Raw genomic sequence first — 230,686 nt, 5'->3', positions numbered from 1 at the left:
GGCGTTTTCTCCAAAAACCTTGGCCTGGTCGCTGGTCGAGAAACCAACGTTTATCATGTAGTCACGGACTAGCCCGATAACTTGCTCATATTCAGCCGCTACAAGGCACACCGGCCAATCAGAGCCAAACATCAGTCGGTCAGGTCCAAATGCTTCAAATACGACGTCGAGATAGGGATAAAAATCTTTTTTCGTCCAGTTTTTCCAATCGGCTTCGGTCACCATTCCCGACACTTTACAATGAACCTGCGGTTGCGCCGCCAATTGCCGCATATAATTGGACCATGTGTTTAATTTACCATCTTTGATGTACGGCTTTGCAATGTGGTCAACCACAAAATTTACCTGAGGCAGCTCCCGCACCAAGTGCAGCGCGGCTTTGAGCTGGGTAGGATAAATCAGAATATCATACGTAAAATCAAAAGCGGTTAATTGTCGAATGCCTTTGATGATTTCGGGGCGAGCCAGAAAATCGTCAGGTTCGGCCTGCGCCACGTGACGAAACCCTTTCAGGAGTTCGTATTGTGAATAGTATTCGAGCTTTTCGTAGAGATTGGAAGCTCGCAAATCCACCCATCCCACCACGCCTTTGACGAAGCTGGAATATTTTTCGGCCAAAGCCAGCAAAAAGAGCGTTTCTGCTTCCGATTGGTCAGCCTGCACGGCTACGCAACCGTCAACGCCGTTGGCTTGCAAAACGGGCCATAAATCTTCAGGTAAAAAATTGCGCTGAATACGCTTCATTTCGTCATTAATCCACGCATCGCGTACCGCGTCAAAAATCCAAAAATGTTGGTGAGAATCGATGGTCATTTGTGAACCGAAAAATAGTAAACTGAAAAAAGATAAACCGCAAAATAGTAAACAGAAAAATGATAGACTGAAAAAGTATACCAAAAAAAAGTAAACCGAAAAAGATAGACTGAAATAGTAAACTGAAAAAAGATAAACCGCAAAATAGTAAACAGAAAAATGATAGACTGAAAAAGTATACCAAAAAAAAGTAAACCGAAAAAGATAGACTGAAATAGTAAACTAAAAAATGATAGACCGAAAAAGTAAATGGAATGCAGGGAAGGCTATTTTAATACTTCCATTGTGGTAAGTTCGGGGCCGCCGCCTCGGTTGCCCGAACCTGCCGCCACGTACACTTTCTTTTTGTAGACCGTGGCCCCTGTCCCGTGACGCCCCTTGTTGAGGTTGGGCAGTTTTTCCCACTTCATTTGTTTGGTATCAAAGGCTTCCACTTCGGCGTGGGCTTCCACTTGCGCGGCGCTTTCACCGCCCATAATGAGCAATTTATACCCAAACGGAACAGTGGTATTTCCCGCCCGTTGGGTGGGCAAATTCAGGCTTTCGGGCAACGTCGTCCACGTATTGGTCTTAAAATCAAACACATCCACGGCGGGTTCGGTCAGGTTTAGCACTTGATTGATGCGTGCCGTGGAGCGTCTCCCACCTGCTACGTACAGTTTGTCATCAATGATGGCGACCGAAACGTGGTCGCGAACGTGTGGAGCATCGGGGAGTTTACGCCAGGTGTTGGTTTTGGGGTCATATTCATCCAACCAACCCACGTGCCCATCGTAATGCCCATCCTGAATGCCGCAGACCAGATAAAGTTTATTTTTATACACCACCGAGCCCGCAGCACCGCGCAAACGGTCGGCAGGAATGGCAGGGCCCACGCGCCATTCATTTTTGGCGGGGTTGAAAATATAGATACTCGAAATGGGTTTTTCGTGCGGATACGCACCCATAAAAGCCCCCATTACATAGGCTTCATTTTTGTATTCAATGGCCTGAAAATGATTCATTTCGATGGGAGGCGCAGCCAATTGCTTCCACGTGTTGGTGGCGGGGTCGTACTCGTCTACGGGGCGCGTGCCGCGCCCGCCAATCAGGTATAGCTTATCACCTACTTTGGTGAAAGCGTTTTCGTGCCGCGCGGTGCAGCTTGTGGTCGACTGAACGGTTTCCCAACTGCTTGCCGTTTGAGCCTGCGCAAATGAAGCATACAGGCTACCAGCGACCATCAATATCGAGGTGAGTTTTCTTTGCATGGTTATTTCAGATTATCCTTAAAACTGAAATAATACCTTTTTTTACTTACTCAAAACGGTTTTATACGTTGATAAAAAGTAAAAATGCCCCTCTTTTTGGCCTAAAAAAAATGGCAGCAGCTCATCGCCGCTGCCATTTCTGTTCACTTTAACCTATCAGTTTTGGTGGGTTACACCATTGCTGAATCTTGATTCTCAACGACGCTCGGTGGGCATCATCTCAAAAATTTCTTATATAAAACCCTAGTTTTTATTATCGCTTATAGTATCTGATTATACTCCAAACGTTCGCCATCGGGCCCCTTGATATTGAAATATTTACAGCCATTTTTCCAAAAAGGCAAAAACACGGGGGCCTCTTCCAAAATGGCAAAGCCAGCCGCTTTGAGTTGCTCAAACGCTTCGTCGATATTTTCGACATCGAAAGCAACATGATCGACGTGTCCGTCTTTTCTATTTTTGATTTCGGCCAATTCACTATCGGGCATCTGGTAGATTTCGATGATAATCTCCCCACTTTGCATCATAGCAACATTGCCTTGACCACCGTTGAATTCAAACGAAGACGACATTACATTTTCAAAACCCAATTGCTCATAAAAAGCAACGGAACGGGCCAAATCAGTAACCGGAATACCTACGTGCTGAATGCGTTTTAATGTAAGATTCATTCGATTTTTAGAAATTTAGTTGGTAATAAATCATCCATTTTTAGAACGAAAGGTTGCCTTAAAAAGCAAAGACAACCTTTCGTTATTCATTCATCATAGGTTACTGTATGACACAGTGTATTTGAGTTTAAGCACATTTTTTTATCCTATTTATTCTATTATTAGTTAATTTATTACAAAATTTTAAACTATTTTCGGAACAAAATGGAACACAATTGCCCTACCGATGAACATCAATAAAAACTTGTGTGAACAACTTTATCTGGACGTTAAAACCAAATTACAGGAGGAGTTCGTAAAACGCGGAATGACCTACCGAGGCTCCGAAACATTCATCTGGAAATTAACCAACCCCAAAACCAACGTCACTTACTTTCAGTCCATTCTGGAAGAAGCCACCCATTTATCTTTCTCCTCTACCTTCAATACAATGTACCTCTGGCGTAAGCGCAACGAAGTACAAACTAGAGAACTGGTTAATTTTCAGGAGGATTACTTAAATTTATTTACAAAGTTTTTGGGATATGCCAATCCTCAGGCTTATATCAGCGAGTTTTCGTTGACGCTTCATCATTTTTTTGGCATCAAAAAAGAGGGCAAAATAGTGGTAATTCAACCCATTTTTGACGCCAACAAAGACGTTCCTCCTCCCGACATGATGGGAAAGTTTCCACTGGCCAATGAGCAAACCGTTGATTCGAGAGACACTGAATGTTTATTGGAATTGATTACCCTGTTTCATGATTACAATCAAACCCTTCCCAAAAGGATGTATGACCAAGATTTGATTCAAGTTACCGATAGAAAACTAGATTTTAACGAAACGAATTTAAACCTAAACAAAACAAATTGCATTTTTTCGATTGGGTTTTATTCTAACTACTTTTTCAGGTGGGTACTCAAAAAACAGGCTGCCGATTTTATAGAATATACCGATGGCCCCGTACGGTTCAGAGTAAAGTATATTAATGCCCAAACCCAGCAAGCGGCTTGGACCGATTACTACGAAAGCAACGAGCGATTTGACTGCGGATTTTTATTGAAACTTCCCGTAACATTCTCTTCCGAAACCATTAACTGCTACTTTTTTTGTGGAATCGAAAATAAGTCTACCCTCGCCATTACTACTTATTTATGTCAAAACTGGCGAATCATTCAGAAAAAGCAGGATTTTGAGCGCGATATACCCCTCAATGACGCCCCGTTTTTGATGATTTTTAAGGTCAATAAAGACAACCTCAACGAGATGTATTGCGAAAAAGTGGTAGCACTGGATTTTATTTAAACTACTTGCTCTTCACCTTAAAATCCAAATCATGGAAGTCAAAGCTGAAGTCGGTCAAGGGAGAAATTGCCTTCATTTTGAAGCCTGATGCTTTGCCTTCATTGTCCAACTCAAACATCACGTAGGCGTCGGCATCCATGCTACGCTCGGTCCATTTGACGATAAAGGTATTGCCTTTATACGGCAACAACTCTCCCGTTAGTTGAAAAGAACGTTTGGAATCAAACCATAGCTTCCCGTTTTTGATTGAAATCACCGCCTCGCCAAACCACGCGTCTTGATAAGTTCCCAAAAACAAGTTTGTCTCCGTTGGGGCCCCGTTGCTTTTTTGTTGCCTCTCAATTGCCGACCAAATCTCAGTCGTTATTTTCTTGGCTTCGGCCTCATTAGCAAGTACTCGGTCGTGGTTTTCTTTCACGCGGTCCAAGCCTTTAATCCCCAGATAACTGTCTTTAATAGTGTTGGTTACGGCCGTAAATGCCGCGCCCGATTGCTGGTTGGTAAAAACAATAATGCCGAGTTTCAGCTCGGGCAGCAACGTCACCTGCGTTACAATACCCGCCAATCCGCCCGTGTGGGTAGCTTGTTTGAATCCTTTAACATCGCTCAAAAACCAGCCCAATCCGTAGCCAGAAAAATGCGTATTGTAGGAGTTAGTGCCTCTGACGGGAATGATGGTCTGGGGTGTCCACATTTCATCGTGTACTCCCCTGCTGAAAAGTTGTTTGTTGTTATCAAATTTACCATTCTCCATCTGCATGATTATCCACTTGCTCATGTCGGTCACGTTGCTATAGATTCCGCCAGCGGCATTGGCCACCTCACTCCAATCGCGACGAATTACTTTGACAGTTCCCTCCACGGGCGCGTGCGGGTCAATCACGTTCGACTTGTCTTTCAGGCGTTTGTACGAAGCCGCCGTGGCATTCATGCCCAGCGGTTTGAGTATTCGGGTTTCGATAAAATCCTCCCAAGGCATTCCTGATACCCGCGTCACCACCTCGCCCGCCACGATGTAGAGCAGGTTGTCATAGTCATACTTGGTTCGAAATCCCGAAACAGGTTTGAGGTAGCGGAGGTTATGAATGATGTCTTTCAGGGTAAAATTGTTCTGGTCGGGCCAAAACATCAAATCTCCCGCGCCCAAGCCCAATCCGCTGCGGTGCGTGAGCAAATCCCGAATGGTAAACTCTTCGGTCACGTACGGATTGTACATTTTAAACTCGGGAATAATGTCCGTCACTTTGGTATCCCAAGTCAGTTTTTTTTCATCCATCAGCATCCCTAGCGCCGCTGAAGTAAAGGCTTTGCTGTTGGAGGCAATACCAAAAAGCGTGTTTTTGGTTACTTTCTCTTTCGTATTGAGCGACCGCAGGCCGTAGCCTTTGGCGTGAATCACTTTGCCGTCTTTAACCACCGCCACCGCAATTCCCGGCACGTCGAACGTCTTCAAGGTTTTTTCAACCAATGCATCAATCTCAGGGGAAGTAATTACCTGAGCATTTAGTAGCAACGATTGGAGACACAAGAAAAGTAAGACGGTAAAGTAAAAATGCTTTTTCATGTTTTTTTGTAGGTTTTACGCGGTTGTGAAGGAATATATACTTTGCGGCAAAATCAGTGTTTTGTCAAAAGACTCCTCGCCAGATTGTCAAACAATTGTAGGTGCGCTTTTTTTAATACCGAGATAAAATAAGCAATCAGCCAGCGATTTCCTTTGACTACTATGTGTTCTGCAAGTTCAACCTGATTGGTATTTTTATCGTACACAAAGTTAAAATCAATCACCAACACAATCCCTCCTTTGACATTACTGACGTATCGCACGTGTTTATCTTTCTCTATTTCCAGAACTTCTACATTGTATTCGGGGCGCATTTTCAGAAAGCCCAACAAGAGCACTTCTTCATTCACTTTGTATGCCATGCCATTCTTATCCGTTTTTTTTAGTTCATGGACATTGACCATGTACGGATGAAGTTGGCCAAAATTCCTAAAATCCAGGATAGAATCGTAGACGCGAGCCAAATCGCCAGTAAATGAATGGTTCAGGAGAAGGGTTTTGGTAGCCATTGATACGTCAACATTGAGCAGTAAAGGTTAACAAATGTAACATTTTTCTCCCCTGTTAACTCCCTCAATCATTTTCAGGCTTTTATCTTCCAGCCTTCGCCTCCTTTTACACTACCGCAAGTGGGTCCACCGTCTTTACCGATTCCTGGCACAGTGATTTCTAGCACCGCCTGTGCGTCGGTTTGGACTTGCCGAAGTATCTCCCACGTGATGCTCTTCAAGGGAACTTTCAACCGACGGCTCCAAATGCTGCCCATTTGCCCAGCGGCAGTGCCAATGTCAATGTATATAAATCGCTCCTGCGGCGACCCTTGCGCCACGGCCCCTACAAAAATAGGGAACTCACCCGTCTGTGATTTTAGGTTCAGCATAAAGTCAAAAACAAGGTCTTCTCCCGTTGAACGTTGTTTTTGGAGGGTTACATAATTTGACCCACTTCCTTGCTGAATGCCAAAATCAACTCCTGCGTTTGGTTTCTCCAACCGTATCTGAAACTTAACTTCCATTCTATAAAGGTTGCGCCTCCGTCGAGGCTTTTTGGATGTTTACAATTCTTTATCCTACAATGGTTGCTCCTCCACTACGGCTGTCCGTTCCGAGGCTTTGGGGCATTTGAGTATTATCCAACACCACCAAATCGGCGGAATACCCTGCTTTGATTCGACCGAATTTGTCGCCAAGGCCCAAGTGTTGGGCGGGATACATAGTGGCCATTCTGAAGGCTTCGTCTTTGGGGATTCCTGCGTGGTGAATGCAGTTGCGCACCGCGTCGAGAAGCGTAATGGCTGAGCCTGCAAGCTTACCTTCATCGTTGAGTAAACGGTGCCCATCATAGTTGGCAATAAAGTCTTCAAACTCAAAACGGATCGGTTCAATTTTGGCCAAAGTAGCATCTGAAATCAGAAAAAGGCGCTCCCGCATGAGCTGTTTGGCAATCCGCACCGTGGCATAGTCGCAATGATAACCATCGACAATGATGCTGGCATTGACCGTAGGCGTATCCCAAATGGCCGTTACCACGCCCGGTTCGCGGCTTTCAAAGGGGCGCATGGCGTTGTATAGGTGCGTTGCCAACTGAATCCCACTATTAAAATACCCTTTGGCTTGTTCGTACGTGGCATTGGTGTGCCCCAATGACAATATAATGTCACTTTCTTGTAAAAGTTGCAATAATTCTTCGGGCCAGATTTCGGGCGCAATCGTCATGATTGTGCGCAACCCTTCACAGCTGGCAATAATTTCGGCAATTTCTGCTTTGGTTGGTACGCGTACGGCATGGGCACTGTGAGCACCGCGTTTGGTAAAGTTAATAAACGGCCCTTCGATATGCAGCCCCAATACGCCCGTTTTACCCGCTGCAATGTAGGATTTGGTTACTTCGATTGCTTTTAAAATCCTTTCGTGCGAGGTAGAATAAAGCGTAGGAACCAAGCCAACTGTGCCATCCTGACGGTGCGTTTGGACCATATCCGTGAGCGATTCCTCCGATAAATCGCGTACGAAAAAGCCGTTTTTTCCCCCATAAAGTTGCAAGTCAACCAAGCCCGGAAGGAGGTCAAACCCTTGTAAATCAAAGCATAAAACATCCTTTGGAATATCTTCTTGTAGAACAACGCCCACAATGGTTTCATTTTCAATCAAAACGGCGTAATTGGCCAAAACCTCTTCACCAGTATAAATAGTACAGTTTGTGAGTGCGTGCATTGGTTGGTGGATTTTTTTGGGAACTTCCCGAAAGATGTAGAACTTTCGGGAAGTTTTCCAAAGAACAATGAATAAAATTTGGCTTTCATCGCCGCATTTGAGCGGCCACGAACAAAAATATGTACAGGAGGCTTTTGCCGCCAATTGGATTGCACCACTGGGCCCCAATGTCGATGGGTTTGAACGAGATTTGTGTACTTACGTGGGGGCGGGTCATGCCGCGGCTCTTTCTTCAGGCACGGCCGCCCTGCATTTGGCACTCATCCTACTGGGTGTCGGACGGGGAGATGTGGTTCTGTGTCAATCATTTACCTTTGCCGCTTCGGCCAATCCCATTGTGTATCAGGGAGCCACGCCCGTTTTTGTTGATTCGGAATTGGATACGTGGAATATAAGCCCTGACGCCCTCGAAACGGCCATCAAAAGCGAAAAAGCAAAAGGAAAAAACGTGAAGGCGGTCATTGCGGTGCACCTCTACGGAATGCCCGCCCAAATGCGTGAAATTCAGGAAATCTGCCAATTGCACGACATTCCGCTCATTGAAGATGCCGCCGAGGCCTTGGGCGCGTCGTATCAAGGCAAGAAAATGGGCAGTTTTGGATTGCTGAATGTCCTTTCTTTCAACGGCAATAAAATCATCACCACGTCGGGTGGCGGGGCATTACTTTCTGACAATGAAGCCTTTATTCAAAAAGCCCGTTTTCTAGCTACCCAAGCCCGCGACAATGCGCCGCATTACCAACATTCAGAAATTGGTTATAACTACCGTCTGAGCAATATCTGCGCAGGCATCGGGCGCGGTCAAATGGAAGTGATTGACGAGCGCGTGGCCCAACGCCGTACCAATTTTGCGTTTTATGAACGAGAATTATCCAGTATTGAAGGTATCACATTTCAGCCCGAAGCCGAAGGTAGTTTTTCCAATCGTTGGCTGAGCTGCATGGTTGTTAACCCCAAACTGACGGGCGGCATCACCCGCGAGAATATTCGGTTGGCGTTGGCTTCCGAAAACATTGAGGCGCGTCCGTTGTGGAAACCGATGCATTTACAGCCCATTTTTCAAGACGCGCCCTATTATGGAAAAAGTATTTCAGAGCGATTATTCGAAAATGGACTTTGCCTTCCTTCGGGTTCCAACCTCACCCAAGAGGAATTGGGAAGAGTGACTACTGGAATTAAAAAGTGCTTTTCTTAACGTCGCGTGAACGTCGCTGAGGTTTGGCATAACCTTGAACGTCGGCGAGGTTTGGAACCTCGCCGACGTTACCTCGCCGACGTTGGAAAATCAATAATCCATCGGGTCGTCGGCAACGCGTGTATTGTCGTGCCAAGTATTCATTTCGGCCATATCTTCGGCAGAAAGTTGAAAGTCAAACACATCTATATTTGCCGCTAACCGATTCTTGCTCACCGATTTTGGTATTGTAATAGCCCCCTGCTGCAACGACCAGCGTATCAATACCTGAAACGTACTTTTACCGTATTTTTCAGCGATTTGGACAAGCCTAGCATCGTTTGCTTTCATTCCCCTGACCAACGGCGCATAGCCTTCTACCTGAATACCCCGTTGACGACAGTATTGTATTTGTTCGGGCAAATAGCAATAAGGGCTCAATTCAAACTGATTGACGGCAGGAATGATTTCTGCCTCTGGCCATAGTTCCTCAAAATGAGAGATGTAATAATTGGAAACACCGATGGCCCGGGCTTTTCTCTCCGCATAAATTTGCTCCAACGCTTTCCAAGTTTGGATACGGTGCTCTTTTACGGGCCAATGAATCAAATACAAATCCACATAATCCGTGTTTAGCTGCCGAAGGCTTTCTTCAAAAGCTCGCAACGTTGATGCGTAGCCTTGGTCTTCGTTCCTGACTTTGGTGGTGACAAATATTTCTTCGCGGGCTAGTCCACTGTCTCGTATGGCTTGGCCCACTTCACGCTCATTTTTGTAGGCCGTGGCCGTATCTACCAGTCGGTAGCCCAATTCAAAAGCCAATAACACCGCCTGTTTGATGTCTTGGTCGGGTTGCGGGTCATAAATACCCAATCCAAATTGTGGCATTGTAATGCCGTTATTGAGCGTAATAAGTGGAACCATATCAGTTAGTGTTTTTAAGCCAGGATGTCCTATCTTTGAGGAAATGTATTCAATTTTTCAAAAATAGAAGATTTTCATGGCTAACCCATATCCCTATTGTTAGCGATAAAACATTTTTTAAACTTGCAACCAAAAGTGACGTTCTTGCGCCTACTTCGTCCATCAGAAAATAAATCGTTGTTGATTTTACCACTGCTTATTATGAGAACACTCTTTCGTTTTAATTGGATACCCTTTGTGATGGGTTTAGTTGTATTGCAATCTTGTTCGCGCAATCCCGTGACAGGCAAAAGGGAAATCATCCTGATGTCGGCCGATCAGGAAATTGCTTTGGGCCAACAATCTCACCCTTCCATTGTTGCTTCCATGGGTTTATATGAAGATAAAAGATTGCAAAGTTTTATCTCTGAAAAAGGGATGGCGATGGCTAAAATTTCGCACCGTCCTGAGCTTCCTTACCAGTTCAACATCATTGACTCTCCAGTGGTCAATGCTTTTGCCGTGCCTGGAGGCTATGTGTATTTTACCCGAGGCATCATGGCGCACTTCAACAATGAAGCCGAATTTGCGGGGGTTTTAGGTCATGAAATCGGCCACGTTACGGCGAGACACTCAGCCCGGCAACAGACCAGCCAAATTTTAGGCACTGTGGGATTGATTGCGGGTATGGTCATTTCGCCCAAACTAGCCCAATTTGGTGAACAAGCCATGCAGGGTCTACAAATGCTGATGCTCAGCTACAGCCGTGCCCACGAATCCGAATCTGATAAAATTGGGGTGGAATATTCGAGCAAAGTAGGCTATGATGCACACCAAATGGCTAATTTCTTCGGCACTATTAAACGTATTTCGGACAACGCAGGCCAATCTATTCCCAACATAATGTCGACGCACCCTGATCCAGGCGACCGTTTCAACAATGTTCACGCAATGGCCAAAGATTGGCAAGCCAAGAATGTCGGTAATTACGCCGTAAATCGTGAAAGTTATTTACAAATGATTAATGGTATTGTGTACGGTGAAGACCCCAAACAGGGCTTTGTTGAAAATAGCGTTTTTTATCATCCAGAGCTTCGCTTTCAATTTCCTATTCCGAGCGGTTGGCAAACCCAAAACTCCCCTGTTCAATTTGTGATGGCGCCCAAAGATGGTAAAGCAGAGATGTTGCTCAATGTAGCACAGGGCGGCACGCTGGATTCGGCCGCTCAAAATATGGTCAGGCAGTACAATTTAAAAGTGTTGGAATCTGCTCGTAAGACCATTCACGGCAACCAAGCCATCGTCATGATTTCGCAGCAACAACCTCAGCAGCAGCAACAAGGACAAACTCAACAACAACAACCCCAAACGCCCGCCAACACGGTTCAGCTGGCCACGTGGCTCATTCAATACAACGGTTTGATTTACGCCATTCACGGAGTAACCACCGCCGATGTTTTTGGTAACTTGTACCCTACGTTTCGAAATACGGCCGAAAATTTTCGTTTATTGAACGACCCCGACAAACTGAATCGCAAGCCCGAACGCATATTTGTAAAAAATGCCCCGCGCAACGGTACATTTAAGGAAATCATGACGGCGCTGGGAATGCCAGCCAACCGAATCGAAGAATTGGGCGTGGTCAATAGTATGAAAGCCGACAGCCCAATCCAGAAGGGAATGTTGTTGAAAGTAATTGGAAAATAAGAAGTGAGACGACAGAAGTGAGGAGTGAGAATAACAAAACCGCTACTCCTCACTTCTGTCTCCTGCCTACTCATTCCTACCTACTCGCTCCTCACTCCTAATAATCTACCCCAGCGCATAGCGTTTACCAGGCAGCGAACGAATGTAGCCCTGCAATTCAAGATTGAGCAACAGCGTGGCCAATTTTCCCGTCGAGACCTGACTTTCCCAGGTGAGATTATCAATGTGCATTTCGCCTCTTTGACGCAATAACGCCACAATTTGGCTTTCCTCCTGGGTAAAATGGTCGGGCAACGTGGCCTTTACGGATGCTTTGGTAGTGAGCCAACTTAATGATTCCAGTAAATTTTCTACGCCCGTAAAAATCTGGGCTTTATTAGCGCTGATTAGATTATTGGGGCCAACCGAATAGGGGTTCGACAAATTGCCGGGCACGGCAAATACATCCCGGTTGTAATTATTGGCAAACTCGGCGGTAAGCAATCCCCCACCCTTCTTAGCCGATTCCACCACAATGACCGCATCAGAAAGCCCAGCGATGATACGATTTCGGGCGGGGAAACGCATCGAATCGGGCTTGGTTCCCAAACAGTATTCCGTCACAATTCCACCGTTAGGCTCCATCTCTCTCGCCGTTTTGGTATGCCCTTCGGGATAAATCACATCCACCCCCGTAGCCATCACACCAATCGTCGGCATTTGACTCCTTACGCTGGCTCGGTGCGCCGCAATATCAATGCCATACGCCAATCCACTGACAATCGTTACGTCGTGGTTAACAAGCCCTTCTACAATCTGCTCGGTGATATTTCGGCCGTAATCGGTCGCTTTTCGGGTGCCAACCAAAGACACATAACGGCCCTTGTTGAAATCAATGTTGCCTTTGGTATACAGCAAAACGGGGGCATCATAAAGGGATTTGAGCCGCTGCGGGAAGTGGTCATCCGTATAAAAAACCATATTAGCGTTTAACTTCTCCAATTTCAGAAGTTCTACTTCAGCTGCTCTCAAACCTTCTTTTTGCAGAACAGTCCGGGCAATTGCCTCTCCAACGCCCGTAACGCGAATCAACGTTTTATAGTTAGCTTCAAATACCTTTTGGGCATCTCCAAAGTGAGCAATCAAATAACGAATCAATACCCCGCCCAATCCGGGGGTCAAGTGTAATCCTAATTGATAAAGACGTTGGTCCATGAATGAATGTTAATGTTCTTTTTTAAGGCCACCGCCCAAGTATTGGCAATTGATCAGTGCATCAATGCCGTCGTAAGGTACGGGGGCTTTTTCGTAGTCATAAACCACTCTGAGTGAGCGGGTATGGTTATTGTCGCCCATGGCTACGTCTACATCTTCCATCGTAAACTGACAGGGATGTTCGTAACCACACGCAATCGCTATTTCGAGAATCTCTTTGGTCAATGTTTTTCCGTAATGGTAAAAACGTTCACTTTTAAGCGCTGGATCGAGGCCTGCCTGCAACCATTTATTTTGGGTAGCTACTCCCGCAGGACAGCGGTTGGTATGGCATATCTGTGCCTGAATACACCCAATCGACATCATGGCTTCACGGGCAACGTTGATAATATCGGCGCCCATCGCAAACGCCATAATCGCTTGCGCGGGGAGACCTAGTTTCCCCGACCCAATGAACGTTATTCGGTCGGTGAGTCCGTGTTTTTTAAAGATTTTATATACACTCGAAAACCCATACACCCACGGCAAAGACACATGGTCGGCAAACGACGGAGGGGCAGCACCCGTTCCTCCTTCCCCACCGTCGATAGTAATAAAGTCGGGCCCACGGCCCGTTTTCACCATTAGCTCCGCTAGTTGCTCCCACATGTCCAGTTTTCCCACGGCTGCTTTGATACCTACGGGTAGCCCCGTAGCCTCGGCCATGGCTTCAATCAAATCCAACATTTCGGGTAGGGTCGAAAAAGCGCTATGCGCTGCGGGAGAGATGACGTCTTTCCCGATAGGTACGTGGCGGATTTCCGCAATCTCTTTCGTGATTTTGGCCGCTGGCAATACCCCTCCTTTACCAGGTTTTGCTCCTTGCGAGAGTTTCAATTCAAGCATCCGAATGGCTGGGTTTTTCTGCGTCAGTCGGACCAATTTTTCCATGATAAAATTCCCGTCGTCGTCACGAATACCGAAATACGCTGTGCCGATGTTGAGCACTACGTCGGCGCCTTTATCGTGGTACGGCGAGAACCCTCCTTCTCCTGTATTGTGGTAACAGCCAAACTTCGCCGCCCCTTCGTTGAGGGCGGTAATCGCCGATGCCGATAACGACCCAAAACTCATTCCTGAAATATTAATGACCTGCTTCGGACGGTAGGGTTTGCGGCGATTATGGCTCAACCCAATCACTTTGGGCGCTGGCAAAACGTACGGATTTTCGCGGTAAGGATGGTCTTTGGCCAATCGTTTGGTTACCAAAGCGGGTTTGATAAAGATAAAACCCGCGCTGTTGACATCCTGGTCAGTCCCGAAACCCTGAAAATTATTTTCCCGTTTCGACGAAGCATAAATCCACGATCGCTGCCGGCGATTGAACGGCAATTCCTCGCGGTTGTTGGCCACAATATATTGCCGAAACTCCGGTCCAATCGTTTCTAGCCAATACCGCAGGTGCCCAATGACTGGAAAGTTGTGCAAAACGGTGTGCTTTTTTTGGGTAATGTCCCAAATAGCAACAATGGCCAAAATGATGGGAAAGCATATCCACCACGGAATGAGCGCAAGCCAATTCAAAAGAGTATTCATTAGGGTTTAGTTTTTCTTGTTGAAAATATTAAAACAAATTTCACCGATTTCACCAATCATCTTTTCGGCGTCTTTTTCAGAGGTTCCTCTCACAAAAACTGAAATCACAAAGGGTGTGGCCGCAAACACAATGCCCGCATCGCCGCGTACGTACGTCAGTCCGCCCGTTTTGTGCGCTATTTTGATGGTTTTGGGAATGAGCCTCGGCAACGTAACTGTGTCCCGATTTTCAAACAAAAACTCCATCATTTGCTCACATAAAGCTGGCGTTGCTACTTTGTGACTATAAATAAGACGCAATAATGCATTGATGTCACGGGCGGTGACATAATTATCAATCCCCCGCGCTACGGCCGCCGTGTCCATCATCACCCTATTCAACTGGAGGCTCGCCAAACCGAGGAGTTTCATACGGTCGTTGATTTTTTCCCGCCCCAGTTTTCTGATAAAAATATTGGTGGCCGTATTGTCGCTCGCAATCATCATCAAGCGGGCCACCTCTTTGAGCGACATCTGTTGACCATCGGGGTACGAGGCCATCACGCCCGAGCCACCCGTTCTATCGGCATTCACCAAAGTATAGGTCTCGTCAAGGTTGATTTTACCCATTTTCACCTGTTCCATCAGCTCAACCAAAATCGGAATTTTGATGATACTCGCCGATGGCACCGGCTCCGTAGGCCCTTTGCTGAAAAAGATTTCACCCTTTAGCGATTCTATCTGAAGGTTGACAATCGTAGTGGGTGAAAGTTGCGCAAGATAGGTCTCAAGAGAAGAAAAAGATGGGCGTTTTTGGGCAATACACACGCAGGGGAGCAGCATGAAGCATAAAAAAATAAGTTGTCGCATCAGAAAAAGGGTTTCTGGCAACAACTTACGCACAGGAAGAATAAAAATCAAGGGATGTTACCTATCCTTTCCTTGTGGTTGGGCGGGAACATGGATATGTTTTTCCAAATCTTTGCCCATAAAAAGTTTAAATTCGGTTTTTAACTTTCGGTAATTGTCGTGAAAAAAAGACATTTTCTCCCGTAAATAGGCCTGGCTCTCGCGGACCTCGTCGTTAAATTGGGTGGTTTCTTCCTTAATAATGTTTGCAATAATCCCCTCCTGATCACGAATATCAGCCTGTATGCTGTTGACGGTGCGTTTGAAATGGTCGAACTCACGCTCAAAATGGGTAAGGGTTTCGGCAAAATTAGACTCCATCTCCTCTACGGGCAAAAAGGCCCGCATCTCGTGCACCAAATGTCCAAAAAAATCAACCTCTTGGTCCACAAAATTGACCTCATTGAGCCAGAGTCTATGCTCAAAATGAAAGCGATGTAAATCAAATTTAGTGTTTCGTGCCATGATTCGCGCGTGGTTAAATGAATGGTCCTAAATTCTGCTTTATTTTAAGCTTTGAGTATGAGGTGGGTCAGTAACAAAACTGACTAGCGTCAGGTTTTAAAAAAATGCAATAGGCTACTAATCACAGCCCAGCCTCGTGCCAGATATTTGGGTATTATAATAGCTTATAACGGCCAATAATCGGATAATGGTCTGAATATTTTACGTCTTTTCTGGTCTGAAAATCAATCACTTCAAGCTTTTTGTTATCATAAAACTGGTTGTCGATTCGAATAAATCCGGGAGCCTTCCGGTACGTAAATCCAAACCCTGAACCCGCTTCTTCAAAAGCATTCGATAAACGTTTACGAACCTGCCCGTAGGCATAACTGTACGGAATTTCGTTAAAATCACCGCATACCACCACGGCGTGCGGACTTTTCTCAATCCAATCCGTCAGAATTTTAGACTCCTCTGCGTGATGCACAAAACCGCCTTTTAATTTTCTGAAGGTACTCGCCAATTCATAGCGTCCCAGTCCAAGATTCTTTTCTTTGACCGCCAATTTAAGCCCTCCCACACGCACAATCATGGAGCGTAAATGCACACTGATAAACCGAATCGTATCGCCTTTGATTTTTATATCGGCATAAATGATGCCGTTTTGGTTACTAAATTCTATTTTCTCCTGTTTAATAATCGGGTATTTTGAGAAAATCGCCAGCCCGTTTGAGTAATCTTTGCCTTGGTCCTGTATAGATTGCATAGACACGTGATAAGGATAGCCCTCCTTTTTAAATTGGGCAACTGTTTGCAAATCCTTCCGGTCTCGGTGATTCAAAAACTCTTGAAAGCATTTGACATCGGCATCTTCTTTCTTCGCCCATTCAATCAGCTTGTTGGTATTTTCGGAATTTTTATCAACTAAATAACTGTATGCGTCAAACGACATAACGTTATAACTCAGTACCTTAATCTCATTTTTAGAAGAGACCGTTTCTTCTTCTGCTGGCCCTAGTCCGTACGTTCTTGCCCAAAAAGGAAAACTTAACAACAAGGCCAATCCCGAAAGCCATACTCTTTTGGAATTAAACACCAGCCAAAAACCAACCAGCAAAATATGAATAATCAGCAGCAAAGGAAGGCTCATCATAATGAAGCCCGCGAGCCAGTGCCCCGTAATGGCAAAATAGGTAAGCGTGTAACTGAGTAAGGTAAAGCAAAAAAATAATTGCTGAATACGCCAAAAAAGGGGAGTTTTGGATTTCATTGCGTAGTTTTTCACTGGCACTGCGTTTTAATTGCAAAGTAAACAATTCCATGACGAAAATTATTGCTATTGGTTTAGTATTATCAATTCTCATTGCCTGTAATACCTCCCAAGAATCGGAGGAGCAAAAATTAGCCCAGAGTTACTGTGGAGGCTGTCACCTCATGCCAACGCCCGATTTGCTCGACAAAAAAACGTGGAAAGAAAGTGTACTGCCCAAAATGGCCCTGCGTTTGGGCGTCGTTCAGCAAAACATCGGCTTCTATCAGGACTTTTCTACCGAAGAGATTGTGGCGTTTACCCAAGCCAATGTTTTTCCCGAAACCCCCATCGTAACGCCTGAACAATGGGAAAGCATTGTGAATTATTACGTCAAAAATGCGCCCGATAAACTGCCAGATTCCTCCCGCAAAAACCTTATTTCTCCCACCCTCTCCCGATTTTTGCCCAAAGCCAATACCCCGCAGGTGGAGCCTTTTGTTTCGCTCCTCAAGTACGACTCCCTCAGCAAGAAGCTATTTGTGGGTAGTCGGCGAGGAATGGTAACGGTATTTGACCAACAATTCAAACGCATCGACTCCCTCAAAGTGAGCAGCCCCCCCTCTGACTTACGCGCCTACCCCGACGGGAGTTTGGATGTATTGCTGATGGGCATCATGGACCCCAACGACCACAATCGAGGTACGCTAGAAAAAGCCCGCAAATCGGCCGATGGCAAAACATGGGCCTTAACTCCGATACTCCCGAAACTTCGTCGCCCCGTAAATCAGTCTTTTACGGATGTAGATGGCGATGGACTTGAAGACATCGTGATGTGCGAATACGGCAACAATGTCGGTCAATTGTCTTGGTTTAAACAACAACAAGACCACACCTATCAGGTGTTTAAATTTGACCCCGCTCCCGGGGCGCGATTGGTTCAACCTTATGATTTTAACCGTGATGGCAAACTGGACTTTTTTGTTATGATGGCGCAGGGCGACGAACAGGTTTCCGTGATTTATAATCGAGGCGGTGGAAAATACGAGAAACAAATCCTGTTGCGCTTCCCACCCGTGTACGGCTCCAGCTACGCCGATTTGGCCGACGTCAACGGCGACGGTTGGGTTGACATTGTGTACACCAACGGCGACAATGCCGATTATTCCATGATTCTGAAACCTTATCACGGCGTACGTATTTTCTTAAACGACGGCAAAAATCAGTTTCAAGAAAAATGGTTTTTCCCTTTGCACGGTGCCTCAAAAGCCCTCGCCGATGATTTTGACAATGACGGCGACATTGACATTGCGGCTATCTCTTACTTTCCTTCCAACCCACAGGAAGGATTTGTGTATTTTGAGAACCAAGGAGAGTTGAAATTTACCGCTAAAACCTTCCCGAAACCTCGGCAAGACAAATGGATGCTCCTCGAAAAAGCAGATTATGACCAAGACGGCGACAAAGACCTGTTATTGGGCTATCTCGAACGCCCACCTTACAGATTTCCGCTGCCCGCGGGAATGACGGGCTTACAGATTCTGGAAAACAAAACATTAACAAAAAATACAACTAACTAACAATCAGCATCTTACATAATCATCATAGATTCACATAGTTGGGTAATGAAGCGTTGGCGTTGCATTTATTCGGCTCAATTTCTCATTAGAAAACCGCAACTTCTTACTTATTCAATTTGATTTTAATCATCCATTTAAAAATGAAAAAGACACTTTTTGCAATCATTACTTTACTGATTTCGCATTGTTTCGATGCGGTTCAGGCCCAAAAAGCGACTTGGACACCGCTTTTTGACGGCAAAACCCTGAAAGGCTGGAAACAGCTAAACGGCCAAGCTAAATATGAAGTGAAAGACGGCGTCATTGTCGGAACAGCCGTGGCCAATACCCCCAACTCCTTCTTAACCACCGAAAAAGACTACGGTGATTTTATTTTTGAGTGCGAAGTAAACGTCGATGAAGGGCTTAACTCAGGCATTCAATTTCGGTCATTGTCAAAACCCGACTATAACAATGGCCGCGTACACGGTTATCAAATGGAAATAGACGCCACCGATCGCGATTTATCGGGCGGAATCTACGACGAGGCGCGCCGTGGATGGTTGTACGTTCCAGAGGTAAACCCTAAGTCAAGAGGCGTATTTTTGCGCAACAACCAGTGGAACAAATACCGCATCGAAGCCATTGGCACCAGCTTGCGGACGTTTGTCAACGGCGTCGAAATCAGCCACGTAATCGACGATGTCACATTGAGCGGATTCATTTGTTTACAGGTTCATTCCATCGGAAACCGCAAAGAAGATGAAGGCAAGCAGGTACGCTGGCGCAACGTGCGGATTCAAACCACTAATCTGCAACCGACTCCCGCCAGCAACGTTCGCATCGAAAACTGGATTCCAAACACGGTTTCTGAACCAGAAAAAGCCTTGGGAATCCGTTTGTTGTGGGATGGAAAAACCACCAACGGGTGGCGTGGTGCTTACAAAACAGAATTCCCAAAAGGGGGCTGGAGCATCAAAGATGGCGTGTTGAGCGTAGACAAAGGCAACGGAGCTGAATCAACCAACGGCGGCGACATCCTGACCACCGAAAAATTCGGCGCTTTTGAACTTACTTTCGACTTCAAACTTACCGAAGGAGCCAACTCGGGCGTAAAATATTTCGTCAATGAATTACTCCAGTACACCCATGAATTTCAACCAGGAGAGCCGATGACGGTGCCTGCTGATTACATCAAAAAGGGCTCGGCCATTGGTCTGGAGTTTCAGGTGTTGGACGATGCCAAACACCCCGACGCCAAAATGGGCGCTGGTGGCAACCGCACCATTGGCTCGCTCTACGACCTCATTCCTGCCGACAAAACGGGCTACCGCAGAGGCGCGGTCAAAAAAATCGGGGATTGGAATCAAGGACGTATCGTGGTCTATCCCAACAATCATGTTGAGCATTACCTCAACGGATTCAAAGTGGTGGAATACAACCGCAACTCAGACTTTTATAAAGCCCTCGTACAGCGCAGCAAATACGCCGTTTGGGGCGACAAATTTGGTTCAGCCCCCAAAGGCCCCATTTTGTTGCAAGACCACGGCGACCTTGTCATGTACCGCAGTATTAAAATTCGGGAGTTGAAATAAATATTTAATTACCCATCAAAAAGCCACCTGATGCGGTGGCTTTTTTTATTCCCTCAAGGCGGTTTATTCTGGCAATCAGCAATGTGTGCGTTTTCGGCAGTTGCCGATTTGAGAAAAAAAACGGAGTTTTGGGGTATGGAAAAGAATTAAGTGCCTTTATATTAAAAACCTGTTTTTACAATGCAACGCAGAGAATTTATACAAAAATCTATTTTAGCGAGTGCAGCGACCGCGATGTCGACCACAAGCTATTCTAAAATCATCGGAGCCAACGACCGCGTGCGCGTGGGTGTTGTGGGCTTTTCTGATCGTCACCGCGCTTCACACGTAGGCCCTTTCAAAGAATTGTCTAAAGGAATGAACTTTGAAATCACGTCGCTTTCCGATATTTGGAATCGCCGTCGTGACGAAGGAAAAGCTTATTTGGACAAGCAATTGGGAGGTAACGTAAAGGTTTTCCGTAATAACGAAGAAATGTACGATGCCAAAATGGTGGATGCTGTTTTTATGAGCACCGCCGACTTTCAGCACGCCCTACATACCATTGAGGCCGTGAAGGCAGGCTGCGATGTATACGCCGAAAAACCCTTGGCCGAAACCATGGAAGACAACCGCGCTGTATTGAAGGCCGTAAAAGCTTCTGGAAAAATTGTGCAAATCGGGTCGCAACGCCGCAGCGGAGAAAACTACTGGGCCGCCGATGAATTTATCAAATCAGGCAAATTCGGCCCTATCGTCATGGTAGAATTGATGTGGAACGTCAATCAACCGGGCCGCTGGCGCAGACCAGAATTAACCAAAGATTTGAAAGAATCAGATGTAGACTGGATACGCTACCAACTGAATCGCCCCAAAGTGGCTTTTGACCCCCGCAAATACCTTGAGTATCGTCTGTTTTGGCCGTATTCGTCGGGTATCCCGGGCCAATGGATGAGCCACCAAATTGATACAGTACACTGGTTCAGCGGATTATCACATCCGCGTTCTGCCGTAGCCAACGGCGGGATTTATCAGTGGAAAGATGGTCGTACCAATCCAGATACCCTCACGGTAGTGTTTGATTATGGCCCAGCCAACGACCCCACTTCGGGCTTCCAGGTACAATTTACCAGCCGTTTCTCCAATTCTGCGGGCGAAACCAAGGAATTGTATTACTCAAACGGCGGTATGATTAACTTGGATACCAACGAAATCAGCTCAACGGGTGGTTTGCGCGAGCGCGAAGCCGCCGCCATGGGACTGAAAGCCAACTTAATTACGCCTACAAAACTCGAAGGTATAAAAGTAGCTACCGACGCCAACACTGGCGGTGACCCTTTGACGTTCAATCACATCAAAAACTGGATGGAATGCGTGCGCAGCCGCAAACAGCCAAATGCTCCGATTGAAGCAGGGTATCAGCACTCCATTGCCACCATCATGGCCAACGCCGCCTACCGTACCGGTCAGCGCGTAACATTTGATGAAAAAACGCAGGAAGTATTGGCAGGCGGAAAGCCGTTTAAGTACTAAAAACAACGCAATCTGTAAGCGAATAACATCACATAAAGAGGCGGCACCGTTTGGTGTCGCCTCTTATTTTTAAGCCATAAAATACCTTATTCTGCTGTTTCTGGCTCCGAAACAATCAATTTGATGCCATCAAGTTGTTTAATAATAACCGACGACCCCATCGCGATAGGATGCCCTTTTTGGGTCAAAGCAATCCATTCTGTTCCACGGTAAAAAACCCGCCCCTCCCCATCTGAGGGAATCGTTTGCACCACCGTAGCTTTATCGCCCACGTACTCAGAGTATTCGAGCGACTTGTTTTTGCGGCGCGAAAACTGGAGCAGTGGTTTTCGCAAAGCCAACAAGGAAAGCACCGAAACTACCGAAAAACAGAAAAGCTGGGAATTGACTGTTGGCGTAAGACCTGTCCATGATAAAATGGCGGTCACAAATGCCCCAACACTCAAAAACAAGAAAACAAACGTTACCGAAAGTAGCTCTGCTATCAGCATAGCGACTCCAACTATTACCCAAATCTGTGTCGAATCCATCTGATTTATAGAAATTTATACGCTGCGGGCCATTCTAGCCCAATTGATTACTTCTGTTGTTTTACTACGCTCATGGCTGCCGCAATCATCGAGGCCATGTCTCCAAAATTGGCTGGCAAAATCATTGTATTGGTCGATTTAGCCAAGTTTCCGAATTGCTGTACCATTTGCTCCGCCACTTTAAGTTGTACGGCATCCATTCCGCCTTTTTCCTGAATGGCGGCGGCCACTACCCGGATACTTTCGGCGGTGGCATCTGCTACCGACATAATGGCGGCAGCCTGTCCTTCTGCCTCGTTAATCTGACGCGTTTTCAATGCTTCTGACTCCAATACCACCTTTTGCTTTTGGCCTTCGGCTACGTTGACGGCGGCCATTTTTTCACCGTCTGACTGCAAAATCAATGCGCGGCGTTCACGTTCAGCCTGCATTTGCTTTTCCATGGCATGTAATACGCTTTGCGGAGGGGTGATGTTTTTAATTTCATACCGCAACATTTTTACACCCCAGCCAATCGCCGCTTCGTCAATGGCATGAACCACGGCCTGATTCACCGTTGTCCGCTCTTCAAATGTTTTATCTAAATCAATCTTACCCATTTCCGAACGCATCGTGGTTTGGGCCAATTGCGTTACCCCAAAAATATAATCTCCAATTCCGTAAGAGGCACGTTGCGGGTCGATTACCTGCAAAAAAAGCACCCCGTCTACCCGTACCTGAACGTTGTCGCGAGTAATACAAATCTGCTCAGGAATATCAATAGCTTTTTCTTTCAAACTGTGCTTATAGGCCGTACGGTCAAAAAAAGGAATAATGAAGTTGATGCCCGGCTGCAACACGGCATGAAATTTGCCGAGGCGTTCAACAACATAGGCCGTTTGTTGAGGTACAACTTTGACCGTCATTAACACAATAAGCAGGGCCAAAACGACAATAATGATAAATGCAATCATGAGGATAGTTAAGGTTTAAATTTTGAACGAAAATACCAGAATAAGCGACGTATTACAATGCTTTAAGGATGAAGATAATAAAACATTCCAAGAACGGTGTAAATGTTTATTAAGCGGCAAACTCATCCGAAGAAGCGCCCTTCTTTAACCCTAAAATGTTAATTTTAGTCCTTTTTTCTCAATATATTTATAATTTTTATTTTTATATTCAAGTAATCAGCTATAATTACACTTATTTTTGCCTGCTTTATCCTTCTTTCACCCTAAACCTTATAAATGTATGCTTTCAACGCTCGGCCGTCTGTTGCTGGCAATTCCAATGGCAATTTTTGGTGTATACCATCTTATGAATGCTGGCAATGTATCCGCAATGGTCCCTGCTTACTTACCTGGAGGTATCGTTTGGGTTTACATCACGGGCATTGCTTTACTGGCCGCTGCTTTGGCAATCATCCTGCAAAAATGGGCAAGAACCGCCGCGATTCTGCTCGGCATTATGCTTATCTCATTTGTAATTTTTGTGCACTTACCCAGTTTTTTGGGAGGGGATGAAAAGGCCATGGGAAGCCTTCTTAAAGACCTCGGCATTGCAGGAGGGGCCTTAATCTTGGCCAACACAGAGAAAGATTAAGCGGCCAAAAAGGCAATATTAATACGGTTTGGAAACAAACACAGTCTGGTCAAGTGAAAAATACCCCCCAAACCATAATTGAGTTTGGAACAATATGCGGTATAGGAAGGCCAACGTTCCTACCAAAACAGAATTTTGGCTAACTTTGACAAAAAATTGAATACATGGTCAAAGCAGAAGTAATTACGATTGGCGACGAAATATTGTTTGGACAGATTACCGATACTAATACCCAGTGGATTAGCACCGAATTGACCAACATCGGGATTAGAACCATCCGAAAATCGTCGGTCGGAGATGATGAACAGGCTATCTTAGAAATCCTTGCCGAAGCCGAAAGCCGGGCGGATGTCATTCTAATTACGGGTGGGCTCGGGCCTACCAAAGACGACATTACAAAAAAAACACTCTGTACTTATTTCGATACCGAACTCTCCATCAACGAAGAAGCATTGGCATTCATCACCGCTTTTTTTGAGAAAAGAGGGCGCCCCATGACCGAACTTAATCGTTTACAGGCAGCAGTGCCCAACAATTGCACTTACATCCCCAATCGTTGGGGAACCGCCCCAGGCATGTGGTTTGAGCGCAATGGCAAGGTGTTTATCTCCATGCCCGGCGTGCCGTTTGAAATGAAAAACCTGATGACGCACACGCTCTTGCCCAAATTGCAGGCCTTTTTTGAAACGCCGATTATCTACCATAAAATGCTCCGCACCATCGGTATCGGAGAGTCTTTTTTGGCCGAGCGCATTGCCGATTGGGAAGATAACCTGCCACCTCACATCAAATTGGCTTATTTACCCAACTTTGGGCAAGTCCGTCTTCGTCTCACCGCCACGGGCACCGACTTGGAGCAACTCAAAAAAGAGACACAAGCCGAAGTCGAAAAAGTATTGCCCCTGATTGATGTTAACGTTTTTGGGTACGATAACGACGAAATTGAAACCGTGGTGGGAAGAATCTTAAAAGAGCGCGGCCAAACCCTGTCTACCGCCGAAAGCTGTACGGGCGGCTATGCGTCGCATTTGATAACGAAAGTACCTGGCTCGTCAACGTATTTTGTGGGTGGCGTAATCAGTTACAGCAACGAAGTCAAAATAGCCGAATTGGGGGTTAAACCTAGCACCTTGGCGGAGTTTGGGGCGGTAAGCGAGCAAACCGTCGTTGAAATGGCCGAAGGGGTACGCCAACGGCTCAACACTACTTATGGCATCGCGGCCAGCGGAATTGCAGGCCCCGACGGCGGCACCGACGAAAAACCCGTGGGCACCATCTGGATTGCCAGCGCAGGCCCCAACGGCACCGTAACCCAAAAATTACAACTTGGAAAATTTCGCGAACAAAACATCCAATACACCGGCGTTTATTTACTAAACCTATTGCGGAAACAACTGTTAGGTATATAAAATCATTGATTTTTTGAACGTTTGGAATAGGAATTAATACGAAAACAAATGGCAATTGTAGAAATGGTGATGCCCCGAATGGGAGAAAGCGTCATGGAGTGTACCATCATCAGCATTCTGAAAAAAGTAGGTGATGCTGTCGAATCTGACGATTCGGTGATGGAAGTAGCTACCGACAAAGTAGACACCGAAGTACCCAGCCCTTACAGCGGCATTATCAGAGAAATATTGGTAAAAGAGGGCGACGTCGTGGCCATCGGAAACATCGTAATGCGCATCGATACAGAAGTCACTACGCCCCAAAACGGTTCTCCTACGCCCATTGCGGAGGTTCCCGAAGAAGCCCTTGCGTTGGAAACCCAATTCCAATCGTTGGTCACTTCCCCTATCCAATCCACGGCGGATGTTTCTTCAAGCGGGCGTTTTTACTCTCCTTTGGTGCTCAACATTGCCCAAACCGAAGGTATCTCCCGTCAAGAACTTGACCAAATCTCTGGAACTGGCACCGATAGCCGCGTGACCAAAAAAGATATTTTGGGGTATTTGGAAGAAAGAAAACACCACCCCGTAGGGGCAGCGTCGGCCCAAACCGCAGGTGTTGCCCAAGAAACATCCCATGCCAGCAGTCCGCAATCGCCTGCTTCGATTCGCAAAACTGGCGTCGAGGTTATTCCGATGGACCGAATGCGGCGCGTTATTATGGAGCGGATGCTGGAGTCACAGCGAATTTCGGCCCACGTCTCCTCGTTTGTGGAAACCGACATGACCAACGTTGTTCTTTGGCGGAATCAAATCAAGGATGAATTCAAAAAACAAACGGGCGAAGGCATCACCTTCACCCCCATTTTGATAGAAGCCGTGGTGAAGGCCATCAAAGATTTTCCGTTGATTAATATCTCGGTAGAGGGAGAAAATATTATCAAAAAACGGGATATAAACGTCGGTATGGCGGTGGCATTGCCTAGCGGCAATCTCATCGTGCCCGTCATCCATAACGCTGACCAATATAGCCTCATTGGGTTAGCCAAAAAAGTGAACGAACTGGCCAATCGTGCCCGTCAAAATAAACTTACTCCCGACGACCTAGCGGGCGGTACCTACACGGTTTCGAATATCGGTAGTTTCGGAAACATCATGGGCACACCCATTATTCTCCAGCCACAGGTTGCTATTATGGCCTTTGGTGCTATTCAAAAACGCCCCGTGGTGATTGAAACACCCCAAGGTGACGTAATTGGGGTACGGAGCATGATGTACATTTCGCATTCGTATGACCACCGCGTGGTAGACGGTGCATTGGGCGGCATGTTTGTGAAGCGTGTTTCTGATTATTTAGAAAAATTTGACCTGAAACGCTCTCCTTTTTAAGAAAAAAGCAGGGCATTTATTGATTCAGCCTCAAATCCCCAACTTTGACCAAGTTGGGGATTTTTTTGCCGAAACCATGGGCGGCATACTTGTTTAACGGAAATAGAACCATTGTTTCAACCGCAGTTTGTGCCTACTGACTGCTATTAACTTCGTTCTATTATGCCTAAAATAACCACCGCACCCAATGTACAGCTCCACGTTGAAGACTGGGGTCAGGGACAACCCGTCGTATTTTTGCACGGTTGGCCACTTAGCCACGAAATGTTTGAATATCAAATCAATCAATTGGGCAACGATTATCGCTGCATCCTGATTGACCGCCGTGGCTTTGGCCAATCCGACAAACCTTGGGCGGGTTACGATTATGACACGCTCGCCGATGACTTACAGGTTGTTTTTGAAGAACTTGATTTACACAATGTTGTATTGGTCGGTTTTTCGATGGGAGGCGCCGAAGCCATCCGCTATATCAGCAGACACGGCAGCAATCGCATCGCAAAATTGGTTTTGCTCGGAACCGCCGCTCCACGTTTACTAAAAACACCTGCCTTTGAAGACGGCGTTGAAAAATCGGTGTTTGACGGCATGATTGAAAACGCCATTGAAGACCGCGCTGCCTTTATGGAATCTTTTTCGAAAGACTTTTTTGGGGCTACAATCATCAGTTCACCCCTGAGCAGCAAACTCATGGATTGGTTTCACGGGTTAACCATGAAATCATCGCCTCGGGCTTTCATCAACTGCATTCTGACCTTCAGTCAGGCCGATTTAAGCGAAGAATTGGCCTCAATTGATGTTCCTACGTTGATTATCCACGGCACGGGCGACAAAATCGTACCTTTTGATATTAGCGCCAAAATCTTGCACGCAGGCATTGCTGGTTCGCAGTTAATCCCGTACGAAGACGCCCCCCACGGCTTTTTCTACACCAACTGGCCCCAATTAAACCACGACTTAGCAGCGTTTATTCAGCAGCCGGTACCTGTTATGGAATAAGTGGGATTATTGTACAAAATTAGGGTTCAACCATCCCATCGGTACATCGGCAACGATGCTGCCATCAGGGTCAAGGACGCGCCCCACCGCGCGTCCTTCGACCCTGAAACCCAGCTTTTTATATAATTCGATGGCCGCAGCATTACTTTCGCGGGCGTGCAGCTCTACCCGCAAAATATCCTTACGCTCCTGCCTGACATAGTCTAGCAAGGCCGAAAATACTCTTCTCCCCAGGCCTTTTCCCTGATAATCAGGATGTACACAAATGGTAGTGTCGCCAAATAAATGCGTAAAACACTCTATTCCCAAAGAATACGTATGTACTTCGGCCACAACTTTTTCATTATCTTCGGCTACCATTGAGCAGCCATTGGCGAGACTTTTGGTCAAAAAGTTTAGAATATAGGCTTCTGAAATTTCGTGTTCTTTTCGTGCAATTCCGCCCGAAATACGGGCTACATCTTTGTACAATTGCAGAATGAAAGGTAAGTCTTCCAAGGTAGATTTTCTGATAATCATAAGAAGGTGGGTTCTGTGCGTACAAATGCCAACCAATTAGTTAGTATGACAACAAAATTAGCACATTAAATTAATACCTCAAAAAGGAGGGCTTAAAACAACCTTCAAGATTGAATTGTAGTTTTGTACCATTGCGGGTGAAAAACACCCGCAACACATTACCTTCACTTCACCTCAATCGAGTATTTTTCGTCAAATACTGTGATAAACAACGGATAACGCTCATCCAGTTTATTATAGTCGGCCGACTTTTGGTCTAGGCGATTTTTGGTCACTTTGACCGCAAGTGTCAGTTTTTGTTTTTTTGTAGGTTTGTAAGCAAAGGCAAAAGTGCGCTCTTCTTTTGGGTTCAAATTATTGTCTTCCAACTTTTTAGCCGCCGGATACCACTCCCACTTCTCCCCTATCCTATCCGTTTTTTGAGCGATTGTTTTGCCATTTTCATCCAATAACTCCATTGAAATACCGAAAAATCGTTCGGGGTCTCCCGAAGGGACTCGGTGACCCGCAAATTCATTTTTCAATTTGAGATGATAAACAATTTCTTGATTAACACCATAAGATTTTTCCACCTTAGAGGGATAAAAAGCCAAGCCATTTAGCGCTTTGGTTTTCGCTCCTTTTACTTTAGGAATGCCCGAACCCGCAAAATAATGCAAATGACTCAACCGCTCGCCAAAGCCCGCCACCACCTCACGCTTTGTTGGTTCCATGTGGCAGCTTATGCAGTTTTTTTGCCCATAATACGGCCCCGCTTTCCATTCATCGCCCGTTTCAAACGAACACACCAACGTAGACGTAACGACCGCATTGGCATTATGACACGAAATACACAGCTTTTCAGAAAGAAAAACGGGGTCTTTTCGGGTGGCATGGGGGGCTTTCGTGGTGCCAGTGGAGCCAATCACGACGTTGTCGCGTACGTGGCAGCTTGCACAATTGATTCCTTCTTGCTGAAGTTTTTTATCAAAATGAGGATTTTTCTCTTTGACAGGCTGATAAATATCCCCGTCAACCAATCCTGTCACAATAAATTCTTGTTGGTTCTGAAGCGGAATGTGGCAATTGATACATAAGTACGGACTCGATTCTTTTTTCAATTCGGCCTGAAACTGTAAATCCGTCCAAGCGTGCGAATGGGTAGAATGTTGCCATTCTTCGTAATGTTTTACATGACACGCCCCGCACTGCTCGGCACTCAACGACGCCAATCCCTTCGGAATTTGTTGGTGTGGCACAGCCTTTTCCCAACTTTTGGTCAAGGGATGAATTTCTTTTTCGGTTGCTTTTAGGAATACTTGATAGGCTACGATACCTGCAAAAACAATCAGCGATAGGTAAACAATCTTTTTTTGCATTTTTTATCAAAAACAAAGCGTTGGAAAGTTCTGAAAACTTTCCAACGCTCACATTAATTACTTCATATTTTTCCGACGATTGCGCTGGAAATCTTCCAGTACAAAACCGCCCAGTCCCTGCAAATTGCTGTAGTATGCGCGGCCATTGTTGACCCGCGTAAATTCCTGCACAAATTGCTTCAAGTATGGGTCGGAAGCAATCATAAAGGTCGTAATTGGCACGTCCAAGCGACGGCATTGGGCCGCCAGCGTGAGGGTTTTGCTCACGATTTTTCGGTCGAGGCCAAAGCTATTTTTGTAGTACCGAAGGCCTTCTTTCAAGCAAGTCGGCTTGCCGTCGGTAATCATAAAAATCTGCTTGTTTTTGGTCTTGCGGCGGCGCAACAAATCCATCGCCAACTCCAGACCCGCCACGGTATTGGTGTGGTACGGGCCCACTTCGAGGTATGGGAGGTCTTTCAACTGAATCTGCCACGCGTCGTTGCCAAACACGATGATGTCGAGCGTATCTTTTGGATATTTGGTTTTAATCAACTCCGCCATCGCCAACGCCACTTTTTTGGCGGGAGTAATGCGGTCTTCGCCGTAAAGAATCATGGAGTGGCTTACATCAATCATCAACACCGTAGCGGTGAAGGTTTTTTGCTCCTTTTCCACCACTTCGAGGTCATTTTCTACCAGAAAAAATTCGCCAATGCCGTGGTTAATTTGGGCGTTTTTGATGGATTCGGTCATGGCAATTTGGTCGAGAGTATCGCCAAATTGAAAATCACGTACATCGCTGCTCAGCTCATCGCCTGTGCCCGTATAAGGGGTGTGATGGTTGCCGCCCGCTTTGGAGCGTTTGAGCTTACCAAAAATTTCTTCCAGCGCACTCCTACGAATGCTGCGCTCGGTTTTGGGGGTCATAATGACCTTGCCTTCTTCGTTTTCCTCCGTAATGTAACCTTTGCGTTTGAGGTCTTCAAAGAAATCACCAATGCCGTATTCGTCGTTGGTGAGGTTATACTGACGGTCCAGTTGACTCATCCAAGCCATGGCTTGGGTTACATCACCCGAATTCATCAGCAGGAGTTGCTGAAAGATGTTCAACAACTCGTCAAATTTATTTTTACCGGTTTGTTCCGTGGGCTTAAATTCCGAAAAACGATGACCAAGCATGAGAGAATGTCAAGTTAAGGATGAGAACTGTTCTACGTTATTCTAACACTCAAATCCCCCGGGAAGTTTAGGGACTTTTGGATAATCTACGGGGATTTCACGGCTTTTAATTAATTTTGGGGAAGATAAATCGTATTTGTTACCTTCTGAACTATGCCAAACGCCCCGCTTTCATCTTCGATACAAAATGTGTACGACCAACAATACGTCAATTCTGATGCCCAATGGCGTGAGATTGGCGCGCGTCAAAAAGCGGATGACATTATAAAGTTATGCCAAAAATTTAACTTTAAAAAGGTGCTGGACGTTGGAGCAGGCGACGGGGCAGTATTGAAAGAACTCGACAGCCGTGGATTTACGGAAAACCTGCACGCGGTAGAAATATCAGGCAGCGGCATTGAAAAAATCAATGAGCGTCAATTGAAATCGTTGCGAGAAGTAAAACTGTTTGACGGTTACACGATTCCTTACGAAGATAAAGCGTTCCCGTTGGCTACCTGCTCGCATGTTATTGAGCACGTGGAGCATCCGAGATTGTTGCTGAGAGAGATTGCCCGCGTGTCGGAGTACCAATTTTTTGAGGTTCCGATTGATTTTAGCATGTTTGTAGACCGCAAAATAGACCATTTTCTTTCCTACGGACACATCAATATTTATACGCCCGCACTCTTTAAGTTCTTACTAAAATCAGAAGGTTTTGAAGTCATTGACGAATTGTTTTTGTTCTTCAGCGACGAAGTCGTCTCCTACCTAATGAAAGACTGGAAGCAGCGGTTGGTGTACAAAACAAAGGCATTTTTGCTCGAAAATTCCCCTTTGCGTCAGGTAAAACCCAATGCGTATGCAGTTTTGTGTAAACACACAGGCGCAGGGGTAAAGATATTTTAAAAACAAAACTTCCCGAAAGTATGAAACTTTCGGGAAGTTAGCTTATGGCAGTAAAAGCAAAAAATTGGCTTACGCTTTCTCTCCGCAAAATTCTTCAAACGCCATCACCAAATGTTCCGCAATCATTTTGGCATTGCGGCCTTCGATGTGGTGACGCTCAATAAAATGCACCAATTCATCATCCTTAAAAATAGCAATGGAAGGAGATGAAGGAGGATATGGCAACAGATACTCACGCATTTTGGCGGTAGCTTCTTGGTCAACTCCCGCAAAAACCGTCACCAAATTGTCGGGTTTTAGGTCGCTAAACGCCAATGCTGCTTTTACGCCTGGGCGGCAAGCACCCGCTGCGCATCCGCAGACCGAGTTTACCACCACGAGCGATACTCCTTTGGCATTGGCCATGAAGTTATCAACATCGGCTGCGTCGGTGAGTTGTTGAAATCCTACGCTCGTCAGATCTTCTTTCATCGGAGCTACTAAGTGAGGAGGATACATAATCAGATTACAGTTTTAAGTTTACAGTTTTTTAATGGTATACATCCCTTCTCTGAGAAGGTTTTACAAAAATCCAAGTTCAAGTTTGGCTTCTTCACTCATCATATCCTGTGAGTAAGGCGGATCCCAAGTCAATTCTACACTTACATCATTGACGCCTTCTACTTCCCGAATTTTTTGTTCAATTTCGGCAGGTATCGTCCCCGCCGATGGACAAGACGGCGACGTGAGGGTCATTTCGACGTAGACATTGTTTACAGGAAATATTTTTAGGTCATAAATCAGGCCTAATTCCCATACATCCACTGGGATTTCGGGGTCATAAACCGACTTTATGGCTTTGACAACTTCTTCTTTTAATTCTGATTCGGTCATTTTTGTTGGGGTTAATCGTAATGAACGCTGGGCAATGGATTCAATTGCATTAACTAACTTTTTCGGCGGCACGTTGCGCAAACTCTTTCATTCGGGCAATCATCGAAGCCAAGCCACCAGCCCGCCGCGACGTAATGATGCTACTCATGCCTATTTTATCAATAAAGTACAAATCAGCATTGGCAACATCTTCGGGTTTTTCGTCCGACAATATCTTAATCAAAAGGCTCACTAGGCCTTTGCTGATTTGCGCCGTCGGTTCGCTGTCGGCTTCAAAATGCACCACATCACCGCGCATTTCGGAGTGCAGCCACACCTTTGACTGACACCCGCGAATCAGGTTGTCATCCGTTTTATATTCTTCCGCAATGGGCGAAAGTTTTTTACCCAAGTCAATAATATACTGTGTTTTGTCCAACTGGTCGTCGAACAATTCAAAATCTTCAATTAACTCGTCTTGTTTTTCGTTGATTGTCATATTGCCTGTAAATCCTGTTTTCGATTTGAATACCGAGTCGCTAAAATCCAAATCACGTTTCTTAGCTCAACATCTTTTTAACTCTCTCCAAACCTACGACTAATTTATCAATTTCTTCTTTGGTATTATAAACCGCAAAGGAGGCTCTGGAAGTTCCGGGAATTCCGAGTCGCTGCATCAAAGGTTGGGTACAATGATGCCCCGTCCGAACAGCAATGCCCTGTTGGTCCAGAATGACGCCCACATCCTGCGGGTGAATCCCATCCATCACAAACGAAATAACGCTCACTTTCTCTTTGGCCGTCCCCACTAGTCTCAATCCGTCAATGCTTTGTAGGGCATCAGTACCATAAACGAGCAGCTCATGCTCGTAGTCTGCAATCTGTTTTTTACCAAGCGTTTCTACATATTCAACGGCCGTATAGGCCGCTACTACATCGGCGATATTGGGCGTACCAGCTTCAAATTTATAGGGTAAATCGCTGTAAGTAGTTTTGGCAAATGTTACTTCTTTAATCATTTCGCCACCACCACGGTACGGTGGCATGGCGTTAAGAATGTCTTTTTTGCCATACAACGCACCCATACCCGTAGGACCATAAAGTTTGTGTAACGAGAATACGTAAAAATCACAATCTAAGGCCTGTACATTAATATCAATGTGTGAACTGGCCTGCGCACCGTCAATCAGCACTTTAGCCCCCACTGCGTGGGCTTTTTCAATGATTTCAGCAACGGGGTTGATGGTTCCGAGGGCATTGGAAACATGGACAACCGAAACGAATTTTGTTTTCTCAGAAAGCATCTTTTCGTATTCGTCCATTAGCAATTCACCCTCGTCATTGATAGGAATCACGCGAAGCACACAGCCCTTTTCTTCGCACAACATTTGCCAAGGCACAATGTTGGAATGGTGCTCCATGGTGCTGATGATGATTTCATCGCCTGCTTTCAAAAAGGTTCGTCCGTAGCTTTGAGCAACCAAGTTGATACCGTCGGTGGTGCCGTAGGTAAAAATGATTTCTTCCACGTGGCGGGCGTTCAAAAAAGTCTGAATTTTATGGCGCGATGCCTCAAAAGCAGACGTGGCTTTTTCAGCTAAATGGTGGATTCCTCGGTGAATGTTGGCGTTGAAATGCTCATAATAGCGCGTCAGGGCATTCAAAACGGGTAGTGGCTTCTGGGTAGTAGCGGCATTGTCAAAGTAGACCAACGGTTTTCCGTTGATTACTTCATTTAAAATGGGAAAGTCCTGCCGAATTTTTTGGATATCAAGCACTTTATGGAAAATTAGTGGTGAGTAATTCCCGTTAATGGTCAACAAAATAGTAAAGTAGCCGACATTAACGTTGTTGTATTGAAATAAAACACACAAAATTAGAGTTGAGTTTTATAAAGTCTAAATAAAAAGCCAACCGTTGGTGTAAAAATCATTTTTTGCATCATCTAATCGTGTTATATTGTTTATGTTTTTAAACTAAAACCACAAATACCATGGTCAATGCCAAACACTTAGCTACGTTTATTCTGGGAGCCGCTGCCGGGGTAGCGTTACACAAATATTTAAAAACAGACGAAGGCGAAAAAATGGTCGAAGACCTTAAATCTAAGGCGGGCGACCTGAAAACGGAGGCCGAAGACTCCCTTGAAAAGATTCCGGAGTATTTCGAGCAGCTCAAAAACCAGGGTTCCGATACCCTCAAAAAATATTCACCAGAAGTCGAGAAAATTCTTCAGGATTTGCTCGACAATATCCGAGGCAAAGGCGGCTCTGCCCCAACCACCACACCTCCTACGCCTTAGAGCAGGGCACAAAAAAAGTGGCGCACCTTTCGGTAGCGCCACTTTTTTTATATTGAGCGTTGATTACGCTTCAGCTACTACATTTACCGTTACGGCATGTTTCACTTCTTTGTGAAGGTCAAGCGTAGCTTTGTAGGTACCGATGGTTTTTACGTCTTCAACCGTGATTTTCTTACGGTCAACGTCAAATCCTTTGGCTTTGAGGGCTTCCGAAATTTGGATGCTCGTTACACGACCAAAGATTTTGCCGCTGTCACCCGCTTTAGCGGCGATTTCAACGGTCATTTCACCGATGGCTGCTGCCAAATCTTCGGCGTCTTTTTTGATTTTTTCGGCCTTGTGAGCAGCTTGCTTCAAGTTTTCGGCCAATTGCTTCTTGTTGGACTCGGTCGCCATCACCGCAAATCCCTGCGGAATAAGATAGTTGCGACCATAACCGGCTTTCACCTCTAAGATATCATTCTTATATCCTAGTCCGGCAATATCAGTTCTTAAAATAACTTGCATCGTCAGTTTTCTCCTTCCGTTTTTACTTTAATTGATCAGCTACGTATGGCAATAGTCCCAAGTGACGCGCACGCTTGATGGCTTGCGACACCTTACGTTGGTACTTCAAAGAGGTACCTGTCAGGCGGCGAGGCAAAATTTTACCTTGCTCGTTGATCAACTTCAAAAGGAAGTTAGGATCTTTGTAATCGATGAATTTGATACCGGCTTTCTTAAAGCGGCAATACTTTTTGCGATTTTGATTACGCTCGATTGGTTCGTTTACTAGTGTCATTATGCGTCGCCCTCCTTAGCTGTTTCGGTTTGTTTTCTTCCAACTAATCCACTGCGTTTGCGCTCGGCATACGTTACGTGGTGTTTTTCCATAGCTACCGTCAAATAGCGCATTACGCGCTCATCGCGACGGAATTCAGTCTCAACGACTTGAATCAAAGAAGGCGCAGACTTGAACTCAATGAGGTGATAAAAACCTGTGTTCTTGTTCTGAATTGGATAAGCCAATTTTTTTAGGCCCCAATTTTCTTCGTGTACGAGCTCCGCACCGTTGTCGGTAAGGATTTTGCGGAACTTCTCAATGGTGTCCTTCATCTGTTGATCAGATAAAACGGGAGTTAAAATGAACACCATCTCATACTGTTTTGTAAACATACTGAGAATTGTTAAATGGTTATACTAATGAACTCATTGTAAATGAGGGCGCAAAGGTAGCTTTTTTTGAGAAAAGCACAAAAAATAGTGTGAAAACCCAGCAAAATATGAGCCGTAAAACAAAAATCATAAAGTTTTTCAGTGTAACCCTTGGAATTTTCAGGCAATTTTATCCATATTTGTAATGGAATTAAATCGCTAGACATTAAAGAGAATAAATAAACTTGGTCTAATCGTACACTTAGGCTAGAACCAAAAATAAAATTAGTCTTTATTTTAATATACTTTATATATGGATTAAATAAATTATTTACCTGAGTCCGATTTTGTAGTTTAGTTGTTAAAGGTTTTCAGTTAGATGTCAATTTGGCGGCCAATGCGGCACATGACGCCGCCAAATACTGAAAATGAGGGGACACCGTCGAGCAAATTTGCTCGACGGTACTTTTACACCTAAAAACAGATTGGTTAATCCCAAAAAGGCTAGATTTTTATACCATTTTATTCAATTGTAGACATAAACACCTTGACCATGTCAGTTCTCGAATCAAAACTCACCTACTCCTTAATATTATAGCTAAATTGGGTGAATTATTAGAAATTCTCGCTGCCATCAAAACAGCCAACGCACAATTTTTTGTCTTTTTTTACGAAACACTAAGAAAAAAGGCAGTTGCTTGTCTTTAGTTAAGAAGTGCTTCGTGAAAAAACCTTTTCTCGTTTTTCCAATCACTCAGATTCATTTACATCTAACAAAAAACAGTTTTATGAAATTTGAAACGCTCCAACTTCACGCAGGACAAGCCCCCGACCCGACCACCAATGCCCGTGCGGTCCCTATTTACCAAACGACTTCTTTCGTTTTTAACAATGCCGAACATGGGGCTAATCTATTTGCACTCAAAGAGTTCGGAAACATTTACTCCCGTATCATGAACCCCACAAACGATGTCTTCGAAAAACGCATAGCGGCGCTCGAAGGTGGGGTTGCGGCATTGGCGACGGCATCAGGGCATTCGGCACAATTTTTAGCGATAAATAATATCACAACCGTCGGCGACAATTTTGTTACAACTTCTTTTCTGTACGGTGGCTCTTACAATCAATTCAAAAACTCGTTCAAAAACATCGGCGTAGAAGCCCGTTTTGTGTCGGGTGATAAAGTTGAAGATTTTGAGAAATTGATTGACGAAAAAACCAAGTTCCTTTACTTGGAAACCATCGGAAATCCGGGCTTCAATGTCCCTGATTTTGACGCATTTGCCAAACTGGCGCAGAAATACGACTTACCCATAATCGTTGACAATACCTTTGGAGCGGGCGGTGCCATTGCACAACCCATCAAACACGGCGCGCACATCGTGGTTGAATCGGCTACAAAGTGGATCGGCGGCCATGGCACTACCATGGGCGGGGTGATTGTAGATGCAGGTACCTTTAACTGGGGCAACGGTAAATACCCTCAATTTACCGCTCCGTCGCCAAGTTATCACGGGTTGGTACTCAACGACGTATTTGGCATCGGCGGTCCTTTTGGCAACATTCAGTTCATCATTCGCGCCCGCGTAGAAGGCCTGCGCGATTGGGGGCCTTCTCAATCACCGTTCAATTCATTCTTGTTGCTGCAAGGCTTAGAAACCCTTACGCTAAGGGTAGAGCGCATCGGCGAAAATGCACTAAATCTGGCAAAATGGCTACAACAACACCCTGCCGTTGAGAGCGTTAATTACTTAGGACTGGAAAGCAGTCCCTACCACGAATTAGCGAAAAAATACCTCACACGGGGCTTTGGTGGAGTGCTTTCTTTTAAGATAAAAGGTGATAAAGCACAGGCTGAGAAGTTTGTAAACAGTCTTGAGTTAATCAGCCATTTGGCCAATGTAGGCGATTCAAAAACGCTCATCATTCACCCTGCGTCTACCACACACTCCCAACTTTCAGAAGCAGAGCAAGTTACGGCGGGAGTTGACCCCAACCAACTACGTCTTTCGGTCGGCATTGAGCATATCGACGATATTAAGGCCGATATTGAGCAAGCATTAAGCAAGTTGTAAGTGCAAACTTTTTAATTATAGGTGGGTTAATTTAAAAGCTCCAAATCGCTGATTTGGAGCTTTTTCTTTTTTAATCAGCATAAAAAAAATAACAACCTTACTGGTTTTTGTTAATTCGTCTTAAGCTACACTCTAGTTGTTTTATATCCTTACACGTCCGAATGCGTTCAATAAATTGGAATATATTAATTTAAGCTAATTATTTTTTTGCTTTTAATGCATTGATAACCAATTTAAAAGACATATATTTTGGTCAAAAAAGTTATTATTTACGACTGGGCTATCATAAAAACCTCCTTTTATGAAATCATTTTACTTATTGCTTCTCTGTTTCATTTTTAGTTATACGCTTCCTTTATCGGCGCAAAACTTGCCTCAAACGACCACATTAGATATAATTTCATTGAAAAAAGCTTTACTAAAAGCTCCTAAAAACATTGCGCAAAATCTCCAAAACACAACCAATAACCCAAGGCAGCCAACCGTAAAATTGCCAAACCAAAAGGGAGTTATGGTGTCCTATCGAGTAATGGAGCATGACGTATTATCTCCAGAACTCTCTACTCAGTTCCCTACCATAAAAACATACCATGGAGTCAATATTGATAACCCAAAAGAAATTATTCGTTTTGATATTTCTCCCAGAGGATTTCATGGCATCATTGTGTCTCCAGAAGGATACAAATACATTGAGCCTGTCAATGTCAAGGAAGGAACTTACAAAATCCTTTCTCCCAGTGAAATAGAAGGAGAGCAGGGATGCTTTACCAACGGAAATGCCTTTGGGGCAATTTCCCGTAATGGTCGATTAATTCAATCTCAAGAATACAGCAATGGCGCAACCCTTCGAACTTATCGCATGGCGATTGTAGCCACTGGCGAATTTACCGCTCGCAATGACACTAATACTGTATCACGAATCGCCACGATTGTTAACTTGACCAATGCGATTTGGGAAAACGAAGTAGCAGTGCATTTTACGCTAGCAGCAGTGGTATCTATTGGGAATGTTACTACGTCTACTGCCTCTACCTCTCGCGCTCAGTCTATTTTTGACTCTCTCAATACCACCTCAACACTACCTTACGCTAATTACGACATTGGCCATTTGCTTCATTATACAGGCACCAATCCACCCGCTTCTGGGAATACAGCGGGGGCAAACGGAGTAGCAGGGCCTACCCCCTGTACAAACACCTCAAAGTCAAGGGCTTGGACCCAATACACAGAAACCGCGGGATTTTCGGCTCCTGATGCCATGATTGTAATGGTATTTGCGCACGAAGTGGCACATCAATACAATGCGCCGCACACTTTCAATGCCAATACAGGCGCGTGTGCAGGCAGCAACCGAATGGCGTCTGGAGCGTATGAACCCGCTAGTGGCTCTACCCTGATGTCCTATCAGGGGGCCTGTTCGCCCCAAAACCTGACGGGCTCCCGTCAAACGTATTTCCATACCAATACGATTAAGACCGTCATCAATTCTTTTAGCAGTACACAAGGGTCATGCCCCACCACATCAGCTACTGGCAACACTCCTCCCGTAGCCAATGCGGGAGCTGACTACACCATTCCCAAAGGAACGCCCTTTGTATTGACTGGCTCTGGTACGGATGCCAACGGCGACGCCCTTACCTACCAATGGGAACAATATGACCTTGCGGTATCTGGCGACGCAGGCCTGATAGGAAGTTCGGCGGCTAGCAGTACTACGGCTCCCTTGTTTAGAAGCAGTATTTCCACAAATCCGGTCAGAACCTTACCAGCACTTTCCTTTATTCTTAATAATGCCAACGATGCCCCTGACCTCGACGGCGAGGAACTTCCGCAGGTAGCCCGAACGATGACTTTTAGACTCACGGCTAAAGACAACCATCCAGGTGGTGGCGGAGTACATTTTGATGCAACATCTATCACAGTGGCAAGCTCAGGACCATTTGCCATCACCTCCCAAAATACCGCCACCACTTTAAACGCCAACGGAAGCACTACATTTACGCTAACCTGGGATGTAAACGGAACAGATGGGGCGCCCGTCAATTGCAGTAATGTAAAGATTATGTTTTCTAAAGATGGAGGCCTGACCTTTCCGTACGTATTATCGGCAAGTACTTCAAACGACGGCTCCGAAACACTGATAGTGCCTAATTACGTTACTTCGACTGGCCGTATTAAAATCGAAGCCGTCGGCAATATTTTCTTTGACATCAACAACGCCCACATCACCATTGTCAACACATCAAGCTGCATAGCCACCGGAACCTCCCTTGCTCCCACCAACAGCATTACCGCTTACGCAGGTAGTTCAGCATTGGCATTGTCGCTCTCTCCGCAGTACACTACCGAATATAGCTCTCCCGTCACGGGAAGCCTGCTTGCTGGAGATTTACAAAGTACCTTTGCCGGCCTTTTTGGAACAAATTGTGTAAATTTGGGTCCTGATACTTCCCTTTATGATATTTATCCCTTTCAAGTAAATTTAGTCGGAACCTATACCTTCAGTGCAACAAGTAGCAGCACTTTTGAAATTTTAAATCTCTATCAAAATTCCTTTGTACCGGATTCCGGTTGTACTAACTTTCTTGGCTCAACGCGTAACCTCAATAATCAAAATGTTCGTTTGAACGTTTCCGTTACCTTACAGCCAGGTATTCAATATTATCTTGCATTGACAAGACCTGGCAATTTTAATCCACGTACCCTTTCTTCCTATTCTATCTCTTTCACCACTCCTACGGGTGGCACACTCGGAGTAAATCAATATTTCAATCCGGGCGCGAGTTATTCTTACCAGTATGTCATTGTTAATAACACAACAGGTAACGTCGTTGATATTGCCCCCACGGCCAATTTGAGCAATCCATCGACGTATGAAGCAGGCAGTTACAGCGTGTACGGGGTCTCCTATCTGACGGCGCATGAGTCAAGTTTGCTAACAAAAATCGGCGGGTCCTTCTACGCATTACAGATAGACTTAGCAAATTTGGTTATTTGCGGGGAGTTGAGCAGTAATGTTGTAAGCATTACTATTTTGCCCTGTACGCCGTCCATTAGCCAATCCACCACGATTTCAGCATCTACCGTCGTGCAGGCTGCGCAATCAGTCATTGCAACCAATACCATCACTGACGGTACAGTAATCTATCGGGGGGGGAATTACGTACAACTCAATCCAACATTCAACGTCACGGCAAATGCCACGACGACATTCACCGCGTATCCTTCAGGTTGTCAATAAATCAAAAGCCGCGTAAGGAGGGGTTCCTTGCGCGGCCTTTGATTTATGTCGGCACTCATTAATGATTTCCATAGTTTTTCTCTCCCGCCGTCACCGCAATAGATAAGCGATTTTGCTTGGGTGGCAACGGACAGGTGGCAAAAGTCGTAAATGCACAAGGTGGATTGATGGATTTATTAAAATCCAGAACGGTGATTCCGCGTTCGTTTGGCTTTTCGGCGTACAAAAAACGCCCTGCTCCGTAGGTTTCTTTGCCACTGGTTTGATCGGCAAAAAGAATAAATAATTGCTCTTCACTTTCTACGGCATCCAAACGGTGTTCTTTTCCATCAACAGTAAAAACCAACGTACCGGGAGACGCTTGCAGCGATGTTTGGCCTGTTACATCCGTAATCGCGATTTTTTTATCAGTTGTCGCTGGTTCTAGTTTGGCTTCTATGCGCCATTTGGGGTCAATTGAGTAGGTTTTTACGCCTGCAAAATGCCGTAATTCTGGACTCTCTAAATCCCGAAGACGTATCCCAAATTTAGTCCCGCGCTTAATCACAAACCACCGCAAAGAGCCGCTTTCGAGTACGATGTTAGGTTCAGAAGGAAAAATTTTAAGCGAGTTAACAGGTTTTTTATTGACCGATACCTTCGCATTGGGTTCAATATCAACCCAAACTTCGCCGTTTTTGAGAGTAAAATAGCCCAGCAAGGGTGCGCTCTTCCCCGCGGGAAAGACTACGTTGTTTTTAGCATCGGCTCCGAAACTGTTCTTGCCTTCTTCCAACCAAAACAGGCCCGCTAAATTTAACCAACCATTTTCGGCTTTGAGGCCTTCAATGCGTTTTTGATGCCATGTTTTAAGGTCATTTACGTAGGTGTTATCGTCAGAAATCCGCTGAAACCCCGTCAAAATCAAGATTGAGAACAGACAAAAAATAAGTTTAAATTCTAAAGAAACTTTCATTTCTGATTAGGTTTAAGAATTGCGCTTGTAAAAGAGTATACTGACGTACAAAATGCAAAAATTGCGTGTCAATAAAAAAAGAACAGTGACTCAATTTAAGTATTACTTGATTAGTCTTATTTACCCAAATAATCGTGCAATTTTAACCGCCTTTTCAATTTCTTTATCGGAGACAACATACTCAAAATCACGGTCAACGTAGTCGTACACAATGCGACGGTCGGCGTTGACCACAAACGTGGCCGCAAAAGGCACATCTTCTGAGATACCCGCAATTCGGTCCCAGACGGGCTCGTATTTAGAATAAACGCCCAGCGCTTCGCTGATTCTGTTTTCATAATCCTGCACTATATTAAACCCAAGGTCATGTTCTTGAATCGTGTGGACGATGTTTTTATAGTACTCCGTAGTCAGCACGAGCAAATTTCCACCAAGCGCACGGATACGCGGATAAATACCGTTGAGGAGTTTTAGGTGGCGCTCTCCGTACCCATTCCAGTCGGGACTGTAAGTACTAATCACCAACGGCCCATCCTGCAACAACTGATGAAGATACATCGTACCGGCGGTCTGCAAGCTCGACGGAAGATGTTGCCAAACACCTAATTCTAAATTGATGCGAACCACAGGAAGGGTGTCTCGGTTTTTTAAGGGTTGAATTTTTTGATACGATTTTGGCAGAGAAGATATAATGTAGTCTTCACCTACGATTTTGATGATTGATTTCATTTTATATACTTTTTACGGATTCTCAAATTATAAATGAGGCCAATATTTACCTACTTTTTCTATCTATTAAGCATTTTTATTGACAAGAATGAATGACAGAGAGATAACAAAAGCAAAATGTTGATTTGTATGGTTTTAGTGCACTTTTTTATTCTTACGTATGTCTAAATTCTGAAAATAAAACAGCCTGATTGTATGCGAATTTTGGTAGCGATTACCAACTCCTAGCTGTTGATAAACATTCATGTATCCCAATTGAAGGTTAGAATGAGCACTGGTTTGGTAGGCTAATCCCGCAAAAAACCGATTTTGGTCGAATGTATTATACACTACTTTTCGGCTAAGATTAACAAATATTTCGTCGTTAATTGCCACAAAAAATGTATTCGAAACAATACCTTTCTTACTCAACGGAATATTAAGCATGTAATTGAATCGCAGGCGGGTGTCAAAACGGTAACCAGCGGCTAGCTCGTTATCATTCTTAATGTTTCGTCGCCAGCGCTCTTCCAAGCGCAGCCATTGCATGGTACGTACTTTGCCGTATTTGGTGTGGAGCTGAAGCTGCTGCCATATTCTGTGTTCGGGCATAGATACGTTGGCATGACCTTCTTCGGGAAAATGATTGGTAAAATTGTAACCGTTGGTCAGTTTAAAATCGTCGGTTAAATAGTACATCAATCCAGTCCGAAATAAAAATTTGGACGGCTCCCCCACAAAACCATCAGTAGTACGAAAATGCACATCAGTCCACAGGCCCCACTTTTCACTCAATCGAGTTTGATTAAAATAACCCAGCCAAATCTGCTCACTGTTTTTAACCTGTTTGGTAACCTGACCGTACCCAGACAAACCTAAAGCACTTATTATCAATGACAAATATATTTTTTTCACATTAGTAAACTTTAAAATGCAGTCACAATATTCCGAATATGCAAGGCAATAATTATAGTTTTTTTTACACAATTGGTTTGACTTTCACCAATCCCGTAATGGCTTTCAAGCGCACAAGTAGGCTGTCCAAGCGCTCGTTATTGTCAAGTATTATACTTAATGAGCCTTGAGAACGAACACCATCTGCTTCAAACTTAGCACTGATGATGTGTCCGTAATCGGCAATAAAACGAGTAACTTCTTCGACAAAACCTACCCGATCAAAACCCAATATTTCCAAATGGGTGAGGCGGGTGTGATGATGTTTTTGTGTTTGCATTGTCTTGGCTGTTTAAAAGGTTAAATTCTTATAACGCTCGAAAGTTGCTTTTTGATAGCTGTCAGGCAGTTTTATGTTATTAACAAAACTGCCTGACAGCCAATTGGTTATTTAATTAAAAAGTATATCTCAAAGTCACGCCATAGGTACGTGGATCTCCTAAAATCCCCCCAATTTGTCCTGCGCTACCCGGTGCCACCAAAAGCTGCTCGTAATAATCCTTGTTACCCAAGTTTCTACCCCATACAAAAAACGAAATACCATTGGAAGCCCTGAAACCCACTCTACTATTTACTAATGCATAACCTTCAATGTCTAAAAATTGTGAGGGAGAAGGGCTTGAAGAAAACGTAGAACGATAGTAAACATCAAGCCCACCAAAGAAGTTACCTTTTAGGCCCAATAAATTACCTCTTCCCGTTAGCTCCGTACCAAACGAACCCGCATATTTTGAAATTCCAGGCAGTACACCACCCGATATATCTTTAAATGCCCGGTCTCCTCCTACTTCTTCGATGGGCACAGGGGCATTGGTAAACTTGACGTATTTACCATCGGTATAAGCAAAGGCACCAGTGAAGGTCACGTGATTATTTACCCTGATGTTACCGTCTATTTCCAAACCAATCACCCTTACTTGTTCGGCATTGGCCAAATACCCTCGGTTTACCCCCGGTTCAGGCGTTTGTACTTGCGTTTGATAATCTTTTATGTCGGTATTGTGAAACACAACGTTCAATACAGAGTTGGACGTTGGTTTGGTTTTGATACCAAATTCAACATGAGAAACCGCTTCTGGTTTTACCGTTGCCAGCTCAGTCAAGACTCGGCCACTAGCTGTTGGCAAACCACCCACGTTTATGCCAATAGGTTTGTAGCTGAGTGAATACGTGCCAAAGGCATTGACGTTTTTATTGAATTTGTATTGTAAGGTCAACTGACCCGAAAAATTGCCTTCGGAAGCATCTATATCAAAGGTTTGGTTGCTGTAAACCCCGTTTTTCAGGGCCAACAAAGCGGGGTCAGTCGTAGTCAAACCACCATACGTTACTCGGCTGTAGTTCGCTTTTTTGGTGTCATTGTTGTATCTAATGCCAGGCAAAATGTGCAATTTGTCAGTAATCGCCCAGTCAGCCTGGGCAAACAATGCCACACTCGAACTCTTTATGCCGTAGGTAGTTTTTATGCCGAAGTTGTCAAACAAACCGGGCGTTTTCCAAAGAGCACTCGTGGAGCTTTGGGCAAAACGCCATTGTGCCGAGCCCGCTTCTTCGGTGTGAACAGGGTCCGTCCTCAAATCCTGCCACAAGCCAAAGGCCCCAATTACCCCGCTTATTTTATCATTTATTTGACCCGAATATCTAAGTTCTTGGGAAAACTGGTCGTGGGCAGAGGTTCCAGCAGAGATAGAAAAAGAATTTAAACCCGTGTAATCACGGTCGTTCAAAGGATCCCACTTCCAATATCTCCAAGCGGTGGTAGAAGTCAAGGTACCTTTTCCAATTTTAAAATCAGCGTTCAACGACAATCCGCCCAGTTCGTTACCTGCTTTTGAAGGAGTATCTAAGTCCAATGTCCTTTCAAAAGCGCTTTGGTAAGGAAGTTGGTAATTTAAATCAGCAATAATAGCATTGAATTGACGGTAAGCGGCACGTTTGGTCGTCACTACTTTGGCCACTGGCCATCCGTACCCCACAGGGTTTTGATCAGTAACATCGGCAATAAACGTAATATTTATCTTGTCGGTAGGTTTGTATAAAAACTGACCTCTCACCCCAATATTATTAATATCATTGATATTGGTTTGGGTGCGGGTATTGTACAATAAGCCATCTCTTTGGGTACCGACAAACGAAACCCTTGCCGCAAGTTTTTTGCTTAAAGGCCCAGAGATAGACGCTTTTGCCTGAATGTAGCCATAGTTGCCATAGCTTAGTTCGAAGCTAGCGGTGGGGTCAAAACTTGGCGCACGAGACGTTACGTTAAATGCTCCCGCCGTGGTGTTTTTGCCAAACAATGTTCCCTGAGGGCCACGCAGCACTTCTACCTGGTCTATGTCAATAAAATCAAGTGCCGTAGCCGCGGGGCGGGCATAATATACGCCATCGACATAATAACCAACCCCAGGGTCGATACCATCGTTGGTCAAACCATAAGTAGACCCTAAACCTCTGATATTGAGCGTTGTATTCCGTGCATTTGATGCATAAAACTGAACCGTAGGCACCAATTCTTTCAAACGGTTTACGTTAAAAGCTCCTTGGTCTTCTACCGTTACGCCTCTGATAACCGAAATCGGAATCGGAATATCCTGCACCGCTTCTTGACGGCGGCGGGAGGTTACTACCACATCCGAAAGTTGATTAGTACTTTCTTCGAGTTTGATTTCTACTTTGCTGTCACTAATCAGAACTTCTTTTTTTAAATAACCTACCGACGATACAAGGAGGATGAAAGGAAGTTTTTGGCCCGTAATCAGCGCAAATTCTCCATTCACGTCGGTCGCCGCGCCGTTGGTGGTGCCTTTGATTGATACCGTCGCGCCAATCAAAGGAGTACCGCTACGGGCATCGAGTATTTTGCCCGATACCGTCGCATTAATCATTGGAGTATTTTGAGCGGATAAATAAGAAGGAAAAAAAGCAGAAACAGCCACAAATAACAGACTGATTAAACTAGGTGGGAAGAAATTTTTCATAAAGAGTAATAATATAGATTTAGTAGTTTTTTAAAAAATACAATTATTCAAATGGTTAGTTAAAGCTTAATACTCATACTGGATAGAGTACAGGAAGTATTAACACTTTATATCTATTGATTTAGTATGCAAATGTAAAGCAACTGTTTTTATAAATACAAATTGACCTGAAATATTCTTTGAAATATTTAATTATATCTTATAAAAAAGCCAAAAATGCACCTTGATTGTGAATAAAATACCACGGAAGGCCCAGCTCTTTGGCTTGTTTACGGAGGTTTTCCAACGCGTAAAATTTATTGGAATTATCAAAAATGAGCTTTTGATTACCAAAAACGGGAAGAAGGTCTTCTACTTTTCGAAAAGCTGTATTTCGAATAACCACGTAATCTACCACAGGAGGAATTGTGGTCTGCACCGATTTTTCAACGAGCAAAAGGCTTTTTCCGTGCCAAACGATGAGCTTGCCGAAAGGTAAATTTTTAACAAAACGGGATGGGTACACGGATGAAGCCAACGGTTGTTGTTGAATGGAGCGTACGTTTCGTTCGTCGTAAAAATTCTTGAGGTAAAAGTTGAATGGTTGTTGGTTTGATTGAAAAAAAGCAGAATCAGCGAGCAGCACAGCCTCCTTCCCATTTACCAAGCTAATGACCGATTGACGGGAAACGGAATGAACGACCACAAACTTTTGTTGATTAAAATGGACCATCTCCTTCAGTTGCAATATACACAGCAACGCACTCAAGGCCAGCGCATATCCTCCCCAACGAACTTCACGGTAATACACCAATGCCAATAACATGGCCATAATTCCGTACATCAAGCCCAGTTCGACTGCCGACAAAGACAAACCTTCAAGGGTAGAAAAGGGCAACAAATCGGTCCAAATCACGATTTCATTCAATAACCATGTAATTCCAGTCAGCCCCCAACCAAGGAGAACCGATAAGTAAGGTACCCACGAAAGTACCAGCGCTACCATCGCAACTGGCAACATAGCGGTAGCCAAAAACGCCACAAAAGGATTAGCCAACAAAAAATACGTCGGAAATTGATGAAAATAATAAACGGCAATTGGAAAGGTTATGAATTGGGCAGCGATAGCTACGGTGGTCATTTCCCATAATTTATCCACCAACCATGTTTTTGGGGTAAAATACTGATACAAAACAGGTTGAAGAAAAATAATCCCCCCCAGTGCCGCGTATGAAAGCTGAAAACTCACGGAAAACAAAAGTAGCGGATCAATGGCTAACAAAATGAGGGCGGAGCCAAAGAGGGCATTTTCGCCATTTTCTTTGCGCTTCAAAGGACTTGCCAGCAAGAAAATCGTAAACATAAGCGCCGAACGAATCACGGGGGCCGACAGGCCCGTGAGCACCGCATAAAACCACATGGTAACGAGCGTAATACCCAACGATAGCCATCGCCCGTAGCGGCGTTTCTCCAAGCGTTTGAGCATAAAAGTCAAAATCGAAATAAAAATGGCGATGTGAAAACCCGATACCGACAGTACATGCACGGCCCCAGCCGCCGAATACGACTGAATCAGTTCGCTGTCCATCTCATCACGAAGTCCCAAAATCATCGCTTTCGCAACGGCATATTCACGGTCAGGAACAACGAGCCGCCGCAATGCTGCATCACTCCACTCGCTTACGGCAAAAGCCCAGCTTTTATACCATACACCCTGATAGTCACCCGTGAATAAAAAATCAGTGGCTTTCAGGTAGTGCTGATGATAAATTTGTTTTTGACCCAGAAATTTTTGGTAATCAAACTGCGCAGGGTTTTGCGGCGGCTCCACCCGCCGAGGCTGGCCCCTAACCAACAAAACTTGCCCATAGCGTGGTTTTTCCGCCATTTTATCAAGGTAAATCAGGACCTTACCTTGCATTGAATGCCAGCCGTTTTCCACTTTGCACCGACGTAATTCAACCTCAACTTTGTAGGTTTTGGCGCGGGTTTCGGGCGGCGAAAGCACCACGGCTTCGTAAGCCGTCAGTTGTGACCAATCTTTTCCCAAAACAGTCTGCGGCGTTCGCAACCAACCCAATCCCGCAAAGAGTATTAGCATCAACGTTCCTGACCAATAACGATTGCCACGCGAAGAAAGAACCAAGAAAAAAAAGGCAATGAAGGCAACGGCAACGCCGCCTATGATTGGCCCGTTGATGACGGGCAACCAATGTTCGGGAAGCGCCTTGTGCAGAAGGATTCCACAACAGAAAGCGATACAACAACGCAGCAAAACATTCATCGCGTAATGACCAAGCGTTTACTAACTGTCTCTTTTTCAGTCTTAACCCGTACTATATAAACCCCAGGAGAAATATTTGTCGTTGGAAACGTAACCAACCAACTTGGATAATCAGTAAATTTTTGATTGCCTACCAATTGTCCTGTTATGCTGTACAATTCAACCTCAAAATCCGTAAATTCAGTAACGTTGATTTGAATATTTACTTGGTCGGAGGCAGGGTTCGGGAACACTTTCACGTCAAACGTGTCTCCAAAAGGGACTTTTGAACACCAGTATTTGACCAGCCGCGCCCGACGGGGGGCTTTTTCAATCACGGCCATCATTCGTTCACTCTGGTTGACGGTAAAGATATTCATGCAGGAGTCAGGCGAATAATCCATGTAGTTTTCGGTCATGTTGCGGGTACGAACACCCGAACAGGTAGAAAACAACGGCCCGCAGTTGGTTGACTGATTGCCCGACTGAGCGGGGGGAGTATCAGCACAATAATCATCGCCGCAATCGGTGTCTCCCCATGTATGAATCAATCCAAGCCAATGCCCCACTTCGTGGGTGGTGGTACGTCCAAGGCTGTACAATTTACTCGTTACTGCCCCGCCCGAACCAAAAACTTTGTAGTCAATAAAAACCCCATCCGTTTTTTCTAATAGCTCATTGGCACTGTCTAGCCCTTTCACGCCAGTGGCCGATGGAAACTGCCCGATTCCCAGGTAATTATTCCCAAATCGGCTAACCCAAATATTGAGGTAGCGGTCGGTGGGCCAACTGACAATATCAGCGAGCGTTTGGTCGTCAGTGAATATATCAAAAGTGCTTTTAGCGCTGTAATAATGACGCGTAATTCCGTTGGTTGGATTCCCGTCGGGGTCTTCATTGGCCAAATAAAATTCAATCCCCGTATTAGTTCCCACGGGGTTGGTATTAAAGCCGCGCGTTCCAGACTTTCGTTGGTAGTCTTCGTTTAGGGTTCTGATTTGAGCCAAAATTTGCTCATCCGAGATGTTGCCATTTTCACGCCCACCAATCGTCATGGCGGCATTGTTATGGACCACATGCACTACCACGGGGATACGCACTTGGGCGCAAAGCACCGCTTGCCGAGCCCTGCGGTCGGTGGCAGCATTTTTTAAATAAGATTGAATGGAATCTTCAAGCATTGTGCGTTTTAGGCGCCAATAAGGGTAGCGCTTCGCAATGGCTGAATCATATTGAACGGCAGCACAGCGCTGCGCGTAAGAAGCAAGGTGTAAAAAATTCAGAAGTAAAAAAACACGAAGAAAACGGTTGGCAGTGAGGCGTCTTTTTATCCGACCACTCACTGCCAACTGCTCACTACTCTTTCTCTTTCTTTTCATATGCATCCAAAATGTCTTTGACGAGGCGGTGGCGCACTACATCACGTCCATCAAGCTCGACAAAGGCAATCCCCTTTACATCTTTCAGGGTTTCAAGCGCATCTTTCAAACCGGACTTTTGATTTTTCGGTAAATCTATCTGGGTTTTATCGCCCGTGATAATCACTTTTGAACTGGGGCCCATCCGCGTCAAAAACATCTTCATCTGCGAAGGGGTCGTATTTTGGGCTTCATCGAGCAGGATAAAAGCATTATTTAGGGTTCGCCCGCGCATGTACGCAAGGGGGGCAATTTCGACAATTCGATTTTCAAGGTAAAACTTCAATTTTTCACCCAAAATCATATCGTCAAGCGCGTCATAAATAGGGCGCAAGTACGGATCAATTTTCTCTTCCAGATTGCCCGGCAAAAACCCTAAATTTTCTCCCGCCTCCACGGCTGGACGAGTAATAATGATTTTTTTTACTTTTTTCTCTTTCAAAGCCTGCACCGCGATAGCTACTGCGGTGTAGGTTTTACCCGTTCCTGCGGGCCCAATAGCGAACAGTAAATCGCTTTCGGCCGCTTTTTCCACCATCAACCGCTGATTGGCGGTTCTGGCCTTCACTACCACTCCTTTGGTACCGTACAAAATCACGTCTTTTTCGTCCTCCAATACGTGCGGCGGCGCCACGGAACCTCCGTTGGCGGTCAGGTAATGACGTACATTTTCGTTGGTGATTTTGCCGTATTTCTGGTAATGTTGCAGAAGGGACTCCAGAATATCGCTGATGCGGATAATCTCGGGCTGAGTGCCCATTACACGTATTTCGTTGCCGCGTGAAATGATTTTACTCATTGGAAAAGCGGCAGCAACTTCTTTGATGTGGTTGTTTTCTACGCCGAGAAAGTCAACAAGTGACACATCTTCCAAGGAAATTATTTTTTCTACCAAACGATGTAAGTGGTTTAATATTGATTGATTACGTTTTGTTTATCTAAAACGTTGCGTTGTTCGTTTTAGCTTGGTGAAAAATACGTTTTTGTTTTTAGAATTACAACTTTTTAAACGATTTTCCAGAGAAGGCTCTGCCGTAAACTTTGATTATGAAAGGGTTGAATAAATTAAGCAACAGCCCGAATTCGTAACGAATGCTTTTTTTTATTAGAACAATAAACTACAAAATCTAGCGCATAAAACCCGCGCAACAAGGGATACTGATTGTCGTATCTCCCGATTCTCACCCACAAAGAAGCTCAAATCAAAGTAAATATCCATTTTATCTTTAAAAACCATTTTTAGCCCTAAATATTCAATAAAATAAACACATAGGGATAAAAGTATATAAAAAATTAACCCATTTTAAAAAAATGGCACATTTGTTGAGAAGCCTTGGTTTGAAGCTGAAATTAAAACAACCAAGGCAATGCAACACCGACTATCTAACCCAAAAGCTTTAACTGTAAGGACATTTTTAAATCTATTATCGTCTTTCGTGATGGCTTATTTTTTACTAAGTTCAGGTCTATCCCGAGCGCAAGCACAAAACTGCGGACTGGGAACTAAGTTGACCGGATGTGTTGGTGTCGACTGCCCTCCGCTAACATTAGCACCCGACGCCAACAATGACTTAATTCAAGACAACAACCAAAGCGGCTACCCTATCAATACCACTTATCTCCCCCTTCCGTTCAATTGGCCAAACAATCAAGTCAGAGCCTACAGTCAAGTCTTTAACGTATTGGTTGGTGGTAATTTCAACGTAAAAGATGGAGGCCAAGGTGTACCCGCCGAAATCGAAGGGCGTGTGGCCATTAAGGGCAATTTAATCCTTGGCAACCCAAGCATTCCTTACAACTCTTATTATGGAATTGGCACCTCAGGCGGCGGAACCTACGTGATAGCCTCCACCAATTTACCAGCCTTATTGATTGGTGGCACCATCACAGGCTCGACCAATATGTTCGGGGTGGGCGGAACAGGCGTAGCGATGGGTGGCACGTATCAGAGCAATTTGCCCAATTCCATCACCGTCACCGATAGTCTTGGGATGGGCGGAATAGGACTAAACATCGACAGTTGTTTAATCGATATTTCTACCAAAAGCCTCTATTGGGCTACGCTTACCCCTACTGGAACCCTGAGCGGAGATACATTGATTGGAGACAACAGCTCGTCGGTGCAAGTCTTCAATGTGTCAAGTTGGAAGAACTTTGTGTTTAAAAATATCCCCTCTGGTGCTTCCGTCGTGGTAAACGTGAGCGGCTCGACCCACACAAACGTTCAAATGCCCTTGGTAAATGCAGTTACGCCAGCGGCAGGTTCTCCCTCTTTGTTTCGGTTACTCTTTAATTTTCACCAAGCTACAAACGTTACGTTTATAGGTACTTTTTATGGTTCGGCCATTATTCCAAACGGAAACGCGACTTTATCGGGAGGTAATTTTGACGGTCGATTGGTGGTAGGCGGCAACCTTACCCACGAAGCATCTGGGGGTGAAGTGCATAATTACCCTTTTGTTGGCGAATTCCCCTGCCCTCCTGCCTGCTTGAAAACGAGTTTTACATTTACAGCACCCGCCTGTGCACCCGACAAGAAATCCTACAGCGTAACGTTTAACGTAACCCAGAAAAACGGCACCATCAAAGTCAATGCTGGCACCCTAACGGGCAGCGGAAATGGTCCTTATACCGTAAGCAATATTCCTCCAACGATAAGTTTGAAAATCACGGACAGTCTGACCTCAATCTGTAAGTTTGACACCACCATTTTAGCCCCTGCAGCGTGTAACTGTACCCCCGCTGCCCCAGTGGCTATCAGCCCGAATGTATTTGCCTGTGCAGGTGATACAATTCCAACATTAAAAGTAAACGTATTGAGCGGGGTAACTGCCGATTGGTACGCCAACGCCACGGGCGGCTCCGCAATAGCCACGGGAGTGTTAAGTTATAAGCCTGCTGGCACCGCCAGTGTCACCGATACATTCTACGTAGAAGCACGCGGAACTACCCAAAATTGCGGTGGAATCAGTGTATTGAGAACCCCGATTATCGTAACTGTACAGGATTGCGATAGCCTCATTGATTTAAAACTCAAAAAATCAATCAGTAAAAAACTTGTACAAATCGGCGATACCCTTCAATACACGATCAAAGTATGGAACGAAAACACCAGTTTTGCCACGGGTGTAGAGGTCATCGACTCCCTCAGCGCGGGTGTACAGTATCTCAGTAGCTCCACCAAGCGCCTATCTAACAATACAACCGCTGGCAGTTACGATCCCCTAACCTCCAAATGGACCATCGGCGCTATTGGTATAAACGGAGATACGGTAGCCTTGACCATCAAAGTAAAAGTGGTAGCACAGGGCGTGTGGTTCAATACCGCCGAAATCAGCAAGGCCAACGAAAAGGATGTAGACAGTACGCCTTTCAATCAATCAGAATCAGAAGATGACCTAGACCGTCAATGTTTTAGCGTACCCATCAAACTTTGCGGTGGGGAAAAAGCCCTGCTGACCATCCCTGGACAATTTACGGGCGTACAATGGTTCAAAACTGGCTCTAACACGGCTATCGCTCAGGGAAACCAGGTGTTATTGGAAGAAAGCGGAACATACACATACACCTCAAGTTCAGGCACTTGCCCAGCGGAGGGATGCTGCCCCATCATTATAGAGGCCAGTGCTAACTGCTGCATCGTAATGTGTGTTCCGTATACAGCCAAGAAAATAAAAAAATAAAGACAACGGAATACGTGTGTTAAAAAGCCGCTCATCAAATAGCGGCTTTTTTCGTATATAGACCTACGCCTAATAGTGGCGGCCTAAATAACTGATAAAAATCAATTTATTGACGGTATCGTTTCGTAAATTTGCATCCTGAAGGTATGTTTTTTTGAATTTTAATTTTGATTTTTTTCAGAAGCTATGTTGAAAAAGTCTTTACTGGTAAGCGTGGGAGTCGTTTACTTGCTGATGAGTGCCTGTAAGCCCAAATTACCTCCCGAAGAATATAACGCCAAAGCCGCTGACCCTGAACTCTATCATCAATCGGTCGAATTGCTTACAGAAGTTATCATTCACGACATTTTCAAGCCCCCGGTGGCGAGTCGCATTTATGTATACGCCAACCTTGCGGGCTATGAAGCAATGGTTCCTGGCTATCCTGCTTATGAATCATTGGGTGGAAAACTCAAAGACTTTACCGCCCCGACCGCTCCAGATGCCGACAAGGAATATTGCTTTCCGTTGGCCAGTACGCGAGCTTTTCTGAAAGTAGCCAGAAACCTTACTTTTTCGGCTAGTTTTTTTGACGAATACGAAAAAGAATTTTACAAAAAATACGAGGACATGGGCGTGCCCAGCGAGGTCATTGAAAACTCCCTGGCCTACGGCGACAGCGTGGCCGCGCACGTAATGCGGTACTCCTCAAAAGATCGTTATAAACAAACCCGAGGCATCCGGTTTACAGTCACCAACGAACCTGGCACTTGGGTCCCCACCCCACCCGCTTACGCGGATGCCTGTGAGCCTGAATGGCACAAAATCAGAACAATAACCCTCGACTCCGCCACCCAATTCATGCCCCCTCGCCCGCCCATGTGGACCAAGGATAAAAACAGTGAATTTTGGCGCGAAACCCGTGAGGTATATGAAGTAGGTAAAAACCTTACCGATGAACAAAAACGGATTGCTTGGTTTTGGGATGACAATCCATTTGTGATGAATGTGGTAGGGCACGTGATGTTTGCCAATAAAAAAATGACCCCCGGCGGACACTGGCTAGCCATTCATGAAACGGTTTCGAGAAAGACCAAAGCCTCTTTTGACAAAAGCGTTGAAGGATACGCCCTCACTTCCATTGCGTTGATTGACGGGTTTATTGGTTGTTGGGAAGAAAAATACCGCACCCGAAAAGTGCGTCCAGAAACGGTTATCAATACCGATATTGACCCCAAATGGCAACCTTTTCTGCAAACTCCGCCTTTTCCTGAATACACCAGCGGGCACAGTACTATTTCAGCCGCCGCCGCTGAGGTGTTGAGTTTTGTTCACGGAGATTCCATTGCTTTCACTGATTCTACTGAATTCAAACATGGACACGGGGTATTGTCCTTTAAATCGTTCAGAGATGCCGCAATGAGTGTTAATATCAGCCGACTTTACGGCGGAATTCACTACCGTTCGGGCTGTGATGAAGGAAATCGCTGCGGCGTTAAAATCGGCAAACACGTTCTGGCCGTGGCCCGTACCCGAAAAGAACAAAAAGTAATCTCACAGGTGCAGTAGCAAAGTAGAGTTACGTTATTTTTGTTTTTTTATCTCACCTCGCAGCACATGATTGTCATTAAAAATCTTAAAAAATCCTACGGCGGGCATTTGGTTATCCAAGTGCCCGACTTGGTTTTGACAGAAGGCATCCACTGGTTTAAAGGGGCAAATGGCTCGGGGAAAACCACTTTTTTCAGAACCTTGGCGGGGATGTTGCCGTTTGAGGGCGAAATTACCCTCGGCGGAATGGACATCCGCCGCGCCCACACCGCCTACCGCCTCAGCATCAACTATGGCGAGGCTGAACCCGATTATCCTGAGTTTTTAACGGCCAACGACCTCATTCAATTCGTGGCAACCGCCAAGCAAGCCAAAGCCGAGCAGGTAGACCAACTCATTGACACCCTCGGAATAGAGCCGTTTTTATATCAACCTTCGGGAACTTACTCCAGCGGAATGCTTAAAAAAACGTCGTTGGCATTGGCATTTTTGGGCAATCCTAAAGTAATTATTTTGGACGAACCACTCATTACAATTGACGATTCTACGGTGTTGAAAGTATACGAACTTGTCCGCGATTACCACGCCCAAGGAGTCAGTTTTCTGTTATCATCCCATCAGGATTTTATGTTTGAGAAACTGCCGATTCAAACTGTTTTCCGAGTTAAAAATCAATCAATCCACGCAGAATCCATTCCGACTTATCGGCCCTAAGTACATTCGGTTAAATACTGCGCAGACGCAAAGCACCCCGTAGTGGCCCCCTTTTTCGGTTTTGTATTTTTCAGTTTTTCAGTTTGCGGTTTTTCAGTTTTTCGGTTTCACATTTTCAGTTCCCAATCCCCGTTCATCCCTTGCTTTCACTTTGGAACACCCTCTATAAAACCCTCGTTAGGGAATATTACCGCCAAAACACAGGCTTTTTGTTTTTGAGCCTGATGTTTGGGTTTGGTATTCTTCGCCCCGAAGACCACATTGCCCTGTCGGCCTACGTGTTTGCCTCCCCTTTTTTGCTGCTGTTGGTTTTTGGGCTTTGGGCGTTGTACCACCTTAAAACGCTCTTTTTTGTGCGGCAACGTTTCTTGTGGGACTCTCACTCATTTCTGTTTGAATTGGTATTGATTCCCAAATCCACCCGTTGGCTTTTACTCTGGGGCATCCAAATGATGCTTTGGCTACCCGTGTTGGCGTATGCCGCTTTTGTGGGTTATTATGGCTGGAAACTAGGCCAACCCGAAGCCGTCATTATTACGGCTGGTTATTTACTGATTTTGCCACTTACAGGCGTATGGGCGTACGAATACCGACTGTTTCGCCCCAATCCCGATACCCGTCTCAATCAACTTTCGGTTTTTTTCAATCGCCGATTTACGAAGCCCTATTGGTCGTATTTTGTGCTATATTTATTCAATAAAGCGCCCATTTTGTTGTTTTTGACCAAGGTTTTTACCTGCATGGTGGTCGTGGGAGTTTGTAAAATCTACCCCACCGATAGCTACGATGAGCGCCTGTTTTCGCTCGCAGGAGCTGCCATTGGCATGGTGCAAGTCGTGTTACTGCTGCATTTATATGAATTTGAACATGTACAGCTACCCATGCTCCGCAACCTTCCCTTTACATTGGCGCAGCGATTCTACAAATACAGCGGTCTATTTGCGTTACTTATGCTCCCCGAAACACTTTTTTTGTTTCGTTACCTCCCCAAAGGAATAGGTTTTTTGTATATAGTTGAGTGGTTTGGGCTGCTAATCAGTCTGCTATGGCTGATTTTCGGGCGTTTTTTACAGAAACACCATACCATGGAGCATTTGCTAAAGCTTGGTATCTACACATTCATTGCGCTCTACTTTGTGGTTATGTTTCGAGTACCCATTTTCGTGATTGTCGCCTTGTGCCTCGGCTCTGGGATATTCCTGTTTCATCGGCATTATTATCGTTCCGAATACTTGATTGATTCTAAGGCATTGGAGCATCGTCCAGAAGATTAGCCGTTACTCCTCTTGTTTTCGGGTTTTCCGAAACTGAATGGCCCGGCTCGTAATACCTAAACGATTGGCCGCCTGAGCCACACGCCCTTTCTCCCGACGCAATGTCAATTCAATCGCCGTTTGGGTGGTCAAATCCCTCAATTCTCGCAAGTTCAACCCACGTTCTAGTATCTTCTGAATGGCATTCTGATACTCATCGTATGAAGAAGGCAACGATTCTACCAAAATCTGGCGCTCAGGGCGGTCAAGACTCGGAATATCGGCCAATGTAATCGGGCTTTTGCCTACATGCTGATTGGCAATCCGCTGAATTAATTGTTGTAATTCACGCACATTGCCTTGGTAAGAGCGGCAGGTCAAATAAGCCATAAGTGAAGCATCAATAGACGGCAAATCCCTTTTTTGGAAAGATTTTTCAAAAAAACGCTGCGCCAAAAGCGGTATATCTTCGCGTCGTTCTTCCAAAGATGGCACTTTACAAACCCACGACGAGATGCGATAATACAAATCTAGCCTAAATCTTCCGTTACGAACCTCTTGGTCCAGCAGTCGATTGGTGGCACCCACTAACCGGAAAATTGTTTTTTTCCAAAAATTATCTCCGATGGGTTTGTACATACCTTCCTGAATCACCCGCAATAACTCCGCCTGTAAGCGTAGGGGTAATTCGCCGATTTCATCCAAAAAGAGAGTACCATTATTGGCCAATGAAAACGCGCCTTCACGGGCATTGACGGCGCCTGTGAAAGCCCCCTTTTCGTGCCCAAAAAACTCACTTCCTGAGAGTTCTGGCGAAATCGTAGTACAATCTACCAGCACTATATTTCCTTTGGGACGACGTGGATCAAAATGATGAACCAATCGAGAAAGCATCTCTTTACCAGTGCCACTTTCTCCGATAATTAATACCGAAGATTCTGAATACGTCGCAATTTCGATCATTTCACGAAGGGTATTTTTCCAAATGGCAGACTCCCCGACGAGATTTTCTTTCACAAAATCGGTTTGCATCAACCCCTCAATCGTGTGCCAACGATTAAGCTGCTCTTCAATAACCTGATGAATCAGCGGAGTATGTTCAAAATCATACACTTTTGATGCTCCCGCAAACAGCAACTCCCAGATCACTTCCGAGCGGTACATCTCGTTGTCAAAAATCACCACTATCGTTCGCTCATGCCGCTGAAACGCTTCTTCCAATAAACCACAGACGGCGTCGGAGGTATCCGTAGTATCCAGCAAAATCAATCCGGGAGCAGAGGCCACAAAATGGTCTTTAACACATGCCTTGATAGTAGCGAGTGATTTCAATAACGCGTCACGCGAACGTTGAGAATGGCGCGTGAAATCCTTATACCAAATCGTTGGGTATTTCATAATTCTGCGCGGTAAAAAATAATACGGGGTGACGAAAATACTAAAAATGATTTCGAGAACAAGCAAAAGACCTGACTACTTACTAAACGGTAAATTGCCCTAAATACTGTGCGAAAAAATGTTCGCATTGCCACTCAAAAAAAGCGAACAACACTTCGCGTCTATTTCCTAAAACGACCAAAAAGGGCGTTTTGATCCACTGGCACGGCATTGGTAATCAGGAAGATCAAAACAATTTAATTCACTTTAACTTTTTTCAATCATGCACAACATTGATCGTACCGTCGGCGAAACAGGGTTTGAATTTGGCAATGAATTCGGACAAGAGTCTTTCGAATTTGGCAACGAAACCTTTGAATTTGGCAATGAAACTTTTGAGTTTGGCAACGAGATGTCGGGCGAAATGCACGAAGCCCTCGAAATGGAATTAGCCACCGAGTTGCTCTCGGTCAGCAATGAAGCCGAGTTGGAGCAATTTCTGGGTGGACTGTTCAAAAAAGTAGCGAGCGGGGTAAGCAACTTTGCCAAATCATCGGCAGGCAAAGCCTTGGGAGGAATGCTCAAAAGTGTCGCCAAGAAAGCCTTGCCCATCGCTGGTGCTGCATTAGGTAACTTAGTAGCACCCGGTGTAGGAGGAGCCATCGGCGGAAAATTGGCAGGGATGGCAGGCAAAGCCTTTGGACTGGAGCTGGAAGGATTAAGCGCCGAAGACCGTGAATTTGAAGTTGCCCGGGCTTATGTGCGTTTTGCTTCTGACGCCGCCCGCCGTACCGCCCGCTCGCCTCAGCTTTCGTATCAGCCCCAACAGGCCGCCCGCACCGCCATGATAGAATCTGCCCGTCGGTATGCACCAGGGTTGATGAGTGCTCCAAGTTCGTACGGTAGCAATGCTTACCCCAGCACCCCTCCAACTGGGGGCGGCCGCAGCGGGCGCTGGGTACGCCGGGGAAGTAGCATTATCATTTACGGCATTTAAAAACTCCTCCGACATGATTCGGGACTATCTAAAAAACGAAGCCCTTTCGATGCTCACCCGGCTAGGTCAGTTGCAACCTTTTTCTTTGAGTACACCCATGGTAAGCGCAGCTGGGCCTTCCAACGAAGCACTCAGGGCCATCACAAACCATTTGGTGAGCGCTAAAACTGAACTCCGGCAAAAGGTACAAACCTATCTGGCTCAACTGCGGGGAGAGGCTGACGAAACCTTTGGCAATGCCGCCGAAGCGCAGGCAGCGTATGCGGTATTAAAGCTTCGTTTTAATAACATACTCGATCAGTTAGATATTTTTGCCGATGTTCTCACCCAACGTTCTGAACACCAAACAGGCGTATGGATTGCGGGTTTAGATGTAGTAGCAACCGACGCGCTGGCCCCGCAAGAGGGGTTATATGAGGTTCCTCCAGTCATGTGTTTTTTGGAACGGGGCCACGGGGCGGCCATTCGACGCGCCCGCACCCGCCTGCCGGGGGGGGATTACAATCCAGTAGCCATCATCCAAGTGCCACGGGAACGAATGATTGGTAGCGGAATAGCCTCGTCATTGATTCATGAAGTGGGCCATCAGGGCGCTGCGTTGCTGAATCTGGTAGAAACGTTACGAAAAGAACTCAAAAATAAAATCGCCCAAGCCCCTCCCTCTCAACACATTGCTTGGAGCCTTTATGAACGATGGATTTCAGAGATTGTAGCTGACTTTTGGGCCACGGGCCATTTAGGCATTACCGCCACGCAGGGCTTGATGAATGTTGTGAGTTTGCCAAGGTATTTCATGTTTCGTATCAAACTCGATGATCCTCATCCCTTTCCCTGGATTCGTGTCAAGCTGAGTCTGTCGGTAGGCGCTTTGCTCTATCCCGACCCGCAATGGCAACGATTTGAGCATCTTTGGCAACAGCTTTATCCTTTGGAAGATTTGGAGCAAGATAAACGGGACATCATTAGGGCTCTAGAACAGGTCATGCCTGAATTCGCCGAGCTGTTGACCAACCATCATTCCAAATACCTTGCAAACAGATCATTGAAGGATATTTTCCCGTACAAGCACCGTCAACCAGAGCGTTTGAGGGAGCTCTATTCAACCGTCGCCAGCCAACCAGCAACCGATGAGAGCGACCTCCCTCCTTCCCTGACCTTTGCGGTCATTGGGCAGGCCCGGGCCGATGGGCGTGTCAATGCCACCACCGAAAGCTATCTTCTTTCCCGATTCCTCAATCGTTGGGCCTTGGGAAGGGCCGAAAGCCGAGGAAATTTGAATTAATTTCTATTTAAAACAATTAAAATCATGGAAAATAAAACACCTTCCAAAATCCTACTAATTCCTCCGACCCCTCCAAATTGGACTACTGCTTACTGGCAACTGATGTTTCAGGTCTTAGCCTCCGACGGGACTCCCATCCTGCTCGACGCCCTCAATGACTATAGCTGGAATTTCATTATCAGAAAAGACGGGGGTGATGTATTAGAAGACAGGGGAATTCAGCGTTTTTTAGCCACAGATAGTTCCATTGAACCGTCCGTTGCCTATCCGATGGCCATGTCTGAATTGAAGGAAGTGGCTGAACGATACGGGGCTGGAACATATGAAGTATTATTTGTGTGCATTGACAAAGACAACAATCCCTTATACTGTGAGCCGGCCACCGTTAAATTAACACCTCCCAAAGGCAACACACTTAACTTACTAAGCATAAACAGTGATTTAAAGAGCACCAAAGAGGATGTAAGACGCATTGAGTGGGACGTCCAAGAAATCAAAGTAAAAGTTGAAGGGCTCGGTGCCAAGTTTGACCAAAATTTTGAAAAATTGGGCAACAAAATCGAAGAGTGCCTGAAGGAAAAATGTCCCCCAGAAACTGAGGTCCAAGAAGAGGTTACGTCTCTTCTGTTCGAATTGTGTGATTCGGTCATTGACGAAAACACTAATCAACCGCTGATGGGTTTCATGACGGTCCATATCAACGGAGAACCCGTCACAGATGTGGAAAAAATCAAAAAGCACAACATTGTTTTTAAAGTGACGCAGTGCGGAAAGATTGACCTCCAGCATGATATTGCACTTGATACCCTGCTTAGGGAGCAGCAATATCAGTTATTGGGTAATACCCAAAAACCTGAAAAGCTACTTTGGTCACTTCCCAATGAAGAGTTTAAAAACCTGTTTCAAAAATTCGGTAAACTTGGCGGTATCAAATTTGTACCATCCGTTCCAGAGTATGATGCAAAAGGAAAGCTAAGTAACTACCGGTATTACGCCCCTCAAGAACTCATTTTCGGAGGAGCGGACACTGGGATGCGGAAAGGGCTAGAAAATGTAAAAGAGGTACTCAATCGGGGCTCGAAAGTATATCTACAAAGGGCAAATACCGAAGATTTAGAACATTCCACTCAACAACTATGGGACGCCCTCAAGGCCCGAGTGCCTGACTTTCGGCTTTTTGACAGTCTGATGGATGGAATTCTGGGCGGACAAAGCACCGCCCAGGTTCCTCCCATTGCCCTTCGTCCCCCTTCGGCCCGTCTGGCTGATTTGCGAAAAACTGGGCAAAACTCAAGAATTGCTAATCAGGTGGCAAACCGCAACGAGCAACTTCATCCGTTGCCATTTACAAACATTAATGCGTATCGACTGCTCAAATCAGCGGCGCAAGCATATTTGTGGGCCACCAACAATGTTTATACGGGTACCATTGATTCTTACATCGACAGTTATCCAAGTTCCAACGCAGACGACAGTGACTACACGCCTTACCTCCAAAACATTCTGAGTCGACTTGATGAATGGCGCGATGATTTGTTGGTCAGCCATCCCTTGGCCCCAAATGTCTTTGGCATCAATTATTTGCCAGGCATCGAGCTTATCTGGAGCTACTGGGTAGAGCAGGGAATGTTGGTCCAAACCATGAACGCCATCAGTTTAAGGTTTCAGAACGTCTCCACCAACCAAGGCACCGATCCTTTATCCCAACTGGACATTGACCCGTTGCGCCCACTGGCCAATTTATTTTGGGGATATATTCAGGACGAACAACACACTCTGACCATCAAACGCCGCGCCTATGAATACGACCATACCTATGGATTGTCGTTGCAGGGACGGGCAGTGCCTACCTTCAAATCAGTCGATAGTCGTTCAAAGTTTCTGGAAGCTTTTCATAATTTACTACACGGCGCGTCAATTTATTTCAAAGAATCTGACGACACGACCCGCATTGCGGATGCTTTTCCCATCCTCAACAACCTGCGAGAAGTGCATTTACTATTGGCCGAAGGAAACCACAATGCCTACGGAAACCTGACTTGGACGGCCCGTCAGGAGATGATGCTCCAACAGTATTTGCTGGCTCGGCCAGAAATGAGGGAGTTTTTAGGCGGTCGTATCATGGTACCATATCGTGAGGGTTGGATGGACCGCGTAGACCGCATGAAACAAATTCAGAACTGGGGCAGTACGAGTATTACGCATTATTACGATTTGGCGCAGTACGGTGAAATCATTCTGCTTTCGATTCGAGTGCATGACTGGTCTAACGAAGAAAGTACCATCGTAGCTGGTAGCTGGGCAACCAACTTCCGCGACAATATTCAGCGCTACATTCACTCCTACCGCACGGTTACGGGAGTAGACCTTTCGGCCGATGCTCAGCAATCCGAAGCTAGTTATATGCAGCCGTCGGTGTTGATTCAGCGTCGTTTGATGACCGAGAAAAACGGCCCGCAACGCAACAGCCGAATTGTAGGCCCCAGCCAGCCGACACGTTATTAAGCAAGTTTTCACGTTTCTCTCTGAATCTATTTTTTTCGTAAAACAATGATTCAGAGAGAACTCAAAACGTTTTTCAGCATCATGCAATTCTTTGACGAAAACGAGCCTTTTGATTACGATGAACCAGTGGAAGAACCTGTAGCGCAGGACGACTGGCAGCACCTGACCACGTTATTGGACAATGCGGATGATTTCCGTCCCTTCGATCTCAACGATAGTTGGGATACGCCACCAGAGCGGTCATCGGCGGTCATCCGCATCATTTTTCGGCGACAGTTACCCTCATCGGTATTCCAACATTTCAGCGAAGCCCCCCCGACCGTCTATCGAAGGACAAACACTGGAACGCCTACTGCCCCGTACCTGTACACCGATGAATCGAGAAACGGACTAGTCTTTTTGCCCGAACCCGATACCCGCGCAATGAACATGGTCACGTGGCAGCCCACTTCAGCCGCCACACACGTGCACCCTGAAAGCCAAGCCATTGAATGGCTAAAACGACAGCGACAGATAAACCCATTATTTGCCGACAACATTCAGAGAGTTCAGATGCTGATTCAGGATCAACCCTGCAAAAGCTGCCTCAACGGCCTTAAATCATCCATGGGGCAGGTGCTTCCCGCCAATGCCAATGTCAGGATTCGTTGGATAAAACCGCGTAACCGCTTTGCTTCCTTTCAGGAAAGGCGCTATCAGCCTAAGATAAACCGTTGGTCGACACGCTAATCCGAGTCAATCACCCTTTAATTCATTTACAACCATGCGATTTTTACCTGAAATACCGGCACGCCCAGAGTACGGAACGATTCTTTTCAGCACTTGGGAAGTGCTCCTAAAAACCGTACCTCCCAATGTAAAAAAACCAGTATTCATCGAACTGCGACGCCGTTCTAAACGCTAAAAACAATGCAGCCTTATCACATCCCTCCCTCTCAAGCATCGCCCTCAATCAATGCTGAATTGGAAGCCGAGTTTGAAACTTGGCGCAAAAGTCTCTCTGCCTTTTGGAGACGCAATAAAGCTAAAGCCCAAAAATTAGGTGCAGTAGCAGGTATACTTGCGCGGCTGGCATCACCAGGCACTCCGTCGGATACAAAGCCACCCGTACAGCATACCGCCGCTGCCGACTGGCAGCAAGTTCAGGACAAACGACGAAAAGACGGTACCGAGCAAACAACCAAAAAAGACACCACTGCAGGCGGTAAAGAGCTTGAGAACACCCTTTTGGGCGAAATTCTTACCGAAAGTTACGTCAAAAACGCACTGAATCCAGACTATGAAATGGCGGTATTGGTCAATGAGCTAAGCGGAATATACGACCGATTGAAAGAAGTCCGCGGGGTTCAGTCGATATTGGCGGAAGTCTTGCTGGAAGCACTAGAATTGGAAACCTACGAGCAAAACAAAACCAAAAAATGGTCGGACATCAAAACGCAGGGGTTCAAAGCCGAAAATGCCATCAAAGCCAGCGCCAGATTTGACGCCCGGAAACTTCACTTTGGCAACCCTGCCTCGCTTCAACCCATTGGCATTGAAGTACATCACTGGATTCCATTCAAATATGCCGATTTGTTTGACAATGTTACGCTGGAGCAGTTGAATAAACAAACCATTCCACTCTCTGCCACCACTCACGCAATCGTAGGGGCTGCGATTGACAAGGCTGTTGCGGGCAAAACGACCAAAGACCAAAAGAAAGCCGCCATCATCAACGTGCTGAAAAGAATGGGAGAATTTAATGGACAAAAAATCGTACTCAGTCCGACTTACTTCGATTACAAAGAAGATCGCAACTTTTTGCCCTCTTCGCGGGCGGGTAAAGGCGTGAAAATCGGGGTACTGCGCAACATCCCTAACTTTAAGGCACACTTCGGACTATCGAAAGAACTGGAATTTGAAGTGGTAAACTATTTTTAGTCTAAATACCATGCTTATCATTGATTGCCACTGCCACGCCGGGGAGGGCGACGGGCTTACGGGCCCTTGGGATACCCGCGCTCCGCTGAAAAAATTTATGCAATGGTCGACCGAAGCGGGAATTCAAAAAACGGTTTTATTTGCCGCTTTTCACACCGATTATGCCAAGGCCAACGCCCAAACCGCCCAAATCGTTGGTCGCTATCCAGCGCGTTTTTATGGATTTGCGTTTGTTCATGCCGAGCGCGACCGGGGTAGAATTCATTCTATGGTGCAAACGGCCGTAGAAGAGTACGGCTTTTGCGGCATCAAGGTACATCGACACGACGCCCGCATCTCACGTGAAATATGTACCGCCGCCCGGACATACAACATTCCCGTTTTGTACGACCCCACTGGTGAAACCTCGACCATTGAACTCATCGCAACCGAGTACCGGGATGTCAACTTTATTATTCCCCATTTGAGCAGTTTTGCCGATGATTGGCGAGCACAGCTGGCTTTTCTGGACCTTTTGGCCCGCCATCCGAATGTGTACACCGACACATCGGGCGTGCGACGTTTCGATTTGTTGGAAATGGCCTATCAACGAGCGGGTGCAAGCAAGATTTTATTCGGAACCGATGGGCCATGGCTGCATCCTGCCGTTGAAATCGCAAAAATCTATGCGCTGAAAGCACCCCAAGAAGACCTTCAGCTCATGTTGGGAGAGAATTTTCTAAAATTAACGTCTAAGGTAAAGACAAAACAATCCGCCTATTGATGCACATGTTGGATGCTTCCTGCAAAAGCCCTATTTTCGCCCCCATAAACCAACATTGATAATGAAACGTACGATTGGAACAATTCTCACCAGCATGGGCATCATTTTTATTCTTTTTGCCTGCATCGCCTTCATGTCCGACAAAGCAGTCTTAGGATTCACACTCACCAAATGGGAAACCCTCGTGCCTTTTATCGTCGGCGCATTGTTTTTGTTTGTGGGCGTAGGAATGCTAAACAAAGTAACTGATTAGTCACTTGCATTTTGCACGGGACCGTCCTGTGGTTTTAAATTTTGCAGTTTTTCGGTTTTTCATTTTTCGGTTCCCTAAGTCTGACGTGGAGCATTTAGATATAAATCCTTATTACAAAAAAAGAGCGAGACAACTGCCTCGCTCCCCGTTATAAAGTTGAATAAAGTCCCGAATTAAATTTTAATCATCTTCCCGCCAGCGGCTACGGATTTGTAAATAGCTTCTACCACGCGAATGTCGCGCAGGCCTTCTTCGCCAGGGGCAATCAGCGCAGAACCTTTCATGAGGGCTTCGGCATCTTCGTCGAGCTGTCGGGCCTGCTGGTTTTCGAGGGGGAAATTGATTGGCCCCAGTGGGCTACTTCCTTTGTTTCCAGTGTAGCTCGAAAAAGGCTCCATTTTAAACCAACCTTTTTCGCAATTGGCTTGTAAATAATTCATATTGATACCAAAACTGGTATGGCAAGCCGCCAATGCACCGCTCGGAAATTCCAATTGGAACGTAGCCGTCTCTTCCACTTCTTTGTAAATATCAGGACGGGTAGTATGAAACTGCGCAGTGACCGAAATCGGTTCTTCGCCCGTGGCCAAGCGCGCTCCCTGAAGGGCATACACGCCCATGTCCCCCATGACGCCGCCACCCAGGGCTTTGTTTTGTTTCCAATGCGTAGTGCGGGCGTCAAAATATCCCGCGCCGCAGGTCACCATGCGGACTTTGCCGAAGGTGCTCTCTTTGGCAAATTTTTGATACGCCTGTGTGTTGGGGTCATGCTGACAGCGATACCCAATCGCCAATTTCACCTTGTTATCGGCACAAGCCTTAATCATGGCTTCACAATCCGCCACGCTCGGAGCCATGGGTTTTTCACAAAACACCTGCTTACCCGCTTTGGCAGCCCGCACCACAAACTCGCGGTGCATACTGGGCGGCAACACCACATAGACGATGTCGATGTCGGGGTTGTTGGCGATTTGGTCGAAATTTTGGTAATTATAAATATTTTTATCGGCGAGATTGTATTTCTTTTTCCAGGTATCAGCTTTTGAAGGCGTTCCTGTCACAATCCCTACCAACTGGCAATTCTTGGTTAATTGCAGCGCAGGGGCCAATAAATCGGTGCTATAGTACCCCAATCCCACCAATGCCACGCCCAGTTTATCTTTTTTGGGGCGAGTAGCCGAAAACAAAGTATTGGGAGATATAAGCGAAGCAGCACCGCCCAAAGCAGCCTGAATAAGAAAATCGCGACGAGAGAACATAAACAGGATAATTAAGAGGGTTAAACGTTTAGTAATAAACGCGATAATCCTCTTAATCTACTCAAAAATCCCTAAAAATCAACCTCCAGCCCTAGCAGCCGCTGCAAGTCAATGAGGGCGGGATTGCGCTCGGCCAATACATTGAATTTCTCCTGTGGCGTGTAGGGGTTGCGCTTCCCATCACTTTGCGCAATTTGGTGAGAAAGTTGAATCTGACGGTTTTGGAGCTTTCGGCGAAGATAACCCAATAACGTCGGTTTGATTTCATTGAGCAGGGTTTCTTGATGCAGGTTGTCTAAAACCAACTCAATGGTCATATTCTCAAATTTAAAATCACGATTAAGCATAATCTGCTCACTCACGGCACCGCCATTTTGCTCCCGCATTCGAGAAAATTCAGCCCAAACTTCTTTCAGCGCCTCCATTGTTACGGGAAGGTCTTTTTCGGGCAAGGCATCCAGCGCTACTTCTACGGGTTTGGAAACCTGCGTGGGTGCGGGGGTATCAGTAATGGAGGTGCTTAAATTGACCGTTGAGCGCAGTTTCCCCAAGGGCAATCCTTTTCCATTTGGCGCATTTTGATAGGTAATGGTAGGCTCGGCCGTCGTGGGCAACGACGACGAGGATGCGTTTGCGTCTATCCTATTTGCAGGGTTTGCCTGCGCGTTTGGCGAAGAACCGTTCTTACCGTTTGGAGTAGACGCAGACGGTACGCTGCCCAGACCTGCCCCTACGTTAGGCTTTTTTTTTTCGTCGGCCGCGAGGGCTTCCAAGTCCAGCACCTCGGTAAGCTTGGCCATTTTCATCAGGCACAGCTCTACGTGTAGCCGTTGTTGCTTAGACGCTTTGTAGTTAATATCGCACTGTCCGCCAACGCTCAGGGCCGACAATAAGAAGGAAAGCGACGCCCGCGTTGATTGGTCAAGGTATTTGTTCTTGGCGGTTTCGGATACTTCGAGCAACTGCACCGTGGCAGCATCTTTGGATACCAACAGGTTACGAAAATGCTCTAACATTCCAATTACGAACAAATGCCCGTCAAAGCCTTTTTTCAGAACTTCGTTAAATATCAAAAGTGTTTCCGAAAGATTTCCCGCCAAAAGCGCATCCGTCAATCGGAAATAATAATCGTAGTCTAGAATGTGAAGATTTTCGAGAACCTCTTTGTAGCGCACCGTATTATCGGTCGAAAAGGTCACGTTGAGGTCAAACATCGAAAGCGCATCACGGAGCCCACCGTCGGCTTTTTGGGCAATAAGTTCGAGGGCTTCGCGCTCGGTTTTGATGCCTTCTTTCTTGGCAATTTGCTCAATATGGTCGGCGATGTCGCGCGGTTGAATCCGGTTAAAATCGAAGATTTGACAACGTGACAGAATCGTCGGCAAAATCTTGTGTTTTTCCGTGGTTGCCAGAATAAAGATGGCGTAGCTGGGTGGCTCTTCGAGCGTCTTCAAAAACGCATTGAACGCCGCCGAAGACAGCATGTGAACCTCGTCAATGATGTAGATTTTGTACTTACCCGTTTGGGGCGGATACCGTACCTGGTCAATCAGATTTCGAATATCATCGACGGAGTTGTTGGAAGCCGCGTCCAATTCATGCACGTTAAAAGAGGCATTATTTTGAAACGCAACGCATGATTCACACTCACCGCAGGGCTCAACATCTTCCGTAAGGCTCTGGCAATTAATGGTTTTGGCTAGAATACGCGCATTGGTCGTTTTTCCTACCCCACGCGGGCCACAAAACAAAAAAGCCTGTGCAAGGTGATTGGTACGAATTGCATTTTTGAGGGTAGTGGTAATGTGCGACTGTCCGACCACCGTATCAAACGTAACGGGGCGATATTTTCGAGCCGATACTACAAAATTGTCTGCCATGGCCGCAAGTTACGCAAGATTTATTAAACGGTAAATGAGTTTTTAGAAATTCAATTTAATTTCAACTCATCTTCCTAAACCTCAATTTCATGGCTATCAACTTTGAATTTTCCAAGCAGAATTCTTCCCATTTCGGAAAAGTAATTGGTACGCCCAATAAGTTTTTGATTGGCAGAGAAACGGTTTATCAGGGCAATAGCGGCCTTTTTAACGTTACTATCAGCCCCGGACTTTCTTATAAACCCGAAGATTATGAAGCAGAATTTGGCTTCTGGGCTTACTTTATTACGCCTACGGCAATGTGTGAAAGCCAAGGCTCTTTTTTCTGCCTTAACACCTACGACCGCGCCAAATTCACCTTTAGTTTTATGCAATATGCGGCACACGTCCCCAACGGCGATTTTGTAATTTTTCTAAGAAAGTTGTTAGGTTTGGACTTAGCCCGTGAGTACTTTCCACGACTGCAACTGAAAGAGGGAAAAATTCATTACCTCAATACCAATGGTACACTTTCATCACTTGAACCAGCTCCCGGCGCAGAGGAAAATACCGCATTGATGAAGTACCTTAATCCCTCTCTGGATGAAATTGAGTTTCAGGAGCTCATCACTGCCGCGCGGTTTGTACATTGGGCCATGAATGACCCCGCTCATCGCAAGTTGCAGGTAGAGGTGGCCATTTCACTTTTCAAAAACAACATGGCTGGCTATGCCCGCCAATACAACCTCGACGGGGTCTTGGACGAAATCTGTCTGGTCATTTGCGATATTAGGCATCAGGGAAGAGCCAGAAGCAGTCACATTATCAGCGCTCTCAATACCAACGGCAATACCCAGAAAGCACTGCAAAACTTGCTAGAACTGGGGCGAGTACACTATCCAGAGCGTATCAAAACCCTCAAAACCAAACTTCAGGAGTTGAAAGCCAATGGCCATTTGGGCACTAAAAAATACCATCTCGCCACCAAAGATTTTGTCAATCTTTGAGTATTAGTCAATAACCGTGACCTTATCGCCATTTTTGATGCTTCCTTCCTGCACCACGCGTGCAGTGATGCCGCCGTGTCCGCGCATGGCGTTGTAGCCTCCTGGGCCCAAAACTTCTTCCATACGGCTGCACGGATGGCACAGCCCAGTCATCTCAAGCACAGCCTCTCCAATCTGAATGCGATGGTCTTTGAGTGCCAATAGGTTGATTCCCTGCACTACGATATTGCGTCGCGTCAGCACGGGATTAATGATTCCACGCCCTAAATATGACCCTACGGCCGCCAAATGTTCGGCCTGAATGAGCGTCACCTGACGTTTGCTATCGGCAGTACCTTTGTAGCGGTCGCCTTCCAATCCCGTACCGATACGGGCGTAGGTTTCTTCCACAATATTAATCTCTTGTCGCGTAGCCGTACGCAGTCCAATCCAAATCACCTCTCCCGCCTGCGGAAAGTGGCTCATCAGTTCTTTTAAAGGAGTAGGTTCATTAAACATGGTTAAAGTAGTTAGATAAATTTCATCTAATCGTACGAAAGAAAATCTTTGCAGCTGCTGATTAAATCAGGAAAAAACGCGCGAAAATACGGCTCATAGAGGGCTTCATTTTCAAACAGCTCCGCTCCTGCCCGCTCAATACCCGCCAAAAACGGGTATCGCCGCGACATTCCACCAAACGACCGATTCATGCCTTCCAGAAACTGATAATTGTACAACCAATCGTACTTAATCATCGAATCTACCAACCCGAACGCTTCCTGTGGCAAGACCGAACGGTGTTTTTCCAACACCCCGTACACATACGTCGTAAAGTGTTTTAGTGATAAATGATGGTAATCGGCAAAGTGTTTTGCCAGAAAATAATCAAAATACATATCCGTAATCACGCCTTTGTATTTGCCAAAATGGTCGGGCAATGCCTGACGGCAGGCCTGACCCAAAGGATGAGAATCAGTAAATGAATCAATCTGGCGGTGCAACAAAATACCTTGCTTGATAGACGAATTGTATCGGTCATTGCGCGGGTGGTCAAGACGGCCACGGGCAAAATCGCCCAGTAAATTGCCAATGATTAATGGTTCCTGCTCAAAAGACAAATAAAAATGGGCAAGGTAGTTCATTGGCGAAGTTCAATTACGAATGATCGATTGGGTTTTGTCAGAAAAAGCGCAGAAAATGTTATTTTAAATGGTCAATAGACAATTGACTTTCAACATTCTCTTTCGGAATGTACCGATCTACTTCCACCCCAAACTTGCGCAAAAACTCTACTCCTTCATCAATACCGATGCCTTTGTATTCAGCGTAAGAATTTAGATAAATAACCCGCTTGATTTTCATCGTAAAAATCACCCGAGCGCAGGCGATACAGGGCGAAAGTGTTACATACAGCGTGGTTCCTTCCAGATTTGCGCCATTTTTGACCGCGTACAAAATGGCATTTTGCTCCGCATGTAAGGCCAAAGAACAACTTCCTTTTGAATCTCGTGGACAACCGACACCTGGAAATTCTTCATCACAATTATGGGTTCCCGACGGAGGGCCATTATAACCGATTGAAATAATCCGCGTATCTTTGGTGAGGACAGACCCTACCTGCGCTTTGATGCAATGCGATCGCCGCGCCAGATTTTGGGCCAATTCCATAAATATATCGTCAAAAGCAGGACGCATTTTCTTGAAAAGTGAGTTTAAAAGTGCCGTGTATTCGTTGTAATTCGTACGTAATGAAAGACAAAGTAACAAATAAGAAAGGTATACAGCGTAGTATCGCATGGGTTTTGTTGTTTTTTATCATGCAATACGCCCTCAAAACGCCGTGTTTCTCGCAGACCCAAACCATCACCCTCAAACCCGAAAGGCTCAACGTACAGCCCAAAGGTTTTTTTATCGTCGAAGTCATTGACAGCCGCCCCATCACTACCAATATCGGGACGGTTTGGAGTAAGCCCCAGCCCCTAACCGCCGTGCTTCAGGGTGGAACGGCTCCCGCCATCGACAAGTTTTTAAGGCGGCACTTCAACCCCGCCAACACCGACTCACTAACACCCATTGTTCTTGTAATCAAAGAATTACAAGTAAGTGAAACCCTGCTCCCTCCCGCCAAAGTAACTGGAAAAATCAAAATGAATCTGGGCTTTGAAACATACCGTGACGGAAAACGAGTCTTCCTTACCGGCGGCAATGCCACCACGACCTACACCCGCAGCGGGATTGCGCCCGAGGATATTATTGAGCCCCAAATCAGGCGGTTATTGGAAAATGAATTGAAGGGGTTCATCAAATGGTACGCCCAAAGCGTGAACGTATCCGATATTTTTGCGAAAAGTGTAACCGTCATTATCGAGGATGATAGCCTTATCGCGCCCGCCAAAGCCGACTCACTGGTGTATTATAACCCCAATCGCCCGCTTACATGGTTGGATTTTCAGGGTGCTCCCAGTGTGTTTAACCGTTGGGCGGCGCAGGTGTTTACAAGTTTCGGATTTGAGGCTCGCTCCTCCGTCAAAAATCGCACCGTAGAACTGCGGGTTCGGACCAAAGTTTGGATTGACAAAACCATCTCGTGGGTTCGGCCCGATTCCAAAAACGACTACGTTCTCGACCACGAACAGCTTCATTTTGACGTGACTCGCATCATAGCGGAGCGCTTCAAAAGAAAAGTACAAAGCATGACATTTTCGGTCGAAGACTTTAGTAGCGAGATTCAATATCAGTATCTGGAATATTTTCGGCTTCATACGCAGCTTCAGCAGCAATACGACGACGAAACCAACCACGGAATCAACCAAGGAATGCAGGCTAGTTGGGTCAAAAAAATACGCGACGAATTGCGCAGTTATGGAATAAAACCTTCGGCGAAATAGGGTTAATTTTAACCCGTAAAACAGAAACATTAATAGAAAAAATAGCGCAAAAGTAAGTTTTGAGGAGCATCGGCTTTTAAAGTAAAACCTTTCATCCTCAACTTAGTATCTTGTGAAATCACTCTTTTTCTCCGCTATTCTATGGGGGGGACTCGCCTTACCCCTGTTTGCCCAACAAATTTCTAAAGAAGAACTCCTTTTTCTGACCCCCGAATGGAAAGGAGAACGCTTCGCCGACGGTCGCCCAAAAGTCTCCGATGCACTCCTCAAACGCATGAGGCTCGTCACCCACGAAGAAGCATGGGCGGTGATGAAAGGGGCAAATTACAAATTTCAATATGCCGAAGGCTGGCAATGCATCAACCCCGACAGCGTGCTGGTGGGCCGGGCCTTGACCGCAACGTTTATGCCCGGGCGGCCAGACGTTCACCGCGTGATTGATAAAAAAGGACACGAAAAAGACGGGCGTATCAAGTCGCAGAATTCATGGCCAATTGACCTGCTCGTCAAAGGTGATGTGTACGTGGTGGACCAATTCGGAGCGCACGAAAATGGCCCCACCATCGGCGATAATTTAGGGAATTCTATCTACGCCAAAACGGGCAACGGCATCGTGTACGAAGGCGCCATTCGCGACATTGCGGGTCTGAAAGAAATCGGTGGCTTTACCTCTTTCTTCCGCACTTATCACCCTTCGCACCACCTCAACAATCCTGACGGCGAACTGAATACTACCTTGGTGGGCATTAATCACCCCACGCGCATTGGCAAGGTAATGGTTATGCCCGGCGACGTAGTGCTGGGCCGCGACGGGGCCGTTACGTTTATTCCGCCGCATTTGGCCGAAAAGGTAGTAACAACTTCAGAAATCGTGCGCCTGCGGGATATGTTTGGCCACGAACGGCTCCGCGAGCAGAAATACACAGCGGGCCAAATCGACAATCGCTGGTCGGACGAGATTGAAAAAGATTTTTCGAAATGGCTCAATTCACACATCAATGAGCTTCCTGTACCGAAAGAACAAATTCAAGAATATTTGAAAAATCGTACTTGGTAAATTGTTAATCCTTTTCCTTCCATTTTTAACCTTTCAACAATCCAATGACCTCCCGCCGCGACTTTTTAACCAAAAGTGCCATTACTACCGCTTTGGGGCTTTCAACCCTCAGCAGTTATGGCCAAGGACTTGAAACTGCACTCCAACGCACGCCCCAATCTTCTGCCCCTTCTGATTTAAAAATCACCGATATTAAATGTGGATTTATCCGTAACGGGCACAGTTTATTTGTTAAAATTTATACCAATCAGGGCATTCACGGTTGCGGTGAAGGCGTGGATGCAACGCCCGGCACTTACCATCTGGTCAAAATGATGGGCGAGCGTATCAAGGGAAAAAATCCGCTCAATGTACACCGCTTGTTTGAAGATGTGCGCCGGGCTGGTTTTTTTGAAGGAGCGCAGGCGGGGATGTACATTGCGGTTTTGTCGGCGGTCGAGTCTGCCCTGTGGGATTTGGCTGGCAAAGCGCTCGGAATGCCCGTGTACCAGTTATTGGGCGGAAAATTTCGGGACAAAATCCGCGTTTATTGCGATACTGGTGCGTACAGAACCACCCAAACAGGCCCTGCCGCCTTTGCCGAAAGCGCCAAAGCCGCCGTAAAAATGGGCTTTACCGCTGTAAAATACGACATTGACGAGCGCAATGACCCCAACAAATACGACGCTTACAACTGGACCGCAAGCAATGGAGAATTGGAACGAATGTACAACCAAATTGCCGCCGTGCGGGAAGCCGTCGGGCCCAAAATCGACATTTGTGTGGACATGCACGGACGCTACGACACCACCACTGGCAAGCGCGTAGCTAAGATGATGGAACCGCTGAAATTATTGTTTTTGGAAGAGCCCTTTCCCGCCGAAAACCCCGAAGCCTATAAGACCGTCCGGGACTCTACCCAAACGCCCATTTGTGCGGGAGAGAACCACTATTTAGCGCACGGCTTCCGAAAACTGTTGGAATTGGGGGCGGTAGACGTAGTGATGCCCGACCTCCAAAAAGCCGGCGGGCTAGGTGAAGGCCAGCGCATAGCCAACCTCGCCAACTTATACTACGTGCCCTTTGCCCCTCACATGGTGGCTTCGTATTTGGGGGCGATGGCTTCAAGCCACGTATGCGCTTCGGTGCCTAATTTTTTGATTTTGGAGTGGCAGATTTATTTCCACGAAGAACCGATGTTCAAAGAAATCGTTACGTTTGACGGACCAATGGTGAAAGACGGGTACATTCCGCTTTCTGAAAAACCAGGGGTCGGTGTGGAAATCAACGAAGAGGGTATGCGTAAATACGCCCCAAAAGGAGTTCCTTTCTTTGAATAAGCCCTCTACTTCAATCAAAAAGCCCCGAAAATCGGGGCTTTTTGATTAATAAATGACCTCAATCCAATCTGCCTTTATTCAACTCATCTTGCCATTTTTTGAGTTCATCCCATTTCCCATCACGGGCCAAAGAAGCTTGTTCTGGCCAAGTAGTAGGGTCGTGAATCTGAAAACGCGGCCCCGCCGCATTGAGTATTTCCTTGATAGATTCGGCGGGCTTTTGGGCCAACTGCGCAAACGTCAAAATCCCTTTCTGATTGAGCAACTCCTCGATTTTGGGTCCAATGCCCTCAATGATTTCCAAATCGTCGGGTTCACTCGGAATTACGGGCATCACTCTAAGACTTTCTGGTTGAACAGGCTCAGGAATTCGGCCGGGAGCAGGCGTTGAGGCTGCCAACTTACTCTTGTGGCAATCATTGAGTTCTTTATGACGGGTATGAACGTCGGCTTCCAAACTGGCCAACTCAACCGCAAAAGTACGGCGGGCAATCCACCAGCCAATATAAGCCGCCAAGGCCAACAGGGCGAGGGCTTCCAATCCTGCAATCCAAAAGTTCTGACTTATGGGAGTAGCTTGTAGTATAATCATGGTGATTAATCTATTTTGAGGGTAAAACCATTAATGTGTACGGCCTTTGTTGAGCTCATCCTGCCATGTTTTGAGCGCGTCCCATTGGCCGTCGCGGGCTAGTGCCGATTGTTCAGGCCACGTGGCGGGGTTGTGCATTTGATAACGGGGCCCAGCAGCCACCAAGATTTCTTTGATTCGCTCTGGCGAGGTTTTCGCCAACTGAGCAAATGTCAAAATACCTTCTTGATTGAGCAATTTCTCAATTTTCGGCCCAATCCCTTCCACGACTTTCAAATCATCGGGCGTAGTGACCACAACGGGCGCAGGAAGGGGAGCTACAACAGCCGCCGCCTTTGCGACCGGCGGAGTAACCGCGCCTACTTCCTTTTTGCTCTGTTGACATTCATCAATATCGATTTCGAGCGCCTGCAATTCTGCCCGTAAACTATCGGCCTTACTTTTTGCCGAAATATAGCCAATGATGTAACCCAATACAGCCGCTATCACCAGCATCAATATATGTTGCCACCAGGCATCTCCCGAAGCAAACGGATTAAAATGTGAGTACATAATATAAATAGGAGTTTTACCGAATTGACAAATTTATTGCACAATAATACTTACCCGACGGTTGGCTTTACGGCCCTCAGGAGTGTCGTTGGAGGCTTTTGGTTGCGACTCGCCTTTGGCATCAGTCACCAACTGGGCTTCTGAAATCCCTCTTTTCATCAATAATGCCTTCACACTGCCTGCCCGGATTTTAGAAAGCTTCAGGTTTGTTTCATCCGTACCGTCGTTGTCGGTATGACCCGTTAAGGCAAGTTTTTTATCCTTATTGGCCGCTAGGTATTTGATTGCTTCTTCGATAAATTTCTCATTCTCGGGCGTTTTGATATAGTCCGCTTTGGCGGTTTTGAAGTACAAATCCATGGTTTTGAATACATTTTCGTATTTCTCCGCCGCGGCAAGGGCCTCTTCCGTTTTTGGAATCATCAAACTGTCAAACCCAAACTCCATCCCGTGCGTAGAGTCGTCGGCGCTGAAGGTTAAGTCAATCAATTTACTTGCAGTCACCAACTGACTTCCTGGCACTCCCGCCTGTACCAAATACTGTTTCAGGGCATCCGCGCGCGCTAAGCCTAAATCAGGGAAGGAGGTGGTATTTTGTTCCACAGAAGAATAAAGCCCAGTAATTGTCAGTTTTCGGCCAGAATTTACTTTTAGGTAAGCCGCCAATGAATCCAACTCTTTTTTAACATTGGCATAATTAGGCTCGGGCATCGACTTTTTAAAGCCAAAATTCATCGCCGAAGATAAACTAAGATTGTTTCCATCCACTATACTGAGGGCAGGGACAGAATAACCAGCGGGCGTAGCGGTACTTACTTCGGGAGGACCGTCACATAACATTTTGATTTTGCAAATGTGCCAGTAAGTGGACCCGCCCATCCAGCCAATGAGCAAAATCCACGCAAGCGTTTTGACACTTGAAGCCATAGAAATAAGAGGTTAAAGAGGGAAGAATAGAATAACAGCACTTATGACTGTGAAAATAACAATAAGTATCTCAATAACAATGATTTTTACAAAAAGCAATAAAAATAGTACAATAAAATAACTTAAACTCTATTGGTAAGAAAACAGGAAGTTAGAATGTATCATTATCATATTTCAACAAATTATAAACAAAATATAATTTTGTTTAATATATAACAAAACGTATTTTATATATAACTTTTTGTTTATAATATACCAACAAACAGATAAAAACAGAATATATTTTGGTTTAATGGCATTTTTTGTGCCATTCATCACTAAAAAACCCCCACTCATCCAATTTCACTTTTCGAAGTCGACAGAACCCTGCACCTTTGCAGTGTCAAAAAAGGAATAACAGCCAATAGCAAATGCTAAATCGTTAAATTAAAACAAAGTACCCATTATGAAAACGTTCATCATCACCGCCGCTTTAAGTGTTTTATCACTTGGACATATTGCCGTAGCTCAAGATGGAAAGAGCATCCGCACACAAAATCAGATTGTAGAATTGTTGGCTTCTTTGCCAACGCAAGATACGTATACACCAACGGCCCCCGTTTTTTCACTTAACGATCAGCGCCTGATTTCTCTACTGCCAACCATGGATGCAACGGTAGACACCAAAATCAGCATTGACGAAAAAACGGTGATTGCCAAAAAAACAACTGACACCGTGATTGCCCCAAAGGCAGAAGTAAAAGTTGAGATTCGTCGTACTGGCGATAAGTAATCAACACCTAACAAAACGAAAAAAGCCGCTCAATGAGCGGCTTTTTTCGTTTCTCTGCGTTCAGATTAATACAACTGAGACGCTATTTTGTAAATATTTTCAGACTTACCCATCGTATAAAAGTGCAGTACAGGCACGCCAAAAGCCATCAATTCTTTGCACTGCTGCGTACACCATTCAATTCCTACCTGTTTGGCTTGCGCATCGTTTTCACAAACTTCCACTGCTTTGACAAAATCGTCGGGCATGTGTAGGTAAAAGATACGAGGCAAAACGCTCAGTTGTTTTTTGGTTGAAAGCGGCTTTAAACCCGGAATAATCGGAACCGTAATGCCCGCTTCCCGGCAGCGCTTTACAAACTCAAAATATTTGCTGTTATCAAAAAACATCTGCGTAACGATATAATCGGCTCCCAGCGCAATTTTTTGTTTTAAATACTCAAAATCAGCATCGAAATCAACCGCTTCAAAGTGTTTTTCAGGATACGCCGCTACCCCAATGCAAAAATCGGTCGGTGCCAGTGCTTCTACACCTTCGTGCAGGTATTGGCCTTTGTTCATGTTGGCTACTTGCTCCACCAATTGACTGGCGTACTCGTGGCCGTTTGTTTTGGGTTTAAAGGTCTTGTAAGGCTTGGCGGGATCTCCGCGCAAAACCAACACATTATCAATGCCCAAATAGTGTAAATCCATCAAAAAATCTTCGGTTTCTTCCCGCGAAAATCCACCACATAGTACGTGAGGAACCGCATCCACGCCAAATTTGTGCATGATTGAACTGCAAATTCCCAAAGTTCCAGGACGTTTGCGCGTTACGATGTGTTTTACGGTCCCGTCGGGGAGCATCTGTTCGATGTACTCTTCCCGGTGGTAGGTAACATCAATAAATGGAGGTTTAAAATCCATCAATGGCTCAATATTGGCCAACAACTCCTTGATACTGCTCCCTTTAAGTGGTGGAATAACTTCCAGTGAAAACAAAGTTTTTCCGTTGGCCTGCTGAATGTAGTCGGTAATTTTGGTCATGCGTGCTGTTCATTTGGAAAGCAAAGATACACAAGTGGCCGATTATCTAGCCTAAAAAGTGCTTCCTGCGTTTGTATGATAACAATTCAGGAAAAAAAACATTCACTAAAGCTAAAAACTCCTGCATTTCGATTGCATTTATCCGTAGAAAACAGTACTTTTGCGGGCAATTTTTCTGATAAACTCGCTTTTTTGAATGAAGGCCGATAAGCCGTCCGCTGGAAAAAGCTACAATTTTACTAAAACAATGACTAATGAGTTAATCAAACTGGTAGATGCTGAATTCGCTGGAAGACGCGACAGCCATCCTGCATTCGGTGCGGGAGATACTATCAGCGTTCACCTTAAAATTATTGAAGGTGCCAAAGAACGTATTCAGGTATTTACCGGAACCGTTATCCAACGTCGTAACAACGGCGGAAACGGCGAAACGTTTACAGTTCGTAAAATTTCAAACGGTGTAGGTGTTGAGCGTATCATTCCTATTTTGTCGCCAAGTATCGACAAAATCGAAGTAATTCGTCGCGGTAAAGTACGTCGTGCACGTTTGTTCTATCTTCGTGGTAAGCAAGGCAAAGCCGCTCGTGTTAAGGAGAAGAAATAATTTCCTTTCACAGAGTGGTCATAAAAAGCTGTCTTTAGAGGCGGCTTTTTTTGTACCTAATTTAATCCCAAAACCAACAATGAAGATTTCATTTTCAAAATACCAAGGCACCGGCAATGACTTCATCATGATTGATGACCGCGCCGAACAGTTTCCAGTTGATAAAAACCTGATTGCTTTTTTGTGCCACCGCCGTTTTGGCATCGGAGCCGATGGACTTATCTTATTGCGAAATGCCGAAAACTATGATTTTCGGATGGTGTATTTCAACGCCGACGGCGGCGAAGGTAGCATGTGCGGCAACGGCGGCCGCTGCACCGTTCGGTTTGCGCAGGATTTAGGTCTGTTTGAGGAAAACACCACGTTTATTGCGGTAGACGGTGAGCACAAAGCCGTGGCCTGTGAAGACGAAATATTCCTCAACATGATTGATGTATCGGGTATTCAACACGACGGCAACGATGATTTTATGAACACTGGCTCACCGCACTTGGTAACCTACGTAGAAGATATCGAAGCCGCCGAAGTCTTCAATGAAGGCAAAAAAATCCGATACGGCGATGTGTATGGTCCTCTTGGCGGCACCAACGTCAATTTTGTGGAAGTACTCAACGAGGATTCACTATACGTTCGCACTTACGAGCGCGGCGTCGAAGACGAAACCTACTCCTGCGGCACCGGCGTGACGGCCTGCGCGCTGTCGGCGCATGACCGCTTGCAGATGGAATCACCCATCAACGTCAAGACCCGGGGCGGCAACCTGCGGGTGTCTTTCGTGGCCCAAGCCCCTGGAAAATTTGACAATATTTACCTCATTGGTCCCGCCATCAAAGTGTTCGAAGGCGTGTTCAAAGTAGACGATTTATAGGCCTTATCCCTTCTTCTGAGTCAGAATTATTGGGCCAGAAGAAGGGATTTTTTCCAAACCATTCGTAAAAAGTAGATTGTGCAAATCACAACACCAACTTGCAGGATATAGTCCAGAATATACATTGGCTGGGCAAAAATAGCGGCGGGAGAAGAGTAGTAAGGGCTTTTGAGTCGCCACCACAAAGAAGGGTGAATGACCGATAATACGTTGAATAGTAGAAACATAACCGTTTCTTTTCGATTACTAAAATCAACCCAGACAAACGTAAGTGGCAACAGAAATATGAATATATAGCTGCTGTAAGCACTTTGCTGCACAACCATCATGGTGCCGTACACTACTACAAAGACCGCCGAAAAAGCCCGAACGAAATCCACTTTTTGTAGACGATACGCCAAACCTACACCCACACCCACTGTAGTCAGCAATCCTAACCAATTCCAACCTTTGGCCCCAGCTTGAAGCACCCCAAACGTAAGCGGATTTAGCACTGAAAGCCAATTGGGCGCGCGAAGGGTGGCGGCTTCGTGCAAAGGCTGCTCCAACCACAGAAATTCGGTAAAATAATACAACGCCCCTAAGCATACAATTCCCGCCGTCGCCGCCGCACCAATCCATTTGACGGGCTTTGGAACCAAGAACAACAATGCAGGCCCCACCAATATAAAAACGGCTTTGGTAAACATAAAACCAACCACCAGCCCTACCCCAAACCATTCCACTCGCTTGGTACGTTGCCACACCAAATAAGCACTTATTAGCAAAAACCACATCCACTCATCTTCTTGCCCACCAAACACACAGAACACCAGCGACCCAGGCAACAACAAGTAAATCAGGCTTTTGAATATTCGTTCGCTACTTGGCAACAGTGCTTGAAAATATCGATTGGTAGCCCACAATGCGCCACCTTCGATAAGAATCATGATGAAGATAATGGCTTTTTTATCCATCCAAAACCCCAATGCCAACGCGTTTACGTACGGAAAGAAGGGTGAATACATGCAATAAAAATCGCGGTAAACCATTTTGAGTTGTACCGCTTCACGGGCCTGATTATAAAAACCGTCAAGGTCTGAAAATGGCGTAAAACCAACGATAACAAAGATGACGATAAAGGGCACAAGCCGAGTAGCCACCCAAACGCCACCGAGCAATAACCGCTCATTCTGACGCGCAATCCACTGTTCTATTGCGGTCCGATAGACAAGTAAAATACCCACCAGACTTATACAAATCAGCGATACAATGGTTTTTGCAACAATAACGAGCATTAATTAAATATTTGATTTACAGTTTAAAATCGATGGTTAGGTCAAAAAACTCACATCACCCTACTCAAGCGAAGCGTGCCTTTTGATACACTTTTAGAAAATACCACCCATAACAGGCCACGTTGAGGAGCTGTAAAGTATATTCCAACAGAAATAAAGGCTCGCCTAATACAGTAATATCGTCGTAGGTAGGGCTATTCAAATGCGTAAAGAGGAAAGGCTGCACTACAAGCAGTGCGTTGAAAATCAGCAAAATGGCTACATCACGGCTTTTTTTCCAATCTACCAACTCCATCACCAAAGGCAGCATGTACGTAAATACATAATAGCCCGGCGAACTGAGTTGGAAAATAGTCATGGCAATGTAGGTCGCTAAAAACGCCAAAGGCAAAGTGAGCGTCAATGATTTATGTCGGGCAAAATACAACATCCAAACCGCCGAAGAAAGCGTAATCACCATACCAATCCAACTAAAAGTGGGCAGGTCGGGCGCGTGTCCTAGCAGCGCGGTGATGAGTGGCCTCACTACCGTAAATAGGTTGGGAGTCAACAAGTTGGTGGTCATTTGCAGGGGCATCAAAAAATCCATCTCCATCAAAAAATACAAAATAACCAACGATGGAACACCGACCAAAATCATCCCCAATAGGAAAGACCAGCGTTTTTTTAGCAAAAACCACAGCGGAAATAACCAAAAGCCTGCGGTGGCTTTAATAACAATCAATCCCGCCGAAAAGCGAAGTCCAAGGCCTAATCCGTCGTCTTTGGTCTGTAAAAAGTAGTACAACATCCAAACCGCAATACCCCACAGCCAAATATCTTCCTGTCCACCCAACAATACCATCACCGCTGGTGCAGAGAGCATCACGTACAGCATTATTAACTTAAATGCATTGGTTTTCAAAGATGTATATGTACGATAAGTACCCCAAATAATGGCAGCTTCGATCACCACCATCAACAATACAATGGCTTTTGGGGTGTACCAAAGCAAAATAGGCAGGGTTATGATGTACGAAAACAGCGGGGCGTGGTAAGAAGCAAAATCTCGATAAACCAAGCCACCTTGATACGCCACGGTGGCTTTGCCCCAGAAAAAAGGCACATCGCCGCGCGGTGAATAATTCATTACTACATACACCAAAATGAAGGGCAACAATCTGAACAAAATGAGTCCAAAGCCGAGCAGACGGTTTTCTTGCCGCTTTTCGTGAATTTGTTGCCAAAAAGAATCCGAACGAGCACCCAACCAAATGGCTACCGACGAAAACGCAATCAATACAAGCTTTATATAAAATACCGTAAGTGTTGACATATCACCTTTATTTCTCGCCCACTATCAAAAATTGTTTTCCTAAAACCCACCACGTGAAGGGCAACGACAGGTAGAGTTTTACAAGCAATGGATGGACAGGTAAGCCTCCCCTAAACGACAAAGGTAAAAATCGGGCGTGTGATTCACTGATTTTGAATCCTGCTCCGTACAAATGCTCTTCCACTCCCAATTCTGAAAGAACGACTGTATGATCGGCAAAATCAAAATATTGCTTATAACAATACTTAAAATTTGGCCCTATGATACCAATTTTCCCCCCGGGTTTGAGCGATTTATACATTCTTTCCAGAAAAAAAGCCACCTCTTCCTGCGAATGTAGGTGTTCAAGAAAATTTGAAATAAATACCGCATCAAAATAATTTTCGGGCAAATCCACTTTCAAAATATCGCCAATGATAAGATTTACCTCGGGAGCCGCATAATTTTTAATGGCATCAACAATGTCTACTGTCCATTTTTCGGGAGCAGGAACCGCGTTGATAAACTCACACATTCCACCCGCCGAGTCCAAAATACGTTGTGGCTTTCCAAGTTTATGATAAAAATAGTCAGCGATAATGGTCCATATCACTTTTTTCTTTTCGTGAGCTACTTGCTTGAAGCGGTACTCGTAAATTCTCTCGTAATTCATTCGGGTTTAAAAAGAGTTTAGTGTAGTTAGTAACGCAAAGAAACGACCCTTTAAAAGAATATACAAATAATGGTCAATGGCCATGATTACTCAGTTACTACTTCTTGTAAAACGTCGAGCAGTTGTTTGATTTGAAGATTTTCTCCCTTCAACGTAAAATCGGCCTGCGAATAAAACGGCAGGCGGTCGTGGTATTTTTGTTGAAGATTCTGTAAAAGTTGCGTATCCTGTTTACGATACGTGGGCCGGTCGTTGGATGCGTGCCGTTGAATACGCGCCACAATTTCTTCGGGCGACACATCCAGAAACACACTAATTCCGTTTGCTTTGATGTACGCCATATTGTCATGAAAGTAAGGGATTCCACCGCCCGTTGCCACAATCAATTTGGAATCGGGGCGAATGGCCCGCAGAATGCGGGCTTCGGCTTCGCGGAAATAGGGCTCCCCTTTTTGGGCAAAAATATCATTGATGCTCATGCCTTCTTCTTTGACAATGAGCACATCCGTATCTACAAAACGATACCGAATATGACGGGCCAATTGTTTGCCAAGCGTCGTTTTTCCCGACGAAGGAAGGCCTACTAAGAATATGTTTTTCATAGAAGTGAGTAGCGGGGAGTCTGGCGGCAGAAAAATTTGCCGCACCTGACACCCCGCTACTTTTTTTACAATTTACTTACAACCCCTTCTTTATCAGGTGTTTTATTATAGTGCCATTTCCCTTTAACGGTACCATTGTCGAGCAGCCACACACCCGGATTGGAGCGCGAAATGGTTTTTAATACGGTGCCATCGGCAAAGAAATAAGGAACATCCAGCGCGTAGGCTTTACGGATTTCCTGAATTTCGGCATCGCTGTTGGAGGTTAAAATCAATGATTCAATGTCGCTACCTTTCAATGAATTCACCAGCGAACGAATCTTTGCCAAACTAGCGCCGTTGAGGTCGGGGCCGTTTTTAATGATGATGATGAGCTTTTTCCCTTTGAAGGTTTCTTGCGTAAAATCGCCCTCATTGTTCCACACTTTATAATCCGTAATCTTGGGCTTGGCGTTTTCGTTGATAAGCACCATTTCCTTGTATTTATAGGTGGTATCGGTCGGAAATTTCTCAAACTCTTCGGATTTACCGTCTTTTTCCATGATGTATTTGTAGCGCAACGGCTCCGAAGGCTGCATCAATTGCGGAATGTTGTTACCGATTTTGTAGGGCAAAAAATCAAAGGGTGGCAAGTAGCGAATGGCATAAATGGCCAACGCCAGCGAAAAAATAGCCGAAAAGCCCACCAACGAGCCCGTCAAAAGATTTCGGAAGGCTTTGCGTTGCCAAATGAGGAACAAAATCAGCACCAACAGGATAACGTCTTTGGTAAAAGAAGTCCAAGGCTTGAGTTTAAGGAAATCGCCGAAACAGCCGCAATCGGTCACTTTGTTGTAATAAGCGGAATAGAACGTCAAAAACGTAAAGAAAATAATCAGCGCTAAGAGAATCCAATTGACCACTTTGAGCCGCCACGAGACGAGAAGCGCCACGCCCAAAATCACCTCAGCGGCGCACATCAACACCGAAAAATACAATGCATAAGGCACCAACGACATCCAAAAATCGTGCATTGCTGGAAAATCGGCGGCAAAAACTTCAAAATATTCTTCCAGTTTGATTTGCGTACCAACGGGGTCATTGAGTTTGACCAATCCCGAAAAAATAAAAATGCCCCCAACCAGGAAGCGAACAATGTGGGCTACTATTTTCATTAATTAGTGGGTTCGTTATTTATCTTTTGAAATTTTATAAAATCATCAATCATAATCACATCTCTCAAATCCTGAGGTCTTTGGGCTATCACTATGCTGTGAACAACAAAAATTCATTGTTTTCTAAATCCATGAAACTTTGCGAATAATAATTTCCCTTTTGAGCGATTTTTTTATCCCCATAAATGCCCTGAATTTGGCTCTTTCTTCAAAGAAACGCACAAAGCACTCATCAGGTGTTTCCTGTAGCCCCCGTTGAAGCATCGCCTCATAAGGTTCGTTCAGATTTTTATAGATGGTTATTTTACGCTTCATAAAAGGCTCCTTTTGTTGAGTTGCACAAATTTCAAAAATCAGGCCAGAAAAGAATCCTATTTAGTCTTAAACCGCCAAGCCTAGTTTTATCAGGCAAAAAACCGAATAATTGATAATATCCTGATACCCTGACTTAACACCTTCAGAGATGATGGTTACGCCTTCATTGTCTTCTATCTGCTTGATTCTGAATAGTTTCATCAAAACAATATCGGTCATGCTACTCACGCGCATATCGCGCCAAGCTTCGCCGTAATCATGATTTTTGTTAAACAGCAATTCATAGACCTCATTCATCTGGGCGTCGTACAATTCAGTCAGTTCAGCCGCCGTAAAATCCGTCCTTTTGTTATCTCCTAACTGAATCTGAATCAGGGCCATAACGCAATAATTGATGATGCCGATAAACTCGGGCACTTCCCCTTCGTCTACTTTCGAAAAGCCATTTTCCTGCAACGTCCGTATACGTTGCGCTTTGATAAAAATTTGGTCTGTAATGGACGGCAATCGCAAAATTCGCCAAGAAGGGCCGTAGTCTTGGTTTTTTTTAGTGAAAATATCTTTGCAACGAGTCATTACACTCCGATATTCGCGCTCGGTTTTACTTTGGTCATTCATAGTCATTAGATTCACGTCAAAAAAAGGTCAAGTGTGGCGTATCTGTCATTTATTGTTTTTAATCAATTTTATGACTTTGCGTGGACTACAAATGACAATTCGTGACTTTTTCGCCGCTAAATTATGAAAAAAACGCTGAACATCGGTGGTAAATTACTGGACTTGTCAACGCCGCAAGTCATGGGAATCATGAATATTACCCCTGATTCATTTTATTCAGAAAGCCGAGTTAATCAACTCGACGAAGCTTACAAGAAGGCGGAACGTATGCTTTCAGAAGGGGCTTCCATACTAGATTTGGGTGGACACTCCACTCGGCCTGGCGCCGACGCAGTCAGTGAGGAAGAAGAACGTAAACGCATTTTGCCCGTGGTAGCAATGCTTTGCAAAAATTTCCCCGATGCCATCCTCTCCATTGATACCTTTCGGGCGTCGGTAGCGCGGCAGGCGGTAGATGCGGGGGCGCATATCATCAACGACATTGCGGGTGGAAACCTTGACCCACAGATGTTTGAAACGGTGGCAGCCCTCAACGTTCCGTACATCCTGATGCACAGTCGCGGCACGCCCCAAACCATGAAAGACCTCAATCAATACGAGGATTTGGTGACGGATGTCTTGCGGGAATTACAAGCTAAAATTTATCAACTTCAACAGTTGGGGGTCAAAGATATTGTGGCCGATATGGGGTTTGGATTTGCCAAAAACGCCGACCAAAACTACGTGTTATTGAACGAGCTAAAATCATTCCAAGCGCTCAATGTGCCCATTCTGGCGGGGGTTTCTCGCAAGTCTATGATTTGGCGAAAACTTAATATTACGCCCGACCAATCGCTCAACGGAACAACCGTTTTGAACACCGTGGCGCTGCTCAACGGCGCAAGTATTTTACGGGTACACGATGTAAGAGAAGCGGTTGAAGCAGTAAAATTGGTGGGTTTGCTACGACACGACTATTAAAATAGTAAGACTTTCCAAGTTTAAAAAACTTGGAAAGTCAGTAAGTAATCACGTCAGAATCTTCTTTTTTGGTAGAAAGATTTATCCAGCGAATATTTTCCTGGGCCAATCAACAAAATCGTTGTGTAAGGAATCAGAAACAGAAGCGCGTGTTCTTTCTCACTCAGCGGCTCGCCGGCGTGCATCATAAAGGCCACTACCATAAAATGAATAATTTCAATCAAACAGGCCACCCGAGTCCATAGCCCAAGTATGACCAAAATCGGGGCAATCACTTCGCCCACTACCGCCAAGGCGTGCGAAACCTGCGCACCTACGTGCAGCGGGTCGGGAAAACCATCGGCACCGTTCAATAAACTCAACAACTTGTCGTATCCGTGCGTAAGCAGCAACAACGGAACACACACCCTCAACACCAAAACACCCCAATCCGTGTAGGCAACTTTTGAATTTGGTTTAAAAAAATCAAACATAGCCGGATAATTTTTAAGTGGAACAATAGAAACGGTAAATGTTGGGTTTACAGTGTACAGAAAAACTAACTTCTAATTTCCGCCCAAGATGTAAATCTTATTCTTTTCGGTTGTCAAATCGTACACGAATCCACTTGCTTCGGGGGTAGTGGTTTGGTATTTATTTTCAAACACGGCATAAAACGAATTAGGGTTTTTGCCCTTGGCTGGCTGAAGTTTGGCATTTGTCAGCGCATTGGGCAGTTTCAATCGACAATTGCCGCCTAATGTTGATTTTATGATTAAACGCGTGATTTTTCCGTCTCTCCACACCATGTCGAGCTCAAAACCACCGCGTGCTTTCAGGCCTTTTACTTCGCCCGTGGCCCATGCGTCGGGCAAGGCAGGCAGCAGATTAATTAACCCATCTTGGCTTTGAAGCAACATTTCTGCGATGCCTGATGTACCCCCAAAATTCCCGTCAATCTGAAACGGTGGGTGTGCACAAAATAAATTGAGATACGTGCCGCCCCCTTTGGCGTAGTCAGTACCTTCTACGCCAGTTACTTTGAGCAATTCACGTAATAGTTTATAGGCGTGGTTGCCGTCGTGGAGTCGTGCCCAAAAGTTGATTTTCCAAGATTTGCTCCAACCCGTACCACCATCCCCGCGCAACTCAAGGGTTTTGCGGGCGGCATCGGTAAACTTAGGCGTCCGTAAGGGAGAAATATAACGCCCAGGGTGCAGCGCAAACAGGTGCGAAACATGACGGTGTTGCGGTTCCTGATCTTCCCAATCTTTGTACCATTCCTGCAAATTTCCTTTTTTACCAATCTGCAATGGAAACATGTTTTGCAGTCTTTCTTCCAAAGTCTTGCGTAACTCTGCGTCAACTTTGAGGTGTTCGGCCGCGTGAATTACGTTCGTAAACACATCGTAGACCAAAGCCATGTCCATCGTCGTGGCCACCGAAACAGATTGTTTTACGCCTTTGTCAGTAATAAAAATGTTTTCTGGCGAGGTAGAAGGCGCCGTAATCCATTTACCATTAGCATCTTTGACCAGCCAGTCCAAACAAAACTGTGCGGCATCGCGCATGAGCGGATAGGCATAGTTTTTTAAGTAGGCTTCGTTGCCCGAATACACATAATGCTCCCACAAATGCTGGCTCAACCACGCGCCGCCCATGGCCCAGTTGGCCCACGACGGACTCCCTTTGCCTTTGTCGCCCACGGGATTGGATGCCCCCCAGATGTCTGAATTGTGGTGAACTGTCCAGCCGCTCATGCCATAAAAATTCTTGGCTGTTTCGCGTCCCGTTGCGGCAGCGCCAGCTATCCAATCGGTAAAGGTGGTGTGCAACTCCGAAAGGTTGGCGGCTTCGGCGGGCCAATAGTTCATTTGTGCGTTGATGTTGGTGGTGTAATTACTGCTCCACGGCGGACGTGTCATGGGATTCCAAATTCCCTGTAAGTTGGCAGGAATGCCGCCGGGCCGTGAACTTGAAATCAACAAATACCGCCCAAAATCAAAATACAACGCCTCCAATTGCGGGTCATTTCCCATTTGCGCGTAGCGAACCAACCGCGAATCCATCGGTAGGAATGCCGCTTCGCCCGATTGACCGAGGGTCAATTTTACCCGATTAAAATACTTCTGATAATCGGCGATGTGTGCCTTCCGAATCAAGTCAATGGATTTGGCTGACGCTTTTTTCAGGTACGATTCCACCAACGCTTTCTCATCCCGTCCTTGGCTATCGGGGCATTTGTCGAAACCATTGAAACTGGTAGCGGCAGTAATGAGCAAAATAGCTTCGGTGGCATTGCTGATGCTGAGTCCTGATGTGTCGGCAGTTACATTTCCGTCGGTGGTTTGCACTTTTACGCGCCAATCAAAACGCATTCCTTTGCATCCCGACGGGTCCTCATAATACACGGGTTTGGGATTGTAATTCACATAATTAGGGTCAGCATGGGCGGGCGCTTTTCCGCGCATACTGAGTTCATTTTTCCCCGTTATTTGTTTAAGCAACGGGTGCGGGCTTTTGGTAGACGCCGAAAAATTCAATTTTCCTTTTTGCGAAGCCGTCAAACGAAGCACAATGACTTGGTCGGGTGCCGACACAAACAACTCGCGGCTGTAAGTGACACCCTCAATCGTAAACTGCGTGTGCGCCGTGGCATTTTGCAGGTCCAAATCGCGAAAATAAGCGCTGGGTTGCGCATCGAAAGGCTGTTTTATGAGCAAATCGCCCAAAGGTTGATAGGCCTCGGTATAAAGACCCTGAATCTTTTGCAATTCTTTAGAAGCCGTTTCGTACTCTTCCCGATTGAGCGCTTCCCGCACCGCTGGCAAATGTTTAATGGCATCAGGGTTGGGATTTTTCTCCACGGGACCGCCCGACCAGAGCGTTTCTTCGTTCAGTTGCAGCAGTTCTTCATTGACCCTACCAAACGTCATAACCCCCAATCGACCGTTTCCTACGGGCAATGCCTCGTTCCAGTTACGGGCGGGTTGTTTATAATGAATAGGAGCTTGAGCAAAGGTATTGCACAGCGATAATAGACAAAAGGCAAGCGGAAAAAGGCTTTTTTTCATGCAGATTGTGATTAAATAATCAGTTAAAAACAGCAGCATTATTTTTTCAAATACTGTTTCAGTGAACATTTTTTCAGGGATTTCAACCCCTTTACCACCGAGGAAGCGTTTAGTTTTGCTCCTGCTTCGTTGGTGTGGGTATTGTCTTTGGGAGTAAAGAATTCGTTCTTTACTTTCTCCTCTCCCACGGCTTCGTATTGGGGCACAATCAGGCCAAACAAATCAATGTAAAACGCTCCGTTGGAGGCGGCAACGGCTTCGGCCCATTGCCGATGCCCCGCTTCTGAAGTGGCTATTTTGCCTTCTTTCCAACTGTTGCGCGGTACGGGCGAACAGATAATCGGAATCGCTCCTTTGGCTTTGGTTTCGTCTACGTACTTGCGCATATACCAACCGTAGCTATGCACAATCTCGTGCTTTTTGGTCAAAAGATTATCAATTTCTTCGGTTTCTTCTCCCAATCCTTTGATGGTTCCACGGGCGCGGGTGGAGTCGTTGATGGCGCTGTTGTCATTGTGGCCAAACTGCATAATTACAAAATCGCCAGGCTTGAGGTCGGTCAGAATTTTATCCCAACGCCCTTCCGTGATAAAAGTACGACTACTGCGCCCTCCGATGGCGTGATTTTCGAGGTGTATCTGGGTCGTATCAAAATGTTCATGGAGAAAACTTCCCCATCCCCACATATTATCTTGTCCTCTTCCAGAGCCATTTTTAACGGTCGAATCGCCAATAATGTACAGGGTAGGTTTGGGAGACACAGCGGCGATGATTCCCCAGAAAAGGAGAACAGAGGCCAACAAAGAGTAGATGGTTTTCATGGTATTTAGCGATTTATAGAATTCAAAAGAGCGTAAAAACAACTCTTTTACTATTAATTGTTTTGTACTTTTCGTTGTAAGTTGATTTTATTACTACGCAAAAAAGAAAATGCAATGATAGGTATTAGGCGTGAAACATGGCAATCAAAATCACTAATCAACTGATAATCAAACCATAATCACCTATAACGGATAACGATTAGCGATTAACAGACACACAAATACCTAAAAGCGAGAAGAATGTGTAATTTTGCTCACGATTATCTGCTTACTGCATGAAGTTCCCTCAAAAACACTTAGCCATTCTCGGCTCAACGGGTTCCATCGGAACCCAAGCCCTCGACGTAATAGCCGCCAACCCCGACGCCTTCTGCGTGGAGATTCTCACCGCCCAAAACAACGCTGAATTGCTGATTCAGCAAGCAGGACAGTTTCGTCCCAACGTGGTGGTTATTGCCAACGAAGACTTATACGACAAGGTTTTTGATGCCCTCGACCCTCTCGGCATCAAAGTCTACGCGGGTTCGAAAGCCATCGCTGATGTGGTTCAAATGGACACCATTGATACCGTTTTGACCTCAATGGTGGGGTATTCGGGACTGATTCCGACCGTCAAAGCCATTGAAGCAGGCAAACAGATTGCCTTAGCCAACAAAGAAACCCTCGTTGTAGCGGGCGAGTTGGTGACGGCCCTCGCCCAAAAGAAAGGCGTCAGCATTTATCCCGTGGACTCCGAGCATTCCGCGATTTTCCAGTGCCTCGTGGGTGAATTTCATAATCCCATCGAAAAGATTTTCCTGACTGCTTCTGGTGGGCCATTTCGTGGTAAAACCCGCGATGAACTACTGCACGTGACCAAAGCACAAGCCCTAAAACATCCCAATTGGAGTATGGGGGCCAAAATCACCATCGACTCTGCCTCCCTGATGAATAAAGGGCTAGAGGTAATTGAAGCCAAATGGCTGTTTGGTTTAGATGTTTCACAAATTGAGGTAGTGGTGCATCCGCAAAGCATCATTCATTCCATGGTGCAGTTTGAAGACGGCAGCATCAAAGCCCAAATGGGCCTGCCCGATATGCGCTTGCCGATTCAATTTGCGCTCACGTACCCGCACCGCCTGCCGGCTGATTTTCCTCGGTTCAACTTCGCCAATTATCCCGCGCTGACGTTTGAACAACCCGATTTGAAAACTTTTCGTAATTTGCAATTCGCTTTTGACGCCATCGAGCGGGGCGGAAACATGGCCTGCATCGTCAATGCCGCCAATGAAGTAGCCGTAGCAGCTTTTCTTCGCGACGAGATTGGGTTTCTGGAAATGTCGGACCTTATCGAAACTTGTATGCAACGCGTGACGTTTATCCAACAGCCAACGCTCGATGATTACATCGAAACCGACGCCGAAACCCGAAAAGTAGCCGAAAATTGGGGCAACATTCATATTTAGGAGATTATGCAAACACCGGTGCTGATAAAAATGGGGGATTTAATGACTGACGAGGAGTTTTTTACTTTTTGTCAGTTGAACGATACCCTTGACTTTGAACGCGACAGTGAGCGCAACATTATTTGTATGTCACCAACAGGCTCTTCTACTGGAAATACTATTTCAACCATTCTGGGTGAACTTTATTTTTGGAACAAACAATCAAATCTTGGCTATTGCTTTGATTCGTCTACCGGCTTTCTAATGCCTAACGACGCCGTTCGTTCACCAGATGCGGCTTGGATAAAAAAGGAACGCTGGAAAAAGCTTACAAACGAACAAAAAGAAAAATTCGCTCCGCTCTGCCCCGATTTTGTGGTGGAAGTTCGCTCAAAAACGGATAGTTTAGCGTATTTGCAAGACAAAATGAATGAATACCTTGCGAATGGATGCCAACTTGGTTGGCTTATAGATCGTTTAGAAAATAAAGCGTACATCTACCGTCTAAATAAAGACGTTGAAACTGTAGAGACGTTCGAGTCTGTTCTCAATGGTGAAGAGGTTCTACCCAATTTTGTTTTTGAACTTAAATGGATTCAATAAAATAATGCCTCAAGTCTTAAACATACCCACTATGGATACCATGAACGACGATGAGTTTTTCGCATTTTGCGAAGCCAATCGCCGAAATGGGATGCATTTTGAAAGAGATAAGTACGGACAAATTATTTTTATGTCACCCACTGGAAGTATCGGAGGCGCACGCGATTTAGACATCGCTATTGAAGTTGGCTATTGGGCCAAACAAAATAAAAAAGGAGTTGCTTTTGGCCCAGCTACTGGTTTTACTCTCCCCGATAGCTCTATTAAATCGCCTGATGTGGCATGGATTCGAAGAGATAGATGGGAGCAAATACCACGTGAATTACGAAAAAAGTTTGCTCCCATCTGTCCTGATTTTGTGGTAGAAGTTATGTCAGAATCAGACACTTGGAATGAGCAGAAAGATAAAATGCGTGAGTACATAGTCAATGGCTGTCAGCTCGGCTGGCTCATCAATCCTAATGAGCAAGCCTACATGATTTTTACTTCTCAGAATACCAATCCTGATAAACAAGCGTTTGGAATTATCAACGGCGGTGACGTGTTAGAAGGATTAACGATAGATTTGAGAACCATTTTTGAAGACATAGGATAAGAAAACGGCGTTAAAGAAAACGACGTTGCCCAACAGAAAAAACAATACAAACTCACAAAAACACAGAATGGAAATTTTAGTAATGGTCGGGCAGTTAATTTTAGGACTGTCAATTTTAGTTGGATTACACGAATGGGGGCACCTCATCACCGCCAAGATATTCGGAATGCGGGTCGAAAAATATTTCATTGGATTTCCTCCTAAAATATGGTCGATTAAGCGCGGGGAAACAGAATACGGCGTAGGCGCCATACCATTGGGTGGATTTGTGAAGATTTCAGGCATGGTCGACGAATCGTTGGACACTAAAAATCTATCAGCCGAACCTGAGCCTTGGGAGTTTCGCGCCAAACCCGCCTGGCAACGCCTCATCGTAATGCTGGGTGGCATTATTGTCAATGTCATTACGGGTGTCATTATTTTTGTAGCCATTACGTATTACGAAGGCCACGATTATATTGCAACCAAAGACGTAAAATACGGAATCGTTGCGCACAAATTAGGCCAAGAAATTGGCCTCCGTACGGGCGATAAAATTGTGGCTATCAATGGCAAACCCTTTGATGACTTTTCGGAAGTTCGCAAAGTATTTCTGGAATCAAACAGTTATTATACCGTTGAACGCGGCGGCGAACGAGTCGACGTTTACGTGCCCAATGATTTCATTGAAAAGGTCAGCGACAAGAAAAATGCGAAAGAGTTTATCGACCCGATCTTTCCTTTTACGGTACGCGAACTGGTTCCGGGGATGCCCGCCGAAAAAGGTGGATTGAAGCCTGGCGATAAAATCGTAAAGCTCAACGAAACACCGATTAATTTTTACCACGAAATTCAGGAAGCCTTGGATAAGTCCAAAGGTCAAACTGTTACGCTTTCGGTAGTGCGAGGGGGCCAAACCCTGCCCTTATCGGTCAAAGTTTCTCCAGAAGGCACGATTGGTTTTTATCCCGAACAAATCTTGAATATCACCCACATTGATTATTCTTTTGGCGAATCAGTGGTAGTAGGAACAGGCAAAGCATTTAGTGTGGTGACAGACAACATTCGCGGCTTTGGTAAGATATTTCGCGGAGAAGTTTCTCCTTCAAAAGCCCTCAGCGGCCCAATTGGTATTGCCCAAATGTTTGGCGGAATTTGGGACTGGAGCCGTTTTTGGTTCTTAACGGGTCTTTTGTCAATGGTTTTGGCCTTCATGAACATTCTGCCGATTCCCGCCTTAGATGGTGGGCACTCCGTGTTGTTAATTTATGAAATGGTAACTGGCCACAAACCCTCCGACAGCTTTCTGGAAGGTGCCCAAAAAGTGGGCATGGTCATTTTGCTAGGACTTATGGTATTTGCTTTTGGCAACGATATATTCAAATTGTTTAGATAGTACAGTGAAAAAATATCACCATTTAAAAAATCACGCAAAGATGCAAAGGAGCAAAGCATTAGGAGTTATAATGAACCTTAACTTTGCTACTTTGCGCCTCTGCGTGATTCAATCCGTATCCTTTTCAGCCCTTTTTCTTTTGCTGTCTTTCCGTCTTCACGATTTCCACACCAGCATCACCCGGATGGACTATAATGTCAAGGAAAAATCCTTTGAAATAAGCATTCGCGTTTTTACGGATGACCTAGAAAAAGCCCTCTCGAAAGACAACAACGGACAAAAAATTGTGGTGGTCAACAACGACAAAAATGACCCGTTGGTAGAAAAATACATCCGCAAGCATTTTGCGTTGGTTAGTTCACAGAAACAGAAGAAAGCCTATTCTTATGTTGGGAAAGAGCAAGAAGCCGATGCCACGTGGATATACATTGAAATCCCCCATCAGGAAGCTGTTACGGGGTTTTCGCTCCAGAATACCATCATGCATGACCTTTTTGACGACCAAATCAACTTGGTAAACCTCAATTATCAGGGTCAGAAAAAGTCTTATATCTTCAAAAAAGACGACACTACGCTGGCTTTAGGAATTTAAAGGCCCTGCCTCTGCAATGCTTGACACTTAAAATCAAATACATCGTTGTATTTATAGCAGCAAATCACTACCTTTGCGCCCCAAAACTTTACTTTTTTAGTATCTTAAACGATTCAGTATCATGCCTAAAGTAAAAACACACTCAAGTGCTAAGAAGCGTTTTAAGCTTACCGGCACCGGGAAAATCAAGCGTAAGCACGCTTTCCACAGTCACATTTTGACTAAAAAATCAACAAAACGTAAGCGCAACTTGGTTGGCTTTTCGCTGGTTGATGACACAAACCTTGACCGCGTTAAATTGATGCTCAAGATTTGAGTTAATTGCTTGAACGTTAATCGTACCTTTTTTTACAATTAACGACCAACTTTTAACAAAAAAAGTGCGCAAGCACAGGTTCATTGTTTCACCCGATTGTTGGTCTAAAAAGTGCTTCAGCAGAGGCCACCAACCGTCAAAAAACGTTTAAAAATTATGCCACGTTCGGTAAATCACGTCGCTTCGCGGGCTCGCCGCAAAAAAATCTTAAAATTGGCCAAAGGTTACTATGGCCGTCGCAAAAACGTTTGGACCGTTGCCAAAAACGCCGTTGAAAAAGGGCTTGTTTATGCATACACTGGTCGTAAACACAAGAAAAGAAATTTCCGCGCGTTGTGGATTCAGCGTATCAACGCTGCTGCTCGTCAAGAAGGATTATCTTATTCTGCTTTGATGGGTAAAGTTCACGCCGCAGGTATCGAACTGAACCGTAAAGTACTTGCTGACCTTGCAATGAATCACCCAGAGGCATTCAAGGCAGTAGTCGAAAAAGTAAAGTAGTACACAAAAAGCGGGGCAAACGTCCCGCTTTTTTTTGAACAAAATTCTTCTTTCCGACGTTTTGGTATTACATATAAGACTTATTATCTTTACTACGTCTTTCAGTATCGGTTAGAAACAAATGAAAACACTGCTCCGCAAAGCGCTTACCTTATTCATGGCCGTCGTTGTACTCACCGCGAGTATGGGCTTTGGTGTGGTTGAGCATCACTGCCTCATGCGGGGTAAGTCAATCCAACTGGCCGCTTTACAAAAAGAAGGCGTAGCCGCTTGCGGACAAGACAGTACCAAGGCCCCTGTTTCTGACCAAACTTCTTTCCAAAAACAAGATTGCTGCGATGACCAACAAAGCTACGAAAACGTAGATGTGTCGTCGTCGGTCACCCAATGGGTTGCCAAGTTTTTACAGATTATCAGCGATGCCGTCATTGGTGCTTTGGTGGCCGTATTTAAGTCAATCCTTGCATTTTTTGTTTCAAGTCCCGAATCGGCTGATTCGTTATCTTCCTTCTCCTCTTTATTTCACGGACGTACCCTGCTTTCGTTTGTCCAATCTTTTTTGATTTAGAATAAACTGTCCTTTTGTTCTCGTAAGCAATCGCCTTACGGGCTATTGGTGTTTATGTCTAATCCAACTGATTGAACAATGCCTGTATTATTTCATATCAAAAACATGGTCTGCGACCGCTGTAAGATGGTGGTTCAGGATTCATTTAAAAAAGTAGGTGCTCAAGTAGTGAGTACTGAATTGGGCGAAATACAAATCGCCGACAATTTAAACCCCTCTGAATTAGAAGCACTTGATATTTTACTGAAACAGCACGGTTTTGAATTACTAGACGACCGGCAAAGCCGCATTGTCGAGAAAATCAAAAATGCAGTTATTGAATTGATTCACAATCTGCAACCCGAGCATTTTAAGGGTAATTTCTCCTATTATTTGTCCGAAAAGTTGAATCGTGATTACAGTGGGTTAAGTACGTTGTTTTCTGTGCACGAAGGCATTACCATAGAGCAATATATCATTCGCCAAAAAATTGAGCGGGTTAAGGAGCTTTTGATGTATGATGAGCAAAGCCTGAGCCAAATTGCTGATGAATTACAGTATAGCAGCGTAGCACATTTGTCCAATCAATTTAAAAAAGTGACAGGCCTGACACCCACTCAATTCAAACAGTCTTCGGCCAAAAATCGCCTTTCTTTAGACCATGTTTGATGTTCCAAAATGATGTAAAACGTTGAGATAATTGTGTAACGCCCCCTTACCCTTGGCACTCTACCTTTGTATCGTCTAAAAAACAACTTATATCTTCAACAATAGTGTGCTTAGGGCTTGGCCCACTGATTTTAAACTAAATAAATAAAAACATGAAAAAGACATTCATTCTTGCCATTGCTATTTTTTATGCTTCATTCACAGTCCTTCACGCTCAGGTAAAAACCGAGCTAAAAGCCCAAATAAACGTTTTGTTGGCCAATTACTATGAAATGAAAGATGCTTTGGTAGCTACCGACGGCAAAGCTACCCAGCACAAAGCCAACGATTTTTTGCTGACATTGGCCAAAGTTGATATGGGAAAAATGACCAAGGAACAGCACGATATGTATATGCCGTTGGCAAACAAACTCAAATCCGATGCCGAACCTATTGCCAAAACCCAGGATGCAGCTCAACAACGCACCCATTTCAATGATTTATCCAATAATCTCTTTGCGGTTTTGAAGGCATTAAAAATCAACGATAATCCTGTTTATCAGCAGTATTGCCCTATGAAAAAAGCGTATTGGTTGAGCGATAATTCGTCCATCAAGAATCCTTACTACGGTAAAATGATGCTAACGTGTGGTAAAGTGACGGAAACTTTACAATAGTTTTCAAGCCAAATTCATCTTCCCAAAATTTTAGCGCTGCTCCTCAACTTAATCAATGAATATCTCACAAAAAATAGGCTTGCTAATCATAGCGTTGTTGGTTTTCTCGGAAAATTTCGCCCAGAAAACCATCCGTTATGACCTGTTTGTAAAAGATACCGTTGTGCGTTTTTCGGACAAATCCAAAAGAGCCATTGCCGTCAATGGGCAAATACCCATGCCTACCCTGACCTTTACCGAAGGCGACACCGCCATGATTTATGTGCATAACGAGCTAAACGAAGAAACCTCTTTGCATTGGCACGGTTTGTTTTTGCCTAATCAATACGATGGGGTGCCTAACTTGACCCAAATGCCCATCAAACCACATACTACGCATTTGTACAAATTCCCTATTATTCAGAATGGTACACATTGGTATCATAGCCATACAGGATTACAGGAGCAAATCGGCATGTACGGGTCAATGATTTTAGAAAAGCGAGTGAATGATTCAACGTTTAGGAACAACATTGATGATTTGCCGACCCTTCCCATCATTCTGAGCGAGTGGACAGATAGGAAGCCTGACAACGTACACCGAATGTTGCACAATGCCACCGATTGGTTTGCGATTCAAAAAGGCACTACCCAAAGCTACGCAGAGGCCATAAAACAAGGCTATTTGAAAACAAAAGTGACCAATGAGTGGAAGCGAATGAACGCCATGGACGTGAGCGATGTCTATTACGACAAATTTCTCATCAATGGAAAGAATGAAAGTCAGCTTACGCAATTTAAGGGAGGAGATAAAGTTCGGTTAAGAATCTCAAACGGTGGAGCATCCACTTATTTTTGGCTTACTTATGCTGGGGGCAAGATAACCGTTGTAGCAAACGACGGCAACGACGTAGAACCCGTTGAGGTGGACAGATTAATCATCGCCGTTTCCGAAACCTACGATGTCATTGTTACCCTTCCTGCCGAAAATACTTCCTACGAATTTTTAGTAACCTCAGAAGACCGTACCAAATCTGCATCCTTGTTTTTGGGTTCAGGTAATAGAGTAAAAGCCAGCCCATTGCCCAAGCTTGCCTATTTTGAAGGCATGAAAATGATGAATGGCATGATGAAAATGAACGGAGATTTGGACGACATGGGCATGAGCATGAGTCTCAATCAGATGGATATGAACATGGTCATGTATCCCGAAATAATGGGAACTTCATCTTCGGACAAGGGAACGGAAAATCACCAAATGACAGAATCAAAAGCAATTGTTACGCTGAATTATGCCATGTTGAAATCACCGATAAAAACCAATTTACCGAAGAACGCTCCAATTAAAGAATTGCGTTTTGAATTATCGGGCAATATGAACCGTTACGTTTGGAGTTTAAACAATAAAGTGGTTTCAGAAAGCGACAAGATTTTAATAAAAAAAGGCGAAACGGTTAGGATGGTGCTTTACAATGGTTCTATGATGCGCCACCCTATGCACTTACACGGACACGATTTTAGGGTTCTCAATGGACAGGGCGATTACGCCCCCTTAAAAAATGTCATTGACATCATGCCCATGGAAACCGACACCTTGGAATTTGCCGCCACCGAAAGCGGAGACTGGTTCTTTCATTGCCACATTCTTTACCACATGATGGCAGGAATGGGGCGGGTTTTCAGTTACGAAAACAGCCCAAAGAACCCCGAAATACCTAACCCTAAGTTGGCACAACGAAAACTATTCGCCGACGACAGGATGTTTCATCTAATGGCTGAAAATGCCTTTGAAACTAACGGAAACGATGGAGAGGCCATGTACTCAAATACCCGTTGGAGCATTGGCACCGAGTGGCGCTTGGGCTACCACGACAAGCACGGCTACGAAACCGAAACGCACGTTGGGCGATATATCGGTAAAATGCAATGGTTGATGCCGTTTATTGGTTTTGATTGGCGGTATAGAAAATTGGGAATAGATGGGCAAGAAAAAAACCTATTCGGTCAAAGCAACACCAAAGACAACCGCGCAGTGCTTAGTCTTGGCATGAATTATACGCTACCCATGCTCATCATTGCCCAAGCCGAAGTCTTTTCCGACGGCAACGTTCGCTTTCAATTAGAGCGCAAAGACATCCCCATCGGTAAACGCCTGCGAATGAGTCTAATGTGGAACACCGACAAAGAATACATGGCGGGAGTTCGGTATATCATAAATAGAAACGTAGGATTCTCCACCCATTATGATAGCGATATGGGCTTTGGAGCAGGTTTCACTCTCAATTACTAAGCAGTTTTTAATTTTAGACCGTTTTTGAAATGAAAACAAAAATATTCATTCTTTTTATACTCATTATTCATTATTCACTATTCAATCCCACAAATGCCCAACGCGTGACAGGAACGGTATTTGAACGAAGTGAAGCTAGCAAAAAGTCACCTTTGGTAGGTGTAAATATATTTTGGGCCGAAACTTCATTAGGCACTATCACTGATTCACTGGGCAAATTTGACATTGCCCGCTCTGCCAAATCAAACCGACTGGTATTGAGATACATCGGCTTCAAAACCGACACGATAAAAGTCACTTCTGAAAACAATTTTGAGATTGTGATGAAGCCCGAGGGCCAACTGGGCGAGGTGGTTATACGCGGCACCTCTTCTCAAATTGACCGCCTGAATCCGATTCAAACCGAAATCATCACGACCAAAGCCTTGGCTAAGGCGGCCTGCTGTAACTTATCGGAAAGTTTTGAAACTAATGCCTCAGTTTCGGTAAGCTATAGCGATGCCGTAACGGGTGCCAAACAAATCCAGTTTTTAGGCTTGGGCGGCCAATATGTCCAAACCAACGTCGAAAACGTACCCACCATTCGTGGGTTAGCGTCTACGTTTGGAATGAGCTATATTCCAGGCACTTGGATTCAGTCCATTGATGTGGCCAAAGGGGCGGGGTCGGTAGTCAATGGCTACGAAAGCATGACGGGCGCCATCAATGTAGAGCTCGTAAAACCCGATGCGCGCGAAAAACTGTATTTCAACACTTACGTTAATCATTTGGGGCGCGGCGAAGTTAATCTCAACCTTAATCGAAAGCTATCTGACAAATGGGCTACGGGCTTTCTTACCCACGCCAGCACGCTACAAAATCGTGTTGACAACAACGGTGATGGCTTTCTGGATTTACCACTTTATACCCAATTCAACGGTATCAATCGTTGGCAATACAAAAGCGACAAAATGATGGCTCAGTTTGGGGTTAAAGCACTCTACGAAGACCGATTGGGCGGGCAGACGGGGTTCCGCCCCGACGAACATCGCGGAACGGCCCAATTTTATGGCTTTGGAAATAAGACCAATCGAATCGAGCTTTTTTCTAAAACCGCCAAATTGTACCAAGACAAACCCTACAAAGGCTTAGGACTGGTATTGAATGCCTCATTGCATAACACAGACTCATACTTTGGATTTGTCAATTATGACGGTCGGCAGCGGACCCTTTATGGAAACTTGATTTATCAATCCATCATTAACAATACAAATCACCAGTTCAAAACGGGCATCAATTACCTACTTGATGATTACCGCGAAACCTACAAAGACAGCCTCATGACCCGCACGGAATCGGTTCCGGGAGCATTTTTCGAGTACACTTACAACCACTTGGATAAATTTACGCTCGTGGCTGGTTTACGCGCCGACTACCATAATATGTTTGGTGCTTTTGCCACGCCACGCCTGCACCTGCGCTGGCAGCCTTGGGAAAACACTACCTTGCGGCTGTCGGGAGGACGTGGTCAACGCACTCCCAATGCCTTTGCCGAATACTATGGATATTTAGTAAGCGGGCGTACGGTTCGTTTTTGGGGACAAACCATTCAGCCCGAAGTGACTTGGAACTACGGCCTCAGCCTGACCCAAACCTTCCATTGGTTTGATAAACACTGGGATTTGGTGCTCGACTATTACCGAACCGACTTTCAAAACCAACTCATTGTCGACACCGACCACGCCACGCCTTTGGCTTCGCACCTGTATTTTTACAATTTGAAAGGTAAATCCTTCTCCAACAGCTTTCAGATTGAGCTGAATACCCTATTATCCAAACGTACCGAGGTAAAATTGGCATACCGTTTGTTTGACGTATGGCAAACCATGGGACAACCTTTCGGAAATTCTGTGTTACAACAACGCATGATGGTACCCCGCGACCGGGTATTGTTCAATATTGGGTACAATCTACCGTACGACAAATGGAAGTTGGATTTGACCGTTCAGTGGAATGGCCAAGCGCGCATCACCGATCCGATGCAGTCATTGCAGGCTACCATTGACCGCAAGCCTATGCCGATTTTGTATTCACAATCGTTTATGAATATAAATGCACAGGCATCACGAGCCTTCAAAAAGTTTGAAGTATACCTAGGTGGTGAAAATTTGGCAAACTTTAAACAGCCAAATCCAATCATTCACGCAGAAGACCCCTTCAATAAATATTTTGATGCGGGTCAAACTTGGGGTCCCGTGGTTGGTCGCATGATTTACGCAGGTATCCGGGTAAAAATCAAAGATTAGAAACCTTTTAAACTAAAATTTACACATAAATCAATCAAGCAATGAAACAGTTAACATTCGTATTCGCGTTAGTTTTGACAATCGTTTTTGGGGCGGTAGCCAACAAACCTGGTAAAGACAAAGAGGTAAAAATCAAGACCTCGGCTGTCTGCGACATGTGCAAAGAGCGCATTGAGAAAAACCTCACCCTGAGTAAAGGTATCTCAGAAGCGGTACTAAATCTGGAAGACAAAGTGGTAACCGTCAAATACAACCCCAAAAAAACCGACGAAGCCCAAATCCGTAAAGTGATTACCGAAACGGGTTACGACGCCGACAATTTGGTGTGCAGCCAAACGGCCCACGACAAGTTGCCAGAGTGCTGCCAAAAAACAAGCGAAGCGCATTCGCACTAGAAATCAAAAAAGCCCTTTCAAAAAAAATGAAAGGGCTTTTTAATCTATATTCAATCAAACCTACTGCGCTTTCACAGCATCCACTTTGGTAATTTGCCAATTTGTATCAAAAAAGCCTGCTTGTTTTATGCCTTTGGTGCCTTCTTTCAGCATATCCGCCCCAAAGATAAAGTAGTCAGGAAAACCACTCCCACCCGTAAAATATTGGTTTGACTCGGTAGCCAACATTCCTGCCAAGCCTGAACCAGCCACAACCGCCACCGAAGCTACGGGGCTGTCGGGACGCGGATAAGTAAAATAAGCCGCCAAATCATCGCCCGCGATTTGCTCCTCTCCTATTTTGATACTTCCTCGCTGAATTTGAATCGGACTTTGGCTCAACAAAGCAGACCAAGCACCGTTTGTGGTGGCACTCCCGAATAAAACCACACCCCGGTCAGGGTAAGCGGCGGGAGTAAACTCACGGTCAGGGATGACATCAACAGCCCCGTTGCCGCGATAATACCAAGTTTCGGCGTCATAGCGGGCTTTGTTATACGCCCATTCGTTTTCCTCTTTGGTCCCAGTCGTTCCATACACAAACACCATCCGGTGATTAAACGCGGCCTTAAATGTACCGTTGCGGTGCGAGCCTCGTTGGGCCAGTGCTGGTTTCTCGACCGCTTCCCATTTCTCTTTTTTTGTAAAATACAATGGCTTCTCATCCAAAACGCAGGCGGTACAAACCACCGTTTCGTCCACTGTTACTTTGAAGGTCTGACCTTTTGCAAACGCCCCCGGCATTATCATAACGGTACGGGCATTGTCGGTGGTAATGATGACACTTTTGTCATTCACATTTCTTTTGGCCTGAATACGGCTGTAATTGAGCGGAGTTTCCTGTTGTTCAATCCCAGCCCATAAATAATTGGCCGAAATAGCCGGATTGGCCGTCGTAAAATCAATCACATCCTTTTCTTCGGCATTTTTGCTGCGATGCCATTTAAAAAAGTCAAACAACGCAGGCCAATCTACGCTGTGATCGCCGTACCAATGCGAGCCGTTAGGATATTCATAATATGAAAAATCGTTGTGAAAAGCCCCCAATACTTTACGCATGGTACGCGCATATTCTACCGAAACAGTACGGTCGGCATCTCCGTGCAACACATAAATACCGCTGGCTTTATAATTTGAGGCCAAAGCCATTACATTACTAGGATTGCTGGCCCGAAGCAGCATTTTTTCCATTGGGTTGGTACTATTTTCAGGAATCTTCCCGTCGGCCGAGCCGTAGCCCATTAGCGTTGGATACCCCGCGCAGGGTGCAACCCCCGCCCATTTTCCTGGGTACGTTGCCCCCAAGTACCAAGACCCGTGTCCACCCATCGAGTGGCCCGTCAAGTATATTTTTTGGGGATGCGGCTTAAATTTCTTTTGCGCAACCTCCAATACCTCTAAAGCGTCAATTCTTCCCCAATCTTCCCAATTGAAACCCCTTGGCCGGCGATTGGTGGGCGCAACCAAAGTTCCCCAATCTTTTGGTTTATAGGCTCTTGCTTGCCCGATTGCCTCTACGCCCGCACCATGTACCGACAAAAACAGCGCAGCGGTGTCCGTTTGCCCACCTTTTTGGGGGGCCACCCCGAAATACTGAACGCTGCCGTCGATGCCGCTGATAAAAGTATTACTGTAATGTTCATTGGCCGCAACCGCCTGCAATTTAATGGTACTTTGGTCAACAGCTTTGCCGTTTTGTAGCAGGGTAAGATCACACACAACATCGCCTTTTTGCTGGACCGCGCTCGCATCCATTCTGAAACCTACTTTTCGAGAGTTCATTGCCGAAACCACGGGAACCTCAGAAATCATTTCTTTTCCCTGGATAACGGCACGAATTTTCAAATTTGTTAAGGGTTTTTCGGTCAAATTAAACAGCACAATTCCTCCCAAAAGTTGTCCGTTATTTTCTGAAAGCACCACATTAGGCAAGGTTATATCTGGAGTGCTTAACTGAATATTTTTTTCAGAAAAAATCAACTCCGCCGAAACGCCCTGAAAGCGTCCACCCATCCCCACTCTTACCAAAATCTCGTTCAGTCCTTTCTTCAATTTAACAGGACTATACATATAGCCATAACGATTCGCATCTCCTCCTCTAGGAGCGCCGTTGAAATATAGGCCCGCGTGACCCGCCACGTGCAACAACGCCACGGTTTCTTTGGGGGAGGTGTAGGTCAGGTATAAATATCCATTCGTCAAAGCATTGTGCCGAAACCGCTGCGAAGTGTCGGTGGTGATACGTTGCCACTTCTGCTCTTTTCCTTGCGCATCAGTCAAAAAGACTTTCCCCTCAGCAGGTGTCTGGAAAGTTTTGCGAATCAATTGGTAGGTTAATTGGTCAGTATAGATGGCTTCTCTCCCGTATTGGTGGCAAGGCCCAACCGCGAGTCCCTCTTTGAAGGGCACCACGGTCTGCGCAAAACCAAAATGAACGATAAACAAACCGCCAAAAATCAGTAAGTAAAGAGCTTTTTTCATGCGAGTGGATAGTTTTTAATATTTTTTAAAATAGAAACAAATATAATTTTTTTGCCGACAACACGAATAGTAAATATGCTTTCACATAAGAATAAAAATTAATATGTAGGATATGTAAATAATTAACCGTACTTTTATGGCCTAATACTTTAAAGAAAAAATAATGCAAGAAGGCGTAGTAAAATTTTTCAATGATACCAAAGGATTTGGTTTTATAACTCCATCAAATGGAAGCCAAGACATTTTTGTCCACGTTACAGGTCTTACTGAAGACATTCGTGAAAATGACAACGTGTCTTATGATGTCGAAAATGGTAAAAAAGGCTTAAATGCAGTTAACGTAAAAGTTATCTAATTTTATTCATAAAAATCATTCTGTAAGAAAGCCGCTTCCTTCACTGGAAGCGGCTTTCTTTTTTGATCATTCCCCACACAATCAACCACTGGGCCGCGCTATAAGTCGTCATGACAAAAAGCGTTGAGCCCTCAAAACGATGTAGGAACTTGTTGACCGCTATTCCAGAATCAGACGCGATAAATAATACAGCCCCCACCAAAACCCAAGCATAGCTTACTGAATTCACGGAACCTTTGCGAAGGGCAGCGGCGGCCCCCATCGCGCAAAGGCAAATTGAATAAGCAACCACTGGAATCCAAAGACCCTGTTTATCAGCAGATTGAGTGAGTGGCAAATGCAATATCACCAGAAAAATCAGCGCGTATAGTGCAAACGGTAGCGTCAACCACCACCAAGTTGAACGTAACTGCGCTTTTCCTGTAGAGGTTAGTGTCTTGCTAAAAGCAATGATATAAAAAATTTGCATGACCAAAAAAGAGCCTAAACCCGCCACAAACAGGTCTTTTCCTCTAATCATTAAAAATATATCTCCACCCAGGCCAAACCACATCCCTATCCATAAGTAAGGATAAGACTTGCGGTAGTCGCTCGTCCAAAAAAGCAGAGAAAGCATGATAAGAGGCTTAAATAAATAAACGCCCTGCCAGAAACCAGCATAGCCAGAACCAATTTCGGCCACCACAATAACCGAAAAAATAAGTAGTTTTAAACGCATAACATCTGTCAGAAAAGTTAAGAAAATTAACATGTAGGGGCTGCCCGAAGTCACAAAAACATCGGTAAGCCCGCCCCTACGGTTGTTCTTGGCAAAGTTCAATCAACACTCCGCTGGTGCCTTTAGGATGCAGAAAGCACACTAATTTATTGTCAGCTCCTTGCTTTGGGGTTTTATTTAACAGCACAAACCCCTCTTTTTCAAGCCGTTGCATTTCCGCCAAAATATTTTCTACCTCAAATGCTACATGGTGGATACCCTCCCCTTTTTTCTCAATAAATTTGGCAATGGGGCTATCGGGATTTGTGGCTTCGAGCAGCTCGATTTTCGTTTGATTAATTTTAAAAAAAGAAGTTGTTACTCCTTCCGACTCCACGGCCTCGTGTTTATAAGGCTGCGTATTAAAAAGTTTGGAAAATAATTCGTCAGAAGCAGCAATGTCTTTGACCGCTATTCCGAGATGTTCTACGTTAACAAACATAATTTTATCTTTTTTTTACAAAGCTAGACGGATATTGAAAATAACCATCAGAGGCGGCAAATCCCCCAACAATTTTTCTCTAGTTTTTGGGGTTAAATTATTTCAAACGTTTGCATATATCTTTTGTCACAAAGGTTTATTTCTTAAAAACTTAATAATGTATATTTGTTGAGTTATAAGCGACAACTCCAATTATACCTTTCATATACTCATGAACGCAACGACTTTCAGCAATGCCGAAATAGCTCCTTTGGCAAGTTTAGATGAGTGGGAAGACGATCTTTTAGTTCGTTATCCCGACCCTGACAGCATCGCTCAGGCCAAAGCCAAGGAAGAATTCCGCAATTATGACACTCCCGCCCGCGACACGGTGACGGAGTTTTATCGTCTCAATCACAAGTATCAGACCTATGACTTTGTGATGGAAAAAGAGCGCGACTTCCTTAAGTTTGACAAAAAAGAAATGACCCTGTGGGAATCATTTGATTTTCTCAATACATTGGTCGATGATTCTGACCCAGACATTGACCTTGATCAACTTCAACACTTGCTCCAAACCTCTGAAGCCATCCGTGCCGATGGTCATCCTGATTGGTTTGTGTTGACTGGTTTATTACATGACATGGGAAAAGTACTTTGTTTGTTTGGAGAACCCCAGTGGGCGGTAGTAGGCGATACTTTCCCCGTAGGTTGCAAGCATTCAGACAAAATCGTTTTCCCTGAATTTTTCGACGCCAACCCTGATGCGCACGATGAGCGTTATAATACCAAATACGGCGTGTATGAGCCCAATTGCGGCCTGCGCAACGTACACATGTCGTGGGGGCACGACGAGTATTTGTACCAAATGACCAAGAATTACTTGCCCGAGTCGGCGTTGTATATGATTCGTTATCACTCATTTTATGCACAGCACCGCGAGAATGCCTACACGCATTTGATGGACGAGCATGACCACGAATATTTCAAATGGGTAAAAGTTTTCAATCCTTATGATTTATACACGAAGTCTCCAAAGGTTCCAAACTGGAAAGAACTTCGTCCTTATTACGAGGATTTAGCCGCTAAATATTTACCGGCAACTCTCAAATTTTAAAACAAAAGAGCGGCTTTGAAGCCGCTCTTTTGTTTTAAAAGATACTCCCGTAAAAGAAAATCAGTATTGAGAAATAAATTGTACTTTAGTGCAATCCTCAAGTTATTATTGCCATGGCTGCTGACCGCCCCGTTACGATTAAAGACATTGCCAAGAAGTTTAAATGCTCCCCTTCTACCGTATCAAGGGCGCTAAATAACCATCCTTTAATCAATGAGGATACCCGTCGAAATCTTCAGGAGTATGCCCAAAAAGTTGGTTATCAACGCAATTCGGTTTCCCTCAGCCTTCTTAACAAACGAACAGGAACTTTGGGCGTAATCGTCCCTACCCTCAATCATCAACACGAAACCGCCATCATCGAAGGCTTGCAATCCATTCTGCAACCTTTGGGGTATTTGATGAATATCTGTGTAAGCAACGAAAGCTATCTCCTTGAAAAAGAATACGTTGAGAAACTATTAGCCAACCGGGTTGAAGGCATTTTTCTTTCAATATCGCAAGAGACGTATGACTCAGGGCATTACGAACATCTGGAAAGTATCATTCAACGCAAAGTCCCTCTCATTTTTATTGACCGCGAATACGAAGGATTTGATGCTTGCCGGGTTACCATCGACGACTATTATGGGGCCTTTGCCGCCACCGAACACCTGATTAAAATGGGCTGCCAACGGATTGCTCATCTAAAAGGGCCGCATGGTCTGGCCGTGACCGAGCAACGCTACAAAGGCTACATTGATTGCCTTGCCAAATATCAATTTCCTTTGGATGAAGAGTTGATTGTCACGACCAATTTTGGGGTAGAAAGCGCCATTATTCCCACCCAACGCCTTTTGGACCTGCCACATTCCCCCGACGGGATTTTTGGGGTGAATGATCAAGTAGCGATTGGGGCCATGTATGTAGTGAGAGAAAATGGACTCGAAGTGCCCAACCAAGTTGCAATTGTGGGATTTGATGACTCACCCATATCAGCCTATATTCACCCTACGCTTACCACCGTAAAACGCCCCGGAAAACAAATCGGCACGGAGGCTTCTCGGATATTTTTAAGTCAATTAAAGGATTCCTCTGCCAATCAGCTTACTGAAAACATTGTTTTATCGGCCTCACTCATCGTCCGAGAGTCTACCTTAAGAACAAATATTTCCCCCGACTAAGGCTCTTAATGGTAATTTTTGCTGCGCGTTAAAAGTCAGATTCTACCCCGCTGGGTTCCTTAGCTGAAATAATTGTTTCTCTCAACTGATTACTGGTTTTGGTACTTCCATCGTGTGACCATCCTGGTGGGTTAAACACGTACTTAACTTTTGTTTTAAAATCTACATCACGCTTCAAATCATCAAAGATGGCCTTCCATTCATGAAAAACGGTATGCCCAATGTTCCGTTTGGCAAGGGGCGTAGTTAATCCATATTTTAAAGAAATACTTGCTTCTTCCTCCTGAAAAGTCCCGAATATTCTATCCCAAATAATTAGACACATTCCCATGTTCTTATCCAAATATTCTACGTTGGAGGCATGATGCACCCGGTGATGCGAGGGAGTAACCAAAATATATTCCAAAAAGCCTAATTTTCCAACATAATTGGTATGTACAATAATGCCGTATATTTGCGTAATGGCATACATCAATATAATATCGGCGGGACGAAAACCTAGCAAAACGAGCGGGATAAAATAAACAAACCGATACAAGGGTTGGAATACCGAAGAACGAAAACCCGTGGTAAGATTAAAATACTCTGAAGAATGATGGGTAACGTGAACCGCCCAAAACAAACGACAATAATGGTCTACCACGTGCAGTACATAAAAAAGGAAATCTTCGGCCAAAAACAGCAATAACCAATATCCATAAACGTTGGTAATTTCGGTAAAGTGATATTGATAAAACCATACCAAAATAACAACGTAAACGGCACGGAAGGCCAAATCAATTCCACCGTTTAAAAGCATCAACAAAAAATTGGTAAGCGTGTCCCCAAAAGAATAATTCTGACGGTGTTGCCAATGGCTCGCCAAAGCTTCTAATCCAATTAGCAAAGCATAAAATGGCGTCGTCAGTTGTATTAACGCTTGTTCTAATTCGTTAGTCATTAGAAAAATACTATTTTTGTGCGGCAATTTAAGTAAAAACAACACATATTTAATACGCCAAAGTTGATAAAGTCAACGAAACTTTGTATAATAAGCTAAAATACGGACGAAAATAACATGGTAGGAATCATAATGGGCAGCATTTCAGACCTAAAAGTAATGCAGGAAGCTGTCGATATTTTAAAAGAGTTTGAGATTGATTTTGAGATAGACATCGTTTCGGCCCATCGTACTCCCGAAAAAATGGTTGATTATGGCAAAAATGCCCGCCTTCGGGGCTTGAAAGTCATCATCGCGGGGGCAGGCGGAGCCGCTCATTTGCCGGGGATGATTGCTTCCTTAACAACTTTGCCCGTAATCGGCGTTCCGGTCAAAAGTAGCAACTCAATAGATGGATGGGACTCTGTTCTTTCGATTTTACAAATGCCATCTGGTGTGCCAGTGGCGACCGTAGCCCTCAACGGTGCCCGGAATGCGGGAATTTTAGCCGCACAAATTATTGGTACGTCAGATACAACAGTTGGTACGAAACTTGAGCAATACAAAGAAGACCTCAAAGTGAAAGTAGCCGAAATGAGCCTCGAAGCCCAAAAAATGAATGCCCTTAAATAAAAGGCACGATTGTAAGGCACAAAATTTTCACCTATTTTGAATTAGATTTTACCAAGCTGGGGTTTTATGGCTATAAAATACAACCTTTACACTTTGGAAATCGACTAAACCACCACCAAATCAAATGTCAGAGAACGAAAATAGAAATCGTCGCCCTGAAGAATCATCAAAGTTGCCTTATCTTTCGTTAGGCGTTTTGGTTTTGATGATTGCTGGATTATTGTACGTAGGTTATGAATACATCGCCGACGACGCTGCCGATGTAGATCAGCTTCTTAATACCCCTTTGGACACCACAGGGCGGGAATTACAGCCCATACCTAACGAAAACGACCAGTTATCGACGGTGCCTCAATCTTCAAAAGAGACAACCAGCAGTACCACAGATGAGAAAACGAGCGATTCTCCCAAGGAAGAGGAAACGGTAACTCCCACCCCTCGCCCTGCCGACGAAGAGGAAACTAAAAAGCCCGAAGAAAAAGCCCCAGAAAAACCTAAGCCTGTCGCCGTGGATCCTGGAGGCGTGGAAATTACCCACACTGTTCAGAGTGGTGAGACATTTTACGGCATCGCCAATCGGTACAATCTAAAGAGCGGTACCCTCAAAGGACTGAATCCAGTCATAAAAGATGAAAGTACTGATGTAAAATCAGGGGTAACCCGCATAAAAGTTCGCGTTCAGGCCGTTCATACGGTTGGGCCGGGCGATATTTTGCGGGTCGTAGCCGAAAAATATGGCGTAACGGTGGGGCAACTGATGGCGGCCAATAAGAAGACTAAAAACTTTACCGAACGGGGCGAAAAACTGATTATTCCTTTTCCCGAAAAAAAATAGTTAGCTGACTTTGGCCAGCCGTTCTTTACGTCCGAAAAACTCCGAGATGGTTGGTTCTGAAGCACTTTTCACCTCTTGTTCGTTGTAAAACATTAAACTCCAGTTTCCATCGTGGTCTTCCACTAAAGCGCTCAACGATTCCACCCAATCCCCCGAATTCATGTAAATCAAGCCGTCTATTTGCCGAATGGCAGGTTGGTGAATGTGTCCGCAGATGATTCCGTCACAATTCTGTGAACGGGCCAGCTCAGTTAGCTTTTCCTCAAAATCAGAAATATAACTGACCGCCGCCTTTACCCGTTGCTTGATTACCTGCGACAATGAGTAATACGGAAGCCCCTGCCACGAACGATAATGATTGTAGAGTTTATTGACCCAAAGCAGGAATGTATAGCCCATATCGCCCAAGTACGCCAGCCATTTTAGATTAGTAGTGATGCTGTCAAAAACATCCCCGTGGGTGATGTAGAAGCGCTTGGAGCCCGATTTAAGAATGTAATCTTTTCGAATCTGAAACTGCTTCCCCAATCGAAGGGGCCTGATACGGTCTAAAAAATCGTCATGATTACCACGCAGATAAATTACCTTTGTGTCATAATCATCCATCATTTTCAGGACTGTCTTAAAAAATGCGGTGTGTTTTTTCTTCCACGCGCCGTATTTCCTCAACTGCCATCCATCTATGATATCGCCGTTGAGAATCAACTTTCGGCATTTATATTGTTTCAGGAAGTTAGTGACTTCTTTGGCTTTAGAGCCTTTCGTACCCAAGTGCAGGTCCGAAATGACGATTGTGCGAAAATGGATCTTGCTTTTCATGTACTCAAAAAAAGCACTAATCCATTACTTATTCATTATCAGCAATTTACCTTTTTAATATATTTTTTTTTGTGCAATAACATTTGAGTAACAAAGAATAATCTACCCAAAACATCATTTGTTAAACAATTGATTTTAAGCATGATAACCCTGTTCGTTTCCTATCAACCACACATGAAGATTTGGTAGTTCAGTACATTTGGCGGAACTTTAAAAACAAAATAGTCATTTAAAATACATCAAAATTTTATCAGCAAAACCGTATACATCCATGGAAAACCCAGTATTGATTTTTGGGGCAAAAGGTTTAGGAGTAGTTGCATTAGATATTTTTCAGCGCAATAACGTAGTAGTGTATGGCTTACTGGACGATGACCCTAATTTACACAACACCCAAATTGGTGAATACACCGTTTTGGGAAGTACCGACGACGACGGTTTCTTGAAACTCATCGGTAAAAAGTGTGAGGCATTTGTCGCCATAGAAGCGCGTGCCGAACGGCACGACCTCGTCGAAATGCTCAACGAGCGACGCAGCATAATGCCCGTCAACGCCATTCATGATACGGCCATCATTTCTACTTTTGCCCAAATCGGTCACGGAAATTTGATTGGTGCCCGCGTAGCCATCAGCTCCAAAGCGGTACTCGGCCACCATTCTATTTTGCACACCGGCGTCATCATTGAGCACGACGCCATCTTGGGTGACTACGTTAATATCGGAGCCGGAAGCATCATTGGAAGTGGCGTAGTGATTGACCAGGATGCCTTTATCGGGTCAGGAGTTACGATTATTTCGGGCGTAAAAATCGGCAAAGGGGCCAGCGTAGGTGCAGGTTCGGTAGTGGTAGAAAATGTACCCGCAGGAAGTCGCGTCTTTGGAAATCCAGCCAAAAAGGTCTAATATTTTAACACAGAAGGGGCCTCAATGAAAGAAGCCCCTTCAACAAAAAAAACTTATATTCAAGAATCTACGGCCTTAAAAACACCCACTTCAATTGAATACCATCCCGCATTCAATCTTTAATTTTCGACATTGTACCTTACCCAAAATAGGAGTTACCTAAATCATGTACGATGTTTTGATAAGTATACCATTTTTGATACTGATGGGGGCCGCTTAAAATCAGGTTCTGCTCTAAATATCAGTTACAAAAAACTTCACGTCCACGCTCACATCTCTAAGTAGCTCTCGCGTCCTGTCAGGGCGGGCATCCGTTAAAAACACCTGACCAAAAGATTCATTTTCAATGAGTTGAATTAATTTTTGAATACGACGGTCGTCTAGCTTGTCAAAAATATCATCCAACAATAACAACGGCTTCATTTCTTTCTCGACCGCAAGCAATTCAAACTGGGCCAGTTTCAGTGCTAATACAAACGACTTCTGCTGCCCTTGCGAACCAAATTTTTTCAGGGCAACCCCACCCATTTCAAACCGAAAATCATCTTTGTGCGCGCCCATGAACGTACGCTGCATTTGCAAATCCCGCTGACGATGACGACGGAAATTCTCTCTAAACGCCAAATCTTCCATTTCCGATTCGTATTTCACCGCCACCGCTTCTCGACTTTCGCCCAAAAATCCGTAATAATGCTGCACCAAAGGCTCAAAATCAACCAAAAACCGCTGACGACGGTCAAAAATCCGATTGGCGAGGGCAATAATTGATTCGTCGTACGTATCCAACAATAAATCATCCACGTAATGGCGCTCAAAAAAAATCTTCAGGAGGCCATTTCGCTGCGCCAGCAGTTTGTTGTATTGAAGTAAATCCTGTAAATATAATTGGTCCAACTGCGACAGCACACCATCAAAAAAGCGCCGCCGCTCTTCGCTTCCCTCCCGCACCAAATCGGTGTCGTTGGGTGCAACCAAGACCACTGGAAACTCCCCGATGTGGTCACTGATGCGCTCGTACGTTTTTTTATCCGACAGCAACACTTTCCGTTGACCCCGTTGCAGACTGCACGTAATCTGTATTTCGCGGGCGTCTTTCTTAAAAAAACCATCAATGAGCATAAAATCAGCGTCGTGCTGAATACTAAACGCATCTTGCACCTGAAAGGCACTCTTGGTCAACCCCAGCCAATAGACGGCATCAAGCAGGTTGGTTTTTCCGCTTCCGTTCTCCCCTACGATACAATTGAGCCCGGGACTAAACTCAAAACGCCCCTCTTCATAATTTTTGAAGTACGTCAAATGGAGTTTTTCTAAGTGTAGCTGTGGCATTAATTGGTTTTATGCTTATTTTCGCGGGGCAAAGATAAAATAGTCAACAGTTCTCAGTTCATAGTTGACCGATAAACTTTATTTTTTATAAAAAATGGCAACCAAAACCAAAGCGACACCCGCAAAAATTACCCATCCCAAAGAACGATATATGTACTGGTATGAGTCAATGCAACTTCAGCGTAAGTTTGAAGAAAAAGCAGGGCAACTCTACGGTCAGCAAAAAATACGCGGCTTTTGTCACCTGTACATTGGTCAGGAGGCGTGTTCGTCGGGCGGAGTAAGTGCATTGACTAAAGATGACAAATGGATTACTGCGTACCGTGACCACGGCATTCCGTTGGCATTGGGTACTGACCCCAACGCCATTATGGCCGAGCTTTTCGGGAAGGCTACGGGCACGACCAAAGGAAAAGGCGGTTCAATGCACATTTTTGATAAAGAACACAATTTCGTAGGCGGACACGGTATTGTAGGCGCGCAAATCCCGTTGGGAGCTGGAATTGCATTTGCCGAAAAATACAACAAAACTACCAACCTTTGTATCTGTCTTTTTGGCGACGGAGCCGTACGTCAAGGTGCTTTGCACGAGGCGTTTAACATGGCCATGACTTGGAAACTCCCCGTCATTTTTGTCGTAGAAAACAACGGCTACGCGATGGGAACGTCGGTCAACCGGACCTCCAATGTTACCGACCTTTACACCATTGGCGAAGCCTACGATATGCCTTCGGAGCCAGTCGATGGAATGGACGTAGAAGCCGTACATGAGGCCGTTAGCCGCGCGGCAGAGCGAGCCCGCAGCGGGCAAGGCCCAACCTTTTTGGAATTCAAAACTTATCGTTACCGTGGGCACTCCATGTCTGACCCGCAAAAATACCGTACCAAAGAGGAGGTCGAAGAATACAAAAAGCGCGACCCAATCGAAATGGTAAAGTCCACAATCCTGACAAACGGAATAGCTACGGAAGAAGAATTGGCCGCTATCGACGCCAAAATCAAGCAACAAGTAGAAGATGCTGTGAAGTTTTCGGAAGAATCTCCTTGGCCTGATGCATCCGAGATTTTCAAGGATGTGTACGTTCAGGAAGATTATCCTTTTATTATGGATTAATTTTCGTTGACAGTAAACGTTGGACTATAGATGCTGGACATAACCCCTAGTATCTGTAGTCCAACGTTTTTTATCTACTTTTATGGCTATGAAAACGTTAGGGAATTATTTTATTTTTCTGGGAAGTTTATTGAGCAACCGCGAGAAGTTTCGCGTATACGTCAAACTGGTATTTGATGAATGTGTCGAAATCGGCACCAATTCCGTCTTTATCGTTTCGATTGTTGCTACTTTTCTGGGGGCCGTTACCTGCGTTCAAACGGCCGACAACCTCGTTAGCCCTTTTGTTCCTAATTACATTATTTCGTTAATTGTCCGCGACAGTAGTATTCTTGAATTTGCGCCCACCATCACCTGCGTTGTGTTGTCGGGGAAGGTAGGTTCTCACATCGCGGGCGGGCTAGGTACGATGCGTATTACGGAGCAAATCGACGCGCTGGAAGTGATGGGAATCAATTCTATTTCTTATTTAGTACTGCCCAAAATCATTGCCTCGGTCATTACTTTCCCGATGTTGGTCATTCTCTCAGGTTTTTTGTCCATTTTGGGGGGGTATTTGGCAGGAATCGCCACCAATGTCATCTCTCCTGAAGATTATATCATCGGCCTTCGCTCTGACTTTCGCCCTTTCAATATCCCTTTTGCCATCATCAAGTCGGTGGTGTTCGCCTTTCTGATTACCTCTATTTCTTCATTTAAAGGGTATTTTACCCGAGGAGGAGCCTTGGAAGTAGGGCAAGCATCAACAGCTGCTGTTACCAACAGCTGTATTGCCGTATTGATTGCCGATTATTTATTAGCGCAATTGCTATTGTTGGATTAGATACTTTCAATTACCTTTTCAACCACATACGCCTGAGTTCCAAGCCATTTGGCTTCTTGGCCTAGTTGAGATATAACCACGGTGAGGTTGTTTCTGAAGTCCGTCAAACAATATTTATTGATGGCTTGCTCAATTGGATTGGTGATAAAAGCGCCTGCTTTTGCCACGATTCCGTCCACGATGATAATTTCGGGGTTGAACAAATGAATCGCGATAGACAATCCTTTACCAAGTTCCATCCCGATTTCGTGCAGGATGTCGATGGCAAATGAGTCTCCCTGCCAAGCGGCATCAATGATGGTTTCGGCATCTATTTTTTCGCCTTCAATCGCCGATAGCCGAGAAATTCTGCCTTCGGCCAAGCCTTTCTTTATACGTCGAATCAATGAAGCAGCCGATGTAATGGTGTCGAGACATCCTACTTTTCCGCAATGACACAACTCACCGTTGGGCACCACCTGAATGTGACCAAGCTCACCTGCAAATCCCGACGCACCCTGAAAAACTTCTCCGTTCAAAATAACGCCTAAACCTACGCCCCAATCAATATAAATAGCTAAAACGTGGTCTTTACCCTGTGCCAATCCAAAACGGTGCTCACCCAACGTTGTCGCTTTGGTGTCATTGATAACGTAGACTGGAAATTTGAAATAATTTTCCAAAAAAGTACCAAAGGATTCATTTTGGTTCAGGCTACGGTACGTAAAGTTGAAGCCTTTGCGCGCATCCACCAATCCAGCCACCGAAACGCCCATGGCCATAAAGCCATCATAATGAATGTTTGACTCCCGTAAAACCTGCTCGGTTGCCTCAACGAGGCTCTTCAAAAATTGGGGAGAATCTTCCAAACGCAGGTTGAAATCCCGACGCATAATCACCTCATTCTTAAGGTTTAAGATTAGGATTTTGGTATCATGCGTATTTACATCCAACACAACAGAATAGAAACGCTCCGTACTGAGACTGAACAAAACGGGCTTACGGCCCTGCTTTGTCACCCCCGTTCCTACGGGTACGATCCATTTTTCTTCTACCATTTCTTCCACGATACTAGTCACGGAAGGAACGCTGCTGTGAATGACGCGCGCCATTTCGGCAATTGAACAAGTACCCGAGCGGTATAACTCAGTAAGAATACGACGACGATGTTGGCTCTTTTTGTAGTCAACGACAGAAGTTTTAGGCAGAATATCAACCTCAGACGAAGTAGTGGAATCAAACATATAGCATTAAGGAAAAACAGCGTTGAAATTACTGTATTTAAAAGTATAAATGTAATATTAATTTTTTTTAGTAATTAATACAAATTAAAAATAATTTTTATTAAATTTATTTGTTAAAATTAACTTTCTCTTTATAATTGTAAAATAATTCTATAAATCCCTCCATTCACTCTTAACAAGTACAACCAAAAATTATTTTTTTTACTAATCATCTACTAACAATCCATCATTTATGAAAAAACCGCTACTTGTGTGCATGTTGCTTTTGCTAGGCTGCATTTCAGCCTTTGCGCAAAGCAACCGTACCCTCACGGGTACTGTACGCGATGCTAAAGGCGAAGCCATTCCAGGCGTAAGCATTATTGAGAAGGGCTCTCGCAGTGGCGCCATCACTGACCAGTATGGTAACTTTCGAATCAACATTGGCCCCAGCTCAACGTTGATTTTTTCTTACGTAGGTTTTCTAAAAAAAGAGGTATCAGTCGGAAACAGCAGTGCTTTATCTGTGGTATTGGATGAAGACACCAAAACCTTAAGCGAAGTAGTTGTGACGGGATTTGGCGTAAAACAAGAAACCCGTAAACTGGCCTATGCGGTGCAGGAAGTAAAAGGGCAAGACCTTATCCGTACCAACAACGCCAACGTTGTTAACTCACTTCAAGGAAAAGTAGCTGGTGTACACATTGACCAAGGCACCGGCGGACCGATGTCTTCTTCACGGATTCGTATTCGTGGAAATGCTTCTTTGGGCGGCAACACCCAACCCCTTTTTGTGATTGACGGCGTGCTGATTCGCCCTGGAACTTCGGGTGCTGACTCTTGGGGTGCTGCTCAGGACATGGGTAACATCATGAAAAACATCAACTCTGACAACATTGAGTCGATGACCGTTCTGAAAGGCTCGGGGGCAAGTGCGCTTTACGGCTCTGAGGCATTGAACGGGGTAATTGTAATTCAAACCAAAAAAGGACGTGTGCAGAAGGGATTGGGCGTAACCTACAACCATACTTCTTCTTTTGAAAAAGCCTATCGCTTCCTTGATTTACAAAACGAATTTGGGGCGGGTATCAACCCAACTTTCACTAAAGGAGCCGACGGCGTAGACGAAGTAGACCGCGTAGGCGGCGCATGGAGCTATTCTTATGGCCCCCGCTTGCAGGGGCAAATGGTGCGTGATTTGGACGGACGGATGGTGCCGTGGGTAGCTAACAACCCACTTGATTTCTTCCAAACTGGTCGGTATACCAACCATAACGTAGCCGTTGAAGGAGGTACCGAAACAACCACTTTCAGAGCAGCTTATTCACGCCTCAACAACAGTACCATTATGCCTTCAGGTACTGAACTTCAGCGTAACAACTTTAACTTAAGAGCCACCCAAAAAATCGGAAAAATCTTCACGTTGGATGCGACCGTTGACTACACCGACAACAACTTGATGAACCCCGCCCGTCAGGGAGGTAACTTCAACCCAGTATTTCGTCTCGTGTTTGGTCGTCCGCGTACTTTCGATATTAATTATTGGGCCAACAACTACATTGACCCCGTGGCAGGTGGCCGCCGTCAGGGTGTAAACGACCCTTACAACATTACTTCTTTCTTCTGGGAAACATTTGAAAGAGACGAACTCCAGAACGAGAAAGTATTCCGTACCAATATCGACCTTACGGCCAATATCGCGCCGTGGCTTAACCTTTTGGTACGCGGAAACGTACAGAACCAATTAATTAAAGCAGAGACCAAAAACCGTGGTGATGGTCCCCGTTTTGCTGGCAACGACTTATATCAAACGCGTACCCAAGACGACTCACAGTATCGTTTACAGGCCGTATTGAGTGCTAACCGTACCATTGGCAACAATTTGCAATTTAACATCTCGGCAGGTGGAGAAACCAACCGCCTTTTGGGTGGTCGTAACTACCGCACCTATACTGATGGTGGCTTGCGTTTGCCTGAGATTTATTCACTGGCCAACGCTCGTAACCGCATTGAGGTTGCTACGGGGCTAATCGCCCAAAAACGTACCGACGCCGTCTATTTATACGGCGACCTGACGTACAAAGAGTTTTTGACGTTCAACTTTAGCAATCGTATGGACTTTTCTTCTACCCTGACTTATGCCGATGGTAGCGGAGATTTCTCTTACTATTATCCTTCAGTTGGGGTTTCTTACATCGTGACCGAAAGCATCAAAAACTTGCCTAGCTGGCTCAGTTTTGGTAAACTTCGCGGTAGCCTTGGCTACACCGGAGCCGACACCGACCCGTGGTCACTCAACCGTACAGGTATCTATAGCCCCGGCGGAGTTTACAATTATCCAGGCGGTACCATTCAACGCTCTGGCTTCCGCGACAACACCCTGCCCAACTACGGATTACGTAACCGTTTGGCACGTGAGTGGGAACTTGGCTTTGACGCCCGCTTCTTCAACAATCGTCTTGGTATCGACTTTACCGTTTATAACAAACTCACTACCAACGAAATCTTGAGCATTCCTGTTACTTCAGAAGCAGGGGTTGGTAGCCGGATTATCAATGCTGGTAAAATCCAAAACAAAGGGATTGAGTTGATGATTACAGCCACGCCAATCAAGTCAAATGATGTGCGTTGGAATACTTCTTTGAACATTACCCGCAACCGCAATAAAATCCTTGAATTGACCGAAGGAATCAGCTCTTATCAGCTTGATTTGGCATTCGGTGCCGATATGGCTTCGGTGGCCCGCGTTGGAAAAGACTACGGTACCATCGTAACTTCTTATGCTTTTGCCACTTATCAGAGAAAAGATGCTTCTGGCAACCCAGTTGCCCACCCTAGCAACGGACAACGCGTAATCGGTTCAGTGAGCGGTGGCTCTGGCGGTTACCTTGGCTTTATGCGCAGCGGAGCTTATGGACAAGGCGAAAAAGAAATCGGCAGCATCATGGAAAAAGTATTGTTGAGCAACATCAACACCGTTACTTACAAGAACTTTACCCTGAACCTGCAAGTCGATTCAAAAATTGGCGGCATGATGGCTTCAGCTACGCACCAGTACGGTTCGCAAAGCGGTAACTTCGCCCGCAGTCTACCTGGCCGTAACAAAGAGCTTGGCGGCGTTGAATTTACGGATGCACAGGGAGTAAGACGCGACGACGGTATTATTCCTGATGGTGTAATGGCGGATGGTTTTAAAGTAACCAAAGATGGTCAAACCATCGAATTGGGTGGTATGACTTATGCCGAAGCAGTACAAAAAGGCTACATTACCCCAATTCCTGCCCGCAACTACTACGAAAACCTTACCCAATGGTCGTCGGGTATCCGTGAGTATTCAACCTTTGAAAACTCTTGGGTGTCGATGCGTGAAATCTCAGTAGGCTACGATGTACCCGCTAAGATTGTAAACAAAATCAAGTTCCAGACTTTGCGCCTTAGCGTAGTGGGTCGCAACTTAGGCTACCTGTACCGTACTGCCCCCGATGGCATCAACCCTGAAGGTTTGAAATCTAACCGTCCGGGTGAGTTTGCCGAATACGGTGGTTTGCCATTCTCACGTAACATTGGTGTAACCCTTAACGCAGGTTTTTAATTTTCAGCCGTTCATTGCTGAATTTTTACAATCATTCATTAAAGACAGAATATTATGAAATGGTCCAATAAAACAATCCTTGGTTTGCTCGTTGCAGGATTTGTCACTACTTCCTGCGAAAAGCAAGACTTCGTGGAAATCAACAAAGATCCGGATGCGCTTTCAACCGTACCACCGGAAAACCAGCTGCTCAATGCAACCATCAGCTTGCATTCTCAAGATTTTGAGGCTTTTTACGATACTTATCGCCGTATCATGCCTTGGATGCAATACAATACAGGTACCAACGGCAACGAGCTAGGCTTTACGAGCAACGTAGATAACTTCTCTCAGCGCTACGGTCGCTTCTACAACGGAATCGGCAACGTATTGTACGATTTAGAAAAGCTAGTAGACCGCCTGCCCGAAAGCGAGCGTCCAAAATACGTGCACATGGTTCGGATGGCCCGCGTATTGCGTTCTTACTACGCATTTTACGTGAGCGACATCTACGGCAGCATTCCTTATTCTGACGCTTTCCAGGCGCGTTATGGCGGTACACTTACCCCAAAATATGACACGCAACAGGAACTTTTCAATAAGTTGGATACCGATTTGAAAGAAGCCATTACTACCCTAAAAACGCCACAAACGGTAGTTCAAATCAACACAAGCGCACCTGCTTACGACCAGTACTACGGTGGCAACGCTGCCAAATGGGTAAAAGCCGCCAATGCGCTCCGTTTGAAAATCGCAACGCGCCTCGTCAAAAGAGATGCCGCCAAAGCCCGTAGCATTGCTCAGGAAGTATTGGCTACGCCTGCTGACTTAATGTCTTCCAACGCCGACGGTTGGGTATTTATAGGTCGTTTTGACTTTACAAGTGGTGGCAACTGGAACCCCGACGGTTTTAGAGCTGGAAAGCCATTAGTTGATTTTATGTGGAACACCAAAGACCCACGTTTGGACGCATTTTTTACGCCAAACCGCTACACACAGGCCAATATAAACGCTTTGATTGCCGCTAAGCAATTGCCTGCGGGTACTACCGAAAATGCCCGTCGTTATGTAGGCAGCTTTACCAGCCCCGACGAAGCACAAAGCGCCACCAATCGCCGTGCGTTTTATACCCCAAAAACCATTACGGTCAACGGGCAGCAAGTATCCGTTGATACTTTGTCTAACATTCAACCACGTTTGTTTCAGCCTGCCTTCAACAGCGGCAATGGCGTTGGTGATGGCAACTCTTACCTCCCAGTCATTACGTACGCTGATTTCTGTTTGATGCGTGCTGAGTTAGCAGCCCTCACCATCACATCAGAGTCGGCCAAAGATTGGTACGAAGCAGGAATTACAGCTTCCATTCAGTGGTTTGACGAAGTAGCCAAAGGTAGTAAAATCGAGAACTACACCCCACTGGCAGCGGGCGAAATCGCCGCTTATCTGGCCAAACCAGAAGTAGCTTTCAACCCCGCCAAAGCGCTGGAACAAATTGCAAGCCAAGCCTACATCAATTACTTCAACAAAGTAAATGAAGGATGGGCCGTTTGGAAAAGAACAGGTTTCCCCAACGCAACTTCGGTTTTGGCATTGCCTAATATGCGCTCAAACGGTGCCGTATTGAGCCTTCCACGCCGTGCCCCTCTTGGTTTGATTAACACAAGTGACCCTAACTATACCAACAAAAAAGGTGCATACGACGCCATGGCTGCCATCACAGGATGGGGCCGCGACCCACAGGATGCTACCGGCCGTGTATGGTGGGATCAATAATAATGCAATTCAATAGAGTTGAACTTTGGTAAACTGATTTAAATTCCGAGATAGTTTTATCTCGGAATTTTTTTCTTTCATTTATCGTACTTTTGTGCATCTCATACTACCAAATACCACTTTTACCATGCGATTGGGGAAACCAAAAATGAACGTATCCTATCGTAAGGCATTCTTTTTCTGCCTTATCAGTATTACTTCTTTTGCCCAAAAATTTACCTTCTACCAAGACGTACAACCCATTATCCATGCACACTGTGCGGGATGCCACCGCCCCGGCGAAGCGGCTCCGTTTAATCTCATTACTTACAACGACATCAGTAAACGCTCAGACTTCATCAAAAAAGTGACTACCAACGGCTACATGCCCCCCTGGTACGCCAACGACCACTACACCGACTTTACCAACAAACGCCAACTCACCGAGGCTCAAATCCAAACCATTGGGTCGTGGATTGACGACGGTATGCCCAAAGGGAAAGTAAACCTTGAGGCCGAAACAAAACTTTTAGAGCGCACCGATGCCGGTACCGCCTACCACCGCAAACCCGACCTGACGCTCAAGATGGCGCAAGCTTACCTGCAAAAAGGTGATGGCGAAGAGCGCTTTATGGTATTCAAGATTCCTTTTGAACTGCCCGCCGAAGCCAACGTGGAAGCGGTAGAATTTACCTCCAACAACAAAAAAATCATTCACCACGCCAACTACGCCGTTCACCCCGTCGAAGATCCTAGCATTGATATTCACACTACGGTGTCACAAATCAATCTGGGCACCGACGAGAAATACAACTACGACCAGTGGCTTCCCTATAAAAAGAAGATGGTGTATTATGGAGGCTGGATACCCGGCTCATCCTACGAATCATACCCTGCGGGCGTCGGCTGGCGAATGCCCAAGCGGGGTGTCATTTTGCTGACAATTCACTTTGGTCCTGCGGGCAAAGACGCCGAAAGCATCGACGGAGTCAACTTCTTTTTTAAATCTGAACCCATCCAACGCACCGTAAAAGTAATCAGCTTGGGCTCTGGCGGCATCGGTCAGAAAGACATCGACCCTCCGCTGATGATTTTTGCCAATGACAAATCAACGCACCACCTCCAAGTGACCAACCGAAACGAGGATATTTCATTGCTGTATGTGTGGCCGCACATGCACCAAATCGGTGCTGAATTTAAAGCCTACGCCACCACTCCGACCGATACCATTCCGTTGGTACATATCCCCAAATGGGATTTTAGATGGCAGGAACTCTATCGTTATCGCCGGCCAGTGGTACTACGACGCGGCTCAGTCATCAACATCGACGGCACTTACGACAACACCGCCGAAAACCCCGCCAACCCGTTTAACCCGCCGAAGCTTATCTTATCGACGGGCGATATGCGCAGCGACCAGGAGATGCTCACGCTGTTGCTGGTATATGTACCCTATCAAGACGACGACGAAAAAAAAACTTGGGAATAAACGGGCTGGATTCTTCCATTAAACACGACCGATATGAATCGACTTCTATACAGCGCCTTGGGTTTCTCCGCTTTATTGCTGTTTCAGATTTTACCGCCAACGGTATCTAAGGAAAAGTTTGTAACCATCGGTAAAAAGGACAAACAACACCCCGATATATCAGCCGCTGCCCAGCCTCTCTTCAAACTGCTGAGTCCAGACCAAACGGGCGTTAGGTTTATCAACCAAATTAAGGAAGACGATTCTTTGCACATTTTCAAATACGAATACCTCTACAACGGCAACGGCGTAGGTGTGGGAGATTTTGACAATGACGGATTACCAGATTTATTTTTTTCGGGCAATACAGTTCCCCACAAATTATACCTCAATCGCAAAAACTGGAAATTTGAAGACGTTACAACTCCCGCCGGCGTCACTGGCAATGGTACCTGGGGCACTGGAGTGAGTGTAGTAGACATTAATGGCGACGGCTTATTGGACATCTACGTCTGCCATTCGGGGAAATTCACCCCCGAACGCCTTGTCAATGAGCTTTTTATTAACCAAGGCGTCCAAAAAGGGATTCCCGTCTTTAAAGAAAGTGCCCGCGAGTACGGACTGGATTTGCCGGGTACGCAAAGCACCCAAGCCGCGTTCTTTGATTATGACCACGACGGCGACTTGGACGTTTTTGTCCTCAACCATTCCAATCACACCTACAATCCTTTCCTCAATACCCGTTCTATCCGCGCAACCCCCGATAGGCGTTTTGGAAATCGATTACTAAAAAATGAAAAAGGCGTATTTGAAGACGTTACTTTACAGGCAGGGATTATTAACAACCCACTCAATTTTGGGTTAGGCGTTGCCATATCTGACCTAAACCACGACGGTTGGCCAGATATTTACTCCACCAGTGACTATACTGAGCAAGACTGCCTCTACCTCAATCAACGAGACGGCACTTTCAAAGAATCATTACGCCAGAGCATGGCCCACACTTCCAAGTTTTCGATGGGGGTAGACATTGCCGATTATAACAACGATACGCGGCCCGACGTATTTACCCTCGACATGCTGCCTGAAGATAACCATCGGCAAAAAATGTTGAAGGGGCCAGACGAATACGACCAATATAAACTCCTGATAGACAGCGGCTATTATCATCAAAATATGCGTAATATGCTACAATTGAACCAAGGGTTGAAGCAAAACAACGCAGTGCCCGCGTTTTCAGAAATTGGTCAGTTGGCGGGTGTTTCTGCCACCGACTGGAGTTGGGCGGGGTTGTTTGCCGATTTTGACAATGATGGCTGGCAGGACTTGTTTGTTTCCAACGGTTATCTGCGCGATTTTACCGATTTGGATTTCATGAAATATACCGTTGCCGAAGCCAAGCTGGACTACGCAACGCGCGGAATACTGGATTTTCAGACCTTTGAGTTGGTCAAAAAAATGCCTTCAAACCGACTGCTCAATTATGTTTTTCGGAACAACCATGATTTAACGTTTTCAAAGAAAAACCAAGAATGGGGCATTACTTCGCCTTCGGTTTCAACGGCTGCCGCCTACGCCGATTTTGACGACGACGGCGATATGGACATGGTGGTTTGTAACCAAAATGAACCCGTACACCTTTACCAAAATCAAATCAACCTTGACAGTGCTAAGCCTCATTTTTTAAAGGTAAAGCTGAAGGGGCAGGCAGGAAACTCCCAAGCACTGGGAGCGAAAGTCGTCGTTGAAACCACCGCTGGGGTTCAATACCGGGAGCTGTATCCCGTGCGTGGCTATCAGGCATCGGTCGAACCATTGCTCAATTTTGGACTGGGTACACAAACATCCGTCAAATCACTCACGGTGTATTGGCCCAACGGCAAGCGTAGCATTTTACCCAACCCTCCCACCGACCGCCTAATTGAATTATCGCAACAGGAAGCCTCCGAAATTGCCGCCTTTACCGAGCCTATCCTCTCTCCCATTTTTATCGAAACAGCAGCAAAAAACACCTTAGATTTTCATCACCGAGAAAACGATTTTATTGATTTTAAAGTCGAAGTTTTGATCCCGTACCAACTTTCAAGACTGGGGCCCGCACTGACCAAAGCGGATGTAAACGGCGACGGATTGGAAGATATTTTTGTGGGCGGAGCCGTAGATCAAAGTGGCGAATTGTGGCAGCAACGTGCTGATGGCAACTTTCAGCGGGCCGCCCAACAACCTTGGCAAAAAGAAGCCGTCAGTGAAGATGTCAACGCCCTTTTCTTCGATGCTGATGGCGACAAAGACGCTGATTTGTACGTGGTTAGTGGGGGCAATGAGTACGAATCTGGCTCTCCCGAATACCAAGACCGACTGTACATCAACGACGGAAAAGATAATTTCCAGCGTAACACTTCGGCCCTTCCTGCCATGAATGACAGCAAAATGGCCATCACTGCGGCAGATTTTGACCAAGACGGCGACCTCGACCTCTTTGTCGGGGGGCGTGGCAAAGCTGGTTTTTTTCCCATGCCTTCGGTGAGTTATCTCCTCCGGAACGACAAAGGTATTTTTACCGACATTACAGAGCAAGCTGCCCCCGCCTTACGTAACGTCGGCATGGTTCAAACCGCCGTTTGGGCTGATTTAGACAACGATAAATACCCCGAACTAATTTTGGGGGGCGATTGGATGCCAATCAAAATTTTCCGTAACAAAGGTGGGCGTCTCACCGATATATCAAACGAAAGCGGGTTGACCAATACCGAAGGATTGTGGGCGACGTTGCTGCCCGCCGATGTTGACAACGACGGGGACTTGGACATCATTGCGGGCAATGCCGGCCTCAACAATCAATTCAGAGCGTCGGTCAAAGAACCCATGAGTATCGTGACCGCCGACATCAACGACGACGGCGTCATTGATCCCATCTGGAGTTATTTCATAGAGGGAAAAAGCTACCCCGTAGCCTCCCGCGACGAACTGCTCGACCAAGTGGTGCCACTTCGTAAAAAATTTAACCGCTATCATCTCTACGCCAACGCCACCATCAACGACATTTATTCAAGCAAACAACTCGCCCAAGCCAACACGGTCTACTGCCGCCAATTGGCTTCGGGAATTTTTCGTAATAACAACGGCAAATTTGAATTTGAGGCATTTTCGGTTGAGGCGCAGTTTTCACGCATCAGCAGTATTTTGTACGAAGATATAGATAAAGACGGCCATAAAGACCTGTTACTCTTAGGCAATTTTCACCCGTATCGGGTACAAATGGGCCCCTGCGACGGTAGTTTTGGTCAACTGATGAAAGGCAACGGCAAAGGGCTGTTCACGCCGATTTCGCCCGCTCAAACAGGCTTGTGGGCGCAGGGTGACGTACGCACTGCCACCATTGTTCAGGCCAAATCAGGCACTAAAAAGCTATTCTTGGGCCTAAACAATGACCAGTTAAAGATTTTTGAATTTAAGTAAACACACGGCATGGCTTTCCCAAAAATTATTTTTTTTTGTCTACAACAAAGCACCATCAGTGGAGTACTACTGCTTTTGGGGGTCATTTGCAGTCCTCAGGCCACGGGGCAAAATGCTCGGTTTGAGGAAACGGCCTTCCACCAAGCGCATCAGCTACTGACCGACGTCATCGTTACGGATATTCTTACCCCGCCCGTGGCTTCTCGCGTGTACGTATACGCCCATGTGGCGGCCTACGAAACATTGGTGGCAACTCGGCCATCTTCGCATCAATCGTTGGCTGGACAACTTTCCCAACTCACCCCACCTCCTGCTCCTACCCACCGTATCAACCCCGCCATTGCGGCCATTGAAGCACTCCTCACGACGGGACGCACCATGATTTTTTCGGAACAGATGTTTGATGAAAGCAGCGCAAAAATCTGGCAAAGTTTTGTACAGAAGGGCTATTCCCCTGATACACTAACACTTTCGCGAGCGTATGGACGGCAGGTAGCCCAACACATACTAAGCTGGACGACCAAAGATAACTACAAAGCCACCCGGGCCATGCGGCGTTATTCACCTATCAAGCGCCCCGGGATGTGGTTACCCACCCCGCCGGGATACATGGCGGCGGTAGAACCCTACTGGAACCGAATTCGACCTTTGGTGCTGGACTCTGCTTCTCAGTGCAAGCCCACCCCAAATGCATCTTTTAGCACCGCTCCCGATAGCCCTTTTTTTCGGTTAGCAAAAGAGGTACATCAAGTAGGACAAACCTTGACGCCTGAACAAACCCTAATTGCCAATTTTTGGGATTGTAACCCCTTCTTTCTCAATACCAAGGGGCACCTCAACTTTGGCACAAAAAAGCTTTCGCCGGGAGGTCACTGGCTTTCAATTGCGGGTCAGGTAGCGGCCCAAACCAACGCTGATATTCTGAAAAGCAGCGCTGCCTACACACTCACGGCCATTGCATTATTTGATGGGTTTATCAGTTGTTGGGACGAAAAGTACCGTTCAAATGTGATTCGTCCTGAGACCTACATTAATGCGCATATTGACGAAAAATGGCGTCCGCTACTCCAAACACCGCCTTTTCCTGAATATACCAGCGGACACAGTGTTATTTCGTCGGCGGTGGCGGTGGTGCTTACCCATTGGTTTGGCGACAACATTGCGTTCGTCGACGCTACTGAAGTGCCCTATGGCTTACCCACCCGACAGTTCAGTTCTTTTAAACAGGCCGCCGAAGAAGCTTCCATCAGTCGTTTATACGGCGGGATTCATTACCGCCCCGCCATTGAAAATGGTCAAAAACAAGGTCAGCAAATTGGAGAATGGGTGCTTCAAAAAATAAAATTGCGTAAGGAGAAGTAATCTAAATATAAGCAAAGGCTAGCTATTTTTTACATGGCGGCGGCGTCCCCAAGTACTTTCTCATTGACCAAAAGGGTAAAATCGTGAGCACCTTTGCCCCGAGACCCTCTTCGGGAAAAGCCGAGGAAGCCATACGAGCGCTGTTGAGGTAAAATATCAACAATGACAACGTTTGAAACGTTGTCATTGTTACACTTACTACACATCTTGCCTCAGCACTTCCAGCGGTGAGCGCGACAGAAGGCCCCAACTGTTGACCAAACCGATGAACACCGTGATGGCAGGCACTACCAAAAACACCACCAAAACGGGCAGGAATTGAGGGTTAAAATCCGTTTCAAAGCTGAAACGTGCCAGCGCCCAACCACCGCCTACGGCCAATAAAACACCCGTTGCAGCGGCCAATGTTCCCAAAAAGAAGTATTCTAAGGCCGTAATCACCAAAATCTGCCGACGGCTTGCGCCTAATGTTCTTAACAACACGCTTTCCTGAATGCGTTGGTACTTAGAAATCAACACCGACGCAATGAGGACAATCAGGCCCGTCAGGATGCTGAAGCCCGCCATGAAGCGAATCACAAAACCAATCTTGGTGGAAATATCGTCCAAAACGGTGAGAATCAGACCCAAATCAATCATCGAGATATTGGGAAATTGCTGCACTACCGACTGCTGAAACTTCGCCGACACTTGGTTGTTGGGTACGTGCGTCAGAAATACGTGAAACTGCGGCGCGTCTTCCAATACCCCTTTGGGAAACAGCACCAAAAAATTGGTTTGTACGCCCGCCCAATCCACATCGCGCAAGCTCGCCACCACGGTTGTCAGCATGGTTCCCTGCACGTTGAAGGTCAGCGTATCACCAACTTTGATAGTATTGCGCTCCGCGTAGCCATCCTCCAACGAAATCGGCACGGGCGCGGCGAGGTCTTTTGCTTCGCCAATCCATTTACCTTTCACTATTTTTTCGGTCGAAATCAGCGAATCGCGGAAGGTAACGCGGTATTCACGGCTAAACAGCCCCCGCCAACGTTTATTGGTGGTATCTTTGAGTGCTTCTACTGAGGTTTGTCCGTTCAGTTCATCCAAGCGCATCGTCACAATCGGCACCGACTGTAAAACGGGTAGTTTTTGTTGTTTCAACAAAGCAATCACGGGCGCTTTTTGCGGTGTTTGAATATCAAACAGTACCATGTTGGGTTGGTCGCCGTCGGTCGAAAGCTTGATGCGGGCCAGCAAAAGGTTTTGTACAAAAAGCAACGTACAGATAAACATGGTTCCCAAGCCAATAGAGACCATCAAAATGGCCGTTTGGTTGTTGGGACGGTACAAATTTGCCAATCCCTGTCGCCCCAAATACCCCCACGAAGAAGGGAAAAACCGGCGCACCAACCACATCAACAGCGAAGCCATCCCCAGAAGCAGCAAAAACGCCATCGTTACTCCACCCGTAAAGGCTACGGCATCGGTCCATTTTTTCATTTGCAACCACGTAAATCCGAACACAAACAAGAGAATCAGGGCATAAACGAGCCATATTAGCGGGTCTTTGGTGATGGTTGTCTGTTCGTACGAGGCCCGAAGTACATTAAGCGGCGACACTTTCCGAATGGAAATCAACGATAATAACGCAAACAGATTTGAAATGATTACCCCCAACACTACGCCCTGACCGATGGCCGAAAATGACAGTTCGGTGGCCAACTCAAACGGTAGGAAGTCTTTCAATACAGCAGGTAAAAATTGCTGAATCACCGCTCCCAATCCCGCCCCGAGGAGTGAGCCAATCAAACCGATTCCTGAAATTTGAATCAAATAAATTAGAAATGCTTGTGATGCTTTTACACCCAAACACCGCAAAATAGCAATGGAATTGAGCTTTTCTTTAATGTAAATATGAATGGCACTCGCCACCCCAACACACCCCAAAAGCAACGCAATAAAGCCAACCAAACTCAAAAAACGCGTCAAATCGCGAAACGAGCGCCCCGTATCTTCCTTTTGACTTTCGACGGTGCGGTAGTTGTAATCTTCGGCCTCCACCGTGGGTTCAATCTTCTTGACCAACAGCGGCATATTGACCTTGGGCGCAAACTTGAAATAATAACGGTACGTGATTCGGCTGCCTTTCTGCGCCAAATTTGTTTGCTTCAAATACGACAAGGGAATGTAAACCGACGGCGCTACCGTGGCCGCAATGCCCGTTTGCCCAGGCGCTTTTTTCAAAATCCCTGCTATCAAAAACGTCACCTCGCCTACTTTGAGCGAATCGCCTACTTTGGCTTGGTATTGCAGCATGAGCGTCTGGTCTACCAGCACTTCTTTTTTGTTCCGGAAGGTTTTCCCCGCCGAGGCTGGCTCGGTCTCCAATTCTCCATAATACGGAAAGTCGCCCTCCAACGCCCGAATCTGCGCCAAACGCGTACCGCTGTTTTTGGGGAAATAAATCATGGACGCAAAGCTCAACTCTTTTGATTGCTGCCCTTTCAATGAGTCAACCAAATGGGTCATTTTAGGACTCGGTGGCGTATTGTCGGAAAGTTCCAAGTCGGCCCCCAACAGCGAAGCAGCTTGTGTATCAATATTTTGCTGCAAGTTGTAGCCCAAAGAATAGATAGCCACCAACGCCGCAATGCCCAAGACAATGGAAGAAACAAAAAGCAACAAACGCGAATAATTGCGCCGACTGTCGCGCCAAGCCATCGTGACCAGCCACGCAAAATTTATCTTTGAATTCATTTTAACTTTTTTTTACCACAGAGTTACACGGAGCGGACTGCCGCCGCGAGTTTTTGCACAGAGTATCACAAAGTTCTGTCTCTCAGTGTAACTCCGTGCATCACTCCGTGGAACGCTGTGGTTATTTTTTATGAAGTAAGCGTATCTGAAAGAATCTTCCCGCCTTTGATGCGAATGATTCGCTGGGTTTTGGCGGCCAATTCGAGGTTGTGGGTCACGAGAATAAGCGTAGTTCCTGATTCTTTGTTCAAATCAAACAGCAATTTCTCCACTTTCACGCCTGTTTCGGCGTCTAGGTTTCCCGTGGGCTCATCGGCAAAAAGAATTTGGGGTTGGTTAGAAAATGCCCGCGCCAACGATACGCGCTGCTGCTCGCCACCGCTCAACTGCGTTGGATAATGATGCCCTCTATCGGCCAAGCCCACCTTATCAAGCAAGTCCAAAGCGCGACTACGAACGTTTTTTTCGCCGCGCAATTCCAACGGCACCATCACGTTTTCGAGCGCCGTGAGGGTAGGCATGAGTTGAAAATTCTGAAAGATAAACCCAATGTAACGATTCCTGACCGACGCCAATTCATCTTCGTTGAGTTGGTTTAGACCGATGCCGTTGAGCTCAACCTGTCCGCTCGACGCGCGGTCCAATCCTGCACAAAGACCAAGTAAAGTTGTTTTTCCACTGCCCGACGGCCCGACAATCGAAAGCGTAGAGCCTGCTTCGACCGAAAAATTGACGTCCTCCAGTACTTTTAAATCTCGATTACCACTCCGATAAACTTTCCCAACCTGATGAAGATGAAGTATATTTGCCATAGTCTATGTTTAGAATTCACGCCAAGCTGCAAAGGAGCAAAGAAACGACAGTGTTTCAGAAACTTATACGTCTTTGCATGAGTTTATTTTATATCAGTATTCTAATCAAAATACATTATGCCTAAAATAGTTTCAATCTTTCTGCTTTATTTTTTGATGTTCGCCTTTGTGGCCTGTACCAACACCGAAAAACCCTCGGATGAGCAAACTTCCGCAACCAAAAGCAGCCCCGCCACACCCGTAAAAACCGTTAAGAACATTCTTATTTTTGGCAATAGCCTCACGGCGGGTTACGGTCTGGAGCCTTCGGAATCGTACCCTGCACAGCTCCAAAACCGACTGGATTCGCTCAAATTACCTTATAAAATCGTGAATGCGGGCGTCAGCGGCGAGACTACTTCGGGCGGCAACAGCCGTTTGGATTGGGTACTGAAAAACCCCGTTGATATTTTCATTCTGGAATTGGGCGGCAACGACGGCCTGCGCGGGATTCCCGCCACCGAAACCCGCAAAAACCTCCAATCCATGATTGACAAGGTAAAAGCCAAATACCCAGAAGCCAAGATTGTGTTAGCGGGTATGCAGGTGCCACCCAGCATGGGCAAAAAATACGCCGACGAATTTAAAGTAATTTATCCCGAATTGGCCCAGAAAAACAAGGTAGAACTCATCCCTTTCCTCCTAGAAAACGTAGGCGGTGAAGTAAAACTTAACCAAAAAGACGGAATCCACCCCAACGCCATCGGCGCAAAAATCGTGGCCGAAAATGTGTGGCAAGTGCTAGAAGGAATGTTGGAGAAGGGTGTGTAAGTTTAAATACTGATTTTATTATAAAGAATCTATGTCAATAACCTTTGATCCAAACGGCCACTTAGTCCCTTACGATATTGTCAGTATAGATACTTACCAATTGGAAGAATATTTCATTTTCAATGAGCATCGTTTGAACATTTACCTCTCATTCAAAAAATTTATACATTCAGTTAAGGCGCTAGGATTATCTGAATTTGACATTTGGATTGATGGCAGCTTTGCAACGTTAAAAACCCGACCCAATGACATTGACGTTGTTTGTTTTGTTAATCACTACACATACGATTCACATTATAAGGCTCTTGGCTCACTCAGAATCGCATTTCCTCAGGTAGATGCCTACTTTGTCAAACTATATCCTCCTGGGCATCTTAATTATAATTTTTCTAAATTTGATGAACTGGATTGGTATCATCTTCTCACCAAAGACCGCAAAAGAAGGTCAAAAGGAATATTAAAAATGAAAATTTCAAAAGACGACAAATGAGATTAAACTGAAAATTTTATGAAAGCTTACGAATCACTCCAAGATGAAATTCAATATACACTTGAGAGCATTGGTCGTATCAATGCCGCACTCGTACGACACGAAGCTCAGGAAATTCCTGATACGTTGGCAATTGTACAGTATCAGGAATTGAAAACTGACCTCACCAAACAACTTTTAGCTTTACTCGCTGAAATGGACGTAAATGTAGCATTGGCCGCCTAGCCAAACATTCCTCACCCCAAAGTTACCGTCCAACTCCGCTCAAAATGTTCTTTGGCTGCCAACTGAATAATGCCTTCCTTTTGGGTAATGTCTTGGTTATGGTCTACGGAATCGGCGATGCCGCACCAGGGTTCGATACAAACGAAGTCGGCGTTTTTGGCGGCCCAAATGCCGAGATAAAGAAAATCAGGAAAATCAAATTGTAGCGAATGCGCGGATTTTGGCGTGTGCAGCACCACGCTGTCGGAACGATAGTTTTTAAAGACCAGCGCGTCTTCGTAGAATAGTTCTTTGGTCAGCGGCAAATCCGTTGTTTGCTTCGCCAGCAAAACGGGGGTTTTCTCCACCATTCCTTCGGGAGTTAGCGGCCACCGCGCCCAATCTTCGGATTTATTGAAACTCAAAAGATAGTCTTCATACTGCGTTCCTTCTACCAGAGGTATTCTAAACGCGGGGTGCGCTCCCACCGAAAACCACAGCGTGCCGCCGCTTGTATTTTCTACCAAGTAGCTAACTTTCAACTGATTATTCAACAGTGAATACCGAATTCGAAACGCAAATTCAAACGGGTACACGGCCAATGTACTTTCATCGTGGGTCAATAAAAACGTAACTGAATCGCTTTGTTGCTGCTCCACCGCAAAGGTTTTTTCACGGGCAAACCCGTGGCGGGAAAGGTGGTAGGCTGTGCCGTTAAAATAGTAAGTGTTGTCTTTCAGGCCTCCCACAATCGGAAACAAAACGGGCGAATGTTTGCCCCAAAAATCAGGATTTCCCTGCCACATAAATTCAAGCTGGGAAGCGAGCAAAACCAAGCTATTGAGCTCCGAACCTTTGGGATTGATGGTGGCTTTAATATCGGCGTTTTGAATGATAATCATGAATGCTTTGAACAATTGGGTGATTAACGAAACTTACTCCGTCGCAAAATACGCCAACAAATCCATACATTCCAGTTGAACCTATTTTTAAATTTCAATCGATTAAACCAGAAACCATACGTCTACCACGTCGATTCTCTAAACCATAAATCACTTAAATTGGTAAATGCGTCAACTTCTCACCCGACTTTTTTCGCTTTCTGAGCCACCCGTTTGGCGTACATTCAGGGTTTTGCCTTTGTTGAAACGATAGGTAAGTGAAAGAGTAGCGACGCGCGAGTCCAAATAGCTGAACCAGTTGGCCGAGGCATTGGCAATGTTGCGAATATCTCCCTTAATTTGATTGGTATAAAATATATCGCTGACGTTGAGTCTAATCGTCCCCTGATTTTTCCATACCTTTTTGGACAATCCCGCCCGCACCGAGCCAATCGGATAAATCAACAGTTGGCCCAATAGAAACGTACTTTGGTACGACCCTGCCAATTCGGCCGACCAAGTGCTATTGAGTTGGAATTGATTGGTGGGAATAACCGCCCAATAAAAACGCGAATCATCCAGCTTTTGACCGTACAACGTCGCCTTGAAACCATTGTTGATGTACTCGGTATAGAGATTGAGCGTCCACCATTTGGTGGGCTGCAAGCTGCCATTGACCGAAATTCCGTACGAAATCCGCTGCCCAAAATTGCCCGGGCGACTGTAATAAATCGTGCCGCGCTGCTCGTTGGTTTCCGAAATCACGTTTTTAGCAAGGCTGTACTGTAACGTCGTGGTAATCTTGTTTTTGAAGGTATGGGAGAGTTCGAAATTGTACGAAAATGTCGGTTGCAAAAAGGGATTTCCACCGTAATAAGTAAAGCGGTCGAGCGGGTACGAAAAGGGATTCATGTCCTGATAATTGGGTCGGTCAATCCGACGGCCAAACGAGAATCCGACTTGGTGAACATCGGCCGAATCTAACCGATAACGCGCGTAAAATGTCGGGAAAAAGCTGTTGTATTTTCGGTTAAAAGTGGAGTCTTTGGTTTGCTTATTGCCCAATTGATGCCCTTTGATGGTGGTATTTTCAAAACGAAGCCCCGCCTGCACCGACAGCCGCTTGAACTCCCGGGTGTAATTTACATACGACGCGTTGATGTTTTCTTTGTAATTAAAGTTATTGGTAAACTCATAATTGGGAAAACGTTTTCCGTCCAAAACATCAAAAAAATCGGCGACGTTTCCTGTTTTGATAAAGCTCGTTTTCAGGCCCGTTTCAATCTTACCGCCACTTTTCAACGGGCTCGTATAATCAACTTTAGCCGTGCTGATGTCGATGGTAGTAGGCAGCGACGAAAACAAAATCGACTGACTGACAAATTTATTTTGGGGGTCAAACAGGGTATTGGTCAATGTTTGGTTGCTGGTCGATTGGTAGTGAATGTAATCGGCATTGGTCGAAAGTTCTTTGCCCGTGCTATCAAATTTATAGGTAAAATTAAAATTGGCGCTGCCGTTTTTCCACACTCTGTCGGTAGGACTGACGGCCTCCACCAGGCTTGTTATTTCATTTGCGGCGTTAAGTACTTTGGCTTTGTTGGTTACATTGACCAACGAAGGGTTGTAAAATCCATTCAATACCACCCCCAAAGTCGTTTTTTTGGACGCGTAAAAATCCACGCCGACTTTCAGGTTATTCCCGCCCTGATTGCGCTGAATGTAAGAATTTTGGGTAAATGCCGAGGTATATTCACCCGTGGGCTGGTAGTAGCGTCGCCAAATGGTAAGGTCTTGATAAGTACTGTTATGGTTAACGCTCGCGTTGGAGAAAAAATTAAGCTTATTGATGCGATAATTAAAATTGAGGCTGTTGTTGGTACGTCTATAAACTCCCTGACCATAGCTCAAATTGACCCCGCCGTTAAACCCCTTCAACACATTTTTTTTCAGTCGAATATTAATCACACCCGCATTCCCCGCCGCGTCGTATTTGGCGGGCGGATTGGGCATAATTTCGATGGTTTCGACCGAGCCCGCGGGGAGCGATTTGAGGTAATTGGCCAAATCATCGGCCGATAAGTACGTAGGTTTATCGTCCACAAATACCACCACGCCCGATTTGCCTTTCAGCCGAATTCCTCCGTTTTGGTCAACGGCAATTCCTGGCGATTTTTCGAGTACCTCCAACGCATTTGTGCCTGCATTGCCAATCAGCGCATCCACATTCACCACTGTTCGGTCAATTTTAGTTTCGACAAAGGTTTTTTTACCCGTTACTTTCACTTCCGCCAAACTTTTGTTTTCTTCCACCAAAACCACGGCAGGTAGCGTCGCATCCGTTTGCGCCACTGAAAATGGCTTACTGATGTATTTTTGATAGCCCAAGTTGCTCACCATCAGCAGATAAGCCGCCGATTTAATGTTCAGCAGTTCAAACTGACCATTGGCTTCGGTTACGGCTGCTTTTACAAACGAAGAATCTTTGGCATTCAACAAAGAAACTACGGCTCCTTCTAGCGGTTTTTGACTAGTGCCCCGTATTTCACCAGAAAGTCTAAACGTTTGCGCCAAAAGTGGTTGGGATAAAATAAAAAGCAAAAAACCTGCAAAAGCTGAAGTGTAGCGTTGAATCATGGGCTGTAATGAGTTGGATGACAGGATGCAACAAATGTATTTGCTATCATGACCTTTCAGAAACAAGGAGGTACTAAATCCGCCTTTTTTTAGGCTGAATTGCCAAAAAAAGCGACCGAGGTGTTTGTAAAAAAACACGTTTAAGTCTATAAAAAAAGGGTGTCAGGCCATTTCTAAGCCCAACACCCTTTTCAAGATACTTTATGAGAACAAAAACTACCAGCCAATGCCGTAATCTTCGCCGTGGTTGCTGGAGCCACCCCAGAAACTGCCGTGTTCCCAATCGAAATAAATGGCGTTGATGGGTCCGCTGGTACGATCTTGGTAATTTATTTTGTAGCCCATTCGACCCAAATCTTTGCGGGTCCAGTCGGGCATGGCTTCGTTGAGGGTCAAACCGCCGTTGATACGCTCGTGCTTTCCAAAACTTGAATACATCTGAAACGTCTTAAAACTAGGCGCTTCGCAGGATTCCTGCACCGTCATGTCAAATTCTACCATGTTCAAGAAAAACTGCAACAGCAATTGGTCCTGCTCATCGCCCGCTTGCTTGGCAAACGACAGGTAAGGTTTGCCATTTTTGAGGGCCATGCTCGGGGTCAGCGTCACGCGGGGGCGTTTGCCGGGTTCGAGCACGTTGAAAGGGTTTTCTTTAGCATCCAGCACAAACGCCTGCATCCGTTGGCTCATGCCAATGCCCGTATTGCCCGCAATGCAGGCAGGTACCCAGCCGCCGCTCGGCGTCACCGAAACTACCCAACCCTCTTCGTCGGCGGTTTCGATGGACGTGGTGCCTGCGGTAAATGATTCTTCAAATTTTTCGTCCAGAGTGGCATTATTTTTCGGCGACGTCAGGCTAGCGCTGCCCCAATTTTTCAGCATATCCAAGTACGGATTGGCCTTTCCCTCAAACGGATACGGGTCGCCGGGGCCGATTTTGGGGTCGTTCATGTTGGGATTAATCAGCTTGCTGCGCTCTTTGGCGTACTCTTTGGAAAGCAGCCCTTTCATCGGTTCTTCGGGGCCAAAAGCGGGGTCGCCGTAGTAAAAATCACGGTCCGCAAACGCCAAGTTCATGGCCTGATACAGCGTATGCACGTAGCGGGTGGAGTTATAACCCATGCTTTTCAGGTCAAAATTCTCCAGAATATTTAATGCTTGGAGCATGGCCGGCCCTTGGGTCCACTGCTGCAATTTATAAACCTCGATGCCTTTGTAGGTGGTCATCATGGGCTCTTCAATCTTCACTTTCCAGTTGGCCAAATCCTGCTCTGTAATCAACCCGCCCTGCTCGCGGCAACCCCTCGAAAATTCCTTGGCAATCTCGCCTTTATAAAACAGATCGTTGGCGGCGTAGATAGCGTCTTTGCGCGATTTACCTTTGGCAAGTGCCTGTTGCTCCGCGTTTACCAGTTTTTTTAGGGTTTCGAGCAGGTCTTTTTGAACAAATATCTCACCCGCGTCGGGCGCTTCGCGATTGGCCCCCAAATGCGGCAAAAATACTTTTTTTGAATACGGCCACTGCTTGATCAGGTCTTTGCCTTTTTCAATCGAATTGGCGGTTTGGGCTTCGATGGGGTAGCCAGCGGCCATTTCCATGGCGGGCGCCAGCACGTCTTTTAGCGACATGGTGCCGTACTCGGCCAACATCGTCATCAGTCCGCCGGGGGTACCGGGCGTGACGGCTGCCAACGGGCCGTATTCGGGCGGGTATTTCATGCCTTTGCTCTTATAAAACTCGGGCGTGGCGCCCGTGGGGGCTACCCCGTGGGCGTTGATGGCAATGACTTTCTTGGTTTTGGGGTTGTAAATGAGTGCTTGCGTCTCCCCTCCCCAACTGAGCACATCCCACATGGTACAGGTAGCGGCCAACATAGCGCAGGCCGCATCAATGGCATTCCCGCCTTTGGTAAAGGTCATGGCACCAGCCGTAGCGGCCAAGGGTTTGCCCGTGATGGCCATCCAGTGCTTTCCATGCAGCGGAGGCTTTTGGGTAGTGACTGGTAAGTTATTGAATGCCTGCGCATTGCCCTCCCTATTTATCAGAAAAAGGGCAAAAGCCATCGGCAGAAAGCGAAGTAGTTTCATAAGGTTTTAGTTTGGGTTTGTCGATTTTATCCTAAAAATAGGGATAGTGGTGCAGGATGTCAAATGAAGGGGGGGATTTTATGATGGGAATAGGTGCTTTTGGAGATTTGCCAGAGAGGAGAAATAGCCGTTTGATAAATTAATTGGCATAAATTGGGGTAGTGCAGGCAGTTTTATACATTCCCGTAAGTTATATACATCCCTGTGTAAATTACAATTGCAGGTCTTTTATATAGCTGCAATAAGTTACACTACGGCAGATTGTAAACGCAATTATTATAGCTTTTAAAAAGATGAGTAATGTATATATCAAAAATTAAAATCAAAAATTTTCGCAACTTCAAAGAAAAAGAAGTAGAGTTTAAAGAAGGAATAAATGTCCTTATCTGGCATAATAATTCAGGCAAAACGAACCTACTTAAAGCCTTAGCTTTGATTTTAGACTATCAAGGCACTAAACGATTGGGCATAGACGATTTCTATAAATCATCTTCCCCCGAGCTTTTAACTGAACTAAGAGCCGCCGCGGGCCTGCCCCTACATCATCCCTCTCGCCTTCAATTCCAGATATTTATTCACCGTATTGGCATTCAGGTCTTTGGGGGCGGTGAGGATAGATTGGATGCCATATTGCTCAAGCTCTTTTACAATGCGGCGCTTTTCGTAGAAAAACCGCTCGGCAATGGTTTTGAGGTAGATGTCTTCGGTGTTTTCGGCGGGGGTCTTGAGCAATAACGAAGTCTCGGTATTTTCGAAGAACACCACAATCAGCAAATGGGTTTTGGCCAATCGCCGCAAAAAAGGTAGCTGCCGACGCATAGCGTTGACGGTCTCAAAATTGGTAAACAACAACAACAAACTCCGCTGCCGCACGTGCGTTTTTACGTACGAATACAGCGTTTCATAATCACTTTCTAGGTAACGTGTTTTCTGCTTGTAGAGCATTTCCAGAATCTTCTGCATTTGTCCCGCTTTACGCTCGGCGGGCAGAATTTGACCGATGACTTCCGAAAACGTAATCACGCCCGCTTTGTCTTGCTTCAACAACGCGATATTGCTCAATACCAGTGTGGCATTGATGGCATAATCCAAGAGCGTTAGCCCTTCAAACGGCGATTTCATGATGCGGCCCTTGTCAATCAGACAATACACGGCCTGTGAGCGTTCGTCCTGAAATGCATTCACCATGAGGTCGTTACGACGGGCGGTTGCTTTCCAGTTTACGGTGCGGATGTCGTCTCCCTGCACATAAGGCCGAATCTGTTCAAATTCCATGCTGTGCCCCAACCGACGGATGCGCTTTATGCCCAGCTCGGTCAGGCGGTTGGAAATGGCCATCAATTCGTATTGTCGCATTTGGAGGTACGACGGATACACCGCCACCATCTTGTTTTGCGAAAACTGAAACCGACGTTTTATCAACCCCAACGGACTTCTTACCAACACATTGACGGCCCCAAAGCTATATTCACCGCGTTTGGTAGGGCGCAGTTCGTAGCGTAAAAGTTGGGTTTCGTTGGGCACCAATTCGGCTTCAAACAGCACATCACGTTTTTGAAATTGAAACGGAATCTCGTCAATCACTTCCAAGCGGGCCTTAAATCCGTACCGGTTTTCTAAGTAAATGGTAATCGGATTAGGGTCGCCGTTAGAAAGGCGGTCGGTTACATCACGACGCGCAAAAACGCCCTCGTTATTTCTAAAAAGTAAAACCAAATCGGCCACCACCAGCAATGCCGCGATGGCACTGCCGATCTTGGCAATTCCGAAGAGAAATGGAAAAGCAAACGCCAACAAAAAGGTGGCCGTCAATCCAATGAAAACCTCCCAAAAAAGGGTGGAGATATAAAGTTGGCGAAGGTATTTCAAGACAACAGTTTTTAATATTTTTCCTTCAAAATCAGGAACGTATTGAATGTATTTTATTGTGAACAGACACTTTACTAACGCGTAAACTCCCCAGCACCTTCCCGAATAATGTCAAAATTATCGTCGGTGGCATCAATGACCGTGGAAGGAATCAGCCCACCAAAGCCTCCGTCAATGACAATATCTACCTGATGCTGAAAACGTTCAAAGATAATCTCTGGATCGGTGGGGTATTCCATGATTTCGTCTTCGTCATCCTTTATAGAAGTAGTAATAATGGGATGGTTCAATTCAAACACAATCATCCGCGCAATGGGGTGGTCGGGCACCCTGATTCCCACGGTTTTGCGATTGGCCAGTACTTTCGGGACCTTATTGTTGGCTTCCAAAATAAACGTAAACGGCCCAGGCAGGAGTCGTTTCATTACTTTAAAGGCGGCGTTGCTTACCCTAGCGTAGTCTGAAATATGGCTCAAATCGTGGCAAATAAACGAGAAATCATTCTTTTGAGGTTTGATTCCTTTGATGCGCGCAATGCGCTCCACGGCCCGGGCGTTGTGAATATCGCAGCCGAGGGCGTAGACGGTGTCGGTCGGATAAATAACAATACCCCCGTTGCGCAGGCTGTTGACTACCTGCTGAATCTTACGCGGTTCGGGCGTTTGGGGATGAATATGAAGGAATTCCGCAGGCACGTAGGAAGTGGGTTAAGGGTTTGAGTGCAAAATCAGTTGGACTAATTACGCGGAATTTTTCATTAATTGGAAACTTCCTTCAACTATTTTACACGTTTGGGCCTATTTTCCTCCCTCTCCACTTTTAACTCACTACCGTTCCAGTTGTACAAATGGTACTCCCTGCTGCATCAGGGCGAGGTTGCGGTGATTGCGCCACTTGGCGTAGCGCTGGTATAACCAGTTGACGGGCAAATGTAGGCGGCAGAGAAACACCAAAAGGTCGGTTTTCCAGCCGGGGTCTTCGATGTAATTGAGCAATTTTCTAAATGCAAGGGCTTGTTCGGGGTCTTCGGCTACAAAACATTTCTTGATAAACTCCCGGATTCTATTGGCCAAAATATCGTATTCTTCTTGCGACCGGCTCAAATCGTAGGCCTTGTTGCACACCTCCCAACTCGACCGCAGCATCGGATTTCCGATGCGGTAAAATTGCGTCGCCAACGAATCGTCAAGTACCCGTTTGTACATCAGTACTTCGTCGATGTAGTGGTATTTGTAATCGTGGGCCGAACGGATAAAGAAATCAAAATCTTCGTAACTGAGGTTTTCGTCGTAGCCGCCCAGTTTCATCAGCACCGACTTGCGCATCATAATAGAAGGGGTACAAATAAAATAGCGTCGCAAGATTTCTTTGTAGATATCGCCCGTGGGCACTTGACCTTTGGCGTGCCCATTGGCGCGCAATGCATAATGATAGCCCAATTTTGCGCCCGAAGAATCAATATAGGCGGCATTTGAGAATACCACCGCGTAGTCTTTGGGGAGACTCTCAAAGGCTTTTACCTGCATTTCGATACGGTTGGGCGGCATCACATCATCGGCGGCCAAGTCAATGATGTACTTACCTGTTGCTTCACCAAGGCCTTGATTAAAAGCCCGGCATAGCCCTATGTTGTGGGTATTTCTGATAAAAACAATTTCAGGGTACTCATCTACTAGGCGTTGAATCACCCTCCTTGATTCATCAGTGCTGGCGTTATCAATCACAATCAACTGAATGGCAGAATACGTTTGTTGAATGACCGATAAGAGACTTTCCCGAACAAAAAGTTCATGATTGTAGCAGGTGCAAATAACGGTGACAATTGGATTCATATTCAATGGTTACAGTACGCTTAAAAATTTATAAACGGCGCGCTTTTGTATAGTAAATGTAAAATATTAGACTCTATCTCTAACCAAAGTAACCTGACTTTTTAGTAAACGGTAAACTAAAAAGCAATCAAAGGTAGGTTTCTGGGAGACGATTATTACATTTTTTGGTATACAAAAATTATAATAATACGCCTAACGCCATACATATCAATTAGTTATAAAATATCCCATAAAAATAGCCATACAAATCAAAATTACCTTACAATTTGGCACGGTTTTCTCTGCAATTTCATTGTGATTCGATATAGAAGTATATCTTTCATTATTTATGGGTTAGGGTAGTACATAAATGCCATCCCAATTTGCGGATGGCATTTATTTTTTTGTTTCGGTGCCTTTCCTGTCATGCTTGGCCCGCCAGATACTGGTATTGAGCTCAAATCCAAAAATCAACAGCAACGCTACGAGGTAAAACCAAATCATCATCGCGATGATGGTTCCGATAGAGCCATAGAGTTTGTTGTAACTACCAAAACGAGAGAGGTAAAAAGAGAATCCGTAGGTCACCAAAATAATCAACATTGAGGCAATGATTGCCCCTAAATTAAAGAAGCGCCACCCGTGACGTACTTTGGGGGCAAACCGGTAGATGATGGCTACCGCAACCGTAAAGGCGAAAAACATCACTAAATAGCGCAGAGCGTCCAATAAAAAGACGGTTAAATTATCACCAAACAAAATGGTTTGGTGCAACCAATCGACCAAAAACCCGCCCACAATAATCACCAAAACCGCCAAAAAAAGCACGGTCGATAGCAACACGGTCAGCAACAAGGCAATTCCTTTGGCCTTAAAAAAACCTCGGTTTTCCGAGGTATGGTCTACCATATTGAAGGCGGTCATGAGCGCCCCCATGCCGTTGGTAGCGGTGAGCAACGCAAACACAAAACCAAACGACAGGATGCCGCCCTGCTTCCGACTGATGATGTCATAAATGGTGGCCGCGGCAAATTCGTACAGCGATTTGGGCATGGCATCGTACATGAAGTTCATGATTTGAGACTCCATGTTGGCAATCGGGAAGTACGGAATCAACGTAAACAAAAACAGAATGGCAGGAAAAACCGCGAGCGTGAAGTTGTAAGCTACGGCGGTTGCACGTTGGTCGATGTCGTACAACAAAATTTTTTCAATCAACAACGTGCCAATATCCGCCAACGAGACGCCCTTGCTAAAGAACCGCTTTCGGTGCAAGAAAGCATAAGTTTTACGCAAATGTCGGTATTTGGAGTCGGACCAGTGTTGGAGCATTAAAGCGTTTTGATGATTTCAGAACCCAAAAATACTAAACTTGGCCCTAATAATTTCTTTAACCCAATGATTGCAAAAAATTAATTCAGCCACAGAAGGCCTTTACAATTACATAATCAACTGTTTATCAAATATTTATTTAACAACAAACCTCATTTAGTCAAACTTAAAAGAAAACCGTCAAACTCAAACGAGCGAAAAAGGGTGTTCCGGGCGTAAAGTGAATTTCTTCGACGGGTGCCGCTTCTCCCTGCAATCGGCTTTCGGTAGCAAACTGCGTTTCTTTCCAACGTGTATTAAACAGATTCTGAACCGACAGGCCAAGCGTATAATTTTTGCGACTATAATTGGCCTGCATATCCGTTACAAAATAGCCCTTGGCCACGATGGAATTGTCTTCGTTGGCAGGACGGTTGCCGATGTAACGATACCGCAACGACCCGCTGAAACCCGCATTATTTTGTACCGACAAGCCACCCATAGTCGTAAAAACAGGGGCCAAAGGCAGGTAGTTTTGGCCTTCCAATTCTCCAATTGCCCTTGGTTTGGTGGTATTTACGTCAATGTCAGCGTACAAGTGGTCGGTGATTTGATACCGCACCGACAAATCAATTCCCTGCCGACGCGTACGACCACCGGGTTCGACCACGCCCGCATCACCTACGTACACAAATTCCTGTTGCAACCACAGATACCACGCGGCAGCATTGATGAGTAACTTAGGAACAGGTTTGAAAATCGCGCCCAAATCGGAGCCGTAAGCAGGCGGCAAAATCTGCCGTCCTCCTTGCGGAACCACTACCCTAGTGTCGTTGGAATGAAAGCCTCGACCCGTGTTGAGATACAACTGAAAACGGTTATTGAAGGTGTAATAAAAATTCAACTTGGGCGAAAGAATCGCCGCCGAAGCCTGTTTGGTCGTCAGAGGCGCGGAAAGTAAATCTTCGTATTGATTACGAAAAAAATCAAGGCGCAGGCCCGCATTGATGGTAAACCGATTGGAAACCTGCACCAACTCATCAGCATACACCGAAGCGTTGAGTTCGTTGATGTTACCAAATTGAATCCTGTTGAGGGTTTCTGTTCGATTTTTGGTGTGCGAAAGTTCCGAATTTTTTGTAAAATCCTGTCGGTACTGCACGCCCAATGTGGTCGTCCATTGCGTGTTACCTACGTCATTTTGAGTAGAAAAACTGCCGTTATAACCCACTAAATTGCGCCGCTCTTTCTGACGGATTTGGTCGCCATTGATTGAATCTACCAGAAAAAAAGTAAAGTTGGAATACAACTCGAAGTTATAATTTCCGTAAAAAAGCTGATTCTTAATGGTATGGTTGCGCGGGGTTACGGTCACCAGTTGAACGTTTACGTTGGTTCGACTTGTTTCACCGCCTTCGGTGGGGTCAACGGATCCAAAAAAGCCGGTCAGCCCCGATTCAATGGCCCGGTCGGGAATCTGCCCCGAGTGGTTCCATTTACTCCAAAACGTCGACCCTGTAAGCGTGAGGTAGGTCGTTGGGGAAAGATGCCCGTGGTATTTCCCCATGATATTTAAGCGCTTAAAGTCCTGCGGATTGTCAAAATACGAATTAGAATAAGAATACTCCGATGCCAAATACGCCGATTGGTTTTTGTCACGATTTTTCCCAGATTTCAGACGATTTCCCAATAAATCCAGCCCTGCTACCGCCCGGTACGTGCCGAATTGGCCCGCTTCCAGTTTCACAAACGAGCGGTCAAGCGCATTGCGGGTGCGAAAATTCACCCAACCTGCGGTCGTAAAGTTGCCTTTTTCGGCATGATAAGGCCCTTTTTTAAAATCAACGCCCTGAATCAATTCGGGAATCACAAAATGCAAATCAGCGTATCCCTGCCCGTGGGCGTGAGAAACCATATTGACTGGCATTCCATCGACGGTGAGTTGAATATCGGTGCCATGGTCGATGTCAAACCCACGCAAAAAAATCTGTTCGGCTTTTCCACCGCCTGCATGTTGGCCAATAAACAAGCCCGGCACCATCCGTAAAATCTCCTGAGAGTTGACAATGGGGCGAATTTTAATGTCTAAGTTACTGATAAGCTGTTGGTCATGCGCCCGTTGCGCCGACACCACCACTTCTTTCAATTCGAGGGTGGAGTTGGCCATGAACGTTTTTAGGGAAGTGGTTTGGTCATCCAGCACAATCGCTTCCACTACCACCGTTTTCAAACCTACGTACGACAATTCGATTTTATAAGGGGCCGCTACCAATTCATCAAAACGGTATTGCCCCAGTTCGTTGGTGGTGGTGGTTTTTCCCAAGCCCGTCAATTGAACATTTACGCCCTTTAGGGGCAGGTTGGTGGTTTGTTCATATACCACACCCGAAATACTGCCAAGGTGCGCAAACGCCGAAAAACTAAACAAACAACTGATAATCAATAATATGCAATAAACAATTTGTTTCATAACCGAAAGAGAAAACTAAAATGGCACGAAATACGCAAAGAAATGAAAACCAACTCACCAGCAAGTGAGTTCACTTGTCCCATCAGAATACGTTCTAAAGCGGGAATCGTACCAAATACTATGCAAAAAAATAACAAGATTTAAGCCAACCAAGATAGCCTCAGAGCGTAAACTTCGGATTGGTTTTTTTGGCTTCTGCTATGAGTTTATTTCCGGGGCCAGCATTGCCGAGGGCAAGCTCAATGGCGCCCGCTTTTTGCAACAACTCAGGGTCTTTACTACCCGTACGCAACGCAACCTGTACGTGTTGCTGCGCTTTTTGAATATTATTTTGTTTGAAATACACCCACGCCAACGCGTGATTCACATCAATGTTTTTGGGGCGTTTTTTGTATTCTTTCATGCCATATTCCAACGCCAAATCAAACTGCCCCATTTGCGTATAAAGTTTGCAAAGCTCCAAATCAACGGCATGACCTGACTGCGCATCTTCATCCAACATCTCGACCACCTCGGCATATTTGGCATTTGCTTTTTCCTTGTCTCCTTGCAGCGCGTAGATTTCGGCCATTTCCTCATGAAAGGAAAATTCGGGCATAATGGCCGCCGCTTTGTCGAGCGTTGCGAGGGCTTTATCGTATTCTTTTCTGGCTTTATGAATGCGGGCCACTCCTCTCAAAGCAAAAGCATAACTCGGACGCAACGCCAAAATTTCGTTGTATTGTTGTTCGGCTTCTTTCAATTTGCCCGTTGTTTCGTACAATTGCGCCAAGGTGTTTTTACTCCAACAATACGGCTCTGAGCCGGGCAGTCCTGCGTCAACGGCCAATTTCATGGCTTCGATGGAGCTGGGATACTGACCATAAATCTCCCGCAGATAAGACGCTCGCGAGTACGATTCCAGCGAAGGCTTCATCTCCTGCATTTTATCCGACATCGCCACGGCTTCCTCATAGTTACCGAGTTCGACGTTGGCATCGACCAACACACCGTACACGTAGGCGTTGTTTGGATTGAGTTGGCGGGCTTTTTCGGCCAAATCGCGGGCTTCGGCAAATTGGTGCTGCGACATTTTTACGGAAGCCTTGAAAGTAGTCGCCTCAAAGTTTTTGTAATCCATCGCCAACACCCCGTCCAAGATGGTTAAAATCGCGGGATAATAATAGGGATGTTCGCCCGTAATCCGTGCCTCTGAAAGGTAAATCATGGCAATCTGGAGACGCGGTTTGACATCACTCGGGTCTTTTTTGATTTGTTTCTTCAGTTCTTCTACTTTTTCTTTGGTTCGTACCCATTCTTCGGCTTTGGCCAACTCTCCCCTACGTTCATACAGCGCGGGTATTTCCATCGTTGAGGTACTAGAAGCGGTGGTTTCAGCACCCGTTTTTCCTTTGTCGGTGCAACTCATTGGTAACAAGCCAACCATCAAAACTGGAAGGGAAAACAACAATGCTCGTTTTGGGATAACTATTACTTTTTTCATTTTTTTTAGAGGGGAGATAGCGGTTGTTATTAAAAAATTGGGAGGTCTGATTTTCAAACCATTACCGACCCCCCAAGTACTTCATTAGTTACGAATAATCTTCACCGTTTGGTGCTCACTCGCGGTAGACACCTGCAGGAAATATATCCCCGGTTGACGGCCGACACGGAACGTTTGGCGCTCAATCCGACCAGCTTTTCCGACTGATTGTTGTCCCATGACCTGACCTTGACTGTTGGTCAAGCCCATGCGCAGCGCCTGTCCGTCAACGCCTGAGATTTCTACCGAAACATCATCCGTCAACACGGGATTTCCCAAAACCTTGACCGACAACCCTTGTACTTTATCTTCCAACGGAGTGGTAGCGATACGGGCCGATGAAGTTGATGGGCCCGAGTAGCTGTTGCCCCGGAAACCTCGCCAAGGATTTTGTTCGTACGGAAACCAAGGTTTCAGGATGGTATCATTTTTAGTAACACCCGCATTAAACGACAGCACACTCACCAGATTTGGCGTTACGGGGCTGGCTGTTTCGCCGGGTTTAAAATCGTCGTACCACAAACCGATGGCCGCCAACACAACGCCACCCACGGCCTGAAGCTCGATGGTGGTTACATCATCTTCTAAACGGCGACCGTTAGGAAAACCGTCCATGTTGGGAATAAACTGCAAAGCCGTCGAGCCGTTGTACATTGGGTCAGTAAGACCCAAAACAGCGGCTTGCACCAAGCCCAAAGAACTAAATTTAGGATCGGTACGGGGCGTGGCAGGCACGGCCATGTTGAGACGCAGCCAATCGCCGAAAGTAGGCAAGAAGTTGTGAATAAACGGTTTACCTGCCGCCAAAGGATTCCCTGCTTTGCCCGTCGCCAATTGGTATGGCGGCAAATTTGGCACACCCGTGTAAAAAATAGGCAGAATGTCAACCGCGCGTGGGCTTTTATTATCTGGCAATAACACACTTCCAAAAGCCGCTTCTGACAACGCCGTACCGTTGAGGGCAGGGTTGCCTTTCAAACCAAAAAGACCGGGCTTGCCATTCCGAAAATCGAAAGCTCCCAATGATTTTGATTGAATCCGCAAAGGAGCCAAGCCTGGAACTGCCGCCCCAAACTGAGAATCATCCATGTAAAGTGCCAGCTCAGGATTGGTAAAATACTGCGCAAACTGCAAATCTTCGCTTGGCTTAGCGGCATTCCATTTATCTTTCATCCCCAACGGAATCACGGCTTCGTTGGTCAATGGCATTCCCAACCTTGACACCTGAACGTAGTTGCCATCAAAGCCTACATCTCCACCCGAATAAAGCGTTTTTATCATCTGACGGCTCGCCGAGGCATACACTCCGATGACGTAATCAGGGTCAAGAATATTGGATGCCTGCGCCACCGTTTTTTTGCTTTTCTGCAAGGTCGCAACGGGCACTTCAATCACGATAGAATGGCAGTTAAATTTAGCTACACCGTCTTTTCCGCTGTTTGGGCGCATGTTTCCAAGGTCAAAAATCCCGCCCAAATCCACAAAGAATGGGTCATCTACCGGTCCGCAGAAAATCTTTTCGCCAGTGGTAGCCGTAGCCACAGCCTTATTGACCAAATCGTCGTAAGACTCCGCGCCCAAACCCACCGTTTTGTTCTCAATCGAACGGGGTCCGATGTTTGGTGGCGGCACCGTGCCTTTCATCACAATGGTGCTGAAAGACCTACCGCCGTCCATGCTGCGCTCACACTTGTAGGTAGTTTTCAGGTTTTCCTTGCCCAACCGAATCAAGAAGAAAGTAGTAGGGTCTTCGTTGACACGCTCAAACGTAAAGCGATAAATAATGTCGGATCCTGGCGTAGCGGCATTGTTGTCTACGTGAACTTCGTAGCGGATGCGCTCGCCAAAAGAATACCAGTTAGGTCCACCCGCAGGATGCTGAAAAGGGATATAATTGGCAATAAGCACCACATTTTCGGCATTGTTCGGACTTTTAAAGGCGTACAAGTCCGTATTATCCGCCAGTGGGTCGTTTGAAATCAGCGGTGCTTCGCGGTGCGAAGAACCAAACGATTGGGAGGTCTGCAGGCAAATCACGGCCAGTACCCCCACCACAGCTATAAGGTTTTTTATGTTTTTCATCTTTTTCAGTGTTGTGAATGGTGAAGGTTAGAATCTTGCTTTTTCGGGATAATCAAATCCTCGCCAAGGGTTCTGAACGAAGGGAAACATCGGCTTTAGCTCAATGTCATTTTTGGTGGGGCCCGCGTTGAATCCCAGCACGTTAACAAGTTTAGGCGTCACGGGGCTGGTCGTTACACCCGGCTGAAAATCGTCGTACCACAAGCCAACGGCGGCCAGTACTACTCCACTTACGGCCTGCAATTCAATCGTGGTTACATCATCTTCCAAGCGGCGGCCGTTGGGGAAACCATCCATATTTGGAATGAATTGTAAAGCCGTGGAAGCGTTGTAATCAGGGTCGGTTAAACCCAAAACGGCCGCTTGTACCAAGCCCAAAGAGCTGAATTTGGGGTGGTTGCGTGGGGTGGCAGGAACCGCCATGTTGAGCCGCAACATATCTCCCAAAGTAGGCAAGAAGTTGTGAATAAATGGCTTACCTGCCGCCAAAGGATTACCGCTCTTGCCCGTGGCCAGTTGATAGGGCGCTAAGTTAGGAACACCAGTGTAGAATATTGGCAGTAAATCAACCGCGCGGGGGCTTTGATTATCGGGCAATAATATCCCGCCAAAGGCAGCTTCCGAAAGCGCCGTTCCATTCAATGCCTGATTTCCTTTCAGCACAAACAAGCCCGGCTTGCCATTCCGAAAATCAAAGGAACCCAACGATTTTTCCTGAATACGAAGCGCATTCAGCGAAGGTACCGCTTTGCCAAACTGAGAATCATCCATGTAGAGTGCCAACTCAGGATTGGTAAAATACTTGGCAAATTGCAAATCTTCGCCGTTGTAAGGAGTGGCCGCATTCCATTTATCTTTCAAACCCACCGGAATCACGGCTTCGTTGGTCAGCGGCATTCCGAGGCGCGAGACTTGCACGTATTTTCCATCGTAACCCACATCAGCCCCTTGGTAGAGTGTTTGAATCATTTGGCGACTCGCCGACGCCCACACCCCAATGACGTAATCAGGATCCAGAATATTGGCAGCTTGCATCACACTTTTACCATCTTTTTGCAGCAAATTCACCGGAATTTTGAGAGCAATCGTGTGAACGTTAAAACGATTCAAGCCATCCACCGTTGGGTTGGTGGTGTTTCCTTCGGGGCGGAAATTTCCGACGTCAAAAGCACCCGCCAAATCCACAAAGAAAGGGTCATCTACGGGGCCACAGAAAACCTTCTCACCCGAATTGGCTGTGGCAATTGATTGCTGAACGAGGGCATCGTATGAAGTCCCCAATCCAACCGTTGCGTTTTCGATGGAGCGCGGTCCAATGTTGTTTGGCGGTACGATTCCGTTGGAAATAATGGTTACGAATGTTCGGCCACCGTCGGTACTTTTTTCACATTTGTAAGTGGTTTTGAGATTTTGTTTTCCCAAACGGATGTTGAAAAAAGTTGTTGGGTCTTCATTCACACTCGAAAATGTAAAGCGGTAGGTAATGTCATCACCGGCGGTAGTGGCTTTGTTCTTTATGTGAATCTCATAACGGACATTCGTGCCAAAATTATAGTAATTGGGCCCGCCTTCTGGCGACTCAAACGGGATGTAATTGGCAATGATGGTAATGGAATTGGGGTCATCGGGGCTCTTGAAGGCATAGACGTCGGTGTTGTCGGCCAGAGGGTCCTGGGAAATCAGTGGAGCCTCCCGGTGGCTGGAAGCATAACTGCCGACAGACAACAGCAGTGCGCAACAAAGTAATCCAAACCCGCGTTGGACACGAAGCAAAGGAAACATTCGCATGATGTTAATGTGTTAGATTGTGAGAAAAATGGGTATTAGAAAAACCTTTGAAAAGGGCAATAAAAGGACTCCCGTTGCTGAGAAGCGTATCTCAAAACGGTTACGTTACTAAACTTTAAGAAAGTGGTGAGGCTTTAAACAGGGTAACTGCAGCATTCCTGCCAAAGACAAAAGGTTAAACCTTAGTGGGTCAACCCGAAGACGAAACCCGGATACGCAGGGCAATTGAGGTACTCTTTTCCTTCATACGTTTCCATTTTGTTTGTACAAATCCAATAATTTGCTGTCATTTATTCATACATACGTGCCAGAAGCGGAAATAGATTTTAGGTAAAGATTAATTAATACAGCAAACCAAAAAAAAATCAGTTTGGGATAAAAATACCCATCAAAAAAAGAAAAACCCCGAATGAAACATGGCTCATTCGGGGTACTGAAAAACGCAATTATGTCTACTCAAATCGTCTGTTTTACGTAAAATAGGGCTTCAATTTCTCCAACAAAAAACTCGGTGCCCGCGTTGGTCGATTGGTTTCGCGATTCAGGAAAACCAGCGTGGTTTCGCCCGTATTGAGTACCGCTCCCGTCTGATTCCGAATTTCGTACCGAAATACCACCCGCGCGGCGGGCAATTCTGGAATGGTCACTTTGATGGTTAACTCATCGTCGTAGCGGGCAGGCTGCAAATAGCGTGAATAGTTTTCGTAGACGGGCATCATCGTTCCTGCTTCCTCCATGTCGCGGTACGAAAATCCAATGCTGCGCAGGGCTTCTACCCGCCCGATTTCATAAAACCGCCCGTAATTGCCGTAATACACATACCCCATTTGGTCAGTATCGGCGTATCTTACTCTTATTCCTTTGTATTCGTAAGTAAACATAAATCAGAAGTGAGGAGGCAGAAGTGAGAAGTTTGGAGTGAGAAGCGATGAGTGTTTTTTTATTCTCACTACTGGCTACTCACTCCTCGCTCCTACTTTATATTCATTTTATTGAGCGCTTCTTGGTACTTGCGGGCGTTGAGGAGGTGGTCGTCGTAGGTGACGGCAAAATCGTGGTAGCCCATTAGTTTTCCTTCGGGGTCAATTTTCACGCAGAAATAGAGATAGTTGTGCTCCTCCGCGTTCAGCACGGCATCAATCGCCACCGTACTCGGCACGTTGATAGGCCCGGGAGGCAACCCTAAGACGCGGTAAGTATTATAAGGAGAATTTAATGCCGAAAGGCGGCCCGTAACGCGTTTGATGGAAAAGTCACGCCACGCAAAAATCACCGTTGGGTCAGCTTGCAGCGGCATACTTTGGCGAATCCGGTTTAGGTACACCCCCGCAATACGCGGCATCTCATCATTCCGATTGGTTTCGGCATCCACAATCGACGCCAAAACCGACACCTCTGCCTTGGTATATCCCAAAGCCTTGGCTTTTTCGAGGCGGGCGGGCGTCCAAAACTTTTGGTATTCGTCGTGCATTCTTCCCAAAAACTTATCTACGGGAGTGGTCCAGAAAATCTCGTAAGTATTGGGCAAAAACATACTTGATACATTGGTGGTATCAAATCCAAATTTTTGGCATACTGCGGGGTCGTTCAGCAGTTTGCCGAGCGCCTCGGGGCCAAATTCAAACTTACTCCCCACCCGCTGAATCAAATCTTCTTTGAGACGAATATTATTGAAGGTCAATCTGACGGCATCCTGCGCCCCGTTTCTTAGCTTTTTGATGGCTTCCAAATTTCCCATATCCCGCCGCAGCACGTACCGCCCCGGCTTGATGCGCTCGGGCAGCTTGAGCAACTTGGCCATAAACCGAAACGAAATTTCGTCGTTGACCACCTCATTTTTTTTGAGGGTATCCAGCACCGATTGGTAGGTAGCCCCCGTCGGAATCAACAGTGCAAAATCCTTGTCTTTACTCACCTGAAAGTTAGGCGTTTGGGCCATTTGCCAGAAGTAAAAAGTAAACGTAGTAAACACTACTGCTACCGTAATAAATATCCCTATCTTTAAATTACGCGACATGAAATGATGATGTTTGACATTTATTTTTTGGAATTGGACTTCAAGCAGCACATTGCTACAAGTTCGGTCGTCTGCTGCTAAAAATCAGTGCAAAAGTACACGTTAGGTTTGGTTTTCAGTGCAGGCATTGGAAGTTTCCCTTTGTTTATTGCTTTATTGAGCACAAAAAAAGGTTCAAACGCCAAGTTGGCTAATATCCTAAAATGCCCTTTCCTGTTAACTATTTTGCTGTTTTAGGGAACAGAACGTTCAAAATTTGCATAATTATGCAAGATTTCGGAATCACAATGAGTTGTTAGTAGTGAGTATTCAATAACTTTGCATTTCATATAATTTCACTAAAAAGCTACCGATTAACCAAAAACTTCGCTGAACTATCCCAATGGACAAAAAAGAAGAATTACTCCGAATTATTGATCAATTTAATCTTATATACGAAAGCGAAGAAGCATGGCATGGTCCTTCGGTAGTAGAAGTACTCAGTGACGTGTCGTGGGAAATGGCCTCGCAAAAAATAATGCCCAATACCCACAGCATTGCGGAATTGGTTTATCACATGACCACTTGGCGGATTTTTGTGGTAAAACGCTTACAAGGAGATGGAGAGTATGAAGTAACCAAAGCGCGTGATTGGAAATCCTTCCTTGTTTTTGATGAATTTGAGTGGGAAGCCCTCCAAATGGAATTGAGTCTCAGTCAAGAAGAATTGATTGCCGAACTTGAAAAACGCGAAGACGACGAGTTTTTGGAAGAAATCGTGCCCGGTCGTGAATATGATTTTTATACCATGCTTCACGGTATCTTACAACACGATTTATACCACGCAGGACAAATTTCTATCCTTAAAAAATCATTGCTCTACAAAGGGCTTGGCAAAAAAAGCCGCACCGATGATGATGACTACTACGGTAACGGAGGCAGCGACGATTTTGATGATTACTGATAGTGTCAACCATTATTCCTAAACTATTTCTTTCGTCTCATGCGGATTTTTGTTTTTTTGAGTTTGTGGGGAATGTTTACGGGAGGGGTATCGGCACAAAAAACACTGACCGGTTTGGCTCCCGTGGCCGATACAAAGCTATATTATGAAATAGAAGGCAAAGGCGAACCCGTGGTGTTTATCCACGAAACGGCCTTGGACTCTCGCCAGTGGAACGCCCAATGGAACGCCTTTGCCCGTCATTTTAGAGTGATTCGGTACGATATTCGCGGTTTTGGGCAATCCGCCCGCGCCCGCGACCCTCACAATCCAAGCGATGATTTAAAAGCATTGCTTGACTTCCTGAAAATTGAAAAAGCGCATCTAGTAGGAGTAGCGCTCGGAGGAAATGTAGCGCTCAATTTTGCCGCCACCCACCCCGAGCGCGTCCTCAAAATCGTGGCTGCCGATGCCAATCCAGACGGATTTACCGACGGAACCCCGCAACTCAAAGCCGTAGTTAACAAAATCGTTGACCTCGCTTCGCATCAGGGGTGGCACGACGAGCAGCAGGATGTGTGGCTGCGCTCTCCACTCATGCGCCTGTATGCCGCCGACGACAAAACCATCATTAATTTGAGCGAAATGATTGCCGATTACCACGGCGATCATTTCATCAATCCCCGAATCGACCCCGCTTTTGGCACTCCTACTACCCTCGATTTGGTTTCTTCCATCCGCGCCCCTACGCTCCTGTTGGTAGGCGAAAAAGACGAAGAAAGTTTTCATCGGGCGGCTGATACAATGGCCCAGAAAATCCCCAACGTTCGGAAAGCGGTCATCAAGGGAGCGGGCCATCTATCAAATATGGACAAACCCAAAACATTTAATAAGCTGGTTATTAATTTTTTAAGTACCAGCCCAATGACCATTAAGTAACCTTTTTATCCTTATTTCATTCTACACAAAATGGATCTTGAAAAGCGTCGGCGCTGGGCCAAAATAGCCACAATCGGCATGGGATTGGCCGCTTTGGTTACCCTAATTGCGGGTTTTGCCCAGAGCTGGAATTTACCGCGCATGATCATGGCAGTTTGCTTCACGGCCAGCTCGGTGTTGTATTATTTTCAATATAAAAATCTGCTTAAAGAAGACGATTGACATCTAGGCCATCCTCAAGCCTGCGTACCTGAGTGTCGGCATTAGTCCAGATTATTTTGCGAAGCTATTCAAAAGTACTTCGTGCGTTATTCTGTTGGGTTTATCTCAAAACTCACCTTTACATCTCCCGCCCCCAGTGCCGCTGTCAGCCCCGTTACATCGTCAATTTTACCAATTTTGGTATAACTGTAAGCCGTGGTAAAACCTTTGTAAAACAACACCAACGTATTTGCTCTGTACATCATCAAATCTCCCGATTGGATACTGGCGGGAACTGACGAATTTGTGGGAAGGCTTTTGGGCAAATCGAAAAATTTCTCGTTATTATTGAGTTCTTTCATGTTGATTGTCAGCGGCAACAGCGCCTTAAAGGCGTTTGCAGTAGGGTTATCCAAAAGAGTAGCCGTAAAAGTACTTGCCCCGATTTTGATGGTAATTTTAGGGGTGGTTGCTACAGATGTGGGTGGCTCAGTCATTACGAGATTGATTTCATTGATAATTCTTTCTGATTTACAAGCCATTGACACAGAGAGTGAAACAAACAGCAGGTACGTTAAATATTTCATTTTAGTAATTGTTTAAATGTTCCTGAGTTCTTTTGCCGGTACACCGCCCACGACGGTATTGGCGGGCACATCTTTTGCCACGACCGCCCCTGCGGCCACAATCGAATTTTCGCCGACAGTAACCCCAGGTAAAATCGTGGCGTTGGCGCCAATCCAAGCATTGCGTTTAATCGTTATCGATTTTAAATCAAGTGATTTGCGTTTGGCGGGGTCGATGGGGTGATTTTCGGTAACGATACAGACCTGAGGCCCAATCAGTACGTCGTCTTCAATCACAATTCCTCCGAGGTCGAGAAAGGTACAACCGTGATTGATAAACACATTTTTACCCAATTGGATATGCTGCCCAAAATTGGTGTAAAAAGGCACAAAAATCGTGGTACTGGCATCAATTTGTTTGGCAATGATTTTACTCAATCGCTCCCTAATTTGCTCTGTGTCAGTTGAGTTGTTAAGGTCAGGATTCAGTTTCAATGTCCGATTCACTACCTCCCACATGTAAGGCATTTGCGGGTCGTCTGGGGGAATAATTCCCCCTTCCAACATTCGTTCAAATATGTTTTTCTCCGAATTCATTTTCCTATGATTTTTTCCTTTAACCAAGTTGTTCGGCAAAAGGTAATTTTCTTAAACGTTTGCCAGTGGCGGCAAATATGGCATTGGCAAGTGCGGCCGCTATTGGTGGCAGAGCGGGTTCTCCCAAACCTGTTGGGGCTTCTTCTGAATCCACAAATTTTACTTCAATTTCTGATGGTGCATCTTTTATCTTCAGAAATTTGTAGAGGTGAAAATTGGTTTCGGCAACCGCCCCATTCACAAAAGTTACTTTTGGAAACATTGCATGGTTGATTCCATCCACAATTGCCCCTTGAATCTGATTTTCAGCCCCGCTGAGATTGATTACTCGTCCACAGTTTGTTGACCGATTTCATTGGCTTCAATTTCTTGTGACTTTTCGTTTGAAATGATAATTCAGCGCAATGTTCCACATAAAATTCTGATTATCAGGTACATTTGAGTTAAATGTCTGATTGATAGTAGATTGTAGACTAAGCGGAGATTTTTTATGCCCCACCGCCACCGTTGCTGTGAAGTAACTTCCCTTGTAGCCGTCGGTATTGAGAAAGAAAACCGTTGGGAAGATATTCAAATATAGATTTTTGCTCAAACTAATATCCGTAAACGCCGTATTCAGAAACAGTACTCTTGTGAGCTGAGGGCCATGTATTTGTAAAGCATTTCCTTGTAAATACATGGCACTTACCCCAACGTGGGGCGTAATTTGGTAACTCGGCACGACCTCAAAGGCAAGAAATCGCAGCATTTCGGTAATTTCTTTGGTATTCCCCTTGTCGGTCACACTGCTACGAATGAGGGTAAAGGCGGGGTGCGCACCTACCCGCAAACTGAACTTCTTTTGCTCAATCAAACGATAGCGCACCCAAAAAATCAATCCACCTTTGCTGGCATCAGGAACAAGGCGAATGTCAGGCTCGAAACTAACCCGTTTTTTGCGCCACGAAAAATTCATGATAGCTGCGGGATGATTCAATGAAAAAGTAGGAATAATCGAAAATCCATTGTTGGTAATCCCCACCGTCCCCGAAAAGGTAGAGGTGGTTTGGGTGCTGTCAGGGGTTTGGCTAACTCCTGATAATGCCATAAAAGTCAAGGAAAAGAGTAAAAAAACAAATTGTAAATATTTCATTGATAGGTAGTTATTTAACATGCTACAAAATTAGATACAACCTATCTCGTTGCTTTTATACATTTTACGGTTTTACTTACCATTTTTACGGGTGGTGGTTTATTTCAATCCGTTCGTGCGTAGTTTTGGTAAAAAAAGCAAGACCATGATTATTTATGACTCCATAAAAAAGTACTGCCAAACCTTCAACCATCCAATGTTACATCCGTTGATTGGGCTGGTGGATTTGGACAAATCTGACCTTATACAGCGCTGTAAATTCAGAATTGATTTTTATGCCATCATTATCAAGGACAGCAGGTGCGGCGACTTACGATACGGTCTCAAATACTATGACTACGAGGAAGGAACCATCGTGTTTTTTGGACCTGGACAAATTGGCGCCAGCGAACCCGAAGGTGAATGGCATCAGCCCTACGGAAAAGCCTTGATTTTTCACCCTGACCTATTACATGGCACCCACCTCGCCAAGCAAATCCACGAATATTCGTTTTTTGGGTACGACTCGTACGAAGCCCTGCACGTTTCGGAAAAAGAACGGGCGTTGATTGACCTGTGTTTTGCAAACGTTGAAACGGAAATCAAGCAAAATATTGATAAACACAGCAAGCAAATCATTGTTGCTAACCTTGAACTACTCCTGAAATACTGTTCTCGGTTTTACGACCGTCAGTTTATCACCCGCGAGGTGGTTCACCATGACCTGTTAGCACAGTTTGAAAATCGGCTTAATGCGTACATTTTTGGCGAAAAATTGGGCATAGATGGCCTACCTTCGGTCGCTTACTTTGCCGAAAAGCTAAACGTCTCTGCCAATTATTTTGGAGATTTAATCAAAAAAGAAACGGGGAAAACAGCGCTGGAGTTTATCCACTTGAAGTTGATGGAAGCCGCAAAGACGAAAGTGTTAGACACCTCCAAATCCATCAGCGAAATTGCCTACGAATTAGGCTTCAAATACCCCCAACATTTCACGAGACTTTTTAAGCAAAAAGTGGGGGTAAGTCCGTTGGAGTATCGAATGGGGATGAATTGAGCATTAAACTCTACTTTGGCCGTACAGTAAAACTGGATGAAGTCCTACCAGTGCCAACCAACCGTTGGGAGCCGATAAAACAAGAAAGTAAATAAAACTAAAAATAGTACTTTTGTTTTGGGGACTCAATTAGTCACTATTCCCTCCTTTTAAGTAGTATTTTTATTTATCCACTTTTCTCCATTTTTCAGCTTCAGACAACCTTATGGATTCCAGAAGAGACTTTCTAAAAAAAGCGGCACTCCTCTCAAGTGGGGCAAGTATATGGGGCATGTTGCCTGCCTCCATTCAAAAAGCACTAGAAATCAATCCACCCTCCGGAAGTACCTACCTTGACGCCGAACACATCGTGGTGTTAATGCAGGAAAACCGCTCCTTTGACCACTGCTTCGGTACACTCCGGGGCGTGAGAGGCTACAACGACCCCCGCGCCATTAATCTACCCAATAAAAACCTTGTCTGGCTCCAAAAAAATGCGGCGGGTGAAACCTACGCCCCTTTTCGACTCGACATCAAAGATACCAAAGCCACGTGGATGAGCGCCCTTCCACACTCGTGGGAAAACCAAGTGGACGCCCGCAACGACGGGAAATACGACCGCTGGCTCGATGTAAAACGCTCTGGAAACAAGGAATACGCCAATATGCCCCTCACCATGGGCTACTACAACCGCGAAGACATTCCGTTCTATTACGCTTTGGCCGATGCCTTTACCGTTTGCGACCAACATTTTTGCTCCTCCCTGACGGGTACAACCCCTAATCGTCTGTACCTCTGGACAGGAACCGTCCGCGAAAAACCCGACATCAACTCAAAGGCCAACGTTCGAAATTCTGACGTTGATTATGAAGATGAAGCGAGCTGGACCACGTTTCCGGAGCGTTTGGAAGACAATAATATTTCGTGGAGAATCTATCAAAATGAATTGAGCTTGCCGATGGGCTTCACGGGCGACGAAGAGGCTTGGCTTGCCAATTTCACCGACAATCCCATCGAATGGTTTACCCAATACCATGTTCGGTTTTCGAGTGGTTATCAGAAATTTCTGGCTACTCAACTCAAAACACTGCCCGACGAAATCGCCGCGTTGGAACAAAAGCTCAAAACTCTGCCCCAAACTGGTAAAGAAACCGAAGTGGCCCAAAAAGCCCTGAAACGCAAGCAAGACATGCTCGTACTTGCCAAGCAAGACCGCGAGAAATGGAGTCGTGAGAATTTTGAAAAACTTTCGCAACGCGAAAAAAACCTGCACCAAAAAGCATTTACGACCAATATCAACGACCCGCACTATCACGAACTTACCACGCATACCTACAAAGACGGCGACACGGAGCGCCAAGTAGCTATTCCCAAAGGTGATACGTTGCACCAGTTCAGAGAAGATGTAAAAACGGGCAAATTGCCCACTGTTTCGTGGGTGATTGCCCCCGAAAACTTCTCCGACCACCCCGGCGCGCCTTGGTACGGTGCTTGGTATATTTCGGAGGTCATGGATATTTTGACCCAAAATCCTGACGTTTGGAAAAAGACGATTTTTATCGTGACTTACGACGAAAACGACGGCTATTTTGAACACGTGCCACCGTTTGTTGCTCCCAAACCCGACCTTTCTGACGGTAAGGTTTCCAAAGGCATCGACCCCAGTGTCGAGCACGTGAGCATGGAGCAGGAAAACAAACGCAAAGAGGCAAGTCCGCAAAACAAAGGGCGGGCGGGGTCTATTGGCTTGGGGTATCGAGTGCCCATGCTTATTGCATCACCTTGGAGTAGAGGCGGTTATGTCAACTCTCAGGTATTTGACCATACGTCGGTGTTGCAGTTTATGGAACATTTTTTGAGCCATAAAACCAAGAAAAAAATCGAAGAAACCAACATCAGCGCTTGGCGTCGTACGGTATGCGGTGATTTAACATCGGCTTTCCGACCTTACAACGGCGAAGAAATCAAACTGCCGACTTCGGTGGTCAAAGATGCTTTTATCCAAAGTGTTCACAAAGCCAAATTCAAAAAAGCGCCGTCGAACTTCAAACAACTCAGCGCGGCTGAAATTGAGCAAATCAACCAGAATCCTGTGGCATCGCCGCTGATGCCGCAGCAAGAAAAAGGGATTCGCCCTGCCTCCGCCCTGCCCTACGAACTATATGCCGAAGGCAAATTGAGCGCCGATAAAAAATCGTTTCAGATTCATCTCAGCGCCAAAAATGACGTATTTGGCAAAAAGGCGGTTGGTGCACCTTTTCAGGTATATGCACCGCACAAATACCGCACCCAACCCAGTGGTGCATTTGAAGACCTGAAAGCATGGTCGTATGCCGTGACCGCAGGCGACACCCTGACGGATACGTGGCCGCTGCAAAATTTCGAGAACGACACCTATCACCTTCGCGTGTACGGTCCCAATGGTTTTTTCCGAGAATACAACGGAAATGCCAACGACCCGCAAATCTCGGTGCAATGCGAATACCAGCGGTCGTCGCCGCAGGGCAAACAATTGACAGGCAATGTAGAATTGAAACTGCGTAACCTAGGCCCGCAGCGAAAAATCAAAGTTCAGATTATTGATAATGCCTACAAAACGCCCACTCAAACCAAAACACTCGACGTCGTATCCAACAAAGGAAGTATGCTGTCGGTAGTTCTCGACCTTAAAACCAGTTTTGGCTGGTATGATTTCAGCGTAAAGGTAGAAGGGGTTGACAGCTTTGAACAGCGCTTTGCGGGAAGAGTAGAAACGGGAAAAACCTCTTTCAGCGACCCCGTCATGGGACGAGTGGAGTTATAGCACCGCCGTTAGGTCAAACATTGCAGTAAGGTTTGCAAAAAGTATCACTAAAAAGGGGCATTTTATTGCTATTTATTGGCTAATAACTTGCACCTTTTTACTTTTTTCATAAGTTTGCTTTTGTAACTTTTTAACCTCCCTTTTTAGCATGAAAAAATGGATTACTGCTCTTTTTGCACTTACGGCAATTGTGTCGTTGGTTGCACTTACTCCTTCGCCCGTTTCGACCAAGTCGGCCGACCCGCGCGAAGATAGCCTTGCCGCCGACCGCGCCAAATACACCAAAATGGTTAAAGAAGCCATTGCAGGCAAAGAAAAACTACCCGCCGAACAAGTTTTCAAAAACATCAAACTTTTCAAGGGTCAACCAGCGGAGGCGATATTGGGTATCATGGAAAACCGTTGGAGCAAAACGCTTGGCGTAAGTTGCAGCCACTGCCACAACGTAAACGACTGGGCATCAGAAGAAAAGCATGACCACGCCATTGCCCGCGACATGGTAGCGATGGTTGGTAAAATCAACGATGATTTGCTGGCTACCATCCCTGCTTACGCCACTAAAGAGCGCAAGCCACGCATCGGATGCAGCACTTGCCACCGTGGTGAGTCACACCCTGGCCGGCCAAACACAGCCCGTGCTGGTGGTCCAGGTGCTCCTGCCAGAAATTAGCCTTTTGTAACGTCGCAAATAAAAAAGCGTCGGACGGTTTCAAACCGTCCGACGCTTTTTTATTATGTCAGGGTTTGAGAACCCTGACATAAGTTTTTATGGGGAACCTTCCGAAAATTTAAAACTTTCGGAAGGCTTTTATTTGACGATTTACAAACCAAGCACTTTACGGTTAAAGGCTTCGTCAGCGCCCGTTCCTGCAAAATCATCAAAGGCTTTTTCAGTCACTTGAATGATATGGTCGGCAATGAACGGTGCTCCTTCGGCGGCTCCTTGAATCGGCGATTTGATGCAGCACTCCCATTCCAACACGGCCCAACCGTCGTAGTTGTATTGCGAAAGTTTTGAGAAAATACCGCTGAAATCCACCTGACCGTCGCCCAAAGAACGGAAACGCCCCGCCCGGTCGGCCCAACCTTGGAATCCACTGTACACGCCCTGTTTGCCCGTTGGGTTAAACTCAGCATCTTTCACGTGGTAAGCAAAAATGCGCTCGTGGTAAAAATCAATGAATTGGAGGTAATCCAATTGTTGCAACACAAAATGGCTTGGGTCGTAGTTGATACCCGCACGTGGGTGATTGCCCACGGCTTCCAGAAACATTTCAAACGTAATTCCGTCGTGGAGGTCTTCGCCAGGGTGAAGCTCATAACCAACGTTGACGCCCGCTTCGTCGAACGCATTCAAAATCGGTGTCCAACGCTTTCCGAGTTCTTTAAAGCCCGTTTCGACCAATCCCGCAGGGCGCTGCGGCCACGGATACAAAAACGGCCACAATAACGCACCCGAGAAAGTTACGTGTGAGGTTAAACCTAAGTTTTGAGAAGCTTTGGCGGCCCACATCAACTGCTGCACCGCCCATTCGGTCCGGGCCGCAGGATTATTACGTACTTCGGGCGACGCAAAACCGTCAAACATGGGGTCGTATGCGGGGTGAACGGCCACCAATTGCCCTTGCAAGTGCGAAGAAAGTTCGGTGATTTCAACGCCAATGTCGGCCAATTTTCCTTTGTATTCGTCGCAATACGTTTTTGACTCGGCGGCGGTTTTAAGGTCAATGCAACGCGGATCCCACGTCGGAATCTGAATGCCTTTATACCCCAAATCAGCCATGTAAGCGGCGATGGTATCCAACGAATTAAAAGGGGCTTCGTCGCCCATGAATTGCGCCAAAAATATGGCAGGTCCTTTGATGGTTTTCATTGATTTGAATAAGTAAAAGACTAAAATTTGGTATTTATGCCCGCAATTAAGCAAATCGCTGCAAGCTTTTTGATAAATAGGTAAAGTAAAAAAAAGAATTTTATTACTGTTTTTATAATCGTTATTCTCCCCCACAAACAGCATTAGCTCGGTCATGGCCCGAGCTAATGCGCTAATAGCAAAACAAATACTTAACGTCTTTCCTTTATCTTCGGCTCAGTCTACCAACCTGGATTTTGGGTGAGTTTTGGATTGGTGATAAGATCTCCCGTTGGAATGGGGTAATAATAGTTTCTCTCCGCCCATTTTCTGGGAATATTATTCAGCCAAGTAAGTTCGCCCGAAGTATCTCCTGAAATAAGCTGAGAATTTGGCTTACCCCCAATGGACGGCGAAACTTCTACGTAGGTTACCCCCGGAACTTTGGTTGGTAGCGTTTTATAGAAAGCGACATCCAAAATACCATCTTCGTTCAAATCCATCGGTTTATTCAGTTCAGGAACGTACATTCCGTTCCATTCCATTTGCATCAACTCACCCCTTTTCCAGCGTACGATGTCGTCAAAACGGAATCCTTCTAAGCACAATTCGATGCCTCTTTCGCGGCGAACTTCCAACAAAACGGGGTCAGTAATGGCCGGAAAATACGTGGTTTGCAGATACTTATCAACCACGGTCGGTTTGGTGGTTAGCCCGCCCGTAATCCCCGCTCTTTTACGCAACGCCCCAATGGTCAAGGCCCAATCGGCATCCGTGAGCGTTCCAAGCTCTGCTTTGGCTTCGGCATAGGCCAACAGCACTTCGGCATAGCGGAAAATGCTTACTGAGTTGATATTGAGGTCACGGGTATCGTAATACATATCATCCAATGCCCATTTGATAGGCATATAGCCCGTAAACGTATACGAGAAAAGCGGCGGAGATGGCACCAACACTCCCGCGTTTACGCGCTTGTAGTCTCCTGCGCGGATGGTTTGGGCTAGCCGCTTATCGCGCCCTTTTACCTCGTCTTTAAACAACATGGTTTTGTAGGCTGGATTGTTGGTAAAGGGCGTACCGTCGATGTTCAAATAAGTATTGATAAAGCTACGGATAAAACTAGCTTTGTCGCCATACGTACCGCTGGTCCAGTACCAGTTGGCATCGTTTAAGTTGTTTAATGCCAAATCACACACCGCCGAGAGCATTACTTCGGTCGCAATCGGCGCGCCATTGATAAACACCTGACGGTACGATTTATCAATACCTGCCCCGTCGTACAATTTATACCCCGACTCATCCATTACCTTCTTGGCCGCTACTACAGCTTGGTTTAGCAACCCACTCGCGGTAGCCTGCAACCCCAGATTGGTGTGGTATTTGCGAAACGTCCCTTCGTGGAGGGCAACCCGTGCTTTGAAGGCATAGGCCACGTATTTGGTCACTAAACTACGAGAAGGCTCGCTCCCCGTAATGATATTTTGACAGGCAAAATCCAAATCAGCCAACACCGAATCCATCACCATGGTGCGGGGGTCGCGACCCTTAAATAATAATTCGGTATCGGTCACGTCAAGGGGTTTGCCAATCCACGGCACATCGCCAAAACGTTTTACTTTATCGAAATAAAACCACGCTCTGAAAAACTTAGCAATCCCGAGGTAATTATTGCGGACCGTGGCGGGAACCCTAGGGTCATTACAGTTCTGGATGAAATAATTGATATTTCTTAAATCATTCCATGTCCAGCCCGAGCTTATTTGGGCGCTAAAGTTGCCTTCGGTAATAAACGGTGGCGAATCTCTACGGGCCAAGTAGTCCGACATGGCATCGGCCCGGTGAAGATTTTTACCGTTAAACATCGTATAAAACGAATTTGTATAAAGTACCAAACCGCTCTCACTGCCAAAAATAGGGCCTTTTGAGGTGGTCGCTTCGGGAAGTTCCTCCAAATTACAGCCCATAAACAAGGCAGAGGTCAGTAATACAAAAATATATTTGAGCTTCATGATCGTGCTTTTTTAAGTGATTAAAACGTGATAGACAAGCCACAGGTGACACTTTTCATCAACGGATAATTATAGGCGTCGCCCGAGTTTCCACCGGGATTAAATACTTGATCGGAAGCCACGGCGCTTTCTACGTCAAAATCACGGGTGATTTTGTACAACGGCGACAATGACCAGATATTCTCGGCCGAAAGAAACACCCGAGCAGCCGATGCGCCGATTTTCCCGGCAATGGTACGCGGCAGATTGTAGCCCAACTGGATATTTTTCAATCGTAGATAAGCTACATTTTGGAGGTATCTGGTCTGGGCGGCGCTGAGGGTTCCGTTGGCATTGCTAGCAATACGAGAAACATATCTTGGGAAATAAGCATCGGGGTTTTGTTCCGTCCAGATATTTCCAAGTTGGCTTTTGGGAATGTCGCCATAAGGACGGTTGTACTGTCCCCAAAACAGGTTAGCTTCTCGGCTTGGGTACCAGTTTTGTTTTCCAACACCCTGAAAAAAGGCCGATAAGAAGAAGTTATTCCAATCGGCTCCCAACATCATCCCGTACGTATATCGCGGAGTGGAGTTTCCGATGATTGAGCGGTCGCCCGGGTTTTCGATTCTATCAGTACCTGGGGTAATGGCCCCGTCGCCGTTTACATCTCTGAATTTAATATCGCCCGGAAACCACAGCCCATTGGACGCCGTTCTGAATAAATTTTGGCTGGCGCTGTTTTTCACGTCGTCGGCAGACTTAAAGAAACCTTCGGTCTGATACCCCCAAATTTCTCCCAATACCTGCCCTTCGTAATAATCACTCAAAAGTTTTTGTGGGTTGTTGTATTTGGTAATCACCGCTTTATAATCAGCGAGGGTCAAGCGAACATCAAAGTTAAAGGGTTTTGATGCAACCGAAAATTTATCCCGGTACGAAAGCATTGCCTCCCAACCTTTGGTTTCCAAGTCTGCGTAGTTGCCTCGTGGCGCAGCCGCCCCAAACACGGCGGGCAACGTCAAACCCACCGTAAACATATCGGTGGTGGTCCGGATGTACGCATCGGCCACAAACGTGAGTCGATTGGAGAGCATCGATAAATCAATTCCGACGTTTTTGGTGGTGGCGGTTTCCCACGTCAACCCTTCTGGCAACACCGTTGGGTTTCGGGTTTGCTGGGGTCTTTGGCCATTGAGCACCATTGCAGATTGTGAAATCGAGAATTGCTCTAAGTAAGCATAAGAGCCAATGTTACCGTTTCCTAGAGAACCGTAGGAAGCCCTGAATTTCAGGTCAGAAATAATGTGCGCGGGCACTTTCCAAAACGGTTCTTTTGAAACTCTCCAGCCCACCGAATAGGAAGGAAAGAAAGCAAAACGTTGATTGCTGGGGAATTTTGAAGAACCATCGTAGCGGCCATTTAACTCCAACAAATACCGGTCTTTGTAAGAATAATTAAGTCGAGCAAAACCTCCTTGAATTTTCCAGCGCTCCCAGCCACCGGTGGCGTTGATGGCTTGCCCAAGGGCCAAATTGATGTCGTTGGCATCTTCAAAAATCAATCCGTTTCGCTGCGCCGAGAGGCGTCTGAAATTAGACTGTTCGTAGTTGTATCCCGCCAATACTTTCAAATAATGGTTTTCCTTAAACGTATCCTCGTACTCGGTATAAAAATTCGTGGTCATGTAGGCCGTTTCGCGGTACACATCATTGATATAATTAGTGGTGGTTCCTACGTAAGCTATCGTACCGGGTTTGATGCTGTAAGGCACGGGCACGGCTTTGGTTCGGTCGTTGTTATCGGTGTTTTGAATCGTAAAATCACCTTTCACCCTGAATTTATCATTGAAAAACTGGGCCGCAAAACCTGTCGTATTTCTGAACACTTTTTTGTTGTTGTCAATACCGTTTTTGCCGTAATAGAAGTCCCCAATACTGTAAGCCGACGAAAAGGTAAGGGTTCCGTCGGGGTTCAACATGGGCGCTAGCGGGTGGCCTTCGTCCGCGATGTTTCTCCAGATACCGCCGCCCTCGCCCACGTTGAGCGGGTTGTGGTATTTCATGTCAGAGTATTGCGACATATTGTTGATTTTCAACCAAGGGAAAAGTTGGATTGAGCCTTTTCCCGTAAAGTTAAATACCCGATAATCGTCTGAATTGTAACGAAACAACCCCTCCTGTCCAAAATAACGGCCCGTAATTAAGTAGCTCGCCTTGTCGCTGCTCCCAGAAATACTCAGGTTGTGCTCATTCGAGCTATTGTATTTTTTGTATAAATGCCCGTAATAGTCGGTACTTCCGTAGTAGACGTATTCACCCGTCGCGGGGTCAATTTCTACCTCTGGCAATCCTCCTACTTCCGATCTTCTTTTCAATTCGTTCAAATACGCCTGCGAAAATTTAAGGGTTTTATTGGCATTTTGGGGAAAAGTACCGCCAAAATTGACAAATGACTCCGCAAACATTGAAGCCCAAGTGTAACCATCAGTGACCAAATCGGGCCTTGCAATCGGTTGTTTGATTGAATAATTGCTTGAATACGTCACGTTGGTTTTTCCCGCCGTAGGATTTTTTGTGGTAATCAGCACCACCCCAAATACCCCCCTAGCGCCATAAATAGACGCAGAAGCGGCATCTTTCAAGAGCGTAATACTGGCGATGTCGTTGGGGTTCAACAAACTCGGGTCGCCTTCCACGTTGTCAATCAGTACGAGCGCGCTTCCACCTTGACCAATGGATGTGGTACCCCTTATGTTGAAACTAGGGGCCTGATTGGGTTTTCCATCCCCCATTTTAATGTTAAGGTTTGGCAAAACACCTTGGAGTCCTTGGTTGAGGTTGGTCATGGGGCGGTTTTCAAACACCTCACTCGTAATCATATCTACAGCCCCCGTTAAATTGGCTTTCTTTTGAACGCCATAACCTACCACAACTACTTCGTTGAGGGTTTTTAGATCGGCTTTGAGCGAAAGCGTGATGCTGGTCTGATTCCCAACCACAATTTCTTGCGGCAAATAGCCCACATAACTAAAAATCAAGATTGCTTTTTCGTCGGGGACCGTCAACGAAAACTCGCCGTTGGCATCGGTTGTGGCACCGCGTTGCGAGCCTTTAATGAGGACGCTTACGCCAGGTAGACCTTCTCCTTTTTCATCGTTGACCCGACCTTTTACATTTTGGTCAATGGCCTTGATGGGCGTAAAACCCTTTTTTTCGAGCAATTGCGTTTCGGCTTTGGTCAAAATAATGTACTCGCCCGATGCCTCATAAGCTAAGTTGAGCGGTTTGAGTAATTTTTCGAGGATAACCGATAACGGCTGCATATTGGCCGAGACAGACACTTTATCATTTTTGGAAACCAGTTGAGGCAGATACGTAAATTTCACATTTGCCGATTTTTCCAAGATGCCCAACGCTGTTTTGAGCGGTTTGTTCTCGATCTGCACACTCACGTTTCGGGTAAGGGACTCCTGAGCCAGCCCTTCATTGGCGACGGCCAAGCCACTGAGCACGACGCTGATCAACAACTGTAAACATGTGATTCGCATAGCTATAAGCAACAGTTTGCGCTTTTTTGGTAAACTTTCCATACATTTGAATTGGTTTTAGTTCAAGTTTTTTTGAATAAAAACACCCCTCAGCACCCGATTCGTCGGGTATTTGCAGCTAACAAATGAAGGGGCTAAATCAGAGGGTCGGTAATGGTCGCAACATTGCCGACTTCTTTTTTGTAGTTGGGTAGCTATGGGGACATAGAGTAATGGTTAAAAGGTTATAGTTTAAGCAATTACGGACACCCTCGGCTCGAAACCACGATTTCGGTCTCGACAATCTCGTAGCGCGCCCCAATCGTTTTACAGATAATATCAAGCTTCACAAAAAGGGATTCATTGCCCAAAGGCGCCGTAACCGAACAGTTTTTCATGAGGTCGGCATCGTACATAATATTTACACCGTAGGCTTTTTTCAGTTTGGCAAATACTTCGGCAATTGGGGTATTTTCAAAGGTAAAATTTGGAGTCTCAACGGGCTGAGTCACGATGGCTGGCTGCTCCACCAATGCCTTATTGAATTTCTCATTTTGGCGTTCGAAAGTAGCCTGTTGATTGGGCAGGAGGTACAAACTTTGTAAATGATAATTGGCGATTTTTTCGGATTTTTTCAGTTCCGAGAGAGAGAAAACCATTACTTTTCCCGTCTTGACGGCCACCACTACTTTTTGCTCCTTAGAATAGGCCTTTACCGTAAAGCTCGTCCCTAACACCCTAGTTACCAAATCGTTAGCATACACATAAAAGGGCTTATTTGGATTACGAACTACCTGAAAAAAACCTTCTCCCGTCAAGAAAACCTCTCGCTTATCCCCCGAAAATTTCTCCGAAAAACTCACTTTACTACCTTTTTTTAACTGAACGGTACTCCCGTCAGGTAGCGTTGCGGTATAATCGGAATGGGTATTATTGGAAACCTCGACCCGTGTACTTTCAGCGATTTGCGCGGTTATTTCGGGGCGTTTTAGTTCAGCAATCGAAATAGGGTTTCGCGACCACAACCACCAACCCAGTCCCGCTGCCAAAACCACTACCGCCGCTATACGCAACCAAATAGGCAGCCTAAAGTGGGCTTTAAAAGGTAAAGAAGGTTTTTCTACCAACCGCACTATTTTCTCTACTTCCAACGAAATCTCATCTTCGTTGATGGCGGTAGGCTGGTTTTTCAGGCCCAGCAACAGCAGGCGGGCCTGCGTAATCGTTTCCGATTTTTCGGGATGTGCCTCCGTCCAAAATTCCCAAAAAGCAGTATGCTCGGGCGAGGTTCCCTTTACCCAAAGGCAAAAAGATTCATCCGTTACGAAGTCTTCAACTTTAAATTTACTATAATCTATCATAGAAAAAATAGTACTTATTCGAGCATACAATAAGGTATATCCAAAGAATGCCTCCCGATACTCATTGAAAGCCAAAAATTTTTGCGCAAAAGAAGAAATTATTTCCCGTCGGGGATAATTTGAATCATTATCAAATTGTCAAGACTCAAAGTAGGCTAGAGCATCTAACTGAAAGTCAGAGCTATTGGCCACTCCAGGTTAGCAACAGAATACCGAGGGTGGTCAGAAAAAAACGGGCTTTGAGCAGGCGCAGACCATTGTGCAGCAAATTGGCGACAGACTGACGGTTGATGTGCATCACCTCCGCAATTTCATCATTGGTAAGGTCTTGGTAGAATTTAAGAAAAAGGACTTCCTGCTGCCGTTTTGGAAGCGCCTTAAGGTGAAGATTTAACTTTTCAACGATACTTTGGGTGGATTCGGTTGAAATAATCAACGCTTCTTCCGAATCAGCCACTTCCAACTGTTCGAAATAATCTTCAGAAGCCCGTAATTGCTGTTTTTGCAGTTCTTTGTACAGCCGATTCCGGACAATCTTGAGGAGGTATAGCTTTACGTTTTCGTTGGAGTCAATTTGCCCTTTTTTTTGCCAAATCAACAACAACACATCCTGAATGACATCCTTGATAAGCTCACGGTCTTTGGTAAATTTTCGTCCGTAATCAAACAACAGCCGATAATACCGCATGGAAATCTCCCCAAAAGCAGCCGGGTCGCCCGCTTTCAGCCGCTCCCAAAGCAAGTATTCTTCCTGTTGAATCTGACTGAGAATCATGGACGTATAAAAAACATCGTTCAAAGTAGGTTTGTCAATAATTGAATCATTTTCGAAAAGAATTGAGGAGCGGTTTTTTGTTTTCCGCTCCTCAACCTTTTTGACTAACTCTTAAATTTCACCCATTTACTATTGCTTTTACCGGAGGCAATGACCGTTTCGACAAACTGCATTCCGCGGATTCCGTCGTCGATGGTTGGGAAATCTAAGTCAAATTCGTTGGGCTCTTCGCCGTTCATCCGCTTGCGCACCGTACGCGCAAAATTGCGGTAAACGTTGGCAAATGCTTCCAGATAACCTTCAGGATGTCCAAACGGAATACGCGTGTGGGCATTGGCCGAGTCGGACAATTTACCGACCGATGGCTGATAGATTTGGTATCCTTCGGTCGTTTTATGGTGTAAGTACTGGGGGCGTTCTTGGTGCCATTGCAGCGTTCCCAATTCGCCATACACTCTGATATTCAACCCATTCCAATCTCCATTGGAGATTTGGCTACAATGCAAAATCCCGTTGGCACCATTGTCAAAATGAAGCAATACGTTGGCATCATCGTCCAGTACGCGTCCTTCTACTACTCGGTTCACATCAGCGCATAGCTCGGTGATTTTCAGTCCTGTAATGTATTCGGCCAAGTTTTCGGCGTGCGTACCAATATCTCCCACCGCGCCAGCAATACCCGACCGTTTGGGGTCAGTACGCCATTCGGCTTGTTTTGCCCCTTCTTTTTCAATCGGAAACGACAACCAGCCTTGCGGGTATTCCACAATTACTTTACGGATTTTACCTAACAAGCCATTTTTGATGAGTTGGCGGGCTTCTTTCACCATCGCATAGCCTGTATAATTATGCGTAAGGGCAAAGGTTAAACCTGTGTTGACAATAATATCTTTGAGTTTTTTGGCTTCGGACAACGAAAACGTAACGGGTTTGTCGCAAATGACGTGAAAGCCATTTTCCAATGCCATTTTGGCGGGGCCAAAGTGCATGTGGTTGGGTGTCACAATCGACACCGCGTCGATGCGGTCTTTGCGCCGTTTTTCTTTCTGAATCATTTCTTTATAATCGCCATAGCAACGCGATGGGTCGAGCATGAGGTCTTCGCCCGACGCTTTCGATTTTTCGGGCGTAGAACTAAAAGCCCCGCATACGAGGTCAATCTCACCGTCGATAGCAGCGGCAATTCGGTGAACCCCACCGATAAAAGCCCCACGGCCTCCACCTACCATCCCCATTCTGATTTTACGAGCCATATACTTTTGAATTTTTGTGATTTGGTATTTTATTTCAATAAATATTCAGTTTGTTGAGCGTTTCGCCTTTTATAATTGAATGTAAATCAATACTTGCGGCGTCTCATTTTAGTAGGCAAAGTAAAAAAAAACCTTTTTCTCACGAAGTTTGGGTAAAAAAATCAAAATTAATACTTTGCCTGCTTGTGTAAGATGTCTTATCTAACCTTTAACCAACTTTTCAAAAATGATCAACAAAGCAAGACTTTTTAACGGAAGCTGTTTTGCGCTAATAACAACAGCTTTTTCATTCAGTATCCGGGCTGGAATTCTGGCACAGTTAGGAACAGAGTTTAATTTAACTGCTGAGCAACTCGGCTTCATCAATTCTATGTGGTTTTTGGGCTTTCCCTTGGCCATGATTATCGGTGGCCTTGTGTATCATACCGTAGGTCCCAAGAAAATCATGATGATTGCGTTTGTTTCTCACGCTTTAGGCATCATTTTGACCATTTATTCGGGAGGCTACACGGGCCTTTTGATTTCTACCTTCTTAATCGGGTTAGGTAACGGCTGTACCGAAGCAGCTTGTAACCCAATGATTGCCGACACTTATTCTGGTGCCGAAATGAGTAAAATGTTAAACCGTTTCCACATGTGGTTCCCAGGTGGAATTGTGGTTGGTAGTTTAATATCAAAATTCATGACCGATGCCAACACTGGCTGGCAGGCACAAATATGGCTGATCATGGTTCCAACCTTGATTTATGCTTATTTGTTTTGGGGTCAGGCGTTTCCAAAACCCAAAACCGAAGGTGTTACTTCGTTGGGTGAAAACCTAAAAGCTATGGCTACTCCGTTGTATATCTTCATGTTCTGCTGCATGGCCCTAACCGCCATCTCAGAATTTGGGCCTCAACAATGGACTGGCTTAATCATGAGTAAATCAGGGGCAAGCCCAATGTTGATCTTGGCTTTGGTAACAGGACTCATGGCCGTAATCAGGTATTTTGCGGGGCCGATTGTTGCCAAGTTTGGCCAACAAGGTGTATTGTTGGGTTCAGCAATATTGGCAACTATTGGGGTATATTTATTCAGCACGCAAACAGGTACCATGGCATATGTCTCTGCCGTGTTTTTTGCCATGGGTGTGGCATTATTCTGGCCTAACATGATTGGTTTTATTGCCGAAAAAGTACCTCTAAGTGGTGCCCTCGGAATGTCAATTCTTGGTGGTGTAGGTATGTTTTCTACTTCTATCTTCCAGCCTATTATCGGACAATGGATTGACAACGCCCGGGCCGAAAAAACCGCACTTGGCTTAACTGGCGACGAAATGGAGTTAGCAGCAGGTCAGGCCACGCTCAGCACCATGGCTATTTTCCCAGCGATTTTGATTGTTGCTTTTACCATTCTGTATTTCTGGACGCGCAACTACAAGGCAGAAACATCTGCTACCGCTGCCGCGCACTAATACGGCAATCATTTTATAAACAGAACACCCCGCCAAGTTATTTGGCGGGGTGTTTTGTTGTAGGGACAGGCCCTCTACGTGTTATTTACAATATTGTTCGATAGATGCTTTGGCGGCGGGATATTTTAACCGCTCGGCCTGCTTGAGATTGAGGCATCCAACTTCTTTTTGATTCTCTAAAATTTGCGCAACTCCCAACGCGTGAAACGCTTTGCCGAACTTGGCATCGGACTTGACCGCTTTTTCAAAGTTTTCAATAGCACTCTTAAACTCTTCCCGTTGGAATAAAACATTGCCGCGATTGTACCACGCCAAGGCATTGGTCGAATCAAGAACAGTGGCCTGCTCAAAGTCCCGAAGGGCAGCATCGGGCTGCGCCAAGGCAGCCAATAGCTGACCTCGATTGACAAAAATCTCCGCATTTTTGGGGTCGAGTCGAACCGCTTCGGCATAATCTTTCAGCGCGCCGTCACCGTCATTTTGGGCTACTTTCAACAGCGCCCGGTTGTAATACGGGCGGTAATAATCGGGTTTCAATTTGAGGGCTTGGTCATAATCGAGCAAAGCATTTTGGTATTCTTTTAGCTCATAATATACCACGCCACGGGCGTTTAGGGCTTCATAGTTACTGTTGTCGCTTTCAATGGCTCCGTTTAGAAACGTCAGCGCTTCGCGAAATTTCCCTTCTTTCATCAGGGTTTTTCCTTTCTCAAATTTATCTTCTGACGAAAAACTGCACGATTGAAGACCCAAAATTAAACTGCTTAAAAAAATTAGAAGTAGGTGTTTCATTGATTAGTGGTTGAATTGAACGCCCAAAGATACAAGCGAATGATAGCGATGCCAATAAATCGATTGACCATAAGTAACCGTTCAGTAAGTTTTTATGACATTTCAACCCAATCCCTAACCCAGAACGAGCGGAAAACCTGTACATTTCGACTTTCAAAAATCATCACATCAAACAGCACAAATGAAATGAATAAGAAGCTAGCGGCGCTTATGATTGGGCTCCTGAGTCAGGTGGCCATGGCGCAAATCTCAAACGACAACAGTCTCTCCGTTCAGGTAGACGGCAAAGAATACAAAACCGCCCCGCGACGGATACGAATGGGTAACGTATGGTACATTACGGCCAATGCTACCAGCCCCGACAAATCACTGCGTTTTTGGTTTGTCACTTGGTCCAACAGCGACTTGCCAGAAGTGGGGCTTTACAAAATCGTTGATGAAGATTTCAACGGAAAGAATACGGTTCAGCCAATCATGGCCGAGGGTAAATACAAGGGTGTGGCGTATGTTAAGTATGTAGAAGAAACCAAATCTCCGCGCATGGAATACCACGTGGGAAAATCGCGTCGGGAAAACGGCGGTGAAATTGAAGTGACCAAGGCCGCCGACGGATTTTTGGAAGGAAAATTTTCGGGCACGCTAGATGGCACTCATTTCAAAGAAAAAACGTCGGCAACGGCACTGGGTGGGCTAGGTCGCCTGAAAGGCAAACTAGAAGATAAGGTCTTTACGAGCGCCACGGGTTACGACTCTGACATCGACCCCGAAGGACGAGGCTATAAAAAACAAGATACGAAAGACGAAATTGTCTTGTCGGGCGGGGTTTTTAAGCTCAAATTTGAGAAGTGAAAATTTCTCACGCAAAGGCGCTAAGACGCAGGAATTTCTTAGCGTCTTTGCGCCTTTGCACGGTCCGCCGTGCGGTGAGAAAATAGCTTTACAAAAATAAAAGTCCAGCGATAATAGCGCCCGTAACTGGCCCAGCCACAGGCACCCAAGCGTATTTCCAGTCTGAATCACCTTTACCAACGATGGGCAAAATAGCGTGCGCAATGCGTGGCCCTAAATCGCGGGCGGGGTTGATGGCGTACCCCGTGGTTCCTCCCAATGAAAGCCCAATGGCCCACACCAAAATGCCAACGGCAAATGGCCCCAAGCCCGTCGTAACGGCCCCAATTCCTTTGATTCCCATCAATAAAACGATGGTGCCTATCACTTCACTAAAAAAATTGGAGCCCGAAGCACGAATGGCGGGGTCGGTGGCAAAAGTGGCCAATTTAGCCCCTTTATCTTCGGTTTTGGCGTATTGCGGTAGGTGATATAACCACACCAAAGTTCCCCCCAGAAAAGCCCCAATCATCTGAGCACTCACATAATCCACTACTTTTCCGTATTCGTTTTGCGCAACGGCAAAACCAATCGTGACGGCGGGGTTGAGGTGGGCGTCATAGCCGCCAAAGGCTTTCGCAACAAAAATACCGATGGTGACCGCAAACGCCCAACCGGCAGTGATGACAATCCAGCCGCCGTTATGGCCTTTGGTATTTTTTAAAACGACATTGGCAACCACACCGTTGCCTAATAAAATCAAAACGAGTGTACCGAGCAATTCGCCCAAAAAAGGAGAAGGAGTCATTTAAGTGTAAAGGGTTAAGTTTAGCGTGTAAAGGGTTTGAGATTAAATAGTATGCAAAACAGTAAAGGTTCGCAATTAAATACAAAAACATCTTATGGCAATGCAAAAGCCACGTATTTATCGCCTGATTTGGTTTTAAGTTTTCCGCCACCGCACGCAATAACAACGTACTGCTTGCCCGCAATCGAGTACGTACTCGGCGACGCATAACCCGCCGCGGGAAGTTGGGTTTGCCAGAGTTGTTTTCCCGTTTTTTTGTCAAATACCCGTAATCGCTCATCACGGGTAGCGGCAATGAAGAGCAAGTCGCTGGCCGTTACGAGTGGCCCGCCGTAGTTGTCGGTGCCCGTAATGGGGATTCCTTTGGCCGTCAATTCTGGATATTCGCCCAACGGCACTTGCCAAAGGCGTTCTCCGGTGTTTATATCGGTTGCGGTCAGGGTGCCCCACGGCGGCTGACTGATGGGATAACCGTTGCGGTCGTACCAACGGTTGTAACCCGTATGCAGATACGGTAACGCTCCTCCTTTTGAGCTAGCTACCTGTTTATCTGTTTCTTTCTGAAAAACAAAATCAACAATGGCTTGGCGCTCAGCCACCGAAAGCTGCGTCATAGGCGGCATCATGCCGCGCCCTTTAGGAATAAGTTTGTCGAGTGCACCGGCCGTAAGTCGCTTGTTGATATTCACCAATGATGGATACGAGCCATCGTGATTGCCACGTCGATCTGCGCCGTGGCAGGCCGCGCAGTTTTGCTTATACAATTGGGCTCCCGTAACAAATCCCCCGTTTGTTTCCTGATTTTTGATTACTAGCGAGGTATACACGGGAATTTCTTTGGAAGGAATGTACAACACTCCCTGCGGGTCGGCTGCTGCCCCACCCCATTGCCCGCCGCCGTCGGTGCCCGGAAAGAAAATCGTCGTTTCTTTTCCAATGGGAATGTACGGGCCGCCAGTACGTGATTTCCGAATCAACCCCAGAATCGAATCGCGGTCGGCCACGAATGAATTTAGGTCTTGTTCCACAAACCGCTGCCGGGCAAAATACGTTGGCTTGAGAGGTATCGGCTGCGACGCAGCGGGAAATTCCCCAGGTACAGCATCATAGGAATACTTTCTATCTTCAATAGGAAATAGCGGTTTTCCCGTCACGCGGTCAAAGACAAAAATGTAGCCCTGCTTCGTAATTTGCGCCACGGCGTCCACTTTTCTGCCGTTGTGCATCACCGTAAGTAAGTTGGGCGGAGCGGGCGGGTCGCGGTCCCAAATATCGTGTCTGACGAGCTGATAATGCCAAAGTCGCTTGCCCGTATTGGCATCAAGGGCCAAAAGACAGTTGGCAAAAAGATTATCTCCTTTGCGATTTCCACCATAAAAATCAAACGCGGCCGAGCCAGTCGGTGCATACACGATACCCCGCTCACGGTCGATGGCCATGCCCGCCCACGCGTTGGCGCCACCGATGTTTTGCCGCGAATTGGCTGGCCACGTATCAGCGCCTAATTCTCCCATTTGGGGAATGGTGCGAAACGTCCACACTTTTTTGCCCGTCCGCACATCATACGCACGGATGTCGCCCAGCAGCGCTGTTTCGCTTTCCGACACCCGAACTCCGACAATGAGCAAGTTTTTAAAGATAACGTTGGGCGTATTGGCCACCACGTACTCATCCGCGCCGGGGCGTTCGAGGCCCTCTTTTAGGTTGATTCGTCCGTTTTGGCCAAATGAGGCGATGGGTTTTCCCCGCAGGGCATCAAAAGCATAGAGCCATTTTCCCGCCCCAAAAAAGATAATTTTTTCTTGTCCTTCGCGCCAATAGGTTACCCCACGACTGGTGGTGCCTTCGGTTTCAGTAACTTTGGATTTCCAAATGGGGTTTCCGTTGGCGGCATCGAGCGCAAACACTTGGGTATTGGCCGAAACACCGTATAAAATTCCATCGACAATAATCGGATTGCACTGCATTTGGGTACGGTGCCCAATGGTATCTGCCCCTCCCGATGCGTACGTCCACGCCACTTTGAGCTGGGAAACATTTTCGGCATTGATTTGGGCCAGGGGAGAATAATGATTGCGGGCACCATTTCCGTTGTATTCAGGCCAATTTTCTCCATTTTCGTGAAGGTTGGGTGCGCTGACCAGGGCCGTAATGACCGCTAAAGAGGCCACAAAGGGTACTATTTTCATAAAGGAGAGGATTTCGATACCAAACTGTTTATAAAAGCATTTTCTGGGGTTTTCTACCAAATTTTTCCGATTCCCGGCGTATCTTTGCGCCTTAGAACCCAAGCTATGCAATTAAATTCCCTGACAGCTATCTCTCCCGTAGACGGGCGCTACCGTCGGCAAGTTGAAAAACTTGCGCCTTATTTTTCCGAATTTGGGCTGATTCGCTACCGCATCCTGATCGAAGTAGAATATTTTATTTCTCTCTGTGAATTGCCATTGCCGCAATTGAAAGACTTCGACAAAGTGCATTATTCCGACTTGCGCGCGCTGTACGGCGAATTTTCGGAGAAAGACGCGCTGATGATCAAAGAGATTGAATCCGTGACCAACCACGACGTGAAAGCGGTGGAGTATTTCATCAAGGAAAAGCTGAAAGACAAGAAATTAGAACAGTTTTTGGAATTTATCCACTTCGGATTGACTTCCCAAGACATTAACAATACCTCCATTCCGTTGTCGCTCAAAGACGCCCTCAAGGCTGAAATTGTACCGATGTTTGATGAGGTGTTGGCCAAATTAAAAGCCTTGGCAGAAGAGTGGAAACACATTCCGATGCTGGCCCGCACGCACGGGCAACCTGCCTCACCGACGCGGTTAGGGAAAGAATTTGGAGTATTTGCCGAACGCCTTGAAAAACAATTGCAAATGCTTCAAGCCGTGCCTTTTGCGGCAAAATTTGGCGGAGCAACGGGCAATTTCAACGCGCACCACGTAGCTTATCCCGACATTGACTGGGTGGCTTTTGGCAATCATTTTGTCAACGACCACTTGGGCCTTTCGCGGAGTCAATTGACCACGCAGATTGAACATTATGACATGTTGGCGGCGCTGATGGATACCTTCAAGCGCCTGAATACCATCCTGATAGACCTCGACCGTGATATTTGGACGTACGTGTCGATGGAGTATTTTAAACAAAAAATCAAAGCGGGAGAAATCGGCTCATCGGCCATGCCGCACAAAGTGAATCCGATTGATTTTGAAAATTCAGAAGGAAATCTGGGCATTGCCAATGCGATTTTTGAACATTTATCGGCCAAACTTCCCATTTCTCGCCTTCAGCGCGACCTGACCGATTCTACCGTCCTCCGAAACTTAGGCGTTCCGTTGGCGCATACCGTCATTGCCTTGAAAGCTTTGATGCGTGGATTGGGCAAACTGGAACTGAACGAGCGCGCATTTTACGCCGATTTGGAAAACAATTGGGCAGTGGTAGCCGAAGCGATTCAGACCGTTTTACGCCGCGAAGCTTACCCGCAACCCTACGAAGCGTTGAAAAATCTTACCCGCAAAAACGAAAAAATCACGGCCAACGCCATCGCCGAATTCATTGATACTTTGGATGTTTCGGACGAAATCAAAGAAGAATTAAGAGCTATTTCGCCGTTTAGTTATACGGGGGTGTAGTTTTACCCGTTACGCGGTTAGGCGTCCGACGGTTCCAAACCGTCAGACGCCTAATTTTGCCGCTGTTTGTGTTTCTCACCAAGGGCTTTTTTGTTGTTATAAAGCTTTACAGCAACCTATTATCCCAAAAATAATCCTCCGTTCGCACCAATTGAACTTTTGAGGAAAAGTCGGGGTGCTCCGTGTTAATGACGTAGTTATATTCCTGAGAAATAATCGCTGAAGGTACTTTCAACATAAGCGTTTCCTGCCGCTGATACCATTCACTCCCCAATCGTTGAAGCTTTGAATAGGCATTCAATGAGCGCCAATCCGGTGGTAAGTCCGCCAAACGAACGTGTTTGACGAGATTTTCTTCGTCGGCCACGGAAATCACCATCACTTTATACTGAAAAGTCGGAACAATCACATTTCGGTGGACGACCAGTTCTAGCGTCGACAAGGAGCGTGAACTGCCCGTATAAATGACCTGTTGGCCCTGCAAATTCCAGCGGTTGGCGCTGCCCGAAGAAGTGAGGCGATTGTCGTATTTTTCATAACAAATCCTGAACACTTCCATGCCTATACATTATCGCCAAACTCCATCGCCGTGAGTCGATCGTTTACAAATCTAATTCCGCTTACCGTCGTTAGATACATCACCGGACGGCGGTTATCAAAAAAGAAGTTTTGGGTATTTAGCCATTGGTCAAATCCTTTATTAGTACCAAACAACTCAATCCCTCGCTTCATGAGGGCCAACAGCAATAAAATATGCTCCTGTACATTGGCTTTAAACTTATTCTCAGTCTGCCGATACGACCTAAATGTCTTAGGACTAACATTTAACCAATCGCCAATCACGTCATCGTTAAAATCAGTTCGTTTTTTGATGGTCTCCACGTAGCGCCAATCAATCTCTTTGTTTTGAAGAAATACCAATACTTCACTGTCGCTTATTTGCGCCGGCACCTCTTCCCATAGGCTCGTATCTTCAACGATTTCGTGTTTAGTTTTCATGATGACTTTGATTGTACAAAGACAAATATAGGTAATATTACCTTTTATAAAAAGAAATATTACCTATCATCTCACCTTCAGCATCTCAGGCTGCCCCACCACTTCGAGTTTAAACACATCGTTTCGGGAATAATGACCTACGACGTCAAAATCCAGTTTACTTTTAGCCAATACAGAAAAGTCCAATTCTGCGGTAAGCAAACCTTCTTCGTTCCAAAGCGGCCCCGCTAAGACCTCCCCCAACGGTGAAATAATGACGCTACCGCCACTGCTCATAATTTCAGGCTCGTGGGTCAAATCTGCCTGAAAATGTTCGGGATAATCGGATTTTTGAATAAACTGATTACAAGCCAACACAAAACAACGGCCTTCCAGCGCAATGTGCTGCATGGTCGATTGCCACGATTCGCGAGAATCGGCTGTGGGGGCAAGGTAGATTTCAATGCCGCGTTGGTACATCGACATCCGCGCCAACGGCATGTAATTTTCCCAGCAAATCAACCCGCCGATTTTACCAATTTCGGTATCAAAACTGACCAATGTACTGCCGTCGCTTTCGGCCCAAATGTAACGTTCTAAGCCCGTAGGCTTGAGTTTTCGGTGTTTGCCGATGAGATTGCCGTGTTTATCAAAATACAGCAATGCACAATGCAACGACCCGCCAATAGATTCCCGTTCTGTAACGCCCAAAGCCACAAAAATGTCCGCTTTACGGATAGCTTCACCGATTTGTGCTACATAATGCGACGAAGTTTCAAGACTATTTTCCCAGTACTCCAACCATTGATTCCGACTTTTTTCGGTACGGCGTCCCACGATGGAATCAAAGTCTAACCCACGCGGATAGCAGGGAATAAAGGATTCGGGAAAAAGCAACAGCTCACAGCCGGCGGCGGCTCCTTTTTCTATCCACTCAATGACAAGTTGAACGGTTTTCTCAATGTCAAACAACGCAGGCGTGGCCTGCACCACGCCCACTTTTACTTTTTTGTGTTGCATGGGCTATTTCGTTTCTTCGCGCAAGGCTTCTTCAATGGTATCAATGATAAAATCGCATTGGTCCTGCGTAAGAATCAGTGAAGGGCGCAGTGTAATGACATTGCCTTCGATGATTTTGAAGGCCAATCCACGCTCCATGCAACGATACATGATGCGCTCGGCCTCTTCGAAAGCCCGTTCTTTGGTTTTGCGGTCTTTGACAAGGTCGATGCCGATGTGAAATCCTTTGCCTGCCACGTTGCCGATGAGTGGGTATTTTTCCTGCATTTCTCGAAACGCATTCATCAGATATTCCCCTTTGGTAGCTGCATTTTCTACGAGACGATGTTCCTCAATGAATTCGATTTCGGCCAAACCAGCCGCGCAGCAAAGGGGATTTTTCTCGTGTGTAAAATGCCCGATAGAACTGTCTTGCAGCACATTATATTCAGATTTAGAAACAATTCCCGCAAACGGAACCATACCACCACCCAACGATTTGCCCAGCACCAATACGTCGGGTGTAACGTAATGTTCGCTGGCAAACATTTTTCCTGTACGCCCCAAACCTTCAATGATTTCGTCAAAAATCAGGAAGATTCCTTCACGGTCGCAAAGGCTGCGGATTTCCTGCCAATAATTTTTAGACGGCACCACGGGCGTGGACGAAATCGGCTCGGCCACGATGGCCGCAATGTCGGGTTCATTACGAATAATGAGCTTGATTTGACGCAGGTATTCTTCGTCGATGGCATCGGTATCGTCCCATTTCCACGGATTGCGGTAGTAGTTGGGAAACTCCGCGTGCAGCGCCCCGGGCACCATCGGCCCGTTGCCTTTCAGAAAATGCGCCTGTCCGCTCACGGCACCAGATTGGAAACCCGTGCCGTGGTAGGCATCCCAAAACGAAATCGTTTTCCACTTACCCGTGATTTGCTTCGCCAGCATCACCGCCATTTCGATAGCTTCTGAACCACCCGGGCAAAAAAGCACCCGGTCAAGTCCTGCAGGCGTAATTTCGGTCAGTTTTTTTGCCAATTGAATGGCGGGAATGTTGGTATATCTTCGGGGCGTAAAAGCCAAGGCTTCCGTCATTTGACGAATCATGGCTTCCACCACCGCAGGATTGTTAAATCCCGCATTATGGACACCGTTGCCGTGCATATCCAAGTACTTTTTGCCGTTGAGGTCATAGATATACGCGCCTTCGGTCTTAGAAAGCACGTTCATGACGGGCGTAGAAAGCGCCTGATGAAAGAAATATTTGGCATCTTCTTCTAGCCAATGCAGCGTTTGGGCATCCAACGATTTCGTATACAAATGGCGTTGCTCGGAAGAATTTATATCGCCTTGGTCTTCGGAGATTAGGTTTTCGGGGGTCATGGAATGGGGTTTGGAAAATTAGATAAAAGTGTACCTAAACCGTGGTTGTAAAGATAAAAGAATTATCATGAACAGGCTTCGGATCATTTGTTGTCCGTTGGTATCAATTACTAAAAAAAATGGGTCAATGTAAGTTTTCAGCGCTTTCTGCTACTAATTGTTCAAAACATAAAAACAAGATGAAACTATTTAAATACTCCGCCATTGTTCTTTTGCTTTCTTGCGCAGCATGTAGCAATGAATCCTCCCCCGAAGGCCGATCAAAAATACGCGATGAAAAACTCCGAGTTGAAATCGAGCATCTGAACTGGCAAAACAAGGCTGTTCTTGACAGCATCAGGGCTATTCGTAGGGAATTAAACGCGCTGAAAAATCAAAAATAACTATCTTATTTTCGCGAATTACTGATATGATTAAAACAGACTATGAATGAAACCGCATTCTTAACCCTCATGGCCGAGCACCAAGGGATCATTCATAAAATATGCCGACTGTACCGTGACAGCCGCGAAGATCGTGAAGACCTTTTTCAGGAAATTACGTTCCAGCTTTGGAAATCATTTCCTTCGTTCAAAGGCAATTCTCTGATCAGCACGTGGCTTTATCGCATTGCTTTAAATACAGCCATCGCTTCTTATCGAAAAGAGAAGCCGACTATCGACTACGTTGAGACATTGCCCGAATTTGCCGAAGAGCCTCAAAACGAAGAGCTAATACTGCGCCAAGAACGTTTACTTACCGCCATGAAGCAGTTAAGTGAAAGCGAAAAAGCAATCATCGCACTCTATTTGGATGACCTGAGTTATCTGCAAATTGCAGAAATCCTCGGAATCAGCGAAAACAATGTGGGCGTTAAGATCAATCGAATAAAAACGAAAATTCAACAACTTTTAATAAAAGAATCATGAACTCCGACGAATTAAAATCGGCTTGGAAAGGCATAGTGCCACCCACCAAAACAAATGAAGAAATCAAACTGATGCTGCAGGAAAACAGACATCCGGTCTTGAAAGGAATCAGAAAACAACTCACCATTGAGCTGTTGGGGTGGTCTGCCTTTTTACTTTGTTATTACACTATGTTTGACGGCGCAACAAGACCTTTGTCGGTCAATGCCATTCTGGTGGCTGCGTTAGTGATCTCTATCGCTCATACGCTGTACGGCTATGCACTGGTCAAGTACCCGGGAAATGGCGACGCTCTTACGGCTTCGCTGGAAAAGCATATTTCCCGTATCAAATTATACGCAATCGGATCCCTGATTTCAAGAATGTGCTACGCTGCTGGCTTGCTGTTATTCTTTACGTATTCATTAGAATTCACTACTGCCAAATACTATTCTTTGGCCGCGATTATCCTCGTATTTATTGTTCAATTGGCATTTTTATACAGAATTTGGGCAAAACGACTGAAGGGGCTTAGCGAAACATTGGCCGGTCTGTCCTGAGGTTTTGGAAACGTAAGCGTTGCCAAGTTTCGAATTTTGTTTCTTTATCCAACGATTGATTATAAAGGCTGCGTTGCTCGGAAGAATTAATATCGCCTTGGTCTTCGGAGATTAGGTTTTCGGGGGTCATGGAATGGGGGAAATGCTATTTTCGTTTTTGTTAAGAAATATAGCTTATTTTCCATTTTTCAGCCAAATAAGATCAAAATAAAAACCTCAAAAACCATTACCTTATTTTCAGTTAACGAATCACGATTTTTTGACCCGTGCTTTAATCGTATCTATAAAGCTGCTTTCTCCCTTTTTCTTTTCTTCGCCAATCAAAAAACCATAGGGTTGTAAGGGCTCAATATTATCAAAAACAACTTTGGCAATGCCCACCAAAGGAATAGCCATTACCATTCCCGCCACACCCCAAACCAGCTCCCCAACCACAATGGCAATAATGGTAAACAATGGATTAATTTTGACTTGTGCTCCCACCACCAACGGTTCCAAAATATAGGTTTGCAGAAATTGAACCGTTCCGTAGGTAAGTACAATCCCGAGCACCATGCCCGAATCACCTCCCTGTGATAGTGCGCCAATGACGGTCAGCGTGGTGCCCGTAATGTTGCCCACAAAGGGCACTATTTCAAACAAACCGCAAATCATGGCAAAAAAGAGTGCATTTTTTACGCCGATTATCGAAAATCCAACGCCGTACATCACCCACAACATGGCAATCATCATGGCTAGCCCCAAGAGATATTGTTGAGCCACGTGCGACGCATCGCTGATGATTTTATTGCCTTTTGCTTTTTGGTCAACGGGCACCATTTTTAGCATGAATTGCTTCAGGTGCGTGCGTGAATACATCAACAAAAAAGTATAAACCAGCACCAATACCATGTCCACCAACAGACTCGTAGACGAACTCATGACCGACAACACCATTTTTCCAGCATTGCCCACCCCCGACGATTGTTGCTGCTTTAGCAATTCTTTTTGTTTTTGGGGAGAGAGCCCAAATTGATTACTTAATGTCTCTTGCAACTTCTTCTCTAACTCGCCGATGTACTGCTGCATTTTCGGGAGGTCATCGACAAAACTGGCAATTTGCCATGAAAGTATCCCAATGACTCCAATCACTACCACCACCGAAAAAAGAAGGCAAAGAAAGGTTGCCAAGCCGCGCCCAATCCCTTTCTTTTCCATCCAACGCCCCAGCGGCAACATCAGCATCGCAATAATACAGGCCAGCGCCAAGGGCACCAAAAAAGGTTTGGCAAAGTACAAGCCAGCGATAACCAGAAAAAAAACGGCAAGAACTTGAAGGGTTTTGGAAAGCGGCGAGGTGTGCATAGCGTTGTGACTGAATATAAATCGGCCGATTTGTTATTGCCGAGAATCTTAGGTCAATGTTACAAAAAATATCAGTCTGCAATACACCTCTTCAGTTACGGAGTAACGAGTTTTTAGCTTCCCACCCCTACTTCCTCACAAACCGCATCACGGCAATATCGCCCATGATAAATGTCAGCGTATTTTCATTGATGGAGTACGTATTTACTTTTTTCAATGTTTCCAGAAACCGATTTTCGCCCTCACCGGGGCAAAACATCTTGGTCAAAGCCATGGGCGAATTGAAATTGAGTCGGTTACCATCGGCGTTGAGTTTACCCGAAAAACGGTTGCAACCCGTGTTTCCGCTCACTTGCCCCTTGGCTCCGTCAAATATCATCATGGGCTTTGTGTTGGGATACAGACTATCAAAAGGCACCGAAACCCCTGCAATATAGTTGAGTTCCCAAGTTCCGTCAAGGGGTGAGGCGGCCGTCATGCTTTCGTTATGGGTGTTAAGTTTTTCGGTCAAATACAGGTACGGCGGGTGAAAATGGTGTGCAAAAATTTTCTCTTTGCTTTCGGGGAAGCGTTGGTAATAGTCCTCGTCGGCCTTCAAAACAATCGTATTTCCCGTGCGTACGTAGTGGTTGCTGTTGTAATACGCCGCCGGCGGAGTGAAGCCCGTCATGTTTTTGCTTACAATCGTCGAAGCCATTTTTCCGAGGTATTTTTGGTAGTTTTTATTGGCTTTATACGTGGGCTTACTGAGCTGATTATACGCGTATTTGAGGGCGAGGTTTTTGGGGAATTTTTGCTTTTTGATAATGTCCTTGGCCCCCACAAACGGATTCGTCACGTTAAAATCGTCGATGGTCTGAATAGAAATGGGCACTTCTGGTACCCAGTCCGCAGAATTGACGACGTTGTACGCCCAGCCGTTTTGGGTCAACGACTCATACTCATACGCAAAATACAGATTTCCGGGCTTGGGGGCAGCACTGCAATAGGTTTTGAAGCGAATGTCGGCAGGAATTGCCTTTTGCTTTTGCAAGCTGTAAACGTAAGCCGTCAATAAATACGCAATGGCTCCCCCTTGACTGTGCCCCATAATGATGACATCCTTAATACCTTTTTTGTAACAAGAATCTATTTTTGACAAAATATTCTTCGACATCGTGGCCGTACCAAGCAACCAACCCACATGTACGGCGGCTTTGGGGTCTGACGAAAGTTCGTATTTGAAAGTCTCGCTTTGGTTCAATTGTAATTCGCCCTTGGCGGGCACCATCGCAGCGTAGAAATTCGCCAGCCAACTCGCTTCTTTTTCGGTCGTCCCCCGGATACTGATTACGGCAATGGTATTGTCGTTGTGCGTCCATAAATCCCACGTATTATCTAGCCCAACAATCGGCGAACGGTACACCGATTTATAATTGGTAGGTGCCGGAAAAGCCGCAACGTAGTCAGGAGCGCCAAATCGGGCCGATATTTTTAGCATTTCGATGTATTCTGCTTTGTCAAAACCAGCTCGAAGGCGCTGCGCTTGGAGGCCATTACCCAATAAAAACAAACATCCAACAAGAAGAATGGAATAAAAGGTTTTCATGCGAGAGGGGCGTTTAATAGTTAACGATACATAACGAAGAATGACTCATCAAAAGCTAAAACTAAATTACGGTCAAAAAGTTGAAGGAATCAACTTTCCACAATTTTTCAGGGTTATTGTTTCATTTATTGCCGTCTAATAACTTTGTCCTTCGTGCGTCTTCGTTTTTTACTTTACTTTACGCCCAATCAATCTCTTCCAACAACATGCAAACCGTTGCTACCCGTATATTTGATTTCTTAGACCTCTACATAAAACCCCTGAATAAACCCGATACACTGGCCTGTAAACGCCACGGCGAATGGATTACGTTTTCGTCACAGCAGTTTTGCGAAGAGGTCGACAAAGTCAGTTTGGGCCTCATCCAATTAGGTGTACAAGCAGGAGACCGCATCGCAATCGTGTCGGAAGGCCGCCCCGAATGGAACATTGTAGACTTTGGTATTCAGCAAGTTGGTGCAGTTTCGGTGCCGATTTACCCCACACTGACACTCGACGATTTTCAATATATTTTTCACGAAGCCGAAGTCCGGTTTGTGTTTGTGGGCGACGCGGGCCTGTTTAGAAAACTTATTGACGTGGTAGCTACGGCCCCTTCTGTGGAAGAAATGTACACATTTGATGCCGTCAAAAGTGCCAAAAATCTCACGGATGTTACGGGCAAAGCCGACGAAGCCAATCGACCCAAGCTCGAAGCCATGAAGGCAGCAGTCCAACCCGACGATTTATTGAGCATTATTTATACCTCAGGCACCACCGGCGACCCCAAAGGAGTCATGATTTCGCACCGCAATATTTTGAGCAATGCCGAAGAAGGTCGGAAGCTGATTGCGTTTGGCTCAGAAGCCCGGGCGTTGAGTTTTTTGCCGCTCAATCACGTCTTTGAGCGCATGGTTCAGTATGTATATTTGCGCTCGGGCATCTCAATTTATTACGCTGAAAGCGTGGCAACCATTGCCGAAAACCTGCGTGAAGTGCGTCCTACGGTACTATCGACGGTGCCGCGCCTACTTGAAAAAGTGTATGACAAAATCGTGGCAAAAGGCTACGAATTGTCGCGGGTTTCGCGCAATATCTTCCTTTGGGCCTTGGATTTAGGATTAAAATACGACCCTAATAAAGACATGGGCTGGTGGTACAACACCCAACTTTCGTTGGCCAAAAAACTGGTTTTCAGCAAATGGCAAGAGGCCCTCGGCGGCAAACTCCAGATGATTGTGGTCGGCGCAGCGGCTACCCCGCCGCGCATTGCCCGGGTGTTTTGGGCGGCAGGGATTCCCGTGTGTGAAGGCTACGGTCTGACCGAAACCTCGCCTGTTATTTCCTTTAACCGTTTATATCCCAAACAGGAAATTCGCATCGGCACGGTTGGTATGGTGATTGATGGCGTGGAGGTAAAACTCGCCGACGACGGCGAAATTCTGGTCAAAGGCCCCAACGTCATGAAGGGATATTACCGCAAACCCCACCTGACTGCCGAAGCGATTTCGGCCGATGGCTGGTTTCATACGGGCGACATTGGCCAGTGGGTCGATGATAAGTTCTTAAAATTGACCGACCGAAAAAAGGAAATATTCAAAATCTCGGCTGGAAAATACGTAGCCCCGCAGGCCGTAGAAGCAAAATTGAAGGAGTCATTTTTTATCGAACAGGCGGTAGTTCTCGGCGACGGGCAGAAGTACGCCGCCGCCTTGATTGTCCCCTCTTTTGACGCCATCAAAGAGTTTTGCCGAATCGAAAATATTACCTATACCTCTGACGATGAGATTATTAAAAACGAAAAGGTAAGTGCTAAAATTAGGAGTGAAATTGAAAATGAGAACAAAGAATTGGCCCCCTACGAGCGCGTAAAAAAATACCATTTATTGGCCCGTGAGTTGACCGCCGCCAATGGCGAACTAACCCCCACCCTGAAACCCAAGCGGAGAATCATCCAAGAAAAATACAAAGCGGAGATTGAAGAGATGTTTGCGTAAGAAGCAGAGAATCCGACTATTTCCGAAAAAACTTCTGAATAGCATCTAAAATATCCTGCGGATTGGGGAGGGAAAAAGCGGGAAATCTGGGATACAACGGAATCTGAATAAAGACCGCGTTTCCTTCCCCAACGATGGGCGTCCACACAATCTGGCCTCGCAAAACCGCCACCCGCGATTCGATATTTCCAATGCCCAAGCCTTGTTTTGCTTGGCTGTACGTAAATCCTTTGCCGTCGTCGAAGTAATCAAAATGAATAATATCGTCGTCGAGATGGACCCGAATCGTGATTTTTTTGGCTTCGGCGTGTTTAAGGGTATTATTCATTAGCTCCTGCGTAACTCGATACAGGCCCGTTTCAATTTCGGCGGGAAAACGTTCGGGCAAACGCGACGCATCCACTTCTACACTGACCTCCCCCGATTGCCTAATTTTTTCGGCTAATGCCTCTACTGCGGCGGCATAGCCGTATTGTTCGAGCATTCGGGGGCTGAGTTCCCGCAGCATTCGCCGAATATCTACGATAGAATCATTGATGATTTCGAGGGTCTTTTTCTTGATTTCCTGACTTTCGGGATGGTCAGAAAGGTATTTTGTCAGCGACGACGCGTATAATTTCAGCGTAGCTAAGCGGGCACCCACTTCGTCGTGCAGGTCTTGGGCAATCTGCTTCCGCTCTTGTTCCTGCGCCTCAAGAGCAATTTTTAGGCGTTCTTGCTCCTTCTGTTTCAAGCTGACGAGGCGATTTCTGCCCGCCATAAACGCCACATACCCCACCAGCCCCGTGCAAAAAATGTAAAACCACCACGTTTGCCAAAAAGGAGGATTAATTCGAATGTACAGTGTCTTTTCACTATCACTCCACACCCCGTCCCGATTGGCGGCCGATACCCTGAATACGTATTTGCCATGAGAAAGATTGGCATAACGAACGTAATTTCGATCATTGCTAATGATCCACTTTTTATCCAACCCCTCCAATTTATAACGATAGGTATTTTGCCCATTGCTGTAATAATCAATGGCCGCAAACTCCATCGAAAGGGTGTTTTGATCGTAAGACAGCGAAATTACATCGGTTTCGTTAATTTGTTTGGCTAGAGGATAGACGCCTTCATTCACTTTAAAATTATATAAATGAACGCTCGGTTTAAAAGAAAGTTTTCGAATTCGTTCGGGAAAAAAACTGTTAAATCCTTTGACCCCACCAAAAAAAATCTCCCCTTCTTTACTCATCGCAAAGGCATTTCCGTTGTATTCATAGCCCTGAATTCCGTCGGTTAGGTCAAAATTGCGAAATTGACGCGTTTGAATATCCAACTGCGAAATCCCGTGGTTGGTACTGAGCCACAAATTGCGTTGTTTATCAGGCACAACGCCATAAATGTACGAATTGGCAATACCATGACGCTCATCGTAAAATGCATACCGGCGGTCGACGGGATTCAGTTCAATCAATCCTTTTTCAGTACCAATCCAAAGTTTTTGGCTCACCGTATCCTCTCGTATTACGTTGATATTGAATTGTTTCATTCCTGAATACACCTGTTTCCACTGTCGGTTCTGGTATTTAAAACCATACAGTCCCTCAAAATAAGCCGCGAGCCAAATGGTAGAATCTTTGGCCTGATAAACCGAAAACACATTCCTATTTTTCAAAATCGGCGATTCCGAAAACGTTTTTGTCTTGGGATCAAAAATCCACGGCCCAAGCGGAGTTCCTAAAAACAAACGCCCATCCGACAACTCAATTATATTGCGGGTATAGTTATTTCGGGAGGGGTTTTGGTCAAACTGGTATAATTGAAATTTTTCGGTTTTAGCGTCAAATTGCATCAGGCCGCCGTAAGTCCCCAGCCACATTTGATTTTGGCTGTCGCGGAGAAACGATTTAATAAAATTGACGGAAGGCAGCGAGGGCGAATTCGATTGAGTCAGATAACGTTTAAGAATGGTTCGATTTTTGGGATTAAGTACCGCGATACTCCCCTCGGTTCCAATCCACATATTTCCATCGGGGGCTTGGATTATGCACCGCACCGAAAAGTTGTCTAACCTCCTAGTAGGGGGCAAGTTGGGGCTGTCCGTAATCTTATAAAAAATTGAAGCGTTAGGGATAATTTTAAGCAGTCCGTCGGGGTCAACGTTGGCCCAAATGATGCCCCGATTATCAACATATATTCTGGTAATTTCATAATTATCCAAATTTCTCGGCGTCACATGAGGCAAATACACCGCTTGTAGCTCTCGTTTTTTGGTGTCAAAATTCCAAAATCCGTTGCGCTGCGTACCAATCCAGAGTTTATGATTGATTCCTTCGGCAATGCTGTACACCGCACCCAAGTTTCGGTTATCGGGTGTTTTATCAAACAACTGAAACTCTCCACAGGCAGGGTCGAGTCTAATCATCCCCCGCAATGACCCGAGCCAGACGATATTTTTAGAATCAACGTATAAACAAATGATATTCAGCGGGTAACCTAGTTTATTCTCCGCGTGGTCACTGAAATAATAATGGTATTTTTTTTCTTTTATGTTATATTTTACCACCCCCTTTGTACCCACCATCCACACATCCCCCGCGGGGGTGCGGGTGGTCCAGTCGATGTAGTCAAAATCCTGAGTAATAAATACTTTCGGGGCTACCACACGGTGCTTTCCCGTTTTAAATTCATACGCCAAAATACCGTCGCCTTCGCGTATGTACCAAAGCTCATCCGCATTAACATAAAAAGGAGACGTACGGCGTTTTATGCCTTTTTGGGATTTGTCTATCACCAAGCGAAAGCGGTCAGTGGCTCGTTCGTAACAGTTGAGTCCTTCTTCCGTACCTAACCATACGTTTCCTTGCTTATCTTCTACCAGCCCCGCAATGTTGACTCCATGCAGCGAATACGGGTCTTTCACGTCGGGTTTATAGACCCTAAACGTGTGCCCATCGTAGCGATTGACCCCATCTTGGGTACCAAACCACATAAACCCACGCGAATCTTTGAGCATGTGGTAGGGAGACCCTTGCGATAGCCCCTGATTCACCCCAATATGCTCCAAACGGTAGTCTTGCGCCCACCCTTTCAGACCCACACCGATAGCTACTATGAGGACGATGAATTTGTACAAGGCCGTAGAAAAGTTTAAATCAACTTCTTCTAATTGAAAGCGTTAGGCAGCAAGTTACAAAAAATATACTATTTACCGAGAAGGCGTTTCTCTACTCCTTCGTTGGTAATCACTACGGGTTTTATTAAACCGTTCTCATCAAAAAACAGCTGGTCCATACAGGTTACGCGGGCATTTCCGTCGGTTTCACCCAGCGGACGGCGGTGGTAAACAATGTACCATGCATCGTCTTTTTTGTGATGAATCACCGAATGATGCCCCGCGCCCGTGGCTACTTTTGGGTCTTGCTGTAATATCTTTCCAACGCGCTTAAAAGGACCAAAAGGCGAATCGGCAATGGCATACGCCACGCTGTAATTGGGGCCTGTCCAGCCGCCTTCCGACCACATAAAGTAGTATTTCCCGTTCTTTTTAAACATAAATGGGCCTTCCACGTAGTTTTCGGGCGTAATTTCTTTAAACGTACTTCCGTCTTCAAAAGGGACAAAGCCCGTAAAATCGTCTTTCAATTTGGCAATATTACAATGCCTCCATCCGCCGTAGATGAGGTAATAATTGTTGCCGTCTTTGTACACAAACTGGTCGATAGGTTGCGCTCCGTTGTGAAATTTATCAACCAGCGGTTTGCCAAGATAATCCGTAAAAGGCCCCGCTGGATGGTTGGCCACCGCTACCCCGATACCGCCTTTTTCTTTATCACTCTGAATGTCGTTAGCCCCAAAAAACAGGTAGTATTTCCCCCTTTTTTCAATAATGGAAGGAGCCCACATGGCGCGTTTTGCCCATTTGACGCGCGCCGTGTCGAGAATTGTTGAATGCTTAGTCCAGTGAATCAAATCAGGGGAAGAGAAGGCGTCAAAAAACACTTGCTTGTTATATGGGGCAGAAAACGTTGGATAAATCCAGTATTCTTTGCCAAAAATAATCCCTTCGGGGTCGGCATACCAACCCTTAAAAAGAGGGTTTCCAGATGTTTCTGCGGTATTTTTTTGGGCGTAGAGTTGAGCGTTGAGCAACAGAAGGGATAGAAATAGTATTTTTTTCATAGAATGGTTGGGGTTTTAAAAAGGAAAACAGGGTTAAAGGAGGAATCAGTTTACAAAAATCAATCTTGTACTTTCGGAGGTAACAGAAAGTTGAGCTTCCCGCCCCACAATCATCGCGCGGTTGTCGGGCACGTGGCCTACGGGAAAATCAAAGCAAACGGGATAATCAAATTCCGCTACAAAATCTGCAATGATTTCATTGGCATTTTTGCCAAACTTGATGGTATCATTATCTTTCATATCCGTAAATTGCCCGACAATCAGGCCTGCCAAATGGTCTAATTTTCGGGCCCTTTTGAGTTGCACCATCATGCGGTCGAGGTTGTAATAGGTTTCTTCTACATCTTCGATAAAAAGCACCTTGCCTCGGGTGTCCAATTCCGAACGAGAGCCGATCAAATGCGCCAATAGGCATAAATTCCCACCGACCACTTGCCCAGTAGCGGTACCAGTCCGATTGAAAGGATGCGCAACTACTTCATACTGTACTGGTTCTCCCCAAAGCGCCTTTCGCAGCGTTTCCACGGCATTAGAGGCTCCTTCTTGCCCAAATAGTTTTGGCATGGTGGCGTGTAAACTTTCAAACGATAAGCAATGAAGATGGCAGTGCAAGGCCGTTATGTCACTGAACCCTACAATCCATTTGGGATGTTTTTTAAATCTCCTAAAACTCAGCCCATCAATGAGCTTAGAGCTTCCGTACCCTCCCCGGGCCGAAAAAATAGCCTTGATATTCGGGTCGTCCAACATACGCTGAAAGTCGGTGCGACGCTCATCGTCTGTACCCGCAAATTGGTGGTAACTTGTCCGTAACGTAGCGCCTTCCACTACATCTAGTTGCCAATCTTCCCGGAGCATCCGCAAGCCTTCAAAAAGCGCATCGTACGATACCTGACTCGCCAACGCCAATACACCTACACGGTCGCCCGCTCGTAAATAAGGAGGTTGTATCACTTTATTAGGATTTATCAAAAAGAAACCTTGAGCACGACATTCAATCTCTGCGACCGTGCGTAATTATAAATCAGAGGTTTAGGCCCCTCATTTCTCACGCTGCGCCGCAATATAGGCCGCCCCCACCAGAGCCATCAGCAACAAAAGCCCCGCAACCTCAAAAGCCCATACGTGCGTAGTCATCAGATGAACCCCAATGCTTCGTAACGTAGATCGTTGCGGTGTAAACTCTGCCAACTGCGGCGAGTGAATAATCATAAAATTAGCGTTGAGAATAACCCAAAACAACACACCAAAAATACCCAAAGCCACTAGCCCGCCCCAAAATTGATTCAGGTGACTGGTCAGCACAAGGTTTTTCTTTTGGTTGCTTTCGCGGTCGGGACGGTAGGTGAGCATAATACCAAAAATAAGCAAAACCAACACGCCACCTACGTAAATCAAGATTTGGGTAATGGCTAAAAAATCAGCACCCGCCAACACAAACAGCGCTGCAACACCCAACAACGACAAAAAAAGGCAAAGCGCCGCATACATGACATTACGGGTAAATAGTATCGTTAATGCCGCACCGATACACAGCGCCGAAAAACCATAAAATGCAATCTCAGCCATTATGAATTAAAATAAAGTAGCTACTCTTTCCGTCCAAAAGTGTACACAACGCCAAGGTTACTTTTTAAAACGCCAGAATCAAATTTCCGCACCACATAGGGAGCCAGCTCAAAGGCGACCCGCACGTTGGGAACCGATTTAAACGGAGCCACGCGTGTGCCGATGTTGAGCGAATACCCCTCCACGATATTGTTGGTCTGGTTGGCAAGCACCCCAATGAAATTAAAGCGAATTCCGCCCCCCAAATACACCTGATAATTTTCCTTGCGCGAAAGGTTGACCATCGGCAAAATTTCGGTACTTAAACTTCCAAAAAGCGTGTTGGTCTGAAGCCGAACGTCCAGCCAAACGGGCTTAATGGGATTGGTACTGACGGACAGCAATCCGTTCCATGGATAATATCCGATAGACTGGGCATTGGCCGTGACGCTTAATCCAAACAATACCAAAAAAATCCCCGACCAACGTCTTTTTTGGTCGGGGAATAAAAACTGAAAATTTACCTTTATCATAAGAACATCGGCTACAATCACTTTCTTCACGTTTCTTTTTACTTCACCTTCAGTTTTCCCATTTTTTCCATCGTGTTCATTTTCTTCATCATCTTCCGCATTTCGTCAAACTGCTTGAGCAGATTGTTGACTTGCTGAAGTGAAGTTCCGCTACCACCCGCAATGCGTTTTTTGCGACTTCCGTCAATCACATCGGGGTTTTCGCGCTCTTTGGGCGTCATGGAATGAATGATGGCTTCAATGGGCTTGAACGAGTCGTTGTCGATTTCCATGTCTTTCATGGCCGACCCCATCCCCGGAATCATCCCCAACAAATCTTTGACGTTACCCATCTTTTTGATTTGTTGCAATTGCCCTAAAAAGTCATTAAAGTCAAATTTGTTGGCCCGCATTTTAGCGTTAATGCGCTTGGCTTCGTCTTCGTCAAAGGCTTGCTGCGCGCGTTCCACCAACGAAAGCACGTCACCCATGCCCAAAATCCGACTCGCCATCCGGTCGGGGTAGAAGCTGTCGAGGGCTTCCATTTTTTCACCCGTCGAAATATATTTGATGGGCTTGTCTACAATCTGCCGAATCGAAAGGGCTGCTCCACCGCGGGCATCACCGTCTAATTTAGTCAGCACTACTCCGTCAAAATTCAGGCGCTCATTAAAGGTTTTGGCCGTATTGACCGCATCCTGTCCCGTCATTGAGTCGACCACAAAGAGGATTTCGCTGGGTTTGATGGAAGATTTGATATTTTCCACTTCCTGCATCATCACCTCATCCACGGCCAAACGACCCGCGGTATCGACGATAACAATCTTCTTGCCCGACTTTTTGGCGTGAGCAACCGCATTTTGGGCAATCGAAACGGCATTTTTATTATCTGGCTCTGAATAAACCTCAACGCCGATTTGTTCTCCCAATACCTTCAACTGGTCAATCGCCGCTGGGCGGTAAATATCGCAAGCCGCCAACAGCACCTGCCGCCCCTGCCGCTTGAGCATGTGGGCTAGTTTTCCCGAAAAAGTCGTTTTACCTGACCCTTGCAAACCCGCAATCAAAATAACGGCGGGGTCGCCTTTGATATTGATGGCTTCGGCCTGTCCACCCATGAGCGCGGTCAGCTCTTCATGGACAATTTTTACGAACATTTGTCCCGGCTCTACCGCAATCAGGATTTTTTGGTCGAGGGCTTTTTCTCTTATTTTATCCGTAATTTCTTTGGCAACTTTGAAGTTAACGTCGGCGTCTACCAATGCCCGACGCACTTCTTTGGTCGTTGCCGCTACGTTAATATCTGATATTCTATCTTTCCCTTTAAGGGTCCGAATGGCTTTGTTTAATTTATCCTGTAAGCTTTCAAACATAATAACCGATAAGTAAAATGAGGGGACAAATTTAGTGAATCATGCGTTCAAACCATAATATCTTTATTATCGTGTGTGAAAAGTATTGTTATAATCTTAAATTTGCGCGGCAAAAACACCAAAACTCTTAAAGTTACCCTTACATTATGATGCAAAAAAACACTACCTATTGGCGCTGCTTGAATGTGTTATTAGTCACTTTATTAACAGTAGGTACGTTGACAGCTCAGATAAAAATTACGTTCCCGGTAGAACGGGCCGTTTTTCAACGTAACAACGCAAACCAAGCTTCCATCTCCATCGGGGGGTATTATACGCAGGCCGTTGACCGCATCGAAGCCCGACTCGTTCCAGTATCGGTGGGTCAAGGCCAAGCCACCGACTGGACTATCATCGAATCCAATCCCAGAGGCGGTGTATTTTTGGGCACTTTAACGGGCCGGGGCGGCTGGTATAAACTGGAGGTCAGGGCGTTTTTTGGGGGCGTAGAAGTGGGGCGCGATGCGCTCTCGAAGTTGGGTGTAGGTGAAGTGTTTTTAATTGCTGGTCAATCAAACGCGCAGGGCTTTTTCGGCTTTGGCGCTCCCGCCGTCAACGATGACCGCGTAAATACCATCACATGGGACAATCAAAACTCCGACCGAACCAATAATCTCACGTTTTCATTTACCCGACTTACCGCCGAGGGAGTCATTGGTCCGCGCGGCCGCAGTGCGTGGTGCTGGGGGCCTTTGGGAGATTTATTGGCCAGAAAATTAAACGTTCCTATCTTATTTATGAACGCTGGGTGGATTGATACCTCTACCCAAAACTGGTTGGATTCGGCCAATGGCAAACCAGTAAAAAACCGAATAAACGAGGATTTGCCTGCTGGTATGCCCTATCTCAACTTAAAAAATGCCCTCCAATATTACGGCTCTATTCTGGGCTTGCGGTCGGTATTATGGTTGCAGGGGGAAAATGATGCCGCGGCCAATGTGACAAAAGATGCTTACCAAAATTCTCTGCAAGGCTTAGTAAACGTAGCCCGTATCGAGCAAGGTGAGGTGCTTTCTTCCCTACCCTGGGTGTTATCCCGCACCTCACGGTATGCCATCAATACCAGTTCATTTACTTCTCAATCGGTAATAGATGCCCAAACGGCCATCATTAATATCCCTTTTAACAAATCCTATCCAGGCCCATTTACTGATAATATTCAGGTACCGCGCCCCCTTTTAAATCCCATTAACGGCTCTATTGACCTCGTTCACTTTCAGGGACAAGGACTAATGGATTTGGCCCAAGCTTGGGATAACTCTTTACAACCTAGCTTTTTTGCTACCGTAGTTCCAGTATCACCCCGCCCTGCTCGGCCGCTTACTGTTACCTGTAATGCTGGCAACGCAAGTTTTAACGTTAAAGCTCCCGATGGCTTCGTATCCTACCGATGGACAAACGGAGAAACCACGCAAACCATCACTGTACAAGGAGCAGGCACTTATCAGGTAACTATGAAAGACAATGCAGGTAATACTTACCTTACTCCTGCATTGGTGGTAACAGAACCGTCCGTAAGACTTCCTGATCCTGTGATTACTCCAAATGGAGAACAAATCATTTGTGCTGATTCTTCAATTGCCTTAACGGTGAATGTTTCATCGGTAAATACCGTCACCTGGAGCAATGGTCTCGTTGGTCGAACCATCAACGTAAAAACGCCAGGCACCTACACTGCCCGCCTGAGTAATATTTACGGATGTAGTTCACCTACCCTTTCTGCACCAGTGACCATCAAAACCATCAGTATTCAAGCCCCCAAACTCATCCAGTCGGGCCCGTATAGTGTTCAGGCCACGCCAGATAGCACCATATTTTCATTTGCCGATACAAAAGTCTCAAGTATAACGTGGGATTGGCGACAAGGAGGCCGAAGCCTTACGGCCACCGAGTCAGCGATTAAAGTAACCCAAACAGGCGAGTTTACGACGCGCTCAAGAGTGACGTTTGTGGCCAATTCTGGGGGAAGCGCCCGTACTTGCCTTTCTCCTTTCTCAGCCGCCGTACTGTATCAACCCACGGGAGAAACGGCGGATGGCCTCGTTGTTTACCCCAATCCGAGTCGTTTGGGCAAAGTTGCGATTGAAACGCTCGAAGATTTAACCGATGTAGAAATCACCGTCACGTCGTTGAGCGGACAGGTTGTTTACTCTGGCAAATTTCCAGATTTGAAAATCCGCAAAGAAATTGACCTCAGTTATGTCAATGAAGGGGCCTATATCCTTAAATTATCTTCAACGACGCTTAAACAATCTAAAAGAATTATCATTGATAATTGATATTTTTTGGGCTTCTGCGTGTTGCAGAAGCCTTTCTTATTAATTTTACGTCGTCGTTTTAAAACCAGTGTACAAACATTTGGTTTGATTAAACGACAGTTGTAACTTTGGGTTATCTAACCTGCATCAACCAATCACCAAACCGTAATGAATTACTTACCCTCCGATTATCTCCCCATTTTGATTCAACTTGGTCTCGCGCTTGCTTTTATCGTGGGCACGATGCTCGTCACGCACGCCATCGGACCTAAGCGTAACAGCAAACTGAAAGATGAAGCCTTTGAGTGCGGTATTGAGTCTCAGGGAGACGCCCGCACCCCCATATCCATCAAGTATTTTTTGGTCGCCATTTTATTCGTTTTGTTTGATGTAGAGGTCATTTTTATGTACCCTTGGGCGGTCAATTTTATCAAACTCGGCAGCGATGGCTTTATAGAAATGATCCTGTTTATGGGACTGTTGCTAGCAGGTTTCTACTACATCATCCGCAAAGGAGTATTGGAGTGGGAAAAGTAAACTAAAACCATCAACAGTCCGAATTAGTTACTGAAATAAGACTTGTTTATTCAGCTCATCGGTCGGTGAAAAAACGCAAGAAAAACATGACACAAGATATTAAAATAGTAGAAGCTCCCGAAGGCTACGAAGGCTCGGGTTTCTTCGCCACCTCATTTGATAAAGTTGTAGGGTTGGCCCGCAGCCACTCGTTGTGGCCCCTGCCGTTTGCTACTTCCTGCTGCGGTATCGAGTTTATGTCAACGATGGCCTCTCGTTACGATTTGGCCCGTTTTGGGTCGGAGCGCCCGAGCTTTTCGCCGCGTCAGGCTGATATGCTGCTGGTAGCGGGAACCATCGCAAAAAAAATGGCCCCCATCCTGAAGCAGGTATATCTTCAAATGGCCGAACCTCGTTGGGTAATTGCCATCGGTGCCTGTGCATCTAGCGGTGGGATATTTGATACTTACAGTGTATTGCAGGGAATTGACCGGGTGATTCCCGTCGATGTGTACGTTCCTGGATGCCCGCCCCGTCCCGAACAAATTTTGGAAGGAATTATGCAAGTACGCGAGCTGACCCACAACGAGTCGCTTCGCCGTCGCAACGGGCCCGAATACCAAGCGTTGTTGGCCTCTTATAACATTCAGTAAAAAGTTAAACGTTATTCATTAACCGTTTAAGGGTTAGGAGTTAACATCTCAAGTAACTATGCTTACAAACCAATCTGTAGCCGAAGAAATCATCAGAAAATTTGGAGACGACGTGTTCGATTTTGAAGAGCCGTTTGGAATGCTGACCTTCAGTACAACGCGTGAACAAATTATTTCGATGTTGGAGTACTTAAAGGCGCATCCCCAATTTCAGGTAAATTTTCTCACCGACATAATGGCTATCCATTATCCTGACAAGGTTGGTCAGGAATTTTGTGTGGTCTACCATACGCATAGTTTCATTCACAACTTCCGAATCCGCATCAAAGTTTTTCTGGCTGAGGCCGATGTTCATATTCCAACGGCGACGGGCCTTTTTGCCTCTGCCAACTGGATGGAACGCGAAACCTACGATTTTTTCGGAATTTTGTTTGACGGGCACCCCAATCTAAAGCGCATTCTGAACATGGACGAAATGGATTATTTCCCAATGCGCAAAGAATATCCCCTCGAAGATCCAACGCGTGAAGATAAAATTGATGCTTTGTTTGGAAGATAACCTTTAAGACGTTTGACATTGAACATCGACGCTGGCCATCAACGTTGATTGCTCAACATCCTAAGTCCAAAAAAATGACAGAAACTGCAGTTGCCCCCAAAGATACCGCCGACCTCGCCCAAGGCGAAAAGGTACAATACGTCAACGAACTTACGACCCTTAACCTAGGCCCCACCCACCCCGCTACGCACGGTATTTTTCAGAACGTGCTAACGATGGATGGCGAAAAAATCGTGGCGGGTGAGCAAACCGTCGGGTACATCCACCGTGCATTTGAAAAAATAGCCGAGCGCCGACCGTTTTATCAGATTACCACCCTCACCGACCGCATGAATTATTGTTCCTCCCCCATCAACAACATGGGATGGCACATGACGGTCGAAAAACTCCTTAGCATTGAAGTACCCAAACGCGCCCAGTATATCCGGGTTATTATGATGGAATTGGCCCGTATCGCCGACCACATCGTTTGTAATGGTATTTTGGGCGTAGATACGGGAGCATTTACGGGCTTTTTGTACTTGTACGAAAAACGCGAAGATATTTATGAGATATACGAAGAAGTATGCGGTGCCCGCCTGACGACCAACATGGGGCGTGTGGGTGGTATGGAGCGCGATTTGAGCACGACTGCTATTCGCAAAATCAACGACTTCCTCAAAACATTTCCACCAGTTCTTAAAGAGTTTGAAAGGCTCTTTAACCGTAACCGTATTTTTATGGACCGTACCATCGGCGTGGGCGGAATTTCGGCTGAGCGAGCAATGAGCTACGGATTTACGGGGCCCAACTTGCGGGCGGCGGGCGTGGATTATGACGTGCGGGTAATGAGCCCTTATTCATCTTACGAAGATTTTGAATTTGATATTCCCGTAGGACAACACGGCGATACGTACGACCGATACATGGTTCGCAACGAAGAAATGTGGCAAAGTCTCCGCATTATTGAGCAAGCCATGAAAAACCTTCCCGAAGGGCCTTATTACGCCGACGCCCCTGAGTTCTATTTACCTCCCAAGAAGGAAGTATACCGCAGTATGGAAGCCCTCATCTATCACTTTAAAATCGTGATGGGCGAAATCGAAGCACCAGTCGGTGAAGTTTATCACGCCGTAGAAGGCGGCAACGGAGAGTTAGGTTTCTACCTCATCAGCGACGGCGGCCGTACGCCTTACCGTTTGCACTTCCGCCGTCCATGCTTTATTTATTATCAGGCTTATCCTGAAATGTGCGTTGGCAGTACCATCTCCGACGCCATTGTCACCATGAGTAGTTTAAACGTGATTGCAGGAGAGCTGGATGCTTAATTGACTTAGAAAATGACCGATACCACCACCCCCATCACTTTTACCCCTGAGCGGCTTGCCAAAGCGCAGGAAATCATCGCTCGTTATCCCGCTGGTAAACAAAAATCCGCCCTTTTACCGTTGTTGCACCTTGCCCAAGAACAATACGGTTGGGTTAGTTCCGACGTCATGGATTATGTTGCGGGTTTGCTTTCCATTTTACCGATTGAAGTATATGAAGTAGCTTCATTCTATACAATGTTTCACCTCGACCCAGTTGGCAAACACGTAATAGAATATTGCCGTACTGGGCCTTGCTGCCTGATGGGCGGAGAGGATGTGTATGGGCACTTAAAGCAAAAATTGGGCATTGATACGGGCGAAACCACTCCCGACGGCAAGTTTACGCTCAAAGAAGTGGAGTGTCTGGCCGCGTGCGGTTGGGGGCCTGTTTTTCAAATTCGTGAGAAATATTACATGAATTTGACCAACAGCAAAGTGGATGAAATAATTGAAGAATTGAGTAAAGACTAACCGATTTTCTGAATCCTAATCATGGCAGTTAAAATTCTCACCGAACATATCAACGTACCCGGTATCAACACCTTCGATGTCTATCGCAAAATGGGTGGTTATACCGCCGTTGAAAAGGCACTGAAAAAAATGACTCCCGAAGAAGTTGTGGAGGAAGTCAAAAAATCGGGCGTACGCGGTCGCGGTGGCGCAGGATTCCCGATGGGAATGAAATGGAGCTTTCTGGCCAAACCCGAAGGTGTACCCCGCTACTTAGTCTGCAACGCCGACGAGTCTGAGCCCGGAACGTTTAAAGACCATTTTTTGATGCGCGAAATTCCCCACCTTTTGATTGAGGGAATGATCGTATCTAGCTTTGCCCTTGGGGCCAACAAGTCGTTTATTTACGTGCGCGGCGAATTGATGTACGTAATTCACATTCTCGAAAAAGCCATTGCCGAAGCAAAAGCAGCGGGTTTTTTAGGAAAAAATATCCTGGGTTCGGGCTATGACCTTGAGTTGGTGGTGCAGCCCGGCGGCGGCGCTTACATTTGCGGCGAAGAAACTGCATTGTTAGAATCACTAGAAGGCAAACGCGGAAATCCACGTAATAAACCGCCATTCCCAGCCGTAAAAGGGCTTTATCAATCCCCCACCGTTGTTAATAACGTAGAATCCATTGCCAATACGCCTTGGATTGTTAACAACGGCGGCGACGCCTACGCTTCTTTGGGAATCGGACGCAGCACGGGAACCAAACTTATCTCGGCCTCTGGCCACATCAATAAACCCGGTGTGTACGAAATTCCACTGGGAATCACCGTTGAAGATTTTATTTATGCCGACGAATGGTGTGGCGGCATTCGCCCGGGGCACCACTTAAAAGCGGTGATTGCGGGGGGCTCATCAGTGCCCATTTTGCCCGCTCATCTGATTCTCAACCTAGCCAATGGCGATAAACGACTGATGACCTATGAGTCGTTGTCGGACGGTGGTTTTGCCACAGGTACCATGCTTGGCTCAGGTGGCTTTATTGCCATGGACGAAACCGCATGTGTTGTAAGAAATACATGGACCTTTGCTCGTTTTTACCACCACGAATCCTGTGGACAATGCTCGCCTTGCCGCGAAGGAACGGGTTGGATGGACAAAGTGCTCGAACGTATCGAACACGGCAAAGGAAATATGCACGACATTGATTTGTTGGTGGATGTGGCTAAAAAGATTGAAGGAAACACTATTTGTCCCCTAGGAGACGCCGCTGCGTGGCCCGTTGCCTCCGCCATTCGTCACTTCCGTGATGAGTTTGAATGGCACGTAAAGCACCCTCAAGAGGCCACTCAGCCTGGAGCCGTTTATCGCGGAGCCATGGAATTAGTGTAACCGAAGGAAACCTAGATAAACATGGAAGAGTTAGAAGCCTTACGAAAAATGGTGGAAGCGCATGATTATAGTGCGGCTTTAGCTCTGATTGATGAAATGGATGAAATGGCGAAAGATGATAAAATTGTTAAAATTCAGGCATACATCAAAATTTTATTGATTCATCTCATCAAACAAACCGCCGAAAAAAGAACCACAAAATCATGGAAACGCTCTATTGCAAATGCATTAGATGGTATTTATAGCTCAAATAAAAGACATAGGGCTAAGGGATTTTACCTTACTCCAGAGGAACTGAACGAAGCCATTGAAGACCGCTTTAATCGTTCGCTTTCTGAGGCCGCTGACGAAGCATTTGAGGGAGAATTATCCCCACAGGACTTACTGAAAACCATCGACAAAGAGGCCATTAAGAAAGAAGCCTTAGACTTAATTTTGACTTACGAACCTTAATTAATATGGAAAATACCGCACCCCAGTTGTTCAAAATTACATTCGACGGTATCGAAATCGAAGTACCGCCAGGAACAACTATCATGCAGGCTGCTCGTCAGTTAGGGCCGCACTACGCCCCCCCTGCCATGTGCTATTATGAGCCCCTCAAAGGAACAGGTGGTAAGTGCCGGGCTTGCTTGGTGAAAGTCACCGCTGGGTCAGCGAAAGACCCCCGTCCTATGCCCAAATTGGTGCCTTCGTGCATCACCACCGTTCAGGATGGCATGGTAGTCGAAAACACCACCAACGAATCCGTGCTGGAAACACGTCGCGGAATCGTGGAATTTTTATTGATTAACCACCCACTTGACTGCCCAGTGTGCGACCAAGCGGGCGAATGTCATTTGCAGGATTTTGCTTTTGAGCACGGACGCGTTACAACCCGCTACGAAGAAGAACGCCGCACGTTTGAAAAACACGACATCGGCCCCTATGTGCAGTTGCACATGACCCGCTGTATTCTGTGTTATCGTTGCGTATTTACGGCCGACCAGATTACCAATAAACGGGTGCACGGCGTAATGAATCGCGGCGACCACGCCGAAATCAGTACGTACATCGAGAAAGCCATCGACAATGATTTTTCAGGCAACGTGATTGACGTATGTCCTGTGGGCGCTTTGACCGATAAAACATATCGTTTCAAAAGCCGGGTGTGGTTCAGCAAACCCGTTGAGGCACATTGCGACTGCGAAAAATGCAGCGGAAATGTAACACTTTGGTACCGAGGAGATGAAGTAATTCGGGTAACGGCCCGCAAAAATGAATGGGGTGAAGTAAAGGAATTCATCTGCAACACCTGTCGTTTTGAACGTAAAAAAACCAGCGATTGGACGATTGAAGGCCCAACCAAAATATCGCGCCACTCGGTTATTATGGCCAATAAGTACCGCGCAGATGTAAAAAAGCCAGCGTTTGGTTTGAAAGTAGCCGAGGCCCAATACAAACAAATCGACGATTCTCGTCCGTACATTACCGATGGAACCACGATTCGGGAATTGAGTAAAGAAAATAACGCGAAAGCAAATCAGCGTTCACTCGCCGAGAATAATTAATTTTGAATTGACATTACGAGTTAGAAGAAAAGTGATTCTAACCTCCAACGTCCACTAACTATGACTATAGACGTCGCTCTTATCATTAAGGCAATTATTATATTGCTCATTTTTGGGATTACGCTCTTGATAGCGATGTACTCAACCTACGGAGAACGCAAGGTAGCGGCCTTCATGCAAGACCGTATTGGCCCCAACCGTGCAGGGCCGTTTGGTTTATTGCAACCGCTTGCCGATGCCGTCAAAATGTTTTTCAAAGAGGACTTCATCCCTTCTCAAGCCAGCAAGTGGCTTTTCATTTTAGGCCCGTGTCTTTCGATGTTGACCGCATTGATGACGAGCGCTGTTATTCCGTTTGGCGACAGTGTAAAGTATGAGTCAGCACCCGGCAAAGTATGGGATATTCCTGTGCAGGCGATTGACGTAAATATCGGTATTCTGTACGTTTTTGGCGTAGTTTCGCTGGGTGTGTACGGAATTATGGTAGGAGGCTGGGCTTCCAACAATAAATTCTCGTTGTTAGGGGCCATTCGTGCCGCATCTCAAAACATCAGCTACGAAATTTCAATGGGCTTGGCCATTATCGCCATTTTGATGATGACAGGTTCTCTTTCGATTCGCCACATTGTAGAACAACAACACGGCGGCAACTGGAATATTTTCTACCAACCGCTCGGCTTTATCATTTTTATCACCTGCGCTTTTGCGGAATGTAACCGTACTCCTTTTGACTTACCAGAGTGCGAAACCGAGTTGATTGGTGGCTATCACACCGAGTACAGCTCAATGAAATTAGGCTTTTATCTTTTTGCCGAATACATCAATATGTTCGTTTCTTCGGCCATGATTTCCAGTCTTTATTTCGGTGGTTACAACTACCCTGGGATGGATTGGGTACAGGCACAGCTGACAAGTTCGTTGGGTGAAATTGCTGGCCACAACGTGGGCACACTCATCGGGACATTGGTATTTTTTGCAAAATCACTGTTTTTCGTATTCTTTTATATGTGGGTACGCTGGACATTACCACGTTTCCGTTATGACCAATTGATGAATTTGGGCTGGAAAGCACTTATTCCGTTGGCTATGATCAATATTATTCTGACGGGAGGAGCTATTTTATTCTTGAAGCCGTTGATAGTGAGTTTCTTAAAATAAATTTCGAAGATTTGACATTGGCATTCCAACGCCAAGGAGTCCAACGTCCTAAATCATAAAGATATGCAATTAACAAATCGTTCGAAGCAAGTCAGCAACAAGCAAATGACCTTTGCTGAGCGGATTTATCTGCCCGCTATCGCTACGGGTCTGGGGATTACGATAAAACACTTTTTTCAGAAAAAAGTAACCATTCAATACCCAGAAGTGAAGCAATTTCTCGGCCCAGTCTTCCGTGGACGGCACGTATTAAAGCGTGACGAGCAAGGACGCGAGCGGTGCACCGCCTGTGGACTATGCGCCGTAGCCTGCCCTGCTGAGGCCATTTCGATGGTAGCGGCTGAGCGCGAAAAGGGAGAAGAAAAACTCTACCGCGAAGAAAAATACGCCGCCGTGTATGAAATCAACATGCTGCGCTGTATTTTCTGTGGTTTGTGCGAAGAAGCCTGTCCTAAACAAGCGATTTACCTGCGCCACGATGAGTTTGTTCCTGTATTTACCGAGCGCGACCAAGTGATTTGGGGCAAAGATTTACTCGCCGAAAACATGAACAACCGTTATCTGCGCAAAGCATGGACCAAAGAAGAAGCACGCGAGCAAGATTTGAAAGGTGTAGAGGCTGAACCAAGAACCCAACTGTAATTTTTAACATTGGGAAAACTTGAAAAGTTATTGGACAAAATCCTTCGTGGATTAGCTGACAATAACATTGATTTTGAAGAGCTTTGTAGACTGTTAGTGCGATTTGGCTTTGATGAACGTATAAGAGGGAGTCACCATATATTTTCAAAAGAAGGTGTCGAAGAAATTATTAATTTGCAACTTGGTTCTGCCGGAAAAGCAAAGGGCTACCAAGTCAAGCAAGTAAGAAGTATAATTTTAAAATACCGATTGTTAAGCCCAAAAGAAAATGAATAACCCCAAATACGAGATTATCATTTATTGGAGCCAAAATGACGAAGCTTTTATCGCTGAAGTTCCCGAGCTTCCGGGATGTATGGCAGACGGGCAAACCTACAAAGAAGCCTTAGAAAACGCTGAAATAATAATTAGTGAATGGCTCGAAACAGCCATTGAGTTGGGACGCAACATCCCCGAACCTAAAGGTAAATTAATATACGCTTAACACAAATTGGTTGACAAACCGATACTGAATTAACTATGGATTTTTCCAGCTTTTTAAATAATCTTACGCCTGCAACGGGCTTTTTTTACTTCCTGTCATTTTTGACAATCTTGACGGGTTTAATGGTGGTTTTATCCAAAAACCCCATCCACAGCGTGTTGTATCTAATTGCAACATTCTTCTGTCTATCAGGGCATTATGTGCTTTTAAACGCCCAATTTCTGGCAGCCGTCAATATTATCGTTTATGCGGGTGCCATCATGGTATTGTTCCTGTTCGTCATTATGTTCCTGAACCTCAAACAAGAAGACGAAGAATCAAAAACCAACTTGACCAAAATTGCCGCGATGGTAACGGGTGGGACGCTGTTTTTGATTTTCGTCGCTGTTTTCCGCAAGACACAATTTGGTGCTTTTAATGCGTACAGCTTCGACTCGCAAGTGGGGATGGTGGAAAGCCTCGGCGAAGTTTTATACAAAGATTATTTACTTCCTTTTGAATTGGCCTCTATTCTATTTTTAGTTGCCATGATTGGTGCCGTGATGCTCGGGCGTCGCGAAGCAGGCGACCGCCACTTCTAGGAACTGAATTTATTCAAATCAAAATCCCCCGCAGAAGTTCTACGGGGGATTTTGATTTTTAGGCTTCTCCGAAAAATACCGTCTATGCCGTTAATTCAAAAACACCCATCTCCTTTTCTTCCCCATTGATAATAATCGAAAGCTGGTGGGCTCCAGGGTAAAATTTTCGGGTAGTGATCGGCACAAACTTTTGTTTTCTTCGAATGGTTGCCCGTTCTGCTGGGGCATATTCTCGCTCACTTATTTTAAATACTTTTTTCGACAGTTGGCCATTTTGCTTTTGATAATAAACCGCATATTCCAAACGCACCGTGTGATGGCTTTCATTTTGGTTAAAAATCGAAAACGTAAACTCCAAATTTTCCCCAATGGCAATTTCAGGGGTTAAAATCGAAAAATTATCCACGTGAACCTGCTCACTCACTAAGTTACAAAGGGCCAATACGTCGCGGTGGCCTTGTTTCAGCAATGTACGGCAAGCGTGTTTAATAATGACATCTGTTTCTTTCGTTTTCCCTTTCCATCCATTGGCTACCTTCAATACCAAACTAGGGTGGTCTTTTGAAATATCATTCAAGTGATTGGCCACGCTGCGGCGAACCCATTCTGAAGGGTCATTTTTAAGATTTTCTAGTAACAATATACAGGGCGTCGGGTCTTTTTTTAGCGCAGGAATCGCCCTCGCCCAAGGCAACCGTGGTCGACTGCCTTCACTGGCCAACCGCCGTACTTTATGATTTCCGTGCAGTGACCAATTATGCATTTGATTCATCATTTTGTCGCCATATTTCAACAAAAACGGCCTGACAGCAAACTCACAACTGACAAATTGGGTCACAAATTCAATCGCTTTTACTGAATTTTCGTAGTCTTCCAATCCATAAGTTTCGATATAATCTGGGAAAAAAATGTACGCCAAACTATCTTCTTGTTCTTTATTTTGACGAATTTGAGTGATGATTTTTTCAATCAACTTAACAGCCTCACTAAATTTAATCGGTAGAAAATGATGCAGTACCCTTGTGGTATGCCTCATGCGATCTTTTAGCTCTTTTTGCTCAAATTCTGCATCAAAAATCAACGCAAGAAACCGCTGTTTGTCAAAATCGGAAATGGTTTTGGCCAGCGTTTCCGCAAATGTGTTGTAAAAATCGGGAGAGTAAATATCTTTTAATGCACTCATGGCTGTTGGTTTATCTTTACAGGAAAATACTTTATTTCACTGCAAAGATAAACCCTCACGATGACAACCCTATGGCAGTAGGTTTTAGGAAATTGCCGCCATTTCCCGTAGTTTTTGAGTGGGTCGGAAACGTTCGCCATACGTATCGGCCAAGCGGTCGAGGGTACTTACGAAGGTTTTAATGCCTACAAAATCCACAAAAGAGAGCGTACCACCCGTATAAGGTGGAAAACCCCACGCCAAAATAGAGCCTAAATCAGCATCTAATTTGGTACGAATGACTCCTTCTTCGTAGCAACGAACGGTTTCGAGCGCCTGACGATACAACAAACGCGTTTTAACTTCCTCCAGCGAAGGTTGCTGCGACGCCACGGGAAATAAGTCCGCGAGTCCCGACCAAAGCTGTTTTTGAGCGCCTTCTGGATATTCATAAAAGCCCGCCTTGGCTTTTTTACCCAAGCGTCCCATCTCCGTAAATTGCTTACCGATTTGGTAGCTCGTATCAGTGTCGGCCAATACACCGTCTTTCACCGCTTGTCCCGAGATTTTATACACTAAATCCAACGCCACTTCATCCGTCACGGCCAAGGGGCCCACGGGCATTCCTGCCAACTTGCCCGCATTTTCAATCAATACAGGGTTCACTCCATCTTTGAGCAGTTCCATGCCTTCCGACGTATAGGTTCCAAAACACCGTGAAGTATAAAATCCTCGTGAGTCGTTGACCACAATGGGCGTTTTTCTGATTTTACGGGTATAATCCACCGCTACGGCCAAGGCATAATCAGAGGTTTCTTTCCCAACAATCAACTCCACCAACATCATTTTATCAACGGGCGAAAAGAAGTGAATTCCTACAAAATTTGCCGGATTTGCCGAGGCTTTGGCCAAGCCTGTAATGGGTAAAGTAGAGGTATTAGAACCAAAAACACCACCTTCTGCCAACATGGGTTCGGCTTCTTTGGTGACGCTGGCTTTTAAGTCTCGGTTTTCAAAAACGGCCTCAATAATCAGCTCACTACCCTGTAAATCAGCCATATTGTCCGTAGGTTTGATAAGGTTCAGGATTCCTTCGGCCTTGAGGCTGTCCATTTTCCCGCGTTCGATGGCTTTTTTGAGCAACGCCCGCGAATAGTCTTTGCCTTTTTCGGCCGCTTCGAGGCTTACATCTTTCAGCACTACTTCAATGCCCGCCACCGCACTCACGTAGGCGATGCCCGCGCCCATCATTCCCGCCCCCAAAATACCGAGTTTCTTCACATCCGTCTTCGGGATATCTTTCGGACGGCTTGCTCCTTTATTGGCTTCGTTCAGGCCCAGAAACATGGTCCGAATCAAATTCCCTGCTACTTTGGAGGTGGCTACCTGCACAAAATGCCGCGATTCAATCACAATCCCACGGTCGATATTGACCAATAATCCTTCGTACACGCACGACATGATGTGTTGCGTAGACGGGTAATTCCCCTTAGATTTGTCCATCATCATGGCCGTACCCACCGTGAAGGTTTGCATTCCTACGGGGCTTAAAACCGCGCCATTTGGCACTTTATAATTGTCTTTTGCCTGAATTTTACCCGTTTTCTTATTGACTTCATCCCATGGTTTTACGGGTTTAGGATTCGAGACAATCCAAGTCTCGGCTTTTTCGAGCATTTCTTCACGCGTACCCGCAACGGCATCAACGATACCCAAACCCAGTGCTTCTTTGGGCGTCAGCTCTTTGCCTTCCAACATCAACGGCAGCGCCGCCTGCATCCCAATCATGCGGGGCAACCGCTGCGTACCGCCACCGCCGGGCAATAACCCTACTTTCACTTCTGGCAACCCTAGTTTGGTTTTAGGATTATCCAATGCCACCCGATAATGGCACGCCAGACAGATTTCCAGCCCTCCGCCCAAAGCGGTACCATTGATGGCCGCCACGACGGGTTTGCCATTGGTCTCTATTTTGCGAAAAAGTTGATTAAGCTCTACCGAGATTTTCAGGATTTCGGCAGGATTTTCGTTCTGATTCCGTAAAATCATTTTCAAATCCGCCCCAGCCACAAATTCAGGCTTGTCGGAAGTAATAATAATGCCCCGGACGTCGGCATCACTGTACGCTTTTTCCAGCGCCGCTCCGAAGGCAGGCACCGATTCATCGTTCAGGACGTTCATGGGAGAGCTAGTCATGTTCCAGCTCAGGATTGCTATGTTGTTACGGATTGTGTAGTTGATTGTCATAATGATAAAATTTAACCTCTCCCCTGCCCCTCTCCTAAAAATTAGGAGAGGGGTTCTAGTGATGCAGGCGATGTACTTTTTAAAAAACTTTTAATTCGAGTCAAAACTTGAGGTAAATTTTTTAGTACTTCCTCATTTCGAAATCTTACTACCTGAATTCCAATTCCATTAAGCGTTTCTGTGCGATAAGCATCATAGCGTTGAGCTTCAATAGAATCATGTACACTACCGTCTACTTCAATAGCTAATTTTTCCTGTGGACAGTAAAAATCCAATACAAAGTATCCGGCACTGTATTGCCGTCTAAATTTCAGGTTTTCAAATCGACGATTTCGCAAAACTTCCCATAAAGCATCTTCTGATTCTGTTTGCTCCTTTCGTAATAAACGACGAGTAACTTCCATCTGCTTAATGTTATAGATAATAGCCATGGTTTCAATTTCTCCCCTTCTCCTCGTTTTGAGGAGAAGGGGTCGGGGGATGAGGTTACACCATTTCAAAAATCGTTGCAATTCCCATACCTCCGCCAATGCACAGCGTAGAAAGACCAAATTGCTTGCCCGAACGTTCCAGTTCGTCAATGAGCGTAGCCGAAATAATCGCGCCTGTCGCGCCCAGCGGGTGCCCCAAAGCAATAGCGCCCCCATTAACGTTGACTTTAGCATGGTCAACGCCCAATTGTTCCATAAAAAAGAGCGGAATGGCGGCAAAAGCTTCGTTTACTTCAAACAAATCAATATCAGAAATGCTCATTCCTGCTTTTTTAAGCACTTTTTGGGTGGCAGGTACGGGGCCAGTGAGCATGATAGTCGGCTCGGAGCCGATGATGGCAAATGCCTTGATTTTGGCGCGGGGTTTTAGACCTAATTTTTCACCGATTTCTTTAGAGCCTATCAACAAACCCGCCGCTCCGTCGACGATTTGGGAAGAATTACCCGCGTGGTGAACGTGGTTTATCTTGTCGACATCGGCATATTTCATCAGTGCCAAAGCATCTAAACCCATACTGCCCATCATTTCAAAAGCGGGCTTTAGGTTTCCTAGCGATTCTACGGTCGTTCCCGGACGCACGCCTTCGTCGCGGTCGAGCAGGGTAATGCCGAGTTCGTCTTTGTAAGGAACCAGTGATTTCGCAAAGCGATTTTCTTTTTGAGCAACCGTAGCTCTGCGGTACGATTCAGCCGCAAACGTATCTACATCCGTGCGTGAATAACCGTATTTTGTAGCGATTAAATCGGCCGAAATGCCTTGCGGAACAATATTATGACGCGCCACAATCTGCGGATTCATAAATAAAGCACCACCGTCGGTGCCCATCGGTACGCGGCTCATAGACTCCACACCGCCCGCCACAATCATATCTACCTGACCCGACATCACGTAAGCGGCGGCTTGGTTGATTGCCTCTAGCCCCGACGAACAAAAGCGATTCAGCTGCACGCCCGCCACACTTTCGGCGTAGCCTGCTTCAATGACGGCCGTACGGGCTATGTCCGCCCCTTGTTCTCCCACGGGCGTTACGCAGCCCATAATCACATCATCTACATAGCTCGTATCCAATTGATTACGTTGCTGTATTTCTTTTAAAACGGAAGTGAGTAATTGAATCGGTTGCACTTCGTGCAGCGACCCGTCCGACTTGCCGCGTCCGCGCGGGGTTCTGACGGCGTCATAAATAAATGCTTCGGCCATGGGGGTTTTAGACGTTTAAAAGTAGAAAGAGGATAGCAAACAATACTCTGCCTGCATACTATTATGCAACAAAAATACAGCGCATTTTGATAAAACCAAGGCGAAGTAAGTGAAAAGAAGAAAAGGCGTTATGCCATAAATATTTTCTTGAGGGCGCCCCACAAAGCACGTTTATTTTTATCGTCGGTCTGGACAATATCCAACGACTCGGCCAACAAAAAGTTGACGCCCGAAATGCGTTTGGGGTCGTAGCGGTTCATCATTATTTCGAGGTTGATGTTGATAAACGGCACCCCAAAAGAAATAAAATGATGCACTGTTTTATTTTGCAGCAACGGCCTAAAATCCATTTGTTTTGCCCCTGCCAGATTAAGAATATCCACGCCTTCGAGGTTCAAATTGACCGCTTTCAGTACTTTTTCCAGAAAAATCGTATTACTGGGCGACATCGCCGGGGCTTCATCTACCAGAATAAGAATCTGATGATTGAGCGTCGGCAAAGGCAATGAAGTTGAAGCAGGTGGGGCGCTCACCTTAGGAGCAGAGACTGGAGCAAGTAGAACAGCAGGCTCCTCCACGGCAATCACGGAGGAAGGATACATTGCTTCCTCGGATTCACTGACGGGAGTCTCCCCCTGTACCCGGTATAGGGTTTCGTTTTGATAAAGTAATTGATAAAACGATTTGCTCATGCTACAAAGCTAAAAAGAGTTGAGTAAAAAATTCACCCGACCCCTAATATTTAGTCACTAAATGTCCGCTAAATGTACACATAAAAGCGCCCATTTTGAGGTATTGGGCCCCCGCAACGTCTTCAAAAACAGCCACTTTTACTTTATCGCCCGCCACCAATTTTAAATCACGACTAATCTGAAGAATAAAATTAGAATTTGCTACTGGAATATAACTCGCTTGGGTTGCCACCGCATTATTAACCAACAATTGAATATTCGCAAAATTATTGATATTGATTGTTGCCCCTGAAATATTCAACGAAACGTACGCATCAAAGTGATAAATACCATCAAAAGGGGCTATAAATGTGTTGGGGTCTACTCCAGCTGCAGCTAAATTGAAATTGTTCCCAATGTCGTAAGATTCTGTTGTAAAAGGGACAATCGTGGTCCCACTGGTTTCAATGTTTAGCCCACCAATATTGGCAACTCCAAACGCAGGTGCATTTTGCGGGCCTGCCACCTCGGTGTTTATCCAAGCGGTTCCGTTGCAATAATACATTTTATTGTCGGAGGTGTTGTAAACCATTCTTCCTTTGGTCGATGCCGAACAGCTTGGAAGTGAGGCAACTCGGGGCAAATCCAGGGCAGCGGGATTGATAGTAACTGATTGAGCAAATACTGAGCCGATAAACAGCAGCAAACAAACTGTAAGAATAGTAGAAGCTTTCATGGCGTTATGTTGAGTTTAAAGAAATGTTTCTTCAAACATAAAACCACTTAAAATCCACCACAAAAACTTCAAATTAAAGAGGAAGAATTGTGAATTAAAACGTAGCAAATAACAGGTTAGCCGTTGTTTTGAAGCCCTACTTTTTAATAGCTTGTCTCATCCAATTTCACTTTACCTCGAAAAGTCCAAAACACAAACGAAGTATAAACACCCACCAACGGTACCCCAATGGCCGCGAAGGTGAGCATGATTTTGAGCGATTTTTCGGTAGACGAACCATTATAAACCGTAATGTGCAGGTCGGGGTCAATCGTCGACAAAATGATGTTTGGAAAAAGTCCAACCGCTACCAAAATTATTAACATAGCCGTCACAAACGCCGACGAAAGAAAGGCAAAAAAGTACTTCCGATAAGCAATCTGACGGGTAATGTTGGCCACTGCCAAAATTGCCAATACCGGAAAGGCAAACATATAAGGCACTTCTTTGTAGCGCGTAATCATGTGTGGAATGTACAGCAACGTAGCCAACGACGTAATGGCAAACATCAGCACGAAGAAAATTGTGGTATTTTTGACCAAAATCGTGAGTTTGGCGTACAGGCGATTCTCGGTTTTCATTACCAAATAAATGGCACCGTGCATCATAAACAACGCCAGCGTCGTGACCGCCACCAACAACGCATACGGATTAAACAAATCGAGTAAAGTGCCTTGGTAAGCGTAGTTTTTGTCAATCGCAATCCCCTGAATCACATTCCCCAAGACCAATCCCAACGCCAACGCCAGCAGAATACTGGATGCACTATAGCATATATCCCAAAGCCTACGCCACCAGAGCATGGGCTCTTTGGAACGAAATTCGATGGAAATAGCCCTGAAAATAAGCATTACCAAAAACACCATAAACAGTTCGTACAGCGCCGACAAAATAGTGGCGTAAACTACTGGAAAGCCAGCAAAAAGCGCCCCGCCCCCAATAACCAACCACACTTCGTTGCCATCCCACACCGGCCCGATGGCGTTGAGCGCAATGCGTCGGCTTTCTTCTTTCTTAAAAAACAGGTGCAAAGCCCCCGCCCCGAGGTCAAAACCATCCAAAATAGCGTAACCGCTAAACACCGCACCGATGACCAAAAACCACCACGTGGGCAAATCAAGACCGAGTATTGTTTCCATCAGTTTAAAATCGGGTTATCACGTTTGGAAGAATCAGGAATTGTTTCAGAGTGAGTATCTACGGGACCATGCTTGATTTTTTTGTTCAATAAATACAAAAACAAGGCAAATAGAAGCGCGTAAACCAAAGTGAACATAATCAAAGAAAACAATACCTGCTCCGTTTTGAGCGATTGCGACAGTGCATCTGACGTACGCAACAAACCATAAACCACCCACGGTTGCCGCCCGATTTCGGCCGAATACCAGCCGACCTGATTAGCAATCTGGGGCAATAGCACCGACCACGCAAACAACTGAAGCAGCCATTTCTGTTCGAACAATTTCCCCTTCCACCATAAAAAAACGGCCAATAATGAAAGACCAATCAACACCATTCCGATGGCAACCATCAGGTGATAGGTCTGAAAAACGACATTAACGGCGCGGGAAGAAGGTCGGTCCTCTTTCGGAAAAGCATTTAATCCTTTTACGGGCGTTGTAAAATCTTGATGAAGCAGAAAAGACAAACCTCCAGGGATTTTTACACCCGTTATTTCTCGTTTGTCGGCATTGGTCCAGCCTATCAAGTACATATCCGCCACGGCCGACGAATCATAATGACCTTCAAAAGCGGCTAGTTTTGCAGGCTGGTGCTTGGCCACACCGTCGGCCGAGCGGTGGCCCGTAAACAATTGCATCAACGAAGCAACGGTGGCCACCGTCAGGGCGATTTTAAAACTTGCTTTGGCGATTTCGAGATGGCGTTGTCGTAAAATATAATACGCGTTGACGCTCAAAACCAAAAACGAGCCCGCCAAAAAAGAGCCGATAATAACGTGCGAAAGGCGGTCTACGCTGGAAGGATTGAAGACCATTTCCCAAAAATCCGTGATGACGGCCCGCGCTTTCATGCCTTCACCTTCGATACGATACCCCGCCGGCGTTTGTTGCCAAGAGTTGGCCACCACAATCCAAATGGCCGAAAACATCGACCCTAAAGCGACCATAATGGTGGAAAAAAAATGCACCCTCGGGCTTACACGGTTCCAACCAAAAAGCAGAATTCCTAAAAAACCCGATTCGAGCGCAAAGGCAAAAATCCCTTCGGCCGCCAACGCACTCCCGAATATATCCCCAACGTAGCGCGAATACACCGCCCAGTTGGTACCGAATTCAAATTCCATGACGATGCCCGTGGCGACACCGATTCCGAAAATTAAGGCAAAAATCTTAATCCAGAAGCGGGTCATTTGTTCGTAGATTTGTTTGCCAGTGCGGAGGTACATCCCTTCCATAATGACCAGAACAACACCTAAACCAATGCTCAGCGGAGGGTAGATATAATGGAAAGCAATGGTGAAAGCAAACTGTATGCGAGAGAGAATTTCTGTGTTCATAAGCGTGCTGTGAGTAAGGCTTAAAAGTACAACAAAAAGCCGCAGGCTGAACCAACCAACGGCTTTTTGTGCGTCATAAACACGCTTGATTTATTATACGTACCGATTTTCGGGGGAGTTTATTTTGCTTTCTTTTTTACCTCTTCCAAAATGGCATCAAGCGCGTTGCGGTCATACACTTCCCCCCGCAGAATCACCGTATTAATCGCTTGCGTTGCTTCAATATTCTCCAAAGGATTCTGATTCAGCAAAACAATATCGGCGCTTTTTCCCGCCGCAATGTTCCCGTATTGAGGTTGATTCAAAAATGTAGGTCCTGGGATAATCGCCGATTGCAAAGCCTGCAACGGTGTCAAGCCCGCTTTGACATAATGCTCCAGTTCTTTGTGCAAACCCAACCCTGGATATACGTACGAATTCAGAAATCCCGCATCTGTACCTGCAATAATGGTCACGCCTGCTTTCAGGAGTAAAGGCAACAAAGAAGTCGTTTTAAAATATATCTCATGGCGCTCGGTAATGGCGTCAGGGCTGTCCTGCACCGCACGTGTGACGCGCCATTCGTAGGTTTTCTTGAGTCCTTTGCCGAGGTATTGCAAATACGCATCGTTTTGGTGATTGTCTTGGTCCAAAAATGCAGTGCTTTGGCTAATACTCAGGGTAGGAACCACAGCCGTGCCGTTTTTGGCCATGCGTCGATACACCGCCATTGCGGTATTTTCATCAAAACTCTGTAAAGCCATCGGAAGCGCAACGCGGTACGCCAATTTTCCCGCCATTACTTTTTCTGAGATTTCTTTGTCGCGCGTGGAGCCTGCTTTCAACACGTAACTCATGTGTTCTACCGAGCCTAACCCTGCCGCCGACACTTCGTCCATCGTCAAGGCAAATGGTACGTGCCCAGAGGTTTTAATGCCTCGTTTTTTGGCTTCGGCCAAAATATAAAGATAAATCTCGGGCTTGATGGCGTTGTCGGTGATTTTGATAAAATTCACTTTCATTTTTTGCAGCGAATCCAGACTTTTATTCACTTCCTCTTTGGTACTGACCTCAATGTCGCCAATCCACGTCGACTTATAGCCTTCCAACTTCGGCCCAGAAGTAAACAACGTTGGGCCGAAAAGCGCACCATCAGCAATTTCTTTGCGCCATTGCAAAACGCTCGGGCTCAAATCGGCCGCGGCATCGCGCACGGCCGTAATGCCGTGTGCTACGTACAGAGGCAACAAGTTTTTATTTTCCTGAATGAGTGTATCCCCTCCCCCAAAATGTACGTGCATGTCCCAAAGCCCCGGAATGATGAACTTGCCCGTGGCATCAATTACCTTTTTCGCCTCAAAATTCTTGGCCTGTGATTCATCAAAAACGCCTACAATTTCTTTGCCTTTTACAACAATGATTTTCTTGGCAAGGAGTTTTCCCGTCTGAATTTCAATCAAGCTACCCGATTTTATCAGTACATCAACGGGTCTTTTTTGAGCAGAGGATAACAGAACGCAGCATGCTAAAATGTGCGTTAACAGCAGTATTTTTTTCATAATAAGATGACTATCAAGCTTTTTTTAAATCCACCGTCTTGGTGGGGTCAATTTTGAACCACAGCAATGCAGCAACAAACAGACATCCCGAAATCAGGTACAATGGAATATTGAAGTTTTTGGTGCTTTCTACCACCGAGCCGAAAATGATGGTGATGAAAAAACCTCCCATTTGACCCGCAAAGTTCATCGAGCCAGCTACCGTTCCTGCATTGCGTTTGCCAATATCAACACAGACCGCGAAGGAAACAGGCAACGCCAAATCTTTAGTCAATACACAAATGGCCAATAAATAACCCGCCAATTGATTGTCAGGCGTAAGCCCTGCCGCCAGAAAGAAGATACTTGATAAGCCCAAACCCGTGATGGCTACGGCGCGCCGTCCGATTTTTAGTCCGTATTTTTTGGTTAAAAAATCACTCAGCAATCCTCCCACTACGCAGCCGATGGCCCCCAAAAAGTACGACAGAGAGATAAAATTCTTGGATTGGTCTTCGGTCATGCCGCGCCCTTCCTGAAAATAAGTAGATGACCAGTTGGTAAAGAAATACGCGCCGTAAAAAAACAAATGACACATGAGCATCAGCGCCCAAATATCTGGATTGAGAATGATGGTTTTCCAAGGAATGGCGTGGTCGGCGCGTTTGATATTTCGGCCTGTCTCAATTTCTTCTACTTCTTCCACCGAAATACCTTCTTTCTCGGCAGGCTCGTCGCGAAACCAAGCGTACCAAGCCAATGCCCAAACCGCACCTACAACTCCCAACACCACAAACGACCAGCGCCAGCCCACCGCATGAACGAGCGGAATCACCAACAAGGGTGTCAGCGCTCCCCCGATGCGACCAGCCGCCCAAATCACCGATTGTGCGCGGCCGATTTCAACGGCGGGAAACCAACGCGAAATGGCAATCGTGGCGTTGGGATAGGCCCCCGCTTCGCCTACGCCAAACAAAAAACGCACCACAAGAAGGTAAATAAAACTGAAAGCGGTTCCCGTCAGGGCCGTGAAACCCGACCACCACAACACCACCCGGGTCAACACCCGACGGGGGCCGATGGAATCACCCATGGCCCCCGTCGGGATTTCAAACAAAGCATACGCCAATGAAAATGCGCCCAAAATCCAGCCAAATTCTTCATTGTTTAAGCCTAAATCAGCTTTTACGTACTTACTGACCACGTTCATACAAACGCGGTCAAGAAAGGTAATAATCGAAAGTGCAAACAAAAAAGCTAAGGCACGGTAGCGATATTTCATTCGTTAGGTGGGGTGAGATTACAGAGGTTAGCGGTCAATGAACCGAGCAACTATAAGATAGTTACGGTGCTAATTCGGTCCACTCCGATACTTTTATCTTGGCAATAAAACGTGCTGGCTGACCAGCAACCGATTGAAACACGGCCGCATCGCCCCAGTTAAGATCTGCCAGCGGCGCGGGCGATGGCAATGTCCCTGTAAATCCTGTATGCCCTACCAACACCGTATTGTTTGCATCTATAACCTGACTATCAACCTGCTTCATCATATTTTCATACCGCTTCGCTTCTTCATATACGTAGAAAGTCAACTCTTTGGTTTGCTGCGTCGGTACCCCAAGGCTCATCAAATCGGCGGTGGTAAAGCATCGACAAAACTCGCTAGAAAACACCCTGCTAACGGGTATTTCCAGATTTTTCAATACTTTACCTGTGGCTTCGGCCTCTTTTTTACCCAAATCATTGAGTTGGCGAGCCAGTTTTGAATCGCAAGATTTCCACCAGTTGGCCACGGTCGAGTTGGTTTGGTCAGAGCCGACATCCGCCGCGGCGTGCCGAAATACCAACACATACCCTCCTTTTTGCAAGGGCCGTAGCACATCGGCACGCGGCGTAATGACTACTTTTATCAACAAACTGTCGTTGGCATTGTCTTCACTTTTGACCGTAATTCGCTGCGCTCCTACCACACTCGGCGCGGTATAAACCAAAGAATCTTGGGCCGTTTGCGTAGCCGTTCCCGCCGTTGTTTTCCACGTTACACGCTGATTAAACTTAACGCGGAGAGTACCCGACGGCAAAACGAGGGCCGTTTTGCCGTCAAACCCCAACACTTGCAGCGGCAAAACCGTGTCTTCCTTTTTACAGGCCACGATACAAACCGTCAACACCAACGATGACAATAACCAAAGTTTCTGATTTATCCCCTGCCTCATGATGTATTACAGATTTTGTAAGCTCGCTACAAACGCACTATCTCTGCTCCAATGGCATTCAAGCGCGTATCAATGTTTTGGTACCCACGGTCTATTTGCTCAATGTTATCAATAATGCTCACTCCCTGCGCCGACATGGCGGCAATCAACAACGATACCCCCGCCCGAATATCAGGAGAAGTCATGCGAATACCCCGCAGTTGCGTGGCTCGGTTCAGCCCCACGACCGTAGCGCGGTGCGGGTCGCAAAGAATAATCTGCGCGCCCATTTCGATGAGTTTATCGACGAAAAACAGGCGGCTTTCAAACATCTTTTGGTGAATCAATACCGTTCCTTTGGCCTGAATAGCCGTAACCAGCACGATACTTAACAAATCTGGCGTAAACCCAGGCCAAGGCGCATCTGCCACCACCAACATAGACCCGTCGATAAATGATTCAACTTCATAATGCTCCTGCGCTGGGATAAAAATATCATCGCCGCGAAATTCCATCTGGATTCCGAGCTTTTGAAAAACGCCGGGAATAACGCCCAAATCAGGGATGGAGCAATTTTTGATGGTCACTTCGCTCTTCGTCATGGCGGCCATTCCGATAAACGAACCGATTTCAATCATGTCGGGGAGCATGGTGTGCTCCGTGCCATTCAAAGATGATACCCCTTCGATAGTCAGCAAATTTGACCCTACGCCGCTGATTTTTGCCCCCATGCGGTTGAGCATCTTGCACAACTGCTGAAGGTACGGCTCACAGGCTGCATTATAAATCGTGGTGATGCCTTCGGCCATGACCGCCGCCATCAGGATATTAGCCGTACCCGTTACGGAGGCTTCATCGAGGAGCATATAAGTGCCGTGCAATCCGCTGGCATCTACCTGATAAAAACCGCCGTCGTTGGGGTCATAGTCAAATTTTGCGCCCAAGCGTTCGAAGCCTAAAAAGTGCGTATCCAATCGCCGACGTCCGATTTTATCACCACCCGGACGCGGAATACGGCCTTTTTTGAAACGGGCCAACATCGGTCCCAGCAACATCACCGAACCCCGCAGGGCGGCCGCTTTTTGGCGGTACATTTCGGTTTCCATAAATTCGAGATGCACATCAGAGGCTTCGAATCGAATGGAGCTATTGCTCAAACGGGTGCGTTTTACGCCCAAATCACCCAATAAATCAATAAGTTGGTTTACGTCACGGATGTTGGGAATATTATGAATCGTAACAGGATCTTTCGTCAACAACACTGCACAAAGTATCTGCAGTGCTTCGTTTTTGGCACCTTGCGGGGTGATTTCACCTTTCATCTGACGACCGCCTGCTATTTTGAATGAAGCCATATTTGGGGACTTGCGTTAGGAATTAAAGAGGATTCGTTAATTATTATTTGTTTTGTGCAAAGCTATCAATTTTTGAAAAAAGATAGCAAAAAAACACGCTCCATGATTCCTGAATTGCACCGCTATTTTATTGTCAACAAACCCTACGATATGCATTCCCAATTTACGGGCGTGGAGGGTCGGCCCATGTTAGGCGATTTAGGGTATCCCTTTCCTGAAGGCACGCATTGCATCGGTCGGCTCGACCACAACTCCGAGGGCTTATTGATTTTAACGACTAACAAAAAAATTACTCACCTGCTCTTTAAAGGCAAAAAACCACATCGAAGAACCTATTTATTGCAGGTGTATCGGGAAGTAAAACCCGAAACGCTTGAAGAACTCAAAAACGGGGTGGTGATTCGGGTCAAAGACAACGGAATCTACAAAACAGCTCCCTGCGAAGTGGAAATCATTGAAAAACCCACCAATTTGTTTCAAAGCGGCTGGGAATACCCCGACAACATTCCGCACACGTGGCTCTTGATGACCCTGACAGAAGGTAAATTTCGTCAAATCCGCAAAATGATGACCGCCGTAAAGCACCGCTGTTTGCGCCTGATTCGGATTTCAATCGAAAACCTTACCCTTGATGCCCTCCAACCTGGCCAAGTACGGGAAATCCCCGAAGTGGAGTTTTTTGAGCGGGTTTTCGGGAAAGAATAAAAAACTTTTAAACGTTTTATTCACCTTTTAAAATGCCCAGAACCGCTCTCTTTCCGAGCAGCCCACCTACTTATTTCAGTAGTTGAAGCTGATTGGTATAGTTCATACTTTTGAACCAAACCAATCACTTCGATGAAAAAGCTCGTATTCTGCGTCTGCACTTATATGTTGATGAGTTCAACGGTTTATTCCCAAATCAACATCATTCAAAAAACCAATGCCGGAATCACCATTAGCCCCAACGGAATCAGGGGTAGCCTGCCCCTCAGTACGGCCGAAGATACTACCAATATCTCGATTGGTGAAAATGCGCTGAAAAGCAATATTAATTCCAAAAGAAACATTGCCATCGGCAAAGACGCCCTGATGACTTACTCTAAAGCCTTTATTTCCAGCGACTTGCTAAATGCTTCGCAGTTGGCCATTGGTTTTGAAGCCCTCCGCAACTACACCACCACCAGCGCGGCGCTCAATATCGCCATCGGCACCCGGGCCATGGGCGGCATCACACAGGACGGCGGCAGCGTGGCCATTGGGCATTTTTCGATGGAAAACAACCGGGGCGGCGGAACCGTCGCCATCGGCCACCGGACGTTGAGCGCGGGAAGCACGGATACCGACCAAGGCGTTTTTATCGGAAACGGCGCTGGCTCTTTTGCTCCTAGCGGTACGGGAACCGTGGCGGTCGGTCATTCGGCCATGAATTTTGGGGGCGGTGGCAACAACACCGTCATCGGGAGCGGAGCGGGCGGCGGCACCGGTACTTCTTCCAAAATCGGCAGTGGCAACATCATGATTGGCTCAAATGCTGGCAAACTAGAAACGGGCGATGATAAACTTTACATCGAAAATACCAGCGGTGGTAATCCATTGATTGGTGGTAATTTTTCGACCGATCGTGTGGGCATCAACCGCCAAATCAGCGACATCGACGCCACACCATTTACGTTGCAGGTGGGCGGCAATGCCCTTGTTACCAACGGAATAAAATTAACCAATATCGGTGAGGCCGAAGGTCGTTTTTTAAGAACAGACGCTGCCGGCAATGCCTCTTGGGCGCCCGTGTCTTCTCTCTGGCAAGTGGCGGGCACAGCAGGCAACGAAATCCAAAACACAAACGTAGGCGGATTTTGGTCAAACAACCCCGCCACCGTAGCTTGGTTGGCCACAGATATCACCAATCCTCCCACGGCTCCCGTGTTGGGCGGCGGTACTCGCATGATGTGGATACCCTCCCGCAGTGCTTTCCGGTGCGGCTCCGTCGATAACACCAACTGGGACCCAGCCTTCATCGGACTTCATTCGTTTGCATCAGGCTATAATTCAATGGCTACGGGGCGCGGCAACATTGCGATGGGATTCAACGCCATCTCTGACGGCACGTCCAATACCATTGCTTTTGGTGAAAATACGCGGGCTTCTGGCACCAACGCCTGTGCCATCGGCAACGGTGTCAATGCCAATTCGTTTTATTCAACGGTGGTGGGTTCTTTTAACCTTCTTCCCTTCGCAGAGGCCAGCACTTGGGTAGGTACTGACCCCCTGTTTACGATTGGGTCGGGCCAAAATGAGCTAAACCGCAGGAACGGGTTACTGATGCTAAAAAATGGAAAAACAGCCATTGGAAACATTACCCCCGAATCTTTTCTGCACGTTTTTGAGAGTGAATCGAGCGCTGCCCCGAGCCCAAACACCATCGCAACTTTCGAAAAAAATGGAAACGGATATATTTCTCTCCTGACCCCCGAAGCCAGCGAAAATGGCATCACCTTTGGGCTACCCTCCAGCGGCGTGAGCGGAGGGATCATTTATAACCCAGCAGGCACCAAAAGCATGCAATTCCGCACGGCCGGCAATACCACCCGCATGGCCATCCTTGCCAATGGCAACGTGGGGATTAATACCACCTCCGCTACCGCCAAGCTAGACGTAAGCGGCACGGTAAAAATTGGAACGAACGGAAGCGCCCTTGACGAAATCATCAAAATCAGCGAGGCGGCCGATTTGCCGAGCATTCCTGCCAACGGTAGTTTTTCTCAAACATTTACCGTGACCAATGCCCAGACCAGTTCCACGGTCTATATTTCACCAGATACTGACCTGACCAATGGCATCATCATTGCCTACGCTCGGGTTTCGGCATCCAATACGGTTTTGGTAAAATTTAACAATGTATCCGCTGCCCCCATCGACCTAGCTAGTACAAAATTCCATATTACGGTGATTCGATAACCACCCAATTTTTCTGATTTGGCATTATTTAAACACTAAAAACCCGCAAAAACAATGCTTTTGCGGGTTTTTAGTGTTGTCGGCTTTGGTGTCAAAAGCCGCATTAAGGTGTGTTTTCAGGCCATAATGCTCAGGTGCCTAAGCCGTGGTTGATTACCGACGGATTGGAATGAGCGCAAGCGATTTGCTGAGCCGTGCGTACGGATTGCAAATGTCAAAAATCATTATGAGTAACCCGATAGCAAGCACGGCTGAATTTTCTAGTGTGAGTATCATCTTATTTGGTTTACTGTTAAAAAAGCATGAGAAAAAATATTGAATGAGTGAGCTTACCTTGAGTGTTACCTTTTCTTAAGAGCAAAAAAAGCGGGCTATCTTTCAATGATTTGCTTAAAGTTACTTGGTTATTAATGAATTAACTAACGATTCGCCAACTTAAATGAATCAAATGCTAAATTCTTGCGTCCCTAATTTGCAATAAACTAGCAATCAACTAATTGAGTATTTAAAAACCTCCAGTTTTGGGGAAAGAACATTTAACAAAACCTCCGTCTCTACGGCGAAAAGTGCTGCACATACATAACGTTATTAGAAGGTCTTTGTTTTTAAGAGGGGATTAAAATTCTTTGGGTAGAAGTGATTTGTGTTGATATTTTTCATTCTACATTTTACAGTTACTTACACTAGCGCATAATGTTCTAGTTTTTTCTTTTCAAAAACGTTTTTAGCATCGCCACTTCCTCGTCCTCAATGGCGGGAAAATTAGCAATGCGGAAAGTGTTATTTTTCCATTCGCCATACCCGTTTCCGAGCGTAATTCCCGCCGAAAGCGCCGCTTTTTTAACGACAGAAACTGCTTCTGGTTCTCCTTTTACGGCAATGACCGTGTCGGAGCGCGTAGCAGGATTTTGAACCAAGGGTTGCCAATCGGTCTCATTTTCCAGAAAACTATACCAAGCCTTCGCCCGCGCTTCACTTCTCGCGCCCACCTCTTGTATATTATCCACTTGCCCCATGACGCGCATCAGCAGGTAAATACCGAGGGTATTAGGGGTATAGTGCGTTTGGTATTTTTCGAAATTTTCGTGCATGATAAGCAAGCTGTTATAACGCAGAATGTCGTTGGCTTGCCGCGCTTTTTCGAGCGTTTTGGGAGAACACACCATAATCCCCAACCCCGCAGGAAGCCCCAAACACTTTTGAACCGAAGCAAACCAAACATCGCCCAAGGCCCAATCAAAAGCCACGCCTCCCAATGAGGAAGTGGCATCAATCGCAATGAGAGCATCGGTCATGGTACGAATTTTTGCTAATTCTTCCATTCGGATATGGGTTCCGTTGGAGGTTTCGCTGTGGGTCAAACAGAGTACTTCATAGTCGCGCAAACGCTGGCGATTGAATTCTGCGCGGACCACATCGTTTTCATGTTCAAACAAATGATGCGTGAGCGTTTGCTCAATGGGAAACAGCGACCCCGACGTTTGCGGCACAATGTGCGAAGCATAGCTGAACCATTTTTTGCCGAAAGCCCCATTATAATGGTGGGCGCTATGGTGCAATGTCAGCGATTGGGCAATGATTTCCCACGCTTCCGTCGCCGACGAAACCAAATAAATAGAATAATCTTCGGGAATATTGAGTTTGAGGTGCATCAGGCGGATGGTTTCCCGCAATACTTCCATAAACCCCTGACTGCGGTGGTTCATACTCAATATCCCCGAACGAAAGGCATCTTGTAGATACCCTTCCACCTGTGGATATACCTTTGAAGGACCGGGATAAAAGGTGATCATATTGAATAAAGAGAAAAAGGGAAATTAATAACCGTAAAACTGTAAAACCGAGAAACGGCAAAATGTAAAAGGGAAATAATAACCGTAAAACTGTAAAACCGAGAAACGGCAAAATGTAAAAGGGAAATAA

204 protein-coding genes and 2 pseudogenes (1 of these 206 running past the window's edge) are annotated in these 230,686 nt (G+C 45.8%); 93 read left to right on the top strand and 113 right to left on the bottom strand.

Features of this window, described 5'->3' with window-relative positions; all coding sequences use genetic code 11:
- From NCI00_RS11500 to NCI00_RS11490, 3 genes are all read right to left on the bottom strand, one after another.
- Nucleotides 1–813, bottom strand: partial view of an amidohydrolase family protein gene (locus tag NCI00_RS11500; RefSeq protein ID WP_253527595.1) — the 5' portion only. The gene continues 27 nt to the left of window position 1, outside the view; 813 of the gene's 840 nt are visible here — the first part of the coding sequence; its start codon is at nucleotides 811–813; the stop codon falls past the left edge of the window.
- Nucleotides 814–1,079: 266 nt separating this feature from the next.
- Nucleotides 1,080–2,063, bottom strand: coding sequence for a Kelch repeat-containing protein (locus NCI00_RS11495; RefSeq protein WP_253527593.1), 984 nt, complete (start codon nucleotides 2,061–2,063; stop codon nucleotides 1,080–1,082).
- 260 nt (nucleotides 2,064–2,323) lie between these two features.
- Nucleotides 2,324–2,734, bottom strand: coding sequence for a VOC family protein (locus NCI00_RS11490; protein ID WP_114459166.1), 411 nt, complete (start codon nucleotides 2,732–2,734; stop codon nucleotides 2,324–2,326).
- Nucleotides 2,735–2,960: 226 nt separating this feature from the next.
- Between NCI00_RS11490 and NCI00_RS11485 the strand changes: the two genes are divergently transcribed.
- Nucleotides 2,961–4,019: a hypothetical protein gene (locus NCI00_RS11485; protein ID WP_253527591.1), complete on the top strand. Its 1,059-nt coding sequence runs from the start codon at nucleotides 2,961–2,963 to the stop codon at nucleotides 4,017–4,019.
- 1 nt (nucleotide 4,020) lies between these two features.
- Here the strand turns inward: NCI00_RS11485 and NCI00_RS11480 are convergent, their stop codons facing one another.
- From NCI00_RS11480 to nagA, 4 genes are all read right to left on the bottom strand, one after another.
- The gene (locus NCI00_RS11480; protein ID WP_253527589.1) at nucleotides 4,021–5,583 is read right to left on the bottom strand and encodes a serine hydrolase; all 1,563 of its coding nucleotides are present in this window, start codon (nucleotides 5,581–5,583) and stop codon (nucleotides 4,021–4,023) included.
- A gap of 53 nt (nucleotides 5,584–5,636) precedes the next feature.
- Nucleotides 5,637–6,092 (bottom strand): hypothetical protein, encoded by a 456-nt coding sequence (locus tag NCI00_RS11475; RefSeq protein WP_253527587.1) that lies wholly within the window; start codon nucleotides 6,090–6,092, stop codon nucleotides 5,637–5,639.
- Nucleotides 6,093–6,166: 74 nt separating this feature from the next.
- A complete protein-coding gene (locus NCI00_RS11470) occupies nucleotides 6,167–6,598 on the bottom strand; it encodes a DUF5990 family protein (protein ID WP_253527585.1) in 432 nt (143 codons plus the stop codon).
- Nucleotides 6,599–6,647: 49 nt separating this feature from the next.
- A complete protein-coding gene (nagA, locus tag NCI00_RS11465) occupies nucleotides 6,648–7,796 on the bottom strand; it encodes an N-acetylglucosamine-6-phosphate deacetylase (protein WP_253527583.1) in 1,149 nt (382 codons plus the stop codon).
- A gap of 67 nt (nucleotides 7,797–7,863) precedes the next feature.
- On the opposite strand from nagA, the gene NCI00_RS11460 reads away from it, so the two are divergent.
- Nucleotides 7,864–8,991, top strand: a complete 1,128-nt coding sequence (locus tag NCI00_RS11460; protein WP_253527581.1) for a DegT/DnrJ/EryC1/StrS family aminotransferase — start codon at nucleotides 7,864–7,866, stop codon at nucleotides 8,989–8,991.
- A gap of 90 nt (nucleotides 8,992–9,081) precedes the next feature.
- On the opposite strand, the gene NCI00_RS11455 is transcribed toward NCI00_RS11460, so the two are convergent.
- The gene (locus NCI00_RS11455) at nucleotides 9,082–9,894 is read right to left on the bottom strand and encodes an aldo/keto reductase (RefSeq protein ID WP_253527579.1); all 813 of its coding nucleotides are present in this window, start codon (nucleotides 9,892–9,894) and stop codon (nucleotides 9,082–9,084) included.
- A 201-nt stretch (nucleotides 9,895–10,095) separates the two neighbouring features.
- On the opposite strand from NCI00_RS11455, the gene NCI00_RS11450 reads away from it, so the two are divergent.
- Nucleotides 10,096–11,580 (top strand): M48 family metalloprotease, encoded by a 1,485-nt coding sequence (locus NCI00_RS11450; RefSeq protein WP_253527576.1) that lies wholly within the window; start codon nucleotides 10,096–10,098, stop codon nucleotides 11,578–11,580.
- A 105-nt stretch (nucleotides 11,581–11,685) separates the two neighbouring features.
- Here NCI00_RS11450 and dprA read toward each other — a convergent pair whose 3' ends face one another.
- The 5 genes from dprA to NCI00_RS11425 all read right to left on the bottom strand — a co-directional run bounded on the left by dprA (nucleotide 11,686) and on the right by NCI00_RS11425 (nucleotide 16,966).
- Nucleotides 11,686–12,774: a DNA-processing protein DprA gene (gene dprA, locus NCI00_RS11445; RefSeq protein ID WP_253527573.1), complete on the bottom strand. Its 1,089-nt coding sequence runs from the start codon at nucleotides 12,772–12,774 to the stop codon at nucleotides 11,686–11,688.
- A 9-nt stretch (nucleotides 12,775–12,783) separates the two neighbouring features.
- Nucleotides 12,784–14,349, bottom strand: a complete 1,566-nt coding sequence (locus tag NCI00_RS11440) for an FMN-binding glutamate synthase family protein (RefSeq protein WP_253527570.1) — start codon at nucleotides 14,347–14,349, stop codon at nucleotides 12,784–12,786.
- Nucleotides 14,350–14,355: 6 nt separating this feature from the next.
- On the bottom strand, nucleotides 14,356–15,198 hold the full coding sequence (locus NCI00_RS11435; RefSeq protein ID WP_253527568.1) for a serine hydrolase: 843 nt from the start codon (nucleotides 15,196–15,198) through the stop codon (nucleotides 14,356–14,358).
- A 57-nt stretch (nucleotides 15,199–15,255) separates the two neighbouring features.
- Nucleotides 15,256–15,702, bottom strand: a complete 447-nt coding sequence (locus NCI00_RS11430; RefSeq protein WP_253527566.1) for a hypothetical protein — start codon at nucleotides 15,700–15,702, stop codon at nucleotides 15,256–15,258.
- Between the two features lie 154 nt (nucleotides 15,703–15,856).
- Nucleotides 15,857–16,966: an endonuclease/exonuclease/phosphatase family protein gene (locus NCI00_RS11425; protein WP_253527563.1), complete on the bottom strand. Its 1,110-nt coding sequence runs from the start codon at nucleotides 16,964–16,966 to the stop codon at nucleotides 15,857–15,859.
- A 35-nt stretch (nucleotides 16,967–17,001) separates the two neighbouring features.
- Between NCI00_RS11425 and NCI00_RS11420 the strand changes: the two genes are divergently transcribed.
- The 3 genes from NCI00_RS11420 to NCI00_RS11410 all read left to right on the top strand — a co-directional run bounded on the left by NCI00_RS11420 (nucleotide 17,002) and on the right by NCI00_RS11410 (nucleotide 21,596).
- Nucleotides 17,002–18,510, top strand: coding sequence for an FG-GAP repeat domain-containing protein (locus tag NCI00_RS11420; RefSeq protein WP_253527561.1), 1,509 nt, complete (start codon nucleotides 17,002–17,004; stop codon nucleotides 18,508–18,510).
- Between the two features lie 140 nt (nucleotides 18,511–18,650).
- Nucleotides 18,651–20,084: a 3-keto-disaccharide hydrolase gene (locus NCI00_RS11415; protein ID WP_166560444.1), complete on the top strand. Its 1,434-nt coding sequence runs from the start codon at nucleotides 18,651–18,653 to the stop codon at nucleotides 20,082–20,084.
- Nucleotides 20,085–20,264: 180 nt separating this feature from the next.
- Nucleotides 20,265–21,596, top strand: coding sequence for a Gfo/Idh/MocA family protein (locus NCI00_RS11410; protein ID WP_253527559.1), 1,332 nt, complete (start codon nucleotides 20,265–20,267; stop codon nucleotides 21,594–21,596).
- Between the two features lie 86 nt (nucleotides 21,597–21,682).
- Here the strand turns inward: NCI00_RS11410 and NCI00_RS11405 are convergent, their stop codons facing one another.
- Both NCI00_RS11405 and NCI00_RS11400 read right to left on the bottom strand, forming a co-directional pair.
- Entirely contained in the window at nucleotides 21,683–22,126 is a 444-nt protein-coding gene (locus NCI00_RS11405) for an NfeD family protein (protein ID WP_166560446.1), read from the bottom strand.
- 47 nt (nucleotides 22,127–22,173) lie between these two features.
- Nucleotides 22,174–23,079 (bottom strand): SPFH domain-containing protein, encoded by a 906-nt coding sequence (locus tag NCI00_RS11400; RefSeq protein ID WP_166560447.1) that lies wholly within the window; start codon nucleotides 23,077–23,079, stop codon nucleotides 22,174–22,176.
- Nucleotides 23,080–23,359: 280 nt separating this feature from the next.
- On the opposite strand from NCI00_RS11400, the gene NCI00_RS11395 reads away from it, so the two are divergent.
- The 4 genes from NCI00_RS11395 (at nucleotide 23,360) to NCI00_RS11380 (ending at nucleotide 27,486) form a co-directional block, all read left to right on the top strand.
- Nucleotides 23,360–23,710, top strand: a complete 351-nt coding sequence (locus tag NCI00_RS11395; RefSeq protein ID WP_253527557.1) for a DoxX-related protein — start codon at nucleotides 23,360–23,362, stop codon at nucleotides 23,708–23,710.
- Nucleotides 23,711–23,874: 164 nt separating this feature from the next.
- The gene (locus NCI00_RS11390) at nucleotides 23,875–25,119 is read left to right on the top strand and encodes a competence/damage-inducible protein A (protein ID WP_253527555.1); all 1,245 of its coding nucleotides are present in this window, start codon (nucleotides 23,875–23,877) and stop codon (nucleotides 25,117–25,119) included.
- Between the two features lie 48 nt (nucleotides 25,120–25,167).
- A complete protein-coding gene (locus NCI00_RS11385) occupies nucleotides 25,168–26,487 on the top strand; it encodes a dihydrolipoamide acetyltransferase family protein (RefSeq protein ID WP_253527553.1) in 1,320 nt (439 codons plus the stop codon).
- A gap of 162 nt (nucleotides 26,488–26,649) precedes the next feature.
- Nucleotides 26,650–27,486: an alpha/beta fold hydrolase gene (locus NCI00_RS11380; protein ID WP_253527551.1), complete on the top strand. Its 837-nt coding sequence runs from the start codon at nucleotides 26,650–26,652 to the stop codon at nucleotides 27,484–27,486.
- Between the two features lie 6 nt (nucleotides 27,487–27,492).
- On the opposite strand, the gene NCI00_RS11375 is transcribed toward NCI00_RS11380, so the two are convergent.
- The 3 genes from NCI00_RS11375 to NCI00_RS11365 all read right to left on the bottom strand — a co-directional run bounded on the left by NCI00_RS11375 (nucleotide 27,493) and on the right by NCI00_RS11365 (nucleotide 30,524).
- The gene (locus tag NCI00_RS11375; RefSeq protein WP_253527549.1) at nucleotides 27,493–28,005 is read right to left on the bottom strand and encodes a GNAT family N-acetyltransferase; all 513 of its coding nucleotides are present in this window, start codon (nucleotides 28,003–28,005) and stop codon (nucleotides 27,493–27,495) included.
- 164 nt (nucleotides 28,006–28,169) lie between these two features.
- On the bottom strand, nucleotides 28,170–29,363 hold the full coding sequence (locus NCI00_RS11370; protein WP_253527547.1) for a multiheme c-type cytochrome: 1,194 nt from the start codon (nucleotides 29,361–29,363) through the stop codon (nucleotides 28,170–28,172).
- A 57-nt stretch (nucleotides 29,364–29,420) separates the two neighbouring features.
- Nucleotides 29,421–30,524, bottom strand: a complete 1,104-nt coding sequence (locus NCI00_RS11365) for a vWA domain-containing protein (RefSeq protein WP_166560456.1) — start codon at nucleotides 30,522–30,524, stop codon at nucleotides 29,421–29,423.
- Between the two features lie 153 nt (nucleotides 30,525–30,677).
- Here NCI00_RS11365 and NCI00_RS11360 point away from each other — a divergent pair, with 153 nt between their 5' ends.
- Nucleotides 30,678–31,412: a class I SAM-dependent methyltransferase gene (locus tag NCI00_RS11360; RefSeq protein ID WP_253527545.1), complete on the top strand. Its 735-nt coding sequence runs from the start codon at nucleotides 30,678–30,680 to the stop codon at nucleotides 31,410–31,412.
- 69 nt (nucleotides 31,413–31,481) lie between these two features.
- Here the strand turns inward: NCI00_RS11360 and NCI00_RS11355 are convergent, their stop codons facing one another.
- The 4 genes from NCI00_RS11355 to NCI00_RS11340 form a co-directional block, all read right to left on the bottom strand.
- Nucleotides 31,482–31,910: a BrxA/BrxB family bacilliredoxin gene (locus NCI00_RS11355; RefSeq protein ID WP_166560458.1), complete on the bottom strand. Its 429-nt coding sequence runs from the start codon at nucleotides 31,908–31,910 to the stop codon at nucleotides 31,482–31,484.
- Nucleotides 31,911–31,973: 63 nt separating this feature from the next.
- Nucleotides 31,974–32,285, bottom strand: a complete 312-nt coding sequence (locus NCI00_RS11350) for an SUF system Fe-S cluster assembly protein (protein ID WP_114459141.1) — start codon at nucleotides 32,283–32,285, stop codon at nucleotides 31,974–31,976.
- Nucleotides 32,286–32,334: 49 nt separating this feature from the next.
- Entirely contained in the window at nucleotides 32,335–32,763 is a 429-nt protein-coding gene (locus NCI00_RS11345) for a SufE family protein (RefSeq protein WP_253527543.1), read from the bottom strand.
- Nucleotides 32,764–32,824: 61 nt separating this feature from the next.
- Nucleotides 32,825–34,042, bottom strand: coding sequence for a cysteine desulfurase (locus tag NCI00_RS11340; RefSeq protein ID WP_253527541.1), 1,218 nt, complete (start codon nucleotides 34,040–34,042; stop codon nucleotides 32,825–32,827).
- A gap of 215 nt (nucleotides 34,043–34,257) precedes the next feature.
- Between NCI00_RS11340 and NCI00_RS11335 the strand changes: the two genes are divergently transcribed.
- Nucleotides 34,258–34,566 (top strand): YtxH domain-containing protein, encoded by a 309-nt coding sequence (locus tag NCI00_RS11335; protein WP_166560460.1) that lies wholly within the window; start codon nucleotides 34,258–34,260, stop codon nucleotides 34,564–34,566.
- A 63-nt stretch (nucleotides 34,567–34,629) separates the two neighbouring features.
- Here NCI00_RS11335 and rplI read toward each other — a convergent pair whose 3' ends face one another.
- Genes rplI through rpsF form a run of 3 tightly spaced genes read right to left on the bottom strand, consistent with a single transcriptional unit; the run spans nucleotide 34,630 to nucleotide 35,721 of the window.
- Nucleotides 34,630–35,073 (bottom strand): 50S ribosomal protein L9, encoded by a 444-nt coding sequence (gene rplI / locus NCI00_RS11330; protein WP_114069876.1) that lies wholly within the window; start codon nucleotides 35,071–35,073, stop codon nucleotides 34,630–34,632.
- A 22-nt stretch (nucleotides 35,074–35,095) separates the two neighbouring features.
- Complete coding sequence (gene rpsR / locus NCI00_RS11325) at nucleotides 35,096–35,347, bottom strand: 30S ribosomal protein S18 (RefSeq protein ID WP_013930944.1); 252 nt, start codon at nucleotides 35,345–35,347, stop codon at nucleotides 35,096–35,098.
- Nucleotides 35,347–35,721, bottom strand: a complete 375-nt coding sequence (gene rpsF, locus NCI00_RS11320) for a 30S ribosomal protein S6 (RefSeq protein ID WP_114069875.1) — start codon at nucleotides 35,719–35,721, stop codon at nucleotides 35,347–35,349. The genes rpsR and rpsF overlap by 1 nt, the downstream gene beginning before the upstream one ends.
- A 767-nt stretch (nucleotides 35,722–36,488) precedes the next feature.
- Here rpsF and NCI00_RS11315 point away from each other — a divergent pair.
- Together NCI00_RS11315 and NCI00_RS11310 are read left to right on the top strand one after the other, a co-directional pair.
- Entirely contained in the window at nucleotides 36,489–37,775 is a 1,287-nt protein-coding gene (locus NCI00_RS11315; protein ID WP_166560461.1) for an O-acetylhomoserine aminocarboxypropyltransferase/cysteine synthase family protein, read from the top strand.
- 301 nt (nucleotides 37,776–38,076) lie between these two features.
- A complete protein-coding gene (locus tag NCI00_RS11310; RefSeq protein WP_253527539.1) occupies nucleotides 38,077–41,016 on the top strand; it encodes a M12 family metallo-peptidase in 2,940 nt (979 codons plus the stop codon).
- Between the two features lie 58 nt (nucleotides 41,017–41,074).
- Here the strand turns inward: NCI00_RS11310 and NCI00_RS11305 are convergent, their stop codons facing one another.
- The 8 genes from NCI00_RS11305 to NCI00_RS11270 all read right to left on the bottom strand — a co-directional run bounded on the left by NCI00_RS11305 (nucleotide 41,075) and on the right by NCI00_RS11270 (nucleotide 51,166).
- Nucleotides 41,075–41,971 carry a DUF1684 domain-containing protein gene (locus NCI00_RS11305; RefSeq protein ID WP_253527537.1) on the bottom strand — a complete coding sequence of 299 codons (897 nt, stop codon included), beginning with the start codon at nucleotides 41,969–41,971 and terminating at the stop codon, nucleotides 41,075–41,077.
- Nucleotides 41,972–42,091: 120 nt separating this feature from the next.
- Nucleotides 42,092–42,700: a redoxin domain-containing protein gene (locus NCI00_RS11300; protein ID WP_253527535.1), complete on the bottom strand. Its 609-nt coding sequence runs from the start codon at nucleotides 42,698–42,700 to the stop codon at nucleotides 42,092–42,094.
- 135 nt (nucleotides 42,701–42,835) lie between these two features.
- Nucleotides 42,836–43,594: a DUF2490 domain-containing protein gene (locus tag NCI00_RS11295; protein WP_253527533.1), complete on the bottom strand. Its 759-nt coding sequence runs from the start codon at nucleotides 43,592–43,594 to the stop codon at nucleotides 42,836–42,838.
- A 64-nt stretch (nucleotides 43,595–43,658) separates the two neighbouring features.
- Complete coding sequence (locus NCI00_RS11290; protein ID WP_253527530.1) at nucleotides 43,659–43,913, bottom strand: hypothetical protein; 255 nt, start codon at nucleotides 43,911–43,913, stop codon at nucleotides 43,659–43,661.
- A gap of 115 nt (nucleotides 43,914–44,028) precedes the next feature.
- Nucleotides 44,029–46,611: a TonB-dependent receptor gene (locus NCI00_RS11285; RefSeq protein WP_374758837.1), complete on the bottom strand. Its 2,583-nt coding sequence runs from the start codon at nucleotides 46,609–46,611 to the stop codon at nucleotides 44,029–44,031.
- A gap of 199 nt (nucleotides 46,612–46,810) precedes the next feature.
- Nucleotides 46,811–48,874 carry a ComEC/Rec2 family competence protein gene (locus NCI00_RS11280; RefSeq protein WP_253527528.1) on the bottom strand — a complete coding sequence of 688 codons (2,064 nt, stop codon included), beginning with the start codon at nucleotides 48,872–48,874 and terminating at the stop codon, nucleotides 46,811–46,813.
- Entirely contained in the window at nucleotides 48,871–50,232 is a 1,362-nt protein-coding gene (locus NCI00_RS11275; protein ID WP_253527526.1) for a T9SS type A sorting domain-containing protein, read from the bottom strand. Before NCI00_RS11275 ends, NCI00_RS11280 begins: the two co-directional genes overlap by 4 nt.
- Entirely contained in the window at nucleotides 50,210–51,166 is a 957-nt protein-coding gene (locus tag NCI00_RS11270) for a PhoH family protein (protein WP_253527524.1), read from the bottom strand. Before NCI00_RS11270 ends, NCI00_RS11275 begins: the two co-directional genes overlap by 23 nt.
- A gap of 544 nt (nucleotides 51,167–51,710) precedes the next feature.
- On the opposite strand from NCI00_RS11270, the gene NCI00_RS11265 reads away from it, so the two are divergent.
- From NCI00_RS11265 to NCI00_RS11250, 4 genes are all read left to right on the top strand, one after another.
- The gene (locus NCI00_RS11265) at nucleotides 51,711–53,954 is read left to right on the top strand and encodes a choice-of-anchor A family protein (RefSeq protein WP_253527522.1); all 2,244 of its coding nucleotides are present in this window, start codon (nucleotides 51,711–51,713) and stop codon (nucleotides 53,952–53,954) included.
- 186 nt (nucleotides 53,955–54,140) lie between these two features.
- Nucleotides 54,141–55,502, top strand: a complete 1,362-nt coding sequence (locus tag NCI00_RS11260) for a vanadium-dependent haloperoxidase (protein WP_253527520.1) — start codon at nucleotides 54,141–54,143, stop codon at nucleotides 55,500–55,502.
- 48 nt (nucleotides 55,503–55,550) lie between these two features.
- On the top strand, nucleotides 55,551–56,198 hold the full coding sequence (locus NCI00_RS11255) for an ABC transporter ATP-binding protein (protein ID WP_253527518.1): 648 nt from the start codon (nucleotides 55,551–55,553) through the stop codon (nucleotides 56,196–56,198).
- A 140-nt stretch (nucleotides 56,199–56,338) separates the two neighbouring features.
- Entirely contained in the window at nucleotides 56,339–57,472 is a 1,134-nt protein-coding gene (locus NCI00_RS11250) for a hypothetical protein (RefSeq protein ID WP_253527516.1), read from the top strand.
- 3 nt (nucleotides 57,473–57,475) lie between these two features.
- On the opposite strand, the gene NCI00_RS11245 is transcribed toward NCI00_RS11250, so the two are convergent.
- Nucleotides 57,476–58,849 carry a sigma 54-interacting transcriptional regulator gene (locus NCI00_RS11245; protein ID WP_253527514.1) on the bottom strand — a complete coding sequence of 458 codons (1,374 nt, stop codon included), beginning with the start codon at nucleotides 58,847–58,849 and terminating at the stop codon, nucleotides 57,476–57,478.
- A 262-nt stretch (nucleotides 58,850–59,111) separates the two neighbouring features.
- On the opposite strand from NCI00_RS11245, the gene NCI00_RS11240 reads away from it, so the two are divergent.
- From NCI00_RS11240 to NCI00_RS11205, 8 genes are all read left to right on the top strand, one after another.
- A complete protein-coding gene (locus NCI00_RS11240) occupies nucleotides 59,112–59,825 on the top strand; it encodes a hypothetical protein (RefSeq protein ID WP_166560474.1) in 714 nt (237 codons plus the stop codon).
- Nucleotides 59,737–61,107, top strand: coding sequence for a hypothetical protein (locus NCI00_RS11235; protein WP_253527512.1), 1,371 nt, complete (start codon nucleotides 59,737–59,739; stop codon nucleotides 61,105–61,107). The genes NCI00_RS11240 and NCI00_RS11235 overlap by 89 nt, the downstream gene beginning before the upstream one ends.
- Nucleotides 61,108–61,131: 24 nt before the next feature.
- Nucleotides 61,132–63,612 (top strand): hypothetical protein, encoded by a 2,481-nt coding sequence (locus tag NCI00_RS11230; protein WP_253527511.1) that lies wholly within the window; start codon nucleotides 61,132–61,134, stop codon nucleotides 63,610–63,612.
- A 45-nt stretch (nucleotides 63,613–63,657) separates the two neighbouring features.
- On the top strand, nucleotides 63,658–64,341 hold the full coding sequence (locus NCI00_RS11225; RefSeq protein WP_253527509.1) for a hypothetical protein: 684 nt from the start codon (nucleotides 63,658–63,660) through the stop codon (nucleotides 64,339–64,341).
- Between the two features lie 34 nt (nucleotides 64,342–64,375).
- On the top strand, nucleotides 64,376–64,516 hold the full coding sequence (locus NCI00_RS11220) for a hypothetical protein (RefSeq protein ID WP_253527507.1): 141 nt from the start codon (nucleotides 64,376–64,378) through the stop codon (nucleotides 64,514–64,516).
- 5 nt (nucleotides 64,517–64,521) lie between these two features.
- Nucleotides 64,522–65,532 carry a hypothetical protein gene (locus NCI00_RS11215; protein ID WP_253527505.1) on the top strand — a complete coding sequence of 337 codons (1,011 nt, stop codon included), beginning with the start codon at nucleotides 64,522–64,524 and terminating at the stop codon, nucleotides 65,530–65,532.
- Between the two features lie 10 nt (nucleotides 65,533–65,542).
- Nucleotides 65,543–66,295 carry an amidohydrolase family protein gene (locus NCI00_RS11210; RefSeq protein ID WP_253527503.1) on the top strand — a complete coding sequence of 251 codons (753 nt, stop codon included), beginning with the start codon at nucleotides 65,543–65,545 and terminating at the stop codon, nucleotides 66,293–66,295.
- Between the two features lie 61 nt (nucleotides 66,296–66,356).
- The gene (locus tag NCI00_RS11205) at nucleotides 66,357–66,548 is read left to right on the top strand and encodes a hypothetical protein (protein ID WP_166560480.1); all 192 of its coding nucleotides are present in this window, start codon (nucleotides 66,357–66,359) and stop codon (nucleotides 66,546–66,548) included.
- Nucleotides 66,549–66,721: 173 nt separating this feature from the next.
- Here NCI00_RS11205 and NCI00_RS11200 read toward each other — a convergent pair whose 3' ends face one another.
- Nucleotides 66,722–67,807 (bottom strand): Gfo/Idh/MocA family protein, encoded by a 1,086-nt coding sequence (locus NCI00_RS11200; protein ID WP_253527500.1) that lies wholly within the window; start codon nucleotides 67,805–67,807, stop codon nucleotides 66,722–66,724.
- Between the two features lie 71 nt (nucleotides 67,808–67,878).
- The gene (locus tag NCI00_RS11195) at nucleotides 67,879–69,687 is read right to left on the bottom strand and encodes a DNA polymerase III subunit gamma/tau (protein ID WP_253527496.1); all 1,809 of its coding nucleotides are present in this window, start codon (nucleotides 69,685–69,687) and stop codon (nucleotides 67,879–67,881) included.
- Between the two features lie 89 nt (nucleotides 69,688–69,776).
- On the opposite strand from NCI00_RS11195, the gene NCI00_RS11190 reads away from it, so the two are divergent.
- Complete coding sequence (locus NCI00_RS11190; RefSeq protein ID WP_253527494.1) at nucleotides 69,777–70,673, top strand: hypothetical protein; 897 nt, start codon at nucleotides 69,777–69,779, stop codon at nucleotides 70,671–70,673.
- A 3-nt stretch (nucleotides 70,674–70,676) separates the two neighbouring features.
- On the opposite strand, the gene NCI00_RS11185 is transcribed toward NCI00_RS11190, so the two are convergent.
- The 3 genes from NCI00_RS11185 to NCI00_RS11175 are packed head-to-tail and all read right to left on the bottom strand — an operon-like array spanning nucleotide 70,677 to nucleotide 72,347.
- Nucleotides 70,677–71,171: an MOSC domain-containing protein gene (locus NCI00_RS11185; RefSeq protein WP_253527492.1), complete on the bottom strand. Its 495-nt coding sequence runs from the start codon at nucleotides 71,169–71,171 to the stop codon at nucleotides 70,677–70,679.
- Nucleotides 71,172–71,197: 26 nt separating this feature from the next.
- Nucleotides 71,198–71,794, bottom strand: a complete 597-nt coding sequence (locus tag NCI00_RS11180) for an acyl carrier protein phosphodiesterase (RefSeq protein WP_253527490.1) — start codon at nucleotides 71,792–71,794, stop codon at nucleotides 71,198–71,200.
- 58 nt (nucleotides 71,795–71,852) lie between these two features.
- A complete protein-coding gene (locus NCI00_RS11175; RefSeq protein WP_114070497.1) occupies nucleotides 71,853–72,347 on the bottom strand; it encodes a deoxycytidylate deaminase in 495 nt (164 codons plus the stop codon).
- Between the two features lie 53 nt (nucleotides 72,348–72,400).
- On the opposite strand from NCI00_RS11175, the gene NCI00_RS11170 reads away from it, so the two are divergent.
- From NCI00_RS11170 to NCI00_RS11160, 3 genes are all read left to right on the top strand, one after another.
- Nucleotides 72,401–73,540 (top strand): DUF922 domain-containing protein, encoded by a 1,140-nt coding sequence (locus NCI00_RS11170; protein ID WP_253527488.1) that lies wholly within the window; start codon nucleotides 72,401–72,403, stop codon nucleotides 73,538–73,540.
- A 112-nt stretch (nucleotides 73,541–73,652) separates the two neighbouring features.
- A complete protein-coding gene (locus NCI00_RS11165) occupies nucleotides 73,653–74,597 on the top strand; it encodes an RraA family protein (RefSeq protein ID WP_253527486.1) in 945 nt (314 codons plus the stop codon).
- 44 nt (nucleotides 74,598–74,641) lie between these two features.
- On the top strand, nucleotides 74,642–75,916 hold the full coding sequence (locus tag NCI00_RS11160; RefSeq protein WP_114459108.1) for a mandelate racemase/muconate lactonizing enzyme family protein: 1,275 nt from the start codon (nucleotides 74,642–74,644) through the stop codon (nucleotides 75,914–75,916).
- Between the two features lie 58 nt (nucleotides 75,917–75,974).
- Here NCI00_RS11160 and NCI00_RS11155 read toward each other — a convergent pair whose 3' ends face one another.
- Genes NCI00_RS11155 through NCI00_RS11145 form a run of 3 tightly spaced genes read right to left on the bottom strand, consistent with a single transcriptional unit; the run spans nucleotide 75,975 to nucleotide 77,987 of the window.
- Nucleotides 75,975–76,508 carry a helix-hairpin-helix domain-containing protein gene (locus tag NCI00_RS11155; protein ID WP_253527484.1) on the bottom strand — a complete coding sequence of 178 codons (534 nt, stop codon included), beginning with the start codon at nucleotides 76,506–76,508 and terminating at the stop codon, nucleotides 75,975–75,977.
- 30 nt (nucleotides 76,509–76,538) lie between these two features.
- Complete coding sequence (locus NCI00_RS11150) at nucleotides 76,539–77,060, bottom strand: helix-hairpin-helix domain-containing protein (RefSeq protein WP_253527482.1); 522 nt, start codon at nucleotides 77,058–77,060, stop codon at nucleotides 76,539–76,541.
- 33 nt (nucleotides 77,061–77,093) lie between these two features.
- The gene (locus NCI00_RS11145; protein ID WP_253527479.1) at nucleotides 77,094–77,987 is read right to left on the bottom strand and encodes an OmpA family protein; all 894 of its coding nucleotides are present in this window, start codon (nucleotides 77,985–77,987) and stop codon (nucleotides 77,094–77,096) included.
- A gap of 445 nt (nucleotides 77,988–78,432) precedes the next feature.
- On the opposite strand from NCI00_RS11145, the gene NCI00_RS11140 reads away from it, so the two are divergent.
- Nucleotides 78,433–78,759, top strand: a complete 327-nt coding sequence (locus tag NCI00_RS11140; RefSeq protein ID WP_253527475.1) for a hypothetical protein — start codon at nucleotides 78,433–78,435, stop codon at nucleotides 78,757–78,759.
- Between the two features lie 65 nt (nucleotides 78,760–78,824).
- On the opposite strand, the gene metF is transcribed toward NCI00_RS11140, so the two are convergent.
- Nucleotides 78,825–79,784 (bottom strand): methylenetetrahydrofolate reductase [NAD(P)H], encoded by a 960-nt coding sequence (metF, locus tag NCI00_RS11135; RefSeq protein ID WP_253527471.1) that lies wholly within the window; start codon nucleotides 79,782–79,784, stop codon nucleotides 78,825–78,827.
- 247 nt (nucleotides 79,785–80,031) lie between these two features.
- Here metF and rplS point away from each other — a divergent pair, with 247 nt between their 5' ends.
- Together rplS and dapF are read left to right on the top strand one after the other, a co-directional pair.
- The gene (gene rplS / locus NCI00_RS11130) at nucleotides 80,032–80,388 is read left to right on the top strand and encodes a 50S ribosomal protein L19 (protein ID WP_041343967.1); all 357 of its coding nucleotides are present in this window, start codon (nucleotides 80,032–80,034) and stop codon (nucleotides 80,386–80,388) included.
- Nucleotides 80,389–80,467: 79 nt separating this feature from the next.
- A complete protein-coding gene (dapF, locus tag NCI00_RS11125; RefSeq protein WP_166560494.1) occupies nucleotides 80,468–81,256 on the top strand; it encodes a diaminopimelate epimerase in 789 nt (262 codons plus the stop codon).
- A 26-nt stretch (nucleotides 81,257–81,282) separates the two neighbouring features.
- Here the strand turns inward: dapF and NCI00_RS11120 are convergent, their stop codons facing one another.
- The 7 genes from NCI00_RS11120 to NCI00_RS11090 all read right to left on the bottom strand — a co-directional run bounded on the left by NCI00_RS11120 (nucleotide 81,283) and on the right by NCI00_RS11090 (nucleotide 87,189).
- Nucleotides 81,283–82,533 carry a hypothetical protein gene (locus NCI00_RS11120; RefSeq protein WP_253527468.1) on the bottom strand — a complete coding sequence of 417 codons (1,251 nt, stop codon included), beginning with the start codon at nucleotides 82,531–82,533 and terminating at the stop codon, nucleotides 81,283–81,285.
- A 64-nt stretch (nucleotides 82,534–82,597) separates the two neighbouring features.
- Nucleotides 82,598–83,848 (bottom strand): DUF2029 domain-containing protein, encoded by a 1,251-nt coding sequence (locus NCI00_RS11115; RefSeq protein ID WP_253527465.1) that lies wholly within the window; start codon nucleotides 83,846–83,848, stop codon nucleotides 82,598–82,600.
- 7 nt (nucleotides 83,849–83,855) lie between these two features.
- Entirely contained in the window at nucleotides 83,856–84,500 is a 645-nt protein-coding gene (locus tag NCI00_RS11110; protein WP_166560497.1) for a class I SAM-dependent methyltransferase, read from the bottom strand.
- A gap of 86 nt (nucleotides 84,501–84,586) precedes the next feature.
- The gene (locus NCI00_RS11105) at nucleotides 84,587–85,102 is read right to left on the bottom strand and encodes a shikimate kinase (RefSeq protein WP_253527462.1); all 516 of its coding nucleotides are present in this window, start codon (nucleotides 85,100–85,102) and stop codon (nucleotides 84,587–84,589) included.
- A gap of 65 nt (nucleotides 85,103–85,167) precedes the next feature.
- Nucleotides 85,168–86,256, bottom strand: coding sequence for a BT_3928 family protein (locus NCI00_RS11100; protein WP_253527460.1), 1,089 nt, complete (start codon nucleotides 86,254–86,256; stop codon nucleotides 85,168–85,170).
- Nucleotides 86,257–86,379: 123 nt separating this feature from the next.
- Nucleotides 86,380–86,571: a hypothetical protein gene (locus NCI00_RS11095; protein ID WP_253527458.1), complete on the bottom strand. Its 192-nt coding sequence runs from the start codon at nucleotides 86,569–86,571 to the stop codon at nucleotides 86,380–86,382.
- A gap of 66 nt (nucleotides 86,572–86,637) precedes the next feature.
- Nucleotides 86,638–87,189 carry a DUF1599 domain-containing protein gene (locus tag NCI00_RS11090; RefSeq protein WP_114069833.1) on the bottom strand — a complete coding sequence of 184 codons (552 nt, stop codon included), beginning with the start codon at nucleotides 87,187–87,189 and terminating at the stop codon, nucleotides 86,638–86,640.
- A 123-nt stretch (nucleotides 87,190–87,312) separates the two neighbouring features.
- On the opposite strand from NCI00_RS11090, the gene folP reads away from it, so the two are divergent.
- Entirely contained in the window at nucleotides 87,313–88,149 is an 837-nt protein-coding gene (gene folP / locus NCI00_RS11085) for a dihydropteroate synthase (RefSeq protein WP_253527456.1), read from the top strand.
- 53 nt (nucleotides 88,150–88,202) lie between these two features.
- Here the strand turns inward: folP and NCI00_RS11080 are convergent, their stop codons facing one another.
- From NCI00_RS11080 to NCI00_RS11070, 3 genes are all read right to left on the bottom strand, one after another.
- Nucleotides 88,203–88,622 (bottom strand): DoxX family protein, encoded by a 420-nt coding sequence (locus NCI00_RS11080; protein ID WP_253527454.1) that lies wholly within the window; start codon nucleotides 88,620–88,622, stop codon nucleotides 88,203–88,205.
- A 72-nt stretch (nucleotides 88,623–88,694) separates the two neighbouring features.
- Nucleotides 88,695–91,202, bottom strand: coding sequence for a glycoside hydrolase family 95 protein (locus tag NCI00_RS11075; RefSeq protein ID WP_253527452.1), 2,508 nt, complete (start codon nucleotides 91,200–91,202; stop codon nucleotides 88,695–88,697).
- A 38-nt stretch (nucleotides 91,203–91,240) separates the two neighbouring features.
- Nucleotides 91,241–92,023: a rhamnogalacturonan acetylesterase gene (locus NCI00_RS11070; protein WP_253527450.1), complete on the bottom strand. Its 783-nt coding sequence runs from the start codon at nucleotides 92,021–92,023 to the stop codon at nucleotides 91,241–91,243.
- Nucleotides 92,024–92,298: 275 nt separating this feature from the next.
- Between NCI00_RS11070 and NCI00_RS11065 the strand changes: the two genes are divergently transcribed.
- From NCI00_RS11065 to NCI00_RS11005, 13 genes are all read left to right on the top strand, one after another.
- On the top strand, nucleotides 92,299–93,468 hold the full coding sequence (locus NCI00_RS11065; RefSeq protein WP_166560505.1) for a 1-deoxy-D-xylulose-5-phosphate reductoisomerase: 1,170 nt from the start codon (nucleotides 92,299–92,301) through the stop codon (nucleotides 93,466–93,468).
- 6 nt (nucleotides 93,469–93,474) lie between these two features.
- Nucleotides 93,475–94,050, top strand: a complete 576-nt coding sequence (locus tag NCI00_RS11060) for a Uma2 family endonuclease (protein WP_253527448.1) — start codon at nucleotides 93,475–93,477, stop codon at nucleotides 94,048–94,050.
- A gap of 4 nt (nucleotides 94,051–94,054) precedes the next feature.
- Complete coding sequence (locus NCI00_RS11055) at nucleotides 94,055–94,645, top strand: Uma2 family endonuclease (protein WP_253527446.1); 591 nt, start codon at nucleotides 94,055–94,057, stop codon at nucleotides 94,643–94,645.
- Between the two features lie 67 nt (nucleotides 94,646–94,712).
- Complete coding sequence (rseP, locus tag NCI00_RS11050; protein ID WP_166560508.1) at nucleotides 94,713–96,020, top strand: RIP metalloprotease RseP; 1,308 nt, start codon at nucleotides 94,713–94,715, stop codon at nucleotides 96,018–96,020.
- Nucleotides 96,021–96,090: 70 nt separating this feature from the next.
- A complete protein-coding gene (locus tag NCI00_RS11045) occupies nucleotides 96,091–96,612 on the top strand; it encodes a DUF6702 family protein (RefSeq protein WP_253527444.1) in 522 nt (173 codons plus the stop codon).
- Nucleotides 96,613–96,733: 121 nt separating this feature from the next.
- Nucleotides 96,734–96,928, top strand: a complete 195-nt coding sequence (gene rpmI / locus NCI00_RS11040) for a 50S ribosomal protein L35 (RefSeq protein WP_114459086.1) — start codon at nucleotides 96,734–96,736, stop codon at nucleotides 96,926–96,928.
- Between the two features lie 156 nt (nucleotides 96,929–97,084).
- On the top strand, nucleotides 97,085–97,429 hold the full coding sequence (gene rplT / locus NCI00_RS11035; RefSeq protein WP_013930989.1) for a 50S ribosomal protein L20: 345 nt from the start codon (nucleotides 97,085–97,087) through the stop codon (nucleotides 97,427–97,429).
- 121 nt (nucleotides 97,430–97,550) lie between these two features.
- The gene (locus NCI00_RS11030) at nucleotides 97,551–97,997 is read left to right on the top strand and encodes an HYC_CC_PP family protein (RefSeq protein WP_253527442.1); all 447 of its coding nucleotides are present in this window, start codon (nucleotides 97,551–97,553) and stop codon (nucleotides 97,995–97,997) included.
- Between the two features lie 78 nt (nucleotides 97,998–98,075).
- Nucleotides 98,076–98,645: a helix-turn-helix domain-containing protein gene (locus tag NCI00_RS11025; protein ID WP_253527440.1), complete on the top strand. Its 570-nt coding sequence runs from the start codon at nucleotides 98,076–98,078 to the stop codon at nucleotides 98,643–98,645.
- 152 nt (nucleotides 98,646–98,797) lie between these two features.
- Nucleotides 98,798–99,301, top strand: a complete 504-nt coding sequence (locus NCI00_RS11020; protein WP_253527438.1) for a DUF3347 domain-containing protein — start codon at nucleotides 98,798–98,800, stop codon at nucleotides 99,299–99,301.
- A 55-nt stretch (nucleotides 99,302–99,356) separates the two neighbouring features.
- Nucleotides 99,357–101,570 carry a multicopper oxidase family protein gene (locus NCI00_RS11015; RefSeq protein ID WP_253527436.1) on the top strand — a complete coding sequence of 738 codons (2,214 nt, stop codon included), beginning with the start codon at nucleotides 99,357–99,359 and terminating at the stop codon, nucleotides 101,568–101,570.
- A gap of 29 nt (nucleotides 101,571–101,599) precedes the next feature.
- A complete protein-coding gene (locus tag NCI00_RS11010) occupies nucleotides 101,600–103,855 on the top strand; it encodes a TonB-dependent receptor (protein ID WP_253527434.1) in 2,256 nt (751 codons plus the stop codon).
- A 41-nt stretch (nucleotides 103,856–103,896) separates the two neighbouring features.
- On the top strand, nucleotides 103,897–104,250 hold the full coding sequence (locus NCI00_RS11005) for a heavy-metal-associated domain-containing protein (RefSeq protein ID WP_253527432.1): 354 nt from the start codon (nucleotides 103,897–103,899) through the stop codon (nucleotides 104,248–104,250).
- A gap of 60 nt (nucleotides 104,251–104,310) precedes the next feature.
- Here NCI00_RS11005 and NCI00_RS11000 read toward each other — a convergent pair whose 3' ends face one another.
- Nucleotides 104,311–106,770 carry an alpha/beta hydrolase-fold protein gene (locus tag NCI00_RS11000; protein WP_253527429.1) on the bottom strand — a complete coding sequence of 820 codons (2,460 nt, stop codon included), beginning with the start codon at nucleotides 106,768–106,770 and terminating at the stop codon, nucleotides 104,311–104,313.
- 163 nt (nucleotides 106,771–106,933) lie between these two features.
- Here NCI00_RS11000 and NCI00_RS10995 point away from each other — a divergent pair, with 163 nt between their 5' ends.
- On the top strand, nucleotides 106,934–107,125 hold the full coding sequence (locus NCI00_RS10995; RefSeq protein WP_114069813.1) for a cold-shock protein: 192 nt from the start codon (nucleotides 106,934–106,936) through the stop codon (nucleotides 107,123–107,125).
- Between the two features lie 40 nt (nucleotides 107,126–107,165).
- Here NCI00_RS10995 and NCI00_RS10990 read toward each other — a convergent pair whose 3' ends face one another.
- The gene (locus tag NCI00_RS10990; RefSeq protein WP_253527426.1) at nucleotides 107,166–107,843 is read right to left on the bottom strand and encodes a lysoplasmalogenase; all 678 of its coding nucleotides are present in this window, start codon (nucleotides 107,841–107,843) and stop codon (nucleotides 107,166–107,168) included.
- A 76-nt stretch (nucleotides 107,844–107,919) separates the two neighbouring features.
- Nucleotides 107,920–108,324, bottom strand: a complete 405-nt coding sequence (mce, locus tag NCI00_RS10985; RefSeq protein WP_253527424.1) for a methylmalonyl-CoA epimerase — start codon at nucleotides 108,322–108,324, stop codon at nucleotides 107,920–107,922.
- A 211-nt stretch (nucleotides 108,325–108,535) separates the two neighbouring features.
- Between mce and NCI00_RS10980 the strand changes: the two genes are divergently transcribed.
- Nucleotides 108,536–109,420 carry an inositol oxygenase family protein gene (locus NCI00_RS10980; protein WP_253527422.1) on the top strand — a complete coding sequence of 295 codons (885 nt, stop codon included), beginning with the start codon at nucleotides 108,536–108,538 and terminating at the stop codon, nucleotides 109,418–109,420.
- Between the two features lie 113 nt (nucleotides 109,421–109,533).
- Nucleotides 109,534–110,583: a LacI family DNA-binding transcriptional regulator gene (locus tag NCI00_RS10975; RefSeq protein WP_253527420.1), complete on the top strand. Its 1,050-nt coding sequence runs from the start codon at nucleotides 109,534–109,536 to the stop codon at nucleotides 110,581–110,583.
- A 28-nt stretch (nucleotides 110,584–110,611) separates the two neighbouring features.
- On the opposite strand, the gene NCI00_RS10970 is transcribed toward NCI00_RS10975, so the two are convergent.
- A complete protein-coding gene (locus NCI00_RS10970) occupies nucleotides 110,612–111,523 on the bottom strand; it encodes a sterol desaturase family protein (protein WP_253527418.1) in 912 nt (303 codons plus the stop codon).
- A 117-nt stretch (nucleotides 111,524–111,640) separates the two neighbouring features.
- Between NCI00_RS10970 and purE the strand changes: the two genes are divergently transcribed.
- Nucleotides 111,641–112,135 carry a 5-(carboxyamino)imidazole ribonucleotide mutase gene (purE, locus tag NCI00_RS10965; RefSeq protein ID WP_253527416.1) on the top strand — a complete coding sequence of 165 codons (495 nt, stop codon included), beginning with the start codon at nucleotides 111,641–111,643 and terminating at the stop codon, nucleotides 112,133–112,135.
- A 124-nt stretch (nucleotides 112,136–112,259) separates the two neighbouring features.
- A complete protein-coding gene (locus NCI00_RS10960; protein WP_253527414.1) occupies nucleotides 112,260–112,970 on the top strand; it encodes a LysM peptidoglycan-binding domain-containing protein in 711 nt (236 codons plus the stop codon).
- Here NCI00_RS10960 and NCI00_RS10955 read toward each other — a convergent pair whose 3' ends face one another.
- Nucleotides 112,971–113,789, bottom strand: a complete 819-nt coding sequence (locus NCI00_RS10955; RefSeq protein ID WP_253527412.1) for a UDP-2,3-diacylglucosamine diphosphatase — start codon at nucleotides 113,787–113,789, stop codon at nucleotides 112,971–112,973.
- A gap of 271 nt (nucleotides 113,790–114,060) precedes the next feature.
- On the opposite strand from NCI00_RS10955, the gene NCI00_RS10950 reads away from it, so the two are divergent.
- Nucleotides 114,061–114,693 carry a NeuD/PglB/VioB family sugar acetyltransferase gene (locus NCI00_RS10950; RefSeq protein ID WP_253527410.1) on the top strand — a complete coding sequence of 211 codons (633 nt, stop codon included), beginning with the start codon at nucleotides 114,061–114,063 and terminating at the stop codon, nucleotides 114,691–114,693.
- 234 nt (nucleotides 114,694–114,927) lie between these two features.
- Here the strand turns inward: NCI00_RS10950 and recF are convergent, their stop codons facing one another.
- The gene (gene recF, locus NCI00_RS10945) at nucleotides 114,928–116,022 is read right to left on the bottom strand and encodes a DNA replication/repair protein RecF (RefSeq protein WP_253527408.1); all 1,095 of its coding nucleotides are present in this window, start codon (nucleotides 116,020–116,022) and stop codon (nucleotides 114,928–114,930) included.
- A 94-nt stretch (nucleotides 116,023–116,116) separates the two neighbouring features.
- On the opposite strand from recF, the gene pdhA reads away from it, so the two are divergent.
- Nucleotides 116,117–117,136, top strand: a complete 1,020-nt coding sequence (gene pdhA, locus NCI00_RS10940; protein WP_114069800.1) for a pyruvate dehydrogenase (acetyl-transferring) E1 component subunit alpha — start codon at nucleotides 116,117–116,119, stop codon at nucleotides 117,134–117,136.
- Between the two features lie 88 nt (nucleotides 117,137–117,224).
- Nucleotides 117,225–117,959, top strand: coding sequence for an MlaE family ABC transporter permease (locus NCI00_RS10935; RefSeq protein WP_253527407.1), 735 nt, complete (start codon nucleotides 117,225–117,227; stop codon nucleotides 117,957–117,959).
- Here NCI00_RS10935 and NCI00_RS10930 read toward each other — a convergent pair.
- Nucleotides 117,956–119,182, bottom strand: a complete 1,227-nt coding sequence (locus NCI00_RS10930; RefSeq protein WP_114459053.1) for an ROK family transcriptional regulator — start codon at nucleotides 119,180–119,182, stop codon at nucleotides 117,956–117,958. The genes NCI00_RS10935 and NCI00_RS10930 overlap by 4 nt on opposite strands.
- Nucleotides 119,183–119,414: 232 nt before the next feature.
- On the opposite strand from NCI00_RS10930, the gene NCI00_RS10925 reads away from it, so the two are divergent.
- From NCI00_RS10925 to NCI00_RS10905, 5 genes are all read left to right on the top strand, one after another.
- The gene (locus NCI00_RS10925) at nucleotides 119,415–122,753 is read left to right on the top strand and encodes a SusC/RagA family TonB-linked outer membrane protein (protein ID WP_253527405.1); all 3,339 of its coding nucleotides are present in this window, start codon (nucleotides 119,415–119,417) and stop codon (nucleotides 122,751–122,753) included.
- A gap of 54 nt (nucleotides 122,754–122,807) precedes the next feature.
- The gene (locus NCI00_RS10920; protein WP_253527403.1) at nucleotides 122,808–124,505 is read left to right on the top strand and encodes a SusD/RagB family nutrient-binding outer membrane lipoprotein; all 1,698 of its coding nucleotides are present in this window, start codon (nucleotides 122,808–122,810) and stop codon (nucleotides 124,503–124,505) included.
- Between the two features lie 148 nt (nucleotides 124,506–124,653).
- A complete protein-coding gene (locus NCI00_RS10915; RefSeq protein WP_253527401.1) occupies nucleotides 124,654–125,973 on the top strand; it encodes a c-type cytochrome in 1,320 nt (439 codons plus the stop codon).
- A gap of 33 nt (nucleotides 125,974–126,006) precedes the next feature.
- Nucleotides 126,007–129,411 carry a VCBS repeat-containing protein gene (locus tag NCI00_RS10910; protein WP_253527399.1) on the top strand — a complete coding sequence of 1,135 codons (3,405 nt, stop codon included), beginning with the start codon at nucleotides 126,007–126,009 and terminating at the stop codon, nucleotides 129,409–129,411.
- Between the two features lie 9 nt (nucleotides 129,412–129,420).
- Nucleotides 129,421–130,773 carry a vanadium-dependent haloperoxidase gene (locus NCI00_RS10905; protein WP_253527397.1) on the top strand — a complete coding sequence of 451 codons (1,353 nt, stop codon included), beginning with the start codon at nucleotides 129,421–129,423 and terminating at the stop codon, nucleotides 130,771–130,773.
- A 198-nt stretch (nucleotides 130,774–130,971) separates the two neighbouring features.
- Here the strand turns inward: NCI00_RS10905 and NCI00_RS10900 are convergent, their stop codons facing one another.
- Complete coding sequence (locus tag NCI00_RS10900; RefSeq protein ID WP_253527395.1) at nucleotides 130,972–133,512, bottom strand: ABC transporter permease; 2,541 nt, start codon at nucleotides 133,510–133,512, stop codon at nucleotides 130,972–130,974.
- Nucleotides 133,513–133,640: 128 nt separating this feature from the next.
- A complete protein-coding gene (locus NCI00_RS10895) occupies nucleotides 133,641–134,324 on the bottom strand; it encodes an ABC transporter ATP-binding protein (RefSeq protein WP_253527393.1) in 684 nt (227 codons plus the stop codon).
- Nucleotides 134,325–134,441: 117 nt separating this feature from the next.
- On the opposite strand from NCI00_RS10895, the gene NCI00_RS10890 reads away from it, so the two are divergent.
- From NCI00_RS10890 to NCI00_RS10880, 3 genes are read left to right on the top strand one after another with little or no spacing between them, the layout of a single operon-like run.
- The gene (locus NCI00_RS10890; protein ID WP_253527391.1) at nucleotides 134,442–135,134 is read left to right on the top strand and encodes an arylesterase; all 693 of its coding nucleotides are present in this window, start codon (nucleotides 134,442–134,444) and stop codon (nucleotides 135,132–135,134) included.
- Nucleotides 135,135–135,165: 31 nt separating this feature from the next.
- Nucleotides 135,166–135,624: a DUF6932 family protein gene (locus NCI00_RS10885; RefSeq protein WP_253527389.1), complete on the top strand. Its 459-nt coding sequence runs from the start codon at nucleotides 135,166–135,168 to the stop codon at nucleotides 135,622–135,624.
- 18 nt (nucleotides 135,625–135,642) lie between these two features.
- On the top strand, nucleotides 135,643–135,849 hold the full coding sequence (locus NCI00_RS10880; protein WP_253527387.1) for a hypothetical protein: 207 nt from the start codon (nucleotides 135,643–135,645) through the stop codon (nucleotides 135,847–135,849).
- 11 nt (nucleotides 135,850–135,860) lie between these two features.
- Here the strand turns inward: NCI00_RS10880 and NCI00_RS10875 are convergent, their stop codons facing one another.
- The 3 genes from NCI00_RS10875 to NCI00_RS10865 form a co-directional block, all read right to left on the bottom strand.
- Nucleotides 135,861–136,730 carry an aldose 1-epimerase family protein gene (locus NCI00_RS10875; RefSeq protein WP_253527385.1) on the bottom strand — a complete coding sequence of 290 codons (870 nt, stop codon included), beginning with the start codon at nucleotides 136,728–136,730 and terminating at the stop codon, nucleotides 135,861–135,863.
- A 171-nt stretch (nucleotides 136,731–136,901) separates the two neighbouring features.
- Nucleotides 136,902–139,346 (bottom strand): TonB-dependent receptor, encoded by a 2,445-nt coding sequence (locus tag NCI00_RS10870; protein WP_253527383.1) that lies wholly within the window; start codon nucleotides 139,344–139,346, stop codon nucleotides 136,902–136,904.
- A gap of 216 nt (nucleotides 139,347–139,562) precedes the next feature.
- Nucleotides 139,563–141,308: a gamma-glutamyltransferase family protein gene (locus tag NCI00_RS10865; protein ID WP_374758838.1), complete on the bottom strand. Its 1,746-nt coding sequence runs from the start codon at nucleotides 141,306–141,308 to the stop codon at nucleotides 139,563–139,565.
- Between the two features lie 426 nt (nucleotides 141,309–141,734).
- Here NCI00_RS10865 and NCI00_RS29575 point away from each other — a divergent pair.
- Nucleotides 141,735–141,920, top strand: a pseudogene (locus NCI00_RS29575) (ATP-dependent nuclease); the annotation flags it as partial.
- A gap of 51 nt (nucleotides 141,921–141,971) precedes the next feature.
- Here NCI00_RS29575 and NCI00_RS10860 read toward each other — a convergent pair.
- The 10 genes from NCI00_RS10860 to mltG form a co-directional block, all read right to left on the bottom strand.
- A complete protein-coding gene (locus NCI00_RS10860) occupies nucleotides 141,972–143,303 on the bottom strand; it encodes a DUF58 domain-containing protein (protein ID WP_253527379.1) in 1,332 nt (443 codons plus the stop codon).
- Nucleotides 143,304–143,377: 74 nt separating this feature from the next.
- Entirely contained in the window at nucleotides 143,378–143,998 is a 621-nt protein-coding gene (locus NCI00_RS10855) for an L-threonylcarbamoyladenylate synthase (protein WP_253527377.1), read from the bottom strand.
- A 132-nt stretch (nucleotides 143,999–144,130) separates the two neighbouring features.
- Complete coding sequence (locus NCI00_RS10850; RefSeq protein ID WP_253527374.1) at nucleotides 144,131–145,135, bottom strand: glycosyltransferase family 2 protein; 1,005 nt, start codon at nucleotides 145,133–145,135, stop codon at nucleotides 144,131–144,133.
- Nucleotides 145,136–145,510: 375 nt separating this feature from the next.
- Entirely contained in the window at nucleotides 145,511–146,446 is a 936-nt protein-coding gene (locus tag NCI00_RS10845; RefSeq protein ID WP_253527371.1) for a YihY/virulence factor BrkB family protein, read from the bottom strand.
- 166 nt (nucleotides 146,447–146,612) lie between these two features.
- Nucleotides 146,613–148,895: a TonB-dependent receptor gene (locus NCI00_RS10840; RefSeq protein WP_253527368.1), complete on the bottom strand. Its 2,283-nt coding sequence runs from the start codon at nucleotides 148,893–148,895 to the stop codon at nucleotides 146,613–146,615.
- Nucleotides 148,896–149,055: 160 nt separating this feature from the next.
- Nucleotides 149,056–150,378: a tetratricopeptide repeat protein gene (locus NCI00_RS10835; RefSeq protein ID WP_253527366.1), complete on the bottom strand. Its 1,323-nt coding sequence runs from the start codon at nucleotides 150,376–150,378 to the stop codon at nucleotides 149,056–149,058.
- Between the two features lie 84 nt (nucleotides 150,379–150,462).
- Complete coding sequence (locus tag NCI00_RS10830) at nucleotides 150,463–152,499, bottom strand: DUF4331 family protein (RefSeq protein ID WP_253527364.1); 2,037 nt, start codon at nucleotides 152,497–152,499, stop codon at nucleotides 150,463–150,465.
- A 27-nt stretch (nucleotides 152,500–152,526) separates the two neighbouring features.
- On the bottom strand, nucleotides 152,527–154,281 hold the full coding sequence (locus tag NCI00_RS10825; RefSeq protein ID WP_253527609.1) for a DUF4331 domain-containing protein: 1,755 nt from the start codon (nucleotides 154,279–154,281) through the stop codon (nucleotides 152,527–152,529).
- Nucleotides 154,282–154,757: 476 nt separating this feature from the next.
- On the bottom strand, nucleotides 154,758–155,168 hold the full coding sequence (locus tag NCI00_RS10820) for an acyl-CoA thioesterase (protein WP_166560545.1): 411 nt from the start codon (nucleotides 155,166–155,168) through the stop codon (nucleotides 154,758–154,760).
- Between the two features lie 92 nt (nucleotides 155,169–155,260).
- Nucleotides 155,261–156,304, bottom strand: coding sequence for an endolytic transglycosylase MltG (gene mltG / locus NCI00_RS10815; RefSeq protein ID WP_253527362.1), 1,044 nt, complete (start codon nucleotides 156,302–156,304; stop codon nucleotides 155,261–155,263).
- Between the two features lie 382 nt (nucleotides 156,305–156,686).
- Here mltG and NCI00_RS10810 point away from each other — a divergent pair, with 382 nt between their 5' ends.
- Genes NCI00_RS10810 through NCI00_RS10800 form a run of 3 tightly spaced genes read left to right on the top strand, consistent with a single transcriptional unit; the run spans nucleotide 156,687 to nucleotide 158,387 of the window.
- The gene (locus NCI00_RS10810) at nucleotides 156,687–157,247 is read left to right on the top strand and encodes a DinB family protein (RefSeq protein ID WP_114462574.1); all 561 of its coding nucleotides are present in this window, start codon (nucleotides 156,687–156,689) and stop codon (nucleotides 157,245–157,247) included.
- 39 nt (nucleotides 157,248–157,286) lie between these two features.
- On the top strand, nucleotides 157,287–158,165 hold the full coding sequence (locus NCI00_RS10805; protein WP_253527360.1) for an alpha/beta fold hydrolase: 879 nt from the start codon (nucleotides 157,287–157,289) through the stop codon (nucleotides 158,163–158,165).
- A gap of 30 nt (nucleotides 158,166–158,195) precedes the next feature.
- Entirely contained in the window at nucleotides 158,196–158,387 is a 192-nt protein-coding gene (locus NCI00_RS10800; RefSeq protein ID WP_253527358.1) for a hypothetical protein, read from the top strand.
- A gap of 86 nt (nucleotides 158,388–158,473) precedes the next feature.
- On the opposite strand, the gene NCI00_RS10795 is transcribed toward NCI00_RS10800, so the two are convergent.
- The 4 genes and pseudogenes from NCI00_RS10795 to NCI00_RS10780 all read right to left on the bottom strand — a co-directional run bounded on the left by NCI00_RS10795 (nucleotide 158,474) and on the right by NCI00_RS10780 (nucleotide 160,661).
- Nucleotides 158,474–158,953, bottom strand: coding sequence for a cyclophilin-like fold protein (locus tag NCI00_RS10795; protein ID WP_253527356.1), 480 nt, complete (start codon nucleotides 158,951–158,953; stop codon nucleotides 158,474–158,476).
- A gap of 12 nt (nucleotides 158,954–158,965) precedes the next feature.
- Nucleotides 158,966–159,529: a sugar O-acetyltransferase gene (locus tag NCI00_RS10790; protein ID WP_253527354.1), complete on the bottom strand. Its 564-nt coding sequence runs from the start codon at nucleotides 159,527–159,529 to the stop codon at nucleotides 158,966–158,968.
- Nucleotides 159,530–159,548: 19 nt separating this feature from the next.
- Nucleotides 159,549–159,857: pseudogene (locus NCI00_RS10785) on the bottom strand (xanthine dehydrogenase family protein molybdopterin-binding subunit); the annotation flags it as partial.
- Nucleotides 159,858–159,890: 33 nt separating this feature from the next.
- A complete protein-coding gene (locus NCI00_RS10780; protein ID WP_253527349.1) occupies nucleotides 159,891–160,661 on the bottom strand; it encodes a hypothetical protein in 771 nt (256 codons plus the stop codon).
- A 145-nt stretch (nucleotides 160,662–160,806) separates the two neighbouring features.
- Between NCI00_RS10780 and NCI00_RS10775 the strand changes: the two genes are divergently transcribed.
- The 3 genes from NCI00_RS10775 (at nucleotide 160,807) to NCI00_RS10765 (ending at nucleotide 165,149) form a co-directional block, all read left to right on the top strand.
- Complete coding sequence (locus NCI00_RS10775; RefSeq protein ID WP_253527347.1) at nucleotides 160,807–161,697, top strand: helix-turn-helix domain-containing protein; 891 nt, start codon at nucleotides 160,807–160,809, stop codon at nucleotides 161,695–161,697.
- A gap of 205 nt (nucleotides 161,698–161,902) precedes the next feature.
- Nucleotides 161,903–164,479: a phosphocholine-specific phospholipase C gene (locus NCI00_RS10770; RefSeq protein ID WP_253527345.1), complete on the top strand. Its 2,577-nt coding sequence runs from the start codon at nucleotides 161,903–161,905 to the stop codon at nucleotides 164,477–164,479.
- 148 nt (nucleotides 164,480–164,627) lie between these two features.
- On the top strand, nucleotides 164,628–165,149 hold the full coding sequence (locus NCI00_RS10765; RefSeq protein ID WP_114462563.1) for a c-type cytochrome: 522 nt from the start codon (nucleotides 164,628–164,630) through the stop codon (nucleotides 165,147–165,149).
- A 150-nt stretch (nucleotides 165,150–165,299) separates the two neighbouring features.
- On the opposite strand, the gene NCI00_RS10760 is transcribed toward NCI00_RS10765, so the two are convergent.
- The 6 genes from NCI00_RS10760 to NCI00_RS10735 all read right to left on the bottom strand — a co-directional run bounded on the left by NCI00_RS10760 (nucleotide 165,300) and on the right by NCI00_RS10735 (nucleotide 175,238).
- Complete coding sequence (locus NCI00_RS10760) at nucleotides 165,300–166,352, bottom strand: sugar phosphate isomerase/epimerase family protein (protein ID WP_253527343.1); 1,053 nt, start codon at nucleotides 166,350–166,352, stop codon at nucleotides 165,300–165,302.
- Between the two features lie 221 nt (nucleotides 166,353–166,573).
- Nucleotides 166,574–168,340, bottom strand: coding sequence for a RagB/SusD family nutrient uptake outer membrane protein (locus NCI00_RS10755; RefSeq protein ID WP_253527341.1), 1,767 nt, complete (start codon nucleotides 168,338–168,340; stop codon nucleotides 166,574–166,576).
- Between the two features lie 20 nt (nucleotides 168,341–168,360).
- Nucleotides 168,361–171,870, bottom strand: a complete 3,510-nt coding sequence (locus NCI00_RS10750; RefSeq protein WP_253527339.1) for a TonB-dependent receptor — start codon at nucleotides 171,868–171,870, stop codon at nucleotides 168,361–168,363.
- 239 nt (nucleotides 171,871–172,109) lie between these two features.
- On the bottom strand, nucleotides 172,110–173,210 hold the full coding sequence (locus NCI00_RS10745; RefSeq protein WP_253527337.1) for a FecR family protein: 1,101 nt from the start codon (nucleotides 173,208–173,210) through the stop codon (nucleotides 172,110–172,112).
- 181 nt (nucleotides 173,211–173,391) lie between these two features.
- Complete coding sequence (locus tag NCI00_RS10740; protein WP_253527335.1) at nucleotides 173,392–173,985, bottom strand: RNA polymerase sigma factor; 594 nt, start codon at nucleotides 173,983–173,985, stop codon at nucleotides 173,392–173,394.
- 104 nt (nucleotides 173,986–174,089) lie between these two features.
- The gene (locus NCI00_RS10735) at nucleotides 174,090–175,238 is read right to left on the bottom strand and encodes a Gfo/Idh/MocA family protein (protein WP_206023276.1); all 1,149 of its coding nucleotides are present in this window, start codon (nucleotides 175,236–175,238) and stop codon (nucleotides 174,090–174,092) included.
- 226 nt (nucleotides 175,239–175,464) lie between these two features.
- Here NCI00_RS10735 and NCI00_RS10730 point away from each other — a divergent pair, with 226 nt between their 5' ends.
- On the top strand, nucleotides 175,465–176,691 hold the full coding sequence (locus NCI00_RS10730; RefSeq protein ID WP_253527332.1) for an MFS transporter: 1,227 nt from the start codon (nucleotides 175,465–175,467) through the stop codon (nucleotides 176,689–176,691).
- 81 nt (nucleotides 176,692–176,772) lie between these two features.
- Here NCI00_RS10730 and NCI00_RS10725 read toward each other — a convergent pair whose 3' ends face one another.
- Entirely contained in the window at nucleotides 176,773–177,483 is a 711-nt protein-coding gene (locus NCI00_RS10725) for a tetratricopeptide repeat protein (RefSeq protein WP_253527329.1), read from the bottom strand.
- Nucleotides 177,484–177,669: 186 nt separating this feature from the next.
- Between NCI00_RS10725 and NCI00_RS10720 the strand changes: the two genes are divergently transcribed.
- Entirely contained in the window at nucleotides 177,670–178,332 is a 663-nt protein-coding gene (locus tag NCI00_RS10720; protein ID WP_114462601.1) for a hypothetical protein, read from the top strand.
- Nucleotides 178,333–178,420: 88 nt separating this feature from the next.
- On the opposite strand, the gene NCI00_RS10715 is transcribed toward NCI00_RS10720, so the two are convergent.
- Together NCI00_RS10715 and NCI00_RS10710 are read right to left on the bottom strand one after the other, a co-directional pair.
- Nucleotides 178,421–179,119, bottom strand: a complete 699-nt coding sequence (locus NCI00_RS10715) for an MIP/aquaporin family protein (protein WP_114069756.1) — start codon at nucleotides 179,117–179,119, stop codon at nucleotides 178,421–178,423.
- A gap of 92 nt (nucleotides 179,120–179,211) precedes the next feature.
- A complete protein-coding gene (locus NCI00_RS10710) occupies nucleotides 179,212–181,308 on the bottom strand; it encodes a pyrroloquinoline quinone-dependent dehydrogenase (RefSeq protein ID WP_253527326.1) in 2,097 nt (698 codons plus the stop codon).
- A gap of 105 nt (nucleotides 181,309–181,413) precedes the next feature.
- On the opposite strand from NCI00_RS10710, the gene purB reads away from it, so the two are divergent.
- Nucleotides 181,414–182,757, top strand: coding sequence for an adenylosuccinate lyase (gene purB / locus NCI00_RS10705; protein ID WP_253527324.1), 1,344 nt, complete (start codon nucleotides 181,414–181,416; stop codon nucleotides 182,755–182,757).
- A 106-nt stretch (nucleotides 182,758–182,863) separates the two neighbouring features.
- On the opposite strand, the gene NCI00_RS10700 is transcribed toward purB, so the two are convergent.
- The 4 genes from NCI00_RS10700 to pbfA all read right to left on the bottom strand — a co-directional run bounded on the left by NCI00_RS10700 (nucleotide 182,864) and on the right by pbfA (nucleotide 186,117).
- Complete coding sequence (locus NCI00_RS10700) at nucleotides 182,864–183,316, bottom strand: RES family NAD+ phosphorylase (RefSeq protein WP_253527322.1); 453 nt, start codon at nucleotides 183,314–183,316, stop codon at nucleotides 182,864–182,866.
- A gap of 2 nt (nucleotides 183,317–183,318) precedes the next feature.
- Nucleotides 183,319–183,756 (bottom strand): Xre family toxin-antitoxin system antitoxin, encoded by a 438-nt coding sequence (locus NCI00_RS10695; protein ID WP_253527320.1) that lies wholly within the window; start codon nucleotides 183,754–183,756, stop codon nucleotides 183,319–183,321.
- A gap of 66 nt (nucleotides 183,757–183,822) precedes the next feature.
- Entirely contained in the window at nucleotides 183,823–184,755 is a 933-nt protein-coding gene (locus NCI00_RS10690) for a carbon-nitrogen hydrolase family protein (RefSeq protein WP_253527318.1), read from the bottom strand.
- 3 nt (nucleotides 184,756–184,758) lie between these two features.
- Nucleotides 184,759–186,117 (bottom strand): (R)-1-hydroxy-2-aminoethylphosphonate ammonia-lyase, encoded by a 1,359-nt coding sequence (gene pbfA, locus NCI00_RS10685; protein ID WP_253527316.1) that lies wholly within the window; start codon nucleotides 186,115–186,117, stop codon nucleotides 184,759–184,761.
- A gap of 179 nt (nucleotides 186,118–186,296) precedes the next feature.
- On the opposite strand from pbfA, the gene NCI00_RS10680 reads away from it, so the two are divergent.
- The 3 genes from NCI00_RS10680 to NCI00_RS10670 are packed head-to-tail and all read left to right on the top strand — an operon-like array spanning nucleotide 186,297 to nucleotide 187,564.
- The gene (locus NCI00_RS10680; protein WP_253527314.1) at nucleotides 186,297–186,500 is read left to right on the top strand and encodes a hypothetical protein; all 204 of its coding nucleotides are present in this window, start codon (nucleotides 186,297–186,299) and stop codon (nucleotides 186,498–186,500) included.
- Between the two features lie 42 nt (nucleotides 186,501–186,542).
- Nucleotides 186,543–187,025: an RNA polymerase sigma factor gene (locus tag NCI00_RS10675; protein ID WP_253527312.1), complete on the top strand. Its 483-nt coding sequence runs from the start codon at nucleotides 186,543–186,545 to the stop codon at nucleotides 187,023–187,025.
- Nucleotides 187,022–187,564 carry a hypothetical protein gene (locus NCI00_RS10670; RefSeq protein ID WP_253527310.1) on the top strand — a complete coding sequence of 181 codons (543 nt, stop codon included), beginning with the start codon at nucleotides 187,022–187,024 and terminating at the stop codon, nucleotides 187,562–187,564. The genes NCI00_RS10675 and NCI00_RS10670 overlap by 4 nt, the downstream gene beginning before the upstream one ends.
- Nucleotides 187,565–187,813: 249 nt before the next feature.
- Here the strand turns inward: NCI00_RS10670 and NCI00_RS10665 are convergent, their stop codons facing one another.
- Both NCI00_RS10665 and NCI00_RS10660 read right to left on the bottom strand, forming a co-directional pair.
- A complete protein-coding gene (locus NCI00_RS10665) occupies nucleotides 187,814–188,908 on the bottom strand; it encodes an AI-2E family transporter (protein ID WP_253527307.1) in 1,095 nt (364 codons plus the stop codon).
- A 127-nt stretch (nucleotides 188,909–189,035) separates the two neighbouring features.
- Nucleotides 189,036–190,496: an META domain-containing protein gene (locus tag NCI00_RS10660; RefSeq protein ID WP_253527304.1), complete on the bottom strand. Its 1,461-nt coding sequence runs from the start codon at nucleotides 190,494–190,496 to the stop codon at nucleotides 189,036–189,038.
- 206 nt (nucleotides 190,497–190,702) lie between these two features.
- On the opposite strand from NCI00_RS10660, the gene NCI00_RS10655 reads away from it, so the two are divergent.
- Nucleotides 190,703–192,472: an AMP-dependent synthetase/ligase gene (locus NCI00_RS10655; RefSeq protein ID WP_253527302.1), complete on the top strand. Its 1,770-nt coding sequence runs from the start codon at nucleotides 190,703–190,705 to the stop codon at nucleotides 192,470–192,472.
- Nucleotides 192,473–192,488: 16 nt separating this feature from the next.
- On the opposite strand, the gene NCI00_RS10650 is transcribed toward NCI00_RS10655, so the two are convergent.
- The 6 genes from NCI00_RS10650 to ffh form a co-directional block, all read right to left on the bottom strand.
- Nucleotides 192,489–195,593 carry a ligand-binding sensor domain-containing protein gene (locus NCI00_RS10650; RefSeq protein ID WP_253527300.1) on the bottom strand — a complete coding sequence of 1,035 codons (3,105 nt, stop codon included), beginning with the start codon at nucleotides 195,591–195,593 and terminating at the stop codon, nucleotides 192,489–192,491.
- Between the two features lie 68 nt (nucleotides 195,594–195,661).
- Nucleotides 195,662–196,639, bottom strand: a complete 978-nt coding sequence (locus NCI00_RS10645) for a glycoside hydrolase family 43 protein (protein WP_253527298.1) — start codon at nucleotides 196,637–196,639, stop codon at nucleotides 195,662–195,664.
- A 45-nt stretch (nucleotides 196,640–196,684) separates the two neighbouring features.
- A complete protein-coding gene (locus NCI00_RS10640; RefSeq protein WP_253527296.1) occupies nucleotides 196,685–197,593 on the bottom strand; it encodes a S66 peptidase family protein in 909 nt (302 codons plus the stop codon).
- Nucleotides 197,594–197,680: 87 nt separating this feature from the next.
- Entirely contained in the window at nucleotides 197,681–198,208 is a 528-nt protein-coding gene (locus NCI00_RS10635; RefSeq protein WP_253527294.1) for an NADH-quinone oxidoreductase subunit J family protein, read from the bottom strand.
- Nucleotides 198,209–198,228: 20 nt separating this feature from the next.
- Nucleotides 198,229–198,750 (bottom strand): hypothetical protein, encoded by a 522-nt coding sequence (locus tag NCI00_RS10630; protein ID WP_310586771.1) that lies wholly within the window; start codon nucleotides 198,748–198,750, stop codon nucleotides 198,229–198,231.
- An 8-nt stretch (nucleotides 198,751–198,758) separates the two neighbouring features.
- Nucleotides 198,759–200,072, bottom strand: coding sequence for a signal recognition particle protein (gene ffh / locus NCI00_RS10625; RefSeq protein ID WP_166559152.1), 1,314 nt, complete (start codon nucleotides 200,070–200,072; stop codon nucleotides 198,759–198,761).
- Between the two features lie 146 nt (nucleotides 200,073–200,218).
- Here ffh and NCI00_RS10620 point away from each other — a divergent pair, with 146 nt between their 5' ends.
- From NCI00_RS10620 to NCI00_RS10555, 14 genes are all read left to right on the top strand, one after another.
- Nucleotides 200,219–202,390 carry a T9SS type A sorting domain-containing protein gene (locus NCI00_RS10620; protein WP_253527291.1) on the top strand — a complete coding sequence of 724 codons (2,172 nt, stop codon included), beginning with the start codon at nucleotides 200,219–200,221 and terminating at the stop codon, nucleotides 202,388–202,390.
- A 147-nt stretch (nucleotides 202,391–202,537) separates the two neighbouring features.
- Nucleotides 202,538–202,906 (top strand): NADH-quinone oxidoreductase subunit A, encoded by a 369-nt coding sequence (locus tag NCI00_RS10615; RefSeq protein WP_166559154.1) that lies wholly within the window; start codon nucleotides 202,538–202,540, stop codon nucleotides 202,904–202,906.
- 86 nt (nucleotides 202,907–202,992) lie between these two features.
- Nucleotides 202,993–203,538, top strand: coding sequence for an NADH-quinone oxidoreductase subunit B (locus NCI00_RS10610; protein ID WP_114069742.1), 546 nt, complete (start codon nucleotides 202,993–202,995; stop codon nucleotides 203,536–203,538).
- Between the two features lie 58 nt (nucleotides 203,539–203,596).
- A complete protein-coding gene (locus NCI00_RS10605; protein WP_253527288.1) occupies nucleotides 203,597–204,097 on the top strand; it encodes an NADH-quinone oxidoreductase subunit C in 501 nt (166 codons plus the stop codon).
- Nucleotides 204,098–204,171: 74 nt separating this feature from the next.
- Nucleotides 204,172–205,404 (top strand): NADH dehydrogenase (quinone) subunit D, encoded by a 1,233-nt coding sequence (gene nuoD / locus NCI00_RS10600; protein ID WP_253527285.1) that lies wholly within the window; start codon nucleotides 204,172–204,174, stop codon nucleotides 205,402–205,404.
- A 12-nt stretch (nucleotides 205,405–205,416) separates the two neighbouring features.
- Complete coding sequence (locus tag NCI00_RS10595) at nucleotides 205,417–205,917, top strand: NADH-quinone oxidoreductase subunit NuoE family protein (protein ID WP_166559157.1); 501 nt, start codon at nucleotides 205,417–205,419, stop codon at nucleotides 205,915–205,917.
- A gap of 21 nt (nucleotides 205,918–205,938) precedes the next feature.
- Complete coding sequence (gene nuoF / locus NCI00_RS10590) at nucleotides 205,939–207,279, top strand: NADH-quinone oxidoreductase subunit NuoF (protein ID WP_166559158.1); 1,341 nt, start codon at nucleotides 205,939–205,941, stop codon at nucleotides 207,277–207,279.
- A gap of 21 nt (nucleotides 207,280–207,300) precedes the next feature.
- A complete protein-coding gene (locus tag NCI00_RS10585; protein WP_253527282.1) occupies nucleotides 207,301–207,732 on the top strand; it encodes a DUF29 family protein in 432 nt (143 codons plus the stop codon).
- A gap of 5 nt (nucleotides 207,733–207,737) precedes the next feature.
- Nucleotides 207,738–208,829: an NADH-quinone oxidoreductase subunit G gene (locus NCI00_RS10580; RefSeq protein WP_253527280.1), complete on the top strand. Its 1,092-nt coding sequence runs from the start codon at nucleotides 207,738–207,740 to the stop codon at nucleotides 208,827–208,829.
- Nucleotides 208,830–208,889: 60 nt separating this feature from the next.
- A complete protein-coding gene (gene nuoH, locus NCI00_RS10575; RefSeq protein ID WP_166559160.1) occupies nucleotides 208,890–209,987 on the top strand; it encodes an NADH-quinone oxidoreductase subunit NuoH in 1,098 nt (365 codons plus the stop codon).
- A gap of 63 nt (nucleotides 209,988–210,050) precedes the next feature.
- Nucleotides 210,051–210,629 (top strand): NuoI/complex I 23 kDa subunit family protein, encoded by a 579-nt coding sequence (locus NCI00_RS10570; protein ID WP_166559161.1) that lies wholly within the window; start codon nucleotides 210,051–210,053, stop codon nucleotides 210,627–210,629.
- A 9-nt stretch (nucleotides 210,630–210,638) separates the two neighbouring features.
- Complete coding sequence (locus NCI00_RS10565; RefSeq protein WP_253527278.1) at nucleotides 210,639–210,905, top strand: type II toxin-antitoxin system HicA family toxin; 267 nt, start codon at nucleotides 210,639–210,641, stop codon at nucleotides 210,903–210,905.
- Nucleotides 210,898–211,113: a type II toxin-antitoxin system HicB family antitoxin gene (locus tag NCI00_RS10560; RefSeq protein ID WP_114462534.1), complete on the top strand. Its 216-nt coding sequence runs from the start codon at nucleotides 210,898–210,900 to the stop codon at nucleotides 211,111–211,113. The genes NCI00_RS10565 and NCI00_RS10560 overlap by 8 nt, the downstream gene beginning before the upstream one ends.
- A 35-nt stretch (nucleotides 211,114–211,148) precedes the next feature.
- Entirely contained in the window at nucleotides 211,149–211,694 is a 546-nt protein-coding gene (locus tag NCI00_RS10555) for an NADH-quinone oxidoreductase subunit J family protein (protein WP_166559162.1), read from the top strand.
- A gap of 82 nt (nucleotides 211,695–211,776) precedes the next feature.
- On the opposite strand, the gene NCI00_RS10550 is transcribed toward NCI00_RS10555, so the two are convergent.
- The 12 genes from NCI00_RS10550 to murA all read right to left on the bottom strand — a co-directional run bounded on the left by NCI00_RS10550 (nucleotide 211,777) and on the right by murA (nucleotide 225,826).
- On the bottom strand, nucleotides 211,777–212,877 hold the full coding sequence (locus NCI00_RS10550; protein WP_253527276.1) for a DNA alkylation repair protein: 1,101 nt from the start codon (nucleotides 212,875–212,877) through the stop codon (nucleotides 211,777–211,779).
- 84 nt (nucleotides 212,878–212,961) lie between these two features.
- Nucleotides 212,962–215,103: a 3-hydroxyacyl-CoA dehydrogenase NAD-binding domain-containing protein gene (locus tag NCI00_RS10545; RefSeq protein ID WP_253527254.1), complete on the bottom strand. Its 2,142-nt coding sequence runs from the start codon at nucleotides 215,101–215,103 to the stop codon at nucleotides 212,962–212,964.
- Nucleotides 215,104–215,144: 41 nt separating this feature from the next.
- Nucleotides 215,145–215,534, bottom strand: a complete 390-nt coding sequence (locus tag NCI00_RS10540) for an endonuclease domain-containing protein (protein ID WP_253527251.1) — start codon at nucleotides 215,532–215,534, stop codon at nucleotides 215,145–215,147.
- A 55-nt stretch (nucleotides 215,535–215,589) separates the two neighbouring features.
- Entirely contained in the window at nucleotides 215,590–216,795 is a 1,206-nt protein-coding gene (locus tag NCI00_RS10535) for an acetyl-CoA C-acetyltransferase (RefSeq protein WP_253527248.1), read from the bottom strand.
- A 128-nt stretch (nucleotides 216,796–216,923) separates the two neighbouring features.
- Nucleotides 216,924–217,487: a DNA polymerase III subunit psi gene (locus NCI00_RS10530; RefSeq protein ID WP_253527246.1), complete on the bottom strand. Its 564-nt coding sequence runs from the start codon at nucleotides 217,485–217,487 to the stop codon at nucleotides 216,924–216,926.
- A 43-nt stretch (nucleotides 217,488–217,530) separates the two neighbouring features.
- The gene (locus NCI00_RS10525; RefSeq protein WP_253527244.1) at nucleotides 217,531–218,202 is read right to left on the bottom strand and encodes a C1q-like domain-containing protein; all 672 of its coding nucleotides are present in this window, start codon (nucleotides 218,200–218,202) and stop codon (nucleotides 217,531–217,533) included.
- A gap of 143 nt (nucleotides 218,203–218,345) precedes the next feature.
- A complete protein-coding gene (cydB, locus tag NCI00_RS10520; protein WP_253527242.1) occupies nucleotides 218,346–219,380 on the bottom strand; it encodes a cytochrome d ubiquinol oxidase subunit II in 1,035 nt (344 codons plus the stop codon).
- Complete coding sequence (locus NCI00_RS10515) at nucleotides 219,380–220,759, bottom strand: cytochrome ubiquinol oxidase subunit I (protein WP_253527240.1); 1,380 nt, start codon at nucleotides 220,757–220,759, stop codon at nucleotides 219,380–219,382. Before NCI00_RS10515 ends, cydB begins: the two co-directional genes overlap by 1 nt.
- A 119-nt stretch (nucleotides 220,760–220,878) precedes the next feature.
- A complete protein-coding gene (locus NCI00_RS10510) occupies nucleotides 220,879–222,297 on the bottom strand; it encodes an amidohydrolase family protein (RefSeq protein ID WP_253527238.1) in 1,419 nt (472 codons plus the stop codon).
- A gap of 13 nt (nucleotides 222,298–222,310) precedes the next feature.
- Entirely contained in the window at nucleotides 222,311–223,558 is a 1,248-nt protein-coding gene (locus NCI00_RS10505; RefSeq protein WP_253527236.1) for an MFS transporter, read from the bottom strand.
- A gap of 61 nt (nucleotides 223,559–223,619) precedes the next feature.
- Complete coding sequence (locus NCI00_RS10500) at nucleotides 223,620–224,492, bottom strand: histidine phosphatase family protein (RefSeq protein WP_253527234.1); 873 nt, start codon at nucleotides 224,490–224,492, stop codon at nucleotides 223,620–223,622.
- A gap of 26 nt (nucleotides 224,493–224,518) precedes the next feature.
- A complete protein-coding gene (gene murA / locus NCI00_RS10495; protein WP_253527231.1) occupies nucleotides 224,519–225,826 on the bottom strand; it encodes a UDP-N-acetylglucosamine 1-carboxyvinyltransferase in 1,308 nt (435 codons plus the stop codon).
- A gap of 102 nt (nucleotides 225,827–225,928) precedes the next feature.
- Here murA and NCI00_RS10490 point away from each other — a divergent pair, with 102 nt between their 5' ends.
- Together NCI00_RS10490 and NCI00_RS10485 are read left to right on the top strand one after the other, a co-directional pair.
- On the top strand, nucleotides 225,929–226,531 hold the full coding sequence (locus NCI00_RS10490) for a pseudouridine synthase (RefSeq protein ID WP_253527228.1): 603 nt from the start codon (nucleotides 225,929–225,931) through the stop codon (nucleotides 226,529–226,531).
- Between the two features lie 132 nt (nucleotides 226,532–226,663).
- Nucleotides 226,664–228,763, top strand: coding sequence for a hypothetical protein (locus NCI00_RS10485; RefSeq protein WP_253527225.1), 2,100 nt, complete (start codon nucleotides 226,664–226,666; stop codon nucleotides 228,761–228,763).
- 698 nt (nucleotides 228,764–229,461) lie between these two features.
- Here NCI00_RS10485 and NCI00_RS10480 read toward each other — a convergent pair.
- Complete coding sequence (locus tag NCI00_RS10480) at nucleotides 229,462–230,556, bottom strand: aminotransferase class V-fold PLP-dependent enzyme (RefSeq protein WP_253527222.1); 1,095 nt, start codon at nucleotides 230,554–230,556, stop codon at nucleotides 229,462–229,464.
- Nucleotides 230,557–230,686 lie beyond the last annotated feature (130 nt).

This window comes from Runella salmonicolor (assembly GCF_024158025.1).
Taxonomy (GTDB): domain Bacteria; phylum Bacteroidota; class Bacteroidia; order Cytophagales; family Spirosomataceae; genus Runella; species Runella salmonicolor.
Note: the sequence above shows the minus strand (reverse complement) of the source record. Positions and strands in the feature narration are given on the sequence as shown.

Coding starts and splice junctions, on each gene's coding strand:
- NCI00_RS11495 (WP_253527593.1), bottom strand. CDS start 2,063: ATGCAAAGAAAACTCACCTCGATATTGATGGTCGCTGGTAGCCTGTAT.
- NCI00_RS11490 (WP_114459166.1), bottom strand. CDS start 2,734: ATGAATCTTACATTAAAACGCATTCAGCACGTAGGTATTCCGGTTACT.
- NCI00_RS11485 (WP_253527591.1), top strand. CDS start 2,961: ATGAACATCAATAAAAACTTGTGTGAACAACTTTATCTGGACGTTAAA.
- NCI00_RS11480 (WP_253527589.1), bottom strand. CDS start 5,583: ATGAAAAAGCATTTTTACTTTACCGTCTTACTTTTCTTGTGTCTCCAA.
- NCI00_RS11475 (WP_253527587.1), bottom strand. CDS start 6,092: ATGGCTACCAAAACCCTTCTCCTGAACCATTCATTTACTGGCGATTTG.
- NCI00_RS11470 (WP_253527585.1), bottom strand. CDS start 6,598: ATGGAAGTTAAGTTTCAGATACGGTTGGAGAAACCAAACGCAGGAGTT.
- nagA (WP_253527583.1), bottom strand. CDS start 7,796: ATGCACGCACTCACAAACTGTACTATTTATACTGGTGAAGAGGTTTTG.
- NCI00_RS11460 (WP_253527581.1), top strand. CDS start 7,864: ATGAATAAAATTTGGCTTTCATCGCCGCATTTGAGCGGCCACGAACAA.
- NCI00_RS11455 (WP_253527579.1), bottom strand. CDS start 9,894: ATGGTTCCACTTATTACGCTCAATAACGGCATTACAATGCCACAATTT.
- NCI00_RS11450 (WP_253527576.1), top strand. CDS start 10,096: ATGAGAACACTCTTTCGTTTTAATTGGATACCCTTTGTGATGGGTTTA.
- dprA (WP_253527573.1), bottom strand. CDS start 12,774: ATGGACCAACGTCTTTATCAATTAGGATTACACTTGACCCCCGGATTG.
- NCI00_RS11440 (WP_253527570.1), bottom strand. CDS start 14,349: ATGAATACTCTTTTGAATTGGCTTGCGCTCATTCCGTGGTGGATATGC.
- NCI00_RS11435 (WP_253527568.1), bottom strand. CDS start 15,198: ATGCGACAACTTATTTTTTTATGCTTCATGCTGCTCCCCTGCGTGTGT.
- NCI00_RS11430 (WP_253527566.1), bottom strand. CDS start 15,702: ATGGCACGAAACACTAAATTTGATTTACATCGCTTTCATTTTGAGCAT.
- NCI00_RS11420 (WP_253527561.1), top strand. CDS start 17,002: ATGACGAAAATTATTGCTATTGGTTTAGTATTATCAATTCTCATTGCC.
- NCI00_RS11415 (WP_166560444.1), top strand. CDS start 18,651: ATGAAAAAGACACTTTTTGCAATCATTACTTTACTGATTTCGCATTGT.
- NCI00_RS11410 (WP_253527559.1), top strand. CDS start 20,265: ATGCAACGCAGAGAATTTATACAAAAATCTATTTTAGCGAGTGCAGCG.
- NCI00_RS11405 (WP_166560446.1), bottom strand. CDS start 22,126: ATGGATTCGACACAGATTTGGGTAATAGTTGGAGTCGCTATGCTGATA.
- NCI00_RS11400 (WP_166560447.1), bottom strand. CDS start 23,079: ATGATTGCATTTATCATTATTGTCGTTTTGGCCCTGCTTATTGTGTTA.
- NCI00_RS11395 (WP_253527557.1), top strand. CDS start 23,360: ATGCTTTCAACGCTCGGCCGTCTGTTGCTGGCAATTCCAATGGCAATT.
- NCI00_RS11390 (WP_253527555.1), top strand. CDS start 23,875: ATGGTCAAAGCAGAAGTAATTACGATTGGCGACGAAATATTGTTTGGA.
- NCI00_RS11385 (WP_253527553.1), top strand. CDS start 25,168: ATGGCAATTGTAGAAATGGTGATGCCCCGAATGGGAGAAAGCGTCATG.
- NCI00_RS11380 (WP_253527551.1), top strand. CDS start 26,650: ATGCCTAAAATAACCACCGCACCCAATGTACAGCTCCACGTTGAAGAC.
- NCI00_RS11375 (WP_253527549.1), bottom strand. CDS start 28,005: ATGATTATCAGAAAATCTACCTTGGAAGACTTACCTTTCATTCTGCAA.
- NCI00_RS11370 (WP_253527547.1), bottom strand. CDS start 29,363: ATGCAAAAAAAGATTGTTTACCTATCGCTGATTGTTTTTGCAGGTATC.
- NCI00_RS11365 (WP_166560456.1), bottom strand. CDS start 30,524: ATGCTTGGTCATCGTTTTTCGGAATTTAAGCCCACGGAACAAACCGGT.
- NCI00_RS11360 (WP_253527545.1), top strand. CDS start 30,678: ATGCCAAACGCCCCGCTTTCATCTTCGATACAAAATGTGTACGACCAA.
- NCI00_RS11355 (WP_166560458.1), bottom strand. CDS start 31,910: ATGTATCCTCCTCACTTAGTAGCTCCGATGAAAGAAGATCTGACGAGC.
- NCI00_RS11350 (WP_114459141.1), bottom strand. CDS start 32,285: ATGACCGAATCAGAATTAAAAGAAGAAGTTGTCAAAGCCATAAAGTCG.
- NCI00_RS11345 (WP_253527543.1), bottom strand. CDS start 32,763: ATGACAATCAACGAAAAACAAGACGAGTTAATTGAAGATTTTGAATTG.
- NCI00_RS11335 (WP_166560460.1), top strand. CDS start 34,258: ATGGTCAATGCCAAACACTTAGCTACGTTTATTCTGGGAGCCGCTGCC.
- rplI (WP_114069876.1), bottom strand. CDS start 35,073: ATGCAAGTTATTTTAAGAACTGATATTGCCGGACTAGGATATAAGAAT.
- rpsR (WP_013930944.1), bottom strand. CDS start 35,347: ATGACACTAGTAAACGAACCAATCGAGCGTAATCAAAATCGCAAAAAG.
- rpsF (WP_114069875.1), bottom strand. CDS start 35,721: ATGTTTACAAAACAGTATGAGATGGTGTTCATTTTAACTCCCGTTTTA.
- NCI00_RS11315 (WP_166560461.1), top strand. CDS start 36,489: ATGAAATTTGAAACGCTCCAACTTCACGCAGGACAAGCCCCCGACCCG.
- NCI00_RS11310 (WP_253527539.1), top strand. CDS start 38,077: ATGAAATCATTTTACTTATTGCTTCTCTGTTTCATTTTTAGTTATACG.
- NCI00_RS11305 (WP_253527537.1), bottom strand. CDS start 41,971: ATGAAAGTTTCTTTAGAATTTAAACTTATTTTTTGTCTGTTCTCAATC.
- NCI00_RS11300 (WP_253527535.1), bottom strand. CDS start 42,700: ATGAAATCAATCATCAAAATCGTAGGTGAAGACTACATTATATCTTCT.
- NCI00_RS11290 (WP_253527530.1), bottom strand. CDS start 43,913: ATGCAAACACAAAAACATCATCACACCCGCCTCACCCATTTGGAAATA.
- NCI00_RS11285 (WP_374758837.1), bottom strand. CDS start 46,611: ATGAAAAATTTCTTCCCACCTAGTTTAATCAGTCTGTTATTTGTGGCT.
- NCI00_RS11280 (WP_253527528.1), bottom strand. CDS start 48,874: ATGAATGTTTTGCTGCGTTGTTGTATCGCTTTCTGTTGTGGAATCCTT.
- NCI00_RS11275 (WP_253527526.1), bottom strand. CDS start 50,232: ATGAAAAGAAAGAGAAAGAGTAGTGAGCAGTTGGCAGTGAGTGGTCGG.
- NCI00_RS11265 (WP_253527522.1), top strand. CDS start 51,711: ATGGCTTATTTTTTACTAAGTTCAGGTCTATCCCGAGCGCAAGCACAA.
- NCI00_RS11260 (WP_253527520.1), top strand. CDS start 54,141: ATGTTGAAAAAGTCTTTACTGGTAAGCGTGGGAGTCGTTTACTTGCTG.
- NCI00_RS11255 (WP_253527518.1), top strand. CDS start 55,551: ATGATTGTCATTAAAAATCTTAAAAAATCCTACGGCGGGCATTTGGTT.
- NCI00_RS11245 (WP_253527514.1), bottom strand. CDS start 58,849: ATGAAATACCCAACGATTTGGTATAAGGATTTCACGCGCCATTCTCAA.
- NCI00_RS11240 (WP_166560474.1), top strand. CDS start 59,112: ATGCACAACATTGATCGTACCGTCGGCGAAACAGGGTTTGAATTTGGC.
- NCI00_RS11235 (WP_253527512.1), top strand. CDS start 59,737: ATGCTTACCCCAGCACCCCTCCAACTGGGGGCGGCCGCAGCGGGCGCT.
- NCI00_RS11230 (WP_253527511.1), top strand. CDS start 61,132: ATGGAAAATAAAACACCTTCCAAAATCCTACTAATTCCTCCGACCCCT.
- NCI00_RS11225 (WP_253527509.1), top strand. CDS start 63,658: ATGATTCAGAGAGAACTCAAAACGTTTTTCAGCATCATGCAATTCTTT.
- NCI00_RS11220 (WP_253527507.1), top strand. CDS start 64,376: ATGCGATTTTTACCTGAAATACCGGCACGCCCAGAGTACGGAACGATT.
- NCI00_RS11215 (WP_253527505.1), top strand. CDS start 64,522: ATGCAGCCTTATCACATCCCTCCCTCTCAAGCATCGCCCTCAATCAAT.
- NCI00_RS11210 (WP_253527503.1), top strand. CDS start 65,543: ATGCTTATCATTGATTGCCACTGCCACGCCGGGGAGGGCGACGGGCTT.
- NCI00_RS11205 (WP_166560480.1), top strand. CDS start 66,357: ATGAAACGTACGATTGGAACAATTCTCACCAGCATGGGCATCATTTTT.
- NCI00_RS11200 (WP_253527500.1), bottom strand. CDS start 67,807: ATGTTCTCTCGTCGCGATTTTCTTATTCAGGCTGCTTTGGGCGGTGCT.
- NCI00_RS11195 (WP_253527496.1), bottom strand. CDS start 69,687: ATGGCAGACAATTTTGTAGTATCGGCTCGAAAATATCGCCCCGTTACG.
- NCI00_RS11190 (WP_253527494.1), top strand. CDS start 69,777: ATGGCTATCAACTTTGAATTTTCCAAGCAGAATTCTTCCCATTTCGGA.
- NCI00_RS11185 (WP_253527492.1), bottom strand. CDS start 71,171: ATGTTTAATGAACCTACTCCTTTAAAAGAACTGATGAGCCACTTTCCG.
- NCI00_RS11180 (WP_253527490.1), bottom strand. CDS start 71,794: ATGAACTACCTTGCCCATTTTTATTTGTCTTTTGAGCAGGAACCATTA.
- NCI00_RS11175 (WP_114070497.1), bottom strand. CDS start 72,347: ATGCGTCCTGCTTTTGACGATATATTTATGGAATTGGCCCAAAATCTG.
- NCI00_RS11170 (WP_253527488.1), top strand. CDS start 72,401: ATGAAAGACAAAGTAACAAATAAGAAAGGTATACAGCGTAGTATCGCA.
- NCI00_RS11160 (WP_114459108.1), top strand. CDS start 74,642: ATGACCTCCCGCCGCGACTTTTTAACCAAAAGTGCCATTACTACCGCT.
- NCI00_RS11155 (WP_253527484.1), bottom strand. CDS start 76,508: ATGATTATACTACAAGCTACTCCCATAAGTCAGAACTTTTGGATTGCA.
- NCI00_RS11150 (WP_253527482.1), bottom strand. CDS start 77,060: ATGTACTCACATTTTAATCCGTTTGCTTCGGGAGATGCCTGGTGGCAA.
- NCI00_RS11145 (WP_253527479.1), bottom strand. CDS start 77,987: ATGGCTTCAAGTGTCAAAACGCTTGCGTGGATTTTGCTCATTGGCTGG.
- NCI00_RS11140 (WP_253527475.1), top strand. CDS start 78,433: ATGAAAACGTTCATCATCACCGCCGCTTTAAGTGTTTTATCACTTGGA.
- metF (WP_253527471.1), bottom strand. CDS start 79,784: ATGACCAAAATTACCGACTACATTCAGCAGGCCAACGGAAAAACTTTG.
- rplS (WP_041343967.1), top strand. CDS start 80,032: ATGACTAATGAGTTAATCAAACTGGTAGATGCTGAATTCGCTGGAAGA.
- dapF (WP_166560494.1), top strand. CDS start 80,468: ATGAAGATTTCATTTTCAAAATACCAAGGCACCGGCAATGACTTCATC.
- NCI00_RS11120 (WP_253527468.1), bottom strand. CDS start 82,533: ATGCTCGTTATTGTTGCAAAAACCATTGTATCGCTGATTTGTATAAGT.
- NCI00_RS11115 (WP_253527465.1), bottom strand. CDS start 83,848: ATGTCAACACTTACGGTATTTTATATAAAGCTTGTATTGATTGCGTTT.
- NCI00_RS11110 (WP_166560497.1), bottom strand. CDS start 84,500: ATGAATTACGAGAGAATTTACGAGTACCGCTTCAAGCAAGTAGCTCAC.
- NCI00_RS11105 (WP_253527462.1), bottom strand. CDS start 85,102: ATGAAAAACATATTCTTAGTAGGCCTTCCTTCGTCGGGAAAAACGACG.
- NCI00_RS11100 (WP_253527460.1), bottom strand. CDS start 86,256: ATGAAAATAGTAGCCCACATTGTTCGCTTCCTGGTTGGGGGCATTTTT.
- NCI00_RS11095 (WP_253527458.1), bottom strand. CDS start 86,571: ATGAAGCGTAAAATAACCATCTATAAAAATCTGAACGAACCTTATGAG.
- NCI00_RS11090 (WP_114069833.1), bottom strand. CDS start 87,189: ATGAATGACCAAAGTAAAACCGAGCGCGAATATCGGAGTGTAATGACT.
- folP (WP_253527456.1), top strand. CDS start 87,313: ATGAAAAAAACGCTGAACATCGGTGGTAAATTACTGGACTTGTCAACG.
- NCI00_RS11080 (WP_253527454.1), bottom strand. CDS start 88,622: ATGTTTGATTTTTTTAAACCAAATTCAAAAGTTGCCTACACGGATTGG.
- NCI00_RS11075 (WP_253527452.1), bottom strand. CDS start 91,202: ATGAAAAAAAGCCTTTTTCCGCTTGCCTTTTGTCTATTATCGCTGTGC.
- NCI00_RS11070 (WP_253527450.1), bottom strand. CDS start 92,023: ATGAAAACCATCTACTCTTTGTTGGCCTCTGTTCTCCTTTTCTGGGGA.
- NCI00_RS11065 (WP_166560505.1), top strand. CDS start 92,299: ATGAAGTTCCCTCAAAAACACTTAGCCATTCTCGGCTCAACGGGTTCC.
- NCI00_RS11060 (WP_253527448.1), top strand. CDS start 93,475: ATGCAAACACCGGTGCTGATAAAAATGGGGGATTTAATGACTGACGAG.
- NCI00_RS11055 (WP_253527446.1), top strand. CDS start 94,055: ATGCCTCAAGTCTTAAACATACCCACTATGGATACCATGAACGACGAT.
- rseP (WP_166560508.1), top strand. CDS start 94,713: ATGGAAATTTTAGTAATGGTCGGGCAGTTAATTTTAGGACTGTCAATT.
- NCI00_RS11045 (WP_253527444.1), top strand. CDS start 96,091: ATGAACCTTAACTTTGCTACTTTGCGCCTCTGCGTGATTCAATCCGTA.
- rpmI (WP_114459086.1), top strand. CDS start 96,734: ATGCCTAAAGTAAAAACACACTCAAGTGCTAAGAAGCGTTTTAAGCTT.
- rplT (WP_013930989.1), top strand. CDS start 97,085: ATGCCACGTTCGGTAAATCACGTCGCTTCGCGGGCTCGCCGCAAAAAA.
- NCI00_RS11030 (WP_253527442.1), top strand. CDS start 97,551: ATGAAAACACTGCTCCGCAAAGCGCTTACCTTATTCATGGCCGTCGTT.
- NCI00_RS11025 (WP_253527440.1), top strand. CDS start 98,076: ATGCCTGTATTATTTCATATCAAAAACATGGTCTGCGACCGCTGTAAG.
- NCI00_RS11020 (WP_253527438.1), top strand. CDS start 98,798: ATGAAAAAGACATTCATTCTTGCCATTGCTATTTTTTATGCTTCATTC.
- NCI00_RS11015 (WP_253527436.1), top strand. CDS start 99,357: ATGAATATCTCACAAAAAATAGGCTTGCTAATCATAGCGTTGTTGGTT.
- NCI00_RS11010 (WP_253527434.1), top strand. CDS start 101,600: ATGAAAACAAAAATATTCATTCTTTTTATACTCATTATTCATTATTCA.
- NCI00_RS11005 (WP_253527432.1), top strand. CDS start 103,897: ATGAAACAGTTAACATTCGTATTCGCGTTAGTTTTGACAATCGTTTTT.
- NCI00_RS11000 (WP_253527429.1), bottom strand. CDS start 106,770: ATGAAAAAAGCTCTTTACTTACTGATTTTTGGCGGTTTGTTTATCGTT.
- NCI00_RS10995 (WP_114069813.1), top strand. CDS start 106,934: ATGCAAGAAGGCGTAGTAAAATTTTTCAATGATACCAAAGGATTTGGT.
- NCI00_RS10990 (WP_253527426.1), bottom strand. CDS start 107,843: ATGCGTTTAAAACTACTTATTTTTTCGGTTATTGTGGTGGCCGAAATT.
- mce (WP_253527424.1), bottom strand. CDS start 108,324: ATGTTTGTTAACGTAGAACATCTCGGAATAGCGGTCAAAGACATTGCT.
- NCI00_RS10980 (WP_253527422.1), top strand. CDS start 108,536: ATGAACGCAACGACTTTCAGCAATGCCGAAATAGCTCCTTTGGCAAGT.
- NCI00_RS10975 (WP_253527420.1), top strand. CDS start 109,534: ATGGCTGCTGACCGCCCCGTTACGATTAAAGACATTGCCAAGAAGTTT.
- NCI00_RS10970 (WP_253527418.1), bottom strand. CDS start 111,523: ATGACTAACGAATTAGAACAAGCGTTAATACAACTGACGACGCCATTT.
- purE (WP_253527416.1), top strand. CDS start 111,641: ATGGTAGGAATCATAATGGGCAGCATTTCAGACCTAAAAGTAATGCAG.
- NCI00_RS10960 (WP_253527414.1), top strand. CDS start 112,260: ATGTCAGAGAACGAAAATAGAAATCGTCGCCCTGAAGAATCATCAAAG.
- NCI00_RS10955 (WP_253527412.1), bottom strand. CDS start 113,789: ATGAAAAGCAAGATCCATTTTCGCACAATCGTCATTTCGGACCTGCAC.
- NCI00_RS10950 (WP_253527410.1), top strand. CDS start 114,061: ATGGAAAACCCAGTATTGATTTTTGGGGCAAAAGGTTTAGGAGTAGTT.
- recF (WP_253527408.1), bottom strand. CDS start 116,022: ATGCCACAGCTACACTTAGAAAAACTCCATTTGACGTACTTCAAAAAT.
- pdhA (WP_114069800.1), top strand. CDS start 116,117: ATGGCAACCAAAACCAAAGCGACACCCGCAAAAATTACCCATCCCAAA.
- NCI00_RS10935 (WP_253527407.1), top strand. CDS start 117,225: ATGAAAACGTTAGGGAATTATTTTATTTTTCTGGGAAGTTTATTGAGC.
- NCI00_RS10930 (WP_114459053.1), bottom strand. CDS start 119,182: ATGTTTGATTCCACTACTTCGTCTGAGGTTGATATTCTGCCTAAAACT.
- NCI00_RS10925 (WP_253527405.1), top strand. CDS start 119,415: ATGAAAAAACCGCTACTTGTGTGCATGTTGCTTTTGCTAGGCTGCATT.
- NCI00_RS10920 (WP_253527403.1), top strand. CDS start 122,808: ATGAAATGGTCCAATAAAACAATCCTTGGTTTGCTCGTTGCAGGATTT.
- NCI00_RS10915 (WP_253527401.1), top strand. CDS start 124,654: ATGAACGTATCCTATCGTAAGGCATTCTTTTTCTGCCTTATCAGTATT.
- NCI00_RS10910 (WP_253527399.1), top strand. CDS start 126,007: ATGAATCGACTTCTATACAGCGCCTTGGGTTTCTCCGCTTTATTGCTG.
- NCI00_RS10905 (WP_253527397.1), top strand. CDS start 129,421: ATGGCTTTCCCAAAAATTATTTTTTTTTGTCTACAACAAAGCACCATC.
- NCI00_RS10900 (WP_253527395.1), bottom strand. CDS start 133,512: ATGAATTCAAAGATAAATTTTGCGTGGCTGGTCACGATGGCTTGGCGC.
- NCI00_RS10895 (WP_253527393.1), bottom strand. CDS start 134,324: ATGGCAAATATACTTCATCTTCATCAGGTTGGGAAAGTTTATCGGAGT.
- NCI00_RS10890 (WP_253527391.1), top strand. CDS start 134,442: ATGCCTAAAATAGTTTCAATCTTTCTGCTTTATTTTTTGATGTTCGCC.
- NCI00_RS10885 (WP_253527389.1), top strand. CDS start 135,166: ATGTCAATAACCTTTGATCCAAACGGCCACTTAGTCCCTTACGATATT.
- NCI00_RS10880 (WP_253527387.1), top strand. CDS start 135,643: ATGAAAGCTTACGAATCACTCCAAGATGAAATTCAATATACACTTGAG.
- NCI00_RS10875 (WP_253527385.1), bottom strand. CDS start 136,730: ATGATTATCATTCAAAACGCCGATATTAAAGCCACCATCAATCCCAAA.
- NCI00_RS10870 (WP_253527383.1), bottom strand. CDS start 139,346: ATGATTCAACGCTACACTTCAGCTTTTGCAGGTTTTTTGCTTTTTATT.
- NCI00_RS10865 (WP_374758838.1), bottom strand. CDS start 141,308: ATGGCCATCACGGGCAAACCCTTGGCCGCTACGGCTGGTGCCATGACC.
- NCI00_RS10850 (WP_253527374.1), bottom strand. CDS start 145,135: ATGAATCCAATTGTCACCGTTATTTGCACCTGCTACAATCATGAACTT.
- NCI00_RS10845 (WP_253527371.1), bottom strand. CDS start 146,446: ATGCTCCAACACTGGTCCGACTCCAAATACCGACATTTGCGTAAAACT.
- NCI00_RS10840 (WP_253527368.1), bottom strand. CDS start 148,895: ATGAAACAAATTGTTTATTGCATATTATTGATTATCAGTTGTTTGTTT.
- NCI00_RS10835 (WP_253527366.1), bottom strand. CDS start 150,378: ATGAAAAAAGTAATAGTTATCCCAAAACGAGCATTGTTGTTTTCCCTT.
- NCI00_RS10830 (WP_253527364.1), bottom strand. CDS start 152,499: ATGAAAAACATAAAAAACCTTATAGCTGTGGTGGGGGTACTGGCCGTG.
- NCI00_RS10825 (WP_253527609.1), bottom strand. CDS start 154,281: ATGTTTCCTTTGCTTCGTGTCCAACGCGGGTTTGGATTACTTTGTTGC.
- NCI00_RS10820 (WP_166560545.1), bottom strand. CDS start 155,168: ATGTTTACTTACGAATACAAAGGAATAAGAGTAAGATACGCCGATACT.
- mltG (WP_253527362.1), bottom strand. CDS start 156,304: ATGTCGCGTAATTTAAAGATAGGGATATTTATTACGGTAGCAGTAGTG.
- NCI00_RS10810 (WP_114462574.1), top strand. CDS start 156,687: ATGGACAAAAAAGAAGAATTACTCCGAATTATTGATCAATTTAATCTT.
- NCI00_RS10805 (WP_253527360.1), top strand. CDS start 157,287: ATGCGGATTTTTGTTTTTTTGAGTTTGTGGGGAATGTTTACGGGAGGG.
- NCI00_RS10800 (WP_253527358.1), top strand. CDS start 158,196: ATGGATCTTGAAAAGCGTCGGCGCTGGGCCAAAATAGCCACAATCGGC.
- NCI00_RS10795 (WP_253527356.1), bottom strand. CDS start 158,953: ATGAAATATTTAACGTACCTGCTGTTTGTTTCACTCTCTGTGTCAATG.
- NCI00_RS10790 (WP_253527354.1), bottom strand. CDS start 159,529: ATGAATTCGGAGAAAAACATATTTGAACGAATGTTGGAAGGGGGAATT.
- NCI00_RS10780 (WP_253527349.1), bottom strand. CDS start 160,661: ATGAAATATTTACAATTTGTTTTTTTACTCTTTTCCTTGACTTTTATG.
- NCI00_RS10775 (WP_253527347.1), top strand. CDS start 160,807: ATGATTATTTATGACTCCATAAAAAAGTACTGCCAAACCTTCAACCAT.
- NCI00_RS10770 (WP_253527345.1), top strand. CDS start 161,903: ATGGATTCCAGAAGAGACTTTCTAAAAAAAGCGGCACTCCTCTCAAGT.
- NCI00_RS10765 (WP_114462563.1), top strand. CDS start 164,628: ATGAAAAAATGGATTACTGCTCTTTTTGCACTTACGGCAATTGTGTCG.
- NCI00_RS10760 (WP_253527343.1), bottom strand. CDS start 166,352: ATGAAAACCATCAAAGGACCTGCCATATTTTTGGCGCAATTCATGGGC.
- NCI00_RS10755 (WP_253527341.1), bottom strand. CDS start 168,340: ATGAAGCTCAAATATATTTTTGTATTACTGACCTCTGCCTTGTTTATG.
- NCI00_RS10750 (WP_253527339.1), bottom strand. CDS start 171,870: ATGCGAATCACATGTTTACAGTTGTTGATCAGCGTCGTGCTCAGTGGC.
- NCI00_RS10745 (WP_253527337.1), bottom strand. CDS start 173,210: ATGATAGATTATAGTAAATTTAAAGTTGAAGACTTCGTAACGGATGAA.
- NCI00_RS10740 (WP_253527335.1), bottom strand. CDS start 173,985: ATGATTCTCAGTCAGATTCAACAGGAAGAATACTTGCTTTGGGAGCGG.
- NCI00_RS10735 (WP_206023276.1), bottom strand. CDS start 175,238: ATGGCTCGTAAAATCAGAATGGGGATGGTAGGTGGAGGCCGTGGGGCT.
- NCI00_RS10730 (WP_253527332.1), top strand. CDS start 175,465: ATGATCAACAAAGCAAGACTTTTTAACGGAAGCTGTTTTGCGCTAATA.
- NCI00_RS10725 (WP_253527329.1), bottom strand. CDS start 177,483: ATGAAACACCTACTTCTAATTTTTTTAAGCAGTTTAATTTTGGGTCTT.
- NCI00_RS10720 (WP_114462601.1), top strand. CDS start 177,670: ATGAATAAGAAGCTAGCGGCGCTTATGATTGGGCTCCTGAGTCAGGTG.
- NCI00_RS10715 (WP_114069756.1), bottom strand. CDS start 179,119: ATGACTCCTTCTCCTTTTTTGGGCGAATTGCTCGGTACACTCGTTTTG.
- NCI00_RS10710 (WP_253527326.1), bottom strand. CDS start 181,308: ATGAAAATAGTACCCTTTGTGGCCTCTTTAGCGGTCATTACGGCCCTG.
- purB (WP_253527324.1), top strand. CDS start 181,414: ATGCAATTAAATTCCCTGACAGCTATCTCTCCCGTAGACGGGCGCTAC.
- NCI00_RS10700 (WP_253527322.1), bottom strand. CDS start 183,316: ATGGAAGTGTTCAGGATTTGTTATGAAAAATACGACAATCGCCTCACT.
- NCI00_RS10695 (WP_253527320.1), bottom strand. CDS start 183,756: ATGAAAACTAAACACGAAATCGTTGAAGATACGAGCCTATGGGAAGAG.
- NCI00_RS10690 (WP_253527318.1), bottom strand. CDS start 184,755: ATGCAACACAAAAAAGTAAAAGTGGGCGTGGTGCAGGCCACGCCTGCG.
- pbfA (WP_253527316.1), bottom strand. CDS start 186,117: ATGACCCCCGAAAACCTAATCTCCGAAGACCAAGGCGATATAAATTCT.
- NCI00_RS10680 (WP_253527314.1), top strand. CDS start 186,297: ATGAAACTATTTAAATACTCCGCCATTGTTCTTTTGCTTTCTTGCGCA.
- NCI00_RS10675 (WP_253527312.1), top strand. CDS start 186,543: ATGAATGAAACCGCATTCTTAACCCTCATGGCCGAGCACCAAGGGATC.
- NCI00_RS10670 (WP_253527310.1), top strand. CDS start 187,022: ATGAACTCCGACGAATTAAAATCGGCTTGGAAAGGCATAGTGCCACCC.
- NCI00_RS10665 (WP_253527307.1), bottom strand. CDS start 188,908: ATGCACACCTCGCCGCTTTCCAAAACCCTTCAAGTTCTTGCCGTTTTT.
- NCI00_RS10660 (WP_253527304.1), bottom strand. CDS start 190,496: ATGAAAACCTTTTATTCCATTCTTCTTGTTGGATGTTTGTTTTTATTG.
- NCI00_RS10655 (WP_253527302.1), top strand. CDS start 190,703: ATGCAAACCGTTGCTACCCGTATATTTGATTTCTTAGACCTCTACATA.
- NCI00_RS10645 (WP_253527298.1), bottom strand. CDS start 196,639: ATGAAAAAAATACTATTTCTATCCCTTCTGTTGCTCAACGCTCAACTC.
- NCI00_RS10635 (WP_253527294.1), bottom strand. CDS start 198,208: ATGGCTGAGATTGCATTTTATGGTTTTTCGGCGCTGTGTATCGGTGCG.
- ffh (WP_166559152.1), bottom strand. CDS start 200,072: ATGTTTGAAAGCTTACAGGATAAATTAAACAAAGCCATTCGGACCCTT.
- NCI00_RS10620 (WP_253527291.1), top strand. CDS start 200,219: ATGATGCAAAAAAACACTACCTATTGGCGCTGCTTGAATGTGTTATTA.
- NCI00_RS10615 (WP_166559154.1), top strand. CDS start 202,538: ATGAATTACTTACCCTCCGATTATCTCCCCATTTTGATTCAACTTGGT.
- NCI00_RS10610 (WP_114069742.1), top strand. CDS start 202,993: ATGACACAAGATATTAAAATAGTAGAAGCTCCCGAAGGCTACGAAGGC.
- NCI00_RS10605 (WP_253527288.1), top strand. CDS start 203,597: ATGCTTACAAACCAATCTGTAGCCGAAGAAATCATCAGAAAATTTGGA.
- nuoD (WP_253527285.1), top strand. CDS start 204,172: ATGACAGAAACTGCAGTTGCCCCCAAAGATACCGCCGACCTCGCCCAA.
- NCI00_RS10595 (WP_166559157.1), top strand. CDS start 205,417: ATGACCGATACCACCACCCCCATCACTTTTACCCCTGAGCGGCTTGCC.
- nuoF (WP_166559158.1), top strand. CDS start 205,939: ATGGCAGTTAAAATTCTCACCGAACATATCAACGTACCCGGTATCAAC.
- NCI00_RS10585 (WP_253527282.1), top strand. CDS start 207,301: ATGGAAGAGTTAGAAGCCTTACGAAAAATGGTGGAAGCGCATGATTAT.
- NCI00_RS10580 (WP_253527280.1), top strand. CDS start 207,738: ATGGAAAATACCGCACCCCAGTTGTTCAAAATTACATTCGACGGTATC.
- nuoH (WP_166559160.1), top strand. CDS start 208,890: ATGACTATAGACGTCGCTCTTATCATTAAGGCAATTATTATATTGCTC.
- NCI00_RS10570 (WP_166559161.1), top strand. CDS start 210,051: ATGCAATTAACAAATCGTTCGAAGCAAGTCAGCAACAAGCAAATGACC.
- NCI00_RS10560 (WP_114462534.1), top strand. CDS start 210,898: ATGAATAACCCCAAATACGAGATTATCATTTATTGGAGCCAAAATGAC.
- NCI00_RS10555 (WP_166559162.1), top strand. CDS start 211,149: ATGGATTTTTCCAGCTTTTTAAATAATCTTACGCCTGCAACGGGCTTT.
- NCI00_RS10550 (WP_253527276.1), bottom strand. CDS start 212,877: ATGAGTGCATTAAAAGATATTTACTCTCCCGATTTTTACAACACATTT.
- NCI00_RS10545 (WP_253527254.1), bottom strand. CDS start 215,103: ATGACAATCAACTACACAATCCGTAACAACATAGCAATCCTGAGCTGG.
- NCI00_RS10540 (WP_253527251.1), bottom strand. CDS start 215,534: ATGGCTATTATCTATAACATTAAGCAGATGGAAGTTACTCGTCGTTTA.
- NCI00_RS10535 (WP_253527248.1), bottom strand. CDS start 216,795: ATGGCCGAAGCATTTATTTATGACGCCGTCAGAACCCCGCGCGGACGC.
- NCI00_RS10530 (WP_253527246.1), bottom strand. CDS start 217,487: ATGAGCAAATCGTTTTATCAATTACTTTATCAAAACGAAACCCTATAC.
- NCI00_RS10525 (WP_253527244.1), bottom strand. CDS start 218,202: ATGAAAGCTTCTACTATTCTTACAGTTTGTTTGCTGCTGTTTATCGGC.
- cydB (WP_253527242.1), bottom strand. CDS start 219,380: ATGGAAACAATACTCGGTCTTGATTTGCCCACGTGGTGGTTTTTGGTC.
- NCI00_RS10515 (WP_253527240.1), bottom strand. CDS start 220,759: ATGAACACAGAAATTCTCTCTCGCATACAGTTTGCTTTCACCATTGCT.
- NCI00_RS10510 (WP_253527238.1), bottom strand. CDS start 222,297: ATGAAAAAAATACTGCTGTTAACGCACATTTTAGCATGCTGCGTTCTG.
- NCI00_RS10505 (WP_253527236.1), bottom strand. CDS start 223,558: ATGAAATATCGCTACCGTGCCTTAGCTTTTTTGTTTGCACTTTCGATT.
- NCI00_RS10500 (WP_253527234.1), bottom strand. CDS start 224,492: ATGAGGCAGGGGATAAATCAGAAACTTTGGTTATTGTCATCGTTGGTG.
- murA (WP_253527231.1), bottom strand. CDS start 225,826: ATGGCTTCATTCAAAATAGCAGGCGGTCGTCAGATGAAAGGTGAAATC.
- NCI00_RS10490 (WP_253527228.1), top strand. CDS start 225,929: ATGATTCCTGAATTGCACCGCTATTTTATTGTCAACAAACCCTACGAT.
- NCI00_RS10485 (WP_253527225.1), top strand. CDS start 226,664: ATGAAAAAGCTCGTATTCTGCGTCTGCACTTATATGTTGATGAGTTCA.
- NCI00_RS10480 (WP_253527222.1), bottom strand. CDS start 230,556: ATGATCACCTTTTATCCCGGTCCTTCAAAGGTATATCCACAGGTGGAA.